Here is a 230,686-nt window from a genome sequence, read left to right on the forward strand (position 1 = left end):
TCCATAGCTACAACAACTACCGGTCACCGGTCGCCATGGAGAAAATGGCGGCCTGAAAAACCCTAACGGGTGTCCAATATTACTTGACCAGTTCAGCTTGCCAGCGAAGGCGGCCTGACAGCCGACTCATATCTTGCTGATGTATACGATCCAGAATTGTGGGAGCGAGCCTGCTCGCGAAGGCGTCTCCACTGCCAACCCATCCCTGCCAGATTCACCCCGTCCCTGTGCGAGCTGGCTTGCCAGCGAAAGCGGCCTGACAGCCGACCTGTTTCTCACTGGTGCACGCATTCCAACTGTGGGAGCGAGCCTGCTCGCGAAAGCGGTTTATCTGACACCTCGAATGTTGAATGTGCCGAAGCCCTCGCGGTCGGGCTCGCTCCCGGGAGGTCAGCTGCGTGACGGGAGCTGATGGATTTCGTAGTTATCCAGCACCCGGTTCACCGCCAGTTCCGCCAGCATGATCACCTGCTGGATGGCCAATATCGTGTGCCGTTGTGGGCTGTCGACGTGGGCGGCGATGTCGCTGCTCATGATGCTGGCCGAGGCGAGGGATTCGCAGGCGTGGGCCAGCAGGCTTTCGTTGTCCTGGTCCGGGGCGACCTGGAACATGGTGCTGGGTTTGTGGTTTTGCTGCGCGCTGGCGGGCGGTTTGAGGTAGTGATCCAGCGCACGCTCGGCGGCGTCGTGGAGTTTCGTTGAGTCGGGGGATTGGTAGGGTGAGGTGCTTTCGGATTCGGGGGGATTGGGTGTGGGTTTGAACATGGTGAAACTCCATTCTGGAAGTGGAGTTCGCCACTGACTGCGACCAAGCAATCGGGTGGCGAACCGTACGCGGGTTGGTCGACCAGGGAATGGAAACCCGGCAGGGACGAGGCCCTCCCACGCACAGCTCGCCATTAAGCATGCTTGAAAATGTGCGCCATTCTAAACCCGGACGACCAAGTCCGGTCGCTGATTCGTCAGCAACCACCAAATCCTAGCCAGCGCTCTTCCGACGGACAACCTGCAAAACCTGTCGGAAACTTCCCCGTAAACACCGCGATGTAGGAGCTGTCGTAGGCTGCGATCCGTTGTTTTTTAAACAACAAGATCAAAAGATCGCAGCCTCGTTGCACTCGTCAGCTCCTACACGAAGTCAGCGGTGTTTAAAGTCAGGTGGCGACGCGCGCGCCAGCCAGACTCCCGCTCAACTCATACGCGACCAATTCCGCCTGATGCGCCGCCAATATCTCCGGCAACGACCCACGCAAGTACTCCACCCAGGTTTTGATCTTGGCATCCAGGTACTGCCGCGACGGGTAGATCGCGTAGAGGTTGAGTTCCTGCGAGCGGTAGTTCGGCATCACGCGCACCAGGGTGCCGTTGCGCAGGCCTTCGATGGCGGCGTAGACCGGCAGCACGCCGACGCCCATGCCGCTGGTGATGGCGGTTTTCATGGCGTCGGCGGAGTTCACCAGGAATGGTGAGCTGTTGATGGTGACCGTTTCCTGGCCGTCCGGGCCGTCGAAGGCCCATTTCTCCAGGGGGATCACCGGGCTGACCAGGCGCAGGCAGGCGTGGTTGAGCAGGTCGCTGGGTTTCTGTGCGGCGCCGTTGGCTTTCACGTACGCCGGCGAGGCGCAGACGATGCTGTAGGTGATGCCCAGGCGCTGCGAAACGAAGCCCGAGTCGGGCAGTTCGCTGGCCAGCACGATGGACACGTCGTAGCCCTCGTCGAGCAGGTCCGGCACGCGGTTGGCCAGGGTCAGGTCGAAGGTCACGTCGGGGTGGGTCTTGCGGTAGCGGGCGATGGCGTCGATGACGAAGTGCTGACCGATGCCGGTCATGGTGTGCACTTTCAGCTGGCCGGCGGGGCGCGCGTGGGCGTCGCTGGCTTCCGCTTCGGCTTCTTCGACGTAGGCGAGGATCTGTTCGCAGCGCAGCAGGTAGCGCTTGCCGGCTTCGGTCAGGGCGATGCGCCGGGTTGTGCGATTGAGCAGACGGGTTTGCAGATGGGCTTCGAGGTTGGAGACCGCGCGCGAGACGTTGGCGGTGGTGGTGTCCAGTTGCACGGCGGCGGCGGTGAAGCTGCCCGCTTCGGCAACACAACTGAAGGCGCGCATGTTTTGCAAAGTGTCCATGGGGTGCTCTCAAGGGAGATGGCAAATTGTGACACGAAGTTTCAGGGGCTGAGACCCCCGACCAAGGGATTATCTCGTTAACCGTAACAAAGATTCACAGAAATCCCAGCTTATCGCCGCAGAGGCAGCTCCATAGAATTGCGCCGATCCCTGTAGGAGCTGCCGAAGGCTGCGATCTTTTGATGTTGTCTTTAAAAAGATCAAAAGATCGCAGCCTTCGGCAGCTCCTACACAAGTCCCTCGATTGATCCCTTTCTCAGGAATTCGCAGCTGTGCCGCGTCGCATCAACAGAGCGCTTTTGCCGCTCAGTGTTCTGGCTTTAACCCTGGCTCTCGGCGGCTGCATCTCTACCCAAGGCATTGCCCCTCACGGCGAGGCACTCGCGGCCGATTCACTGGCCACCGACGCGGCCATTGCCGAGGCCGCCAAAGACGCCCACTGGCCCAGCGCCCAATGGTGGCAGGCGTTTGGTGATGCGCAACTTAATCGCTGGATCGACCTCGCCGTGCAAGGCAGCCCGAGCATGGCCATGGCCGCTGCGCGGGTGCGTCAGGCCAAGGCGATGGCCGGTGTTGCCGAAGCGGCCGAGGCGTTGCAGATCAATGGCGAGTCGACCCTCAAGCGCCACAACTGGCCGACCGATCAGTTCTACGGCCCCGGCGAACTGGCCAATACCACCACATGGGACAACAACGCCGCGCTCGGCTTCAGCTACGCCCTCGACATCTGGGGCCGCGAGCGCAATGCCAGTGAACGCGCGGTGGATCTGGCCCATGTGAGCGTGGCCGAGGCGCGACTGGCGCAGCTGGAACTGCAGAGCAATCTGGTCCGCGCCTACATCGAGTTGTCGCTGCATTACGCCCAGCGCGACATCGTCGCCGCAATGCTCAGGCAGCAACAGCAGATTCTCGATCTGGCGCAGAAGCGTTTGAGCGGTGGCATCGGCACGCATTTCGAAGTCAGCCAGGCCGAAACGCCGCTGCCCGAAACCCATCGCCAACTCGATGCGCTGGACGAGGAAATCGCCCTTAGCCGCAACCAGATTGCAGCGCTGGCCGGTAAAGGCCCGGGCGCTGCGGCGCAACTGCAACGGCCGACGCTGTCCCTCGCGGCGCCGTTGAAGTTGCCCACGGCATTGCCCGCCGAACTGCTCGGGCAGCGTCCGGACGTGGTCGCCAGTCGTTGGCAAGTGGCGGCGCAGGCGCGTGGCATTGATGTTGCCCACGGCGGTTTCTACCCCAACGTCGATCTGGTCGGCAGCCTCGGCTACATGGCCACGGGCGGCGGCGCGCTGGAGTTTCTGACCGGCAAGAAACTCAACTACAACGTCGGCCCGGCGATCTCGTTGCCGATCTTCGACGGCGGCCGACTGCGTGGTGAATTGGGCGAAGCGGCGGCCGGTTATGACATCGCCGTGGCGCACTACAACCAGACCCTGATCAACGCGCTGAAGAACATATCCGATCAGTTGATCCGCCGCGAGTCGATGGACAAGCAGCAGGACTTCGCTGCCGAATCCGTGGCCGCCGCACAGAAGACTTACGACATCGCGATGATCGCCTATCAACGCGGCCTCACCGATTACCTCAATGTGCTCAATGCGCAGACCTTGCTGTTCAAACAGCAGCAAGTGCAGCAGCAGGTCCAGGCGGCGCGGTTGAGTGCGCATGCCGAGCTGGTGACTGCCTTGGGGGGCGGCCTCGGTGCCGGTGATGACGTGCCGACAGCCGCGCAGACCCAGGCCCCGAAAACCCCGGCGCTGCTGCGTTGAACACAGCATCCATTGTGGGAGCGAGCCTGCTCGCGAAGGGGGCGTATCAGTCAATGAACATGTTGCCTGAGACTGCGCTTTCGCGAGCAGGCTCGCTCCCACAGGTTTCGAGTCCGCATTGCATGCCTGAGTATTTTCAATGACCTCCTTGCCCGCCCCCCTGCGCTGGCTCCATTCCCTGGAATGGCGTCGCGGTTTTTTCGACTGGGCACGCAGCGATGGCGTGACCTGGGTGTATATCTTCAAGGTGTTGCTCGCCGCGTTTCTCACGCTATGGCTGGCGATGCGTCTGGAACTACCGCAACCGCGTACGGCGATGATCACGGTGTTTATCGTCATGCAGCCGCAGAGCGGCCAGGTGTTCGCCAAGAGTTTCTATCGCTTGCTCGGCACGCTGGCCGGATCGGCGATGATGGTCACGCTGATCGCTTTGTTCGCGCAGAACACGGAGCTGTTTCTCGGCTCGCTGGCGATCTGGGTCGGCATCTGCTCAGCGGGTGCCGCACGGTGCCGCAATTTTCGCGCGTATGGATTTGTGCTCGCCGGTTACACCGCAGCGATGGTCGGTCTGCCGGCGCTGGCCCACCCGGACGGCGCCTTTATGGCGGCGGTGTGGCGGGTGCTGGAGATCTCGCTGGGCATTCTCTGTTCGACGCTGATCAGCGCGGCGATCCTGCCGCAGACCGCCAGTGCGGCGATGCGCAACGCCTTGTATCAGCGCTTCGGTGTGTTCGCGCTCTTCGTCACCGACGGCTTGCGCGGGCGCAGCAAAGCCGAAGCGTTCGAAGCCAGCAACGTGCGCTTCATTGCTGAAGCCGTCGGCCTGGAAGGGCTGCGCAGCGTGACCGTGTTCGAAGACCCGCACATGCGCCGGCGCAACGGTCGTCTGAGTCGTTTGAACAGCGAGTTCATGGGCATCACCACGCGCTTCAACGCCTTGCATCAATTGCTCGAACGCCTGCACGGCAATGGCGAAGAGCACGTCGTGGCAGCGATCAAACCGGGCTTGCAGGACCTCGCCGAAGTGCTCGACGGCTTCAGCGGTCGCGCGCTGACCAGCCCGGATGCGGCACGTTTGGCGACCGCGTTGGCCACCTACAAGGAAGGTCTGCCGGCTCGTGTCCGAGCGTTGCGCGGAATCTTTCAGGACACTGCTCCGAGCGAAGCCGAACAACTGGATTTTCACACCGCCTACGAATTGCTCTACCGCTTCGTCGATGACCTGCACAGCTATGCGCAGACCCACGCGTCGCTGGGCGAGCATCGTCACGAACGCGAACGCTGGGACGAGCCGTTCACCCCGCAAACCAACTGGTGGGCGGCGGCCGCTTCGGGGATCCGCGCCTCGTTCATTCTGCTTGTGCTGGGCAGTTACTGGGTCGCCACCGCGTGGCCGAGCGGGGCGACCATGACCCTGATCGCCGCCGCCACCGTCGGTCTTTCCGCCGCCACACCGAACCCGAAACGCATGGCTTTTCAAATGGCCTGCGGGACTTTTCTCGGCGCGCTGATCGGCTTCGTCGAGATGTTTTTCATCTTCCCGTGGATCGACGGTTTCCCCTTGCTCTGCGTGATGCTCGCGCCGGTGATCGTGCTCGGTTCGTTCCTCGCCTCGCGGCCGCAATACGCCGGTGTCGGACTGGGCCTGCTGATTTTTTTCAGCACCGGTTCAGTGCCGGACAATCTCACGATCTACAACCCCTATACCTTCATCAACGACTACATCGCCATGGTCATGGGCATGCTCGTGTGTGCTGCGGCGGGGGCGATTATTCTGCCGCCGAACAGTCGCTGGCTGTGGCAGCGCCTGGAGCAGGATCTGCGCGGGCAAGTGGTCTATGCGATCAGTGGAAAACTCAAAGGCCTGGCCTCGAGTTTCGAGAGCCGCACCCGCGATCTGCTGCATCAGGCGTACGGCCTCGCGACGGGGCAACCGAAGGTACAAAAGAGTCTGCTGCGCTGGATGTTCGTGGTGCTGGAAGTCGGCCACGCGATCATCGAATTGCGCAAGGAGCAGGCGATCCTGCCGGTGCACCCGGCGTATGCCGAATCGCAGCCGTGGCGTCAGGCAATCCGCGTGATGGGGCGTGCGTTGGTGCGGCTGTTCTTGCAGCCGAACGCAAGCAATCTCGAACGCGCACTGGTCGCGGTCGATCACGCCATCAGCCGCGTCGCCGCCACCGATGAGCCGTTCGCGCCGCACTTCGATACCTCCGCGTTGCGCCGGGTGAAAAGCTATCTGCACTTTATTCGCACCTCGTTGCTCGACCCGCAATCACCCCTGGCCGAATTCGCTCCCGCCAGGCCCGAAGGACTTGCCCATGCCTCGTGAAATCGCCTTCCACGGCGTGTACATGCCGACCATGACCCTGATGTTTTTCATTGCTGCGGGATTGGCCTGGGCAGTTGACCGCTTCCTCTCGGGGTTCGACCTGTACCGCTTTTTCTGGCACCCGGCGCTGCTGCGCCTGAGCCTGTTTACCTGTCTGTTCGGTGCCATGGCGCTGACTGTCTACCGTTGAGAACATCTTGATGAAAAAGTTTTTCAGCCTGCTCGCGACCCTGCTGGTGCTGGCCCTGGCGCTGTGGATTGGCCGCACGTTGTGGGAGCACTACATGAACACGCCGTGGACCCGCGATGGCCGCGTTCGCGCCGACATCATCAACGTTGCCGCCGACGTCACCGGCGAAGTGGTCGAAGTGCCGGTGCGTGACAACCAACTGGTGAAAAAGGGCGATCTGCTGATGCGCATCGACCCCGAGCACTACCGCATTGCGGTCAAGCAGGCGCAGTCACTGGTCGCTTCGCGCAAGTCGACCTGGGAAATGCGCAAGGTCAACGCCCATCGCCGCGCCGACCTCGACAATCTGGTGATCTCTAAAGAGAACCGCGACGACGCCAGCAACATCGCCGACGCCGCGCTGGCCGATTACCAACATGCCCAGGCGCAACTGGAAGCCGCCGAACTCAACCTCAAACGCACCGAAGTGCGTGCGGCGGTGGACGGTTACGTGACCAACCTCAATGTGCATCGCGGCGATTACGCACGCATCGGCGAGGCGAAGATGGCCGTGGTCGACATGAATTCATTTTGGGTTTACGGCTTTTTCGAAGAAACCAAGTTGCCGCACGTCAAAATCGGTGACCGAGCCGACATGCAATTGATGAGCGGCGAAGTGCTCAAGGGTCATGTCGAAAGCATTTCGCGCGGGATCTACGACCGCGACAACCCGGAAAGCCGCGAACTGATTGCCGACGTGAACCCGACGTTCAACTGGGTGCGGCTGGCGCAGCGCGTGCCGGTGCGGATTCATATTGATGAGGTGCCAGAGGGCGTGTTACTGGCGGCGGGGATTACTTGCACGGTAGTGGTGAAGCAGGACCTGGCAGGCAATTGATCGACCGCGTCGCCCCTGACCAGGGCGACGCGGTGATGCTTCCAGCTACTGGGAAATGTTGTAGCGATACAGACAACCCAGAGGGTTTTCTGGATTGATGTTGAGGGCAACAATCAATTTGCCTGGGGCCTGCTGATAATGAAGCCTGGAGAGCGAGTCGGTGGTCTCCTCGCGATGGATGACGCCACCCGCGTCTGAAAAAGCGGAGTTGTAGCCACCGCTACGGGTTTTCACACAGGCAATATAATTGCCCTTCTCGTCTCCACCAGAAACTACGATGTTATCAGCGAAAGGAACATGGTCCGCCCAGTTGACTCGCCTGTCGCTGCCGAGAGCTGGTGGGAGTGGCATGACATTCGGATTGCCGAAAACGTCAAAATCGGGCTTACCTTTTTCATCGAAGGCGAACAACATGCCGTATCGCTCACTGACACCGCTGCCCATGTTGGTGTAGCCAGATGCCGTAAATCTATCAGGGGCTCGCTGTCTCACAGTATTGAGTTCGGCACCCATGAAGTTGTACCGGACTACCACAACCCCGGGTCTTTCCGGGAGGCCGAAACTCTCATGGAGCGCGCCACTGTCTGAATTCAACATCACGAGGAGACCGTCCGTGTTCACGTCGGGCTCGTATTTTTCGTAGCCTGCAAATAACAAGAGTCCATTGTCGAGCACGCAACCGTCGCTGAGTGAAGTCGATGCATGCGGCATCCCGTGATTAATTTCAACTCGGCCATCTGTGCCGAATGCCTTCACGGGTGCGCCTTGCGCATCGAATTTGTAAAGGTGCGCCCTGAGCACGTCAGGCGTGTGGTAATCAACGCCGACAATAACGCTGCCATCGGGTAGCGCGAAGACGAATGCCGGGCCTTTTTTCGTAAGCCGTTGTGTGTTTGGGGGATCGATGATGACTTGGCCATTCTCGCCAAAGCTGCTCACTCGATTGCCTTTGCTGTCAAGGCAGAGAATCGCAGCGCTAACCTCGTTCGATTGCTCATTGGCTGTGCTGCCTGCCATGAACAGCCGCCCGTCGGCACCTTCTGCAATCGGCCCGCCAGAGGCCTGCTCATTGGCCAGGAACGAACCCGTGACACGCCCTGCGACCCCAAACGCCAGGTCTACGGCACCCAAGTGGTTCAGCTTGGAAATGAAGAAGACGCCTTTGTCGAAGGTACTGGTGACCAGCAACGATTTATCGCTCAGCAGCGTCGACCCCGTGAGGGGCCGGGACTTCGTCGGGTCATCCTGGAATATATCGTCAAGTTGAAGTTTGCCTTGGCCGCTTCCCCATGTAGCGTCGATTGTCGCCCTGATGTTCGCGGCCTTCTCTGCGATTGCCATATACGTCCCTGCGCGGTTGTCGTGAGGTCGGTTGATTCGCCGGGCGCTAACACGGTCTTAACACTGTTCACCTGGCTTGAACTCACGATAGGCCTTCGCTTAGAGGGCGCCTACTGTCAACTCTGACAGGTCTGGCTACCGATGGTCGCAACGACTGGGGATCAGAGCCTGGCGCGCAACCCGAACCGCTTCATCAACGTCGATTCGAGTAACCCTTGCGGCAACAACGCCGCCAACAACGGCAACGCCCGGCTGCCGTTGCCGATGCGAACCAGCCGTGGCGGCTTGCTCTGCCGCACCGCTTTCAACAGCTCAGCCGCAAACTCACTGGCCGGTGTTGGCTTGTCCTGCGATGCCTTGGCCCGTGCCCGAATGCCTTCACGCAGGGGAAACCACGGCGATTGCTCGTTGATCAACTGCTCGGCTTCATGTCCGGCATTCTTCGCAAAACTCGATTCAATCGCACCGGGCTGGACTTCCATCACACGGATGCCAAACGGTGCCAGCTCCATGCGCAATGCATCGCTAAGCGCATGCACCGCCGCTTTCGACGCGCAGTAGGCGCCGGCAAACGGTGTGACCAGCACACCCGACACACTGCCGATATTCACCACCAACCCCTTGGCCGGACGCAGCAGCGGAAACAACGCGCGGGTGACGCCAACAATCGAAAACACGTTGGTCTCGAACTGGCGCTGCATCGCCTGCACGCCGCCGTCGAGCAGCGGCCCCATCGCGCCGTAACCGGCGTTGTTGATCAGTACATCGAGGCCGCCATGTTGCTGGCGGAGGCGCTCGGCGAGTTGTTCCAGCGCGGCGCCATCGTTGACGTCCAGCTCGATAGCGGTGAAACCGGCAGCGCTCAGCGCGCTGACATCTTCAGCCTTGCGCGCACTGGCCCAGACTTCGTAGCCAGCGGCTTTGAACGCGTCGGCAAGGGCGCGGCCGATGCCGCTGGAACAACCGGTAATCAACGCAACGGGCATGGCGCATTCCTTGTGCAAACAGTCGGGGGAGGGGATTAGTCGGAGAAACTACCTTGCAAATGCTCGGCGCGAAACTCCAGGGTTTGCGGGCGATAGCCGGGGCGCAGCGGCGGCAGTGGCAAGCAGTCTTCCCAGGTCGCGCCGGCCTGCAATTCGCCGGGGCCGCGATAGCGTGGGGCAGTGTATTGATTGTCGGCCAGGTTGACCGTATCGCCCGGCGCATAAGCGGCGATGCGCCAGCGCAGCTCGGTCAGCGGCACATTGTTGCCATTGTTCATTTTCAATTGCAGCGGACGGTCGGCCGGGCATTGCTCGGGAGCGTAGGCAATGCGCAGTTCCAGGCGCGCCAGTTGCTTGATCTCGCGGTTGTCCATCCACACCACCCACATGGCCACGAAACCCAAGCCAATCGCAGCGGCTACCGAAACCGGCAAGGCCTTGGCCGGGTAGCGCAGCAGCAGGATCAACCAGGTAATGACCAGCAGGATGCCGATGAACATGCGTGAGCGCTCCGTGGGTGAGTGAGCCCCATCCTACCGAAGGCTTGGCGCAATGGGTATTCGGGACGAGTTTGTGCGCACCGTTGGTCGGGACTGTAATTTCTGACAGTAGGAATGCGGTTCCGCGCTTGCTCTCATGAGCCAAGGGCACACTGGGACGTTGACGCACTATGGGCATCCACAGCAATACGCCAACGCTTGCCGTGAACGATCCGCGCGGTTTGGCCATCCTCAACGTCAACTACTGGCGCGCCGATGCGGCGTTGGCAAGCGAGCCCCGGATCGAGCGGACGTTGCGCGACAACGCCGGCCGTGCAGTCAAACAATGGGATGCGCGATTGTGGGCGTTGCAGGCGAATGATCCACAAGCGCCCGCCAGCCTCACCACTGTCCATGCCTTGAACGATATCGCGCTGCGCTCGGACAGTACCGATGCGGGAGTCCAGGTCCAGTTGCCGGGTTTGGCCGGCCAGACGTTGTGCAACTGGGACAGCCGTGGCACATGCCGCGAAATTGCATACGATGACTTGTTGCGACCTGTCGCGGTGTTCGAGGAAGGCACCGGCGTACCTCGCCGTTGTTCCGAGCGCCTTGCCTATGGCCGCCCCGGCGCGGGCGATCCGCTGCGCAATCAGCTCGGTCAAGTGATTCGTCATGACGATCCCGGTGGCAGTGTTCTGTTCTCGCAGTTTGCGATCACCGGGCAGTGCAGTGAAAACATCCGTCACTTCACGCTTGAGCCGGTTGCCGCGGATTGGCCAGAGGCTCTCGCCGATCGACAGAAGTTGCTCGAACCTCAAGGGGCAACCACACAATGGCGCTATGCCCCGCTGGGACCTGTGCTCGAACAGTTCGATGCCGGTGGCAATCGGCAGGCCTTCGCACTGACTCTCCACGGCCAGTTACGCGCAGTTGAAATACAGCTCAAACTTCAGACTCAGAACCATTCGGTCGTCAGTGATATTCGCTACGACGCTTACGGACAAGTCACTGATGAACTGGCAGGCAACGGCGTGCTGACTACGCTGAGCTACCGTCCCGAAGACGGCCGCCTGCTCACGCGCCATGCTCAGGACAATCTAGGCAATGTGCTGCAGCATCTGATCTACGCCTACGACCCGATGGGCAATGTAACGAGTATCGAAGACCAGGCATTGCCCGTGCGCTGGTTCGCCAACCAGCGCATCGAGCCGGTCAGTCGCTACCGCTATGACAGTCTCTATCAGTTGTCCCATGCCACTGGCTGGGAGGCCGGCGTTGCCGGTGGCGGGCCGACCGCTGTCGCCAACTACAGCCAGCGTTATCATTACGACGCCGGCGGCAATTTGCGCGGGCTGACTCACGTCGGCCAACAGAGTCCAGGTCATCAACTGCAGGCCGCACGCTTTAGCAATCGGTGTTTGCCGTGGCACGACGGTAAGCCGCCCTCTGAAGCAGAGATCGCTGCAGCTTTCGATTCGCGGGGTAATTTGTTGTTGCTGGATCAGGGGCGCCGGTTGCAGTGGAATCTGCGTTGCCAGCTGGACTCGGTCGTGGTCGTCTCACGCCGAACAGATGCCGATGATCGTGAAAGCTATCTCTATGACGGCGCCGGTCAGCGGGTATGCAAGACGCGTTCGTCACGGGCCTCTGCACGCAGTCTTCTTGCACAGGTGCGTTATCTGCCAGCGCTGGAATTACGCACCGATACCGGCACCGGTGAGAGCCTGCAGGTGATCATCGTGCGGACCGGACTCAATATCGTACGCGTCCTGCATTGGCAGAGCCCATCGCCGACCGGCCTCAATAATCTCTACCGATACAGTTTCAATGATCATCTGGGCTCAATCAGTCTTGAGCTGGACGCGGATGCGCAACTGATCAGCCGCGAGCATTTTTATCCATTCGGTGCAACGGCGTGGGCCGAAGAACCCGACGTCAGCTACAAGACCGCGCGGTATTCGGCAAAGGAACGTGACGCCACGGGACTTTACTATTACGGGTTTCGCTATTACGTGCCGTGGCTGCAACGCTGGCTGAACAGCGATCCTGGTGGAGCGATCGACGGCCATAATCGCTATCGCGCGCTGCGCAACAACCCAATGACTTACAGGGACAGCGACGGGCGCAAGCCCGACAAGCCCGACAAGCGTGCTGGCGACCGGGTGTATCACGATCTTGCCGACAAGAAACTGGTCAATCCCGTGCAAGCCGCCGGCATGCAGCCCGTGCGCCGTTACTTCGAGAATGACCCAAATCCCGACGTCCAGGCCTACCGCCGCGAAATACCGGTAGCGCTGGCAGAGCTGGGAGCCCGGGACAATTCCGTGCTCAACACACATCAGGCGCATGTCATTGCCGCCGTCCGGACGCACACCGCGCCACCTTCGGGGGCCGTGCTGTACCACTCCGGTGAATTCGTTTCTTCGACAATGAATCGGGTGTTGGGGGAGGAGACCACCAGCCGGATCATGGGACCCATGTCCGTTGCGTTCAATAGCCCTGTCGAAGAACCGCAAGTGCTTGCAGCCAGGCGCGGTGCCGTGGCCAAAGGCTTCCAGATCGGCGGAAATCTGCTGATGCACGCCGCTAACCCCGCAGCTCAGTTGGTGGGCTCACTGAGTGTGGCAATGGGCAATGCCATGCAGGTTTCCGAGGCTCAGACGCGGATCCAGTACAAACTGCTCAGCACACCCGTTGCCGTGCCTCTTGCCATCTCCTCGAACAGTCCGGCGGTCGACTTGCAGTCCTTCAAGCGATCGACCCGGCGGCAGCCGTTGTTCGCAGAACCGGAATCAACGTCCACACCGTTGGCGCAGCAACTGTTTGCAGCCGCGTTTACACAGGGTCCCGCGGGGCTGGCGCAGGCGACGGAAGGCGAGTCGGTCGATGAAGATTCACCACTGGCGAGACGCCGCAATTCAGTCTTCGGCTAGACAAAAAAAGCCCCCGCCCAGCCCGCTGCGGATAGGGAACGCAACGGGCTGGACGAGGGCTTCTTGTTTCAGCAGGCGATTACTGCGCGATGGTCTTCACCGACACGCCGCGTTCGATCGGGGTGGAACGGCCGTAGATATCTTCGAAACGCTCGATATCGTCTTCACCCAAGTACGAACCCGACTGCACTTCGATGATTTCCAGCGGGATCTTGCCCGGGTTGCGCAGGCGGTGCACCGAGGCGATCGGGATGTAGGTCGACTGGTTTTCGGTGAGCAGGAACACGTTTTCGTCGCAGGTCACTTCGGCGGTGCCGCTGACCACGATCCAGTGTTCGGCGCGGTGGTGGTGCATCTGCAGCGACAGGCACGCGCCCGGCTTGACCGAGATGTGCTTGACCTGGAAACGCCCGCCCATGTCCACCGAGTCGTACGAGCCCCACGGACGATAAACCTCGCAGTGGTTCTGGGTTTCGCTGCGGCCCTGGGCGTTGAGGGTGTTGACCATCTGCTTGACGCCCTGGACCTTGTCCTTGTGGGCAATCATCATCGCGTCCTTGGTTTCGACCACGACGATGTTTTCCAGACCGATCACCGAGACCAGTTTGCCGTTGCCGTGGATCATGCAGTTCTTGCTGTCCTGGATGACCACATCGCCTTTGCTGACGTTGCCGTTGGCGTCTTTCTCGTTGACTTCCCACAGCGACGACCAGCAGCCGACATCACTCCAGCCGGCGGTCAGCGGCACCACGCAGGCGCGCTGGGTTTTTTCCATCACCGAGTAGTCGATGGAGTTGTCCGGGCAGCAGGCGAAGGTGGCTTCGTCGAAGGTGATGGTGTCGGCGTCCTGCTGGCTGCGCTCAAGGGTCAGCAGGCAGGTGTCGTAGATGTCCGGATCGTGCTTTTTCAGTTCTTCGAGGAAGCGGCTGGCGCGGAACAGGAACATGCCGCTGTTCCAATAGTAACCGCCGGATTCGACGTACTCGGTGGCGCGCTTCACATCCGGTTTTTCGACGAAGTGCGAGACGCGGCTGACGCCTTCGGGCAGCAGCGAATCAGCAGTGGATTTGATGTAGCCGTAGCCGGTTTCCGGTTTGGTTGCCGGTACGCCGAACAGGACCATCTCGCCGTTCTCGGCAGCGACAGTCGCCAGGGCCAGCGCACGTTGCAGGGCTTTCTGGTCTTCCAGCACGTGGTCGGCCGGCAGCACCAGCATCAGTTCGTCACGACCTTCATTGACCAGCATCATCGCGGTCAGGGCCACGGCCGGCGACGTGTTGCGGCCGAACGGTTCCATCAGGATGCGCTGACATTCCAGATTGCGCGCGGCCAGTTGCTCGTTGACGATGAAACGGTGCTCTTTGTTGCAGACCACGATTGGCGTGTCCATGCCCTCGAACACCAGGCGCTCGAGGGTTTGCTGGAACAGTGTGTGTTCGCCGGTCAGGGCGAGGAATTGCTTGGGGAATTGCTTGCGCGAAAGAGGCCACAGACGCGAACCGCTACCACCTGACAAGATCACCGGAATCATAGTGTTTACTCCATAAAATCAATTTGGTTAGAGCAACGAACGTTGTGTCGTTTCACTCTTGTTTTTGTCTCGTGTCCGAAGACGCCGCATCCCTTGTAGGAGCTGCCGAAGGCTGCGATCTGTTGATCTTGATCTTCAAAATCAAAAGATCGCAGCCTCGTTTCACTCGACAGCTCCTACAGGGATCAGCGTCTCTGCGGGAAATTGGTTAGCGAGTCGACACCGGGCGTTTCACCCAGACTGGCGACAGGTTGCTGCCGTTGCCGGTGACGTACAGCACGGCTGCCTCACCACGCTCCAGGGCGACCGGTTTCACGTCGCCGACTTTCTTGTCGCCTTCGTACAGCGCCAGGCTGACTTTCACCGGGTTGATTTCACGTTCGCCACGGCCCTTGGCTGCCACGTTCGGCACCACTTCGGTCTTGCCGTCGGCGGTTTTCAGGGTCAGCGATTTGTCGCTGAGGTTCTGTACACGCACCAGGGATTTCTGCTTGTTCTTGAATGGCGGCTCTTCGATCAGTTGTGGCGCGCCGGAAGCGTTGTTGACCAGGGTGTAGTAGTGGTCGCCGGCGAGTTTGACCGGCAGGGTCTGGCTGCCGACCTTGGCGCTGTAATCGCCGCCCGGCATGAAGCTGAAGTCGCTGCTGGCCAGTGGCGCGATGTCGCTCAGGTTGGTGCTGCCGACAGTCGCGCTGACTTCAGCGTTGCTGGCGTTGTAGACACGCACGAAGGTCGAGCCTTTCGGTGCGGTCGGGCCGTACAGCGCGGCGTCGCCGCCGGCGAAGGCTGGGACGGAAAGTACGCTGAGGCCAGCAACCAGTGCGAAGCTTTTAGCGAGACGACGAGGAGTAGTAGTGAAAGTCATGGTGTACCTCTCTTTCAGTTTTGCGCCCGATCGGGCGTCTCGGATTTAGTGTTGATGGCTACGTTTTGTTGGCGGGCGCCGGCTTGTTTGAGCTCTGCGACCCACTGCGGGTCGGCGTCGCCGATTTCGTTGTTCACAGGCAGATATCGTTCAGGAAACTCCCAGATCAGCACTTGTGGCGGGCTGTTCTTGAAGTCATCGCTTTTCAGGTAGCTGAGCATCGGCAGAATCGGGCCGTGGCCGTCTTCGGCGTAGTTGACGACGTCACTGTGCAGCGCTTGTTTGAGCGCACCGACGAAGTTCCAGTTGGGGTTGGCGCTGTAGCTGGTGCCGATCAGCGCGACCGGTACTTCGCTGTTGGCGAACAGGGCGTCGTCACCGGCAGGCTGTTCGGCGGCAACGGTGTTGCGTTTGAGCAGTGGCTCAGGCGCCGGCATCATGTTTTCGAACAGCGGATCGAGTGGCAGGAACAGACGCAGATCGCCCTTGTGCGTGACCTTCTCTGCTGGCGTGGTAACGAAACGCTGTGGCTCGCCGCTCAGCGGGAATTTCTCGGCAATGGTTTTCGCCAGCGTATTGGCTGCGATCTCGGCGCCTTCCGGCGTCCAGTGGGTGTCGGTGCGCAGGAACACTTGCTCACCGTTCTGCTTGGCCTGTTGCAGCGGGCCGAGCAGGTCAGGGGCGAGGATCTTGTCGGCCGCGACACGGGCGTGGAAATCCTGGTACAGATTCTGGTGAATGCTCGAAGGCTTCACTTCACCCAGATGCTCCGGGTACAGACGCACCTTGGCTGGAACGATCGCCATCACCAGTTTCACGCCTTTCTCTTTCAGGGTCTGGCGCACGCCTTCGACCAGCGCGTAGTTGCCTTGCAGGTTCTGCTGTTCGTTGACGATCGGGTTGAATTCCTCATCGCTGTACAACCACTGGTCGCGGCCGAGCACGACGCCCGGACGACCTTCGTTGAACAGTTTGAAATCCAGCGCGGCCCAGAGGTTGGTGCCCAGGCGCTTGATCGGGAATTCATCGTCGTAGTGGGTTTCCACCGCCTTCGTCCAGCGGCCGTTGAGCACCGTCGCATCGGCGTTGGTGCTGAAGCCGAAGAAGCTGCGAACCGACCACAGACCGAGGACCAACAGCGTCACCAGGAACAGGGCGATGTAGAAGATGCGTAATGAGCGGGTCATGTCAGATCCCTCAGAACTGGAAGTAAAGGAACGGCGAGAAGCTTTGCGCCGAGAGTTTGAGAATCGAGGCGATGAACAGCAGCAGGATCAGCCCGCGCATCACATAGCGCGACCAGTCAGCGGTCCAGTAAGCCGGTTGCACTTGGGCTTCTACGCCGACGGTGTAGCCAGGTTCGTGGATGCTCGCCGGATTTTCCCCAGGCGCTGCCTTGATCATTCCCGGCGTCGCCGTGGCAGGGCCATTGGCCTCGACGTTGACTTCCGGTTTGGTGTTGGCTGGCGGCTGATTGGTGTACAGATCACGCAGGCCGAAGAACGCCAGGGTCACGTAAGCCACCACCAGGGTTGCCACTTGCAGACCGGTGAGGCTGGCCTGATTGAGTTCCGACAGCGACCAGTCGCCGAAGCTGAACATTGCACCGTACATGCGACCGGCGACGTGCAGATTCTCGGCACGGAAGATCACCCAGCCCATCACCACCAGCAGGAAGGTCAGTGCCCAGCGGATCGGGTTGAGGCTGCGCGGCGAAGTGTTCAGGCCGAGCATTTTTTCGATCGCCAGCCACATGCCGTGCCAGGCGCCCCAGATGATGTAAGTGATATTCGCGCCGTGCCACAGACCACCCAGAAGCATGGTCAGGAACAGATTGCGATAGGTCATCAGCGTGCCTTTACGGTTACCGCCGAGGGTGATGTACAGGTAGTCACGCAGCCAGGTGGAGAGGCTGATGTGCCAGCGGCGCCAGAACTCGGTGATCGACTGGCTGATATACGGCTGCTTGAAGTTTTCCATGAAGCGGAAACCCATCATCAAGCCCAGACCGATGGCCATGTCGCTGTAACCGGAGAAGTCGAAGTACAGCTGCGCGGTGTACGCCAGCGCACCGAGCCAGGCATCACCCGTGGTCGGATTTTGCAAGGCGAAGCAATGGTCGGCGACCACGGCGAGGGTGTCGGCGATGAAGACCTTCTTGATGAAACCCTGCATGAACCGCGTGCAGCCCTCGGAGAACTTGTCGAGGGTGTGCGTGCGGTTGTTGAACTGATCGGCGAGGTCGCGGAAACGCAGAACCGGGCCGGCAATCAGGTGCGGGAAGATCGCCACGAATGCTGCGAAGTCGATCAGGTTGCGCGTGGCCGGAGTGTCGCCACGGTACACGTCGATGATGTAGCTGATCGATTCGAAGATGTAGAACGAAATACCGATCGGCAGCAGCACGTGGGTGAGGATGAACGGCTCGAGACCGAACGAAGTCATGATTTCGTTGATGCTGTCGACACCGAAGTTGGCGTACTTGAAGTAGCCGAGGATGCACAGGTCGACGGCCACGCCGAGCAGCAGCCAGCGCTGCGCCGGTTTGGTTCTGACGCCAGCGGCACCGACTTTCAGGCCGATCCAGTAGTTCCACAGCGTGACCGCTGCGAACAGCGCGAGGAAGTCCACCCGCCACCAGGCGTAGAACACATAGCTGGCGATCAGCAGCAGCAGGTTGCGATAGCGTTGCCCGCTCAGGTAGTACAAGCCGAGAAAGATCGGCAAGAACAGAAACAGGAACACGTTGGATGAAAATACCATCCCGATCTCTCCATGTTTGAACCAACAGTCAAGGGCCAAAGCCCCCCCAAACCCCCCGTGGTAGTGGAGGGGTGACACAGTGTTTGCTTGAGGTCTGGGCTGGCCGTCAAACCGCGCCCCTCACCCCCCGCCCTCTCCCGGAGGGAGAGGGAGCCTGATCTCCATGGTTTTCAAAAATGGAGATCGACTCGGTATTTCATTTCGGCGTAACTCGCACAGCCACCTCGGTCAGTCCCCTCTCCCTCCGGGAGAGGGTTAGGGTGAGGGGCTTTTAGCCCTTTTCATGCGACGGGTCGTAGACCTTGGTCAGATCGCCGCCAAGACGGAAAGTCTTGAACGGTTGCATGTCGCGCTTCTTCTCGATGACATCCGGCGCACAGGTGTAGAGCGTGCAGAACGGTTCGAGCCAGGCGAATTTCATGTCCTCTTTCAGGTCGGTCATGTCCTGCTTTTTGCCGTTCTTTTCTTCGAACTCGTCAGGGTCCTTCACGCCGGCCAACACGCGGTCACCCAGACGCTTCAGTGCGCCATTGTTTTCCTGACGCAGATCGACACCGTTGACCTGGGCGAAACTGGCGATCATCGCCAACGGTGGCAGGGCGTAGTTGTGATAGGCGAGGGCGCGTTGCTGGCGCTTGAGTTCGTTAGGCAGGAAGCCATCGGCATCGACTTGATTGACGCCAACCTTGTATTCCTTCACCGCCCAATCAAACAGGTCGCGGCGGTTGGTGGCGACGGCGGTGGCCATCACCGACCAGGCGGCCCAGTACGAGTGGTTGTTGGTTTTTTCCAGCGGCAGGTTGTCCCAGTCGCTGACCACCTGATCGGCCATTTTGCTGAACCAGGCTTCGATCAGCTGCGCTTCCTGCTGATGCTGGGCCAGCGGATGCGAGTCGGAAAACTTCAGGCGAATGTACGACGAGGCCATGCTGCCCAGTGCCCATTTGCGCATCGACTTGCCGGTGTGGTTGAAGTCTTTGGACATCAACGCGTCAGCCTTGGCCCATGCGGTCAGCCAGTTGAGCGTGCATTCGAGCTGCTCCGGGCGACCGTCGCGCATGAACTGCATGACGCGCTTGGCGGTGCCGCGCTCCAGCGTGGTGATGTCTTTGGTTGTGTCGCGAAAGGCTTTTTCCGACTGCACATTCAGCGTCGCGCGGGCCTTGTCCGAACCTTCGTATTTGCTGCGAAATTGCAGCGGACCGGTGTATGGCGCCGGCATCGCGTCGCAGCCGTCGCTCTTGTCGCCGGTCTTGAATTTATCCACCGGGGCGAAGTAGCCCTGCGGTGGACGCAATGGCGCGGCGGCCTGAGTCGCCCCGGCGAACATCGCCAGGCTCAGGAGTGTCGGTGCCAACAGATTTTTCAGTTTCGGATTTCGCATAGCAGACCTCATTGCCCGAGCTGCGCGGTCTGTTGACCGACGCCCGGGAATACGTTGCGTTTGCAGATTTTCGCTTCGACTTTTTGTGGCGCGGCGCCAGGTCCGGCTTCAGGACCCTGGACTTCGACTGCCAGCAGGTTTTGCGAGGCCCAGTCTTCGTCCGTGCGCAGCTCAAAGGCGAAACGACCGTCGGTGTCGGAGGTTTCCGGTTTCTCGATCTTGATGTCCTCGTGGCGACCGTTCATGTACCAGAGGGTGGCTTGCAGGGTTTTCACCGAGGTGTCGGCGAAGCGGATATCAACCTGATGGTTGGCGTTCTGCAGGTTCAGGTTCTTGCTGTTGACCAGCAGTTCTTGCTTGCTGCCCGGCTTCAGCGTGGCGCTGGCGGACATCTGCGCGTCCTTGCCTTCGCAACCGTTATCCAGCAGCGCCATCATCTGGCGATAGATGGTTTCCTGGTCGAGGCGATACAGCGGCGAGAATTCCCAGATGAGAATCTTCGGCGGGGTCTTCTGAAATTCTTCGCTGCCCAGGTACTGCAGCATCGAACCTTCGAAACCGCCGCCGGGGAAGGCCACGTTGAGGATGTCGGCGCCGATGGCTTCTTCGAGGAAGCCGGCGAAGTTGTAGTTCTTGCCGCTGTGCGACGTACCGACCAGGGTGATCTGCGGATTGCCGGAATCGCCGAACAGATCGCCGTCGCCTGCCTCGCCTTTCGGCTCGGTGGTGAACTGGTCCATGTACTGGATCGCATAGCTGGTGCCGCACAGTTGCCCGGCCATGTTGTGCAGAGTGCCGGTCTTGCCCATGCGCCCGGAGCGCTTGGTCTCGAATTCACGCTTGGGAATGTCGGCGAAGGCCGGGATCTGCTTGACCTTTTCGGCGACGATTTTTGCCGTGCGCTGGGCACCGTAAGGTGTCCAGTGCTGGTCGCCACGGAAGTAGAAATCGTGGGCGGGCAGGGTGTCCGGCAGCGATTCGTTGGTCAGTGGCGACAGGTCAGGCACCACGTAGCCCATCTTGGCGAAACGGCCGAGCATGGTCTTGTAGTTGCCCAGCGCTTTCTCGTAATCGAACGCGGCTTTTTCCTGCGGGTTGAGCTTGTTGCGGTTCACCAGGCCACGGGTCGGCTGGTAAACGATCACCAGCTCGACGCCTTTGCTCTTGAACGCATCGTGCAGTTGTTGCAGGCGCTTGTAGCCGGCCGGCGTGGTGTTGAACTCGGTACGCAGATCTTCCTGGGTACGGAACAGCCAGTCGCCCTGAGCCTGTACCAGGGTGGTGAAGTTCTGCTGATAACGCGTGGTGTAGTTCTTCGCGTCATGGGCCGCCGGGCACAGGTTGCAGCACGGCTCGGCGGTGAACTTCGGTGGCGTGACGCTTGCGCCGTCAGCGTCGGCGCGGGCGTTGCCGGCAGCGAGAATGCCGAGAGTCAGGGCCGAGAGGCTGAGCAGTTTGATCATGTGTGGGTGCATAAAATTATCCTCAGTCCTGCAATTCGGTCTGGCGTTCGACAGGGTCGATCAGCACGGCTTTCTGCTGGCGCACCAACAGATCGAGAATCTCATCCTGGCGCTCGCCGAGAATGCCGTTGAAGCTGATCCCGCTGGACTTGGTCGGCGCCAGCATCGACACGCGATACAGCTCGACACTCAGCGGCGAGTCGATCGACAGCGGGCCGCTGCCATTGGCCGCCAGCTCGCCGCCGACGACGATCAGCGAGACCTGCGCGTCGAACGGGTCGAGCTTGATGTCACGGTCGGTGTCGGTCAGGTCCTTGATGTGGCCGTAGATACCGGTCAGGCCGTTGGTCATGGCAACGTTTTCGTAGAGGCGGATGTTCACGCTGTTACGAATACGAATGCCGTGACGGGTATTGCTGATGACCTTGTTTCCCCACAGCAGGTTGTCGGCGGACTCGTAGAGCGTGATGCCGTCGGTGTGGTTCTTGTAGATCTCGTTGTAGGCAATGATGTTGTTGACGCTGTTACGGTCGATCACCAGGCCCGACAATTTGTTGTCGAAACTCTTGTTGTTGAAGATGAAGCTGTCGTTGACCTCACGGGAAATGATGATCCCGTGCTTCTTCTTCGTGCCGTGAACGGTGTTCTCGGCAATGATCAGACGGTGCGAGCGGTCATGCGGGTCGATGCCGTAGACGATGTTGTCTTTGTAGGTGTTGCCCTTGACCACAAAGTCGCTGGTTTCGTAGCAGTAGAAGCCGTACCACATGTCCGAGAACTCGGAGCCGACGATCCAGCCGGTCGGTTCCGGGCGCTTGAGGACCTTGGCCATGTTCGGCGTGTACTGGGAAATACTCACCCCGTACGACTTACTGTTGGCGTAACCGAAACTGGCCATCTTGCTGTTGACGATGTAGGTCTCGGTGCCGCCCCAGGCGAGCAGGAACGGACGGAATTCCTTCGGCGAACGGAAGGTCGCCGGGCCGTTTTCCTTTTCGCGCCAGCCGGTGACTTTGGTGTCACGCACGAACAGCTTGCCGTCGTTGACCAGGAACGAACCGGCCTCTTGGGACAGGCGCAGTTCCTGGGTCTGGCCGTCGATTTCGAGGATGCCTTTCTCGCCGACGACGATCGGCAATTTGGCCAGATACACGCCCGGGGACGTCTCGCTGAAATACTGCTTGGGCAGTTTTTTCGCCAGATCCTTGAGGTTCATGTAGCCGTCGTCGATGAAGATCGCCTGCGGGATGCCGTGCTGACGCACCACCCATTCGGCCATCTTGTTATCGCCGCCGATGAAGTCCTTCAGGGCGTTTTCCTGCATCATCCGGCGCACACTGATCTTGCCCGGTTTGCTGCGCACGATCTTCGCGGCAGCGGCTTCGGCGGTGAAGCCGGAGAGGTCGGGCAGTGTCGGCTTGGCCAGTTTCAGTGCGTCGGTCGGCGCGCTGCTGACGGTGTAGGTCTTGGCCTGTTGCAGTTCTTTGGCCACGGTCGCAGGTTTCGCCGGTTCAACATTGGCGAAGGCGCTGGCGCTGGCCAGCAGCATCGCGCCGGCCAGCAGGCTGAGTGAGCCTGTTCTGGTGCTGATCATGTCGGGCACTCCCTTGGCGGTTTGCATCAGAAGCGCCAGATCACGTCAATGAATGCGCGGTGCATGTAGGAATCAACCTGGCTGCCATAGGCGTCGCCCGGTTTGAACACACCGCCACGGAAACGCACCAGTGCCGAAGGCTCGTCGATCGACTGGCTCAACGCCGCCGGCAACAGGCCCTGCTTGAAGTACTTGGTGACGACCAGGTCCATTTCCTGACCCAGGTCCTTGTTGCCATCTTCAAGCGGCAAGGATGTGCTGGAGAGGATTGCGCCGGTGACGTCGTCGGTGTTGTTTTCCACCGCATTGATGCCGTTGCTGCCGACCGGCTTGTTGCCGTCGACACGCCAGAACTTGTGGTAGATCAGGCTGGCGTCGTACTCGTCGTTGACCATCCACGAACCGAACAGGGTGGCGGTCTGCATGTTGTTCATTTCGCCACGGAACGCTTCGCCGAAACGGTGCACGCGCGAGCGGGTACCGGTGTAGTTGGAGCGGTTGCTCTCCAGACCGTTCTGTTCGTAATCAGCGCTGGCGCGGGCGTAGGCACCGCCGACTTGCCACTGCGGATCGAGGCGCAGACGTACGCCGACGTCGGCTGCCCAGCCGCTGATGTCATCGCTGCGCTTGGCTTGTGTCGGGCGCGTGCCGTCGGCGTTCAGCGCGTTGACCGTGTCGCGGTCGCCGCTCATGCCGGTGATGCTGCCCCAGTAGTTGACGGTGTTGGTGTTGCGCCAGTTGTAGGCGTCGCTGTCAGCGGTCAGGCCGATCCAGCTGATGTCGCCGTTCTCGGTCTTGTCCAGCGAGTCGCGCGGGACGCCCGGCTCGGCGTAATCGAGTTTGCCGTCATCGTGAGTGTGGTGGCCGCGAATGCCGACCCACTGGCCCGGTGTCCACTGGTAAGCAGCGTCGGCGTAGGCGTGCAGGCGATCCTTGTCTTTCGGCGCCAGCTCTTTCAAGTCGGTGCGGTATTCGCTGAAACGCTCGGCAACACCGGCATTGGCGCGCAGCAGGGTGGTGTCGAAGGTCCAGTTCAGCGCTTCGATGTTGGTGTCACGCCATTGGCCGTCGTCATTGCGCAGACGCTGGCGACCGAACTTGAGCATCTCGCCCGGGTACGGGGTGAGGCCGCTGTAGCCGACCCAGAACTCGCGCATCGCCAGGTAGTTCTTCTTGGTTTTGCGATCACTATTGTCGGTGGCTTGTTCACCGTCGGATTGTTGCAGGGTGTCGGTCTCGATGATGTCGGTCGAGGTCACGGCCTGACCCATCGCGTAGGCGCTCCACGCGCCGCTTTCGCCGTAGATCCACGGACGCAGGTCGAGGCCCACGCCATTGACGTCACCGCCGCCGGCAGTGCCGAGGTCACGGTCGTCTTCGGACTGGCCGGTGAGTTTCACTTCCAGACCGAAGTTCTTGGTTTCAGTCATCGCAGCCAGTGTCGGGCAAGACCAGAGCAGCGCGAAGGTGAGGCCAATACCGGCCTTCACGAATGGGTTCAGCTTCATAGTTTTTCCTCGCCGTCTTCTTCTTGCAGGGCGTGCAGTTGCAGCGTGTTCGAGTTCAGGGCGCCACGGCTGGCCTGTTCCTGTTGCAACAGGCGGCGGGCTTCGGGCAGGCGCTCGGGCGGCAGTTGCGCCTCGAGGGTCGCTGCCAGTTCATCGGCTTGCGGGGTGTTCTGGGCCTTGGCCAGTTGGCTGAATACGTAGGCGTTCAGCGGGTCGGGCTTGGTACCCTTGCCTTGGGAAAACAACTGGGCGATGGCGAAGTCGGCACTGTTCTGGCCGTTGCGCGCAGCGGTCAGCAGGTGGTCCAGAGCCTTCTGCGGATAGACCTTGCCCAGGTAGCCACGACGGTAGATCTGGCCGAGGTAGTAGTCGGCGGCGACTTCGCGGCCAACGGCTTTCTGGAAGTGTTCCTCGGCGACTTTCGCATCGGCCGGGACCATTTTGCCTTCGTAGTAGACCTTGCCCAGCAGCAGTTCGGCGCGCGGCTGGTCGGCGGCGCGACCGTTGTCCAGGTACTTCATCATCTGGTCGACGTCGCCCAGTTCGGGGAAGTCGTAAAGCAGTTGGGCGAGGGTGACCCACGATGCCGGGTAGCCCGGAGCGATCGGCTCGAGCAGCGCCTGCGCGGTTTTTTCGTCAGTCTTGCCCAGGGTCGAATCGGCCAGCACGCGGGCTACTGAGTCGACACGCTGCGCGGTGACGGTGCCACGGCTGTAACCGGCCTGCATCTGCTTGATCAGCTCGGCCTGTTGGTCCGCCTGGCCACGTTTCTGGTAGACGGTGGCCAGTTCGACGTAGCAGATGTCAGTGGTGTTGAGCGCGGCCTTGCAGATCTTTTCCACGTCATCCAGATGCTGGTCGTAAGTGCCTTGGGTGCGATACAGCAGCACCTGCGCCAGACCCGCTTCCGGGTAGCCCGACTTGCGCCACTGATCGATCTGCTGCTGCGCGTTGATGTTGGGGAAGCTGTGCGGGTATTGCAGGTACAGCATCGCCAGCGGGATCAACGTGTTGCCTTCGCCATTGGCGGCGGCTTTTTTCAGCAGGGTTTCGGCTTCGTGGTGCTCGGCTTCGGTGGAGCCCGGCTTGGCCACCAGCAAACGACCGAGACGTGCCTGGGCACGCGGCGACACGCTGGCCGCTGCGCGGTAAGTCGCTTCGGCCTGTTTCATCTGCGCCGGGTCACGGCTGTCGACCTGGATATCGGCCAGGCCGACTTGCGCCTCGCTGTAACCCAGATCGGCCAGTTGCTGGTAATTCTGCGCAGCGGTGGCGGTGTCGCCACGCTTGAGCGCTTCGTTGGCCAGACGCTGATCGGGCAGCCCGGCGCAACCGGCCATAGAAACTGCCAGTGCCAGCGAGCACACCATCAATCCCATGTGGGAGCGAGCCTGCTCGCGAAGCAGTCGACTCGGTACTTCAGACAAACCGCGCTGGCCCTTTCGCGAGCAGGCTCGCTCCCACAGGGTCGGCGGTGTGTTCAAGTTATGCGTAGTCACAGGCATGTCCTCGACTTAAAGACCGGCAGCCATGGCTTTGTCGATCAGCCAGTTCAGGTTCGGGCCACGGTCGCTGTTCACTTCAACCGGGCGGCCGGCCAGGCTGCTGTCGAGCGGCTCGTCTGGCTGGATCTGTACGCGGATGTCGGAGGACAGGTCGGCGCTCTTCAGGCTCGTGCTGCTGACGATCTTGCCGGTGCGGGTCTTGTCTTCGCCGGCGATCTGGAAGCTCACCGGGGTGCCTGGACGCACGTCGCCGAACTGGCGATAGGAGAAGCGTGCTTCAACGTTGGCCTGGGTGTTGCGCGGCACCAACTGGAAGATCACGTCGCCCTTGCTCGCGTACTGACCGTCAGCCACCAGTTGCTGGGCCACGGTGCAGTCGCACGGCGAAGTCAGGGTGCCGGTCATTTGCTTGCCGAACAGTTCTTCAACCTTGGCCGGGGCCAGTTGGTCTTCGGCCAGATGGCCCTTGAGCACGTCGAGCATGCTGGTGCTGAAGGTCGCCAGCGGTGCGCCTTTGGCGGCAACTCCGTCGGACTTGACCAGGCTCTGTACGGTGCCGTCACGCGGCATGGTGATGTTCATCCCCGGCACGCTGACCAGACCGGCCTGGGCGTGGCTGACGAAGTACATGCCGTACACCGACTTGAAGATGAAACCGGCGGCGACCAGACCAACAGCGAAAATACCGGCGCTGAAGGTCACGGCTTTCAGGCGGCCGAACGGGGTCATGCCGGTGTCGTTGGTCTTGTTCTTGCGCGCCTTGGTGAAGTTGTCGCGCTGCAGGGTCGCCAGCACTTCGCCGATGCTGACGATGTCGCCGGCCAGGTGCGAAGTGATCAGGTGGCGCAGGGTGGAAATGTCCTGCGGCTCGAGGTTCTGGAACTGGCAGCCGGCGCGGCCGGTGGCGCGGTCAAAGGAACGCACCTGCAGTTCAACGTCCATGGCCAGGCCGAGGTTGTCGATGACAAATTGCAGACGCGCCTTGTACACCTCGCCGATGGTCAGTGGCATCTGCCCGGCGTTGAACGCCAGACCGCCAGCCGACAGATCGAGGACCCGCGCTTCGAGCGGAGTCCGGTCAGGGCCGAAGAAACGCAGCTTGGCCGGGATTTTCACGCGAGCGTGCTGGCGCTGGGCTTCGGATTCATGCACTACGTTGACGTTGACGGCGGTATTCATAGGGGCGATTTCCTTGTTAATTCAATAGGAGCGGGTCAGACCATCATCAGCAGCACGGCGACAAAAATGCTGCCGGCGGAGAAGGTCATGGTCCGAGACGACCAGGTGTTGAACCAACGTTGAAAGCTGGCGAGATCACGGGTCAGGGATGTGGGCTGGCGAGTCCAGGATTGTTGGTCGAGGCGGAAGAACACGTAGATCTTCACCAGGGCGCCAACGATCTGGTTGTAATACAGAATCGCCGGGTAAGCAGGGCCGATGCGGTGACCGGAACACGACAGCAACAGCGTCAGGATCAGGCGGGTGATACCGATCCACAGCAGGTACACGAGGATGAACGCGGTGCCGTACTTGAAGCTGGCGATCAGTGCGACGGTCAGGCCGAGCAGCGAGGTCCACATCGACACGCGCTGGTCGAACAGCACCACCGAGGTGAACGCGCCGAGGCGGCGGATACCCAGGCCCAGTGCGCGCGAGTTCTGGCGCAGGTTGTTGCCGTACCAGCGGAACATCAGCTTGCGGCTGGCCTTGATGAAGCTCTTTTCCGGCGGATGTTCAACGGTGTTGATCGCGGCATCCGGCACGTAGAAGGTGTCGTAACCCAGGCGCATCAGGCTGAACCAGCTCGACTTGTCGTCACCGGTCAGGAACTTGAAGCGGCCCAGGCGCCAGTGTTGCAGCGAGTCGCTTTCAACGTCGGCGATGAACTCCGGATTGGTCACCACGGAGGCTTTGAACACCGACATCCGACCGGTCATGGTCAGTACGCGCTTGGACAGGGCCATCGAGCACATGTTGATGTGGCGCTGGGCGAAACGCAGCTTGTGCCATTCGCTCATGATGTAACCGCCGCGCACTTCGCAGAACTCGTTGGTGGTCAGGCCGCCGACATTGCCGAACAGCTGGAACCACGGCACGGTCTTGCGCACGACGCCTTCGCCGAGCACGGTGTCGCCGTCGATCACGGCCACCACGGCACGGTCGTCCGGCAGGTGACGGGAGATCGCACGGAAACCGAAGGCCAGACCATCGCGCTTGCCGGTGCCGGGAATGCGCACGAAGTCGAGCTTGACCCGCTCCGGCGGATTCATCCGTGCCCACAGCGCCTTGACCAGCAGCTCGTCGGACATTTCCACGATCGAGCAGACAATGGTGGTCGGCAGTTCGCAGTCGATGGCTTCGCGGATCACCGAGCTGTAGACCTGCGCGGTTGTCAGCGCGTCAATACGAAAGCTGGTGACCATCAGAAACACATGCGACGGATCGGCCGCTTTACCCAGCTTGCGTACTTTGCGACGCAGGTGCGGGTAAACGATGTAGAGAAAAATCATGCCGCGCACAAAGTGCGTTGCACCCATCGAGTAGCGCCAGATACCCACGGCGCCAATCAGGAAAATGAAGTCCTTCGACTCGGAGTCGAATGTGGACGTGGGCAGCATCAAGGCCAGGCCCATCAGCAGACTGAGATAAAAAAGCCAGCCGGCTGATTGCAGAAAAAAATGTTTGAGCTTGGTCATAACCGTCATCCGAAGGTGATGGAGGCTTCAAGCCGCAAGCGTGTTGCTTTTGCTTGCGGCTTGAAGCTTGAGGCTTGCCTTACCAGCAAATGCCTTCGGTGCGGCTACCGGCGCTGGTGGCCTTGGACATGAAGCCCACCAGGTCGATGACTTGCTTGCCCTGCGGCGCTTCCTGGGCCAGCGAACGGAATTTCTCGTCGCGGTTGCCGAGGATGATCACGTCGGAGTTGTCGATCACCGAGTCGAAGTCGGAGTTGAGCAGGGACGATACGTGCGGAATCTTCGATTCGATGTAGTCCTTGTTCGCACCGTGGACACGGGCGTATTCGACGTTGCTGTCGTAGATGCTCAGGTCGTAACCCTTGCCGATCAGCATTTCCGCCAGTTCGACCAGCGGGCTTTCGCGCAGGTCGTCGGTGCCGGCCTTGAAGCTCAGACCGAGCAGGGCGACTTTGCGTTTTTCATGGCTTTCAACGATGTCGAAAGCGTTCTGCACTTGCGATTCGTTACTGCGCATCAGCGAGTTGAGCAGCGGTGCTTCGACGTCCAGGGAACCGGCGCGGTAGGTCAGCGCACGTACGTCTTTGGGCAGGCACGAGCCGCCGAAGGCGAAGCCCGGACGCATGTAGTACTGGGACAGGTTCAGGGTCTTGTCCTGGCAGACCACTTCCATCACTTCACGACCATCGACGCCGACGGCTTTGGCGATGTTGCCGATCTCGTTGGCGAAGGTCACTTTGGTCGCGTGCCAGACGTTGCAGGTGTACTTGATCATCTCGGCAACGGCGATGTCCTTGCGGATGATCGGGGCGTCGAGTTCTTCGTACAGCGATTGCAGAACGTCGCCCGAGGCGGTATCGAACTCGCCGATAACGGTCATCGGTGGCTGATCGTAGTCAGCGATGGCGGTGGATTCGCGGAGGAATTCCGGGTTGACCGCAACGCCGAAATCGACGCCGGCCTTCTTGCCCGAGCAGTCTTCCAGAATCGGGATGACCACGTTGGCCACGGTGCCTGGCAACACGGTGCTGCGCACGACGATGGTGTGGCGGGTGGTTTTTTCACGCAGGACAAAACCGATCTCGCGGCACACGGCCTCGATGTAGTTCAGTTCCAGGTCGCCGTTCTTTTTGCTTGGCGTGCCGACGCAGATCATCGACAGGTCGGTATCACGAATCGCCTCGGCGAAGTTGGTCGTGCCGCGCAGACGGCCGGTCTGGATACCCTGCTGCAGCAGTTCGCCGAGGCCTGGTTCTACAATCGGCGATTTGCCGGCGTTAATCATGTCGATCTTGTCTTTGGCAACATCGACGCCAACTACGTCATGGCCCCGTGCAGACAGGCAACCGGCACATACTGCGCCAACGTAACCCAAACCAAATATGCTGATGCGCATCGCAATTACCTCTGTATATATCAGGCCTTAGAAGGCCGGAGTTAATGGTGTTCAGCGGTCACTAGTGCACTCGGAAGTGCGGCTTACAGGCGCCACAATGCCGTGTGCAGGCATACAAAGTTCCGAGTGTCTAATAAGTGCACTCAAGATGTGCGCAACTAGGCCTTGTTGTTATGACTTGCCCTGTTATGCAGCCGATCTTCCGTGCGGGAAGACTCTAGTGCAGTCGTGTAGCCTGCTCGACGTCCGGTAGGGGGCCGGTAAATCAAGCAGTTAGGTGCTCAGGCGAGCACGTTTATAGGGGCGCGGCCTTGGCCTTTGTAGGGGATATTAATGGTGCGTATCTCCTGTCCTTCGATTGTTTTGAGACTAGTTAGTCACTCAGGCAAGTTGCTGTGACAACTTGGTTACATGGCTATCAGCTCTGCGTAAGTTATCTCGTACAAACTCGGCGAGAATCGTTACCGGTGGTATGAGCAACGCATTTGGACATAGTTCCAGCCCGCTCATCGTGCCAGCCGAAATTTTTTGAAATATTGATGAAGATGGCACTGGGTGCAAATTGATAGCACTAACGATTTCGCCCTTTAGTTATCGGGGTGAAACCGGGGTCGATAGTTTTGTGCCACTACGGGTAAAAAATTTAGGTGCCACTACTGAAAAAAAACTTCAGTGTCGAGTGAAACTAAAATTAGAAAATAGAGTGTGGTTTTATTGGCGCCATGAATTTGGCGATATGTCGCAGGGGGATTTTGACTTCGGGCGGACTGCACGACTCTGGAGGAAAAGAGTCGTGCAAAGGGCATGCTTTATTCCGGGGCGTGGTCGCGCAAAAACACCAGATTGTCAGGTTTCGATTGTTCGGCGCTGTAGCGATAACCCTGTACATCAAATTGCTTGAGCTGAGCCGGGTCGTTGATGCGTTCCTGGATCACAAAACGGCTCATCAGGCCGCGCGCTTTCTTCGCGTAGAAACTGATGATCTTGTACTGGCCGTTCTTCTGATCCTTGAACTCGGTATTGATGATCCGCGCCTTCAACGCGCTGCGCTTGACCGCAGAAAAGTATTCGTTGGATGCAAGGTTGAGCAGTACGTCATCGCCCTGATCGGCCAGCGCTTCATTCAGCCACTCGCTGATGCGCGTACCCCAGAACGCATACAGATCCTTGCCACGGCCGTTGGCCAGTTTGGTGCCCATTTCCAGGCGATAGGGTTGCATCAGGTCCAGCGGCCGCAGCAGGCCATAAAGGCCGGAGAGCATGCGCAAATGCTTTTGCGCGTAATCGAATTGCGCTTCGCTGAAGGACTGCGCATCCAGGCCGGTGTACACGTCACCCTTGAAGGCGAGCAGGGCCTGCTTGGCGTTTTCCGGGGTGAAGGCGGGTGTCCAGCTGCCGAAACGCGCGGCGTTGAGGCCACCGATCTTGTCGGACACGTGCATCAACTCGCTGATCTGCGCCGGACTCAGCTCGCGCAACTGCTGGATCAATTCCTGGGAATGGTCGAGGTACTGCGGCTGGGTAAAGCGCTGGGTCGCCGGCGGTGTTTCGTAGTCGAGGGTCTTGGCGGGGGAAATCACCATCAGCATGAAGTCGTCTCCTTTAATCGTGGGGGCGATTCTAGGGGGTTGTCCGGGTTGACTCCAGCTATCAAGCCCATAGGTGATCGACGGCTTAACTCAAACCCCTTGTAGGAGCGAGCCTGCTCGCGAAAGCGGATTCACATGATCGTTCCCACGCTCCGCGTGGGAATGCAGCCCGTGACGCTCTGCGTCACAGTCGTCTGACGCGGAGCGTCCGGGGAGGCGTTACCACGCAGAGCGTGGGAACGATCATCCGTGGCTGAGGGGAATAGGACAGGATCAGCTATAGTGCCGCGCGGGTTTTGTTATGGAGACATCCCTTTGCGCATTGTTCTTTTATTCACCGCGTGGCTGCTGAGCTTCGGCGCCATGGCGGCGCCCGGTGATGCGGCGACGCTGGATCGCACGACCTGGCCGGAGCAGCTCAGCAACCCGACCCTGTTCGACGTCGCGTCGCGGGCGGAAATCCTCATGTTCGCTCGCGGCCTGCTCGGCACCGAGTCCATCGACGAGGCGGCACTGGCCCAGCGCCTGGGCCTGCGCACGGTCAATATCGATGCGGTCAATCAGCTGCGCCAGCGCCTCTGGCAGCGCTTGCTCGCCAACTACAACCACGCCCAGCAAAGCTGCGATCAGGACGCCTCGTTCTGCTTCCTCGTCGAAGACCTGCCGACCCTGCGCGAGCAGGCGGCCAAGTTCGTCGTCAGCGACGACAGCTATTACACCAAGTGGGCCGAGCCGAGCCGGATCTTCCATTTGCAGTACCTCGACGAGCTGATGCGCAAGGCCGCGCTGTCACCGCAAACCAGTAACGAATTCGATCGTTTCGGCGACTACGAGCGCAACGGCGACGACATGCACGACCGGCTGTTTCTGCTGACGTTCGACAGCGCCGCCAACGTGCAACCGGACAACACCGACTGGCTGACCGAATACCTGCGAAAATCTAATCTGAGCGGGACATTCTTTGTACTGGGCAAGGATATTCAGGCGCGACTCGCTGGCCGTTCGGTCAGCAGCCTGCAGGCGAGTTTCTCCCGGCAGTGCGTTGGCGTGCAGGGCTGGGAGTTCCGCTCTCACAGCCATTGGCAGGACTGGCAGGATTCGGTGCGGCGCAGCGCCGATCTGGTGAAGAACAAACTGCCGGAAAACTACGTGCCGCTGTTCCGTCCGCCGGATGGCCAGCGCCGCAGTGACGCACAAGGTTTCTTCAATAGCCAGGGCCTGCAAGTGGCGCTGTGGGACATCGATGCCCAGGACGGTGCCGGCAAACTCAAAGGCCCTGCAAGCGCGCAGCGGGTGCTGACCCTGATGCTGCTGTGGCGGCACGGGGTGATCAATTTCAACATGAAACAGGATGCGGTGAAGACGTCCCTGCCGTGGCTGATCACCCAGACTGCGCAGAGCGGCATTGGCTGGGAAGACTGTCAGGACGCGTTTCGTTGAGAATCGACAAAAAGCCCGGAAACATTGGGCTTGGGGTGATTTTCAGGAGGAATTCGATGCAGGCGGACTTCCGACTTTAGCGGGGTACGGGGAGTCCGCCAAGGGCTTTTCGTCACTCTGCAAAATAAACTTAAAAAAACCGTCAAAGAGCTTTTTTATGTCATCGGTTTTGGAGTATTACGAAGACAGACCGCCGAAACCTGCGACACAGGTGGCGTCTTCCCAGACTCCTATTGTGTGCAGTTCATCCAGGCCCTCGTGGATGAATTCGGCAGTCACCTCGAGGCGCAGCACTGTCACGGTATTGCGTCGAATGGCTCCCACAAAGGTGACCGAGTATGGATGATCACGGACGCAGCCCTTCCTCCAACCAGCCAATCCTGTATGTACTCGATACCAACGTATTGATTCACGATCCAAATGCCCTGCTGAATTTCGAAGAACACCACGTCGCCATCCCGATGACCGTGCTGGAAGAGCTGGACAAGCTCAAGAGCGGCCATCACAGCGTGGCCGCCGAATGCCGCCAGGCGATCCGCCTGATCGACAAGACCCTGGGCGATGCGTCCCCTGAAGACGTTGAGCTGGGCGTGCCGATCCAGCGCGGCAAGGGCGGGCCAAAGGGCTTGCTGTCAATTCTGATGAGCAAGCAGGCCGAGTCGAACCTGATTCTGCCCGAGCATCTGAACGACAACAAAATCATCAACCAACTGATTGATCTGCATACCCGCGATCCGCAAAAACCGGTGGTGCTGGTCACCAAAGACATCAACATGCGCCTCAAGGCGCGCGCCTGTGGGATCGACGCCGAGGACTACAGCACCGACCAATTGGTCGATGACGTGTCCCTGCTGCCCAACGGCTACCACAACATGACCGGCTCCTTCTGGGACCGCGTGAGCAAGGTCGAAACCCGTCAGGACCACGGCCGCACCTGGCATCAGGTACAACTGATCGACAACCTGCCGGCCGTGCACATCAACGAGTTCATCATCGACGAGCAGGGCTTTGTCGGCTGGATCAAGGAAATCCAGGAAGACCGCCTGCTGATCCTCGACCTGCACCAGGAGCCACTGCTGCATCAGGAGGCCTGGGGCCTGAAGCCGCGCGACATCTATCAGAGTCTGGCGCTGTACGCGTTGCTTGACCCGGACATTCATCTGGTCAACCTGTCCGGCGCCGCCGGTTCCGGTAAAACCATTCTGGCGCTGGCCGCTGCCATCGAGCAGACCATGGTCAGCAAACGTTATCGCCGCATCATCGCCACCCGCAGCGTGCAGGGTCTGGACCAGGAAATCGGCTTCCTGCCCGGCACCGAAGCGGAAAAAATGGAGCCTTGGCTGGGCGCCATCACCGACAACCTCGAAGCCTTGCACATGGATGACGAAAACACCCATGGCAGCGTCGACTACATCCTCAGCAAAGTGCCGTTGCAGTTCAAATCGCTCAACTACATTCGCGGTCGCAGCTTCCAGCAGAGCCTGATCCTGATCGACGAATGCCAGAACCTCACGCCGCACCAGATGAAAACCATCATCACCCGTGCCGGCGCCGGTTCCAAAGTGGTGTGCCTGGGCAACCTGGCGCAGATCGACACCCCTTACCTGTCCGCGACCAGCTCCGGGCTGACCTACCTGACCGAACGTTTCAAGGACTTCCCCAACGGTGTGCACATCACCCTGCAAGGGGTGCCTCGCTCGATCCTGGCCGAATACGCCGAATCGCATTTGTAACCTTTCACCCAGAACCGGGCGGCCCTTAAAGCCGCCCGGTTTTTTTATGGATAAATGCATATCTCCTGTGGGAGCGAGCCTGCTCGCGAATGCGGTGTATCAGTCGACATCTATAGTGAATCTGAATCCGCTTTCGCGAGCAGGCTCGCTCCCACAGGGGGCAACGGTGATTTCATAATCAGTGATGCGGATATCTGACCCACAGGTTTACAATCCACGCTCCTGATCAGGAGTAATCCCGTGCTGACTCATCTCGATTCCCAAGGTCGCGCCAACATGGTCGACGTCACTGAAAAAGCCGTGACGTTCCGTGAAGCGACCGCTCAAGCGCTGGTGCGCATGCTCCCCGCAACCTTGCAGATGATCGTCAGCGGCGGTCATCCCAAGGGTGATGTGTTCGCCGTGGCGCGCATTGCCGGAATTCAGGCGGCGAAGAAGACCAGCGATCTGATTCCCCTGTGCCACCCGCTGATGCTCACCGGCGTCAAAGTCGAACTCAGCGCCGAAGGCGATGACAGCGTGCGCATCGTCGCTCGCTGCAAGTTGTCCGGGCAGACCGGCGTCGAAATGGAAGCGCTGACCGCCGCCAGCGTCGCCGCCCTGACCATTTACGACATGTGCAAAGCCGTCGACCGGGGCATGACCATCGAAAGCGTGCGTCTGCTGGAGAAAGTCGGCGGCAAGAGCGGCCACTTCCAGGCGGAGCAGCCATGAAACTGACCGTGAAGTTTTTTGCCCGTTACCGTGAAGCGTTGGGCGTGGATTCGGTTGCGGTTGAAGGCGATTTCGCCACCGTCGATGACGTTCGGGCGCATGTGCTTGAAATGCAGGCGCAACGTGATGGCGCCGAAGTATTGAGCGAGCAGAACCTGATGTGCGCACGCAACGAAGATCTCTGCCAGCTCGACGAGCCGGTGGTCGATGGCGACGAAGTGGCGTTTTTTCCCACCGTCACCGGAGGCTGAGCATGACGATTCGCGTGCAGGCCAAGCCGTTTGATCCGGGCGCTGAAGTCAATGCGATGCACGCGGCCAATGTCGGCGTTGGCGCGGTGGTGAGCTTTGTCGGTTACGTGCGCGACTTCAACGACGGGCTTGACGTGGCCGGGATGTTCCTCGAACACTATCCGGGCATGACCGAAAAGGCTCTGGGCAAGATCACTGTCGAAGCCGAGCAGCGCTGGCCGCTGTTGAAACTGGAAGTGCTGCACCGCATCGGCGCGCTGGAGCCGGGCGAACCGATCGTCTTCGTCGGCGCCGCCAGCGCCCACCGCCAGGCCGCGTTCGATGCCTGCGCCTTCGTCATGGACTACCTGAAAACCCGCGCGCCGTTCTGGAAAAAAGAGAACACCAGTGACGGCCCGCGGTGGGTCGAAGGGCGCGACAGTGATCATGCTGCCGCCGATCGCTGGAATAAATAACTCCTGTAGCGCCCTCCAATCCGCCATCGCTGGCAAGCCAGCTCCCACAGGGTTTTGCGTCGTGCACATATTTTTTGTGCACCACTGAAACTGTGGGAGCTGGCTTGCCAGCGATGAGGCCATCTGCAACACCCAAAAACCTCGCAGACACTCTCTTCTCCCTGATTGACGGCTTGTACCTATGAGTCCAGTATGGATTTCCAAGTACAAAAAGCTTCTGTCTTGCCGCTATCAGCTTGCCGCTTGTAGCTGCTCTTCTTCGCCAAACCAACAACAACCCGCGAGAGAACGAACATGAAGAAACTCCCCCTCATCACCGGTCTGGCCCTCAGTCTGCTGGCCTGCTCCAGCGTCTTCGCCGCCGAGAAAACCCTGCGTATCGGCATCGAAGCGGCCTATCCGCCATTCGCGTCAAAAACCGACAAAGGTGAAATCGTCGGCTTCGACTACGACATCGGCAATGCCCTTTGTGCGCAGATGAAGGTCAAGTGCGTGTGGGTCGAAGGTGAGTTCGACGGGCTGATTCCTTCGCTGAAAGTGAAGAAGATCGACATGGCGCTGTCGTCGATGACCATCAACGAAGATCGCAAGAAGTCGGTGGATTTCAGCCACAAGTACTATTTCACTTCTTCGCGTCTGGTCATGAAGGAAGGCGCTACGGTCGATGATCAGTACGCCAGCCTCAAAGGCAAGAACGTCGGCGTGCAGCGCGCGACCACCACCGATCGTTATGCCACCGAGGTGTTCGAACCCAAGGGCATCAACGTCAAGCGCTACAGCAACAACGAAGAAATCTACATGGACCTGGCGGCGGGGCGCCTCGATGCGATTTTCGCCGACACCATCCCGCTCAATGACTTTTTGTCGATGCCGCGCGGCCAGGGTTACGCGTTTGTCGGGCCAGAGTTGAAGGATCCGAAGTACGTCGGCGAAGGTGCGGGTATTGCCGTGCGCAAGGGCAACGGTGAACTGGTCAGCCAGTTGAACAGCGCCATCGACGGGATTCGCGCGAATGGCGAGTATCAGAAGATTTCCGAGAAGTATTTCAAGACCGATATCTACGGCGATTGACAGTCCGTTATCGCTGGCAAGCCAGCTCCCACAGGTTCAGCGGTCGCCATAAATTTTGTGTGTGACGCAATTACTGTGGGAGCTGGCTTGCCAGCGATGGGGCCGGACGAGTCACCGCAGAATTCAGCTCTTCAATTCCTTCAAATGCTTGTACACCGTCGCCCGCCCCATGTTCAGCACATTGGCCACGTAGTTCGAGGCGCTCTTGCCCTTGAACGCGCCCTCGGCGTGCAGCGCCAGCACCAGTTCGCGTTTGTGATCGCGGGTCAGCAGGTTCAGGCTCAACTGCCGCTCGCGCAACCAGGCGTGGAGGAAGGTGTTGATGCGTTCCTGCCAGTCATCACGGAACAGCGAGTCCGGCTGCGGAATCAGCTTGCTCGGCGAGAGAAACAGGTCCAGCGCCGCTTTGGCGTTCTCGAACAGGGAAATGTTCAGATTGATGCACAGCACCGCCAGCGGCCGACTTTCGCTGTCACGCAGCACGGTGCTCAGGCTGCGAATTTTCTGACCGTCCCAGTTGAGCTTTTCGTACGGGCCGATGTTCCTGTCGCTGACATCATCGCTGAGCATGTCTTCCAGTGACGAGTCGTCGCCGATCTCGCGCTTGGACAGGTTGTTGGCGATGTAGTCGACCTTCTGCGTGCGCAGGTCGTGCAGCACCACCTCGGCGTGGGGGAAGAACAGCGTGGCAATGGCGTCGGCGATGGCGCGGAAGTTATCCAGCGCCGGGTCGAATTCGGGGGCAGTCATGACAGTGGAGCTCCAGGCAGCGTCAGCGCCCCTTGTGCCGGGGCGCTGCGAGTGTGCCGCAATCTTTTCGACGAGTCGATGCGATCAAGCCAGTCGGGCCGGGGAGAGCATGGCGCTGTCCAGGCCGAATTGATGCAGGTGCTCGGGGAATGGCTCGCCGCGCACCAGCGCCGCACTGGCCTGGCCCATCGCCGGCGACGTCTGAATGCCGTAACCGCCCTGCGCGGCGACCCAGAACAGCCCTGGCACCTGCGGATCAAAGCCGCTGAGCAAATCACCGTCGGCAACGAAACTGCGCAGACCGGCCCAGGTGCGGGTCGGACGGCGGATGGTCAGCGTGGTGGCCTCTTCGATCTGATAAATGCCCATGGCGATGTCGAGTTCTTCCGGCTGCACATCGTGCGGTTCGACCGGATCGGCGTTGGCCGGCGAGCCGAGGAACATGCCGGCGTCGGGCTTCATGTAGAAGGATTCGTCGAGGCTGACCAGCATTGGCCAATGATGAGTGTCCACGCCTTCCGGGCCGGCAAAGATAAATGCGGCGCGGCGTTTCGCTTGCAGCCCCAGCGGCTGCGCACCGGCCAGGGCAGCGATCTTGTCGGCCCACGCACCGGCGGCGTTGATGATCACCGGTGCGCTGAACGTCTCGCCATTGGTCTGCACGATCCACAGGCCATCGGCATCGTGGCTCAAGCCGAGCACTTCGCAATCGGTGCGCACTTCGCCGTGGTTGCGCCGGATGCCGCGCAGGTAGCCTTGATGCAGCGCGTCGGTGTCGATGTCGCAGGCCGATGGGTCGTAGATCGCGCCGTGGACTTTTTCCCGGCGCAGGATCGGCAGACGCGCGCAGGCTTCGTCGGCGCTGAGCAGTTGCATCTGCGGCACGGTGGCTTTGGCGCTGAGGTATTGATTGTTCAGTTCGGCGGGATCACCGATGAAGTCGACGGTCATTTCGCCGCGCGGAGTCAGCAGCGGGTGCTCGCAAAAGCCGCTCGGAGGACTGTCGAAAAACGCGCGGCTCGCCTGAGTCAGTGCGCGGACCTGTGCGGTGCCGTAGGCGGCGGTGTACAGCGCGGCGGAGCGACCGGTGGAGTGATAGCCGGGATGGGTTTCACGCTCGAGCACGATCACTTTGCCGTGCGGCGCCAGCCAGAACCCGGTGGAAGCGCCGGCAATCCCGCCGCCGATGATGATGAAATCTGCGTGGCTCATGTGGGTCTCCAGTGGGTACGCAATATCAAGGCGTTCGCTAGTCCATCGTGGGAGCGAGCCTGCTCGCGAAAGCGGTGTATCAGTCGACATCTTCGCTGAATGTCAGACCGCATTCGCGAGCAGGCTCGCTCCCACAGGGGATTGTTGGCGTTAGTGGGTTAAGTGATAAACCGCATTGGCGAGGGCAATGTCTTCCAGGCCCAAGCCGATTGAACGGAAGAACACGTGACGGTCGTAACCCGGGCGCTGCACTTTTTCGCTGAGCAAGTCGGCGAGGTCGCCGACAATCGAATCCTTGTTCCAGCCATGCTGTTCGGCGGCAATCAGCATCTCACCTGCCGAACCCGGCGTGGTCAGACGATAGTCGCAGAACACCTGCATGTCGTTGAGACTTTGCGGCGGTACCTCATGGGCGCGGGGGGCGTTGGTGCTGATCGAGGTGATCAGCGCCGGTTTGCTTAACCCGGCAGGATCGATTACCGGCCCGGCCGACGAGGTGCAGAGCATGATCACATCCGCATCGGTAACGGCGGTCTCGCGGCTGTCGGCAATCTTCAGTGACGGCGCGATGGACTTCAACACAGCCTGTGTTTGCGCATCTTCCAGCAGCGATGGCGAATACAGGCTGATGCTCTGCCAGTCGCGCAGCGCTTTGGCGTAGTGCAGATGCGCTTGAGCAACCTTGCCGCTGCCGATGATCGCCAGTCGCTGTGCATTCAACGGGGCGAGGACGTCGACCGCCACGGCCGTGGTCGCGGCGGTGCGCGCGGTGGTCAGTTCGCCGGCATCACAGAGCAGCAGCGGCTGGCCGGTTTTCATCGACATCAACAATGTCCATGCCGTCACCAGCGCACCCTGCTCACGGACGATGTACGGCGAAGTCTTCACTCCGTACACGCCGTCCTCGGCCAGTACACCCAAGTAGTTGATGAAGTCGCCGGCACCCTGCGGAAACTCGACCCATTGCTGCGCCGGCTGCACGGCGTTCCCGGCCGCCAGATCGCGGAACAGCTTGCGCAGGATTTGCGGAACATCGATACGCGCCAATAGCTCATGGGCCTGGGCTTGATCGATCACATAGGGCGTACTGGACATTTCGCGCTCCGAAACTAAACTTATTTTTCCATTATGGACTTTTAGTTCTGGCGAGCAACCATCGGGCATAAAAAAAGCGCAGTCCGTTTCTGGCTGCGCTTTTTCATATGGCGGGGCTTACTGTGGACGCTTGCGCTCAACCGCACGCAGTAGATGCGTCGGCGGGGTTTCACAGCTGATCTTGCGACCAAGCTTTTCTTCGATCGACGGCAACTGGTAGGAGTCGTCCTCGCCGGCAAAGCTGATCGACACGCCATCGGCGCCGGCACGACCGGTACGGCCAATGCGGTGCACGTAGTCGTCCGGGACTTCCGGCAGGGTGAAGTTGATCACGTGGCTGATGCCGTCGATGTGGATGCCGCGACCGGCGACATCGGTGGCCACCAGCACGCGGATCTTGCCTTCGCGAAAACCTTCCAGAGTCTTGATGCGCTTGTGCTGCGGCACATCACCGGAGAGTTGCGCGGCGTTGATGCCGTCACGCACCAGACGCTCTTCGATGCGGCGTACTTCGTCCTTGCGGTTGGCAAACACGATGACTCGCTCCCAACCGTTATCGTTGACCAGGTTGTAGAGCAGCTTGTATTTGTCGGCAGCGGCCACGGCGTAGATGTGCTGCTCGACGTTCTCGTTGGCGACGTTGGTGATTTCGATTTCGACAATCGCCGGGTCGGTGGTCCATTGCTTGGCCAGATTCATCACGTCTTCGGTGAAGGTCGCGGAGAACAGCAGGGTCTGGCGCTCGGACTTCGGCGGGGTCTGGCGAATGATCTGCCGTACCTGCGGGATGAAACCCATGTCGAGCATGCGGTCGGCTTCGTCCAGGACCATCACTTCGACCATGTCCAGGTGCACGTCGCCGCGCTGGTTGAAGTCGAGCAAGCGGCCCGGCGTGGCGACGAGGATGTCGCAATGCCGCGCTTCGAGGTGCTTGAGCTGTTTGTCGAAGTCCATGCCGCCGACGAACGTCATGACATTGAGGCCGGTGTATTTGGTCAGGTCAGCGGCGTCCTTGGCGATCTGCACCACCAGTTCGCGGGTCGGCGCGATGATCAGCGCACGCGGCTCGCCCATATAGCGCTCTTTCGGCGGCGGCGTCTGCAGCAACTGGGTGATGATCGAGATCAGGAACGCGGCGGTCTTGCCGGTGCCGGTCTGCGCGCGGCCAATGGCGTCTTTGCCGGCGAGGGTGAAGCCCAGCACCTGCGCCTGGATCGGCGTGCAGTACGGAAAGCCCAGGTCCTGGATGGCGTGCATCAGTTCCGGGGCAAGCTTGAAATCGTGAAAGCGGGTTTTGCCTTCCTGTGGCTCGACGACGAAGTCTTCGAGTTTCCATGGAATGACCGGTGCCTTGGGCTTCGGTTCGCGACGCGGTCTGGCCGGTTTCGGCGCTTCGCCGGGTGCAGGCTCTACGGCCATTGGCGCGGCCGCAGCGGGTTTTTCTTCGGGCTTCGGTGCGGCTGCGGGAGCGGGGCGGTCGGCCTGCGGGGCATCGGCGCGATGACCGGGGGCGTGCGACGGCGCACTGGGAACTGGCGCGAGCTGCTCAGCCTCGCTTTTACCGAACATTTTCTTGAGTGCTTTGAGCACGGTCATCTCATCAATTGGTTAAGGAATGTACGCCGGCCAGTGTAATGCAAGAATCGGGCGCGGCGTAGTAGGAGGGATCAATGGGCAGGGATTGGTCGACAATCAGCGCAGTCGTTCGCTCAACCAGACACCAATGTCGCGAATCTCTTCAGGTAACACTTCGTGCTCCATTGGGTATTCCTGCCATGTCACGGTGACACCATGCTTCTTCAAATGCTCGTAAGCACTGCGGCCCATCGAGTTCTGCACCACGTTATCGAACTGGCCGTGCAGCGATAGCACCGGAATGCGCTGCTGGCTGGCGGATAACTCCAGTTCGTCGCTGAATGTCGGTGCGTAAGTAGACAACGCCAGCACCCCACCCAACGGCCCCTGCCACTTCAGAAATGCGGTGTGCAGAACCACCGCGCCGCCCTGGGAAAAACCGGCGAGAAAAATCCGCGAGGCGTCTATTCCGCTGGCGCGCTCGGCTTCGATCAGTTCGATGATGCGCTCTGCCGAAGCTTCCAACTGGTCACGGTCGATCGCCCGGGCCGGGCTCATGGCCTTGATGTCGTACCAGCTGGGCATGGCATATCCGCCATTTATCGTCACTGGACGCGTCGGCGCCTGCGGCAGCACAAAACGCGTGCTCAGCAGGCTTTCCTGCAACGCCTCGGCCACCGGCAGGAAGTCGTAACGGTCGGCGCCGAGGCCGTGCAGCCAGATCACGCAGGCGTCTGCGGGCTTAACAGGCTGAAGAATCAAGGGCTCGGTCATGTCTGCTCCAAAAATGTGCGGGCGCTCTCATTGAGTGCGTGATTGAAGTGCGCGCCCGGTTGATCCGTTAACAAGATGTCGCAAGGTTACAAGTTTAGCTATTGACGTGTCGCGCAATCACTTTCGCAAGCGGTGTGGTACGGCGTTTGCTATGGAGGTTTGCGTACGAAGCGTCCTACGCGTGGCGGTAACACTATCAGTGTCAGTCGCGTGATGGGATAGCAACGAATCCGGTGATGGATGTTCGCCAATGGCCGCTACGGGCTTAGCGAACGTGAAAGGGCTACAGCCCGTTCGGCCGATTGGTGAGAAGTGAGTGATCCATGATGTGGATTTTCTCCTACTAGACTCATAGCGAAGGTCTTACGTCGGTTGACCCCAAAAAAAGCCAACACGGGTCAACAACGCCTCAAAAGGGTGCGACTGGACTCAAGCTCCGACACAACAAGAGCAAAACTGGAGGTTTGAATGAAGATGTTGAAATCCACTCTGGCGGTCGTGACTGCTGCAGCAGTACTCGGCGTCAGCGGGTTCGCTCAGGCGGGTGCAACCCTGGATGCGGTACAGAAAAAAGGTTTCGTGCAGTGTGGCGTGAGCGACGGTCTGCCGGGCTTCTCGGTACCGGATGCGACCGGCAAGATCCTCGGCATCGATGCCGACGTCTGCCGCGCTGTGGCCGCAGCCGTTTTCGGCGACGCCAACAAGGTCAAGTTCAGCCAGTTGAACGCCAAGGAGCGCTTCACCGCGCTGCAGTCCGGCGAGATCGACATCCTGTCGCGCAACACCACCATGACCAGCTCCCGTGACGCGGGCATGGGCCTGAAATTCCCGGGCTTCATCACCTACTACGACGGCATCGGCTTTTTGGTGAACAACAAGCTGGGCGTGAAAAGTGCCAAAGAGCTCGACGGCGCGACTATCTGCATCCAGGCCGGTACCACCACCGAACTGAACGTTTCCGACTACTTCCGTGGCAACGGTCTGAAATACACCCCGATCACCTTCGACACCTCCGATGAAAGCGCCAAGTCGCTGGAATCCGGTCGTTGCGACGTGCTGACCTCCGACAAGTCCCAGCTGTTCGCCCAGCGCAGCAAGCTGGCCTCGCCGAAGGACTACGTGGTTCTGCCGGAAACCATTTCCAAAGAACCACTGGGTCCGGTCGTACGTAACGGCGACGACGAGTGGCTGGCCATCGTGCGTTGGGTCGGCTACGCGCTGCTCAATGCCGAAGAAGCCGGCATCACTTCGAAGAACGTCGAAGCTGAAGCCAAGTCCACCAAGAACCCGGACGTGGCCCGTATGCTCGGTGCTGACGGCGAATACGGCAAAGACCTGAAACTGCCGAAAGACTGGGTTGTGCAGATCGTCAAGCAGGTCGGCAACTACGGCGAAATCTTCGAGAAAAACCTCGGCAAGAGCACTCCGCTGGAAATCGACCGTGGCCTGAACGCCCTGTGGAACAACGGCGGCATTCAGTACGCACCACCAGTGCGCTAATGGTTCTATCGCCCGGCGGGCCAACCGCCGGGTGATGTTCTTGTTCCATTTCTTCCGGGGCACTTCATGCAAAATTCTATCGGCGCACCAAAGCAGAGGCTCAGCCTCAGCGATCCACGAGTGCGTGCGTGGCTATTCCAGATCATCACCGTTGTGGCGGTGATCTCGCTTGGCTGGTACCTGTTCGACAACACGCAAACCAACCTTCAGCACCGGGGTATCACTTCCGGTTTCAGCTTTCTGGAGCGCAGTGCCGGGTTCGGCATCGCTCAAACCCTGATCGACTACACCGAAGCGGACAGCTACGCGCGGGTGTTTGTCATCGGCCTGCTCAACACCCTGTTGGTGACCTTTATCGGCGTGATCCTGGCGACGATCCTCGGTTTCATCGTCGGCGTGGCGCGGCTGTCGCAGAACTGGATCATCGCCAAACTGGCGACGGTGTATGTGGAAGTGTTCCGCAACATTCCGCCACTGCTGCAGATCCTGTTCTGGTACTTCGCGGTGTTCCTGACCATGCCGGGGCCGCGCAACAGCCACAACTTCGGCGACACCTTCTTCGTCAGCAGCCGTGGCCTGAACATGCCGGCCGCACTCGCCGCTGACGGCTTCTGGGCGTTCGTGATCAGCATCGTGCTGGCCATCGTCGGCATCGTGCTGATGTGCCGCTGGGCCAACAAGCGTTTCGAAGAAACCGGCGTACCGTTCCACAAGTTCTGGACCGGCCTGGCAATTGCGCTGGTGATCCCGACCTTGTGCGCGCTGATCTTCGGCGCTCCGTTGCACTGGGAAATGCCCGAGCTCAAGGGCTTCAACTTTGTCGGTGGCTGGGTGCTGATCCCGGAACTGCTGGCGTTGACCCTGGCGCTCACTGTGTACACCGCAGCGTTTATCGCCGAGATCGTGCGTTCCGGGATCAAGTCGGTCAGCCACGGTCAGACCGAAGCGGCGCGTTCGCTTGGCCTGCGCAACGGCCCGACCCTGCGCAAGGTGATCATCCCGCAAGCCCTGCGCGTGATCATTCCGCCGCTGACCAGCCAATACCTGAACCTGGCGAAAAACTCCTCGCTGGCCGCCGGCATCGGTTACCCGGAAATGGTTTCGCTGTTCGCCGGCACCGTGCTCAACCAGACCGGGCAGGCCATCGAAGTGATTGCCATCACCATGAGCGTGTACCTGGCGATCAGTATCAGCATTTCCCTGCTGATGAACTGGTACAACAAGCGCATTGCGCTGATCGAGCGGTAAGGAAAAGCGCATGAGTACTCATACTTTCAAACCCGACATGCCTCCACCGAACAGCAGCATCGGCGTGGTGGCGTGGATGCGCGCGAACATGTTCTCCAGCTGGCTCAACACCCTGCTGACGCTGTTTGCGTTCTACCTGATCTACCTGGTCGTGCCACCGATTCTCAGCTGGGCGATCGTCGACGCCAACTGGGTCGGCACCACCCGCGCCGACTGCACCAAGGAAGGCGCCTGCTGGGTGTTCATTCAGCAGCGTTTCGGCCAGTTCATGTACGGCTACTACCCGACCGAGCTGCGCTGGCGCGTTGATCTGACCGTGTGGCTGGCGGTCATTGGCGCAGCACCGCTGTTCATCTCGCGCGTGCCGCGTAAAGCGGTGTACGGCCTGAGCTTCCTGGTGCTGTACCCGATCATTGCCTTCACTTTGCTGCATGGCGGTTTCGGAATGACCACCGTGCCGACCAGCCAGTGGGGCGGCCTGATGCTGACCCTGGTGATCGCCACCGTCGGCATCGCCGGGGCGTTGCCGCTGGGTATCGTGCTGGCGCTGGGACGACGTTCGAACATGCCGGCGATTCGTGTGGTCTGCGTGACCTTCATCGAGTTCTGGCGCGGCGTGCCGTTGATCACGGTGCTGTTCATGTCCTCGGTAATGCTGCCGCTGTTCCTGCCTGAAGGCATGAACTTCGACAAGCTGCTGCGGGCGCTGATCGGCGTGATCCTGTTTCAGTCGGCGTACGTCGCCGAGGTGGTGCGTGGCGGTCTGCAAGCGATTCCCAAAGGTCAGTACGAAGCGGCTGCGGCGATGGGCCTCGGTTACTGGCGTTCGATGGGCCTGGTGATCCTGCCGCAAGCCCTGAAGCTGGTGATCCCGGGCATCGTCAACACGTTCATTGCGCTGTTCAAGGACACCAGCCTGGTGATCATCATCGGCCTGTTCGACCTGCTCAACAGCGTCAAGCAAGCCGCCGCCGACCCGAAATGGCTGGGCATGGCCACCGAAGGCTACGTGTTCGCCGCCCTGGTGTTCTGGATTTTCTGTTTTGGTATGTCGCGCTATTCCATGCATCTGGAACGCAAGCTCGACACTGGCCACAAGCGTTAGGAGTTCTCTGTAAATGAGCGAAGCAATCAAAAAGCCTGTGGGTCCGGAAGGCATTATCCAGATGCAGGGCGTGAACAAGTGGTACGGCCAGTTTCACGTACTCAAGGACATCAACCTCAACGTCAAACAGGGCGAACGCATCGTCCTGTGTGGTCCGTCGGGCTCCGGTAAATCCACGACGATCCGTTGCCTCAATCGTCTGGAAGAACACCAGCAGGGGCGCATCGTCGTCGATGGCGTGGAACTGACCAACGACCTCAAGCAGATCGAAGCGATCCGCCGCGAAGTCGGCATGGTGTTCCAGCACTTCAACCTGTTCCCGCACCTGACCATCCTGCAGAACTGCACCCTGGCGCCGATGTGGGTGCGCAAGATGCCCAAGCGCAAGGCCGAAGAAATCGCCATGCATTACCTGGAGCGCGTACGCATTCCGGAGCAGGCGCACAAATATCCGGGGCAGCTTTCCGGCGGTCAGCAACAGCGTGTGGCGATCGCCCGCGCCTTGTGCATGAAGCCGAAAATCATGCTGTTCGACGAGCCGACTTCAGCGCTTGATCCGGAAATGGTGAAAGAAGTTCTGGACACCATGATCGGTCTGGCCGAAGACGGCATGACCATGCTCTGCGTGACCCACGAAATGGGCTTCGCCCGCACCGTGGCCAACCGCGTGATCTTCATGGACAAGGGCGAAATCGTTGAACAGGCGGCGCCGAACGACTTCTTCGACAATCCGCAGAATGATCGGACCAAGTTGTTCTTGAGTCAGATTTTGCATTGATGCCCGTCAGGCGCTGAAACAAACCCGGACTCAGTTCCGGGTTTGTTTTATCTGGGCTCATCTGGCCAGAACAGGTTCCCGCTCCGGGTAACGAGTTTCCAGAAGTTGTTTGAGACCGTCGTCTGCGTGAAGTGCCTGAATTTCCTCTAGCAGATCGGGATGACGATCCAGAAGCCGCATCAGTGTGAACAACGGCTGCGGCGGAGCCAGTTCGCCGCGTTCATATCGTGAAAACGCATTATGCCCACCTCCTGACAGCCACTTCACCGCACTTCTTTGAGTGAGATGGAGCTTTCGGCGAATACGCTTCATTTCGGTACCGATCAGCCGAAGTACGTCTTCGAGTAATTGATCGCCGGCATCTACGTAGCGCTCGGCACTGTCGGTACCACTGTCAAAAATGATTTCGCCACAGATCCTGCACTCCCAGCCGGCGAGAAGGTGTACGGGCCGCGAAAACTGTTTGTAATTGACGTCGAGACTGCGATCTTGAAAGTGGTGCATTGCGTGTTCGGTGCCGCAACTCAGGCATTGCCTCTTGCTCATGTGTTTTTCTCCTTGAAGGAGATCACCGGAGAACCACCGCTCGTGCAGTAGGTCACTTTGATATAGATCTCCCGATTTCGAAACGATACGTGATAGACGTCGTGCCAGTTACGATGGTTGGAATAAGAGGTCATGGATTTGTAGAGCATCCGCCGCTCAAGCGTTGCCACAACCTGCATCATCACTTTCCAGGACATGCCCATGTCCCGGCCTGTCTCAAGTGCATAACGTGTAAAGGCTTCTTTGCCTCGTCTAACTACTTCGGCCTTCACGACTGTCAAATCGTAATGGGGTGTGTTCTTTTCCATAAGAAGCCAAAACCCTGTCCCTGAAATTATCCTTAAAGGGTAATTTTGACCAATCGAAAATGCCGCTCCATGTGTCTCCGATTGACCCTAGGTGGTTGCCGTCCTACATGGGTCTGACTAACATGTCGGAAAATTCATCCTATGATTGGATGAAAAGGTGAGGCTCATGTCCGACATTTCCCCTTTGATCAAGCGATCTCTGGTCGATCAGGCTTTGGATCAACTGCGGCAGCGCATCAACAGCGGTGCGTGGCAGGTCGGCGAGCGTCTGCCGACCGAACCTGAGCTGTGCGCCGAGCTGGGCATCAGCCGCAACACGGTGCGTGAGGCGATGCGTGTTCTGGCGTTCTCGGGATTGATCGAAATTCGCCAAGGCGACGGCAGTTATCTGCGCGCCGTGGTCGATCCGCTGGATACGCTGAAGGCGTTGTCCCGCTGTTCCCTGGAGCAGGCTCGGGAGACCCGACACATCCTTGAAGTCGAGGCCATCGGCCTGGCGGCGTTGCGTCGTACCGATGAGGATCTGGCGGCGCTGCGTGAAGCGCTCGGCACCAGCGGCAGCCACTACCACGGCGATCTCGACACCTATATCGCCTGCGATCTGGTGTTCCATCGCCGACTGGTCGACGCCGCGCACAACCCGACCCTCAGCGAGCTGTATCGCTATTTCTCCAGCATCGTCGGCGCGCAATTGCGCCAGACCTTGAATATTTCCCCGCGCCGTCAGGAAGTGTTCGATCTGCACATCGACTTGCTCGATGCGGTCGAGCAACGCGACCCGGAGCGGGCCAAAGCCTTGTCGAGGCAGTTGATCAATGAACCTTGAAACCGAGAAATCCATGTCCCGCAATGAGTTATCCACAGCGTCGAAACGCTCGCCCGAACTGGAGGAATTGCTGATCGATGCCGAGGCTGATGACGAGCAGGTCCAGCAAAGCCACCCATTGGTAAAACGCCCGTGGCTGTTGCTGCTCGGCTTGATTCTGGTGGCGCTGAACCTGCGCCCGGCGTTGTCGAGCATGGCGCCCTTGCTCAGCGAGGTCTCCAGCAGTCTCGGACTGTCTGCGGCGCAGGCGGGATTGCTGACCACGTTGCCAGTGCTGTGCCTGGGCTTGTTCGCACCGCTGGCGCCGATTCTGGCGCGGCGTTTCGGTGCCGAGCGCGTGGTGCTGGGAATTCTGCTGACGCTGGCCGGCGGGATTATCCTGCGCAGTAATTTCGGCGAGATCGGCCTGTTCGCCGGCAGCGTGCTTGGGGGCGCCAGCATCGGCATTGTCGGCGTGCTGTTACCGGGCATTGTCAAACGCGATTTCGCCAAACATGCGGGGACCATGACCGGCGTCTACACCATGGCCCTGTGCCTGGGTGCGGCGATGGCGGCGGGTTCGACCGTGCCGCTGAGTGAACACTTCGGCAACAGCTGGGCGATGGGCTTGGGCTTCTGGGTGATTCCGGCATTGGTGGCCGCGGTATTCTGGCTGCCACAAGTCGGCTCCAAACATGGCGCACACAACGTCGCCTATCGCGTGCGCGGGTTGCTGCGTGATCCGCTGGCCTGGCAGGTGACCTTGTACATGGGCCTGCAATCGTCGCTGGCCTACATCGTATTTGGCTGGTTGCCGTCAATCCTCATCGGGCGCGGGCTGACACCGACTCAGGCCGGATTGGTGCTGTCCGGTTCGGTGATCATTCAACTGGCCAGTTCGCTGGCCGCGCCGTGGCTGGCGACCCGGGGCAAGGATCAGCGCCTGGCGATTGTCGTGGTCATGGCGCTGACCCTGGCCGGCCTGTTCGGCTGCCTGTACGCACCGATCGAAGGTCTGTGGGGCTGGGCGATTCTGCTCGGACTGGGGCAGGGCGGCACTTTCAGTCTCGCCCTGACCCTGATCGTGCTGCGCTCGCGTGATTCCCATGTCGCGGCGAACCTGTCGAGCATGTCCCAGGGGTTTGGCTACACGCTGGCGTCCATGGGGCCGTTTGCCGTGGGCGTGGTGCATGACTGGACCGGCGGCTGGAATGCCCTGGGCTGGATCTTCGGCGTTATCGGCGCCGGTGCAATCCTCGCCGGGCTGGGTGCCGGGCGGGCGCTGTATGTGCAGGTGCAAAGCGAAAAGATCTGAATGCACTGGGTGCAAATGTGGGAGCGAGCCTGCTCGCGAAAGCGGTGTTTCGGTCAACATGGATGTTGAATGTTGAATTGCCTTCGCGAGCAGGCTCGCTCCCACAAGGGTTTAGCGTATTGCCGATAGTGTTTCTGCGCGCGGCAGATTATGGTGCTGGCAATCTGTACCTATTTCCTTGGAGATTGCCTTGAGCGAAGCCCATAGCGCCCTGATCACCCGCTTCTACCAAGCCTTTCAGCGCCTCGACGCCGAGGCCATGGCGGCCTGCTACACCGATGATGTGGTCTTCAGCGATCCGGCCTTCGGCGAGTTGCGCGGGCGCGATGCCGGCGACATGTGGCGCATGCTGACTACCCGCGCCAGGGATTTTTCCCTGACTTTTGACAATGTCCGCGCCGACGAGCGCACCGGCGGCGCGCATTGGGTGGCGACTTACCTGTTCAGTCAGACCGGCAACGTCGTGGTCAACGACATCCAGGCGCGCTTCGTCTTCCGGGACGGCAAGATCTGTGAGCACCACGACCACTTCGATCTGTGGCGCTGGTCGCGGCAGGCGTTGGGTTTCAAAGGCCTGCTGCTGGGCTGGACGCCGCTGGTGCGCAACGCGGTACGTGCCCAGGCGCGCAAGGGACTGAAGGCATTTCAGGCCGGGCGCTGATAAGATCGCCGCCTGTTTTCCTACACGTTCAGATCCCGAAGTGACCAGCCTTAGCGAAAAATCCGTCGATGCTGCCGAACCAGTGAGTAAATCCTGGTTCGTCTACCTCGTGCGTGCCGCCAATGGCTCGTTGTATTGCGGAATCAGCGACGACCCCGTACGCCGTTTCGCCAAGCACCAGAGCGGCAAGGGAGCGCGGTTCTTTCTTTCCAGCCCGGCGATGGCGTTGGTCTACACCGAACTGTGCCGTGACAAAAGCGATGCCCTGCGACAGGAACGGCTGATCAAGAAACTCAAGAAGAGCGCCAAGGAATGCCTGGTCGCGTCTTATCAATCTGACTGATTGGTTCCCATCAGGCAGATCGGTAGGCCTGTCAGGCAATGCGCGCTAAGCTGCGGATTCACTTTTCCAGCGGCGGAGCCGAGCATGTCCGAGTTGATTCTGCACCATTACCCGACCTCTCCATTTGCCGAGAAGGCGCGCCTGCTGCTGGGCTTCAAAGGCCTGTCCTGGCGTTCGGTGCATATTTCCCCGGTGATGCCCAAGCCTGATCTGACGGCATTGACCGGTGGCTACCGCAAGACTCCAGTGTTGCAGATCGGTGCCGACATCTATTGCGACACCGCACTGATCGCTCGACGCCTGGAGCAGGAAAAAGCCCTGCCGGCGTTCTTTCCCGAAGGCCAGGAAATGACCAGCGCCAGTTTCGCGGCGTGGGCCGATTCGGTGGTGTTCCAGCACGCGGTGAGCCTGGTGTTCCAGCCAGAATCGGTAGCCGTGCGTTTCGGCAAATTGCCGCCGGAAGCGATCAAGGCCTTCCTGGCCGACCGCGCCGGGTTGTTCAGCGGTGGCAGCGCCACGCGTCTGTCCGCCGAGCAGGCCAAACATCAGTGGCCGACGATTATGGCGCGGCTGGAGCAACAGTTGCAGCGCGAGCAGGGCGACTTCCTCTTCGGCGAGCCATCGATTGCCGACTTCGCCCTGGCGCATCCGATGTGGTTCCTCAAGGCGACCCACGTCACGGCGCCGCTGGTGGATGAATATCCGGCGGTTGCGGCGTGGCTGGGTCGGGTGCTGGGGTTCGGCCATGGCGCAGCGAGCGAGATGTCCTCTGCCGAGGCATTGGAGGTCGCGCGTAACGCGACGCCAGCGGCATTGCCGGATGAGCGGTTCGTTGATCCGAACGGCTTCAAGACGGGACAGCAAGTGGCAATTGCCGCTATCGATTACGGCGTTGATCCGGTGGTGGGCGAGCTGCTGTTTGCTGGCAGTGAAGAGCTGATCATTCGCCGTGAAGACGAACGTGGCGGCGTGGTGCATGTGCACTTTCCGCGTTTTGGTTTCCGTATCGAAGCGCGCTGATTTATCAAGCAGCTGCAAAACCTGTGGGAGCGAGCCTGCTCGCAAAACGATGGATCATTCAACATGGTTGTTGGCTGATGCAGCGCTTTCGCGAGCAGGCTCGCTCCCACATTGGTTATTTCAGGGCTGCGAGGATTTCGTCCGGATCGAACCCGCGAATCAACGTGCCGTTCACATCGATCAGCGGAATCCCGCGTCCACCCAATGCTTCATACGCCTTGCGCGCATCAGCATCTTTCTCGATATCGAACTCCTTGAACGGTATGCCCTTGCTGTCGAGAAAGCGTTTGGTCTGTTTGCAGTAGCCGCACCAGTCGGTGGCATAAAGCACGACATTGGCTTGCGCCCGGGTCTGCTGCGAGACCATTTGCGCGGGATTGAATACCCGCTCGATCTTGCCCCAGTTCTGATAGACCACGACCACCAGCAGCACCAGGGCGACCTTTTTCAGCACATTGCCGAGCATCAGTTACGCCGCTTCAACTGATCGGTCAGCGAAGTCGGCAGGCCTTTGATGATCAGGGTGCCGTTCTCTTCGTCGTACTCGATCTTCGAGCCCAGCAGGTGCGCTTCGAAGCTGATCGACAAACCTTCGGCGCGGCCGGTGAAACGACGGAATTGATTGAGGGTGCGCTTGTCTGCCGGAATCTCTGGCGACAGGCCATAGTCCTTGTTGCGGATGTGATCGTAGAAGGCTTTCGGGCGTTCTTCGTCGATCAGCTCCGACAGCTCCTCAAGACCCATCGGTTCGCCGAGCTTGGCCTGGCTGCTGGCATAGTCAACCAGGGTCTTGGTTTTCTCGCGGGCCGAGTCTTCCGGCAGGTCTTCGCTCTCGACAAAGTCGCTGAAGGCCTTGAGCAGTGTGCGCGTCTCGCCGGGGCCGTCGACGCCTTCCTGGCAACCGATGAAGTCGCGGAAATACTCCGAGACCTTCTTGCCATTCTTGCCCTTGATGAACGAGATGTACTGTTTCGACTGCTTGTTGTTCTGCCACTCCGAGACGTTGATCCGCGCTGCCAGATGCAACTGGCCAAGGTCGAGATGGCGCGAGGGCGTCACGTCGAGCTCGTCGGTCACCGCCACACCTTCGCTGTGATGCAGCAGGGCGATCGCCAGATAGTCGGTCATGCCTTGCTGATAGTGGGCGAACAGCACGTGGCCACCCACCGACAGGTTGGATTCTTCCATCAGCTTCTGCAGATGCTCGACCGCCACTTTACTGAACGCGGTGAAGTCACGGCCGCCTTCCATGTACTCCTTCAGCCAGCCGCTGAAGGGGAATGCGCCGGATTCCGGATGGAACAGGCCCCAGGCTTTGCCCTGTTTGGCGTTGTAGCTTTCGTTGAGGTCGGCGAGCATGTTTTCGATGGCGGCGGACTCGGCCAGTTCAGAGTCACGGGCGTGCAGAACTGCGGGCGTGCCGTCGGGTTTTTTGTCGATCAGGTGGACGATGCAATGACGGATCGGCATGGGCTTCTCGGCTGTTGGAAGGGAGGAGGGCAGGCTCCCCCGAAAAAGCGCTCAGTGTACCGCAACCACTGGTTTTGGCGCGGGTTGCAGGGCAAAACCGGGGCGCGCGCCCGGCCTTAAGCGGTTTTTTACCGATTTAGCGCAATAAAGCTGACCAAATGGGTAGCTAGAGGCGGATATTTCCTTGTCGCTGTGCTAGTTTTGCCCGGTCTTACGCGAAGTCACTGCGTTAAGCGTGCATTCAGCATTTGTCAGGTCGAACCAAACCCTGATTTCGGCATCTATAACCCGACTCGTCGTGGTTATCGCCGAGGGTGCCAGATCCAGAAGATCGGGCTCGATGGCTGACACTGCACTCTGCAATCCATATGAATTTGATAGGGAAGGAACACTACATGGCTCTTACTAAAGACCAACTGATCGCCGACATCGCTGAAGCTATCGACGCGCCGAAAACCACCGCGCGTAACGCTCTGGACCAACTGGGCCAAATCGTTGCCGATCAGCTGGAAAACGGCGGCGAAATCACCTTGCCAGGTATCGGCAAGCTGAAAGTGACCGAGCGTCCTGCCCGCACCGGCCGTAACCCTTCGACTGGCGCTGCCATCGAAATCCCTGCAAAGAAAGTGATCAAGCTGGTTGTGGCCAAAGGCCTGACCGACGCTGTGAACAAGTAAGACGCAGCGATAAAAAAACCGTGCTTCGGAGTGATCCGGGGCACGGTTTTTTTGTGTCTGTGATTTAGCGACTGAATCGCAGTGCCAATGTGGGAGCGAGCCTGCTCGCGAAAGCGGTAGGTCAGTCGATATTGAAGCTGACTGACACGCCGCCTTCGCGAGCAGGCTCGCTCCCACAGGGGATCTGCTGTGTGTTAGCGAACCCAGCGCTCGCGTCGCCAGATCTGCTGCTCGGACTTGGTCTGGAAGGTCCAGGCGACAAAGCGGCTCTGCTTCTGCCCCTGCGACATCTCCACGACCTGGCTCTCCAGCACGCCAGCCTTCTTCAGTGCCGTCTCGATGGCCGGCAGGTTCGAGGCCTTCGACACCAGGGTGCTGAACCACAACACTTTGTGCTGGAAGTTCGCACTTTCGGCAATCAACTGCGTCACAAAGCGCGCTTCACCGCCTTCACACCACAGCTCCGCCGATTGCCCACCGAAGTTCAGCACCGGCAGCTTGCGTTTCGGGTCGGCCTTGCCCAAGGCGCGCCATTTGCGCTCGCTGCCCTTGGTCGCTTCTTCCATCGAAGCGTGGAACGGCGGGTTGCACATGGTCAGGTCGAAGCGCTCGCCCGGCTCCAGCAAGCCGATGAGGATGTGTTTGCGGTTTTCCTGCTGGCGCAGCTGGATCACCTTGCTCAGATCGTTGGACTGCACGATGGCTCGCGCCGCCGCCACGGCTGTCGGGTCGATCTCCGAGCCGAGGAAGTGCCAACGGTATTCGCTGTTGCCGATCAACGGATAAACGCAGTTGGCGCCCATGCCGATATCCAGCACATTGACGATCGCGCCGCGCGGGACCTTGCCGTCGTTCATGCTCGCCAGCAGGTCGGCGAGAAAGTGCACATAGTCGGCACGCCCCGGAACCGGAGGGCAGAGGTAGTCCGCCGGGATGTCCCAATGCTGGATGCCGTAGAACGCCTTGAGCAGCGCCCGATTGAACACACGTACCGCGTCGGGGCTGGCGAAGTCAATGCTTTCCTTGCCGTACGGATTGGTGATCACGTACTTGGCCAGTTCCGGCGTGGTCTTGATCAGTGCCGGAAAGTCGTAACGACCCTGATGGCGATTGCGCGGATGCAGGCTGGCCTTCTCGCGCGGCTCGACGGCTTTGCTCGGGGACGCGGCGTCAGGCTTCTTGCGCGCAGGTTTGGGTGTGCGGGGGGCAGTCATGGGCGTGGTCGATTCGGGTATGGCTGAAAGTGGCGGGCATTGTCCCACATCTGAAGGCAACACCGTTCAAACTGTGGGAGCGAGCCTGCTCGCGAAGGCGGTTTCACATCCGGCAGATTTGTCGGCTGACACAGCGCTTTCGCGAGCAGGCTCGCTCCCACAGGGGACTCAAGGTTTTTCAGGAATAAAAAAGGGAGGCCACCTGGGCCTCCCTTCTTCAGTGCGATTTGCCGTTACAGGCTGGCAATCCGAGCATGCTGCTCGGCCAGTTTGCCCAGGGCCTGTTCGGCCTCGGCCAGTTTGGCGCGTTCCTTCTCGATGACTTCGGCCGGGGCCTTGTCGACGAATCCTGCGTTGGACAGCTTGCCGCCAACCCGCTGGACTTCGCCCTGCAGACGCAGGATTTCCTTGTCCAGACGCGCCAGTTCGGCGCCCTTGTCGATCAGACCGGCCATCGGCACCAGCACTTCCATCTCGCCCACCAGTGCGGTGGCGGACAGCGGGGCTTCTTCGCCAGCGGCGAGTACGGTGATCGATTCCAGGCGCGCCAGCTTCTTCAGCAGCGCTTCGTTCTCGGTCAGGCGGCGCTGGTCGTCAGCGCTGACGTTCTTCAGGAAGATCGGCAGTGGCTTGCCCGGGCCGATGTTCATCTCGCCACGAATGTTGCGCGTGCCGAGCATCAGTTCCTTGAGCCATTCGATGTCGTTTTCCGCCGCCGGATCGATGCGCTCTTCGTTGGCCACCGGCCAAGGCTGCAGCATGATCGTCTTGCCCTGGATGCCGGCCAGCGGCGCGATGCGCTGCCAGATTTCTTCAGTGATGAACGGCATGAACGGATGCGCCAGACGCAGCGCCACTTCCAGCACGCGTACCAGCGTCCGGCGAGTGCCGCGCTGACGTTCGACCGGTGCGTTCTCGTCCCACAGCACAGGCTTGGACAGTTCCAGATACCAGTCGCAGTACTGGTTCCAGATGAACTCGTACAGCGCTTGCGCGGCGAGGTCGAAACGGAACTGATCCAGTTGGCGGGTCACTTCGGCTTCGGTGCGTTGCAGCTGCGAGATGATCCAGCGATCAGCCAGCGACAGCTCGTAGGCTTCGCCGTTCTGGCCGCAGTCTTCGCCCTTGTCCAGAACGTAACGCGCGGCGTTCCAGATCTTGTTGCAGAAGTTGCGATAGCCTTCGACGCGACCCATGTCGAACTTGATGTCGCGACCGGTCGAGGCCAGCGAGCAGAACGTGAAGCGCAGGGCGTCGGTGCCGTAGCTTTCGATGCCGTTGGCGAACTCTTCGCGGGTGGCTTTCTCGATCTTCTTCGCCAGTTTCGGTTGCATCAGGCCCGAGGTGCGCTTCTGCACCAGGGTTTCCAGATCGATGCCGTCGATGATGTCTAGCGGGTCAAGGACGTTGCCCTTGGATTTGGACATTTTCTGGCCTTGGCCGTCGCGCACCAGACCGTGTACGTAAACGGTCTTGAACGGAACCTGCGGCGTGCCGTCTTCGTTCTTCATCAGGTGCATGGTCATCATGATCATCCGGGCAACCCAGAAGAAAATGATGTCGAAACCGGTGACCAGCACGTCGGTGGAGTGGAATTTCTTCAGGAACTCGGTCTGCTCAGGCCAGCCCAGCGTGGAGAAGGTCCACAGGCCGGAACTGAACCAGGTGTCGAGTACGTCATTGTCCTGTTGCAGCGCAACGTCCGGGCCGAGGTTGTGCTTGGCACGCACTTCGGCTTCGTCGCGACCGACGTAGACCTTGCCCGACTCGTCGTACCAGGCCGGAATCCGGTGGCCCCACCACAGCTGACGGCTGATGCACCAGTCCTGGATGTCGCGCATCCACGAGAAGTACATGTTTTCGTACTGTTTGGGCACGAACTGGATGCGACCGTCTTCAACGGCAGCAATCGCCGGCTCGGCCAGAGGCTTGGTCGATACGTACCACTGGTCGGTCAGCCACGGCTCGATGACCGTGCCGGAACGATCGCCTTTCGGCGTTTTCAGGTTGTGATCGTTGACACTCACCAGCAGGCCGGCAGCGTCGAACGCGGCAACGATCTGCTTGCGCGCTTCGAAACGCTCAAGGCCGGCGAACTCGGCCGGAATCTTGCCGTCGATGCTCTCGTTCAGCGTGCCGTCGAGGTTGAACACCTGAGCGGCAGGCAGCACGTTGGCGTTCTTGTCGAAGATGTTCAGCAGCGGCAGGTTGTGGCGCTTGCCGACTTCGTAGTCGTTGAAATCGTGGGCCGGGGTGATTTTCACGCAGCCGGTGCCGAATTCAGGATCGCAGTAATCGTCGGCGATGATCGGGATGCGGCGGCCAACCAGTGGCAGCTCGACGAATTTGCCGATCAGCGCTTTGTAGCGCTCGTCGTTGGGGTTAACCGCGACGGCGGAGTCGCCGAGCATGGTTTCCGGACGGGTGGTGGCGACGATCAGGAAGTCATCGCCCTCGGCGGTTTTTACACCGTCGGCCAATGGGTATTTCAGGTTCCACAGGAAACCTTTCTCTTCGTGGTTTTCCACTTCGAGGTCGGAAATCGCCGTGTGCAGTTTGGTGTCCCAGTTGACCAGACGCTTGCCGCGGTAGATCAGGCCGTCTTCATGCAGGCGCACGAAAGCTTCCTTGACCGCTTCCGAGAGGCCGTCGTCCATGGTGAAGCGCTCGCGGCTCCAGTCGACGGAAGAGCCGAGGCGACGGATCTGCCGGCTGATGTTGCCGCCGGACTGATCTTTCCATTCCCAGACTTTTTCGAGGAATTTTTCCCGGCCCAGATCGTGACGATTCTGGCCCTGGGCTTCGAGCTGACGCTCCACCAGCATCTGCGTGGCGATACCGGCATGGTCGGTGCCCGGTTGCCACAGGGTGTCGCGACCCTGCATGCGGCGGAAACGGATCAAGGCGTCCATGATCGCGTTGTTGAAACCGTGACCCATGTGCAGGCTGCCGGTGACGTTCGGCGGCGGGATCATGATGGTGTAGGACTCGCCCGCGCCTTGCGGGGCGAAGTAGTTCTCGGACTCCCAGGTCTTGTACCAGGAAGTTTCAATGGCGTGCGGCTGGTAGGTCTTATCCATGCGCGGCGGGACCCTATTGGCATTTATTCAGGAAAAGCCGGGAAGTATAGCGGGGCGTGGTGCCGAGGGCGAGCGGGGGAGGTCGGGCGGAGATCTAAATGTAGGAGCTGCCGAAGGCTGCGATCTTTTGATCTTGTTTTTTGTGAAAGCAAAGTCAAAAGATCGCAGCCTTCGGCAGCTCCTACACCAGCGGCTTATTCGTACTGGCTGAGCAGCCGCTCCATCCGTGCATCGAGGCGACGTTTGATTTCGGTTTCGATGTGCGGGGCGAAGTCGTCGATCACGTCTTGCATGATCAATTGCGCGGCGGCGCGCAGTTCGCTGTCCAGGTGCAGCAAGGCATCCGGGCCTTTATCGACCGGTGCGGCAGCCGGGGCAGCCGGCGGCGCTGGTGGCGGCTCGACGGCCGCCGGCTGATTGCCGACGGAATCGAACAGCATCGGAATCTGTTCCTGTTCGCCGTCATCGACCGTATCGGTCAGGAGCGGCGGTTGCAGGTTGTCATCGCCGAGCAACTGGCGGATCGATTCGAGATCGTCCAGCAGGTGTGCGGATTTCTGTTGCGGTTTCGGAGTGTCCATTGGAATGCTCAGAGTCGCTGTAAACGGTGGTCTTGCAGAGAATAGCCCTGTTCGCGGTAGAAACGGAAACTCTCCCGCGCCGCCGCTCGGATGGTCGGATCTTCGACCACCACTTCCGCCACGCGGGCAAATTTGCTGGCGAAGGCCGGGACTTTCAGGTCGAGATTGACCAGCAGATCCTGGTGCTCACCGCAGTCTGCCCCGTGTCCCAGTACGATCAAACCGTCGGGCTCACTGTCGGCCGGGCCGTGGGGCACGAAGCTTTCGCCCTTGAAAGCCCACAGCCGCGCATCGAGATCGTCACGCTGGGCCGCATCGCTGCAATGCAGATAGATGCGGTGACCCATGCGCCAGGCTTTCTCGGTGAGCTTGCAGGCGAAATCCAGACGCGCTGAAGGATCGGCGCTGGGCAGGATATAGAAGTCGACTTTGGTCATTGCGGTTCCAGAGCGGCAAGTGGCGTCACCCGGGAGTGACGCCACCTTTCAGCGGTTTCAGGCCTTGGCGCGATCCAGCAGGTACTGGGTCAGCAGTGGAACCGGACGGCCAGTGGCGCCCTTGTCCTTGCCGCCGCTGGTCCATGCCGTGCCGGCGATGTCCAGGTGCGCCCAGTTGAGGTTCTTGGTGAAGCGCGACAGGAAGCAGGCGGCGGTGATGGTGCCGGCCTTCGGCCCGCCGATGTTGGCGATGTCGGCGAACGGGCTGTCCAGCTGCTCTTGATACTCGTCGAACAGCGGCAGTTGCCAGGCGCGGTCGTCGGCAGCCTTGCCGGCGCTGAGCAATTGCTCGATCAGTTCGTCGTTGTTGCCCAGCAGGCCGGAAGTGTGTGCGCCCAGGGCCACCACGCAAGCGCCGGTCAGGGTGGCGATGTCGATCACCGCTTGTGGCTTGAAGCGCTCGGCGTAGGTCAGCGCATCGCACAGCACCAGACGGCCTTCGGCGTCGGTGTTGAGGATTTCCACGGTCTGGCCGCTCATGGTGGTGACGATGTCGCCCGGACGGGTCGCATTGCCGCTCGGCATGTTTTCGGCGCAGGCGAGGATGCACACCAGATTGATCGGCAGTTTCAGCTCAAGCACTGCACGCAGGGTGCCGAACACGCTTGCCGCGCCGCCCATGTCGTACTTCATCTCGTCCATGCCGGCGCCCGGCTTCAGGCTGATGCCGCCGGTGTCGAAGGTGATGCCCTTGCCGACCAGCGCGTATGGCTTCTCGGATTTCTTGCCGCCGTTGTATTGCATGACGATCAGGCGCGGCGGCTGGGCGCTGCCCTGGCCCACGGCGTAGAACGAGCCCATGCCGAGGGATTTGATCTTCTTCTCGTCGAGCACTTCGACTTTCAGATCCTTGAACTCTTTGCCCAGATTCTTGGCTTGTTCGCCCATGAAGGTCGGGTGGCAGATGTTCGGTGGCAGGTTGCCCAGATCGCGGGTGAAGGCCATGCCGTTGGCGATGGCGGTGGCGTGGTTCACGGCGCGCTGCACTTCGGCTTGCGCAGCCTTGATGGTCAGCAGGGTGATTTTCTTCAGAGCGCGCGGTTCGGCTTTCTGGCTCTTGAACTGGTCGAAGGTGTAGCCGCCGTCGACCAGGGTTTCCGCCAGCAGGCGGGTCTTGCCGTAGCTGTCGCGACCTTTGACGATGACTTCATCCAGCGCCAGCACGGCATCACCGCCGCCCAGGCCTTTGAGGGTGTTGAGGATGCCAGCAACGATTTTGCGGAACGGACGGTCGCCCAGTTCCTCATCCTTGCCCACGCCGACCAGCAACACGCGCTCGGCTTTGAGATTCGGCAGGCTGTGCAGCAGCAGGCTTTGACCGACCTTGCCGGCCAGGTCGCCACGCTTGAGCACGGCGCTGATGGCACCACCGCTCGACTCGTCGACCAGTCTGGCGGCGACACCGAGTTTGCGGCCTTCGCCGACGGCAACCACCAGGGTGGCGGTTTTCAACGTTTCTGGGCTAACGCTTTTTACAACCAGTTCCATGTCCGGATCCCTGAATGAATGGTCAACACGCAGGCGTTCGACGCTGTCCGCAGTCGCCTGCTTATAGATAGAAGAGGCGCAGGCCAAAGCCTGCGACAAGGGCCGCAGTTTGAACCTCGCTCCCCGCGCCTGACAACCCTCAGCAAAGGATTACAGCGATGGATGAGTGTGCGCAGTGACAGGCGCACCCAATCACAGGATAATGCCGCATCTTTTTTCGACCGCTCTGCATGGCGGGCCGGTCGATGTGTTTGCTTGTTTGGCCGCCTTAGCCTGACAACCCTGGAGTGTCTGGTTTGATCGTCTTCCGTTATCTGTCCCGCGAAGTCCTGTTGACCCTCAGCGCCGTAAGTGCCGTGCTGCTGGTCATCATCATGAGCGGTCGCTTCATCAAATACCTGGCGCAGGCTGCGGCCGGTCAGCTCGATCCGGGCTCGCTGTTCCTGATCATGGGCTTTCGTCTGCCGGGCTTTCTGCAACTGATTCTGCCGCTGGGCCTGTTCCTCGGGATCCTGCTGGCCTACGGTCGCCTGTACCTTGAAAGCGAAATGACCGTGCTCTCGGCCACCGGCATGAGCCAGCAGAAGCTGTTTCGCATGACCCTGTTTCCGGCGACGCTGGTGGCACTGGTGGTCGCGTGGCTGAGCCTCGGCCTGGCTCCGCAGGGCGCCAACCAGTTTCAGCTGCTGCTGAACAAGCAGGACGCGCTGACCGAGTTCGATACCCTCGAGCCGGGCCGATTCCAGGCCCTGCGTGATGGCACTCGGGTGACCTACACCGAAACCCTGAGCGACGATCGCGTCAATCTCGGCAGCGTGTTCATCTCGCAGAAGAACCTCGGTGCCGATAAGAAGGACCGCGGGATTTCCGTACTGGTGGCCGAGTCGGGCCGTCAGGAAATCCGCCCCGATGGCAATCGCTACCTGATTCTCGACAACGGCTATCGTTATGACGGCAGCCCCGGGCAGGCCGATTACCGCGCCATTCATTACGAAACCTACGGCGTGCTGCTGCCCAAGCCGGACGTCAGCGAAGAAGTCACCGACCGTGACGCGATGCCGACCTCGTCCCTGTGGGGCAGTGATGACATCCGTTCGAAAACCGAGCTGCAATGGCGCATGTCCCTGCCACTGCTGGTGTTCATCGTGACCCTGATGGCGGTGCCGCTGTCGCGGGTGAATCCGCGTCAGGGGCGTTTCCTCAAGCTGCTGCCGGCGATTCTTCTTTATATGGCTTACCTGACCATCCTGATTGCCGCTCGCGGCGCCCTTGAAAAAGGCAAGATCCCGCCGGCCCTCGGCCTGTGGTGGGTGCACGCGATCTTCCTGGTGATCGGCCTCGGCCTGCTGTATTGGGAGCCGCTGCGCCTGAAACTGGCCAGCCGTCGCAGCGCTGCGCTGGAGGTGGCCCGTGGTTAAACTCGACCGCTACATCGGCAGCAGCGTGTTCATGGCGATCATCGCTGTGCTGGCGATCATCCTCGGCCTGGCGACGCTGTTTGCCTTCATCGATGAAATGGGCGACGTCAGCGACACCTACACCCTGGTCGACGTGCTCGGTTTTGTATTGCTGACCGCACCGCGCCGGCTGTATGAAATGTTGCCGATGGCCGCATTGATCGGCTGCCTGATCGGTCTCGGCAGTCTGGCCAGCAGCAGTGAGCTGACGGTCATGCGCGCTGCTGGCGTGTCGATCGGCCGCATTGTCTGGGCCGTCATGAAACCGATGCTGGTGCTGATGCTCGCCGGCGTGCTGATCGGCGAATACGTCGCCCCGGCCACCGAAAGCATGGCCCAGGCCAATCGCTCGCTGGCCCAGGGCAGCGGCGATGCGCAAAGCGCCAAGCACGGTATGTGGCATCGTCAGGGTGAAGAATTCATCCACATCAACGCGGTTCAGCCGAACGGTCTGTTGTACGGCGTGACGCGCTATCACTTCGACAAGGAGCGCCATCTGCTCAGCTCCAGCTTCGCCAAAAAGGCCGAGTTCGACGGCAGCAAGTGGCAGCTCACCGACGTTGCCACCACGCTGTTCCATGAGCGCAGTACTGAAGTGGTCAACAGTCCGAGCGAGGAGTGGGACGTGGCGTTGAGCCCGCAGCTGCTCAGCACCGTGGTCATGGCGCCGGAATCGCTGTCGATCAGCGGTCTGTGGGGCTACATCCACTATCTGGCCGAGCAGGGCCTGAGCAATGGCCGTTACTGGCTGGCATTTTGGGTCAAGGTGTTGCAGCCGCTGGTGACTGCCGCGCTGGTGCTGATGGCGATCTCGTTCATCTTCGGTCCACTGCGTTCGGTGACCCTCGGTCAGCGTGTTTTCACCGGCGTGCTGGTGGGCTTCACCTTCCGCATCGTCCAGGATCTGTTGGGGCCATCGAGTCTGGTGTTCGGTTTCTCGCCGTTGTTTGCGGTGTTGGTGCCGGCCGGCGTGTGTGCGCTGGCAGGTGTCTGGCTGCTCAGGCGAGCGGGCTGATGAACAAGCTTTCATTCAGCGCTTGAACCCTGAAAACGCCTCGGTCGCCAGACCGGGGCGTTTTTGCATGCGATCCGGGTGACAGGCGAACGTGACGCTTGCGCCGTGTATCAGGTACAATTCCCGGCTATTTTTCGGCGGGCCAAGCCTGCAGCCTTTTTGAGTGTTGATCCGTGAGTGATTTGAGTCATATCCGCAATTTCTCCATCATCGCCCACATTGACCATGGCAAGTCGACGCTGGCTGACCGTTTCATCCAGATGTGCGGCGGCCTGGCCGAGCGTGAAATGGAAGCCCAGGTACTGGATTCCATGGATCTTGAGCGTGAACGCGGGATCACCATCAAGGCCCATAGCGTCACCCTCTATTACAAAGCCAAAGACGGCATCACCTACCAGCTGAACTTCATTGACACCCCGGGCCACGTCGACTTCACCTACGAAGTCAGCCGTTCCCTGGCCGCGTGCGAAGGTGCCTTGCTGGTGGTCGATGCGGGGCAGGGCGTAGAAGCCCAGTCCGTGGCCAACTGCTACACCGCCATCGAGCAGGGCCTGGAGGTCATGCCGGTACTGAACAAGATCGACCTGCCACAGGCCGAGCCGGATCGCGTCAAGGACGAGATCGAGAAGATCATCGGCATCGACGCAACCGACGCCGTTACTTGCAGCGCCAAGACCGGCCTGGGTGTCGACGAAGTGCTCGAGCGTCTGGTGCACACCATTCCTGCGCCGACCGGCAACATCGAAGATCCGCTGCAAGCGTTGATCATCGACTCCTGGTTCGACAACTACCTGGGCGTTGTTTCCCTGGTACGCGTGCGCCACGGCCGTGTGAAGAAGGGCGACAAGATTCTGGTCAAGTCCACCGGCAAGGTGCACCTGGTCGACAGCGTCGGCGTGTTCAACCCGAAACACACCGCCACCGTTGATCTGAAGGCCGGCGAAGTGGGCTTCATCATCGCCAGCATCAAGGACATTCACGGTGCACCGGTCGGTGACACCCTGACCCTGAGCTCCACCCCTGATGTGCCGGTGCTGCCGGGCTTCAAACGCATTCAGCCACAGGTTTACGCCGGTCTGTTCCCGGTCAGTTCCGACGACTTCGAGGATTTCCGCGAAGCGCTGCAGAAGCTGACCCTTAACGACTCGTCGCTGCAGTACACCCCGGAAAGCTCCGACGCCCTGGGCTTCGGCTTCCGTTGCGGCTTCCTCGGCATGCTGCACATGGAGATCATTCAGGAGCGCCTCGAGCGCGAATACGACCTGGACCTGATCACCACCGCGCCGACAGTAATTTTCGAACTGGTGTTGAAAACCGGTGAAACGATTTACGTCGACAACCCGTCGAAGCTTCCGGATGTGTCGGCGATCGAGGACATGCGCGAGCCAATCGTGCGCGCCAATATCCTCGTGCCGCAGGAACACCTTGGCAACGTCATCACCCTGTGCATCGAGAAACGCGGTGTTCAGGTCGACATGCTGTTCCTCGGCAATCAGGTGCAAGTCACCTACGACCTGCCGATGAACGAAGTGGTCCTGGACTTCTTCGACCGTCTCAAATCCACCAGCCGCGGCTATGCTTCGCTGGACTACCATTTCGATCGTTACCAATCGGCTAATCTGGTGAAACTGGACGTGCTGATCAACGGCGACAAGGTCGATGCCCTGGCATTGATCGTGCACCGTGACAATTCGCACTTCAAAGGTCGCCAGTTGACCGAGAAGATGAAAGAACTGATTCCTCGTCAGATGTTCGACGTGGCGATCCAGGCCGCCATCGGTGGTCAGATCGTGGCCCGGACAACCGTCAAGGCGCTCAGAAAGAACGTATTGGCCAAATGCTACGGCGGTGACGTCAGTCGTAAGAAGAAGCTGCTCGAGAAGCAGAAGGCCGGTAAGAAACGCATGAAACAGGTCGGCAACGTGGAAATTCCACAGGAAGCCTTCCTCGCCGTGCTCAGGTTGGAATAATCAGGTCCTATGTCGCTAAATTTCCCGCTGTTGCTGGTCATCGCCGTGTTCGTCTGCGGCCTGTTGGCGTTGATTGATCTGCTGTTCCTGGCACCGCGTCGGCGGGCTGCCATTGCCTCTTATCAAGGCAGTGTCAGCCAACCCGAGCCTGTGGTGGTCGAGAAGCTGAACAAAGAGCCGCTGCTGGTTGAATACGGCAAGTCGTTCTTTCCGGTGCTGTTCATCGTGCTGGTGCTGCGTTCGTTCCTGGTGGAGCCGTTCCAGATTCCGTCCGGCTCGATGAAACCGACCCTGGATGTCGGCGACTTCATTCTGGTGAACAAGTTTTCCTACGGCATCCGTCTGCCGGTGATCGACAAGAAGATCATCGAAGTCGGTGACCCGCAGCGCGGCGATGTGATGGTGTTCCGCTACCCGAGCGACCCGAACGTCAACTACATCAAGCGTGTGGTGGGCCTGCCGGGTGACACGGTGCGTTACACCGCCGACAAGCGTCTGTTCGTCAACGGTGAGTCGATCGCCGAGAAGATGGCCGGCGCCGAAGCAGGTTCGCTGGGCAGCGCGGAGCTCTATCAGGAAAAACTCGGCGCAGCCGAGCACCTGATCCGCAAGGAAATGAGCCGCTACCGCGCCACTCCGGACCGTTCGTGGACAGTGCCTGCCGGGCACTACTTCATGATGGGCGACAACCGCGACAATTCGAATGACAGCCGCTACTGGGATGATCCGAACATTCCCAAGGATCTGCTGGGCATGGTTCCCGACAAGAATATTGTCGGCAAGGCCTTCGCGGTCTGGATGAGCTGGCCAGAGCCGAAACTCAGCCACCTGCCGAATTTCTCGCGGGTCGGCCTGATCAAGTAATCAAACACGGCGCTGTTGACCACAGCGCCGAATGCATTTCTGGAGCCGGCACAATCGGCTTCGCAATCGCCAGGATCTATTTTTGAACACAGCGTTAATTGTCCCAGGCCTGCGCCGTACCCCGGCGATGGCAGTGGAAACCAGCCACGAACTCAGCGTGGGTAAACCGTGAGCGTTTCTCTAAGCCGTCTCGAGCGCCAGCTCGGTTACACCTTCAAGGATCAGGAGCTGATGCTGCTGGCCCTCACGCACCGCAGTTTTGCCGGGCGCAACAACGAGCGTCTGGAATTCCTCGGTGATGCCATCCTCAACTTCGTCGCTGGCGAGGCGCTGTTCGATCGCTTCCCGCTGGCCCGCGAAGGTCAGTTGTCGCGTTTGCGCGCACGGCTGGTAAAAGGTGAGACGCTGGCCGTACTGGCTCGCGGTTTCGACCTCGGTGATTATCTGCGCCTGGGTTCAGGTGAACTGAAGAGCGGTGGTTTCCGCCGTGAATCGATTCTCGCCGATGCCCTCGAAGCTCTGATCGGTGCGATCTACCTCGATGCCGGCATGGACGTCGCCCGCGAGCGCGTACTGGCGTGGCTGGCCGGCGAATTCGAAGGCCTGACGCTGGTCGACACCAACAAGGATCCGAAAACCCGCTTGCAGGAACACCTGCAATCGCGCGGTTGCGAACTGCCACGCTACGAAGTGGTGGATATTCAGGGCGAACCGCACTGCCGTACCTTCTTCGTCGAATGCGAAGTGGTCTTACTGAATGAAAAAAGCCGAGGTCAGGGTGTGAGCCGTCGTATTGCCGAACAGGTAGCGGCCGCCGCAGCACTGATTGCCCTGGGCGTGGAGAATGGCAATGACTGATACAAACGCAACTCGCTGTGGCTACGTTGCCATCGTCGGCCGTCCCAACGTCGGCAAGTCGACGCTGCTCAACCACATCCTCGGGCAGAAGCTCGCGATCACCTCGCGCAAGCCGCAGACTACCCGCCACAACATGCTCGGGATCAAGACCGAGGGCGACGTCCAGGCGATCTACGTCGACACTCCGGGCATGCACAAGGGTGGCGAAAAGGCCCTGAACCGTTACATGAACAAAACCGCTTCGGCGGCGTTGAAAGACGTCGACGTGGTGATCTTCGTCGTCGACCGCACCAAGTGGACCGACGAAGACCAGATGGTGCTCGAGCGTGTGCAATACGTGACCGGCCCGCTGATCGTCGCGCTGAACAAGACCGATCGCATCGAAGACAAAGCCGAGCTGATGCCGCACCTGAGCTGGTTGCAGGAACAGCTGCCAAACGCCCAGATCATCCCGATTTCCGCGCAGCACGGGCACAACCTCGAAGCGCTGGAAAAGGTCATCGCCGATCACTTGCCGGAGAATGATCACTTCTTCCCGGAAGACCAGATCACTGACCGCAGCAGCCGTTTCCTTGCCGCCGAACTGGTGCGCGAGAAAATCATGCGCCAGATGGGTGCCGAGCTGCCGTACCAAATCACCGTCGAAATCGAAGAATTCAAGCAGCAGGGCAAGACCCTGCACATCCACGCGCTGATTCTCGTCGAGCGTGACGGCCAGAAGAAAATCATCATTGGCGACAAGGGCGAGCGCATCAAGCGCATCGGCACCGAGGCGCGCAAGGACATGGAGCTGCTGTTCGACTCCAAGATCATGCTCAACCTGTGGGTCAAGGTGAAGGGCGGCTGGTCCGATGACGAGCGCGCGCTGCGTTCGCTGGGTTATGGCGATCTGTAAGTAGCGATCTCGAAAACACCGCTACTCACTGTGGGAGCGAGCCTGCTCGCGAAGAGGATGTAACATTCAGCATTGATGTTGACTGTCACTCCGCTTTCGCGAGCAGGCTCGCTCCCACAGTGGTTTTGGGTTGTATGTAAAACCGCGTTTCTTCATCGAGAACTCAATGTCGCAAAACCCGCCTCCCGCCCAACCCGCCTATGTCCTGCATTCGCGCGCCTATCGCGAAACCAGCGCATTGGTCGATTTCCTCACGCCGCAAGGTCGGCTGCGGGCGGTGTTGCGCAGTGCGCGGGGCAAGGCCGGGACGCTGGCGCGGCCGTTCGTGGCGCTGGAGGTCGAGTTCCGTGGCAAGGGCGAGCTGAAGAATGTCGGGCGCATGGAGAGTTCTGGTACCTCTGCGTGGCTCAACGGCGAGGCGCTGTTCAGCGGCCTCTATCTCAACGAACTGTTGATTCGGCTGTTGCCTGCCGAAGATCCGCATCCTGCAGTATTTGATCATTACGCCGCGACCTTGCTGGCGCTGGCCGAAGGTCGACCGCTGGAGCCATTGTTGCGCTCCTTCGAATGGCGATTGCTGGATGATCTCGGCTACGGCTTTTCCATGAACACCGATATGCACGGTGAGCCCGTCGCTGCTGACGGCCTCTACCGTTTGCAAGTGGACGCCGGACTCGAGCGGGTGTATCTGCTGCAACCCGGCCTGTTCAACGGTACCGAGCTGCTGGCCATGGCCGAAGCCGACTGGTCGGCGCCCGGTGCGCTGTCGGCGGCCAAGCGTCTGATGCGCCAGGCGCTGGCGGTGCATTTGGGCGGGCGTCCGCTTGTCAGTCGCGAGCTGTTTCGCAAGCCCTGATATGCTGTGCGCCGAACCTCTCAATTCAGGAGCGCATCCGTGACCAGCAGCAATCGCATTCTTCTCGGCGTGAACATCGACCACGTCGCCACCTTGCGTCAGGCCCGTGGCACGCGCTACCCGGATCCGGTCAAAGCGGCGCTGGATGCAGAAGAGGCGGGCGCCGATGGCATCACCGTGCACCTGCGCGAAGACCGCCGTCACATCCAGGAGCGCGACGTGTTGCTGCTCAAGGATGTGCTGCAAACGCGCATGAATTTCGAAATGGGCGTCACCGAAGAAATGATGGCTTTCGCCGAGCGCATTCGCCCGGCGCACATTTGCCTGGTCCCGGAAACCCGTCAGGAACTGACCACCGAGGGTGGCCTGGATGTAGCGGGGCAGGAGGAGCGCATCAGGGCTGCGGTCGAGCGTTTGTCGAAGATCGGCAGCGAAGTGTCGCTGTTCATCGACGCCGACGAGCGCCAGATCGCCGCCTCCAAGCGCATCGGTGCACCGGCCATCGAGCTGCACACCGGGCGCTACGCCGATGCCGAAACTCCCACCGAAGTGGCTGAAGAGCTCAAACGCCTCGCTGATGGCGTGGCGTTTGGACTGGCGCAGGGCCTGATCGTCAATGCCGGGCACGGCCTGCATTACCACAACGTCGAGGCCGTGGCGGCGATCAAAGGCATCAACGAACTGAACATCGGCCACGCGCTGGTGGCGCATGCGTTGTTCGTGGGCTTCAAGTCCGCCGTATCGGAAATGAAAGCGCTGATTCTGGCTGCTGCCAAATCCTGAGCAGCTACACAAAACCCCTGTGGGAGCGAGCCTGCTCGCGAAAACGATGTATCAGTCAAAGATAATGTCGACTGACACGACGCTTTCGCGAGCAGGCTCGCTCCCACAGTTGGATTTGAGGTTTGGGTTAGAGCGGGGCGGGCTCTTGCGCCGGTTTCGACTTGTCGATCGCCGGCACATGCAGGTTGCCCTCGGCCACCTGATCGCCCTCAAGCTGCGGCTGGGTCACCCAAGTCAGGATGTCGTAGTAGCGACGGATGTTCGCCACGAAGTGCACCGGTTCGCCACCGCGGGCGTAACCGTAGCGGGTCTTGCTGTACCACTGCTTCTGCGAGAGGCGCGGCAGGATCTTTTTCACGTCCAGCCACTTGTCCGGATTCAAGCCTTCCTTCGCCGCCAGTTTGCGCGCGTCATCCAGATGACCGCTGCCGACGTTGTACGCCGCCAGGGCGAACCAGGTGCGATCCGGTTCCTGGATCGAATCGTCGAGCTGATCTTTCATATAAGCCAGGTACTTGGCACCGCCCATAATGCTCTGCTTGGGATCGAGGCGGTTCGACACGCCCATCGCCTGCGCGGTGTTCTGGGTCAGCATCATCAGACCGCGCACGCCGGTTTTCGAGGTCACCGTCGGCTGCCACAGGGATTCCTGATAACCGATGGCGGCCAGCAGGCGCCAGTCGACTTTCTCTTTCTTCGCGTAGTTCTTGAAGTGCTGTTCGTATTTCGGCAGGCGCTGCTGCAAGTGCTGGGCGAAGGTGGTGGCGCCCATGTAGCCAAGCACATCAACGTGGCCGTAGTAGCGGTCCTTCAGGCGTTGCAGGGTGCCGTTTTTCTGCACCTTGTCCAGATAGGCGTTGATTTCATTGAGCAGGCTGTTGTCTTCGCCCGGGCCCACCGCCCAGCTCTGGCTGCGCGCGTCGCCGAGGTCGAAGGCCACGCGGATGTTGGTGAAGTACACCTGATTCATCGCCACTTCGTTGGAGTCGACCAGGGTCAGGTCAATCTGGCCTTCATCGACCATGCGCAGCAGATCGACCACTTCAACGGCGTCGGATTCTTCGTATTCGATGCCGGGATATTTCTGTTTCAGCGCGGCCAGTTGTTCGGCGTGGGTGCTGCCCTTGAGCACGGTGATCTTCTTGCCGACCAGATCCGCCGGATCTGTAGGGCGCGACTGGCCGTTGCGGTAGATGATCTGCGGGGTGACTTCGAGGTAGGAGTGGGAGAACCGCACCTGCTTCTTGCGTTCATCGCTGCTGACCAGACCGGCGGCCGCGAGTACCGGGCCGTTCGGCTTGCCGACCTGGTTGAACAGGTCATCGAGATTGTCGGCCGTCTCGATCTTCAGCTCGACGCCCAAATCGTCGGCGAAGCGCTTCACCAGCTCGTATTCGAAGCCGGTTTCACCGCTGCGATCCTGAAAGTAGGTGGCGGGGCTGTTGCGGGTAACCACGCGCAGCACACCATCCTCCTTTACGCGCTCGAGTGTGTTGGGTTTATCAACACAGCCACCGAGCATCAGGAAGAGTCCGGTTGCGATCAGCCATTTGGCGTATCGCGGACGCAAAGCCGTTGGGAAAAACATCTGCGCAGTATACGCAAACGGCCACGAGCGCCATATCTCGACAGCGTAGGACTAGTCTGCTAGCGATCACAAATCCGAGCGAAATCCCTTGAATACGGGCCTTCAGGGCATTTTGTTACAGTAAAAATAAGCCATGCTGAAACGCTCGATTTACCTGACCCCGAAGGCAGAAACACAGATTGCTACCCGAGTGCAACCGTGCGTAGCGTTTCGGGTGATGTTGAGGTCGGTTTAGGCTAGAATGCACGGCCTCAAAGCACACCCCTTCCCGAGGCTGTCCCGAAGATGTTGATCCTGCGCGGCGCTCCTGCCCTTTCTGCCTTTCGCCACAGCAAACTCCTTGAGCAACTGAGCCAGAAGGTTCCAGCTGTCAGTGGCCTGTATGCTGAATTCGCTCACTTCGCCGAAGTCACCGGCGTCCTGACCGGCGACGAACAGCAGGTGCTAGCGCGCCTTCTGAAGTACGGCCCAAGTGTTCCGGTTCAAGAGCCGACCGGTCGTCTGTTTCTGGTGTTGCCGCGTTTCGGCACCATCTCGCCGTGGTCGAGCAAGGCCAGCGACATCGCCCGCAACTGCGGCCTGAGCAAGATCCAGCGCCTGGAACGCGGTATCGCCTTCTATGTTGCAGGGCAGTTCAGCGAAGCCGAAGCCCAGCTGATTTCGGACGCGCTGCATGACCGCATGACCCAGATCGTGCTGGCCAACCTCGAGCAGGCCGCCGGACTGTTCAGCCACGCCGAGCCGAAGCCGCTGACCGCCATCGACATCCTCGGTGGCGGCCGCGCCGCGCTGGAAAAGGCCAACACCGAGCTGGGCCTGGCCCTGGCCGAAGACGAGATCGACTATCTGGTCAACGCCTTCAACGGTCTGAGGCGCAACCCGCACGACATCGAACTGATGATGTTCGCCCAGGCCAACTCCGAGCACTGCCGCCACAAGATCTTCAACGCCAGTTGGGACATTGACGGCCAGAGCCAGGAAAAAAGCCTGTTCGGCATGATCAAGAACACCTATCAGATGCACAGCGAAGGCGTGCTGTCCGCTTACAAGGACAATGCTTCGGTGATTGTCGGCAACGTTGCCGGCCGCTTCTTCCCGAACCCTGAAACCCGCCAGTACGGCGCGGTGCAGGAGCCGGTGCACATCCTGATGAAGGTTGAAACCCATAACCACCCGACCGCGATTGCTCCGTTCCCGGGCGCATCCACCGGTTCCGGTGGCGAGATCCGTGACGAAGGTGCAACCGGTCGTGGCGCCAAGCCCAAGGCCGGCCTCACCGGTTTCACCGTATCGAACTTGCAGATCCCGGGCTTCGAACAGCCGTGGGAAGTGCCGTACGGCAAGCCTGAGCGCATCGTCACCGCGCTGGACATCATGATCGAAGGCCCGCTCGGCGGCGCTGCGTTCAACAACGAATTCGGCCGTCCGGCGCTGACCGGCTACTTCCGTACCTTCGAGCAGTCGATCACCACCCCGCACGGCGACGAAGTGCGCGGTTACCACAAGCCGATCATGCTCGCTGGCGGCATGGGCAACATCCGTGAAGAGCACGTCAAGAAAGGCGAGATCGTGGTCGGCTCCAAGCTGATCGTGCTCGGCGGCCCGGCGATGTTGATCGGTCTCGGTGGCGGCGCGGCTTCGTCGATGGCCACCGGCACCAGCTCGGCGGATCTGGATTTTGCTTCCGTGCAGCGTGAAAACCCTGAAATGGAGCGCCGCTGCCAGGAAGTCATCGACCGTTGCTGGCAGTTGGGCGACAAGAACCCGATCAGCTTCATTCACGACGTCGGCGCGGGCGGTCTGTCCAACGCTTTCCCGGAACTGGTCAACGACGGCGATCGCGGTGGCCGTTTCGAACTGCGCAACATTCCAAACGACGAGCCGGGCATGGCCCCGCACGAAATCTGGTCCAACGAATCCCAGGAACGTTACGTGCTGGCGGTCGGCCCGGAAGATTTCGAGCGCTTCCAGGCGATCTGCGAACGCGAGCGTTGCCCGTTTGCCGTGGTCGGGGAAGCCACTGCCGAACCGCAATTGACCGTCACCGACAGCCACTTCGGCAACAACCCGGTGGACATGCCGCTGGAAGTGTTGCTGGGCAAGGCGCCGCGCATGCACCGTTCGGTGGTTCGTGAAGCCGAGCTGGGCGATGACTTCGATCCGTCGAACCTCGACATTAGCGAGTCCATCGAACGCGTTCTGCATCATCCGGCCGTGGCCAGCAAAAGCTTCCTGATCACCATCGGCGACCGCACCATCACTGGCCTCGTCGCCCGTGACCAGATGGTCGGCCCATGGCAAGTGCCGGTGGCCGACGTTGCCGTCACCGCCACCAGTTTCGACGTCTACACCGGTGAAGCCATGGCGATGGGCGAGCGTACTCCGCTGGCTCTGCTGGACGCGCCGGCATCGGGCCGCATGGCCATCGGCGAAACCATCACCAACATTGCTGCCTCGCGGATCAACAAGCTCTCCGACATCAAACTGTCGGCGAACTGGATGTCCGCTGCCGGCCACCCGGGCGAAGACGCGCGTTTGTATGACACCGTGAAAGCGGTCGGCATGGAGCTGTGCCCTGAGCTGGGCATCACCATCCCGGTGGGCAAGGACTCGATGTCCATGGCCACTCGCTGGAACGATAACGGCGAAGAAAAAACCGTGACCTCGCCGATGTCGCTGATCGTGACCGGTTTCGCGCCAGTGGCTGACATTCGTCAGACCCTGACCCCGGAACTGCGCATGGACAAGGGCACCACCGACCTGATCCTGATCGACCTCGGTCGCGGCCAGAACCGCATGGGTGCATCGATCCTCGCGCAGGTCCACGGCAAACTCGGCAAGCATGCGCCGGACGTCGATGACGCTGAAGACCTGAAAGCCTTCTTCGCAGTGATCCAGGGCCTCAACGCCGACGGTCATCTGCTGGCCTACCACGACCGTTCCGACGGTGGTCTGCTGACCTCCGTGGTGGAAATGGCCTTCGCCGGCCACTGCGGTCTGAGCCTGAACCTGGACAGCGTTGCCGAATCCGCTTCGGAAATCGCCGCGATCCTGTTCAACGAAGAACTCGGCGCAGTGATCCAGGTTCGCCAGGACGCCACCCCGGACATCCTCGCGCAGTTCAGCGCCGCCGGTCTGGGCGACTGCGTGTCGGTGATCGGTCAGCCGATCAACAATGGCCAGATCAACATCACCTTCAACGGTGACACCGTGTTTGAAGGCCAGCGTCGTCTGCTGCAGCGTCAGTGGGCCGAAACCAGCTACCAGATCCAGCGTCTGCGCGACAACGCCGACTGCGCCGAGCAGGAATTCGACGCGCTTCTGGAAGAAGACAATCCGGGCCTGAGCGTCAAGCTCAGCTACGACGTCAATCAGGACATCGCCGCGCCTTACATCAAAAAAGGCATCCGCCCACAGGTTGCCGTGCTGCGTGAGCAGGGCGTCAACGGTCAGGTGGAAATGGCTGCCGCGTTCGATCGCGCCGGTTTCAGCGCGATCGACGTGCACATGAGCGATATCCTCGCCGGTCGTGTCGACCTCAACGAGTTCAAAGGCCTGGTGGCCTGCGGCGGTTTTTCCTACGGCGACGTGCTCGGCGCCGGTGAAGGCTGGGCCAAGTCGGCGCTGTTCAACAGCCGCGCCCGCGATGCGTTCCAGGGCTTCTTCGAACGTAACGACAGCTTCACGCTGGGCGTGTGCAACGGTTGCCAGATGATGTCCAACCTGCACGAGCTGATCCCGGGCAGCGAGTTCTGGCCGCACTTCGTGCGCAACCGCTCCGAGCAGTTCGAAGCGCGGGTAGCGATGGTGCAGATCCAGGAATCGAATTCGATCTTCCTGCAGGGCATGGCCGGTTCGCGCATGCCGATCGCCATCGCCCACGGTGAAGGGCATGCCGAGTTCGCCAGCGAAGAAGCACTGCTGGAAGCCGATCTGTCCGGTTGCGTGGCGATGCGTTTTGTCGACAACCACGGCAAGGTCACCGAAGCCTACCCGGCCAACCCGAACGGCTCGCCGCGCGGGATCACCGGTCTGACCAGCCGTGACGGTCGCGTGACGATCATGATGCCGCACCCGGAGCGTGTGTTCCGCGCGGTGCAGAACTCGTGGCGTTCGGAAGACTGGACCGAGGATGCTCCTTGGATGCGCATGTTCCGTAATGCGCGCGTCTGGGTGAACTAAGGCCTGTGTACAAGCTGGCGTTTTTTGTTCCTGACAGTCATGTCGAGGTGGTCAAAGGGGCTGTGTTCGCTGCCGGTGGTGGGCGGATCGGTGACTATGACCACTGTGCGTGGCAGGTGCTTGGCCTGGGCGAGTTTCGACCGTTGGACGGCAGTCAGCCGTTTGTCGGTCAGGCGGGGCAGGTTGAGCGGGTTGAGGAATGGAAGGTTGAGCTTGTTGTTGCGGATGAGTTGATTGTGGCTGTTGTGGCGGTGTTGAAGCTCAGTCATCCGTATGAGACGCCGGCTTATGAGGTGTGGCGGCTGGAGGATTTCTGATCTTCTTTGCTGCTGGAACGGGAGACCCGCAGATGAGGGATTGTCTGCGGGTTTTTTGTTGGCCTTGGTTTTGTTTTGATTTGGGTGAATATCCGTTGCTTCGGGTGTGGCGGCTGGCGGTTTCGCCCTTACGGCGAGTCACCTTTTTCAAACGCCAAAAAGGTAACCCAAAACGCTAGCTCCTGCGTTCGGCCCTCGCAGGCTCGGGTTCCTTCGTTTCGGGACTGATCCGGGCGCAGCGGCTCCGGTTTGCTTCGCTGCACCTCCTTCCGCTGTGTTCGACTTCGTCGAACGGTCGCTACGCTCCCACGCCCGGATCAATCCCTCCACTCAGCCTTCCGACGTCGCCGGTGGATCAAGATCAAGAGCAGGCGAGCTGACACTCGGCCTATTGAGTGGTGAAAAGCGTGTGTGTCCGGCTTTTGATTTGTGTTGTTGCTGCCCCTCACCCCAGCCCTCTCCCGAGGGAGAGGGGGCCGATTTTGTGTGGTTTGCAAATCCTGAGTTCAACTCGGACTTTCACGTCGGCGTACCTCGCCTGAACAACTCGGTCAGTCCCCTCTCCCTCTGGGAGAGGGCTAGGGTGAGGGTGGCGATCTGGAGTGTGTTTAAAGCGGTATCTGAGTTCGCAGAACCTTCCCACAAGGTTTTCAGGTTGTCCGTCGGACGTGCGATCTCTAGTCTTTTCCCGTCGCTGCGAATCAGCGATCGGGAGTGAGATCCCCGGATAGCTTGCAACTGGCGCCAGCACCACGATAATTGGCGCCAGCTCAATCTGCTGCCTGCTTTATGGCGGCTGTGTGCGGGCAGACTTCGGTCTGGCCGGTTGCCTGCTCCGGTGGATCTCACCTCGCACATAGCTGCCACCTATCCGCCGCGTGAGATCCGGCGATCGATGGCTGTCCATCAGCATCAGCAGGAGAAGCATTGTGGATAAAATCGTTCCCGATCCACCATACGAACCCACCCCCCTCGAACAAACCATCCGCGCCGACGACCTCGCGAAAAACCGCGAAGCGATCAAGCGGGCTCTGGATTTTTACCTGTGCCCGCAACCTGGCAAGGCGCACCCGCCCAGCACCATGTTCCTCATCCAGCCGGAAATCGATACCGAAACCCTGCTCGCCCATGCCTGTGAATCCCTCGCTTCAGCCAACACCCTGGCCAGTGATTTCGCTGATCAGTTGGGGCGACCGCAGCGCAATACGGCGCTGGCGATTCAGCAGATCATCATGCTCGCTGAGCTGGCGGTGAACCGTGCGCTGGATCGGGTGGATCCTCAGGCATGAAAAAACCACTGGGCCGTCAAGCCCAGTGGTTTTCCACAACGTGCAATCGCCCGGGCGTCACGTCACCTGTTTCAGCTTCACGTCTGTGACGAGCATGTCGATCAACGTTCGCAGGTAGGTGAAGGTTTGATCTTTTTTCTCCCAGCGATCAACGAAGAACAGACCCTTGTCATTGATCTGAATCGGCGTCTCAACGATCTCGCCGGACCTGGATTTATGCACCACGCTGGCGTTGCGGGTGTCTGCATTTTCTATAAGGAAGTTTCCGGGTTCGGTCAGTTTGCTGCGACTGACAGAAGGCGTCGCAGCAGGCTTTTTCGTTCCGGGGACGGCCACCTCCATCACAAAATCGCTGCTCAAAGCCCTGACGTTGGCCTCGTGCTTGCCGCTGACAAATTCCCACGACCCACGGTGAATATCCCGGGCCAGTTCAGGGGCTGTGTCGCGCACGTGCAGGCTGACGGCGGACAGTGTATCGGCCAGACCTGGCACACCGAGGTTGTAATTGGTATGCGCACTGCCGATGAAGGCCACCCATTTATGCGGCCCGTTGGCCAATTGATCAGCCTCGATCACTTGGGTTGCAAAATAGCTGAACATCTCGTTTCGCGAGACGTGTTCGTCATACACGCCCTTGAGGTGATAGGACGCCGTGCAATCTAGGGCTCTGATGCGAATGTTGTATTTGGCCGCCGCCTGACAGACCGCCGTGTACGTATCGTTCCCTGTGTAATTCGGCATCTGCCCTTGATCCTGACGATGCAGATAAGCCTTGAGCCTGTCGGGCATGCGCTGGGTACGCAGAAAAATGTCGAGATCGGCCTGGTGCAGGTCGGTGAGCAGGTGCTCGACGTACAACGTGTCATAACCGGCTTGCTTAAGGGCTTTCATGTGCTTTTTCAGCAGCGCTTTGCTCGCTACATCGACGTGGGCTTCGCCGATCAGCAGATTCAGACGTCCGTCGGTCAATTGCCGTAAAAAAGCTTCGAATGTGCAGTCGGAGGCGAGCACCGGCAGGATCGGCGCATCGGGTGGGACGTAGTCGGTAAAAGCGTCCCTGGCGGTTTTTTCCAGACGTTTGCGTTGGGCAAGGAAAGCCTCGTAGGCCGTTCTTTCACTGGCTACTGTCGGGGTGTAATGGGAGTCCATGGAGTAGGGCTTATGCAACATTTCAGCAATATCGTCGCGCAGTGGCGAAGCAATATCGAACTCGCTGAAATGTTCAACGGCGCTAGCTGCGGCGGGCGGCTTGGAGACAGGTAGAGGTGCCTTGTAGGCACTCGGCATCTGTACGAGGTAATCACCTTGCGCTGTCGCGTCTCCCGCGATGGCACCGGGCGCGTGCCTGCTTATGCGTGCGGGTTGGTACAAGTCGATGTCTTCAATACGCACGGCAACGGCCTCGTGGAGGTCGGCCAGGCCCGGGGTGTTGTCGAACGTGGTCATGCGCGACTGCTCGGTCAGGGCAATCCAGCGCTCTTCGCCGATCTCGGCCATATCGGTGGCAAGCGCCTTGTGCGAATAAAAGTTTCTGATGCGGTTGTTTCGCGGGGTCAAAGGCGAGAGCCTGGACATCACCATGATCCCTTCGAGTTGATAACTGGTCGAGCCGTCCAGCGCATGAATGCTCATGCCTTTTTCCCGTGCCTTGCGCACCAGCGCCAGGTAAGAGAAAGGCGCGTCAGGCTCATGGCCCATGGCTTTATCGAGCGCTTTCAGATGTTTCTTGATATGGCGCCAGGATTCTCCCTTGTTGAATTTTTCCAGTTTGAGATGAAATACGTCTCCCGGCAGGTATTCGAGGAAGAGGTGCTTGTAGCCGTTCTCCAAAAGCACGTCGAGATTTTCGATCAGTGCCTGTTTGCTGGCGATAGAGCCCGGCTGTGCACCGATGACCAGATTCTTTGCGGCGAATGCATCGCTGGCGATCAACTGTGCGAATGAGGTGTTGGCGGCAACCGCCGGCACTTCGGCGCGAGCGGGCAGCGGTGCGAGTTGGGCAAAATGGCGCGTGGCGTCCGTGGTGAGTTTTTCCACCTGTTGCAGATAGGCTTGGCGCATGCTGGCCATTTTGTCGACCACGTTGACCAGGATGACCTGGGGTGAGAAGCCCATGTAATGCTCGCCCTCCTGGAGCATTCGTCGTCGCGATTGCGGGTCCAGCAACTCTTCAACGAGATCCCGGTACTTGATCGCGACTCCATAGTCCTTATGCGGGCCGGGTGTCTCGGGCACGGCTTCGTATTTTGGTGCACCGCCGGACAGGCCGCTGCGCACCATCACTCCGTCGGAGTTGCGCACGGTCAGAATGCCGGTCGAAAGCAGTCCGGAGCCATTCGGATCCGGGCGGTAGAGCAAATAACGGCCGAGTGCGTCCGGGGTAGTGCTGGCGTAATACGACTGCCCTCTGAAAACGACGGCATGCATATCGTCCCGGACCGGTTCGGTCGCCATTTGATCGATCAATGGCAGAAGATCCTCTTGCTCGTCGCCAACGGTGGTGACAGCCCGACGCAACGGGCGCCGGACGGGCTTGAGTGAACGCAGCGCCGGACGCAGATCCGTCAGCACCGCGCCAGCACTGTTGAACAGATAACCGAGCAAGTGCCGGAACGCTTCGTTGTTATTTCCCTGACGATAGGCATGCAGGGCGAGCATCGCGTCCTTGAAGGCCAGCAACAGGCCGGTGCTCAGGCTCAACAGCGGGAACGGCGCGGTGGCGATGGCAGCGACCCATTCGACGCTCGTCCAGATCAGGCCGGCAATCATTTCGGCGCGACTGGTGGTCGTGGCATGGACGTTGTCGATCCGCCGTTGCAACTTCATGTCGTAGAGCGCGGTACGCAGGTCGCTGACGGCGTCGGCCGGGCGCATCGAGTCATAACGGGCGGGGCTGGGGCTGGTTCTGTTGAGGTCTTTGGGCAGTTTATTGCGGATGTTTTCCAGGTACGTACGCACCCGGGTCTGGGCACTGACTCCCACCCGCTGGGTCAGGTACTCGATCATGCCGGACTGCAGCAGCAGGTAATTGAACAGGCGCGCTTCGCGAAAACGCACGCCGTCCGGTGCGTCCGGCGTATACAGCAGGACCGGATCGCCGCCATGGCTGAACAACCAGGCATCGATCACCCATTCGCCGTCGATCATCAACCGGTGGATCGGGTATTTCGTCCGGGTCTGCCCCGACGTTTGATCCAGGCTGCTGATGCTTTGCTGCAGCCATTGCAGGTCGCTGCTGGCGATATGTCCTTGCAGCTGGCATTCCAGCGCGGCGCTTTGCATCTGGCGCTGAGTGATGGCCAGCGTCGCGTTGCGTCGGAACGCGTAGCCTTCGCTTTTCGAATCCTGCAGCTCGTTTTTGACTTTGTCGGTATAGCGTTTGCCGATCCAGACCCCCGTGACCGAGCGGGCTACATTCTGCGCGGTCAGGCTACTGATATCGACGCCTGGCGGACCTTTGAAGCGCGCCGAGCGTGAGAATTTCTGGTCGAGAAAACCGACGCCGTCGGCATAGCCGTCGCGATACAGCCGGGTATAGGTCAGCGGTTTCGGCGTCCATGAGGGCACGATCGACTTTGGCGAATAGGCCCAGACGGTGTCCGGATCGACGTCATTGGCAGGGCGTTTGAGCAAGCGGTTCAGGCTGATCTTCGCTTGCGCATGCACGAAATCGTCAAACGCCTGAAAACGTCCGCCCGACAGCGGATGCTGATTGAACGCGCGCAAAGCGCCCTCAGCGTCGTCGCTCAGGGTCGAGAGTTTTCGGCGATTGGCCGCAGTGGTCGAGCGATACCACACCGGGGTGCTGAAATCGTAGTCGTCGATGCGTGTGGCGAGCATGTGTTCAGCCATCGCTTTGAGGCAATCGAGATGGTTGCCCAGGTGGTCGAAGGCGACTTTCTGGTGCTCTGCTGCTTCCGGCTTCAGGCTCAGCCCCGACAACACCTTGCGCAGGGTCGAACGAAAGCGCATCGGCGCGCGGCTGATCAGATAGCCGGCCATGCTTTCGGCGGCGTCATTCTGCTTGGCCCAACCCAAGAGATGGGTCTGCAATTGGCGCTCGCTGTCGAACGCCTCGAACTGGCGTTCACGGGGCGCCTGCGGTGTGCAGAGCAGCAGGCGGCGGATCGCACCGGATTCGTCGGTCTGACGCAGCACCCAAAGATCCTGCAGCTGGGCGCCGTGCAAAGACAGGGTGGCGGCGCGCAGCTGTGGATCGCTGCCGTTACGCAGGCGCTGGAGCATTTGCAGATCGCCGTCGAGCAGGTGCCCTTGCAGCGCTGCGGCATGGGCGAGCGCGACGATGCGCTGATCGAGCATCTGCTCGATCGCAGGTTTGATCGCGGATCTCGCCTGCATCTGCGTTTGCAAGCGTGCGAAGTCGACGCGCGGTTCCAGCTCCAGTGCCTGCTTGATCACCCAGGCGGGCGTTACGTCCGCGTACTCGTCGGATAACGGCAGGTCGTTGTAAGTCAGCCGGGTGTGGCTGAGAAACGCCGAGCCTGGTAACTCATCGCCGGTGTGCGGGCCGCGCAAGGTCAGCTCGAGCAAATTGCTCTTGTGCACATAAGCGCCGAATCCGGGGACCTGCCGATCCGTAATGATCTGCAGCTTGTCCGGTTCCAGGTCGTCGATTTGCAGATCATCACTCAGCCGTTCCAGCCATTGGTGGCGGGCGACGGCCATCAGGCTGACCGCCGGCCCCATCAGGTCAAGCAGGTTTTGCCGGGCATGGTTGTAGTTGCCCAAGTGCAACGCCAGTTCGGCCCGCTTGGCGGCGTCGGCGCTGCGGTACCAGTCCGGGGCGCTATTGCGCAAATGCCGCTCGAACAGGGTTTGTGCCTGAAGTGCCAGGCGCGGGGTGAGATCCGGCAGCGCAGCGTCGATGGCGCGCCCCAGCTCGGCGATCAGTACAGCGCCATCCTGCTGCGGATTGGCGGCGAAACTCAATGCATGTTCGATATCCAGGGTGCGCTTTTCGATCAAGGCATCGTAGATGTGTTCGAACAGCGGTTTGCTGTCGATGGGCGCCAGCTGCAATGGCCAGATTCCCGCTGTACCGACATCGTGGTAGCGGCTGGGCAGCAGCTGCATCAATTCGCCACGGCTGATGCTGTGCTGCATGGTCTTGAGCAGATGGGCATCGAGATCAGCCAGGGAATTGAACAACTCCAGGCCCCTGGCCGGTGTGAACAACACGACGAAGCCAGCGTTCTGGTCGGTCAACAGATCGCTGACTTTCGGGGTGTCTTTTTGCGTCACAACAAAGGCCCCGGCCAGCTCGACAGTGGTTTGCTGATAAGTGAACTGCAACGCATACATGGCCGGACGCAACAGCGGGCCGAGTGCCAGTTTCTGTATCAGCTCGCCGGCCTGTGGGTGCAGCAGGCGATCGGTGACGGCCTGTTGCGCCTCGTACTCAAGCGCAGTGAAACCGGCGTCGTATTTGAGGAAGGTTTTTGCCGATTTGCCGTCGATCTGGTCACGCAGATCCATGTTGATCAGTTGCGTGTTGAGGCGCACCTTCAGCGTGGCGATCAGTTGCTTGCCTGCCTCGCTCTGCAGGTCGCTGGTTGCCAGCGCCTGATAGAGCGCGCGGCTGCGTTGCAGGTAGCCGTCGCGATAGGTTTTCAGCTGCTCTTCGAGGCGTTTGAGATGAGCCTGCTCGGTGCTCGGTTTGTGCTCGGGCAACAGCGGGGTTTCGGTGTTGAAGAGCAGACGACCGATCTGGTTGAGATCGTTTTTGAGCTCATCGGGTGTGGGTGCGTTGGGGGTGCTCATGGGCACGATTTCCATGCTGGGGATGAAGGGCCAGCATGGCGAGCAGGGCGTGGAGGAGGGTGGTATTCATGTATCGTGCGCGTGCCGTATTTTCGGCGCCCGCTCCAGCCCTCCCGCCACCCGCGCAGATCAAACCTGCGCGCTGACCTCCCCGCGACTCAGCAACGCCTCGATCGCGCCACTCAAACTCGCGGCCTTGTCCCCCACCAGCAAATGCCAGACGCCACCGTCCAACTGGCTGACACCCAGGCAGCCGAGCGCTTTGAGCTGCGCCTCGGACGGCGCCTTGGCATCGGCCAGTTGCAGGCGAATACGGGTCATGGCGATGCAATCGAGCTTCAGCACATTGTCGCGACCGCCCAGCGCATTCAGCCATTGCTGCGCCTCGTTGCGGGTAAGCGCAACAGTCGTCGGCTCATCGGCAACTACTACGGTTTCTGCCAAAGTTGTACGGCCCAGGGCAGGCATGGCCAAGCGAATCTCATCGGCAATGCTGTCAGCCAACGGCCCGACCACGACCTGCAAACTGCCGCCCTTGCCCGGGCGCACCACCGCCATCGCGCCCAGCGCTTTCAGCTCGGCATCCGAGGCCTTGTTGCGATCGACCATCTCAAGGCGCAGTCGGGTCGTGCAGGCGCCGACGGTGAGCAGATTCTCGGCGCCGCCCAAGGCTTTGATATACGCACTGGCGCGTTCGGTTTCCGAGAGCACGGCTTTTTCGGCGCTGGCGACGTCTTCGCGCCCCGGCGTCTTCAGGTTGAAGCGGCGAATACAGAAGTCGAAAACCAGGTAATAGATGACCGCATAAGCCAGCCCGACCGACACCACCAGCCAACCATTGGTCGACTTGCCCCAGCCGAGAATCATGTCGATGAAACCACCGGAAAAGGTGAAGCCCAGATGAATGTTCAGGGCGTTGGTGATCGCCATCGACAGCCCGGTCAGCAGCGCGTGCAGAAGGAACAGCAACGGCGCGAGAAACATGAAGGCGAATTCGATGGGCTCGGTCACACCGGTCAGAAACGAGGTCAGCGCCATCGACAGGAAGATCCCGCCCATCACCTTGCGCCGCTCCGGCAACGCGTTGCGATACATCGCCAGGCACGCGGCGGGCAGGCCGAAGATCATCATCGGGAACATGCCGGTCATGAACTGCCCACCCTTCGGATCGCCGGCGAAATAACGCGACAGATCGCCGGTCACCAATGCCCCAGTGGTCGGGTCGGTGAAGTTGCCGAAGACGAACCACGCCATGTTGTTGAGGATGTGGTGCAGGCCAGTGACGATAAGCAGGCGGTTGAACACGCCGAAGACGAAGGCGCCGATGCTGCCGCTTTCCATCATCAGCGCGCCGAACGCATTGATGCCCTGCTGGATCGGCGGCCAGATATAGCCGAACAGCACGCCCAGCCCCACCGCTGCAAAACCGGTGACAATCGGCACAAAACGCCGGCCACCGAAGAACGCCAGGTACTCCGGCAGCTTGATGTCCTTGAAGCGGTTGTACAGCGCACCGGCCATCAGGCCGCTGACGATCCCGGCGAGCATGCCCATGTTGATGCTCGCATCGAGCACCTTGAGCGTGGAGATCATCACCAGATAACCGATCACTCCGGCCAGGCCGGCGGTGCCGTTGTTGTCTTTGGCGAAACCGACGGCGATGCCGATGGCAAAAATCATCGCCAGATTGGCGAAAATCACTTGCCCGGCATCGTGAATGATCGCGATGTTCAACAGGTCCGTATCGCCCAGGCGCAGCAGCAGGCCGGCAATCGGCAGGATCGCGATCGGCAGCATCAGCGCGCGGCCCAGGCGTTGCAGGCCTTCGATGAAGAGTTGGTACATGGCGTTTGTCCTTTTTGTTTTTGTTAGCGCAGAGGCCAATGTTGATGACAGGCGTGGCGAACGGCGGCGGCGCTGGACAGCTTGAGCAAGTCGCGGCTCAGGCGCTGACATTCGGCTTCGTGCACCTGGCGCACGCGGTCCTTGATTTCACCGATCTGCACCGGGCTCACCGACAGTTCAGTGACGCCCAGGCCGATCAGCACCGGCGTGGCCAACGGGTCGGAGGCGAGGGCGCCGCAGACACCAACCCAGCGCTTGTGTACTGCCGCACCCTCGCAGGTCATGGCGATCAGGCGCAGCAACGCCGGGTGCAGGGCATCGACCCGCGCCGCCAGCCCGGCGTGATCGCGGTCCATGGCCAGGGTGTATTGCGACAGATCGTTGGTGCCGATCGAGAGGAAGTCGGCGTGTTCGGCCAGTTGCTCGGCTTGCAGCGCGGCGGCGGGGACTTCGATCATCACGCCGATTTCCGGGCGCTCGGTAATCCCCAGCTCCAGACACAAGGCATCGACGCGCTGGCGGATGTGCAGCAGCTCGTCGACCTCGGTGACCATCGGCAACAGAATCCGGCAACGCGGCAACGGCGTGACCTGCAACAGCGCGCGCAGTTGCTGATCGAGAATTTCCGGGCGCGCCTGCGCCAGACGAATGCCGCGCAGACCGAGCACCGGGTTGGCCTCGGCGGGCAGCGGCAGGTAGTCGAGTTGCTTGTCGCCACCGACGTCTATGGTGCGGATGATCACCGACTTGTCGCCCATGGCATCAATCACCGCTTGATAGGCGCTGCGCTGTTCTTCGACGTCGGGTGCCGTCTGGCGATCGACGAAGAGAAACTCGGTGCGCAACAGGCCGACGCCATCGGCACCGTTGGCAAAAGCGTCTGCCGCTTCGTTGCTTGAGGCGACATTGGCGACCACTTCGATGTGCACGCCATTGCGCGTTTCAGCGGGCAAATGGGCTTTGGCCTGTTGGCTGTCGCGGCGATGCCGGCGCTCGATTTGTGCCTCTTGCACTTCGCTCAGGCGCTCGGCGTTTGGCGTCAATTCGAGGCGCCCGCCGTCGGCGTCGAGCACCACGGCCTGATCCTGCGGCTGCTCAAGTAATTGCGCGCCCAAAGCGACGAGGCACGGCAGACCTTTGCCGCGCGCCAGAATCGCTACGTGGGAAGTCGCGCCGCCCTCGGCCATGCACAACCCGGCGACGCCTTGCGCGCTGAGTTGCAGCAGATCCGACGGCGTCAGTTCATGGGCGGCAACGATGGCGCCGGCCGGAACCTGGTATCCCCAGGCCTCGCCAAGCAGAGCGCGCAGGACGCGTTGCTTGAGGTCGCGCAAATCGTTGGCACGTTCGGCCAGCAGCGGACTGCCGGTGCCTTGGAGCATGTCGCACTGGGTGTCGATCGACTGACTCCAGGCGTGCGTCGCAGCGGTGCCTTGCGCGATGAATTGCTGCGCGGCGTCGAGCAGGGCCGGGTCTTCGAGCAGCGCCATGTGTGCGGCGAAGATCGCTTCTTCGTCGGCGTTCCTGTGCTTTTTCGCCTGGGCGAGGGTGGCGGCGATTTCGCTGCGCACCGCGTTCAATGCCGTTTCAAGAATCGGCTGCTGTTGCACCGGATCGTGATGGCCCGTATCCGCCGGCAAGGTGATCGCGTTCAAGCGAAACAACGGCCCGGCCACCAGCCCCGGCGCCGCGCAAACACCGTGCAACACACCTGCCTCGGCAGGGCGTTTCGGCGCCGCAGTGCTGACCGGCGCTTGCGCGTGAAGATCGTCCGGCAGCGCCGTGGCCAATGCGCTGAGCAGAGCTTGCAATGCGGCATCGGCGTCCGGCCCCTGACAGCTGACCTGCACCTCATCCTGCTCGCCAATGGCCAGACCCATCAAACCGATCAGGCTGTTGCACGGCGCCGACTTACCGTTGAAGTGCAGCTGTGAATGGCTGCTGAAACCCTGGGCGGTCTGGCGGATCAGTGCAGCCGGGCGCGCATGCAAGCCGCCGCGATGAGCGACCTGCACTTGACCACGAACCTCTGGCCCAGCGCTTATATCGGTATTCGCCGCGACAACATTGCGCGCGATGATGTGCAGCAGCGGCTCGCCGACTTTCACTGTTTTGAGGGTGATCGGCCGTACCTGAAAATCCGCGCTGTTGGTCAGGATCAACAGGCTGACCAGGCTTTTGCAGTGCTGGCCGACCTTGTCCAGGTCATAGCGCAGCAGCGGCTGACCGAGGCTGACGCGATCGCTTTCCTTGACCAGCATGGCGAAACCTTCGCCGTTCAGCTCAACGGTATCGAGGCCCAGATGCAGGAGGATTTCCGCACCATTGTCGGCACGCACGGTCACCGCGTGGCTGCTGCGCGCGACGTGGATGACCACGCCGGCGCAGGGCGAATACAGCGTGTCGTTGAGCGGGTCGATGGCGATGCCGTCGCCCATCGCGCCACTGGCGAACACCGCGTCCGGGACGTTGGCGAGCGTCAGCACCGGTCCGCTGAGCGGGGCGCTGAGGGTCAGCTCTTTATTGTTGTCGGGCATGGCTGGGTCTCATCAGTTGAATCTCGGTTCGATGCCCCCTGTAGGAGCTGCCGAAGGCTGCGATCTTTTGATCTTGTTTTTTCGCTACGTGAAAAAAACAAAAGATCGCAGCCTTCGGCAGCTCCTACACGGAGTACATCCGTCAACGGCTATCAGTGCGTGCGGGTCACTTTGCTCAAATGGCGCGGCTGATCCGGGTCCATGCCCCGCGCCACGGCCAGGCCTGCGGCCATTACGTAGAAACTCTGGATCGCCAGAATCGGGTCGAGGGCCGGGTGTTCGGCGCGTGTCAAGGTCAGGTCGCGTTCGCTGACGTCATCTGGCGCGGCGAGCAAGACCCGGGCGCCGCGTTGACGCATCTCTGCCGCGAGGCTGAGCAGGCCGGCCTGCTCGGCGCCGCGTGGGGCGAATACCAGCAGCGGATAGTGTTCGTCGATCAATGCCATCGGGCCGTGACGGACTTCGGCGCTGCTGAACGCTTCGGCCTGAATCGCCGAGGTTTCCTTGAACTTCAGCGCCGCTTCCTGGGCAATGGCGAAACCGGCTCCGCGGCCGATCACCATCAGGCGCTCGCAATCGCGCAGGGCTTCGATGGCCAAGCTCCAGTCCTGTTTAGCCGCTTCGCGCAGGCCTTCTGGCAGCGCATCGTGGGCTTGCAGCAATTCGCTGTCCTCTTTCCAGTGCGCGATCAAACGCGCGCTGGCGCTGAGGGTGGCGATAAAGCTTTTGGTCGCAGCGACGCTGCTTTCAGTCCCGGCAAGCAGCGGCAGGCTGAATTCACAAGCTGCCTCCAGGGGCGAATCGGCGGCATTGACCATCGACACGCTCAGCGCGCCACGTTTGCGCAACAGGCGCAGGCTGTTGACCAGATCCGGGCTCTGCCCCGACTGCGAAAACGCAAAGGCGACCTGACCGCTGACTTTCAGCGGCGCCTGCTGCATGGTCACCACCGACATCGGCAGCGAGGCCACCGGCACGCCCAGTTGCTGCATGGTCAGGTAGGCGAAGTAGCTCGCTGCGTGGTCGGAGCTGCCACGGGCGACGGTCATCGCCACTTGCGGCGGCTGGCGGCGCAGGCGCCCGGCGATCTCGATCATCGGCGCGTCGAGCTGTTGCAGTTGGGCTTGCACGGCCTCGAACGAGGACAGCGCCTCTTCAAGCATTTTTGAAGTCAATGTCTTCTCCTTCGACCATGACGGCGGTCAGTGTGAGTGAGCGATCGAGCCGCACGCAGTCGGCCCAGGCGCCGGGGGCAAGGCGCCCGCGTTCGGTGATGCCGAGGTAGTCGGCGGGAAATTGCGACAGACGCTGCGAGGCTTCGGCGATCGGCAAACCGATCTTCACCAGATTGCGCAGGGCCTGATCCATGGTCAGGGTGCTGCCGGCCAGCGTGCCGTCGGGCAGACGCACGCCGCCCAGGCATTTGGTCACGGTGTGGCTGCCAAGCTTGTATTCACCGTCGGGCATGCCGGCGGCGGCGGTCGAATCGGTGACGCAGTACAGGCACGGAATCGAGCGCAGGGCCACGCGGATGGCGCCGGGGTGCACGTGCAGCAGATCGGGAATCAGCTCGGCGTATTTGGCGTGGGCCAGTGCTGCGCCGACGATGCCCGGCTCGCGGTGATGCAGCGGGCTCATAGCGTTATAGAGGTGAGTGAAACTGCTGGCACCGGCAGCCAATGCGGCGACGCCTTCCTCGTAGCTGCCGAGGGTGTGGCCGATCTGCATGCGGATGCCACGGCTGCTGAGTTCGCGAATCAACCCGTCGTGACCGGCGATTTCCGGGGCAATGGTGATGACGCGGATCGGCGCCAGCGCCAGATATTCTTCGACTTCTGCCATCAACGCGGTGTGGGCGAAGTTCGGTTGAGCGCCGAGTTTTCCCGGGTTGATGTACGGGCCTTCAAGGTGCACGCCGAGGACACGCGCGGCGCCTTTCGGACGCTGTTCACAGAATTTTCCTACCTCTTTCAGGACATTTGAGATCTCCGCACTCGGCGCGGTCATGGTGGTGGCCAACAGCGAGGTGGTGCCGAAACGCACGTGGGTTTTGCTGATGGTTTCGAAGGCTTCTGCGCCTTCCATGATGTCTTTGCCGCCGCCGCCATGCACATGCAGGTCGATGAAACCCGGCAGCAGATAGGGCAGATCGTTAGCGGCCGGATCGCAGGGCACGCCTTCGATCGACACGACCTTGCCGTGTTCGTGAATCAGCCGGCCGCGAACCCAGCCGCTGGCGGTGAGGATGTTGTCTTCGGACATTTTCGTTCTCGCTTGGGGCCGCGCTCAGCGACGCGGCTCTTTATCTACGAAGCTCTGCAACAAAGTCGTAGTAGTCGTTGCGGCAATAGGTGTCGGTGACTTCGATCGGCGTGTTGTCTTCCAGATAACCGACCCGGGTCATCAGCAGCATGGCGGTGCCGGGGGCGATGCCGACCAGTGCGGCGAATTCGTCAGAGGCGTTGATTGCCTGGATGTGCTGAAGGGCGCGGACGATCGGTTTGCCGATGCCGTCGAGGTATTCGTAAAGCGAATCGCCCACCGCTTGCGGCCTGGGCATGATCGACGCGGGCAGGGTGCTCATCTCGATCGCCATGACCGTGTCATCGGCTTTGCGCAGGCGCTTCATGCGCGCCACCTTGTCATTCGGCGACAGGCTGAGGCGGATCAGTTCTTCGTGGGTTGGGAGGGTGATCTCCCGCTCCAGCCATTTCGAACTCGGCACGAAACCTTTCAGGCGCAGCATCTCGCTGAAGCCGGAAAGACGCGACAGTGGTTGTTCCAGGCGTGGGGTGATGAACGTGCCCGAGCCTTGCAGGCGGCGGATCAGGCCTTGCTCGAGCAAGACTTCCAGCGCCTTGCGTGCGGTGACCCGGGAGATGCCGAGCTGGTCGCTGAGATTGCGCTCGGACGGCATCGCCTGTTCGGCCTTCCACTGCCCGGCATGAATCGCCGCTTCCAGATTGCGCGCCAGTTGCAAGTACAGCGGCGTCGGCTGGGAATCGTCAGGACGTAGGGGCTGGAGGTCGTTCATGTAGGTCGTTTCCGTCGCGAGTATAGGATTGTTGTGGCTCGCTTGTGCGACGGAAGCTAATACCACTTGAATACCATGTCAACGCGATGAACTGGCGTCTGACCCAGTGGATTGGCGGTTTTCAGGGGGCAGTGTTTAAAGTGGTATTAGTGATGGCCTATAAAAAGCAAAAGATCGCAGCCTGCGACAGCTTCTACAGTTGAGAGTGGTATCACCCCTGTAGGCGCCGTCGCAGGCTGCGATCTTTTGATTTATTTTTTTTGCGGTGACCAGCGGTCGAGGTTACGGACGAATCTCGATCATCGTGCCGTCCGGTACCAGATTCCAAACTTCACGCATGTCGACGTTGCGCATGGCGATGCAGCCGTCGGTCCAGTCGAGGGTATGGAACAGCTGTTCCGGATTGTCTGCCGAGTCCGGGGTGCCGTGGATCATGATCATCCCGCCAGGCTCAACGCCTTCACGACGCGCGCGGGCGGCATCGCTGATGTTCGGGTAGGAAATGTGCATCGACAGGTTGAATTTCTCGCTGGTCTTGCGCCAGTCGATCCAATAGAAACCTTCGGGTGTGCGTTTGTCGCCCTCGATCAGTTTCGGCCCTTTCTTCGCGCCCTTGCCCAAGGAAATGCGATAGGTCTTCAGCGGCTTGCCGTCGGCAATCAGCTGCAGTTGGTGGGCTGATTTGAGTACCAGGACTTTTTCGATCAGTGGAGTGTTCGAGGGCGTCACGGTGGTCACGAATGACGCTTGCGAAACGCTGACGAACGACAGGCAGAACAGGGCAAGCAACCAACGCATTGAAACGATTCCCCAGGGAGTGACGCAATCAGGTTTTAGGTAGGAGTTGCCGAAGGCTGCGATCTTTTGATCTTCTAGCCAACAATCACCGGCTGAACCAATGGCGGAATCGATTCCGAACGAACCGGATACTTCTCGACGCGCCGATCAGCGAAGAAGCATTCTAAGGTACGCCCGACCGTGCGGAAAGCCAGCTCGTCCCAAGGAATGTCGGCTTCTTCGAACAGCTGCACTTCAAGGCTTTCCGGCCCGGCCGCGTATTGCAGATCGGCCAGTTCGGCGCGGAAGAACACATGCACCTGGCTGATGTGCGGCACGTCGATCAGCGTGTAAATGCTCAGGTTGCGCACCCGGGCGCAGGCTTCTTCAGCCGTTTCGCGGATGGCGGCCTGCTCGATGGTCTCGCCGTTTTCCATGAAGCCGGCAGGTAGCGTCCAGTAACCGAGACGCGGCTCGATGGCGCGGCGGCAGAGCAGCACTTTCGTCCCCCAGGTCGGCACGCAACCGGCGACGATATTGGGATTCTGGTAGTGAATGGTCTGACAGCTGTCGCAGACAAATCGCAGCCGCGAGTCGCCTTCGGGAATGCGCTGGGTGACCGGGTTACCGCAGTGGCTGCAAAATTTCATGCTCGGGTTCCTGAATGCTGCGCCTATCTTGGCGTGCAGCGGGGCCGGTCGGCAAGTTGTCGTTTCGCGACACGACGGGTTTCGGGGGCTTGGGCGCTCGCTTTGATTGGTGCATGATGCGGAGCAAGGCACCGATCGAGAACACTCATGCTGGACGAGCTACTGCATAGGGTAAGCAACCACACACCGCGCACGCTGGAGACCGACGCACGTTTTCCCGAAGCCGCCGTGCTGGTGCCGATCACCCGCAGTGACGAACCGGAACTGGTCCTGACCCTGCGCGCCAGCGGGCTTTCGACCCACGGCGGCGAGGTCGCCTTCCCTGGTGGACGCCGCGACCCGGAAGACCCGGACCTGATCTTCACCGCGCTGCGCGAAGCCGAAGAAGAAATCGGCCTGCCGCCGGGTCTGGTCGAAGTCATCGGCCCGCTGAGTCCGCTGATTTCCCTGCACGGCATCAAGGTAACGCCGTATGTCGGGGTGATTCCCGACTTTGTCGAATACCAGCCCAACGATGCCGAGATCGCCGCCGTCTTCAGCGTACCGCTGGAATTCTTCCGCAAGGACCCGCGTGAGCATACCCATCGCATCGACTATCAGGGCCGCAGCTGGTACGTGCCGAGCTATCGCTTCGGCGAGTACAAGATCTGGGGCCTGACGGCGATCATGATCGTCGAGTTGATCAACCTGCTCTATGACGCCAAAATCAGCCTGCACCGACCGCCGAAAAGTTTTATCGATACCTGAGCCGTCGTTCGAACGGCCGTGAGCCCGAGGAAAACAAAATGAAATACCGCCTGGGCGACGCCCGTGTCGAAACCCATCCGCAGAGCTGGGTCGCGCCCAATGCCGTACTGGTGGGCAAGGTCCGCCTGGAAGAGGGCGCCAACGTCTGGTTCAACGCTGTGTTGCGCGGCGACAACGAACTGATCCTCATCGGCAAGAACAGCAATGTGCAGGACGGCACGGTGATGCACACCGACATGGGCTATCCACTGACCATCGGTACCGGCGTGACCATCGGCCACAACGCCATGCTCCACGGCTGCACGGTCGGCGATTACAGCCTGATCGGTATCAACGCGGTGATTCTCAACGGCGCGAAGATCGGCAAGAACTGCATCATCGGCGCCAATTCCCTGATCGGCGAAGGCAAGGAAATTCCCGACGGTTCGCTGGTGATGGGCTCGCCGGGCAAGGTAGTGCGTGAACTGACCGAGGCGCAGAAAAAGATGCTCGAAGCCAGCGCCGCGCACTATGTGCATAACTCGCAGCGTTACGCCCGCGATCTGGTCGAGCAGGAACAATGACGACTGTTGAACGACCAGTCGCCTCGCCGTGCGTGAATATCTGCGCGCTGGACGAAGATGACGTTTGTACCGGGTGCCAGCGCACGGTCGCGGAGATCACCCGCTGGGGCCGCATGAACAATGACGAGCGCCGCGTGGTGCTGGGGTTGTGTCATGAACGGGCGAAGGCGAGTGGATTGGTCTGGATGATTCCCGCGAAGTCAGGCGTCTGAACCACCGCTTTCGCGAGCAGGCTCGCTCCCACCTTGAAAATGCGTTCCACTGTGGGAGCGAGCCTGCTCGCGAAGACGTCGGTCCTGTCACCGCACCTATTGGCGCAATACCGGCGCTCAAGTAACCTGTGCGCCAAATCGACAGGCCGCCACCATGATCTTTCTCATCGCCTACATCAGCAGCGTCGTGCTGATCAACTTCGCCTTTTCCACCGCACCGCACCTGGACATCATCTGGTCGGCCTGGGGCGGGCTGGTGTTCGTGCTGCGCGACATGGTGCAAACGCGCTTCGGTCACGGCGCGATCGTGGCGATGCTGGCGGCGCTGGTGCTTTCCTACATCACGTCCGACCCTTCCATCGCGCTGGCCAGCGCCACGGCGTTCGCGGTCTCCGAGTGCATCGACTGGCTGGTGTTCAGCATCACCAAGCGGCCATTGCGTGATCGTCTGTGGATCAGTTCGGCGCTGAGTATTCCACTGGATACCTTCATCTTCTTCGGCATGATCGACGCCTTGACGCCGCCGGTGATCATCACCGCGCTGGCCTCGAAGTTCGCCGGCGTCACCGCCGTCTGGCTGATCATGGCCTGGCGTGATCGCAAACAGGCTGTCGCCAGCTGAAGCCAAACCCTCGGGTTCATGTAAAATGCCGCGCTTTCTCCCCATGGAAAGCGCACCTGCGTGGCTTTCCTCGATGATCCGCTTCCTTTGAGGACCTGAGATGACCCGTATCGGAACTCCATTGTCGCCAACCGCGACCCGCGTATTGCTGTGTGGCTGTGGTGAGTTGGGCAAGGAAGTGGTAATCGAACTGCAGCGCCTGGGCGTTGAAGTGGTTGCCGTCGACCGCTACGCCAACGCGCCGGCCATGCAAGTCGCCCATCGCAGCCACGTGATCAACATGCTCGACGGCGCCGCCCTGCGTGCAGTCATCGAAGCCGAGAAGCCGCACTTCATCGTGCCGGAAATCGAAGCCATCGCCACCGCCACGCTGGTCGAGCTGGAAGCCGAAGGCTTCACCGTAATTCCGACCGCGCGTGCGGCGCAACTGACCATGAACCGCGAAGGCATCCGTCGTCTGGCTGCCGAAGAGTTGGATCTGCCGACTTCGCCGTACCACTTTGCCGACACCTTCGAGGACTACAGCAAAGCCGTTCAGGACCTGGGTTTCCCCTGCGTGGTCAAGCCGGTAATGAGTTCGTCGGGCAAGGGTCAGAGCCTGCTGCGCAGCGCCGATGATGTGCAAAAAGCCTGGGATTACGCGCAAGAGGGCGGTCGCGCCGGCAAAGGTCGGGTGATCATCGAAGGCTTCATCGATTTCGATTACGAAATCACCCTGCTGACCGTGCGCCACATTGGCGGCACCACGTTCTGCGCACCGGTCGGTCACCGTCAGGAGAAGGGCGACTATCAGGAATCCTGGCAGCCGCAGGCCATGAGCCCGATTGCTCTGGCTGAATCCGAGCGTGTTGCCAAAGCTGTGACTGAAGCGCTGGGAGGTCGTGGTCTGTTCGGCGTCGAGCTGTTCATCAAGGGCGACCAGGTGTGGTTCAGCGAAGTTTCGCCACGGCCGCATGACACCGGGCTGGTGACGCTGATCTCTCAGGACCTGTCGCAGTTTGCCCTGCATGCCCGCGCCATTCTCGGCCTGCCGGTACCGCTGATCCGTCAGTTCGGCCCGTCGGCGTCGGCAGTGATTCTGGTTGAAGGCCAGTCGACCCAGACCGCATTCGCCAATCTGGGCGCTGCGTTGAGCGAGCCGGATACCGCGCTGCGTCTGTTCGGCAAGCCGGAAGTGAACGGTCAGCGCCGCATGGGCGTGGCGCTGGCGCGGGATGAGTCGATCGAGGCTGCTCGCGCCAAGGCGACCCGTGCGTCGCAGGCGGTTGTTGTCGAGCTGTAAACCGGGTCGCGGCATCCATTCGCGAGCAGGCTCGCTCCCACATGGGATTGGGTGAACAGAGAATCTGTGACCAATCCCAAAACCCTGTGGGAGCGAGCCTGCTCGCGAAGCTCTTGATCTTCTGTCAGGCAACCTGATTCAGATCGTTATTGCGCGTCTCCTTCAAACACAACACCGCGATCAGGCTCAACACCGCTGCCGCCGACACATACCCGCCGACATAGCTCAACCCGCCCATCGCCACCAGTTTCTGCGCGAAGAACGGCGCCGCCGAGGCCCCGACGATGCCGCCCAGGTTGTACGCCGCTGATGCGCCGGTATAACGCACGTGGGTCGGAAACAGCTCAGGCAACAGCGCGCCCATCGGTGCGAATGTCACGCCCATCAAAAACAACTCGATGCACAGAAACAGCGCCACGCCCCAGGTCGAGCCCTGCGTCAGCAACGGTTCCATCAGGAACCCGGACAGAATCGCCAGCACGCCACCGATAATCAGCACCGGTTTGCGCCCGTAACGGTCGCTGGCCCAAGCGGATAATGGCGTCGCTGCAGCCATGAACAACACGGCAAAGCACAGCAGGCCCAGGAACGTTTCGCGGCTATAACCCAGCGTGGCCACGCCGTAGCTCAGGGAAAATACCGTCGAGATGTAGAACAGCGCATAGCAGACCACCATCGCCGCCGCACCGAGCAAGGTCGGCGCCCAGTATTGGCTGAACAACTCGACCAGCGGCACTTTCACTCGCTCCTGACGGGCGATCGCATTGGCGAACACTGGCGTTTCATGCAATTTGAGGCGCACATACAGGCCGACCATCACCAGCGCCGCGCTGAGCAGAAACGGAATGCGCCAGCCCCAGCTGCGGAACTGTTCATCATTCAGGGTCATCGCCAGGGTCAGGAACAGGCCGTTGGCCGCAAGAAAACCAATCGATGGCCCGAGCTGCGGGAACATGCCGAACCAGGCGCGTTTGCCCTTCGGCGCGTTTTCCGTGGCCAGCAGCGCCGCACCGCCCCATTCGCCGCCAAGGCCCAGGCCCTGACCGAAACGCAGCACGCACAGCAGAATCGGCGCCCAGGCACCAATGCTGTCGTAGCCCGGTAGCACGCCAATCAAGGTGGTGCACACGCCCATCAACAGCAGCGAGGCGACCAGCGTCGATTTACGGCCGATACGGTCGCCGAAGTGGCCAAACAATGCCGAACCCAGTGGTCGGGCGAGGAAGGCAATGCCGAAAGTGAGAAACGCCGAAAGCATCTGCGCCGTGCCGGAGGTCTGCGGAAAGAACACCGGCCCGATCACCAGCGCCGCAGCAGTGGCATAAACGTAGAAGTCGTAGAACTCGATGGCGGTGCCGATGAAGCTTGCCGTGGCCACGCGGGTGGCGGAATTGGTCGGCTGGGCAGGCGCGGTTTCGCTGTAAGCGGTATGGGTCGTCATGCGGTGATCCCTGACAGTCATGAGCTCCAGTGGAGCGAATTATTATGGTCGAACACCCAGGGATGTGGGGTAGGGCGCGAGCGCTGTTTCGAGTAGGAACAGTCGTCGGTTTGCAGCGGAAACAGTCAGGATCCGGGCAGTGCCGGGTAGGCACAGGGATCGACGGCGCTTGGGTAAGCGCCTCGATTATAGGAAGGGGGCTAACGATCAAACAAGCGCAAAAGATCGCAGGGTAGGAGCTGCCGAAGGCTGCGATCTTTTGATCTTCTATCGAGCAGGCACCAGAGCAGGCACCGATGAGGTCAGCCAGATCAGCACCTTGCTCACCCGGTTCTCCTCGGTCTCGAGGATTTCCAGTCGATAACGCCCGATCTTCAGGCACACCGCGCTTTCCGGAATGGTTTCCAGCGCTTCGGTGACCAGGCCGTTCAGGGTCTTCGGCCCGTCGCTCGGCAGGTGCCAGCCCAGGCACTTGTTCAGGTCGCGGATCGACGCGGCGCCATCGATCACCATGCGACCGTCGGCCTGGGGATGAATGTGCGGATTGTCGAGGCTGTGCTCGCTTTCGAATTCGCCGACGATTTCTTCGAGAATGTCTTCAAGGGTGACGATGCCCAGCACTTCACCGTACTCGTCCACGACCATGCCGAGACGGCGTTGCTGCTTGTGGAAGTTCAGCAGTTGCAGTTGCAGCGGCGTGCTTTCCGGGACGAAGTAGGGCTCGTAGCTGGCGGCCAGCAGTGCCTCGCGGGTCAATCCACCGTTGCTCAGCAAATGGCCGATCTGGCGAGTGTTGAGCACCGCTTCGACCTGATTGATGTCACTGTGAAACACCGGCAGACGCGTGCGCTTGTTCTCGCGCAGTTGCTCGATGATCTCTTCGATCGGATCGTCGAGGTTGATGCCGTCGACGTCACTGCGCGGCACCAGAATGTCGTTGACCGTGATGTTGTCCAGCGCATGAATGCCCGACACCGGGTGGGCGCGGACCGGATGTTCGGGATCATCATCGTGATCGGCCGGCAACTCGTCCTCGCTCTGTTGCACCACCTGAGCCTTGCGCGTGAACGGGGTCAGCAGCAAAGCGCTGACCCGGCTGAACAGCCACGCGAACGGGTAGACGATTTTCATCGGTACGGCCAGCAGGGCATTGCCGAACGCCAGCACGGCGTCGGGATAGCGCCGGGCCAAAGTGCGCGGGAAATAATCGGCGAACACCAGCAGGATGGCACCGGCGCCCAGGCAGGCCGCCCACGGGCCATTTTCTTCGCAGAGAAAAATCGCCAGCAGCGTCGCGAGGATCACCGCGAGGGCGCGGCACAGGGTGTTGCAGAGGATCAGGCTGTCGAGCGGGAAGCTCAGCTTCGCCAGCGGCTTGTCGCTGGCGCGCGAGGCGATCCGTTGCGCGAGCAGGTGCTGCTGCGCGATTTCGACGGCGGTAAACAGCCCTGACCATAAGATCAGCAGGACAAATACCGCGAGCATCGGCCCTATGGGCAAACCGTCCATTTATGCCGCCCGTCAGATGTGCAGTATGTATTCACGAACCAGTTTGCTGCCGAAGTACGCCAGCATCAGCAGGCAGAAACCAGCGAGGGTCCAGCGAATCGCCTTGTGGCCGCGCCAGCCCAGTCGGTTGCGACCCCACAGCAGCACGCTGAAGACGATCCATGCCAGACAGGCCAGCAGGGTCTTGTGCACCAGATGCTGGGCGAACAGATTCTCAACGAACAGCCAACCGGAAATCAGCGACAGCGACAGCAGCGTCCAGCCGGCCCAGAGAAAGCCGAACAGCAGGCTTTCCATGGTTTGCAGGGGCGGGAAGTTCTTGATCAGTCCGGACGGGTGCTTGTGCTTGAGCTGATGGTCCTGAACCAGCAGCAGCAACGCCTGGAACACGGCGATGGTGAACATGCCGTAGGCGAGGATCGACAATAGAATGTGCGCGAGAATGCCCGGCTCTTCGTCGATGATCTGCACTGTGCCGGTCGGCGCGAACTGCGCCAGCAATACCGTGATCGCACCGAGCGGGAACAGCAGCACCAGCAGGTTTTCCACCGGGATCCGCGAACAGGCCAGCAGAGTCAGGGCAATCACCGCAGCGGCGATAAGGCTGGACGCGCTGAAGAAGTCCAGACCGAGGCCGATCGGGGTCAATAGATGTGTAAGCAGGCTGGCGCCGTGGGCGAGCACGGCGAATACGCCGAGGCTGACCAGCAGGCGCTTGTTCGCCTTGGCGCCGGTGGCCAGGCGGGTACTTTGATAGACGGTCGCAGCGGCATAGAGCAGGGCGGCGGCGAGGGTGGTCAGCAAACTGGGTGACAAGGGGAGCATAAATCCTGTTAGGCGAGCCCGAAAGGCGCTGAGTTTGGCATAGAACCGGCACGGCACGAAAGACTCCGCAAGCTGACAGCGAGGTGTCCGCCGGCCGCAGTCTTCGCTATAATCCGCGACCTGCCCACGCCGCAGGCTCGCCGAGCACATGTTGATTCCGGTCTGGGCCGCCATTATCCCGGTTCGTACAGGGCCTGAAAGGATCGCGCAATGTTTGAAAACTTAACCGACCGTCTCTCGCAGACGCTGCGCCATGTCACCGGCAAGGCCAAGCTGACCGAGGACAATATCAAAGACACCCTGCGTGAAGTGCGCATGGCGTTGCTCGAAGCTGACGTCGCACTGCCGGTGGTCAAGGACTTCGTCAATTCGGTCAAGGAGCGCGCTGTTGGCACCGAGGTGTCGCGCAGCCTGACGCCGGGCCAGGCGTTCGTGAAGATCGTCCAGGCCGAACTCGAAAGCCTGATGGGCGCGGCCAACGAAGACCTCAACCTGAGTGCCGTTCCGCCAGCCGTGATTCTGATGGCCGGTCTGCAGGGCGCGGGTAAAACCACCACTGCCGGTAAGCTGGCGCGCTTCCTTAAAGAGCGCAAGAAGAAGTCGGTCATGGTCGTGTCTGCGGACATTTACCGTCCGGCCGCGATCAAGCAGCTGGAAACCCTGGCCAACGACATCGGCGTGACGTTCTTCCCGTCCGACCTGAGCCAGAAGCCGGTCGACATCGCCAATGCGGCTATTAAAGAAGCCAAACTGAAATTCATCGACGTGGTCATCGTCGACACCGCCGGTCGTCTGCACATCGACGAAGAGATGATGGGCGAGATCAAGGCGCTGCACGCCGCGATCAACCCGGTCGAAACCCTGTTCGTGGTCGACGCGATGACCGGTCAGGACGCCGCCAACACGGCCAAGGCGTTCGGCGATGCGCTGCCGCTGACCGGTGTGATCCTGACCAAGGTCGACGGCGACGCCCGTGGCGGTGCCGCGCTGTCGGTGCGTGCCATCACCGGCAAGCCGATCAAGTTCATCGGTATGGGCGAGAAGAGCGAAGCGCTCGATCCGTTCCACCCTGAGCGTATCGCCTCGCGCATCCTCGGCATGGGCGACGTGCTCAGCCTGATCGAACAAGCTGAAGCGACGCTGGACAAGGACAAGGCCGACAAACTGGCCAAGAAGCTGAAAAAGGGCAAGGGCTTCGACCTCGAAGACTTCCGCGATCAGCTGCAACAAATGAAGAACATGGGCGGCCTCGGCGGGCTCATGGACAAACTGCCGAGCATCGGCGGCGTCAACCTGTCGCAGATGGGCAATGCCCAGAACGCCGCAGAGAAGCAGTTCAAGCAGATGGAAGCCATCATCAATTCCATGACCCCGGCCGAGCGCCGCGACCCTGAGCTGATCAGCGGTTCGCGCAAGCGCCGGATCGCCATGGGTTCCGGCACGCAGGTGCAGGACATCGGCCGCTTGATCAAGCAGCACAAGCAGATGCAGAAGATGATGAAGAAATTCACCGCCAAGGGCGGTATGGCGAAAATGATGCGCGGCATGGGCGGTATGTTGCCCGGCGGCGGCATGCCGAAAATGTGAGACAGGACACCAAGACTTCGCCGGTCGTCGCACCGGCGCAGACCCTGCAAGGACGCAGGATCAACAGCAAACCCGCACTCGGCGGGAGCTGACTGGCCGTTTTTAACGACGGCTCTCTATGCAAATCTGCACGGCATGCCATGGGCGCCGGAAAAAGTCATTTGCAAAAGTCCGGATATTCCTTAGAATATGCGGCCTTTCGGGCACCCATGCCCGCTGTGCATTTAGATTTGCAGCACCGACTACAGGAACGATGTTCACATGCTAACAATCCGTCTTGCCCTTGGCGGCTCCAAAAAGCGCCCGTTTTACCACCTGACCGTAACCGACTCGCGTAACCCGCGTGACGGCTCCCACAAAGAACAGGTTGGTTTCTTCAACCCTGTTGCCCGTGGTCAGGAAATCCGTCTGTCCGTGAACCAAGAGCGCGTTGCCTACTGGCTGAGCGTTGGTGCACAACCTTCTGAGCGCGTTGCTCAGTTGTTGAAGGAATCTGCCAAGGCTGCGGCCTGAGCAATATGAACGCGACGCCAGCCCCTGCCGATGATTTGATCGTTATTGGCAAAATTTATTCTGTTCATGGCGTTCGCGGCGAAGTGAAGGTTTATTCCTTTACTGATCCGACTGAAAACCTGTTGCAGTACAAAACCTGGACGCTCAAGCGCGAAGGCAATGTCAAACAGGTCGAGCTGGTCAGTGGACGCGGGAGCGACAAGTTCCTGGTCGCCAAGCTCAAGGGTCTCGATGATCGTGAAGAAGCTCGTCTTCTGGCCGGTTATGAGATCTGCGTGCCGCGCAACCTGTTCGCTGAATTGACCGAAGGCGAGTACTACTGGTACCAGCTGGAAGGTCTGAAGGTCATCGACACCCTCGGGCAACTGCTCGGGAAAATCGATCATCTTCTGGAAACCGGCGCCAATGATGTAATGGTCGTCAAGCCTTGCGCTGGCAGCCTGGATGATCGCGAACGCCTGTTGCCCTATACGGAGCAATGCGTGTTGGCCGTCGACCTGGAAGCGGGCGAGATGAAGGTGGATTGGGACGCGGACTTCTGAACGTGGCTAACTTGCGCGTAGAAGTGATCAGTTTGTTTCCCGAGATGTTTTCCGCCATTGGCGATTACGGCATCACCAGTCGTGCGGTCAAACAGGGGCTCTTGCAGCTGACCTGTTGGAATCCGCGAGATTACACGACGGATCGGCATCACACTGTGGACGATCGCCCGTTTGGCGGTGGTCCGGGCATGGTGATGAAGATCAAGCCCCTGGAAGATGCGCTGGCTCAGGCCAAGGCAGCAGCCGGGGAGGCGGCGAAGGTGATTTACCTGTCCCCCCAAGGCCGTCAACTGACTCAGTCGGCGGTACGCGAGCTGGCACAATCGGATGCATTGATCCTGATTGCCGGCCGCTACGAAGGCATTGACGAGCGCTTTATTGAGGCTCATGTCGATGAAGAGTGGTCGATTGGCGACTATGTACTGTCTGGCGGCGAGCTGCCGGCCATGGTCCTGATCGATGCGGTTACACGACTGCTGCCTGGAGCTTTAGGGCATGCGGATTCCGCTGAGGAAGATTCCTTTACGGATGGTCTGCTGGATTGCCCGCACTACACCCGACCGGAGGTGTATGCGGATCAGCGTGTTCCCGACGTGTTGCTGAGTGGCAATCACGCGCATATCCGGCGTTGGCGTTTACAGCAGTCCCTTGGTCGGACCTATGAACGACGCGCCGATCTTCTGGAAAGCCGCTCGCTTTCTGGAGAAGAGAAGAAGCTGCTCGAGGAATACATCCGCGAGCGGGACGATAGTTAACAACGTATCGATGGTAGATCGAACGATTTACCTTAGGAGCACAGCATGACCAACAAAATCATCCTTGCACTCGAAGCAGAGCAGATGAGCAAAGAAATCCCTACCTTCGCCCCAGGCGACACTATTGTCGTTCAGGTGAAAGTGAAGGAAGGCGATCGTTCCCGTCTGCAAGCGTTCGAAGGCGTTGTAATCGCCAAGCGTAACCGCGGCGTGAACAGTGCGTTCACCGTTCGTAAAATCTCCAACGGTGTTGGCGTAGAACGTACTTTCCAGACCTACTCCCCGCAGATCGACAGCATGGCTGTTAAACGTCGCGGTGACGTACGTAAAGCCAAGCTGTACTACCTGCGCGACCTGTCGGGTAAAGCAGCACGCATCAAGGAAAAACTGGCTTAAGCCCAGCTTCCGATGCAGAAAAAAGCAGCCTACGGGCTGCTTTTTTGTTGCCTGCGATTTACCGGATCAATCTGACACGCCTCATTCAATGAAGCTGCCTGTTTCTTGATCTGGCCGGCTATGAAAGACTAGCGCGCCTTTATTCTCTATTTGCACGCAGCTTGAAAAAGCCCTGCCCTGAGCACCCATGCCTGCCATCGACCATCCGCTGATTGATCAATTCCTCGACGCTTTATGGCTGGAGAAAGGCCTGTCCGACAACACCCGCGACGCCTATCGCAGCGACCTCGCGCTGTTCAACGGCTGGTTGCAGGAGAAAAATCTCGAGCTGATCAATGCCGGTCGCGAATTGATCCTCGATCACCTGGCGTGGCGGCTGGAGCAAAACTACAAGCCGCGCTCCACCGCGAGATTTCTCTCCGGGGTGCGTGGCTTTTATCGCTATCTGTTGCGGGAAAAACTGATCAGCGTCGAGCCGACGTTGCGCGTCGACATGCCGCAACTGGGCCGGCCGTTGCCCAAATCGCTATCGGAAGCCGATGTCGAAGCGCTGCTCAAGGCACCGGACCTGAGTGAAGCCATCGGTCAGCGTGACCGCGCGATGCTGGAAGTGCTGTATGCCTGTGGCCTGCGCGTGACCGAACTGATCAGCCTGACACTGGAGCAGGTCAACCTGCGCCAAGGCGTATTGCGGGTGATGGGCAAGGGCAGCAAGGAGCGTCTGGTGCCGATGGGCGAGGAGGCGATTGTGTGGGTCGAGCGCTATATGCGTGATGGTCGTGGCGAGTTGCTCGGTGGCCGTCCCAGCGATGTGCTGTTCCCCAGCCAGCGCGGCGAGCAGATGACCCGGCAGACGTTCTGGCATCGGATCAAGCATCAGGCCAAGGTCGCCGGGATCAGCAAGTCGCTGTCGCCGCATACCTTGCGCCACGCATTTGCCACGCACCTGCTCAACCACGGCGCGGACTTGCGCGTGGTGCAGATGCTGCTCGGGCACAGCGACCTCTCTACGACGCAGATCTATACCCATGTCGCCCGCGCCCGCTTGCAGGATCTGCACGCGAAACACCACCCTCGCGGCTAAGGCAGGCTTCCATGTTGAGAGAATTACCTGTGGTGAGGGGATTTATCCCCGTTCGGCTGCGCAGCAGTCGCAAACCCGGCTGGCTCGATTTTGACTGAAAGATCGCGGTGGATGGTTTAGGGCTGCTTCGCAACCCGGCGGGGATAAATCCCCTCGCCACAATAATGTGTGTCAGCCACATGTGGTTGTGGGTCAACTGTACAAGCATGAAGATGTGTCAGTTGCACATGAGTGTGTGGCGACAGGCGCATTCGGCCCTCGTGACCTTATGTGTTAGGCTTTGCCGGTTTGCACGATGGACGGTTATGACCCGGTGTTTCGCACGGGCGTTCTGATCGTTTCATTGGCCCGCCCTCAGGAGTACTCATGCGTCTGACCCAGATTTTCGCCGCCGCCGCTATTGCGCTGGTGAGCACCTTTGCCGTCGCCGACGACGCGGCTGACAAAGCCATTCGTCAAAGCCTGGAAAAACTCGAACTCGAGGTTCCGGTCGAAAGCATCAGTGCCAGCCCGTTGCCTGGCATGTACGAAGTCAAACTCAAAGGCAGCCGCGTGCTGTACGCCAGTGCCGATGGCCAGTACATCGTGCAGGGCAACCTGTACCAGCTCGCGAATGGCAAACCGGTCAACCTGACCGAGAAGACCGAACGCCTGGGCATTTCCAAACTGATCAATGCCATCCCGGTGGCCGAAACCGTGGTCTACCCGGCCGTGGGCGAGACCAAATCGCACATCACCGTGTTCACCGACACCACCTGTCCGTACTGCCACAAACTGCATGCCGAAGTGCCCGAGCTGAACAAGCGCGGCATCGAAGTGCGCTACGTGGCGTTCCCGCGCCAGGGCCTGAATTCGCCTGGCGACGAACAGCTGCAAGCGGTTTGGTGCTCGAAAGACAAGAAAGCCGCCATGGACAAAATGGTCGATGGCAAGGAAATCAAAGCCGCCAAGTGCGATAACCCGGTTTCCAAGCAATTCGCGCTAGGTCAGTCGATCGGCGTGAACGGTACACCGGCCATCGTTTTGGCCGACGGCCAGGTCATTCCGGGCTACCAGCCGGCGCCACAAGTCGCCAAACTGGCACTGGGCGCGAAGTAATTCGCATCGTCACGGGTAACCGTTGACGATCGTGGTCCGGCAGCAGCAGCGCCGGGCCATCAACAGAGAGCCGCGAGCACGCGGTTGTTTTCCGGCCGACCCTGTGTCGGCCGTTTCATGGGGAGTTCACAGTGAATCCGGTCAAAGTAGGCATCTGTGGGTTAGGGACCGTCGGTGGCGGTACCTTCAACGTACTTCAGCGCAACGCCGAGGAAATTGCTCGTCGTGCCGGGCGTGGAATCGAAGTGGCGCAAATTGCCACGCGCACGCCAAAGCCTCAGTTCCAGACGACCGGTATTGCGATTACCAACGATGTCTTCGAAGTGGCCACGAACCCTGAGATCGACATCGTCATAGAGCTGATGGGCGGCTACACCGTTGCCCGCGAGCTGGTACTCAAGGCCATCGAGAATGGCAAGCATGTGGTCACCGCGAACAAGGCGCTGATAGCCGTTCACGGTAATGAGATTTTCGCCAAGGCACGCGAGAAAGGCGTGATCGTGGCATTCGAAGCGGCGGTGGCCGGTGGCATTCCGGTGATCAAGGCGATCCGCGAAGGCCTGTCCGCCAACCGCATCAACTGGGTTGCCGGGATCATCAACGGCACCGGCAACTTCATCCTCACCGAAATGCGCGAAAAAGGTCGTACGTTCGAAGACGTGCTCGCCGAAGCGCAAGCGCTGGGTTACGCCGAAGCCGATCCGACCTTCGACGTCGAAGGCATCGATGCCGCGCACAAGCTGACCATTTTGGCGTCTATCGCCTTCGGTATTCCGCTGCAATTCGACAAGGCGTACACCGAAGGCATCACCAAACTGACCACTGCCGACGTCAACTACGCCGAAGCGCTGGGCTATCGCATCAAGCACTTGGGTGTGGCGCGCAGCACTGACGCCGGCATCGAGTTGCGCGTGCACCCGACGCTGATTCCGGCCGATCGCCTGATCGCCAACGTCAACGGCGTGATGAACGCCGTCATGGTCAACGGTGATGCGGCCGGTTCGACGCTGTTCTATGGCGCTGGCGCTGGCATGGAGCCGACCGCTTCGTCGGTGATCGCCGATCTGGTCGACGTGGTTCGCGCGATGACTTCCGACCCGGAAAACCGTGTACCGCACCTGGCCTTCCAGCCGGACTCACTGTCGGCGCATCCGATCCTGCCGATCGAAGCCTGCGAAAGCGCTTACTACCTGCGCATTCACGCCAAGGACCACCCGGGCGTACTGGCTCAGGTGGCGAGCATCCTGTCGGAGCGCGGCATCAATATCGAATCGATCATGCAGAAGGAAGTCGAAGAGCATGACGGCCTGGTGCCGATGATCCTGCTGACCCACCGCGTGGTCGAGCAACGCATCAATGATGCGATCACCGCGCTGGAAGCTCTGGCTGGCGTCGACGGCCCGGTTGTACGGATCCGTGTCGAACATTTGAACTAAAAGCAGCGGCAAGCTTCGAGCTGCAAGCGGCAAGAGAGAAGCAGTCTGGCTTTTACTTGCGACTTGCAGCTTGCAGCTTGCAGCTCAAACCGAAGGTTTGAAAAAAATGCGATATATCAGTACTCGCGGCCAGGCCCCGGCCCTGAATTTCGAAGAGGTCCTGCTGGCCGGTCTGGCGACCGATGGCGGTCTGTACGTCCCGGAAAACCTGCCACGTTTCACTCAGGAAGAGATCGCTTCCTGGGCTGGCCTGCCTTATCACGAACTGGCCTTCCGGGTGATGCGCCCGTTTGTCACCGGCAGCATCCCGGATGCCGATTTCAAGAAGATCCTCGAAGAAACCTACGGTGTGTTCGCCCACAGCGCCGTTGCGCCACTGCGTCAGTTGAACGGTAATGAATGGGTGCTTGAGCTGTTCCACGGCCCAACCCTGGCGTTCAAGGATTTCGCCCTGCAACTGCTCGGTCGTCTGCTCGATTACGTGCTGGAAAAGCGCGGCGAGCGCGTGGTGATTGTCGGTGCCACCTCTGGTGACACCGGTTCTGCGGCCATCGAAGGCTGCAAGCACTGTGAAAACGTCGATATCTTCATCCTGCATCCGCACCAACGAGTGTCTGAAGTGCAGCGTCGGCAGATGACGACAATCTTCGGCGAGAACATCCACAACATCGCCATCGAAGGCAACTTCGATGACTGCCAGGAAATGGTCAAGAACAGCTTCGCCGACCAGAGCTTCCTCAAAGGCACGCGTCTGGTGGCGGTGAACTCGATCAACTGGGCGCGGATCATGGCCCAGATCGTTTACTACTTCCATGCGTCCCTGCAGTTGGGCGGTCCGGCGCGTTCGGTGTCGTTCTCGGTACCGACCGGCAACTTCGGCGACATCTTCGCCGGCTACCTGGCGCGCAACATGGGCCTGCCGATCAATCAGTTGATCGTGGCGACCAACCGCAACGACATCCTGCACCGCTTCATGAGCGGCAACCAGTACGTCAAGGAAACCCTGCACGCAACGCTGTCGCCGTCGATGGACATCATGGTTTCGTCGAACTTCGAGCGCCTGCTGTTCGACCTGCACGGTCGAAACGGTGCGGCGATTGCCGGCCTGATGGACTCGTTCAAAAAGGACGGCAGTTTCAGCGTCGAACAAGAACGCTGGACCGAAGCACGCAAGCTGTTCGATTCGCTGGCGGTGGACGATGCGCAGACCTGCGAAACCATCGCCGACGTCTACGAGCAAACCGGTGAAGTCCTCGACCCGCACACTGCCATCGGTGTGAAAGCTGCGCGCGAATGCCGTCGCAGTCTGGATATCCCGATGGTGATTCTGGGCACTGCCCATCCGGTCAAGTTTCCTGAGGCAGTGGAGAAAGCGGGTGTAGGAAAAGCGCTCGAACTACCTGCACATCTTTCTGATTTGTTTGAGCGAAGCGAGCGTTGCACGGTTCTGCCAAACGACCTGAAAGCCGTGCAAGCCTTTGTCAGCCAGCATGGCAACCGCGGCAAGCCACTCTAAGCCAGTAAAAGCTGTCACATTTTGAAGCCCGTCTCCTGACGGGCTTTTTTGTTTCTGCTGCCACACTGCTCGGGTTTTCACCCACGAAGGACGGGTGAGTCGATCACGAAGGAAATGGCAATGCTGTTTTACAGAGGTTTGAAACCGGCACTGGGCTGGTTGTTTTTGTTGGCGGTGCTGGGATGGATGCACAGCGGCGTGGCAGCGCAGATGGCACTCGATCAGGCCAATGCGTCGGGCAATGTGCCGGCTGTCGAGCTGGATGCGCACGAGCGGCAATGGATCCGTGACAACCCCAGAGTAACGGTGGCATCGGTGCAATATCCGCTGTACCTGTTTCAGGACGAACACGGCCAGTGGAGCGGTCTGAACAACGATGTGCTCAAGCGGGTCAGCGCAATGACCGGACTGCAATTCGAGCACCAGGAATCGTTCTCTACCGACCATATGCTTGATCGCCTGCAAAGCGGGGTCGCGGACATCAGTACGACGTTGGCCATGAGCGATGAACGCAAGGCGTTTCTCGATTTCAGTCATGCTTTCGGAGGGGCTGGCTGGGTGTTTGTCGGACATGCCAATGCCCCGAGGGTGGAGTCTTTCGAGCAACTGGCGAAGCGCGTTCTGGTGCTGCCCGCCCGTCATGCCCTGGAGGATGCGATTCGGCGCGATTATCCGTCGATTGAAATACGCTCGGTGAAAACCTACGCCGAAGCGCGGGCGCTGGTCGAGAGTGGGGAAGCCTACGCAACCATCGAAAACGAAATCGGCGCGCAGCTCTATCCGTTGGGCATGCTCAAGGTCGGTGCTCTGGTAGAGGGCAAGTGGGAAGCCGATCATCTGGCTGTACGAAAAGGCATGCCGCAACTACTGAGTATTCTCAACAAGGCGCTGGAAGCTTTCCCTGCTGCGGAGTTGCGGGCGATTCGTCTCAAGTGGCTGGCAGGCGTTTCGCCGCCGCCCGTGCCCTCCGTGTGGAAGCGCCTGGTCGAGTGGGCATGCTGGGCGATGGGGGGAATCGGCGTTTTCGGAATGCTGTCGCTGGTGTGGAACCGGCGCCTGGCGGCCGTGATCAAGCTGCGCTGCGCGGCGGAAAAGGAGTTGGGTGATCAACTGGCCTTTCAGCACGCCCTGATCGATTCGATGCCGGATCCGGTGTTTGTCCGTGATCTGCACGGGCGTTTGATCATCTGCAATCGCAGTTACGAAGAGGCGCTGTCGGTGCGCCAGGACCAGATGCAGGGACGCTTGCTGATCGAAGTCGATGCGTTTCCGGAAACCACCGCGCGGATGCTCCACGACGAATTCATCGCCCAGTTGCAAACCCGCAAGTCGCGCTTCAGCAAACGTCAACTGCTGTTCAAGGGCGGGCCTCGCGAGGTTTATCAGTGGACCGTGCCGTTTTACAGCGGCGACGGCAAATTGCGCGGCTTGTTGGGCGGCTGGACCGACATCACCCAGCGTCGGACCGAGAGCGGGTGCCGCTGTCTGCAGTAAAGAAGGGAAATGTCCTGCAAGACGCGGCTACTTTTCTGATGGGAGGCTTAAGACGCCTGCCCTAGAGTGAACGACACCTGCGGTGAGAGTCCGCGATGATCGCTCCAGAGGTCGCCCATGCGCTCGCTTAAAGTCCTGATTCTTGAACCCAACCCGTTCCAGCTGATGGCATTGCATCAAATGCTCAATGCCATCGGCATCTACGACGTATTGACCGCGCCTTCGCTGGCGTCAGCCTTGTCTTCACTGGGGCATCGCGGTGCGGTCGATATCGCCATTTGCGATCCGCAGCTCAAAGGTGGCGATGGGTTGGCATTGATTCATCACCTGGCGGCGCACCATGAGGCGCGTGCCCTGATTCTGCTGGGCTCGGTCGCGCAGAGTTTGTTGAGTGACCTGGAGCCGGTGCTTCGTCAACAACGCCTGCGCCTGCTGGGGCGTCTGCAGACACCGGTTTCGGCGGTATTGATGCGAGGTCTGCTGGACAGCTACCTGGTCGCTGCGCAGGCACTCATCGAGGCCTGATACCGGCGAATATTTTTCTGTCATCTTCGCCATGCATGCTCTGTCAGACACGGTCCTGCAAGGTCGGAACGTGACAGGCAGAACTTTCTTCTCGGGCCGGTGGTCATTTAATGTGAACACGCCCCAGGCACTGTGTTTTCGGACTATTGAGTGGAGATCGAGATGGAAAGTATCAGTCTATTGCTCGGTGAGGCTCTGAGCCCGTATCAGGTGACGCTGACCCCTCGCGGCAGCCATGGTGAATGTCTGGTGACGCTGAAGAACAGCAGCGGCGCCATTGTGGTGGAACGCGAATTCAATCAGGCCCAGTTGAGCGACAAGCGCTTGCTGACCGACGTGGTGGACGGTCTGCACCGTGACGTGATGATCGCCGAAGGGCGGCTGGAACCCTGCGTCATTGCGGCGTTGCGCAATGCAGCTCTGGACAAGCGTCCGGCCCTGTAAAGATGAAATATTTTTTGTGGGAACCTTCCTGCATCCCTGTCAGTCAGACCCAATAACAGCAGGATCAAGCATTGTGCTCCGGTGCTTGTCGCTTGCTGCTACGGGTCTCGAAGCAGACCCCGTTTAACCCCGAGTCGTCTCCCCACTTCTCGGGGTTTCTTTTGCCCGGCGTTTGCCCTGTGCACAGCTTTTTGCTCGAAAACCAAACCTCCAGCGTTGCTCAAATGGCCCCGTCTTCGCGCAGCCGAGCGATTTGCGCCGCGTCGTAGCCCAGATCGCCAAGCACCTGCGCATTGTGTTCGCCAAGCTGCGGTCCGACCCATTCGGACGAGCCCGGCGTTTCCGACAGCTTCGGCACGATGCCGGGCATCTTGAAGTCCTTGCCGTCCGGCAGCTTGGCATGCAGGAACATCTCCCGCGCCAGGTATTGCGGATCGTTGAACATGTCCTCGGCGCTGAAGATCCGGCTGACCGGTACGTCGGCCTGATTGAGCAAGTCGAGAACGGTCTGCAGCGGTAAGGAATTGACCCAGCGATCAATCACGCCATACAACTCGTCCCGGCGACTGTCACGCCCGTCGTTACTGGCCAGCACCGGGTCGTTGGCAAGATCTGCGCGGCCAATCACGAGCATGAAGCGTTTGAAGATTGCATCACCATTGGCGCCGATTTGCACATGCTTGCCGTCGGCGCTGGTGTGGATCGAAGAGGGCGTGATGCCCGGCATGATGTTGCCGCTGCGCTCGCGGATGAAACCGAACACGTCGAACTCCGGCACCATGCTTTCCATCATCGCGAAGATAGCTTCATACAGCGCAACGTCGACCACTTGGCCCAGCCCGCCATTGACCTCGCGATGACGCAGCGCCATCAGCGCACCGATCACGCCCCACAGCGCGGCAATCGAATCACCGATGGAAATCCCGGTACGCACCGGTGGCCGGTCTTCGAAACCGGTGATGTACCGCAGGCCGCCCATGGATTCGCCGACCGCGCCGAAGCCGGGCTGATCTTTCATCGGCCCGGTCTGACCGAAACCGGACAGGCGCACCATCACCAGTTTCGGGTTCAGGGCGTGCAGGGTTTCCCAGCTCAGACCGAGTTTTTCCAGTACGCCGGGGCGAAAATTCTCGATGAGGATGTCGGCTTCGCTAAGCAGCTGTTTCAGGATCGCCAAGCCGTCGGGGTGTTTCAGATTGAGGGTCAGCGACTTCTTGTTGCGCGCCTGGACAAACCACCACAACGAGGTGCCTTCGTACAACTTGCGCCATTTGCGCAGGGGATCGCCGCCGTCAGGCGATTCAATCTTGATCACTTCGGCGCCGAATTCGCCGCAAATGCGCGAGGCAAACGGACCGGCGATCAACGTACCCAATTCAATGACTTTCAGACCCGAGAGCGGTTTGCTGGTGAACGGCATGCGAAATCCTGTAGGACAAGGCTGAGCGGATACAGGGTTTTAACATAGCCGACTGTCAGACGCCGCAGCTTGATTGCCATCAATTCGATGATTGCCTGTGGCATCGGTTAGACTTGCCGACTTTCCTCGTATCAAGAAGCCCGTTCATGGCCCAGCCGTCCACTACCTACAAATTCGAACTGAACCTCACCGACCTCGACCGCAGCGTCTACGAAAGCGTCAAGCAGACCATCGCCCGTCATCCTTCGGAGACCGAAGAACGCATGACTGTGCGGCTGCTGGCCTACGCGCTCTGGTACAACGAGCAGCTGTCGTTCGGCCGTGGTCTGTCAGACGTGGATGAACCGGCCTTGTGGGAAAAGAGCCTGGACGACCGTGTCCTGCACTGGATCGAAGTCGGCCAGCCGGATGCCGATCGCCTGACCTGGTGCTCGCGCCGCACCGAACGCACCAGCCTGCTGGCCTACGGCAGCCTGCGTGTGTGGGAAACCAAGGTGATCCCGGCGATCAAGAACCTGAAAAACGTCAACATCGCCGCCGTCCCGCAAGAAGTGCTGGAGACCCTGGCCAAGGACATGCCCCGCGTCATCAAGTGGGACGTGATGATCAGCGAAGGCACGATCTTCGTCACCGACGATCGCGGTCAGCACGAAGTCCAGTTGCAATGGCTGCAAGGTGAGCGCGGCTGAGGTCGCGACACCGCTGATATTTCCCACGAATCAAAGAGAAGCCTCCGTCGCCCCATGCGTATCGAACCTCGTGAATTGCCTGCCACGTTGCCTTTCCTCGGTGATCTGCCGCCACTGCTGACCCGCCTGTACGCGGCGCGGGGCGTGCAGTCGGAGGCGGAGCTGGACAAAAGTCTGGCGCGCTTGATCCCGTTCCAGCAGCTCAAAGGCATCGATGCGGCGGTTGACCTGCTGGTGACGGCATTGGAGCAACGCCAGCGCATTCTGATCGTCGGCGACTTCGACGCGGACGGCGCCACCGCCAGCACTGTCGGTGTCCTCGGTCTGCGCCTGTTGGGCGCCGCGCATGTCGATTACCTGGTGCCGAACCGCTTCGAATACGGCTACGGCCTGACGCCGGAAATCGTCGAAGTCGCGCTGACCCGTGAACCGCAATTATTGATCACCGTCGACAATGGTATTTCCAGTGTCGAAGGCGTCGCGGCGGCCAAGCGCGCCGGACTGAAGGTGTTGATCACCGATCACCATTTGCCCGGCGATGAACTGCCGCAGGCTGATGCGCTGGTCAATCCGAATCAGCCGGGCTGCGAATTTCCGAGCAAAGCGCTGGCCGGCGTCGGGGTGATCTTTTACGTACTCATGGCGTTGCGCGCGCGTCTGCGCAGCCTCGGCTGGTACGAGAGCAAGCCACAACCGAACATCGGCGAACTGCTCGATCTGGTGGCGCTGGGCAGCGTCGCCGACGTGGTGCCGCTGGATGCCAACAACCGCATTCTTGTGCATCAAGGGCTGGAGCGGATTCGCGCCGGCCGGGCACGGCCGGGGATCAAGGCGATTCTCGAAGTCGCCAAGCGAGAGGCTGCGCGGATCACTTCCACCGACCTGGGTTTCATCGTCGGCCCGCGCCTGAACGCCGCCGGACGTCTGGACGACATGAGCCTGGGCATCGAATGCCTGCTCACGGCCGACGCCAATCTGGCGCGGGAAATGGCTGCGCAACTGGACGGCATGAACCAGGATCGCAAATCCATCGAGCAGGGCATGCAGCGTGAAGCGCTGGCGCAGCTCAAGGATTTGCCGGTCGAGTCGATGCCGTTTGGTCTGTGCCTGTTCGATCCGGAGTGGCATCAGGGCGTGATCGGCATCCTCGCCTCGCGCATGAAAGAGCGCTATTTCCGCCCGACCATTGCCTTCGCCGATGCCGGTGATGGTCTGCTCAAGGGCTCCGGTCGCTCGGTGCAGGGCTTCCATATTCGCGATGCGCTGAGTGTGGTCGCGGCGCAGCATCCGAACCTGATCGCCAAATATGGTGGCCACGCGATGGCCGCTGGTCTGACCTTGCCGCAGGAGAATTTTCCGCTGTTCGCCGAGGCATTTGACGCTGAAGTGCGTAGGCAACTTCGCGAAGAAGACCTCACTGGGCGGATGCTTTCAGATGGCACGCTGGCCGTTGAAGAGTTTCATCTCGAACTGGCCCGCGCCTTGCGCCACGCCGGGCCGTGGGGGCAGCATTTTCCCGAGCCGCTGTTTCACGGTGTGTTTCAACTGGTCGAGCAGCGCGTGGTCGGCGAACGGCATTTGAAAGTGGTGCTGAAAAGCGAATGCGGTTCGGTGAAGCTCGATGGCATCGCGTTTGGCATTGATCGCGATGTGTGGCCGAACCCGACGATTCAATGGGTTGAACTGGCTTACAAGCTCGACGTTAACGAGTTTCGTGGCAACGAGACTGTGCAGCTGATGATTGCTCATATCGAACCGCGCTGAAGATCAAAAGATCGCAGCCTTCGGCAGCTCCTACAGGGGATCGCATTCCTCTGTTGGAGCTGCCGAAGGCTGCGATCTTTTCTGGAACCCCCCAAGATCCCCCGTTGTCGACTAGGCTCTAAGCACTGCTTGATTGGCCTTGTGACGTCTTGTCGAATTTTTGCCCGCGGGGGCGGGTGCTGCACCCTTTTTCTGTCACTCGTCGACTTTTCAAACAGAACCCTGGAGCCTGCCCACTGATTCGAGAGGTGCCCCATGAGTCTGCTGCTTGAACCCTTTACTCTTCGCCAACTGACCCTGCCCAACCGCATCGCCGTGTCGCCGATGTGCCAGTACTCCAGCGTCGACGGCCTGGCCAACGACTGGCACCTGGTGCACCTGGGTAGCCGCGCGGTGGGCGGTGCCGGTCTGGTTTTCACCGAAGCCACGGCGGTTACCGCCGACGGACGCATCACCGCCGAAGACCTTGGACTGTGGAACGACGAACAGATCGAACCGCTGCAACGCATCACTCGCTTCATCACCGCCCAGGGCGCGGTCGCCGGTATTCAACTGGCCCACGCCGGGCGCAAGGCCAGCACCCACCGGCCGTGGATCGGCAAGCATGGCAGTGTCAAACCCGAGGACGGCGGCTGGACCCCGGTCGGGCCATCGCCGATTGCTTTCGACCCGCAGCACACCCAACCCAAGCAGCTGGATGAAGGGCAGATCGCCGAAGTGATCCAGGCCTTTGTCGACGCGGCAAAACGCGCGCTGACGGCGGGTTTCAGCGTGGTCGAGGTGCATGCTGCGCATGGCTATCTGCTGCATCAGTTTCTCTCGCCGCTGAGCAATCAACGCCGCGATCAGTACGGTGGTTCGTTCGAGAATCGTATCCGTCTGGTGCTGCAAGTCACTGAAGCGGTGAGGGCGGTATGGCCGGAGGAATTACCGGTGTTTGTCCGCGTCTCGGCGACCGATTGGGTCGAAGATGGCTGGAATCCGGATGAGACCGTGGAGCTTGCGCGCCGCCTTCATACGCTGGGCGCCGATCTCATTGACGTGTCTTCAGGAGGGACTGCTGCAAACGCGGAAATCCCGGTTGGACCCGGATATCAGACGCGCTTCGCCGAGCGTGTGCGCAAAGAGTCAGGCATCGCCACCGGTACTGTCGGAATGATTACCGAGCCGGCCCAGGCCGAGCACATTCTGCGTACCTGTCAGGCCGATATCATTTTCCTCGCGCGCGAACTGCTGCGCGATCCGTACTGGCCGCTGCATGCCGACGATGATCTGGGCGGGCGCAAAGCAGTGTGGCCGGCGCAGTATCAGCGCGCGACCCATCGGGATCAGCCGATTCATGAATCGGATTTGCGCGATTGATTGAAGGCTGGAAAGCAAAAGCCCCGAGCCGGTGAGGGTCGGGGCTTTTCTATTCGGCACAATTTTGCGTTGTCAGGCGGGCCTCTTCGCGAGCAGGCTCGCTCCCACAATAGGAATGCGGACCCCTGTGGGAGCGAGCCTGCTCGCGAATGACGCCAGAACAGCCGCCTTAGAACCTCAAGGGTATTTACGCTTGTCCGGGGTCGGCGGGAAATACTGGTACAGCCAGGTCTCGCTCAACGTGCGGTCATTGGTGCGAATGAACAGGCGCAGTTCCACTGGCTCGACACTGTCATTGGTCGGATACCAATCGAACAGAATCCGGTAGCCCTTGATGTCATCCAGCACCAGCACGCTGAAGTCCTGCACCTTGCCGTTGGAACAGGTAATCACCGGCTCGATTCCGGTGCCCTGTGGCAGGCGCTCGAGGCCGCCACCGGTGAAGTCCACGGCAAAGCGCCGCGCCCAGACCGGCGGGTAGTGCTCACCCGGCGCCCAGCCCTCGGTGAAGCCGCCCATGCCCGAACGCGTCGCGTGCACCCGCGCCAGTGGCGTGCCGACCGGTGGCAGCGCGCTCCAGTACAGCTTGTACCCGTAGTTCAGCGAATCACCGGCAGCCACGGGTTTCTTCGGCGTCCAGAAGGCGACGATGTTATCCAGCGTCTCGCCGGTCGTAGGAATTTCCAGCAGATCGATAGAGCCTTCGCCCCAGGCGGTTGTAGGTTCTACCCACAGGCTCGGGCGCTTGCTGTACCAGTCGACAGTGTCCTGATAGTTGGCGAATTCGTGGTCGGTCTGCACCAGGCCGAAACCCTTCGGGTCCTTGTCGGCAAATGCATTGAATTGCAGCGTCGCCGGGTTGTTCAACGGCCGGCAGATCCACTCGCCATTGCCGCGCCACATTGCCAGGCGATCGGAGTCGTGGATCTGCGGATGAATGGTGTCGCACATGCGCCGTTCGTGGGTGCCGCAGCTGAACATGCTGGTCATCGGCGCCACGCCCAACTGTTCGATGGTGGTGCGGGCGTTGATGTGCGCGTCGATTTCCATGACCACGCGCTCGGCCTGGCAATCGATGTCAAAGCGATAGGCGCCGGTCGCGCTCGGCGAGTCGAGCAGGGCGTAGACCACAAAACGCGTGGCGTTCTTGTCAGGCGTCTCGAACCAGAACTTGGTGAAGTCGGGAAACTCTTCGCGCTTCTTTGCGTACGTGTCGATGGCCAGGCCGCGTGCGGAGAGGCCATATTGGCCAGTGGCATCGACCGCACGGAAATAGCTGGCGCCCAGAAACGACACCACGTCATGCCGATCCAGCTCCGGCGCCTTGAACAGTTTGAAGCCGGCAAAACCCAGGTCGCCTTTGAGCTGCTGGGTGTCGACCGAAGTGTTCTCGTAATTGAACAGCGCCGGACGGAAATGCACCTCGCGCGCCATGCGCGTCTTCGGATCAACGCTGTACATGCGCACCGGCTGACGGAAACCCATGCCGACGTGGAAGAACTGCACGTCCAGCTGACCTTTGTTTTCCTTCCACAAGGAATGCTCGCCGTCGTAGCGGATCGCGTTGAAGTTCTGCGGAGTCATGGTCGCCAGGGTTGGCGGCAACACCTGTTTCGTATCCTGATAGGCACTGCCGGCGAGCTGCTTGGCCTGACGCTTCAATGCTTCGAAATCGAAGGCCTGGGCCTCGCCATCGGCGGCGCCGCCATTGGCTGCCCAAGCGCGGGCGGCCAACAGGCCCGACGCGGAAAGACCGGTATAGGCCGCAATGGCCATGGACGCTTTGAGCAAATTCCTGCGGTGCATAAATACAACCTGTCGTGTGCAATCCAGCGCCGTTCCTGGCACCTGTCGGATCGGAAATTACGGTTCGGTCATGCCTTCGGCCAAACGCAACGGACTATAAACAGATGCCCGCTAGCTTAATCGGTTCGATTGTCGGGCAAAAAGGCTTGTTTGCGTTGCGTCACCTGGCAATGAAACAAGACATGTCTGTAATTTTTCTGACAGGGCTCTCTGATTTAGAGGGCATATCTGCTTTTTTCGATTAATTACTCTAAAAACCGCTTTTCAACGCCGATTTAATTCCTATTCTATGGGCAAGACCGGATACAAGCCTTCGTGCCGGCGGGGCACACGACGCTGCTCGAAGAGGCAGGGCGATGTGAGGTTCAGCAGTTTCTTGACTCAATAGAGAAGGACATCGTCCATGGCAAAAATACAGAGCATCACCGAAATGTTGGGCATCTTCCCTTGCTTGGGCGGCGGGCGCAGAAGACGCCGCCTCAATTCCGAAGAATTGAAACTTGTGGAGCGTTATCGAGAACTATCGGAAAGCGACCGGATCGCCATGCGCTATCTGGTGGATGCGATGCGGAGTGTTTCGCGGTTTTAAGGAGGAGGGGAAAAGGGGGCAGGTCGAAAGGCCTGCCCCTTTTCATTGGGTAACGCTCGGAACGGGCCCTTCTGAGTGGCGAGCAACATCTCGAAGCACACTCGCGGGGCGGGTCCCGGCACTTTCGAACTAGGCTGAGGGCCTTAGATCCGGATAACCCTTGTTTGGAGACGGAACATGAACACCCGTGGATTGCTCGATCAACTGCTCAAGTCCGGGCAGGAAATGCTGCAGAACAAGACTGGTGGCGCTTCCAACAAGTCGGCTGCCAGCGGACTGGGCGGTTTGCTCGGTGGCTCGTCTGGCTCCAGCGGCCTCGGCGGCCTGCTGTCCGGCGCGGGCGGCGGCGCATTGGCCGCGGGCGCGATGGGCCTGCTGCTCGGCAACAAAAAAGTCCGCAAGGTCGGCGGCAAAGTCGCCATCTACGGCGGCCTCGCCGCGCTGGGCGTACTGGCTTACAAGGCCTACGGCAACTACAACGCCCAAAAAGGCAGCGCACCCCAACGCGAACCACAAACCCTCGACCGCCTGCCACCCGCGCAAGTCGAAGAACACAGCCAGGCCATCCTCAAAGCCCTGGTCGCCGCCGCCAAGGCCGACGGCCACATCGACGAGCGCGAGCGCGAACTGATCGAAGGCGAATTCACCAAACTCGACAACGACCAGGAACTGCAACACTGGCTCCACGCCGAACTCAACAAACCCCTCGACCCCACCGACGTCGCCCGCGCCGCGAGCACGCCGGAAATGGCGGCAGAGATGTACATCGCCAGTGTGATGCTGGTGGATGAGGAGAATTTTATGGAGAAGAGTTATCTGGATGAACTGGCACGGCAGTTGAAGCTGGAGCCGGGGTTGAAGGTGGAGTTGGAGAGGCAGGTGCGGTTGGTGGGGGCGGATAGCGTGTAATCGTAGTGGCGATCGCCCGGCATCAGCAGGCGGTTGCCCTTTTACGTTAGCTAGACTTCCTGCGTTTCAGTAGTTTCCGTAACGGCGTTGAATCGATCTTTGTCCCGATAGCGGACACTGCGCATGCCGCTGGCTCTGTACATACTTTTGGCACTGACCGGGTAATAGAGCTGGCAAATAGATCACTAGCAATCGGTGATTAGCGCACTGACGTCGTCGCCAGATCAGTGTTATTTAACAGTCGACCATTGAGGTCTGAGTCGGCGGGCCTGCCGTCGAGCAAGTTTCCTTCTGCTAGAAGTATTTGAATGGGTATGTGTCTCCCGTGATTATTATTGAATCTTTCTCTGTATATACGCTGTTGATGTTGTTGATAACCAATTGTGGGTTGGTTGGGTTTTGAAAAAGATGATAGAAGAGTTCGAAGTAAAGATGATCTTCGATCAAACTTGCTGCTAGGTTTGGATGGGTGTTCAGAAGTTCATTGAAAGTCGGGTAATCAACTGTCGCAAGCTCGGGGATGTCCGCATAGCCTTGCACGGTATCGTCAATCCTGCATTCCGAAATAAACGTATCTGCAATAATTTCAAACTTTCTTGGAAAGTCGCCGGGTTTGATTTGCAGTATGTAGGGCTGAGTCTTGATCGTAACCGCCTCTCCGAATCCCAAGCTTCTATAAGATACGGTATTTGGATTGACTGCGTTGCCCGAGCACTTAAATATCATGGTTTTGCTTTCGCTGTTATAGGTTTGGTTGTCGAGATTTTTTTACCCGAAAGAAAACTCCCCTTGCACTACAAGTCTGAGGCCTTTCCCAAAACAATCGCATCGGCATCGGCATCGGCATCGGCATCGGCATCGGCATCGGCATCGAACGCAGACTGCTTTAGCTTAGGGTGTTGCTTAAACATTTTTTTGCTGAGAGAGTGGCGCCGCCACATCCTATGTATTAGCCAATGTCAGGTCCACTGCTTTCCCCGTATACTTCAGATTTGTAAAGGCTGCATCAGATTTGTTTAACTTTATGTAGTGTGTGGTCTAAAGTTTTTTCAAGGCCGCTCCAAGTTTTGGCGGTGTCGGTGAATATTGGAAATTCTCCAAGCTTGATTTGCAATTAATGAAATTCTAAAAGTGCCATTTTTGCTAAATAATAGATGCCATCCGATGTCTATTATTTGTTCCAGGCCAGTAGTTGTGCTCGTCGTGATTTTTGCTGTTCACGTCCAGGTTGTCGGTGCATTCGTAGCGGGTAGTACTGCCGAGTTCGCTCTATTCGGGAGTTACGCGATCGTCAGTTGTTGGTATACGCGCGCGTGGTACGCTGAGCAGATTAGATGTGCCAGGTGACTCGCGGCGTTTCATTTGTAAAAAAGCTGCACTGAGAAAGGGCAAGCATCGAAAATCTTGTGTCGACACTTCCTATGTTTTGAAAAATCGATAGCCGGCATCAAAGACGCTTATGGTATGCATGTTGCTGTAATTCACTTCGAATATTCCTTCAATTGGCGGTTGCGTGCGTTTCGCCTGTAAATTTAGAGTTTCTGCCACGTTTCGAAGTTTATGGTATGTTGCTATGTAGACATGATCGGAAGCGGAGAAGTCAAGAGTTATCTTTTGGGGTGAAATAATCGCAAGATTGATTAGGAGTTGAGGTGATGTGAATGATCTACCTCCAATGTCATAGATCTTGTCTTTATTTTCCAGTTTGGGTCTGTAAATTTCATGTAATAAGTAGTCTTTCCCTTGATCTAAGACTCTTGCCAGTTTTTCGTGACCTTTTATTTTTTCAAATGTAACGGCTGCTTTTTTGATTATTAGGAAGCCATCCTCGTCCATGTTTTCTAGAAAGTTTAAGTCTTGGCTTTCTATTGAAGACGTTATTGGCTAATCTAATAGGTTGAGAACAAAATTGAAGATTTCTACTTGGAATTTTTCCTTTATGTTTTCAGTGGGAGGGATATTCATGTAGGATATAATTCCGCCTGCATTGTCGTAATCGATTGCACCAAAATATCTGTAATGTCAATGTAGATATTCATTTTGCTTTTTTGATTGCCGATTGATTATAGGCTGTCTTAATTAATTGTTGGTTCTTTATTGGCGCCTTTTTGGTAAGTGGCGTTGGGCGTTTGTCGGTAATATTTTAAAAGTTCGCTTATACAAGATTTGGTGGGCTTAGCTATTATATTTCTGATGATTCTGCTTTCGCAAGTAAACTATATATTTCTGGTTCTATTTCACTTTTTGGTGTGGTATCTATTATCTGCTTTACATGGTGAGAGTACTTTTTTTCAATCGGTACTTCGGCCCAGTCGAGCTCGTAAATAGAAATAATTTTAACGTCTTTATATCCCGATTTTGAAAGTAGAGTCTTTAAAATTTCTATGGCTTGGGTGGTACGATTTTCTCCAAGTGAAACGGCGCATCTTTGTTGCCAAAATTCCGGCATTTTGAGTATTGCTTTTTTTAGGACTTCCCAGTCCTTATCACTGAAGTCTATGAGTACCGTTTTAGCAACTAGCTCGGTGCTGTATTCAGTCCATGGTGAATCTTCAGATTCACCTATCCATGAGCAGAGCTTTTTATATAGATTTTCTTCATTGCCAGTCGTCATGGTGTTGCTCCCGTAGGGTATGAAGAAGTGATGACATCGTTTTCTTTAATAACCTGCCATTGAACTCCGTCCACGATTTTGGTGTGTTCGGTCACTACCGCGCCTGGATCGTTCCGTAACACTCTGCCTGGCTCTGCTGCTACCTCATCAGTAACTCTCAAGATTTTCGCGTCACTCCAAGATTTCGGCGCAAATGTATGTCTATTTGGAGACTTTGCTGCAGACCAGCCGATGGTTCCATCCTTTCGCTCTAAAATCATTTTAAAATTTTTAACGCTGGTAGTTCCGTCCTTGTTAGTGCTGACAATATCGTACTGATATTTTGGAGAGTTCATAACCTGCGCCGAATGACCGCCTACTGGTTTGTTATGGCCGGGGCTCCGTGTGCCATACAGTATTTTGTTCTGCATTGCCTTGGGGATCGGTCCGGTATATGGCGCTTCGGGGCTGCCGTCATCAACTTTCGATTTTTTTTCTTCTTGGTCAGTTCGGTTACCTGATGAATCTTTATCTCCGGCTCCGGGACATGTATTCAATCCTAGAGGATCCACCCACCCCGTAGGGTTAGGCACGTATTGGTAGCTATTCAAACCACCCGCAAGCTTGATCGGATCAGGCGTCAAGAACCGTCCAGTTCCCGGATTGTAGTAGCGGTGGCGGTTGTAATGTAACCCTGTCTCGACGTCGAAGTACTGACCCTGAAAACGCAGCGGGTTATCGATTTCGCTGATATCCAGCGCTGCGAGATTGCCGTAGGCGCGGTACTTCGCCGACCACATGATTTCGCCGCTGTAGTCGGTCAGTTCTTGAGGGGTGCCGAGGTGGTCGAGTTGGTAATAGAACGGGGCCGCTTTTAGCGGGCCTTCGCCGTCGAGCATTGCCAACGGGCGGAAGGTGCCCGGTTCGTAGATGTAACTGCGGTAGCGGTTCTCGGCGCTTTCAGCGATGAGGCGTTCGCCTTGCCACAGAAACTCGGTGGTGTGACCGTCGACTGACTTTTCAATGCGGCGGCCAAAGGCGTCGTATTTGTAGGTTGCAGTGCTGCCACCCGGCAGGCTGACGCCGATCAGGCGGTGCTGGCAGTCGTAGCGGTATTCGGTGACAAGTTTTTGGCCTGTTCCTCGACTCTCGCGGACTAGGTTGCCATAGGCGTCGTAATCGTAGTGGCGGTCGCCTTGCATGAGCAGGCGATTGCCTTTAACGTTGGCGAGATTCGCAACGGGCAGGTCATTTTGTCCGAGCAGGTTGCCCGCCGGGTCGTGGGCGAAGCTCTCTGGCATGGCGCCGCGCACGCTGATCAGGCGATCCAGCGGGTCGTAGTGATAGCTGCGGTTGCCTTTGCGGCTGTCGTCGATTCCGGCGAGGTTGCCGTTGGCGTCGTAGTTGTAGCGACGCTGGAACAGGTGCTTGTCCCGTTGGCTAACGCTGTGCGCTTGCAGACGTCCCTGTTCATCGTATTGGTATTGGCTAAGCAGCAGACCTTGTTGGCGCTGTTGCTCTCGACCAGCGTTGAACTGATGAGAGGTCAGGCGAGAACCGTTGAGGTCGATGCTGGTGAGTTGCCCGCCAGGCTGGTGGCGGTAATCGAGTTTGCTGCCATCGGGCAAGCGGCAGTGCTTGAGCTGGCCGACGCTATCGTATTCGTAGCGCAGAGTGCCCCAGCCTTGGTGCTCCTCGATGAGTCGGTCTTGCAGGTCGTATTTGTAGGCGAGCGGCCAGTGGCCGTCGTCAACGTTAACGAGGCGGCCAAGCGCGTCGTAGCTGTAGTGAATCTCTTCGCCGTCGGGCAGCGTTTTTACAAGCAACCGGCCTGCGGCATCACGCTGATATTCGGTGACCAGTTCGCTGCCGTCGTCGCCGAACTCGGTTTTCTTCAGCAGTTGGCCGTTGAGGTCGTACTCGTAGCCAGTCCGACGACCATCGAAGCCGGTTTCCTGTTGAATCAGGCCGTTGGCGTAGTAATCAAGGTGATAGTGCTCGCCGCGCTCGTTTTCAATTTCAGTGAGCAACAGACGCGAGTTGTCGTAGCGGTAGCGCAGTTGGCTGCCGTCGGGATTGATTCGGCGGCTGACGAGGTGAAGATTGTCGGCATATTCATAGCGGGTGATACGGCCAAGTTCGTCACGTTCAGCAGTGACATTGCCGTAGGCGTTGTAGCTGAATGCGCGAGTGGCGCCGCCGGGCAGCGTAACTTGGGCAAGGCGATTGGCAGCATCCCATTGGTAATGAGTGATCGCGCCGGACTCTTCCTGGCGAGTGATCTGCCTGCCTAGTGCATCGTAACGGTACTTGCGCTGACCGCCGTCGGGAAGACGTTCTTCAAGCAGTTGACCGAGATTGTTCCAACCGAGTTGATGACGGCTGCCGTCCGGGTGACGGATTTCCAACAGACGACCCTGCGGGTCATAGCTGTAATGGCTGGCATTGCCGTCCGGGTCAATCTGCGCAGTGACATCACCTTGTCGGTTGCGTTGATACTTCCAACTGGCTTTGCCGCGACGAACGTCGCTGACGAAACCATTGATGTACTCGTAAGTGGTGGCTTCGTCTTCCGGCGGGATGACCGCGGTCATCAATCCGTTATCGTCATAGCGATATTCGGTAACGGCGCCCAGCGGATCCTTTTCGGCGATCAATTGGCCTTTGTCGTTGTAGGCCTTGAGATGCTCGGCACCATCCGGATCGATCTTGCTGATCAATCGGGCCTGATCGTCGTGGGTATAGACCTCTTCGCTGCCATCGGCGTTGGTTACGGTGACGCTGCCTTTGTCATCCCAGACGTACTGCGCTTCCATCTGCGAAAAGTTGGCCCAGTGACGAGTGCAGCGAGACAGTTTGCCTTCGTTTTCCCATTCCCAATAGAACGCTGCGCCGCCTGCCAATTGCCGCTCGAGAATGACGTGCTGCTCGTTGTAGCGATAACGCTCGGCTTCGCCCGCCGCGTTTTTCGCCTCGATCAGGCGATGTTGCGCGTCGTAGCTATAGGTGACCAACGTCTGCACGGTATTCCAGACGTCTTCCAGATTATCGGCGGGCAGAAACTGCTGATAATCGACGGCGATGATGTGCTTGCGGTCGTAGCGCAGAAGCAGGGCGCGGCCGGCACCGTTGTCGAGACGTTTGATGCGCCCATGGATGTCGCGAGTAACGTGCAAGCGGTTGCCATAGCTATCGCTGATGGCGATCAGGGTCGCGCCTTTGCTGTCGAAGCGGAAGTGATAGAACGATGGTCGCTTGCCAGCCTGCGCGAGAATCAGCTCGGATGGATCGTCACCTAGAAAAATGGCCGCGTGCGATAGGCTGTTGGTGATGGCGGGACGCTGCTCGCTCGGAAGTGGGAAAACGGTGGAGCGGTTTTCCTGATCGGTCCAGATGACTTCATCGCCATTGATCTCGATGCGGTGGGCGAGCGCGTGGCTCCAGCCATAGCCGAGACCGCAGTCGATTTCCACAGCGCTGGTGCGATAGAGACGGGTCCATTCGAATGGCAGCAGGCCGTCGAGTTGGCCGTCAGTTAACGTCAATAACTCTTCGCCAGTGACCATCGAAACAGGGCACCCGTTAGTGCAAGTCTTTGCAGCAGGTTCTGCGCTCTTTTCGGCGGGATTCGTCGCCTGGTTCGATACGTCATCAGCGACTTTACCGTCAGCAAGTCTGGCGTTTTTCTTGCCATCAAAACGCAACTCGGAAATCCCGTTTCTGACCTTTGCCGTTACCCCTCGGGCCGCCACAGCGGTGTACTTGGCGACATACTCCATAAAACCGTTGATGATCTTGAACACCGACTTCACGAAGCCGATCACAGCCTTGATGACAAGCTCTCCGTACTTCTTCAGTCGGGCCGCAAGGTAGATTATGCCGGTACCTTCGGCCGCGATGGTCAATATCACGCCGATCACGATGTCGATCGCAATGCCTACGACAATGGCCGTGGTCATCTTCGCTACGTCGCCCGCCATCTTCATCGGCGGCAAGCCCGCGAGCCAGATCACCGCACTGCGCACCAGCAAAAACAAAGCCGCCTCGTCGCTGGCCAGCAACATGGCCTTTTTCATGATGTCCGGCGAGCTCTTGGCGACTCTGATCAGCTCGTCTGCGCCAGCGCCGAGATCCTTCGCAAACTTTCCTGGGTCCTGAAGGATGTCGAGCACGAGACTGATGCCGTCCCATACGCCCTTGATCGCTTCCCAGCCACCTTCAAGAATGCCGTTGCCGATGGCCATGGCTGTGCCGGAGGTCGAAAGATTCGACCATTGCGGTTTGAAGCCGGCCCATTCCTTGCGCAGGAAACCTTCAAGGTCCGCAGTCACGCCGCTGTAAGAACTGAAGAGGGCGTCGATCTGGGCCGGGGTCACTTCGTTATGGACGCGAATCGTGTAGAACTTGCCGGGCACACCGCCGGTCCATGCGGCTTTGCCTTGGGCGTCGAGTTTGACCTTGCTGACAGCACCACCGTCCACGGCCACGATTTCGACTTCGATATCGCCGACGGGAATGTCGTAAACCGATTCGAATTTGCTCTCGATCAGCAACGGACCCTTGAGCGGACATTGAGCCACGTTCGAGGTGAAGTTACCGTCGGTCATGCTCACCGTTTTACTGGTGTTGCCCGCCTTGATGACACGCTCCATGCCCAATAAGGACGGCATGTCCGCGGCACGGCTACCCTTGTCGAGAGCCTGTGCGTACCAAGTTTTTGTTTGTTCTTGATACAGCTTCAGACTGTCCTTGAAGGTGTTCAGTTGGTTGTCAACAAAGGCAACGCGATCCATCAGCCTTGCTCCAGAATCAGGTGGTTTATCAATGCTTCTTTAAGATTTTGCGGCGCATCCGGGCGGCGCACGAAGCGGGTGATTTTCAGCTTCAGATTGTTCTCGGGCCATGCGGTGTAGAGGTCCGGGCGGTCTTCTTCCAGCCATTGCATCAGGTTGCTGACCAGCGTCGCCGGATTGTCCTTGCTCAACCCTTCCAACAACCCCTTCGGCACCTCCCACCACGGCCAGTCCTTGACCTTCGGCACCACCCGAGTGCCCACTTCCAGCGCCTGCCCATTGATCAGATACCGCTCAAACACCGGCAGCACTTCTCCAGCCTTCTCCCCAAGCCCCCGCAGAATCGGATAGATATGCCGCCCATCCCAAAACCGGAAAAACACCTCGGTGCCATCCGGCATTTTCACCTGCGTCAGGCTGCGCAGATGTTCGAACACTTCGTTTGGCTCTGAGCGCGATACGGCCAGCCAGCCCCAGTCGAGGGCGTCGGTTTCGGCGATCCATGGCAGGAAGGCGGAGTTGGCTTTGAGTTCGGTGAGGTAGGGCATCACCGGTTGCCAGGTGGAGTAGGGCGTGCCGCCCCAGATCGGGATGAGCTGGGCGGTGGGTTCGGTGAGGTACAGGGTTTTCAGGGCGTCTGCGTCGCTGGCGGCGCTGATGATCAGGTACAGGCGCTCGCCGCTTTGCAGCGGCTGTTGCGCCAGCCAGTCCTTGGGGGAAATTCGTTCAGATGGCACAGGCACCTGCCTTGCATTTTTCGCATTCTTCACAGAACGGCGCGTTGCGTTTGAGGGTGTTGATCTGCGCCGGGGTCAGGACTTGGCCAGCCTTGTCTGCATCCGCCTGTTTCAACACGCCGGGCATCAATGGCGCGGCGCCCGTACCAACGCCGGGGCTGCCACCGGAATTCATGTTGATCACTGGCCCGCTCATGGTCACGCCGCCGGCGTCGATCTTGATGAAGCTGCCACCGCCGACCAGGGTCAGCTCTGCACCAGCTTCCATCACCACTTTCATGCCGCTGCTCAGGTGGATTTCCTGGCCGGCGTCGATGAACTGGCCGGTGCCGATCTTGATGTGCTGGTTGACGCCGACGGTGAGGTGGTCGTTGGCGCGGGTTTCGACTTTGCGGTCGGCGTAGACGGTGTGGTGTTCTTCGGCCTTGAATTCGCTGTAGCTGTTTTGCTCGACGGTGTCGTGGCGTTCGTTGCCGACGCGGATTTTCTGGTCGTGCTCGATGTTTTCGTCCCAGTCGCGCTGGGCGTGCAGGTAGATTTGTTCCTGGCCTTTTTTGTCTTCGATGCGCAGTTCGTTGTAGCCGCCACCGCCCATGGAACTCAGGGTCTTGAAGGTGCTGCGGGTCTTGTTTGCCGGCAGTGGATAGGGGACGGTGTTTTCCTTGTGGTACAGGCAGCCGCTGATCAGCGGTTGATCGGGGTCGCCTTCAAGGAACGTGACCAGCACTTCCATGCCAATGCGCGGGATGGCGATGCCGCCGTACTGGGCGCCTGCCCAGGCGGAGGAGACGCGCAGCCAGCAACTGGTCTTGTCGTCGGCCTGGCCTTCGCGGTCCCAGTGAAACTGGACTTTGACGCGGCCGTATTCGTCGCAGTGGATTTCTTCTCCTTTCGGGCCGGTAACTACGGCGCTCTGGCTGCCGAGGATGCGTGGTTTCGGGTGGCGCAGCGGCGGGCGGTTGGGTACGTCCCATGGCGTGGCCTGGAAGCGGTTGCGGTAGCCCTGGTGGAAATCGTCTTTGAGTGCGGTGGTGTCGCTGGTCACCGACTCCTCAAGCACTTGCGGCTGCTTGCCTTCGTGCAGGACTTCGGTGAGCAGCCAGAGGTCGTTCCACTTGGCTTTCGGGTGTTCGTTCAGGGCGAGGAAATGGCCGCTGACCAGCAGTGGCTGATCACTCTTGCCTTCGGCCAATTGGAAGTCGCTGCGATGACGTTCGAGGGCGCGTTTGGCCAAATGCTTGCCGCGCTCGCGGTCGATGAAGCGGCCCGGGTAATCGTAGTCTTCGAGGTCGGGCAGGGCGTCGCCACGGTTTTCGCTTTCCAGGGTCAGGCGCGGTTTTTCGAAGTCGTAGTCGCGACGGGTGGTGCGGCTGGTGCGGGTTTCCAGGCGCAGGTCGAAGCGCTTGATAACCGGGTTGCTGGCGACCATGCCGGAGTCTTGCTGATAGGGCACAGGGGCCAGTTTCGGGAACACCGTCTGGTCATCGCCGAAAACGAGCTTGTGCGCGTTGGCGCTGTGCTGGAAGTGGAAGTGAATGCCTTCTTCCTCGCACAGGCGCTGGATGAAGTGCAGATCCGACTCGTCGTATTGCACGCAGTAGATGCGTTCAGGATAGATCGAACCGGTCTTGAATTCGTAGGCGTTGCTCTGGATGCCGTGCTCTTCCAGCACCATGCCGATGATTTTCGGCACGCTGAGGTTCTGGAAGATGCGCTGGTTGATGCGGTGCGCGAGATACGCCAGTTGCGGGCGCAGCGTCACCGAATAACGGGTCAGGCGTTTGCCCGAGTCACCTTGCGCGGCGCGGTAGATCTGGCCATGGATGCCGCTGCCGTCGGGCGACAGCTGCAGGAAGGCCGGTTTGTGCAGCAGGGTTTCGAGGTCCAGCGACGGCTGCTCACTGACCAGCTCCACCTCAAAGACAAAAGGCTGGCTGATGGCTTCCCGGCCGGTGAGGGTAAACACCTGAAAGTCGGCGGAAAGCCCTTCGATGGTCAGGGCAAAGTGGGTTTCATTGGCCGGCGCGAACATCCCTTGTTCCTCGTGCTGTACAGCGGCGCTCGTCGACGGCCGCAAAAAAGCGGCTCAACGTACGCGAAATTCTGGAGGGGCGTAAACAACATCGACCAGCAGAGCTGGCCGATGCGTGTAACGGTCAGCCGTAATTAAACGACTGGAGCACGCCAGTCATCGGAACCCGAAGTACCGGATACTTCGTGGGTCCAGGTGATTTTGCGGTAGGTGAACTGCACTTCTTCCAGGTGGGTGAAGTGCGCGTTGCCTGGATCCTGGCAGTTGTGCATTTTGTTGTTGATGGCGACGATGATCGCGTCTTCCAGTTTGGTGGTGTAGTAGTGCTCTTGGGTGCCTTGAGCCGAAGTGCGGTACCACTGGATAACGATTTCGCTCATGCGCTCGCCGGAAGTCAGTGCTGCTTGCAGCAGTGGCGAAGCCTTGTCGTAGACCTTGGTGATCACAACTGGCTTGTGTACGCGCTGACCGGTTGGCTGACCGGATTGCGGGTCACGCGGGATGATCACGTCGTGGGTGAAAGCCTGAACCATAACCTGGTCTTCGTGGCCTTCCTGGTAGGTGTTGCCAACGGAGTCGGCGGTGAAAGCGCCGGCAGTGATCAGGCCTTGTTTTTCGCCGGTAACCGACATGTACGCTGGTGTTGCCATGGGGTGCTCTCCTTGCGGATAAAGTTAGGGTGCCCGGAGGCGAAATCGCCCGGTGGGTGACGCAGTGTTATCAAGGAGCGTGCCAGGTTCTGCGCGGTGCCCGGATGGCGGGGGCGCCACGGTAGTTGGTGATCATTCGGGGCGATTTTCAGCGGGAAAGTCGGGAGAAAGTGCGCAAGAAGTTGCGCAGTACTGCGCAACTTCTTGCGCACTTGGCTGCAGGGCTTGCACTGCTTGGGCTGCAGAGGATTTAGGTCGTGAAATATTACGGGCTACTGCGCAACTTCTTGCGCAGTTGGGGATTTGCCGGGACCGCGATGTTGCCTTCGCGAGCAGTCTCCCTCCCACAAGGACAGTACTGCCAGCGAAAGCGTCTTATAAATGAAACACCGCCCTCGGCTATACTCCCCGCATTTCGATCAGGCACGAGGATTCACTGTGAAGAACTGGACGTTGCGCCAACGCATTTTGGCGAGCTTTGCGGTGATTATCGCCATCATGCTGTTGATGGTGGTGCTGTCCTACTCGCGGTTGTTGAAAATCGAGGCCAGTGAAAACAGCGTGCGCGACGATGCCATCCCCGGCGTCTATTACAGCTCGATGATTCGTGGTGCATGGGTCGACAGTTATTTGCAGACGCAAGAGCTGCTCGGCCTCAAGGAAGGCCAGGGCGTTTCCAGCGAAGACGCAGCGGACTACAAGGCATTTGAGGCGCGTCTGCAAGAGCAGATGGCCAACTATCGCAAGACCATGGCCACGGATGAAGACCGTTCCGAATTCGCCCTGTTCGAGAAGTACCACGATACCTACATGCAGATTCAGGATGCCGTGCTGGACCTGCACAAGCGCAATCTGGAAGCCGATGCCATCAAGCTGTTCAACGAGAAACTGACCCCGGCGTGGTACACCGGGCGGATGAAGCTCAACGACATCATTGGCGAGAACAAAGTCGTCGCTGATACCGCCATGGCCAATATCGACGACGCGGTGGCAACGGCCAAAGTCAGCATGGTCATTTCCCTGCTGGTTGCGGTGCTGGCCGCCGGCCTCTGCGGTCTGCTGTTGATGCGCGCGATCATGGCGCCGATGAATCGCATCGTGACCATCCTCGACATCATGCGCACCGGCGATCTGAGTTCGCGCCTGAACCTTGATCGCAAGGACGAGTTCGGCGCGGTCGAAACCGGCTTCAACGACATGATGACCGAGCTGACGTCGCTGGTATCCCAGGCCCAGCGCTCTTCGGTGCAGGTGACCACTTCGGTGACCGAGATCGCCGCCACTTCCAAGCAGCAACAAGCCACCGCCACCGAAACCGCAGCGACTACCACCGAAATCGGCGCAACCTCCCGTGAGATCGCCGCGACCTCGCGGGATCTGGTGCGCACCATGACCGAAGTGTCCACCGCTGCCGATCAGGCCTCGGTGCTCGCCGGCTCCGGCCAGCAAGGCCTGGCGCGCATGGAAGACACCATGCACTCGGTCATGGGCGCGGCGGATCTGGTCAACGCCAAACTGGCGATCCTCAACGAGAAGGCCGGCAACATCAATCAGGTGGTGGTGACCATCGTCAAAGTGGCTGACCAAACCAACCTGCTGTCGCTCAACGCAGCGATCGAAGCCGAGAAGGCCGGCGAGTACGGTCGCGGGTTTGCCGTAGTCGCCACCGAAGTCCGGCGTCTGGCCGATCAGACCGCCGTGGCCACCTACGACATCGAACAGATGGTTCGCGAGATCCAGTCGGCGGTGTCGGCCGGGGTGATGGGCATGGACAAGTTTTCCGAAGAAGTGCGCCGCGGCATGTCGGAAGTGCAGCAGGTCGGCGAGCAGCTGTCGCAGATCATCCATCAGGTGCAGGCACTGGCGCCGCGCGTGCTGATGGTCAACGAAGGCATGCAGGCCCAGGCCACTGGCGCCGAGCAGATCAACCATGCGCTGGTGCAGTTGGGCGATGCCAGCAGCCAGACCGTCGAATCGCTGCGTCAGGCCAGTTTCGCCATCGACGAACTGAGCCAGGTGGCCGTCGGCCTGCGCAGCGGCGTTTCGCGATTCAAAGTCTGATGAGCGAAATCATCGCCAAGCGTGGCGCCGCGCCAGTGGCGAAGCAGGCGCTGTTTCTGCTGTTTCGCATCGGCAGCGAACGCTACGCCCTGCGTGCCACCGAAGTGGCCGAAGTGCTGCCGCGCCTGCCGTTGAAGCCGGTTGCCCGGGCGCCGCATTGGGTGGCCGGGGTGTTCGCCTATCGCGGGGCGGTGGTGCCGGTGATCGATCTCAGCGCGCTGACTTTCGGCCGACCCGCCGAGGCGCGCACCAGCACGCGGCTGGTGCTGGTCAATTATCAGCCGGATCAAGCGCAAGCAGCGCAATGGCTCGGGCTGATTCTTGAGCAGGCCACCGACACGCTGCGCTGTCATCCGCAAGATTTCCAGCCCTACGGCCTCGATAACCGCGAGGCGCCGTACCTCGGCCCGGTGCGCGAAGATGCGCAGGGATTGCTGCAATGGGTGCGGGTCAATGACTTGCTCGATGACGCCGTGCGCAGCTTGCTGTTCCCCGATCCGCCGCGTGATCCGGCGCAGCTTGAGGCGCAGCCATGAGCAGTGAGCAGCGCTTTTTCGATTTCCTCAAGGAACGCATCGGCCTCGATGTCGCGTCGGTGGGCGCGGCGATCATCGAGCGTGCCGTGCGCCAGCGCACCACGTTGTCCCAAGCCGCCCACGCCGACGAATACTGGCAGCTGTTGCAAGGCTCGCGGGATGAACAGCAGGCGCTGATCGAAGCGGTGATCGTTCCGGAAACATGGTTTTTCCGTTACCCGGAATCCTTCGCCACCTTGGGCAAACTGGCCCGTCAGCGTCTCGCCGAGCTGAACAACATGCGCGCGTTGCGCGTCCTCAGCCTGCCGTGCTCGACCGGCGAAGAACCCTATTCGATCGCCATGGCCCTGCTTGATGCCGGGCTCAAGCCGCATCAGTTCAAGGTCGACGGCATGGACATCAGCCCGTTGTCGGTGGACAAGGCGCGCCGTGCTGTTTACGGCAAGAATTCGTTTCGCGGGCAGGATCTGCAATTTCGCGATCGGCATTTCATGCCTGAGCAGGACGGCCACCGGGTCAACGAATACGTTCGCGAACAGGTGCGCTGGCAGGTCGGCAATGTCCTCGATCCGACGCTGTTGGCGAGCGAGCCAGCCTTCGATTTCGTGTTCTGCCGCAACCTGCTGATCTACTTCGACCAGTCGACGCAAAAGCAGGTGTTCGAAGTGCTCAAACGCCTGACTCATGTCGACGGCGTGCTGTTTATCGGCCCGGCGGAGGGCAGTCTGCTCGGGCGCTTGGGCATGCGCTCGATCGGCATTCCGCAGTCGTTCGCTTTCAGCCGTCATAACGAGCCGCACCCCGAACCGCTGCCGACGCCCAAACCGGTCGCCGTGCCGGTCAGCCAGCCATTGCGCAGCGCGCCGCCAGCGCCAGTGCGCAATCGGCCGTTCGCTGCCGTGACGGCTTTGCCGGTGACGAAAAAAACTGCCAACCCCGACGCCGCGACGCTGCTGGCGCAAATCGCTGCACTGGCCAACGAAGGCAAAAGCGCCGAGGCCCGTGCCGCGTGCGAAGACTATCTGCGCAGCCATGAGCCGGTGGCGCAGGTGTTCTACTGGCTCGGGCTGCTCAGCGATGTCGCCGGCCTGAGCCTCGAGGCCCAGGGTTTTTATCGCAAGGCCTTGTACCTCGAACCGCAACATCCCGAAGCGCTGATGCACCTGGCCGCGTTGCTACAGGCTCAGGGCGACACGGCGGGTGCCCGACGATTGCAGGAGCGCGCCGCCCGCAGCGGGCGCACCGCCGACAGTGAGCGTAAACGATGAGCGCGTCCGACACCTTGAACGTTACCCACGAAGACGCCCGCGCCATCGACGATTGCTGGAACCGCATCGGCATTCATGGCGACAAGTCCTGCCCGTTGCTGGAAGAGCACATTCATTGCCGCAACTGCTCGGTGTATTCCGCCGCCGCCACGCGCCTGCTCGACCGCTATTCGTTGCAGCAGGACCAGCGCGAAGCGGTGGTCAGCAAAGTCGAAATCGACGTCAAGACCCGCTCGCTGCTGATGTTTCGCCTCGGCGAGGAATGGCTCGGACTGGCCACGCGCACGCTTGTCGAAGTCGCGCCGTTGCAGGCGATACATTCGCTGCCGCACCAGCGCTCGCGGGCCTTGCTCGGCGTGGCCAATGTCCGTGGCGCGCTGGTCGCGTGCCTGTCGCTGGTGGAACTGCTCGACCTCGGCGCCAGCGTCGCGCCGGCGGGCGGCGGGCGAGTCATGCCGCGCATGCTGATCATCGCCGCCCATGGCGGGCCGGTAGTGGTGCCGGTGGATGAAGTTGACGGTATTCATGCCATCGACGAACGCATCCTCGATGCCGCATCGCAGTCCGGTGCGCAAGCCAGTGCCAAATACACCCGTGGCGTTCTGCAATATCGCGGTCGCAGCCTGCGCTGGCTGGATGAAGAACAGCTGTTGTCCGCCGTGACCCGGAGCCTGACATGACCCCCGAGCAAATGCGCGACGCCTCTCTGCTCGAGCTGTTCAGCCTCGAAGCCGAAGCCCAGACCCATGTGCTCAGCGCCGGGCTGCTGGCGCTGGAGCGCAATCCGACCCAGGCCGATCAACTGGAGTCGTGCATGCGCGCGGCGCACTCGCTCAAAGGTGCGGCGCGGATCGTTGGTATCGACAGCGGCGTCAGCGTCGCCCACGTCATGGAAGATTGCCTGGTCAGCGCCCAGGAAGGCCGTTTGTTGCTGCGTCCCGAGCACATCGACGCGTTGTTGCAGGGCACCGACCTGCTGATGCGCATCGCCACGCCGGCCAATGCGCCGCAACCTGCTGACATTGAAGCCTACGTGACGCTGATGGGACGTTTGCTCGATCCGTCGGCGCCAGCCGCTGTGGTTGCCACGCCGCCGATGGCCGAGTTGTCGATCGAGCCAGCGCCAACAGCGACAGCGCCGATCATGGACGAGCCCGCCGAGCCGACTCCGCGCAAAAACAAACGCACCACCGAGGGCGGCGAGCGCGTCTTGCGCGTTACCGCCGAGCGCCTGAACAGCCTGCTCGATCTGTCGAGCAAATCGCTGGTGGAAACCCAGCGTCTCAAGCCGCACCTGGCGACCATGCAGCGCCTCAAACGCATGCAGAACAACGGCCTGCGCGCACTGGAAAATCTCAATGTGCACCTGAAGGAGCATGCGCTGAGCCTGGAAGCGCTCGAGTCGCTGGAAGATGCGCGACGTTTGCTCGCCGAGTCGCAGCAACTGCTCAGCGAGAAAAACGCCGAACTCGACGAATTCGCCTGGCAGGCCAGTCAGCGCGCGCAAGTGCTCTATGACACCGCGCTGGCCTGTCGCATGCGCCCGTTCGCCGACGTGTTGAGCGGGCAGGCGCGCATGGTTCGCGACCTCGGTCGCAGCCTCGGCAAGCAGGTGCGCCTGGAGATCGAAGGCGAGAAAACCCAGGTCGATCGCGATGTGCTGGAAAAGCTCGAAGCGCCGCTGACTCATTTGCTGCGCAACGCCGTCGATCACGGCATCGAATCCCCGGAACAACGCCTGCTCAAGGGCAAGCCGGAAGAGGGCCTTATTCGCCTGCGCGCTTCCCATCAGGCCGGTTTGCTGGTGCTGGAATTGAGCGATGACGGCGGTGGCGTCGATCTGGAGAAAGTCCGCCGCAGCATCGTCGAACGGCAGTTATCCCCAGCCGAAACCGCAGCGCAATTGAGCGAAGAAGAACTGCTGACCTTCCTGTTTCTGCCGGGATTCAGCCTGCGCGACAAGGTTACCGAAGTGTCCGGGCGTGGCGTCGGCCTGGACGCTGTTCAGCATATGGTCCGCCAATTGCGCGGGGCCGTGGTGCTGGAGCAGACGGCGGGCGAGGGCAGCCGTTTCCATCTGGAGGTGCCGTTGACGCTTTCGGTGGTGCGCAGTCTGGTGGTGGAAGTCGGTGAAGAGGCTTACGCGTTCCCGCTGGCGCACATCGAACGCATGTGCGATCTGGCGCCGGAAGACATTGTGCAGGTCGAGGGGCGTCAGCATTTCTGGCACGAAGGCCAGCATGTCGGGCTGGTCGCGGCCAGCCAGTTGCTCAATCGCCCGGCCAGTCAGAACGATGGCGCTACCCTGAAAGTCGTGGTGATACGCGAGCGCGAGGCGATTTACGGGGTGGCGGTCGAGCGTTTCGTGGGTGAGCGCACGCTGGTGGTGTTGCCGCTGGACGAGCGTCTGGGCAAGGTTCAGGACATCTCCGCCGGGGCCTTGCTCGATGATGGTTCGGTGGTGCTGATCGTCGATGTCGAAGACATGCTGCGTTCGGTGGACAAGCTGCTCAATACCGGGCGCCTGGAGCGCATTGCCCGCCACGGCAATCAAACTGCCGAAGCGGCGCGCAAACGGGTGCTGGTGGTCGACGATTCGCTGACCGTGCGCGAGCTGCAACGCAAACTGCTGCTCAATCGTGGCTACGACGTCGCGGTGGCGGTGGACGGCATGGACGGCTGGAATGCGCTGCGTTCGGAGAACTTCGATCTGCTGATCACCGACATCGACATGCCGCGCATGGACGGCATCGAGCTGGTCACGCTGCTGCGCCGCGACAACCGTCTGCAATCGCTGCCGGTGATGGTCGTGTCGTACAAGGATCGCGAAGAAGACCGCCGCCGTGGACTGGATGCCGGCGCCGACTATTATCTAGCCAAAGCCAGTTTTCATGACGACGCCCTGCTCGATGCAGTGGTCGAGCTCATCGGAGGAGCGCGGACATGAGGATCGCAATCGTCAACGACATGCCCCTGGCGGTGGAGGCTCTGCGCCGAGCGTTGGCCTTCGAGCCGGCGCATCAGGTGATCTGGGTCGCCAGCAACGGTGCCGAGGCGGTGCAACGCTGCGCCGAGTGCACACCAGACCTGATTCTGATGGACCTGATCATGCCGATCATGGACGGCGTCGAAGCCACGCGGCGGATCATGGCCGAGACGCCGTGCGCGATTGTCATCGTCACCGTGGATCGTCAACAGAACGTGCACCGCGTGTTCGAGGCCATGGGCCACGGCGCGCTGGACGTGGTCGACACGCCGGCGATCGGCGCCGGCAATGCCCAGGAAGCGGCGGCGCCGTTGTTGCGCAAGATCCTCAACATCGGCTGGCTGATCGGCGACAAGGCGCCACGTGCGCGCCCGGCGCCGAGTACGCCGCGCAGTTCGCCGTCACGTCAGCGGCTGGTGGCGATCGGTTCGTCTGCCGGTGGGCCGGCGGCGCTGGAAGTGTTGCTCAAAGGCCTGCCGAGAGATTTTTCCGCCGCGATCGTGCTGGTGCAGCATGTCGATCAGGTGTTCGCCGCCGGCATGGCCGAATGGCTGGCCAGCGCCAGCGGCCTCGATGTGCGTCTGGCCCGTGAAGGCGAGCCGCCGCAAAGTGGCGCGGTGCTGCTGGCCGGGACCAATCACCATATTCGCCTGTTGAAAAACGGCACGCTGGCCTACACCGCCGAACCGGTCAACGAGATCTATCGCCCCTCGATCGACGTGTTTTTCGAGAGCGTCGCCAGTTACTGGAACGGTGACGCGGTCGGGGTTTTATTGACCGGGATGGGGCGCGATGGCGCGCAAGGGCTTAAGCTCATGCGCCAGCAGGGTTATTTGACCATCGCCCAGGATCAGCACAGCAGTGCGGTGTACGGCATGCCCAAGGCTGCCGCGGCGATCGATGCCGCGGTGGAAATCCGCCCGCTGGAAAAGATAGCGCCACGATTGCTGGAGATTTTCCCCAAATGAACAGGTTGATCGGCAATCCAGGCCCCCGCAGTACTCAGGTGACCGCTCATGAATGATTTACAGATCGACGACATTAAAACCGACGAGAACGCCGCCATGGTGTTGTTGGTGGATGATCAGGCGATGATCGGCGAAGCGGTGCGCCGTGGGCTGTCGAATCAGGAAAACATCGACTTCCACTTCTGCTCCGACCCGCAGCAGGCCATCGCCCAGGCGGTGCGGATCAAGCCGACGGTGATCCTCCAGGACCTGGTGATGCCCGGCCTCGATGGCCTGAGCCTGGTGCGCGAATACCGCAATCATCCGGCGACCAAGGACATCCCGATCATCGTCCTCTCGACCAAGGAAGACCCGCTGATCAAGAGCGCGGCGTTTTCCGCTGGCGCCAACGATTATCTGGTGAAGCTGCCGGACACCATCGAACTGGTCGCGCGGATCCGCTACCACTCGCGGTCCTACATGACATTGCTGCAGCGCGACGCCGCTTACCGAGCGTTGCGGGTCAGCCAGCAGCAGTTGCTCGACACCAACCTGGTGCTGCAAAGGCTGATGAACTCCGACGGCCTGACGGGGCTGTCCAATCGCCGCCACTTCGACGAGTACCTGGAACTGGAGTGGCGCCGTTCGCTGCGCGATCAGACGCAGCTGTCATTGCTGATGATCGACGTCGATTACTTCAAGTCGTACAACGACAGTTTTGGCCACGTTGAAGGCGATGAAGCGTTGCGCAAGGTCGCCGCAGCCATCCGTGACGCCAGCTCGCGGCCATCGGACCTGCCGGCGCGTTATGGCGGCGAGGAGTTTGTGCTGGTCCTGCCGAACACTTCGCCGGGCGGCGCGCGGCTGTTGGCCGAGAAACTGCGTCAGACCGTGGCGGCGTTGAAAATTCCGCATAACACACCGGCCGAGGGCTCCAGTCTGACCATCAGCATCGGTCTGGCGACCATGGTGCCCCAAGCGGGCAGTGATTGCCGGCTGCTGATTTCGGCGGCGGATCGCGGCTTGTATCTGGCCAAGAACAATGGGCGCAATCAGGTCGGGATTGAATAACTTTCCTGACAATGCAGTCCCCCTGTGGGAGCGAGCCTGCTCGCGAAAGCGGTTGTGCAGTCGACATTGCCGGCGGCTGGCAGGTCGCCTTCGCGAGCAGGCTCGCTCCCACAGGAGATCGCGTCAGGTCAGAGTCAAGTGAATCACCTCCACACCCGCCAGACGGGCTGCCGCGACAGCCTGTTTACGTTATACTCGCCGGCTTTCAAAAGTTCGCCAACGAGTGCTGCCCGTCATGGAAATCAACCCGATCCTGAACACCATCAAGGACCTGTCCGAGCGCTCCGAAACTATTCGGGGGTATCTTTGACTACGATCAAAAGCATGAGCGTCTGACCGAGGTCAATCGCGAGCTTGAAGATCCGAGTGTCTGGAACAAACCTGAATACGCCCAGGAGCTGGGCCGCGAGCGTGCCGCGCTGGCGCAGATCGTCGACACTCTCGACGAGCTGAACGGCGGTCTGGCCGATTGCCGCGACCTGCTGGACATGGCCGTCGAAGAGAACGACGAAGGCGCAGTGGGCGATGTCGTCGCCGAGCTGGCCCGTCTCGAGGAAAATCTGGCCAAGCTGGAATTCCGCCGCATGTTCAGCCATGAAATGGACCCGAACAACGCCTACCTGGACATCCAGGCCGGTTCCGGCGGTACCGAAGCGCAGGACTGGGCCAACATCCTGCTGCGCATGTACCTGCGCTGGGCTGACAAACGCGGTTTCGACGCAACCATCATGGAACTGTCCGCCGGTGAAGTCGCCGGGATCAAGGGCGCGACCGTGCACATCAAGGGCGAATACGCCTTTGGCTGGCTGCGTACCGAGATCGGCGTGCACCGTCTGGTGCGCAAGAGCCCGTTCGACTCCGGCAACCGTCGCCATACCTCGTTCTCCGCTGTTTTCGTCTCGCCAGAGATCGATGACAAGGTGGAAATCGAAATCAACCCGGCAGACCTGCGGATCGACACCTATCGTTCCTCCGGTGCCGGTGGTCAGCACGTAAACACCACCGACTCGGCCGTACGTATCACCCACGTACCGACCAACACCGTGGTCAGCTGCCAGAACGAACGTTCCCAGCACGCCAACAAGGACACCGCCATGAAAATGCTGCGGGCCAAGTTGTACGAGCAGGAAATGCAGAAGCGCAATGCGGCCTCGCAGGCGCTGGAAGACACCAAGTCCGATATCGGCTGGGGTCACCAGATCCGCTCTTACGTGCTCGATGCCTCGCGGATCAAGGATCTGCGTACCAACATCGAACGCAGCGATTGCGACAAGGTGCTCGACGGCGACATCGACGAATACCTGGAAGCGAGCCTGAAATCCGGCCTGTAACACCCTCTGTGGGAGCGGGCTCGCCCGCGATCCCCAGCCGAAGGCTGGGGGCAACGAACCTGATGGAATACTTAAAGACATGAGCGACCTACAACTCGACCCGCAAGCCCTGCAACAGGAAGAAAACTCCCTGATCGCCCTGCGCAAGGAAAAGCTTGCTGCCGAGCGCGCCAAGGGCAATGCCTTCCCGAACGACTTCCGCCGCGAAAACTACTGCGATGCCTTGCAGAAACAGTACGCGGACAAGACCAAGGAAGAGCTGGCAGAGGCTGCAATCCCGGTCAAGGTTGCCGGTCGCATCATGCTCAACCGTGGCTCGTTCATGGTGATCCAGGACATGACCGGGCGCATTCAGGTCTACGTCAACCGCAAGACGCTGTCCGAAGAAACCCTGGCCGCGGTGAAAACCTGGGACATGGGCGACATCATTGCCGCCGAAGGCACCCTGGCGCGTTCCGGCAAGGGCGACCTGTACGTGGAAATGACCCACGTGCGCCTGCTGACCAAGTCGCTGCGTCCGCTGCCGGACAAGCACCACGGCCTGACCGACACCGAACAGCGCTACCGTCAGCGTTACGTCGACCTGATCGTCAACGAAGACGTGCGCCAGACCTTCCGCGTGCGTTCGCAAGTGATCGCACACATCCGCAGCTTCCTGATGAAGCGCGACTTCCTCGAAGTCGAAACACCGATGCTGCAGACCATTCCCGGCGGCGCTGCGGCCAAGCCGTTCGAAACTCACCACAACGCGCTGGACATGGAAATGTTCCTGCGTATCGCGCCAGAGCTGTATCTGAAGCGTCTGGTGGTCGGTGGTTTCGAGAAAGTCTTCGAGATCAACCGTAACTTCCGTAACGAAGGCGTTTCGACTCGTCACAACCCTGAATTCACCATGTTGGAGTTCTATCAGGCGTACGCCGATTACGAAGACAACATGGACCTCACCGAGGAATTGTTCCGCGAGCTGGCGCAGCTGGTGCTGGGCAGCACCGACGTGCCGTACGGCGACAAGGTGTTCCACTTCGGCGAGCCGTTCGTGCGTCTGTCGGTGTTCGACTCGATCCTCAAGTACAACCCTGAGCTGACCGCCGATGATCTGAACGACATCGACAAGGCTCGCGCCATCGCCAAGAAGGCCGGCGCCAAGGTGCTGGGCTTCGAAGGTCTGGGCAAACTGCAGGTGATGATTTTCGAAGAGCTGGTCGAGCACAAGCTGGAGCAGCCGCACTTCATCACTCAGTACCCGTTCGAAGTGTCGCCGCTGGCCCGTCGTAACGACGAAAACCCGAACGTCACCGACCGCTTCGAGCTGTTCATCGGTGGTCGTGAAATCGCCAATGCCTACTCCGAGCTGAACGACGCCGAAGACCAGGCCGAGCGCTTCATGGCGCAGGTGGCCGACAAGGACGCTGGTGACGACGAAGCCATGCACTACGACGCCGACTTTGTCCGTGCGCTGGAGTACGGCATGCCGCCAACCGCCGGTGAAGGTATCGGCATCGATCGCCTGGTGATGTTGCTGACCAACTCGCCGTCGATCCGCGATGTGATCCTGTTCCCGCACATGCGACCGCAAGCGTAAACGTTTCAGTTGAAAAGCCGCCTAAAACAGGCGGCTTTTTATTGCCTGTCTGGTACAAATGTATCAATTGGTTAATTTGCAAATAGCAGAGGAAGTGCTGTCGTGATGGGTGCAATAGCTCAAGAAGGTGCAGCGGGTATCGCCACTGCGGTCGCTGAAAGTGTTCAGTACCAGGGCCGCAAGGCCAGCCGACAGGGCAGTGAGCAGCGTCGCCAGGACATTCTCGACGCCGCGATGCGCATTGTCGTGCGCGACGGCGTGCGTGCCGTGCGCCATCGTGCGGTCGCGGCAGAGGCCGGCGTGCCGCTGTCGGCGACCACGTATTACTTCAAGGACATCGATGACCTGCTCACCGATACCTTCGCCCAATACGTTGAACGCAGCGCGGCATACATGGCCAAGTTGTGGATCAATAACGAAGGTCTGCTGCGCGAAATGGTGGTCAGCGCCGACGGCAGCCCGGAGTCGCGCTCGCAATTGGCCGATGACATCGCGCGGTTGATGGCCGATTACGTGCACCGGCAACTGATCAACCGCCGCGAGCATCTGATGGCCGAACAGGCGTTCCGCCAGGAAGCGCTGCTCAACCCGCGTCTGGCCATTCTGGTGCGCTCGCACCAGCAGATTCTGTTGCAGGGCACCTGCCAGTTGTTCCAGGTACTGGGCTCGCGTGAACCGCAGCAGGATGCCAAGGTGTTGACGGCGATTATCGGCCGGATGGAATATCAGGGCCTGCTCAATGACGCCGAGCCATTGGCCGAAGAGAACATGCTCGGGATTCTGACGCGGTATATGCATCTGGTGCTGGCGTCGGTCTAGCATTTCACGCTACACCCTGCGGGAGCGAGCCGTTGATGATCGTTCCCTCACTCCGCGTGGGAATGCATCCTGTGACGCTCTGCGTCACGCAGCAAAAAGGGACGCGGAGCGTCCCGGGCGACATTCCCACGCAGAGCGTGGGAACGATCAAGAGTCTGAGTTTCAGCACGTCACGTTTTCTACAGGAGTTTCGGGTGGACGATTACCAGCAGACGATACGCATGTTGTCCGATCGCATTGTGCTGGCGCAGACGCCGATCCGCGTGCTCGATGCGGTCAAGTGGGACGACAACGTGCGCAAGGGCTTCCTCAAGGCCAAAGGCAAGGAAATGCCGGCGGTGGATCGCGACTACTACCTCAACCGCCCGCTGTCGTTCGATTCGAGCCAGGTCAAACTGGAATTTCAGAACATCGAGCGCGACATCACCCGCCAGCTCGGCCAGTTCAACCCGGTCGGGCAGATCATGCGGCGCATGTGCAAGGAATACCGCATGGTGGTGCGCATGCTCGAAGCGCGCGGCACCGAGGACTTCGGACTGATCTCGCAAGAACTGTACGGCGCGGCGTCCGATGCCTTCCACGCCGGTGACCCGACATTGGCCGACCTCGGCCTGATGATGTCCGACTACCTGAATAACATCGACGGGCGCGGCGATCTGAAGGACGAGCCGAAAATCCTCACCGCCAAAGACGCGGTGCACCTGCTGCAAACCCGACTGAACAAGGTATTCGGTGAGGCCGAAGAAACCATTCGCGTGTTCGAGTCCGACGGCATCGTCGCCGACGCTGCGGCGGGCGCCGACTACATCAAGATCCGCACGGATGCGCTGTTCAACGACCGCGACGTGCGCGCACTGGAAGTCCACGAAGGTCTGGTGCACGTCGGCACTACGCTCAATGGCTTGAACCAGCCTATCTGCACTTTCCTGTCCAAAGGCCCGCCCTCGTCAACGGTCACCCAGGAAGGGCTGGCGATCCTGATGGAAATCATCACCTTCGCTTCTTACCCGAGTCGCCTGCGCAAACTGACCAACCGCACCCGTGCGATTCATATGGTCGAGGAGGGCGCCGACTTTTTGCAGATTTACGAATTCTTCCGCGAGCAGGGTTTCGAGATGGCCGAAAGCTACGGCAATGCCAGCCGGGTGTTCCGTGGCTCGACGCCCACCGGTCTGCCATTCACCAAAGACTTGTCCTATCTCAAGGGCTTCATCATGGTTTACAACTACATTCAGTTGGCCGTGCGCAAGGGCAAGCTCGAGCAGATTCCGCTGTTGTTCTGTGGCAAGACCACACTGGAAGACATGCGTACCTTGCGGCAACTGGTGGATGAAGGGCTGGTGGTGCCGCCGAAATATCTACCGGATCAGTTCCGTGACTTGAATGCGTTGTCGGCGTGGATGTGTTTCTCCAACTTCCTCAACCATTTGAGTCTGGACCGAATCGAAGCGGATTACTCCAATATCCTCTAGACCCACCACCGAACCCCTTGTGGGAGGGAGCCTGCTCGCGAATGCGATTTCACCTTCAACATTGATGTCGGCTGATACACCGCTTTCGCGAGCAGGCTCGCTCCCACAGGTTTGATTTGTGTTCAGTTCTCTTCTTTGCGAGGTTTCACCGGATGAGAATCCTCGGCATCCTTTGCCTGCTCTTGACCCTCGGCGGTTGCAGTTCGCTGCTGTTCTACCCTGAACCGGGCCAGATATTTACTCCGGACAAAGCCAAACTCGAATACCGCACTGTCACTCTGATCACCGCTGATGGCTTGAAGCTCAACGCCTGGTGGCTGCCGGCCAAACCTGGCGTCGAGGTCAAAGGCACGGTCCTGCATCTGCACGGAAACGGCGGCAATCTGCCGATGCATCTGGGCGGCAGCTGGTGGTTGCCGAAGAACGGCTATCAGGTGCTGCTGGTCGACTATCGCGGCTACGGTTTGTCCGAAGGCAAGCCGAGCCTGCCGGCGATCTATCAGGACATCGACGCCGCGTTCGCCTGGCTCGACAAAGCGCCCGAGGTCAAAGGCAAACCGCTGGTGCTGCTCGGGCAGAGCCTCGGCGGCGCGATGTCGGTGCATTGGCTGGCGCAGCACCCGGAACGGCAAAAACAACTCAAGGCCCTGGTGCTGGATGGCGTGCCGGCCAGTTATCGCAGTGTCGGCCAATTCGCCCTCAGCACTTCGTGGCTGACCTGGCCGTTGCAGGTGCCGCTGTCGTGGCTGGTGCCGGATGGCGACAGCGCGATCAACTCGATGGCGCAGCTGACCGGCGTGCCCAAGCTGATCTTCCACAGCATCGACGATCCGCTGGTGCCGATGGCCAACGGCATTCGTCTGTATCAGTCCGCGCCGCCGCCGCGCGTGTTGCAGCTGACCCGTGGCGGTCACGTGCAAACGTTCGGCGACCCGGTGTGGCGTCAGGTCATGCTGCGCTATCTCGACGATCCCGAACACTTCGACGGCCTGCGCCGCCTCGGCGAAATCCCCAACTATCCGCCGCCCCCGAATTCCGAAGATGAGACCCCGCAATGAGTGAAGAACGTAATGCCATCCCGCTGATCATCACCGGTATCTGCAGCATCCTCGGCACCGTCGGGGCGCTGTGGTACTACGGCTACCTGCACTTTGCCAAGCCGGAGGATGCGTTGCTGCTAAACGAATTCACCATGCTCAAGACCGTGCCGGGCGAGGACTACAAAGTCTCGCTGACACCTGCGCCGCAAGTGGCGCAGTGCATTGATGGCGTGCTGGTGCTGTTCGATACCGAACAGAAAGGCCTGACCGGGGTGTTGATCAACGCGCAGAAAAAAGCCGTGCGGTGTATGGGCGAAGAGACCCCGCAGAAGCTGGAGGAGTGATTCTGCAGGTTCAGCCCTCACCCTAACCCTCTCCCTGAGGGAGAGGGGACTGACCGAGGTGTTTGTTTAAGCTAAGTCGACCTGATCCATTGCGCCGAACACAAGTTTTGAAAGCGACACAAATCGGCTCCCTCTCCCTTGGGAGAGGGCTGGGGTGAGGGGCTACGATGTCTGCTCCCACAAAAAAGCCCCGCCTGATCAACTCAGGCGGGGCTTTTGCGGTACCGGGTGAAGCTTAGTTCGAGCTCACCGAAGAACGCGGTGCTACCGGCTGGTTGTCGTTGGAGATGGTCACTTCCACACGACGGTTCATCGCACGGCCCGAGACGCTGCCGTTATCCGCTACCGGGTATTCCTTGCCATAACCCTGAGCGACGATGCGCGAAGGGTCGACGCCCATCTTGATCAGGGCCATCTGCACGGAAGTCGCGCGACGCTCGGACAGCGACTGGTTGTAGCTCGCGGTGCCGGTGCTGTCGGTGTAACCCTCGACGATCACTTTGCGATCCGGGTTTTCCTGGAGGAATTGCGCCAGTTTGTTGATGTTCACCAGGCCGCTGGATTTCAGATCAGCCTTGTTGGTGGCGAACAGCACGTCACCGAAAGTCACCAGCGTACCGCGATCAGTCTGCTTGGCGTTGAGGCTGTCCTGCAGCTGTTTGATCTGCTGGTCACGGGCATCCAGACGGGCCTGGGCACGTTGCGCAGCGGCGTTTTTCAGGTTGTTTTCAGCGGTGCGCAGAGCGATGGTCTGCTTGGCCACTTCCACGCGCTGGTTGGTCAGGTAAGCCAGTTGGTCAACCTTGGCTGCGTCTTCTTTGTCCAGATAGGCCTTGTCAGCCTTGTCCAGGTAATCGCTGGCGTCTTTGGTTTCCAGTGCCGCGACTTTGCTCGCCTGTGGGTTGGCCTGCAGGCCGGCGTAGTTGGTGCGCGCCTGTTCCAGGTTCGGGTTAGGCGGGGTGGAGCAGGCAGCCAGTGCAACGCTTGCGGCCAGAAGAGCGGGAATCATCAGTTGCTTACGCATAATTTTTCGTCCTTTCTATCGGTAAGAGTTTCAGCTTTGCGGTCGGGATGCGCGCTTACTGCACAGTGCGCTGGCTTTCCTGACGCAGTTCCTGAACACCTTTCTGGGAATCCTTCACAGCCTGTTCGGCCTTGGCGGCCTGAGCCTTGCGTTCAGCGACGCGAGCGTCCCATTCAGCCTGTTCGGACAGGCGACGGGCCTCGTCATACTTCTTGTCGTGCATGGCGATTTCAGCTTGTTTCAGTTTGTCCTGAGCCTGCTTCATTTCCACCGCAGCGAATTCGGTACCGCCAGCGCTGACGGCGCTGTTGACGGCCGATTGGGTCACGGCGTACTGCTCGGTCGGTGGGTTACCGGCGCAACCGGCCAGTACGAAGCTGGTGCCGATGGCCAGAGCGGCCAGTTTCAGACCGCGCAGGTGGGAAAACGAGGTTTGGGTTTTCATGGTCTTCAACTCCATTAGGCATCTCCTGAAAATACAACTGAATCCATCCTGGCAGAGGAGGCGAAAGCATCGCTTGTAGACGCGAATTGAAACGCTCGTTCCAGGCGTGGTTACCTGTTCCGACCGGCGGCATTTTTGAAAAGTTCAGAAAAGATGGCCTATCGCCAAAAATTTAATTGACCGTTTGGACAAGGCTCTGGGGCGGGAACTTTGGGGCTTTGGAGCGGTACGCGCGGGTGAATTTTAAGGTGATATCAGGGATGATCAGTACCCTGTGGGAGCTGGCTTGCCAGCGATGAGGCCATCGTGCTCAGTACATCTTTGACTGAACTGCCGCCATCGCGGGCAAGCCCGCTCCCACATTTTTCTCGGTGTCAGGAATCAGTGCTTCTGCTTGTTCTCAGCCGAGGACAAATCATGCAAATGCCGCCGCGATAACGCCAGAAAACGCGGCGTCTGGCCGACATCTTCATACAACGGATCGCCTTCCTCATCGGTCGCCACCACTGTTGAACCCTTCACATACGGCAGGCTCGCTTCGAACTCCTCAAGCGCGGCGCCGATCAGCTCGCCGAGCAGTTCCTCGGGGTGACGCTTGGGGTACATTTCGGCAATCGCCGCCAGCCTTGCGGCGGCTTCGACGTCCAGATGAATCGTGTAGCCGGTGTCGGTCAGGCGACCTTTGGCGTTTTCTTCCCAATGCTGGGCGAGTTCACGAATTTTCATGATGACCTCATTTAGCGCCTGCTGATGGCAGGCCTGGGTGAGTGTCCGGCGGCGCCGGCGGCGGGCCGTCGTACGGCTTACTGTTGAGACTAGCTTTCGCCGGCAAGGTTTAAAGTCAATTCGTCGCCTGCTTGTAAGAAGCGGCGCAGAGCGGCACTCTCTGGCAAAGCATTCGTTTCTGCGCTGTCCCCGATTACCGCTGGAGAACTGCTGATGACCGATATTGATGCACGCTTGCGCGAAGATGTTCACCTGCTCGGAGAGCTGTTGGGCAACACCATTCGAGACCAGTACGGCGAGGCGTTCCTCGACAAGATCGAGCAGATTCGCAAAGGCGCCAAGGCCGACCGGCGCGGCTCGATGGACGCTGAACTGAGCGCCAGCCTCAATCAATTGAGTGAAGACGAATTGCTTCCGGTCGCGCGGGCCTTCAATCAGTTTCTCAACCTGGCGAACATTGCCGAGCAGTACCAGCTGATCCATCGCCGCGAGGAGTCGCAACCGGCGCCGTTCGAGTCGAGGGTGTTGCCGGAACTGCTCGCGCGCCTGCGCAGCGAAGGCCACAGCGCCGAGTCCCTGGCCCGGCAACTGGCGCGGCTGGAAATCGAACTGGTGCTGACCGCGCATCCGACAGAAGTGGCGCGACGCACGTTGATCCAGAAGTACGACGCGATCGCCGCGCAACTGGCCGCGCAGGATCATCGCGACCTGACCAGCGCCGAGCGCGAGCAGATCCAGAGCAAACTGCAGCGGCTGATCGCCGAAGCCTGGCACACCGAAGAAATCCGCCGCACCCGACCAACCCCGGTCGATGAAGCCAAGTGGGGCTTTGCGGTGATCGAGCATTCGTTGTGGCAGGCGATCCCCAACCATATGCGCAAGGCCGATCAGGCGCTGTTCGCCGCTACGGGCCTGCGCTTGCCGCTGGAAGCCGCGCCGATCCGCTTCGCTTCGTGGATGGGAGGCGACCGTGACGGCAACCCCAATGTCACCGCCGCCGTCACTCGCGAAGTCTTGCTGCTGGCGCGCTGGATGGCCGCTGATTTGTACCTGCGCGATGTCGATCATCTTGCTGCCGAGCTGTCGATGCAGCAGGCCAGCGATGCGCTGAAGGCCAAGGCCGGCGACAGCGCCGAACCCTATCGCGCGGTGCTCAAGCAATTGCGCGAACGCCTGCGCGCCACACGCAACTGGGCGCATGCCGCGTTGACCGCGCCGACCCCGGCAACCGCCGATGTGCTGCACGACAATCGCGACCTGCTCGAGCCTTTGCAGTTGTGTTTCAACTCGCTGCACGAATGCGGCATGGGCGTCATCGCCGACGGGCCGTTGCTCGATTGCCTGCGTCGGGCGGTGACGTTCGGCCTGTTCCTGGTGCGCCTCGATGTGCGTCAGGATTCGACGCGGCACAGCTCGGCGATGACAGAAATCACCGATTACCTCGGCCTCGGCCGCTATGAGGATTGGGACGAAGAACAGCGCATCGACTTCCTTACCGAGGAGCTGAGCAACCGTCGCCCTTTGCTGCCCGCGCATTTCAAACCGTCGGCGGACACCGCTGAAGTGCTCAACACCTGCAAGGAAATCGCTGCCGCGCCTGCTGCTTCGCTGGGCTCCTACGTGATCTCCATGGCCGGCGCCGCTTCCGATGTGCTCGCGGTGCAACTGCTGCTCAAGGAATCCGGCGTACTGCGGCCGATGCGCGTGGTGCCGCTGTTCGAAACCCTCGCCGACCTCGACAACGCCGGGCCGGTGATGGAACGTCTGCTGCTATTGCCGGGCTATCGCGCGCGTTTGCACGGCCCGCAGGAAGTGATGATCGGCTATTCCGACTCGGCCAAGGATGCCGGCACCACCGCTGCGGCGTGGGCGCAATATCGGGCGCAGGAACGACTGGTGGAAATCTGCCGTGAGCAGCAAGTCGAACTGCTGCTGTTCCACGGTCGCGGCGGCACCGTGGGGCGTGGTGGCGGTCCGGCGCACGCGGCGATTCTGTCGCAACCACCGGGTTCGGTGGCGGGACGTTTCCGCACCACCGAGCAGGGCGAAATGATTCGTTTCAAATTCGGCCTGCCGGACATCGCCGAGCAAAACCTCAATCTGTATCTGGCCGCCGTGCTCGAGGCGACCTTGCTGCCACCGCCGCCGCCGACGCCTGAATGGCGCCATCTGATGGACGAATTGGCGGCGGACGGTGTCAGCGCTTACCGCCAGGTGGTGCGGGAAAATCCGCAATTCGTTGAGTACTTCCGGCAGTCGACCCCGGAGCAGGAATTGGGACGTTTGCCTCTGGGCAGTCGCCCGGCTAAACGCCGTGCGGGCGGTATCGAAAGCCTGCGGGCGATCCCGTGGATCTTCGGCTGGACCCAAACCCGATTGATGTTGCCAGCCTGGCTGGGTTGGGAGACTGCGCTGAGCAAAGCGCTGGAGCGCGGCGAAGGTGAGTTGCTGGGGCAGATGCGCGAACAGTGGCCGTTCTTCCGCACTCGCATCGATATGCTGGAAATGGTTCTGGCCAAGGCCGATGCGGATATTGCGCAGTCCTACGACGAACGTTTGGTCGAGGCTGATCTGCTGCCATTGGGCGCGCAGTTACGCGACCTATTGTCGCAGGCGTGCTCCGTGGTACTGGGCCTGACCGGGCAGTCGCAGCTGCTGGCGCACAGCCCGGACACCCTCGAATTCATCCGCTTGCGCAACACCTACCTCGACCCGCTGCATCTATTGCAGGCGGAACTGTTGGCGCGTTCGCGGCAGCAGGATGTCGAGCAGGGCAGCCCGGTGGAACAGGCGCTGCTGGTGTCTGTGGCGGGGATTGCCGCCGGATTGCGCAATACCGGCTAAGGTTGCTGAGCACCTCTGGCGGCATTCGCGACAAGGGTCGGATGCCGCTTCTCCTGCTGTAGGAAAGTGCCGCGAGGCGACAGTTAATGTAGGGGTTGCGACTTGGGTTACCGCGTCGCGAGGTCACGGCGGGCGTCGGTTTCTCCGACTTTAGGCGTCTTGTGTGGGCGCAGCCTGCTGTGTATCTTGATCAGCCTTTGGCCGTTTGTGCGGCCACGACCCGTATTTTCAGGATCCGCCGGTTACGAGCGAATCCTTTGTTTTGTAAAGCTTTTATATAAAAAATTGAGGAGCACATCGATGCGCGTCATTCTGCTGGGAGCTCCCGGGGCCGGTAAAGGTACTCAGGCAAAGTTCATCACCGAGAAATTCGGCATTCCGCAAATCTCCACCGGCGACATGCTGCGTGCTGCGGTCAAGGCTGGCACTCCACTGGGCGTGCAAGCCAAGAGCATCATGGATGCCGGCGGCCTGGTGTCGGATGACCTGATCATCGCGCTGGTCAAGGACCGCATCGCTCAACCTGATTGCGCCAACGGTTTCCTGTTCGACGGCTTCCCGCGCACCATTCCGCAGGCTGAAGCGCTGGTCACTGCCGGTGTCGAGCTGGATGCCGTGGTCGAGATCGCTGTAGAAGACGAAGAAATCGTTCAGCGCATCGCCGGTCGCCGTGTTCACGAAGCCAGCGGCCGTGTTTACCACATCGTCTACAACCCGCCGAAACTGGCTGGCAAGGACGACATCACCGGCGAAGAGCTGGTACAGCGCAAGGACGACACTGAAGAAACCGTGCGTCATCGCCTGTCGGTCTACCACTCGCAGACCAAACCGCTGGTGGAGTTCTACCAGAACCTTTCCGCCAAGAACGGCGGCAAGCCAAAGTACAGCCACATCGAAGGCGTTGGTTCGGTTGATGCAATCACCACCAAGGTGCTGGCCGCGCTGAGCTGAAAAGTCTGATCGGCTGCATCATCCACGGCCCGCTTGCGGGCCGTTGTTGTTTATACTGACGCACTTTTTCCCACCCCTGTTTTGGAAACATCGATGAGCACCTTGCTGGCCCTGGACACCGCGACTGAAGCTTGCTCCGTTGCCTTGCTGCATGACGGCAAGGTCACGAGCCATTACGAGGTGATCCCGCGCCTGCATGCGCAGAAGCTGCTGCCGATGATTCAGCAATTGCTCGCCGATGCCGGCACCACGCTGCAAGCGGTCGACGCGATTGCTTTCGGCCGTGGCCCGGGCGCGTTTACCGGTGTGCGCATTGCCATTGGTGTGGTGCAGGGTCTGGCCTTTGCTCTGGATCGTCCGGTGTTGCCGGTATCCAACCTTGCCGTGCTGGCCCAGCGTGCCTTTCGTGAGCATGGTGTAAGCCAGGTCGCGGCTGCGATCGATGCGCGGATGGATGAAGTGTATTGGGGCTGCTACCGCGAGACGGCGGGGGAGATGCGTCTGGTTGGCGCCGAAGCCGTGTTGCCGCCGGAAGTCGCCGCGTTGCCCGCTGATGCCAGTGGCGATTGGTTTGGTGCCGGTACCGGTTGGGGTTACGGCGAGCGCATAGCGGTCAATCTGAGCGGCTCCGACGCCGGCATGCTGCCCCACGCCGAGGACCTGCTGACGCTGGCGCGTTACGCCTGGCAGCGCGGTGAGGCGATCCCGGCAGATGACGCCCAGCCGGTTTACTTGCGCGATAAAGTTGCCACCCCGAAAGCCCGCTGATACGACACTTTCTCCTGTGGGAGCGAGCCTGCTCGCGAAGGCTTCTGTCAGTCAATGCATGTGTTGAATGTGCTGGACCCTTCGCGAGCAGGCTCGCTCCCACAGGTTCGCGGTCACATACAAATATCGCCAATCGTCAGTTTCTGCCCCCTCGCTTAAAACCTTTTGCGCTTTATGTGTTCTAGTTATCACTCGGCGGTTTGCTAAGTCGGTCAAGTGCCGCTAAATTGCCATCATTGATACCGAGCATGACATTATGCGTATAGACGGCGTTTCCACTCAGTCCTACCCCATCAAGCGCAAGCCGCGCAAAGGCAATGCGGCGCTGGATGAGTCCGTCGAGATCATCGACGGCGAGCTGGAATTCCCGAGCGAAGAGCAGTTGGCCGCCCGTGCTGCCCAAGCTACCGCGCAACGCCTGAGCAACCTGCCTGCCCGTCAGCAAGACATGATCTACCACCGCGCGATGAAGAAAAGCGTAGCCATGGCCCTGGCCAGCTACCTGAGCACCGCCGGTTTTGTCGATTGGGACGCAGACGTGCTGGGCCTCGATCTGTATATCTGATGGATCTGCCTTACTACCTCGGTTGCCCGTCCTGGAGCGAAAATGCCTGGCGCGAGTATCTGTATCCGGTAGACGCAAAAACCTCCGACTTTCTCGCTCTCTACTGCCAGGTGTTCAACGCCGTTGAAGGCAACACCACCTTCTACGCCAGCCCGTCGCCAGCCACTGTGCAACGCTGGGCCGAGATCATGCCGGCGCACTTTCGTTTCACTGCCAAATTCCCCGGCGACATCAGCCACAGCGGCGACTTGCGCGAGCAACTGACCGCTGCCGAAACCTTCCTGCAATTACTCAAGCCGTTAGGCGAACGTGTTTCGCCGCTGTGGCTGCAACTGTCGAAAAGCTTCACGCCGCAGCGTCTGCCGGAGCTCGCGGCGTTTATCGATGCACTGGATTGCCCGCTTGCGGTCGAGGTGCGCAATGAACAGTTCTTCGCCAAGGGCGAGAGCGAGCGTCTGCTCAATCGTCTGTTGCTGGATCGCGGTGTCGAGCGCATCTGTCTCGACCCGCGCGCGCTGTTCAGCTGCTTGTCGACCGAGTCCTCGGTGATCCACGCGCAGTCGAAAAAGCCGCGAGTGCCGACGCGTCCGGCGGCGTTCACGCAGTTTCCGCAGGTGCGTTTCATCGGCCATCCCGAGCTTGAGGCCAACGATGCGTTTCTCGTGCCGTGGGTGGCGAAGATTGCTGAATGGATCGAAGAGGGGCGCACGCCCTACGTCTTTCTGCATACGGCCGATAACCTGTTGGCAGCGAAACTGGCGCAACGTTTTCATGCACAACTGATGCAACGTTTGCCTGGCTTGCCCGCGCTGCCTGAGCTATACAGAGAACCCGCCGCCGAGCAGCTTGGCTTGCTCTGAGGCGGGTTTTTTCTGCCCGGGAGCCCGTCGATGAACGTCCAAGTCAGTCAACAGCAACTCCTCAAAGCCCAAGCCTTCAAGGCCCTGCATGATCGCCAGGGGATCTTCGTCATCCCCAATCCGTGGGATGCCGGCTCGGCGAAGATGCTCGCCAGTCTCGGCTATCAGGCCTTGACCACTACCAGCGCCGGTTACGCGTTTTCCCAAGGCAAGCCTGATGGCGCGTTGAGTCTCGACGAGACCTTGGCCAATGTCCGCGCGATTGTCGCGGCGACGGATCTGCCGGTGGCGGTGGATCTGGAAAACGGCTTTGCCGATGATCCGCTGGAGTCTGCGCAGAGCCTTCTGCGCGCCGCCGAGGCGGGCGCGGTGGGCGGGTCGATCGAGGACGCGACCGGGCGCCAGGACGCGCCGATCTATTGCTTCGAACACGCCGTGGCGCGGATTGAAGCTGCTGTCGCGGCGGTACGCACGCTGCCGTTTCCCTTCATCCTCACGGCTCGCGCGGAAAATTACCTGCACGGTAATGCCGATCTCGACGACACCATTCGCCGTTTGCAGGCATTTGCCGCGGCGGGTGCCGACGTGCTCTATGCGCCGGGTTTGCGCAGCGCCGAAGAAGTGCTGGCAGTGGTGCGAGCCGTGGCGCCGAAACCGGTCAATGTGTTGATGTCTGGCGGTTTGAACCTGACCGTGCAACAGCTCGAGGAACTGGGCGTCCGGCGGATCAGCACCGGCTCGGCACTGGCGCTGGCGGCGTTCGGCGAGTTCTTCCGCGCTGCTGAAGAAATCCAGCAATCCGGCACCTTTGGCTTCACGTCACAGTCGATGCCGTACGCCAAAGCCAATCAATTCTTCAAGGACTGAGCATGGGACGTTGGCTGTTCTGGGGGGTGTTGCTCGCGATGGGTGGTGCAGCGGTAAGTGTCTGGCGCGGCTGGATGGAGGTGCCGCCGCAGTGGAACCCGTGGGCGCCATTGGACATAAAAGCCGCGCCCAACTGGCTCACCGGTTACAAACTCATGCGCCTGCGCAGCGATCCTGAGCTTTGCGCACAGGCATTGAGCAGCTCGGATCTGCGCGTCAGCCCCCAGGCCGACAGCCCGGGCGCCAAGTGTCCGCTGATCGCTGCTCTGCGGGTGCAGGGCGGTGAAGTGGCGCTGAGCAGCAGTTTCATCGCCAGTTGCCCGCTGGCGGTGGCCTACGCAATGTTTGAACACCACACCCTGCAACCGGCGGCGCAATCGGTTTACGGCCAGAAAATCGCGCGGGTCGATCACCTCGGCAGCTTTGCCTGTCGCAATGTTTACAACCGTGAGAGCGGCGCTCTCAGCCGACATGCGAGTGCCGACGCGCTGGACATCGCCGGTTTCCGCCTGGCTGGCGGACGCACGATCAGCGTGCTCAAGGATTGGCCCAAGCAAAATCAGGACGCAGAGTTTCTGCGCCAACTGCGCGACGGCGCCTGCGAGTCATTCAGTGTGGTGTTGAGTCCGGACTACAATGCCGCTCATCGCAATCACTTTCATGTCGATGTCGGGCGCTGGAGCGTGTGTCGCTGAGGATCAGGCGGCGAGGCGCAGGTTCTGCAGAACGATTGGGCGAGCCCAGCCATTATCGAAGTCCAGAGCTTTCTGTTGCTCGACGATCTCTTCCGGCGGGAACGGCGGGTAAGGCTTCTGCAGCAAGTCCAGGTCGAACTCGGCAATCGGCAGGTACAGAGGACGTTTCTGCGGAGCAGGGCCTGGCTCCGGCACTGGCTGGCCATTGTTGATCACAATCGGGCGTACCCAGCTGCTGTCGAAATCCTGTTGCTCTTGCTGAGCCTTGAGTTCTTCTGGCGGGAACGGTGGGAACGGCTTGTCCAGCAGCTCCATTTCGAACTCGGCGATCGGCAGGAACAGCGGCTCTGGCGGACGAACTTCGGTTTCCACCACATCGCACTCGCGCTGGCTGACGATATGCGCGTGCAGCTCGCTGCCAACGGTTGGTTCTTCCGGGCTGTTCAGGTCTACCGGTGGAAACGTGCCACAGGCAGGCACCACTTCACTCGTCTGTTCGGCCAGAGCCTGGGCAAAGAAATCCTGCCACAGGTGACTGACGCCGCTCAGTGCTTGAGTGTTATGACGGCTGAAGTCGCCATGGGGCGAAACGTAGCCAATCGATGTGGGAAGAATGCCTGACATTTTTTTCGGTTGACGCTCAGCTCTGGCAAAATGCGCGTTGAATGGTTTATCGGCGGTTTTTGTCGATCCTTAACTTTTTTGAGCGTTTTTTCATGATCGAGTCACCCGCGGCCTGCCGCATCCATGTCCAGGCCCTCGCCCCGACGTTTCAAGCGCAAGCCGAGCACTGGGCTGAGCGTCTCGGCCTGCCGCTCGGCGAGGCCGACGGTGAGTTCGCCTTGCAGGTCGGCGAGCAGGGTTTGCAGTTGCAGCAGCTTGGCCCGGATGCGCCTGGACCGGTGCGGGTCGACTTCGTCGAAGGCGGCGCGGCGCATCGTCGTTTGTATGGCGGCGGCAGCGGCCAGATGATCGCTAAAGCGGTCGGCATCGCCCAAGGCGTGCGCCCGCGGGTGCTGGATGCCACGGCGGGCTTGGGCAAGGATGCGTTTGTATTGGCCAGTCTTGGTTGTGAAATGAGCCTGATCGAGCGTCAACCGCTGATCGGCGCGCTGCTTGAGGACGGCCTGGCCCGGGCGGCAGAAGATTTCGACGTGGCGCCGATCGTGGCGCGGATGAAACTGCTCAAGGGCAATTCCATCGAAGTGATGCGCAGTTGGGAAGGGGAGGCGCCGCAGGTGATCTATCTCGACCCGATGTTCCCGCATCGCGAGAAAACCGCGCTGGTGAAAAAGGAAATGCGCCTGTTCCGCCCGCTGGTCGGTGATGATCCGGATGCCCCGGCCCTGCTTGAAGCGGCGCTGGCCCTGGCCACGCATCGGGTGGTAGTCAAACGCCCGCGCAAGGCGCCGTGCATCGAAGGGCCGAAACCGAGCCATGCGCTGGATGGCAAATCGAGCCGGTATGACATTTATCCGAAGAAAGCACTGAAGCCTTAGAAGCAGCTGCAAGCTGCAAGCTGCAAGCCAGAGCCAGAGCCAAGTCACTGCTTTTGCTTTTTCTTGCAGCTTGTAGCTAGAAGCTCGCAGCTGCTCCTCCCCCATAGGCCCTCATAAACAACCCCACCACCTCCCGCACATGCCGCTCCGCTGCCTCTCCGGTCAGCGGCTCGCCGCAGCCGTACAACAAACGAAAATTTCCCGCCCCTTTGATCAGGCAGAAGAAGTGCTCGGCAGCGTTGCGTGGCTGGTCAATGCTCAGCGCGCCGGTTGCATGGATTTTCGCCAGCAGACCTTCCATGCCGTTGACCACGCGCTCGGGGCCGGCCTCGAAGAAGATCAGCGACAGCTTCGGATCCTGACTGCCCAGCGCCATGATCAGGCGGTGCAGGTTCACCGATTCATCGCTGTTGATCAGTTGGTGGAAGCCTCGGGCAATGTTCAGCAATACATTTTCCACCGCGATGCCGTCCGGCAATTCGAAGAACAGCGGCGGCAATTGTTCCTCGCATTTCGCGACGACGGCGGCGGAGAACAGCGTCTCCTTGTCGTTGAAATGGCTGTAGACCGTCAGCTTCGACACGCCCGCCTCGCTGGCCACCGCGTCCATGCTGGTGTTGGCGTAGCCATGGCAAAGAAACAGGGTTTTCGCCGCATCCAGGATCGCCTGGCGTTTGGCCAGATCCTTGGGGCGGCCCGGGCCGTTTGGAGCTGAAAGATTGTTCGACATTCTTCGCTTTTAATACTGGACTGGTGAGTTTGCTATTAATACCATACCCGCCAGTATAAATATTCCAAGCCTCATTCGCGAAAGGTCCGTCACCATGTTCCGCCATGCGTTGTCCTTTGCCGTGCCAGTCAGTCTGGCTTTCCTGTTATCGGCGTGCGGTCAGGAAGAGGTGACCAAGGTCACCGTGCGACCGGCCATGGTGGTACAGCCCGAGCCTTCGGCGCAGGCGATGGAAAGTTATCCGGGCGAGGTGCGTGCCCGTTATGAGCCTGATCTGGCATTCCGCATCGGCGGCAAAGTCAGCCGACGACTGGTCGACGAAGGCCAGCGCGTCAAGGCCGATCAGCCCTTGGCCGAACTCGATCCGCAGGACGTGCGCCTGCAACTGGAAGCCACCCGCGCGCAGGTCGCCGCCGCCGAGGCCAATCTGAACCTGGTCCGCGCCGAACGGGATCGCTATAAAACCCTGATGGATCGGCAGATGGTCAGCCGCTCGGCCTACGACAACGCCGAAAATCTATATCGCTCCGGCGAAGCCCGCCTTAAACAAATCAAAGCTGAATTCAACGTTTCGACCAACCAGGCCAGTTACGCGGTGCTGCGTGCGCCGCAGGATGGTGTGGTGGCCAAGCGTTCGGTGGAAGTCGGTCAGGTGGTCGCTGCCGGGCAAACCGTGTTCACACTCGCCACCGATGGTGAGCGCGAAGTGTTGATCAGCCTGCCGGAGCAAAGCTTCGGCCGCTTCAAGGTCGGTCAGCCAGTGACCGTGGAATTGTGGGCGCAGCAGAATCAGCGGTTTGCCGGGCAGATCCGCGAGTTGTCGCCATCCGCCGATCCGCGCTCGCGCACTTTTGCCGCGCGTATCTCGTTCACCAGCGGCAAAGTCCCGGCCGAGCTGGGGCAGAGCGCCCGGGTGTTCGTGCAATCGGCTGACAGTGTCTCGTTGTCGATACCGCTTTCCGCGCTGACCGCTGAAAACGGCGCGACTTACGTCTGGGTGGTCAACGGCAACAACACGTTGAAGAAAACCCCGGTGCGGGTCGGTCCGTTCGGCGAGAAAAGCGTGGCGGTGCTCGAGGGCTTGAATGCCAGCGACTGGGTGGTGGCTGCCGGCGTTCACGTATTGCTCGACGGCCAGCAGGTGCGACCAGTGGATCGCTCCAACCGTGTGGTCAATCTGGCGAACAAGGAGTAAGCCCCAATGCGCTTCAACCTCTCAGAATGGGCGTTGCGTAATCGCCAGATCGTACTGTTCCTGATGCTTTTGCTCGCCGTTGTCGGCGCGTTGTCCTACACCAAACTCGGCCAGAGCGAAGACCCGCCGTTCACTTTCAAGGCCATGGTCATCCAGACCCGCTGGCCCGGCGCGACCGCGCAGGAGGTCTCGCGCCAGGTCACCGAACGCATCGAAAAGAAGCTGATGGAAACCGGCGAGTACGAACGCATCATGTCGTTCTCCCGCCCCGGTGAATCCCAGGTGACCTTCATCGCCCGCGACTCGATGCACTCCAAGCAAATCCCCGATCTCTGGTATCAGTTGCGCAAGAAGGTCGGCGATATCCGCCAGACCTTGCCGCCGGGAATTCAGGGGCCGTTCTTCAACGATGAGTTCGGCACCACCTTCGGCAATATCTATGCGTTGACCGGTGACGGTTTCGACTACGCCGTGCTCAAGGATTACGCCGACCGCATCCAGATTCAACTGCAACGGGTCAAGGACGTTGGCAAGGTCGAACTGCTTGGGTTGCAGGACGAGAAAATCTGGGTCGAGCTGTCCAACGTCAAACTCGCCACCCTTGGCTTGCCGCTGGCGGCGGTGCAGCAGGCACTGGAGGAACAGAATGCGGTGTCCACTGCGGGGTTCTTCGAAACCGGCAGCGAGCGCTTGCAGCTACGCGTCTCGGGGAATTTTCAGACAGTCGATGAGATAAAGAACTTTCCGATCCGCGTCGCCGATCGTACGTTCCGCATCTCCGATATCGCCGATGTGCGTCGCGGTTTCAGCGACCCACCGGCGCCGCGCATGCGTTTCATGGGCGACGATGCGATCGGTCTGGCCGTGGCTATGAAGGATGGCGGCGACATTCTGGTGCTGGGCAAGGCGCTGGAGGGCGAGTTCTCGCGGATCCAGAAAAACCTCCCGGCCGGCATGCAGTTGCGCAAGGTGTCCGATCAGCCGGCAGCGGTAAAAACCGGCGTCGGCGAGTTCGTCCAGGTGTTGGTCGAAGCGCTGGCGATCGTCTTGCTGGTGAGCTTCTTCTCCCTCGGCGTGCGCACCGGCATGGTCGTCGCGCTGACCATTCCGCTGGTGCTGGCGATGACCTTCGCCTGCATGTATTACCTCGGGATCGGCCTGCACAAGATTTCCCTCGGTGCGCTGGTGCTGGCGCTGGGTCTGCTGGTGGACGATGCGATCATCGCCGTGGAAATGATGGCGATCAAAATGGAGCAGGGTTTCGACCGCATTCGCGCGGCGAGTTATGCCTGGACCAGCACTGCATTCCCGATGCTTACCGGCACGTTGATCACCGCCGCCGGTTTCCTGCCGATTGCCACTGCGCAGTCCGGAACCGGCGAATACACCCGCTCGATTTTCCAGGTGGTGACCATTGCCTTGCTCGCCTCATGGGTGGCGGCGGTCATGTTCGTGCCGTATCTGGGGGAAAAACTCCTGCCGGATCTGGCGAAAATTCATGCGGCGAAACACGGCACAGGCGATGGTCAGCCGGACCCCTATGCGACGCCGTTCTATCAGCGCGTCCGGCGTCTGGTGGAGTGGTGCGTGACCCATCGCAAGACGGTGATCGTGCTCACCGTGGGCCTGTTCATTGCCTCGGTGATGCTGTTCCGATTCGTCCCGCAGCAGTTCTTCCCGGCTTCGAACCGGCTGGAGTTGATGGTCGATCTGAAACTGGCCGAAGGCGTTTCTCTGGCCAATACCACCAGCGAAGTCAAACGCCTCGAAGCGCTGCTCAAGGAGCACGCCGGCATCGACAATTACGTGGCCTACGTCGGCACCGGCTCGCCGCGTTTCTACCTGCCGCTGGATCAGCAACTGCCGGCGGCGAGTTTTGCCCAGTTCGTGGTGTTGGCAAAAACCATCGAAGAGCGTGAAGCGCTGCGCAGCTGGTTGATCGAAACCCTCAACGAACAGTTCCCGGCCCTGCGTTCGCGGGTCACCCGTTTGGAAAACGGCCCGCCGGTTGGCTATCCGGTGCAGTTCCGCGTTACCGGTGAACACATCGAAGAAGTCCGTGCGTTGGCGCGCAAAGTGGCGGCAAAGGTTCGCGAGAATCCGCATGTGGTCAACGTGCATCTGGACTGGGAGGAGCCGAGCAAAGTCGTCTACCTGAACATTGACCAGGATCGCGCCCGCGCCCTCGGTGTGAGCACCGCCAATCTGGCGAAGTTCCTGCAGAGTTCGCTGGTCGGCTCGACGGTCAGCCAGTATCGCGAAGACAACGAATTGATCGAGATTCTGCTGCGCGGCACCGTGCACGAGCGCACTGAATTGTCGTTGTTGCCGAGCCTCGCGGTGCCGACGGATAACGGTCGCAGTGTGGCGTTGTCGCAGATTGCCACGCTGGAATACGGCTTCGAGGAAGGCATCATCTGGCACCGCAATCGGCTGCCGAACGTGACCGTGCGCGCCGACATTTACGGCAAGGAGCAACCGGCGACGCTGGTCAAGCAGATCATGCCGACGCTGGACCCGATTCGCGCCGAATTACCCGATGGTTATCTGCTGGATGTCGGCGGCACGGTGGAGGATTCCGAGCGCGGGCAGAAGTCGGTGAATGCCGGGGTGCCGATGTTCATTGTCGTGGTGTTGACCTTGCTGATGGTGCAGTTGCGCAGTTTCTCGCGCACGGCGATGGTGTTTCTCACCGCGCCACTGGGTCTGATCGGGGTGACGTTGTTTCTGATGGTGTTCAGGCAGCCGTTCGGGTTTGTGGCGATGCTCGGGACCATCGCGTTGTCCGGGATGATCATGCGCAATTCGGTGATTCTGGTCGATCAGATCGAGCAGGATATTGCTTCGGGGCTCAAGCCCTGGCAGGCGATTATCGAGGCTACGGTTCGGCGCTTCAGGCCGATTGTGTTGACGGCGCTGGCGGCGGTGCTGGCGATGATTCCGCTGTCGCGCAGTGTGTTTTTCGGGCCGATGGCGGTGGCGATCATGGGTGGGTTGATTGTTGCGACTGCGCTGACGCTGTTGTTTTTGCCGGCGTTGTATGCGGCGTGGTTTCGGGTGCGTAAGGAGGCTTGAGGTTTTTGTGTCGTGGCGGCCTTCGGGCCGACCATGATTTGGGGGTTTTGGGTGTATATCCGTTGCTGTGGGCGTTGCGGCTGGCGGTTTCGCCCTTACGGCGAGGCACTTTTTCCAGACGCCGAAAAAGTACCCAAAAAGGCTTGCTCCTGCGTTCGGCCCTCGCAGGCTCGGGTTCCTTCGCTGCGGGATCGATCCGGGCGCAGCGGCTCCGGTTTGCTTCGCTGCACCTACACTCGCTGTGTACGACTGCGTCGTACGGTCGCTGCGCTCCCACGCCCGGATCAATCCCTCCACTCAGCCTTCCGACGTCGCCGGTGGATCAAAAGCAAGATCAAGAGCGTTACTCGAGCTTGCGCTCATTGTTGAGTGGGGCGGCTTCGCCGCAGGTAGCTGCGCTGCTTGCTTTTCTGTGGGAGCGAGCCTGCTCGCGAAGGCGGTCTGACAGCCAATTCATTTCGAATCGCCAATTCACGCTGCCTTCCTACAGCTTTTTCAGAATCCTCCGATCTTGAGGCGCTGGCCGTCCAATGCTGTACTCCGGGTTCTGCTTTTCCGAGTCCTTGAGTCTGTCTGATGAAGAAACCACCGACATTAGCTGGCAGAACGGATCCTGTTTTCGACCTGTTGGCCCGCTCTCCCCACAAGCAACGACTTGCGGATTATCTGGCGCTGCTCAAGCCGCTCGATGATCAGGGGCGCTATCTGCCATTCGAGGCGTTGCGCTATCGCTGGGCGGCTGGGTTGGACGCGAATCTTTGTTGGGCGTTGGTGAAGAAGGCGCGGGCGGCCCAGTACATTCATTTGTTGCCGTTGGGCGAGCCGGTGCAGTGGGGCAAATACGTGCCAACGCCGTTGGCGCAGAAAACCTTGGCTGTGGTGGATCGTTACGCCAGTACGGCCGCGCTGGATTACATGACCAGTCAGATCGGCGAGCGGGCGCATTTCTCCTGTCTGTTCAATGACCTGATCGAAGACGAAGCCATCGCCAGTAGCCAGTTGGAGGGCGCGGCGACTACCACGCGCGTAGCCAAGGACATGCTCAAGCATCAGCGCCAGCCGCGGACGCCGGATGAGCGCATGGTAATGGGTAATTATCGAATGATGAATTTCGCTTGGGAAAAGCGTTATGAACCTCTGAGCATTGAGCTGATTGCAGAGATCCATCGAGTGGGTGTGGAGGGGATCGATGACGGGCAGTATTCCCCCGGATTGTTCCGGACCAATGATGAGGTGGTTGTTCAGGATGGTTCAGGCAATACCGTGCACCGACCACCTCCTGCTGCAGGATTGGTTGCGCGGTTGGCGAGGTTGTCCGCCTGGATCAACCGGCCCGCTGCCTCGATTCTGGACAAAAATTATCTGCATCCACTGATCAAGGCCGTGACGCTGCATTTCGCCATGGGTTATGAACATCCATTTCGCGACGGTAACGGACGGGTCGCGAGAGCCTTGTTTTACTGGTTCATGTTCAAACATGAGTTCGCGGCGTTTCGCTACATTGCGATCAGTCTGCTGCTGCGCAATGCACCGGTGAAATACGGACGCTCCTACCTGCACACCGAGGCGGATGAGCTGGATCTGACTTATTTCATCGAGTTTCAATGCGCGGTTGTTTTGCGAGCCGTGGTCGGTTTTACAACTGTGTACCGCAAGAGTCTGGCAGACACTCAGGACTTTGAGCGCTGGCTGATGAGCTCTGGCGTAATTGCTCAACTGACGGAACGGCAGCGCGCGGTTTATCAGGTGGCTAAAAGCGGGGAGGCGAAGGAGTTTACGGCGAGCAATGTCGCGGAAAATTTTTCCTGCTCGGGTAGCGAGGCGGCGTCGATTCTGGAAGAGCTGGACCAATTGCAGCTTTTTGAGAGAAGGAAGATGGGGCGGGAGTGGGTGTTTTTTTTACGTAGTTCTTTACGTGGAGGCAAGCATGGGAGCGAATTGAATCGCCCCCATGTTGTAACGACTTAAAGCGTACCAAACACCTTCTTCGCCAGACTCGTCGCCGCAGCGGCCGGGTTCTGACGTATCGTCTCTTCCTGCTTGCCGATCATCTCGAACAAACCATTGAGTGCCTGTTCAGTAACGTAGCTCTCAACGTTCGCGCTCTTCGCGTCCACCACGCCAAACGCAGCGGCCTGGCCCGCAAACGAGTTGTACTTCTGCGCGACGCCGACCTTGTCGGTGGCTTGCTTGACGATGGGCAGGAATTTCGCGCGGATCTGTTCGCGGCTGGATTTGTTCAGGTATTGGGTGGCCGAATCATTGCCGCCGCTGAGGATGTCTTTGGCGTCGGCCACGCTCATTTTCTTCACTGCATCGACGAGGATTGGCTGGGCCTGGTCACAGCGGATTCGGCGGCTTTGTTCATCGCGTTTTCCAGTTCTTCGACCTGGGCGCCCATGCCGAAGGCTTTCATCTTGCTCGCGGCTTTGCCGAGTTTGCCCGGCAGTTCGATTTTCACTTCGGGGTTGTTGCTGAAGCCGCCCGGGGTGCCGAGTTGTTTCACGGCGATCTGGGCGCCTTGGGTCAGGGCGTCCTTGAGGCCGCCGGTGGCGTCTTGTTGCGACAGGTCGTTGAGCGACAAGGCCAAGGCGTTGGCGGAGATCAGCAGACCGGCGCAGGCGGCGGCGAAGCGAAGGGTAGGGCGGCGCATGGCGTCTTCCTTTGGCGAGTGGATTAACGAACGGCGTCGACGCGGATTTTCAGCGGCTGCGGGTCGTTGCCGTCGAGTTGCACGGCGTGGTTTTCGGTGGTGATGAACATCAGCTCGCCGTTGACTTCAATGCGCGCGCTGATCGAATAACGATGGCCGGATTTGACCTGCGCCGGATCGTAGCTCAAATGGAATGGCAGCGGCACCTGGCCTTTGATCGGGCCTTTCTGTTCGGCGAGGACGATGGCGGGTGCATCGGCCAGCGACACGTCTTGCAGGCTGACGCTCAAGGTCGCGCTCGGGGGCAGAGCGATGCGTTGCAGGTAGAAGACTTCGCCGTCGAGGCTGGCCTTGCCGGCGGGTGTGGTTGATTGGCAGGCGCTGAGCAGCGTGGCGGCGGCGAGGGTTAGCAGTTTTTTCATGGGTGAATCTCCTTTCAATGTGGGAGCGAGCCTGCTCGCGAAAGCGCTGGATCAGTCAAAATAAATGGCGACTGACACTCCGTCTTCGCGAGCAGGCTCGCTCCCACAGGGGTAAGGCTTCAAGCCTCAGGCTGTGGCGTGATCTGATCCGCCGCATCTTCACTGCGGTGCAGCGCGACCTGGCGGATCGACAGGCGAATCTCCGCCGGCAACACGCGTTTGGCCGCGCCTTCGGCCAGCTCGCCGAGCAGTTCGTGATAGCTGAGCTTGCCGGCTTCGTCGCGGCGCAGGACGTCGAGGTCGAGCAGGGTCTGGATGAAGTGGCGGAACAGGCTCTTGTCGAAGAATTCCGGCGCATTCAGGCCATGGAGGATCGACAGGCGCTGGGCCATCACTGTGCAGAGGTCTTCCAGCTCTTCGGCGCTGATGCTGTTCTGGCCGCTGTTGAGCAGCAAAGATACGGTCATGTAGAACCGCTGCAGGGTCTGCGCGATGCTTTTCGACAGCAGTGTCAGTAGCACGAAATGCCGCGAACTCGGCGCCGGGCGCAGGTAAACGTCCTTCTCGAAACGCAGCAGGCCCTGCTCGACGAACGCTTCCAGCCACTGATCGATCACCGCGTCGAGTTCGTCCAGGCTCCAGCGGATGAACAATTCCGATTGCAGGTACGGATACAGCGCGCGGGTGTAGCGCAGGATCTGCTCGCGGCTCATGCGCGAGGTGCTCTGGAAGAAACTCGCGAGCAACGAGGGCAGGGCGAAGATGTGCAGGACGTTGTTGCGGTAGTAAGTCATCAGGACCGCGTTCTGCTCGTCCAGATACAGAATCTTGCCCAGCGCATCGTTCTGCTCGGCGAGCAGATCCATGTCTTTCACATGCTCAATCAGCGCACGGCCATCGCCTTCCGGCAAGGTGGTGTGTGGCGAATACGGGACCTTGCGCAGCAGCGCCAGATACAGGTCCAGCACCCGCGCCATGGCCCGATCATCCAGGGCCAGGCGCGTGGTCGACAGCAGTGCCAGCGCTACCAGATTGACCGGGTTGATCGCCGCCGCTTCATTGAGATGTCGGGCGACTTTCTCGCCGAGGCGGTTGGTGGTTTCGTTGAGCCACGCCGGTTTGAATTGCGGGCCGAGCTCCTGCTGGCGCCAGTCCGGTTGCTCAGCGTCGAGAAATTCGGCCAGTTTGATCGGCTCGCCGAAGTTGACCGCGACCTGGCCGAAGCGCTGCTTGAGCGCGCCGATCACTTTGAAAATATCGAAGATCGACTCTTTCTTTTTGCTCGCGCCGCGCAGCTCACCGAGGTAGGTGCGGCCTTCGAGCACGCGCTCGTATCCGATGTACACCGGCACGAATACGATCGGCATCCGCGACGAACGCAGGAAACTGCGCAGAGTGATCGCGAGCATGCCGGTTTTCGGTTGCAGCATGCGCCCGGTGCGCGAGCGCCCGCCCTCGACGAAATACTCCACCGGGAAACCTTTGGTGAACAGCGTGTGCAGGTATTCGTTGAACACCGAGGTGTACAGCGGATTGCCCTTGAACGTGCGGCGCATGAAAAACGCGCCGCCACGGCGCAGCAGGCTGCCGATCACCGGCATGTTCAGGTTGATCCCGGCGGCGATGTGCGGCGGGGTCAGACCATTGCGGAACAGCAGATAGGAAAGCAGCAGGTAATCGATGTGGCTGCGATGGCACGGCACGTAGATCACTTCGTGACCCTGCGCAACGTTTTGCACACCCTCGATGTGGTTGACCTTGATACCGTCGTAGATCTTGTTCCAGAACCAGCTCAGCACCACTTCGAGAAAACGGATCGCGGTGTAGGTGTAGTCCGAAGCAATCTCGTTGCCATAGCGCAGGGCTTGGGCCTTGGCTTTCTCCGGGGAGATTTTTTCGCGCTCGGCTTCGTCGAGGATCGCCTGTTTGACGAGCGGCTGGTTGAGCAGGCCTTTGACCAGATTGCGCCGGTGGGAAATGTCCGGGCCGATCACCGCAGCTTTGAGGTTGCGGAAGTGCACGCGCAGGATGCGCTGGGCCATGCGCACGGTGCGCTCATGACCCTTGTTGTGATCGATCAGTTCGCGCAGGTGGATCGGCGCGGAAAACTGCACGCGGGTTTTACGCCCGAGGACGATGATGCTCAGCAGCCGGCGCAGGCGTCCGGTGACTGCCCAGCTGTCGGCGAACAACAGTTTCCACGGGCTGTTTTCGCTGTCTGGCGACTGGCCCCAGAACACGCTGACCGGAATGATCTGCGCGTCTTCGGCAGCGTTCTGCGTCAGCGCGCTGACCAGGCGGGTGAGAGTTGGCGGCGCACCGCGTTTGTCCTGGCGGCCGAGCCAGTCCGGGTCCGGCGTCAAATAGAAAAACGCCGCTGGTTCGATGAGTGAACCCACCGACACCGCCAGCACCGGGCGTGGCAGACCGGCCTTGGTGCACTCGGTGTCAACCACCGCCAGATCCGTCAGCGAAGGGTTTTGCAGGACGTAGAACACCGGACGACTGCGGTCGAGGTTAAGAGTGAACGACGACTGATTGATGGTCTCGGAGCGAACCCAGAGATACAACAGGCGGCGCAGGGTGCCAAACACAAGACGGCGGAACGGGGAACGGGTCATACGGCTTCTGCGTGAGTGAATAAAACCGAGCAGGCGCTCGGGGCGGACAGTTTGCCGTATTAGGCGAAAATCGGCAAAAAAGCGCCGAAGTAATCTCCTGTTGAGAGTTTCTTCACCTGTCATATACTCGGCGCTCTGTTGCCGGTGCCCTGTCATGGACGTCGGACGCAGGCTGACGTTCCTCTAAGGCTTTCCTGCGAAAAGCCCGTTCAATAATAAAAAAGGAGTATGAACAGATGGCAACACGCGAAACCGGCAACGTGAAGTGGTTCAACGACGCCAAAGGCTACGGCTTTATCCAGCGCGACGACGGCGTGGACGTGTTCGTGCACTACCGCGCGATACGCGGCGAAGGGCACCGCTCGCTGACCGAAGGTCAACAGGTCGAGTACGCGGTGATCACCGGCGAGAAGGGGTTGCAGGCTGAGGATGTTGTAGGTCTGTAACACAAACCTCCAGAACGCCAAAACCACTGTGGGAGCGAGCCTGCTCGCGAATGCGGTGTATCAGTCACCATTCATATCGACTGACACTGCGCATTCGCGAGCAGGCTCGCTCCCACATGGGCTCTACGTTGCCCTGATTACACGGTCTTCCAGGTGATCTCTTCTTCTCCGTCTTCGCTGATGCGAATCCAGCGATCGGCGGTTTCTTCACCTTCTTCTTCGACCCACGTCCCCGGTGCGCAACGCACTTCGACGTTCAGCGCGGCAAAGGCTGCGCGGGCGCAGGCGATGTCGTCGTCCCAGGGGGTCTGGTCGCTTTCCAGGAACAGGCTGTTCCACTTGCCCACGGCTTTCGGCAGCCAGGTCACCGGCACGTTGCCGGCCTTGCACTTGTACGTCTGGCCTTTCTGCACCCAGTCGCTGCACGGGCCAAGCGCTTGGCCGAGCCAGGCGGCGATGGCCTTGTGGTCGACGTCGGCGTCTTTCAGGTAAATCTCGATGTCCGGTTGGCGCATGGATGTCCTCACTGCGGGTCTGAAAAATCCATTCGCGGATTTAGCCGGCCCCGGGCCTGTGCCCGAGACCAAAAGTTATTGAAGAACGAAATAATCGTAGCGCATCGACACGGTGGTCTCGAACGGCTCGGCCTGTTCGATCACCGCCGCACGACGCTCGGCACTGGCACGCCAGCCGTGAGGCGTCATCGCCAACAGGTTGGCGCGGTCCTCGGGCTTGTCCAGGGTCAGCTTGAATTCCAGGGTTTCGCTGTGCGCCAGCGCCATGCCTTCCGGCACCAGGGCCATGTGCTTGTCGTCGGTGTACTCGCGCACTTCGTCGTACAGGCGTTCGCGCAACTCCATCAGATGGCCACGTGTCGGGCCGACTTTCATCAGCCCACCGCCGACGCTGAGCAGACGCTTGGCTTCCTCCCAATCCAACGGACTGAAGACGCTGGCGAGAAACTGGCAACTGCCTGAAGCCAATGGCACGCGGGCCATGCTGGCAATCAACCAGGTAATTGCCGGGTTGCGCTTGCAGGCGCGTTTGACGGCTTCACGGGAAATGTCCAGTGCATAGCCATCCGCATTGGGCAACGCTTCGGCGATTTGCGCGGTGTAGTAACCCTCGCCACAACCGATATCGACCCAGCGCTCCGGCGCATAACTCGCCGCCAATTCAGCCAGACGCTTTGCCACTGGCGCGTAATGCCCGGCGTTGAGGAAATCACGGCGCGCCTCGACCATCGCTTGATTGTCGCCCGGGTCGCGGCTGTTCTTGTGCTGCACCGGCAACAGGTTCAGATAACCCTGACGCGCACGGTCAAACCGATGCCCGGCGGGGCAGACCACGCCGTTGTCGACCGCGTTGAGCGGTTCACTGCAGATCGGGCACGCGAGCATCAGGCGAGCAACTTGATCAGGGTCTGGTAATAAATTTCGGTCAGCACATCGAGATCCGCCGCCAGCACGCGCTCGTTGACCTGGTGGATGGTCGCGTTGACCGGGCCCAGTTCAACCACTTGCGTGCCCATGGTCGCGATGAAGCGGCCATCGGAGGTGCCGCCGCTGGTCGACGCCTTGGTCTCGCGACCGGTGATGTCCTTGATGCTCGACGATACCGCATCGAGCAGCGCGCCCGGTTCGGTGAGGAACGGCAGGCCGGACAGCGCCCAGTCGATGTGCCAGTCCAGATCGTGCTTGTCGAGAATATCGGCAACGCGTTTCTGCAGGCCTTCGACGGTTGATTCGGTGGAAAAACGGAAGTTGAACACCGCCACCAGATCACCGGGAATCACGTTGGTCGCGCCGGTGCCGGAATTGACGTTGGAAATCTGGAAACTGGTCGGCGGGAAGAAGTCGTTACCGTGGTCCCAGTGCTCGGCGGCCAGCTCGGCCAGCGCCGGAGCGGCGAGGTGAATCGGGTTTTTCGCCAGATGCGGGTAGGCCACGTGGCCCTGCACGCCTTTGACCGTGAGCTTGGCACCGAGGGAGCCGCGACGGCCGTTTTTCACCACGTCGCCGACCAGGGTGGTGCTCGACGGCTCGCCAACGATGCACCAGTCCAGACGCTCCTTGCGCGCGACCAGACGTTCGACCACAGCCTTGGTGCCGTGATGCGCCGGGCCTTCTTCGTCGCTGGTGATCAGGAACGCAACCTTGCCTTTATGGTTCGGGTAATCGGCGACAAAGCGTTCAGCGGCGACGGTCATCGACGCCAGACTGCCTTTCATGTCTGCCGCGCCACGGCCGCAGAGCATGCCATGTTCGTCGATCACGGCATTGAACGGATCGATCTGCCATGCGGTAACCGGACCGGTCGGTACCACGTCGGTGTGGCCGGCGAAGCACAGCACCGGGCCGTCGTTGTTGCCGTGAGTCGCCCAGAAGTTATCCACATCTTCGATGCGCATCGGCTCCAGGGTGAAACCGGCATCGCCCAGGCGCTGCATCATCTGCTTCTGGCAGTCGGCATCGACCGGGGTCACGGAAGGACGGCGGATCAGGTCGATGGCCAGTTGAAGGGTCGGCGATAGGTCGGCGTGGGCCGTCATGGAAAACTCCGGGATCATGGGGTGTGAGCTTGGGCTTCTAATGTGGGAGCGAGCCTGCTCGCGAAAGCGGTCTACCAGGCACCTTAAAGGTTGAATGTTACAACGCCTTCGCGAGCAGGCTCGCTCCCACAAGGGACAGGGGTGGTCAGTCAGACCGGTTATCACGCCAAGCCCCGCAAAATGGCGGTTATCTTAAAGCAAAACGGCGACCATTGGCCGCCGTTTAGTGCTGCGTTGCGGATTTAGACGACCGGTGCCGGCTCAGCCTTGGCCGCAGGTTTGGGCAGCGACGACAGGAACGCCATGATCAGCGCTGCCAGGTACGGCAGCGACTGCACCAGCAGCATGGTCACCCAGAAGCGCATGTCATTGCTCGGAATGCCCTGCACCAGGAAAATCCCCAGCGCCGCGCCCCACAGCAACAGCATGATGAACAGCTCCTCGCGAGCCTCGCTGATCGCCACCCAGAAACCGTGGTTGTCAGCGTTTTTCGGCGTGCGGAAGAACGGAATGCTGCTGGTGAAGAAACCGTACAGCACCGCTTTGGCGATGGTGTGCGACAACGCCAGCCCGGCCAGTGCCGCGCAGAACGCATCTTTCAGATTCACGCCGACGGCGCGACGGTAGAGGAAGATGATCTTGCCGACCTTGAACACGAACAGCGCCAGCGGCGGGATTGCGAAAATCAGCAACGGTGGATCGACCCGTTGCGGCACGATGATCATCGCCGCCGACCACAACAGCGCGCCAACGGTGAAGAAGATGTTCATGCCATCGGCAACCCACGGCAGCCAGCCGGCGAGGAAGTGATAACGCTGACCGCGAGTCAGTTCGGTGTCCTTGCCGCGCAGCAGGCTGCGGGTGTGGCGCTTGATGATCTGGATCGCGCCATAGGCCCAGCGGAAACGCTGTTTCTTGAAGTCGATGAAGGTATCCGGCATCAGGCCCTTGCCGTAGCTGTCGTGGTAATACGCCGCCGACAGGCCTTTCTCGAACACGCGCAAACCGAGTTCGGCGTCTTCACAGATGCACCAGTCAGCCCAGCCCAATTCTTCCAGCACGGAACGGCGGGTCATGGTCATGGTGCCGTGCTGAATGATCGCGTCACGGTCGTTGCGGGTGACCATGCCGATATGGAAGAAGCCTTTGTATTCGGCGTAGCAGAGCTTTTTGAAGGTGCTTTCGTTCTGGTCGCGATAATCCTGCGGCGACTGCACCACGGCGATTTTCGGGTCGGCAAAGTGCGGCACCATGTGCTTGAGCCAGTTCGGGTGCACGCAGTAATCGGAGTCGATCACGGCAATGACTTCGGCATCCTTGGCGGTGTGCGGGATCAGGTAATTCAGCGCGCCGCCCTTGAAGCCGGCCAGCGGCGAAACGTGGAAGAACTTGAAGCGCGGGCCGAGGGTTACGCAGTAGTCACGCACCGGTTCCCACACCGCCGGATCCTTGGTGTTGTTGTCGATGATCAGGACTTCGAAATCCGGATAATCGAGCGCGGCCAGGGCATCGAGGGTCTGTTTGACCATCTCTGGCGGCTCGTTGTAGCAGGGCACGTGGATCGACACTTTCGGCCGGTAGTCGGAATCGCCCAGCACCGGCAGGAATTCCCGACGGCGTTTGTGAATCCACACCGCTTCGGCCAGTTCATGGGCCTCGGTGAGCAGGACGATGAATACCCCGAGCGCACCGAGCGCGAGGAGGAATCCGACCGTGAGGCTGAACCACGTGCTGTATTGCTGGCTGTAGTCGTAACCGATGTACACCAGCACCGAACCGCAGAGGAACGCGATAAACGTCAGAAAGGTGCGACCGCGCTGGCGCAGGGCCGAGCCGTCGATCATCAGCAGGGTCAGCGACAGCAGCGCCAGCACCACCGAACCGATGGCCAGCACGCGCCATTGCGGAATCGCCACCACCGGGCCTTCGAAATTGAATTTCTGCTGGCGCGCGGCGTTGAACACGCCCCAGTAGGCGCCGACCGAACCTTCGTCGCTGGCCTTCCACGGCTGATCGAACGCTTCGATCACGAAGTAGTTGAAGCCTTGGCGATTGAGCTTGTTGACCAGTGTGCGCAGGTAAATCGCCTGATCTGCCGGCGAGGCATCGGCGCCACCGCGCATGCGACCGTTGCTCGGCCAGCCTACCTCGGACAGCAGCAGCGGTTTTTTCGGAAAGAGTTTTTTCAGATCGCGGGCGCGGTCGAAGACGAACTGGCCGGCCTTGTCCACCGGAATGAATTCCCAGTAGGGCAAGACGTGGGCGGCGATCAAATCGACATGTTTGGCCAGTTGCGGGTATTTCTCCCAGATGTGCCATTGCTCGGAAGTGGTCACCGGTACTTTGACCGCAGCGCGCACCCGATCCAGCAGAACGATCAGGGCTTCCGGGGTGATTTCTTCACGAAACAGCGCTTCGTTGCCGACCACCACGCGCACGACGCTGCGCGAGGTGTTGGCCAGTTCGATGGCTTTGGTGATTTCCCGTTCGTTGCGTTCCTGGTCCGGGCTGATCCAGATACCGAGGGTGACGCGCAGGCCGAATTCCTCCGCCAGTTTCGGGATGTCTGCCAGCGAACCGTCGACCGAATAGATACGGATGTTGTCGGTCAGCTTGCTCATGATTTCCAGGTCACGGCGCATTTCATCGTCAGACGGATACTGATCCTTCTGTGGGAATTGCCCCTGCTGGAATGGCGAATACGAGAAGCCGGAGATTTGCTGCGGCCAGTTCGGCGCCGTTACCGGGCGATTGACCAGCGCCCAGAAACCGGTGAACAAGGCAGCGATGGCCAGCACCACCACCAGGTTGAGTCCAAATTTACGCGATGACATAGCTGTTTCGGGTTCCAAAGGCTGTGGAACGAAGGATCGGTCGGATAGACGCCCGAGGGGCGCGCATCCTACACCGGCGGTTAACCAGTCGTACAACTGACGGGAAAATGCCTGACATTGGGCAGCCGTCTCTGACTTAAGTTCTTACACTTGTCGCTTGCAGCTTAAAACTTGTCGCTGCGTAGCCCTATAATGCGCGCCGGTTTTTGGGGTAATGGTCATGAGTACAGAAGATCCGCGGTTTGCAGGCATCGCCCGGTTGTATGGCATCGAGGGCCTGGAACGCTTGCGCGCCGCCCATGTGGCGATCGTCGGCGTTGGTGGCGTCGGTTCCTGGGCGGCGGAAGCCATGGCCCGTTGCGGAGTTGGCGAGATTTCGTTGTTCGACCTCGACGACGTCTGCGTCAGTAATGCCAACCGTCAGTTGCACGCCTTGGACAGCACTGTCGGCAAACCCAAGGTCGAGGTGATGGCCGAGCGCCTGCGCGGGATCAACCCCGATTGCACGGTGCACGCCGTGGCCGATTTCGTCACCCGCGACACCATGGCCGAATACATCACGCCGAACATCGACTGCGTGATCGACTGCATCGATGCGGTGAACGCCAAAGCGGCACTGATCGCCTGGTGCAAACGCCGCAAGATCCAGATCATCACCACCGGCGGCGCGGGCGGGCAGATCGACCCGACGCTGATTCAGGTTTGCGACTTGAACCGCACCTTCAACGATCCGCTGGCCTCGAAAGTCCGTTCGACGTTGCGCCGGGACTACGGCTTCTCCCGCACCGTGACCCGTCACTACAGCGTGCCGTGCGTATTTTCCACCGAACAGCTGCGCTACCCGAAACCGGATGGCAGCATTTGTCTGCAGAAAAGTTTTGTCGGCGACGGCGTGAAGCTCGACTGCGCCGGCGGGTTTGGCGCGGTGATGATGGTTACCGCGACATTTGGCATGGTCGCAGCGACCAAGGCTGTGGACAAGATTGTGGCGGGGGTGCGGCGCCCTTCGGACCGAGTAAAACCTCAGGTTTGAACGGTGAGGCTGATGACCTCATCGCTGGCAAGCCAGCTCCCACAGGTATTGGGTAAGTTCAGTGCATCTATGAACACCACCGAACCCTGTGGGAGCTGGCTTGCCAGCGATGGCGATTAACCGGCCAACTCATTCATCCGCTGGAGCACCGCATTCAGGCCATTACTGCGCGAAGGCGACAACTGCCGCGACAGTCCCAGCTGATTGAACCACTGCGGCAGATCCACCTGCTGCAACTCCACTGCCGACAAGCCGTTGACCCGCAACAGCAGCAACGCCACCAACCCGCGAATCATCCGCGCATCGCTGCTTGCCTTGAACTGCCAGTGCCCGTCGCGCAAATCCCCGACCAGCCACACCTGGCTCTCACAACCATGCACCCGATTGGCCTCGCACTTTTGCGCGTCATCCAGCGCCGGCAAGCGATCGCCAAACTGCATCAGCAGCCGCGCGCGCTGTTCCCAGCCCGCCGCATTCTGAAACGTCTGCAGCGCTTCGGCCGCTTCCACCGGCAGGCTCATCGCAACAACTCCAGCGCCTGATCCAGCGCCTCGAAAAAGCGCTCCAGATCTTCCGAGTCGTTATACAGCGCCAGCGACACGCGAATCGCCCCAGCCAGTTCGAAGCTTTTCATCAGCGGCATGGCGCAGTGATGCCCGGCGCGTACGGCGATGCCTTGTTCGGTGAGCAGATGCGCCAGATCAGCGTTGTGCACGCCTTCGACGACAAAACTGGCCAGTGCCAGTTGCGGCTTGCCCAGCAGGCGAATGCCGTTGCGGGCAGCGAGGCCGCGCAACAGATAGTCGTGCAGCGCCGCTTCATGGGCAGATACGGCGTCCTGATCCAAACCGGCCAAGTAGTCGAGGGTCGCTCCGAGGCCGATGACACTGGCGATTGGCGGTGTGCCAGCCTCGAACCCCAACGGCGCCGGGCGGAAGCGCGAATCCTGATAGTTGGCGTCCAGCACCATTTCGCCGCCGAACTGCCATGGCTGCAACTGCTCCAGCGCAGCGTTGCGCCCGAACAGCACGCCCAGTCCCTCAGGGCCGTAGAGCTTGTGGCTGGAAAACACATAGAAGTCGCAACCCAGCGCCTGCACATCATGCCGGCCGTGCACCACGCCTTGCGCGCCATCGACTACCGTCAGCGCGTTCTGCGCCTTGGCCATGCCGAGCAACGCGGTCAGTGGCTGCCAGGCACCAAGGACGTTGGACAGCTGACTGACTGCCAGCAAACGCGTGCGCGGGCCGATCAGATGCACGGCAGCGGCGAGGTCGATCAGGCCGTCGGCATCCAGCGGCAGGATCACCAGTTTCAGGTTGCGGCGTTGCGCCAGTTGCTGCCACGGCAACAGGTTGGCGTGATGCTCCAGAGCGCTGATGACAATCTCATCGCCCGGCTCGAACAAATGTTCAAGACCGTAAGCCAGCAGATTCAAGGCACTGGTGGCGCCGTGCGTGAAAATTATCTGCCCGCTGTCACCGGCATTCAGCCACTGGCCAACCTTGCGCCGGCTGTCTTCGAACGCTTGTGTCGCGTGGGCACCCGGCAGGTGTTGCGCACGATGCACATTGGCCGCGCCGTTGGCGTAGTAATGCGTCAGTGCGTCGAGCAGGGCCTGGGGTTTTTGCGTGGTGGCGGCGTTGTCCAGATAGGTCTGGTCTTGCCGTTGCAGCGCGGCGATAGCCGGGAAATCAGCGCGCCACGGGGAGGGGATCATCATGGGTTCAGCCCTGTGAAATTGGGCGGGGTGTACGCCAAACCTTGTGGGAGCGAGCCTGCTCGCGACAGCGTCCTTGAGGACGCCAGAAGCTTCGCGAGCAGGCTCGCTCCCACAGGAGGTCGATGTGCTGCTTAGTTGTGAGCGTGCAGCGCTTCGTTCAGTTCGATCGCCGATTTGTGGGTCTTGCATTCCACAGCACCGGTTTCCGAATTACGCCGGAACAGCAGATCAGTCTGACCGGCCAGCTCACGTGCTTTCACAACCTTGACCAGATTGTTGTTTTCGTCGAGTAGCGCAACCTTGGTGCCGGCGGTCACGTACAGGCCCGATTCCACAGTGTTGCGGTCGCCCAGCGGAATGCCGATACCGGCATTGGCGCCGATCAGGCAGCCTTCACCGACCTTGATCACGATGTTGCCGCCGCCCGACAGGGTGCCCATGGTCGAGCAACCGCCGCCCAGGTCCGAACCCTTGCCGACGAATACGCCAGCGGAAACGCGGCCTTCGATCATGCCCGGGCCTTCGGTGCCGGCGTTGAAGTTGATGAAACCTTCGTGCATCACGGTGGTGCCTTCGCCGACGTAGGCGCCCAGACGCAGACGTGCGGCATCAGCGATACGCACGCCGGCCGGTACCACGTAGTCGGTCATCTTCGGGAACTTGTCCACGGAGAACACTTCCAGCAGTTCGCCGCGCAGACGCGCTTCGAGTTGCATTTCCGCCAGTTCGCTCAGGTCGATCGCGCCCTGGCTGGTCCACGCCACGTTCGGCAGCAGCGGGAAGATACCGGCCAGGCTCACGCCGTGCGGCTTGACCAGACGGTGCGAGAGCAGATGCAGCTTGAGGTAGGCCTCAGGCGTGGAGGTCAGTTGCGCGTCTTCGGCCAGCAGCGTGGCGACCAGCGGCTTGTGGCTTTCAGCCAGGCGGGTCAGCAGCTTGCCTTGCACGGCGTCGATGCCTTTCACGGCTTCAGCCAGTTGCGCAGCCTGGGCGGTGGTGAAGGTGATGGCCTGGTTGCCTTCGGTGTAACCGAGGATCGGCGCAACAGCCGCGACCAGTTCGGCCGAAGGGTTGAGCAGTGGCTGCGCGTAGAACACTTCCAGCCATGCGCCTTGACGGTTCTGGGTGCCGACACCAAAGGCGATGCTGAACAGGGAATTGGACATGTGAATACCTCTACAAAGAGTGACGGGCTGCTTACTTCAGAGCGGCCGCGTAGATATCTGGCTTGAAGCCAATCAGGGTTCGGTCACCGAGATCGAGCACCGGGCGCTTGATCATCGAGGGTTGCGCGAGCATCAGTTCGATGGCTTTCGCCTGGTCGAGATCGGCTTTGCGTTCGTCGTCGAGTTTGCGAAAGGTCGTGCCGGCGCGGTTCAGCACGGTTTGCCAGCCGTGCTCGTCGCACCATTGGGTCAGGTGCTCACGGTCAATGCCGGCAGTCTTGTAATCGTGAAAGTCATAACTGACAGCGTGTTCATCGAGCCAGGTGCGCGCCTTTTTCATGGTGTCGCACGCCTTGATGCCGAAAAGGTGCAACGTTTTACTTGAAACGGCCAAGGAATCGCCCCCTTTACAGGTGCTGGAAAAAAATGGTGACGGATTATGCCATGACCGGACGGTTTCGCGGCGCCTCAGGTCGATTTGGCAATGCAAAACCCTGTGGGAGCGAGCCTGCTCGCGAAGAGGTCATATCAGTCAATACCTCTGTTCGCTGAACGACCGCTTTCGCGAGCAGGCTCGCTCCCACAAGGGGGTCGCGTTCCGGTCGTGCGACATAGGTGCAACGGTCAGCCACAGCCTAAGGCGCTAATATGGCAGTTCAACGCTGTCGATCGCCTGAGATTTTCGTTTTATGCAAACTGCTTACACCGTCCTGATCCTGCTGATGCTGGTCAGCGTCTCGCGCTTGGTCGGGCGGGTTATCCCGCTGCCATTGCCGCTGGTGCAAATCGCCGCCGGTGCCTTGCTCGCCTGGCCGACCCTGGGGCTGCACGTCGCCCTCGACCCGGAATTGTTCCTGTTTCTGTTCCTGCCGCCGCTGCTGTTTTCCGATGGCTGGCGCATGCCCAAACGCGCCTTCTGGCAATTGCGCGGACCGATCCTGACCCTGGCCGTCGGCCTTGTTCTGTTCACCGTGGTCGGTGCCGGCTATTTCATTCATTGGCTGTTGCCGACGATTCCGCTGCCGGTGGCCTTCGCCCTTGCAGCGGTTTTGTCACCGACGGACGCCGTAGCGGTTTCAGCGATTTCGCAGAACCGTCTCCCGACGCCGCTGATGCACATCCTTCAGGGCGAGGCGCTGATGAATGACGCCTCAGGCCTGGTGACCTTCAAATTCGCCCTCGCTGCAGCGGTCACGGGCGTGTTCTCGTTGACCAATGCCAGTCTGACCTTCGTCGCGGTGGCGCTCGGTGGGCTGGCGGTCGGTGTGGCGTTGAGCTGGCTGGTCGGACGCCTGCGCGCGTGGATGATCGCCCGGGGCTGGGACGATCCGGCCACTCACGTGGTGTTCATGTTGCTGCTGCCGTTCGCCGCTTATGTACTGGCCGAACGTTTGGGCGCTTCAGGGATTCTCTCGGCGGTGGCGGCGGGGATGATGCAAAGCTGGCTCGACCTGCTGCCGCGCCAGACCAGCACGCGATTGCTTAATCGCAGCGTCTGGGCGCTGCTCGAATTTGCGTTCAATGGCTTGATCTTCCTGCTGCTTGGCCTGCAATTGCCAGACATCATCAAGGCCGTGGTCAGCCATGAGCCGACGCTGTGGCCGACGTTGTTCTATCGCTGCCTCGATGTATTGGCGATTTTCGTCGCGCTGGTGCTGCTGCGCTTCATCTGGGTGCAAAGCATCTGGCGCTTGTCGGTGTTACTGCGCCGAGTGCGCGGCAAGGGCGAGCTGACCCAAGTGCCGACGGCGCGTTCATGCTGGTTGCTGACGGTGGGTGGTGTGCGCGGGGCGGTGACGCTGGCGGGCGTGATGTCGGTGCCGATGCTGATCGGCGCCGAGGCTTTTCCTGAACGCGACTTGCTGATTTTCATTGCTGCCGGGGTGATTCTGCTGTCGCTGGTCTCGGCCTGTATCGCGCTGCCCTTGCTGCTGCGCGGCATCGACAAAAGTCCCGACGACAAGCGTCGTCAGGAAGTGCGCGACGCCTGGCGCAAGACGGCCGAAGCGGCGATTCACTCGCTGGAAACCGAAGAAGTCGTCCCACAGGATGCCGCTCAAGCAGCGCTGGCGGCAGAGCTCAAGGCGCGGATCATGTCCGAATATCGCCATCAACTTGATGTGTTCAATGATTCTGCCGAGGCTCAGGCGCTGGCATTCCAGATGGATCTGCTTGAGCGTCGCCTGCGTTTGAAAGCGCTGCGCGCGCAACGCCTGGAACTCTACAGCCTCAGTCGTCAGCACCAGATCGGTGATGACGTGTTGCGAGAAGTGCTCGGCGAACTGGATTTGAGCGAGGCCAATCTGGGTCAGGTCAAATAACCGCTTGAGCGCTTGCAGCAGGGGGCTGCCGCAAGCGCTCCGAGATCACTTCTGGCGGGTGATGAAGTCACGAATCCGTTCGGCGGCTTCGACGCATTCCGCCAGCGGCGCAACCAGTGCCATACGCACACGGCCGGCGCCAGGATTGACGCCATCGACATCGCGAGACAGATACGAGCCCGGCACCACGGTCACGTGCTCCTGTTCGAACAGATCGCGGCAGAACGCCGCATCATCGCCCTGCACATTCGGCCACAGATAGAAGCTGCCATCCGGACGCTGTACGTCCAGCACCGGGCTGAGGATGTTCAGCACCGCATCGAACTTCTCGCGATACAGCGCACGGTTGGCGCGCACATGCACTTCGTCATTCCACGCAGCAACGCTGGCCAGTTGGGTTTGCACTGGCATCGCACAGCCGTGGTAAGTGCGATAGAGCAGGAAACCCTTGAGGATGTCGGCATCGCCGGCAACGAAGCCTGAGCGCAGGCCTGGCAGGTTGGAGCGCTTGGACAGGCTATGAAAGACCACGCAGCGCTTGAAGTCATTGCGGCCCAGTTCGACGCAGGCGCTGAGCAGGCCCGGCGGTGGGGTTTGCTCGTCGAAGTACAGTTCGCTGTAGCACTCGTCGGCGGCAATCACGAAGTCGTACTGATCAGCCAAGGCGATCAGCTTCTTCAGGGTCTCAACCGGAATCAGCGCGCCGGTCGGGTTGCCCGGCGAGCACAGGAACAGGATCTGGCAGCGCTGCCAGATCTCCGGCGCTACTGCGTCGAAGTCCGGGTTGAAGCCGTTTTCATCCAGGCACGGCAGATAATGCGGCTTGGCCCCGGCGAGAAACGCCGCGCCTTCGTAGATCTGATAGAACGGGTTCGGGCTGACCACCAGCGCATCGTCGCCACGGTTGACCACGGTCTGGGTGAAGGCGAACAGCGCTTCACGGGTGCCGTTGACCGGCAGCACATTTCGCGCCGGATCGATCCAGCCGTTCGGCACGCCAAAACGACGCTCGCACCAGCCGGCGATGGCTTCGCGCAGGGCCGGGATACCGAGGGTGGTCGGGTACACCGCCATCTGATCCAGATTGTTCGCCAGCGCTTCGGCGACAAAACTCGGCGAACGGTGTTTCGGCTCGCCGATCGACAGGGCGATCGGGCGTTTGTCCGGGTTCGGCGTAACGCTGCCGAGCAGGGCGCGGAGCTTTTCGAACGGGTACGGCTGGAGCTGGTTCAGAGCGTTGTTCATTGGGGCCTCTTTTAAATGCTCAAGAGCTTTCTGTGGCGAGGGGCTTTATCCCCGTTGGGCTGCGCAGCGGCCCCAAAACCATCACTGCGGTTCAACTGAATGTCCGCATACACAGGTTTTACGACTGCTTCGCAGCCCAACGGGGATAAATCCCCTCGCCACAGGGGATTGTATGTACCGGAGGAAAGCATGGGCTGCATTCACAGGGATAAACGGGTGATTCAGATACTGATCCGCGAAAGTTTGATATCCGGTTCCTGATTGACGCTCAGTTGTTCGACGATCGCATCTTGCAGACGGCTGCACAGCAGCGGATCGGACAGCGGCTGGTTGTGCGCGTCGGTGATGAAGAACACGTCTTCCACGCGCTCGCCCAGGGTCGCAATCTTGGCGTTCTGCAGCGACAGGTCGAACTCGAGGAAAATCCCTCCGACCCGCGCCAGCAGGCCCGGCCGGTCAGGCGCGGTCAGCTCCAGCACGGTCACTGGACGTTGGGCGTCGTTGTGGATCGTTACTTGCGGGGCGAAGGCGAAGTGTTTGAGCTGGCGCGGCACACGGCGCTGGATGATCGTTGGGTAGTCGTCCGGGTTGCGCAGCGCTTCGGTCAGGCCTTCGCGGATCTGCTTGATCCGCGCCGGGTTGTCGCCGATCGATTCGCCTTCGTTGTCGAGCACGATGTAGGTGTCGAGGGTGAACTGGCTGCTTGAGGTGATGACCCGGGCGTCGTGAATGTTCAGGTTGAGCTGGTCCATCGCCGCCACGGTCACGGCGAAGAAGTCGTGCTGGTCCGGTGCATAAATGAAGATCTGCGTGCCGCCCTCGAACTCGCGCTGGGTGGTTTCCTTGATCAGCACCAGCGGCCCGCCATCCACCGGTTGCTGCAGGATCGCATCGCTGTGCCAGGCGACGTCGCCGGCGGTGTGGCGCAGGAAATAGTCATCGCCCAATTGCGCCCACAGCTGCTCGACGTCGTCCGGGTCGGTGCCGCCGCGCACCAGAATGTCCAGCGCGGCGCTTTGCGTCTGGCGAATCTGTTCTTCGCGATCCACCGGGTTTTCCAGGCCCCGGCGCAGGGCGCGCTTGGTCTCCGTATAGAGCTGGCGCAGCAGACTGGCGCGCCATGAGTTCCACAGCGTCGGGTTGGTCGCGTTGATATCGGCCACGGTCAGCACGTAGAGGTAGTCGAGGCGCGTTTCGTCGCCGACCGCCTGGGCGAAATCGTGGATCACCTGCGGGTCGGACAGATCCTTGCGCTGCGCAGTGGTGGACATCACCAGGTGGTTCTGCACCAGCCAGACGATCAGGCGGCTGTCCCACACCGGCAACTGATGGCGCTGGCAGAACGCCTCGGCATCGACCGCGCCAATCTCCGAGTGATCGCCATGCCGGCCCTTGCCGATGTCGTGGTACAGGCCGGCCATGTAGATCAGCTCAGGTTTGGGCAGCTTGGCCATGAGCTTGGCGGCCAGCGGAAATTTCTCCGAGACCTGGGTGTACTGCAGTTTGCGCAGGTGTTTGATCAGATTCAGCGTGTGCGCATCGACCGTATAAATGTGGAACAGGTCGTGCTGCATCTGCCCGACGATAAAACCGAACTCCGGCAGATAGCGCCCGAGAATGCCGTAACGGTTCATCCGCCGCAGATTGCGGTGGATACCGATCTTGCACTTGAACAGCTCGATGAACAGGCTGGTGTTGCGGATATCGTTACGGAAGTTGTCGTCGATCAGATGACGATGTTCGCGCAGCAGACGAATGGTGTCGGCGCGCACGCCTTTGATTTCCGGCTGCTGGGCCATCAGCACGAAAATTTCCAGCATGGCGAACGGCGTGCGGCGGAACACATTGTCATTGCGCGCCTCGATGTAACCGTCATGCAACTGGAAGCGCGAGTTGATCGGTTGCGGCGGCGCTTCGTCTTCCGGGGCGAGGATGACTTCCTCGAAGTGCTGGATGATCAGATCGCTCAGTTGGGCGATGCTCATCACGGTGCGGAAGTACTGCTGCATGAAGTTTTCGACCGCCTGTTTGGCGTCGTCTCCTTCAAAGCCAAGCAGGCCGGCAATGGTGCGTTGATGATCGAACAGCAAGCGGTCTTCGGAGCGACCGGCGAGCATGTGCAAGGCATAGCGCACTTTCCACAGAAATTCCTGGGAGGAGGCGAGCAGGGCATTTTCGCTTTCGACCAGAAAACCTTCGCCGGCGAGGGCGCGCAGGTTCAGGGTGCCGTACTGTCTGCGGGCGACCCAGAGGATTGTCTGAATATCGCGCAGGCCGCCGGGCGAGCCTTTGACGTTCGGTTCGAGGTTGTATTCGGTGTCGTTGTATTTGTGATGACGAGCCTTCTGCTCGGCTCGCTTGGCCAGGAAGAACTCCTTGGCCGGCCACATGTGCGCGGTGCTGGTGACGTCGAGCATGCGCTGGCGCAGACGCTCGGGGCCGCAGATGGTGCGGCTTTCCATCAGGTTGGTGACGACGGTCAGATCGGCGCGGGCCTCTTCTGCGCATTCGTCGACCGAGCGCACGCTCTGGCCGACTTCCAGACCGATGTCCCACAACAGCGTCAGAAAACGCTCGATGGAATCGCGGAAAACTTCGTGGTCGGCACTGTCGAGCAGGATCAGCAGATCAATGTCGGAATAGGGATGCAGCTCGCCGCGACCGTAGCCGCCCACTGCCACAAGGGCGATGTCGGCGTCTTCGCTCCAGTTGAACTGCTCCCAGGCCTTTTGCAGGATATTGTCGACAAACCAGGCGCGGTCTTCGATCAGCCGGCGGATGTCGCGGCCATTGCGAAAACGCGTGTCAAGGACCTCGCGAGCCTGGCGGATCGCCTTCTTGAACGCCGCGATGGGACTCGCTTTAAGGGCCAGTTCAGCCTGGAACTGGCCGCGGTCGAAGAGTTCGGGATCCACCTGCGGCATCGATTGGCTTTCCTTCTATAGGCTGGGAGCGTTCTGGGTGTCAGGCCGAGATGCGCGCGATGGTGTCATCGCTGCGCAAGGTGAAGATCTCGTAGCCGGTGTCGGTGACCAGCAGGGTGTGTTCCCACTGTGCCGAGAGCTTGCGGTCCTTGGTAATCGCGGTCCAGCCGTCGCCGAGAACCTTGGTGTCGGCCTTGCCCTGGTTGATCATCGGCTCAATGGTGAAGGTCATGCCTGCCTTCAGTTCCATGCCAGTGCCGGCGCGACCGTAGTGCAGGATCTGCGGCTCTTCGTGGAAGACCTTGCCGATGCCGTGGCCGCAGAACTCGCGCACCACCGAGAAACCGTTCTTTTCCGCGTGCTTCTGGATCACTTCACCGATGTCGCCGAGGCGGCAGCCAGGTTTGACGATCTCGATGGCCTTGTACATGCATTCCTGAGTGACCTGCGACAGGCGCTCGGCCCAGACCGGCACTTCGCCGACGTGGAACATGCGGCTGGTGTCGCCGTGGTAGCCGTCCTTGATCACTGTGACGTCGATGTTCAGGGTGTCGCCGTTTTTCAGCGGCTTGTCATTCGGAATGCCGTGGCAGACCACATGGTTGATCGAAGTGCAGATCGACTTCGGGTAGCCCTTGTAGTTGAGCGGGGCAGGGATGGCCTGCTGCACGTTGACGATGTAGTCATGGCAGATCTGGTTGAGCTGATCAGTGGTCACGCCCGGTTTGACATGTTCGGCAATCATTTCCAGCACATCGGCGGCCAGTTTGCCGGCGACACGCATGCCAGCGATGTCCTCGGGGGTTTTGAGGTTGACGGTCATACAGGCTCTCTCTGCGCTCGGCGGCGCTTACGGATACGAATTGGGTGGCAGGTGTATTTTTGCGACCCTGAAAAACGCGATTCTAACAGACGAGAGGCGCAAATCCGCGCCTGCATGTCTGGCTTGTGTCTATACAATGGTGCCCATCGAGCCGATTCCAAGGGGGCTGCGCCCATGTCGCCGGTGCGAATACAGATTCCGGGTTCCGTTTCTGCGCACCCTGTGGTATAAAATGCGCCGCTTTCCGGGGATGCCCCGAAAAGCTTAAATCCACACACGTGTCGACACGATGACCTGGGTGCCTTGGGCTTTATGCCTCTGGTTGGTCATTGGGATACGTGGAGGCCAAACCCGACTTATCAAGGAACTATCATGTCCCAAGTCAACATGCGCGATATGCTGAAGGCCGGTGTGCACTTCGGTCACCAAACCCGTTACTGGAATCCGAAAATGGGTAAGTACATTTTCGGCGCGCGTAACAAGATTCACATCATCAACCTTGAAAAAACCCTGCCAATGTTCAACGAAGCTCTGACTTTCGTAGAGCGTCTGGCCCAGGGCAAAAACAAGATTCTGTTCGTCGGCACCAAGCGTTCCGCTGGCAAGATCGTTGCTGAAGAAGCAGCACGTTGCGGTTCGCCGTACGTCGATCACCGCTGGTTGGGCGGCATGCTGACCAACTTCAAGACCATTCGTGCTTCCATCAAGCGTCTGCGTGACCTTGAAGTTCAAGCCGAAGACGGTACTTTCGCCAAGCTGACCAAGAAAGAAGCGCTGATGCGCTCCCGTGATCTTGAGAAGCTGGATCGTTCGCTGGGCGGCATCAAGGATATGGGCGGTCTGCCAGACGCACTGTTCGTGATCGACGTTGACCACGAGCGCATCGCGATCACCGAAGCCAACAAGCTGGGCATCCCGGTCATCGGCGTTGTCGATACCAACAGCAGCCCGGAAGGCGTTGACTACATCATCCCAGGCAACGATGACGCCATCCGCGCTATCCAGCTGTACATGGGTTCGATGGCTGACGCAGTTATCCGCGGTCGCAACAACGTTGCTGGCGGTACTGTTGAATTCGCAGCTGAAGAAACTCAGGCTGCAGCTGAGTAATCGACGCCCCTGGCGTTGACTCAGTAAGCAAAAAGGGGGCTTGGCCCCCTTTTTGCCACCTCGAAAACCATTTGTCGGCGCCCACGTCTGTATTTGTCATGTGCGGCAGCCAACATGGGTGGTTCGGGAAGAATTGAACGCCCGTTCGATCGGGTGGAATGGTTGAAAACCTATCCAAGAGGAATTTGAAAATGGCAGCAATTACTGCAGCGTTGGTCAAAGAACTGCGCGAGCGTACCGGCGAAGGCATGATGGATTGCAAGAAAGCCCTGGAAAAGGCTGACGGCGACATCGAAAAAGCCATTGATGACATGCGTGCTTCGGGCGCCATCAAGGCTGCGAAAAAAGCTGGCAACGTTGCCGCTGAAGGCGCAATCGCCATCAAATCGAATGACAAGGCAGCCGTGCTGCTGGAAGTCAACTCGCAGACCGACTTCCTGGCCCTGCAAGACGATTTCAAGAACTTCGTTGCTGCCAGCGTAGAAAAAGCTTTCGACGAAAAACTGACCGACGCAGCTCCGCTGATCGCCGCTCAGGAAACGGCTCGTGAAGCGCTGGTTGCCAAAGTCGGCGAGAACGTCAACATCCGTCGTCTGGTACGCGTAGAAGGTGACGTTGTCGGCACCTACCTGCACGGTAACAAGATCGGTGTTGCTGTTGTCCTGAAAGGCGGTGACGTCGAGCTGGCCAAAGACATCGCTATGCACGTTGCTGCAAGCAACCCTGAGTTCCTGCTGCCTTCGCAAGTCTCCGACGAAGCGATCGAGCGTGAGAAAGCTGTGTTCCTGCAGCTGAACGAAGAAAAGATCAAAGGCAAGCCAGAAAACATTGTTGAGAACATGGTCAAAGGCCGTATCAGCAAGTTCCTGGCAGAAGCGAGCCTGGTCGAGCAGGCGTTCGTCAAGAACCCTGAAGTCAAGGTTGGCGAGCTGGCCAAGAAAGCCGGCGCTGAAATCGTTTCCTTCACTTACTTCAAAGTAGGCGAAGGCATCGAGAAGCCGGTCGACAACTTCGCTGAAGAAGTTGCTGCCCAGCTGGCTGCCGCCAAGCAATAAGACAGTTTTTCAACTGTCGCCCGAAAGAGGCTGCCCGCTAACGCGCGCAGCCTCTTTTCAGATGGGGTACCAATTTTTTATTTGGTTTCCACCCGGAACTGACTTACAAAGCCATGTTCCGATGGCGCTGCAGCAGCGCCAAGCTAGAGTGAACGCCAGCTGTAAACAGCTCGCAAAGAATTTTAAATACGCCGCAGGAGAGATTCGCAATGGCTCAGCAGGGCAGTGGTTATCAGGCTCGCTATAAACGCATTCTACTCAAGCTTAGCGGCGAGGCCCTGATGGGCTCGGAAGAGTTCGGGATCGATCCGAAGGTGCTGGATCGCATGGCGCTGGAAGTCGGCCAGCTGGTCGGCATCGGCGTCCAGGTCGGTCTGGTCATCGGCGGTGGCAACCTGTTCCGTGGCGAAGCCCTGAGCAAAGCCGGTATGGATCGGGTCACGGGCGACCACATGGGCATGCTGGCCACTGTGATGAACGCCCTGGCCATGCGCGATGCGCTGGAACGTGCCAATATCTCGGCCATCGTCATGTCCGCCATCTCCATGGTCGGTGTGACCGATCACTACGATCGCCGCAAAGCCATGCGTCACCTGAACTCCAAAGACGTCGTGATCTTCGCGGCCGGTACCGGCAATCCGTTCTTCACTACGGATTCGGCAGCCTGCCTGCGTGCAATCGAAATCGACGCCGACGTAGTGCTCAAGGCCACCAAGGTTGATGGCGTGTACACCGCAGACCCGTTCAAAGACCCGCATGCCGAGAAGTTCGATCATCTGACTTATGATGAAGTACTGGATCGCAAGCTGGGCGTAATGGATCTGACTGCCATCTGCCTGTGCCGCGATCACAAGATGCCGCTGCGCGTATTCAACATGAACAAGCCCGGCGCCCTGCTGAACATCGTGCACGGCGGCGCTGAAGGGACTTTGATCGAGGAAGGCCAACAATGATCAACGAAATCAAGAAAGACGCCCAAGCGCGTATGCAGAAATCCCTGGAATCTCTGAACCACGCGTTCGGCCAGATTCGTACCGGCAAGGCTCACCCGAGCATCCTCGGCAGCGTCATGGTGCCTTACTACGGCACTGACACTCCGCTGAGCGGCGTTGCCAACGTCACCGTGAAAGATTCGCGCACCCTGCAGGTTGTGGCCTTCGAGCGCAACATGCTCGCTGCCGTCGACAAGGCAATCCAGAGCGCCGGTCTGAACCTCAACCCGACCAATCTGGGCGAGTTGCTGTTGATCCCGATGCCTGCCCTTACCGAAGAAACGCGCAAAGGCTTCACCAAGCAGGCGCGCAGCGCAGCGGAAGACGCGCGCGTTGCTGTGCGCAACATCCGTCGTGATGCCTTGGGCGAGCTGAAGAAACTGGTCAAGGACAAGGAAATCAGCGAAGACGAAGAGCGTCGTGCCATCGCTGATATCGACAAGCTGACCAAAGAATCCGAGGCCCAGATCACCAAGGCCACGGACGAGAAAGAAAAAGACCTGATGGCCGTATAAGGGTCGAGCTTTAAATGGACAAGACCAAGCAGACTGCGCCGTCCGCGGTGCCGCGCCATGTCGCGATCATCATGGATGGCAATAATCGCTGGGCGAAAAAACGCTTTATGCCGGGTGTCGCCGGGCATAAAGCGGGCGTGGATGCTGTGCGGGCGGTGATCGAGGTGTGCGCTGAGGCCAAGGTCGAAGTCCTGACCCTGTTCGCCTTCTCCAGTGAAAACTGGCAGCGCCCGGCCGATGAAGTCAGTGCCTTGATGGATCTGTTCTTCAAGGCGCTGCGTCGTGAGGCCAAGCGTCTCAACGACAACAACATCAGCCTGCGCATCATTGGCGATCGCTCGCGCTTCCACCCTGAGCTTCAGGCGGCGATGCGCGAGGCCGAGGCCATGACGGTCGGTGCCAACCGCTTTGTCCTGCAGATCGCCGCCAACTATGGCGGCCAATGGGATATCGCTCAGGCCGCGCAGCGTCTGGCGCGTGAAGTCCAGGCCGGGCACTTGCGCCCGGAGGACATCACCCCGGATCTGCTGCAGACCTGTCTGGCCACCGGCGATCTGCCGTTGCCTGACCTGTGCATCCGCACCGGTGGCGAGCATCGCATCAGCAACTTCCTGCTGTGGCAGCTGGCCTACGCCGAGCTGTACTTCTCCGACCTGTTCTGGCCGGACTTCAAACACGACGCCATGCGCACCGCGCTGGCCGATTTCGCTTCACGCCAGCGTCGCTTCGGTAAAACGAGCGAACAGGTCGAAGCTGGAGCCCGGGTTTAATGCTTAAACAACGAATCATCACTGCACTGATCCTGCTGCCGATCGCCTTGTGCGGTTTTTTCCTGCTCAAAGGTGCCGGCTTCGCGCTGTTCATCGGTCTGGTAGTCAGTCTCGGTGCGTGGGAATGGGCGCGTCTGGCCGGCTTCACCGCACAGTCGTTCCGCGTCGGCTTTGCCGCCGTGGTCGCCTTGATGCTGTTTGTCATGTACGTGCTGCCCGGGCTTGCGCCTTGGGTGCTCGGTGCATCGGTAATCTGGTGGGCGATTGCGACTTATCTGGTGCTGACGTATCCACGCTCGAGCGCGCACTGGTCCACAGCGGCGACCAAACTGCTGATTGGTCTGCTGATCCTGCTACCTGCGTGGCAGGGTCTGGTGCAGATCAAGCAGTACCCGCTGGGTAACTGGTTGATCATGGCGGTGATGGTGTTGGTCTGGGGCGCGGACATCGGCGCTTACTTTTCCGGGCGCAAGTTCGGCAAGCGCAAGCTCGCGCCGCAGGTCAGCCCGGGCAAGAGCTGGGAAGGCGTGTACGGTGGTCTGGCGCTGAGTCTGGTGATTACCGCGATTGTCGGGCTGGTGCGCGACTGGACCGTGGCCGAGCTGCTCAAAGGCCTGATCGGCGCTGCAGTGATCGTCTTCATTTCCGTGGTCGGTGACCTTACCGAAAGCATGTTCAAGCGCCAATCCGGCATCAAGGACAGCAGTAATCTGCTGCCCGGGCATGGTGGCGTGCTGGATCGCATCGACAGCCTGACCGCGGCCATTCCGGTGTTCGCCGTATTGCTCTGGATGGCCGCACCGTGAGTCGTCCCCAGCAGATTACGGTGTTGGGTGCGACCGGTTCGATCGGTCTGAGCACCCTTGATGTGATTGCGCGTCATCCTGAGCGTTATCAGGTTTTCGCATTGAGTGGTTTCACGCGCCTCAGTGAGTTGTTCGCGTTGTGCGTGCGTCATGTGCCCCAGTTTGCCGTGGTGCCTGAAGTGGCCGCAGCGCGCGGTTTGCAGGATGACTTGCGTGCAGCCGGTTTGCCGACTCGCGTCCTGGTAGGCGAGGAGGGCCTGTGTCAGGTTGCCTCCGCGCCCGAAGTCGATGCAGTAATGGCGGCCATCGTCGGTGCGGCCGGGCTGCGTCCGACACTGGCGGCGGTCGAGGCGGGCAAGAAGATTCTGCTGGCCAATAAAGAAGCGCTGGTGATGTCCGGCGCTCTGTTCATGCAGGCCGTGCGCAAAAGCGGTTCGGTACTGCTGCCGATCGACAGCGAACACAATGCGATTTTTCAATGCATGCCAGCGGATTTCGCCCGCGGCTTGGGCTCGGTGGGTGTGCGACGGATTTTGCTGACAGCCTCTGGCGGGCCGTTCCGGCAGACACCGATGTCCGAGCTGGCGCATGTTTCGCCTGAGCAGGCGTGTGCACATCCGAACTGGTCCATGGGGCGCAAGATCTCCGTGGATTCTGCGAGCATGATGAACAAGGGCCTGGAACTGATCGAAGCCTGCTGGTTGTTCGATGCCAGGCCGGCTCAGGTCGAAGTGGTGATTCATCCGCAGAGCGTGATCCATTCTCTGGTGGATTACGTCGATGGCTCGGTGCTGGCGCAATTGGGCAACCCCGACATGCGCACACCGATCGCTAACGCATTGGCCTGGCCGGAGCGTATCGATTCCGGCGTAGCGCCACTTGATCTGTTCGCCATTGCACGACTGGATTTCGAAGCGCCCGATGAAAGCCGTTTCCCCTGCCTGCGTTTGGCCCGTCAGGCGGCCGAAGCTGGCGACAGCGCGCCGGCGATGCTTAACGCGGCCAATGAAGTGGCGGTTGCAGCGTTTCTCGACGGACGGGTTCGCTACCTGGAAATCGCGAGTATCATCGAGGAAGTCTTGAATCTGGAGCCGGTGGTGGCGCTGAACGATCTGGATGCCGTATTTACGGCGGACGCGAAAGCGCGATTGCTGGCCGAGCAATGGTTGAGTCGGCACGGCCGATAGTTTTTGCAACACAACGGCGACACGCGACACTGAACAGGATTGCGGAGAAAGTAGATGAGCGCGCTCTATATGATTGCCGGCACCCTGATCGCCTTGGGTGTGCTGGTCACCTTCCACGAATTCGGCCACTTCTGGGTCGCGCGTCGCTGTGGCGTCAAGGTTCTGCGTTTCTCCGTGGGCTTTGGCATGCCGTTGCTGCGCTGGCATGACAAGCAAGGCACCGAGTTCGTGGTCGCCGCGATTCCGCTGGGCGGCTACGTCAAGATGCTCGACGAGCGCGAAGGCGAAGTGCCGGTCGATCAGCTCGATCAGTCGTTCAATCGCAAATCGGTACGTCAGCGCATTGCTATTGTTGCCGCCGGCCCGATTGCCAATTTCCTGCTGGCGCTGGTGTTCTTCTGGGTGCTGGCGATGCTCGGCAGCGAGCAGGTGCGTCCGGTCATCGGCGCGGTCGAGTCTGGCAGCATTGCCGCCAAAGCTGGTCTGAACGCGGGTCAGGAGATCGTCTCGATCGATGGCGAGCCAACGTCCGGTTGGGCTGCGGTCAATCTGCAACTGGTGCGTCGTCTCGGTGAAAGCGGTGCCATTCAATTGCTGGTGCGCGAGCAGGGTTCGACTGCCGAGTCGCCCCGCACGCTGGCACTGGATAACTGGCTCAAAGGTGCCGACGAGCCGGATCCGATCCGCTCGCTGGGCATTCGTCCTTGGCGTCCGGCCTTGCCGCCGGTGCTTGCCGAGCTGGACCCGAAAGGTCCGGCCCAGGCCGCCGGGCTGAAAACCGGCGATCGCTTGCTGGCGCTTAATGGCCAGCCGCTCGATGACTGGCAGCAAGTGGTCGATACCGTTCGTACGCGTCCTGATACCAAAATCATGCTGCGCATCGAGCGCGACAATGCTCAAATCGACGTCCCTGTGACCCTGGCGGCGCGCGGTGAAAGCAAATCGCCAAGCGGTTATCTGGGCGCTGGCGTCAAAGCCATCGACTGGCCACCGGAAATGATCCGCGAAGTCAGCTATGGCCCGCTGGCCGCGATTGGCGAGGGTGCCCGTCGCACTTGGACCATGAGCATTCTGACGCTGGATTCACTGAAGAAAATGCTGTTCGGCGAGCTCTCGGTAAAAAACTTGAGTGGACCGATAACCATTGCTAAAGTGGCGGGCGCTTCTGCCCAGTCGGGCGTCGCTGATTTCCTGAATTTCCTTGCTTATCTGAGTATTAGCCTGGGCGTTCTGAATTTGCTGCCCATTCCTGTACTGGATGGGGGGCATTTGTTGTTTTATCTGATCGAGTGGGTGCGTGGTCGCCCCTTGTCGGATCGGGTGCAAGGTTGGGGGATACAGATCGGTATCAGTTTGGTGGTCGGGGTGATGTTGCTTGCTCTGGTCAACGATCTGGGTCGACTGTAACGCTTCGCTGAATTGCGAATCTGCCGCATTTTGCGGCAGTTTGTTTATTGCCAGTTGGAATAAGAAAGGACTTCATGAAACGTCTGCTGCTAACTGCGGTTCTCACCGTATTGATGATCGCCGAAGTTCACGCCGAGTCCTTCACTATCTCTGATATTCGCGTCAATGGCCTCCAGCGGGTCTCCGCGGGTAGCGTCTTTGGTGCCTTGCCGTTGAACGTCGGCGAGCAGGCGGATGATCGTCGCCTGGTGGAATCCACTCGTGCGTTGTTCAAAACCGGTTTCTTTCAAGATATCCAGCTGGGCCGCGAAGGCAACGTTCTGGTCATCACCGTGGTCGAGCGTCCATCGGTCGCCAGTATCGAAATCGAAGGCAACAAGGCGATTTCCACTGAAGACCTGATGAAAGGCCTCAAGCAATCCGGTCTGGCCGAAGGCGAAATCTTCCAGCGCGCCACCCTCGAGGGTGTGCGTAACGAACTGCAACGTCAGTACGTCGCCCAGGGTCGCTACTCGGCAACCGTTGACACCGAAGTGGTTTCGCAGCCGCGTAACCGCGTGGGTCTGAAGGTGAAGATCAACGAAGGTACCGTTGCCGCCATTCAGCACATCAACGTGGTAGGCAATACGGTTTTCCCTGAGGAAGACCTGACCGACCTGTTCGAACTGAAAACCACCAACTGGCTGTCGTTCTTCAAGAACGATGACAAATATGCCCGCGAAAAACTTTCCGGTGACCTGGAGCGTCTGCGTTCCTACTATCTGGACCGCGGCTATATCAACATGGACATCGCTTCGACCCAGGTATCGATTACCCCGGACAAGAAGCACGTCTACATTACTGTCAACGTCACCGAAGGCGAGAAGTACACCGTTCGTGACGTCAAGCTCAGCGGTGACCTGAAAGTCCCTGAAGACCAGATCAAGTCGCTGTTGCTCGTGCAGAAGGGCCAGGTGTTCTCGCGCAAGCTGATGACCACCACCTCCGAGCTGATCACCCGTCGTCTGGGTAACGAAGGCTACACATTCGCCAACGTCAACGGCGTGCCTCAGCCGCACGATGATGACCACACTGTGGACATCCTCTTCGCTGTCGATCCGGGCAAGCGTGCCTACGTAAACCGCATCAATTTCCGTGGCAACACCAAGTCCGAGGACGAAGTGCTGCGTCGTGAAATGCGTCAAATGGAAGGTGGCTGGGCTTCGACCTACCTGATCGACCAGTCCAAGACCCGTCTGGAGCGCCTGGGCTTCTTCAAGGAAGTCAACGTTGAAACCCCGGCGGTGCCTGGCGTCGACGACCAGGTTGATGTGAACTACGCCGTTGAAGAACAGGCTTCCGGTTCGATCACCGCCAGCGTTGGTTTCGCCCAGAGCGCCGGTCTGATCCTCGGTGGTTCGATCACCCAGAACAACTTCTTGGGTACCGGTAACCGCGTCAGCATCGGCCTGACCCGCAGCGAATACCAGAGCCGCTACAACTTCGGCTACGTTGACCCCTACTGGACCGCCGACGGCGTGAGCCTGGGTTACAACGCGTTCTATCGCACCACCGACTACGATGAACTCGATGCCGATATTTCCAGCTATGCGGTAGACAGCCTCGGTGCGGGCGTGAACGTCGGCTACCCGATCAGCGAAACATCGCGTCTGACCTTCGGTCTGTCTGCCCAGCAGGACAAGATCAACACCGGTCGCTATACCGTTGACGAGATTTTCGACTTCGTCGAGAAGGAAGGCGACAACTACCTGAACTTCAAGGCCTCGGCCGGTTGGTCCGAGTCGACCCTGAACAAAGGCGTGTTGCCGACCCGTGGTCGTTCCCAGAGCCTGACCCTGGAAACCACCATTCCTGGCAGCGACCTGTCGTTCTTCAAACTTGACTACCGTGGTCAGCTGTTCCAGCCGATCACCGAAAACTACACACTGCGCCTGCACTCCGAACTCGGTTATGGCGATGGTTACGGTTCGACCGATGGTCTGCCGTTCTATGAAAACTACTATGCCGGTGGTTTCAACTCGGTTCGTGGCTTCAAGGACAGCACCCTCGGCCCGCGCAGTACGCCGAGCCGTGGTAACAACCCTGGCACTATCGCTGACCCGGACCAGGATCCACTGCCGTTCGGTGGTAACGTCCTGATCCAGGGCGGTGTAGAAGTTCTGTTCCCGCTGCCATTCGTCAAGGATCAGCGTTCCCTGCGTACTTCGGTCTTCTGGGATGTCGGTAACGTGTTTGACTCGCAGTGCAAGGACACTACGAACGCCAATGGTTCCTCGTCCAACACCAAGTGCAACGACATCAGCCTGAGCAACATGGCCAGTTCCGTAGGTGTCGGCGTGACCTGGGTCACCGCACTGGGTCCGTTGAGCTTCGCCCTGGCGATGCCGATCAAGAAACCGGATGACGCTGAAACTCAAGTGTTCCAATTCTCCCTCGGCCAGACGTTCTAAGCGTCTGACCCAAGATAACGACAATGGATTTTGTAGGAGTGCATCGTGCGTAAGTTGACTCAATTGGTTCTCCTGGCCTCCGTACTGGTGGCAGGCCCGGCGTTCGCCGACATGAAAATTGCCGTGCTGAACTATCAGATGGCTCTGCTGGAATCCGACGCGGCGAAGAAGTACGCGGTGGATGCAGAGAAGAAGTTCGGTCCGCAACTGACCAAGCTGAAAACCCTGGAAAGCAGCGCCAAAGGCATTCAGGACCGTCTGATGGCCGGTGGCGACAAAATGCAGCAGGGCGAGCGTGAGCGTCTGGAGCTGGAATTCAAGCAAAAGGCTCGTGACTTCCAGTTCCAGTCCAAGGAACTGAATGAAGCCAAAGCTGTTGCCGACCGTGAAATGCTCAAGCAACTGAAGCCGAAACTGGACAGTGCCGTGGAAGAAGTCATCAAGAAAGGTGGTTTTGACCTGGTGTTCGAGCGTGGCGCAGTCATCGATGTCAAACCTCAGTACGACATCACGCGCCAGGTTATCGAGCGCATGAATCAGCTGAAGTAACCCATGACCGTGACTATCAGGCTCGGCCAGTTGGCCGAGCACCTCGGCGCCACCCTGCGTGGCGACCCCGAGACGCAAATTACTGGGCTAGCCACTTTGCAAGAGGCTGGCCCAGCTCAGTTGAGCTTTCTGGCAAATCCCCAATACCGCAAATACCTGGCCGGTTCTCAGGCAGCTGCACTGCTGCTCAAGGAAGCCGACGCCGAAGGTTTCGCCGGTAATGCCTTGGTGGTGCCGGATCCTTACCTGGCCTACGCACGCATCTCGCATCTGTTCGATCCAAAGCCAAAAGCGGCTGGCGGGATTCATCCGACAGCGGTGATCGCGGCGGACGCAGTGGTTGATCCAAGTGCCAGCATCGGTCCGTTCGTGGTGATCGAAGCCGGTGCACGCATCGCTGCACAGGTCACGCTGGGCGCGCATTGCGTAGTCGGCGCGCGCAGCGAAATCGGTGAAGGCGGCTGGCTGGCTCCGCGCGTCACGCTCTATCACGATGTGCGCATCGGCAAGCGTGTGGTTATTCAGTCCGGCGCAGTGATCGGCGGTGAGGGCTTCGGCTTCGCCAACGAGAAAGGTGTCTGGCAGAAAATCGCCCAGATCGGTGGCGTGACCATCGGCGACGATGTCGAGATCGGCGTGAACACCGCCATCGACCGCGGCGCTCTGGCCGATACTGTGATTGGCAACGGTGTGAAGCTCGACAACCAGATTCAGATCGCGCACAACGTCCAGGTCGGTGATCACACCGCCATGGCTGCGTGCGTCGGCATTTCCGGCAGCACCAAGATCGGCAAGCACTGCATGCTCGCTGGCGGTGTAGGTCTGGTCGGCCACATTGATATTTGCGACAACGTTTTCCTGACCGGGATGACTATGGTGACTCACTCGATTACCGAGCCGGGCGCCTATTCTTCCGGCACAGCCATGCAACCGGCGGCCGAATGGCGCAAAAGCGCGGCCCGCATCCGTCAGCTCGATGACATCGCACGACGGTTGAAACAGCTGGAAAAGCGCGTTGGGGAAGTGACCCCTGACGGTAATGCTTCATCTGATGGCTGATACCATTTCCATATCAAGTGTGCACAGCCTCTGGACTGCCCCCTTGATTTGCTAGAGGAGTGCGCGTCAGTCGCGCTCCCAATCTTTACATAGGCTTTCCCCTGAAATGATGGACATCAACGAGATTCGCGAATACCTGCCTCACCGTTACCCGTTCCTGCTGGTGGACCGGGTGGTGGAACTGGACACTGAAGGCAAGCGAATTCGCGCCTACAAGAATGTCAGCATCAATGAACCGTTCTTCAATGGTCACTTCCCTGCGCATCCAATCATGCCGGGCGTGCTGATCATCGAAGCGATGGCTCAGGCTGCCGGGATCCTCGGTTTCAAGATGCTCGACGTCAAACCGGCCGACGGCACCCTGTATTACTTCGTCGGTTCCGACAAGCTGCGCTTCCGCCAGCCAGTCAAGCCGGGCGATCAGTTGATCCTTGAAGCGACTTTCATCAGCTGCAAGCGCAAGATCTGGAAGTTCGAATGCCAGGCTTCGGTGGACGGCAAGCCGGTTTGCTCGGCAGAAATCATCTGCGCGGAACAGAAAGTATGAGTTTGATTGACCCTCGCGCAATCATCGATCCGTCCGCCGTTCTGGCTGACGGCGTCGAGGTCGGCCCGTGGTCGATCATCGGCGCAGGTGTGGAAGTCGGCGAGGGTACCGTGATCGGGCCGCATGTGATCCTCAAGGGGCCGACCCGCATTGGTAAACACAATCGCATCTACCAGTTTTCTTCGGTAGGCGAAGACACCCCGGATCTGAAGTACAAAGGCGAGGAAACCCGCCTGGTGATCGGCGACCACAACGTTATTCGTGAAGGCGTGACCATTCACCGTGGCACCGTGCAGGACCGTTCGGAAACCACACTGGGTGATCACAACCTGATCATGGCCTATGCCCACATCGGCCATGACAGCGTCATCGGCAATCACTGCATTCTGGTCAACAACACTGCGTTGGCCGGGCATGTACACGTTGACGACTGGGCGATCCTCTCCGGTTTTACCCTGGTGCATCAGTACTGCCACATCGGCGCCCACAGCTTTTCCGGCATGGGCACGGCGATCGGCAAGGACGTTCCGGCGTTCGTCACCGTATTCGGCAACCCGGCCGAAGCGCGCAGCATGAACTTCGAAGGCATGCGCCGTCGCGGTTTCAGCGAAGACGCGATCCACGCCTTGCGTCGTGCTTACAAGACGGTCTATCGGCAGGGCCTGACGGTCGAGCAGGCGTTGGCCGAACTGGCCGAGTCGTCTGCGCAGTTCCCTGAAGTCGCCGTGTTCCGCGATTCGATCCAGGCATCGACTCGCGGCATCACCCGCTGATCATGGCCAATCTGCGTATTGCGCTGGTGGCGGGTGAGGCTTCCGGTGACATTCTCGGCGCCGGCCTCATGCGTGCGCTCAAGGCTCAGCACCCGGCAGTCGAGTTCATCGGCGTCGGCGGTCCGCTGATGCAGGCCGAAGGCCTGACCTCGTACTTTCCCATGGAGCGCTTGTCGGTCATGGGGCTGGTGGAGGTCCTCGGTCGGCTGCGTGAATTGCTCAAGCGCCGCAAAGAGCTGATTGCCACACTGATTGCCGCAAAGCCAGACGTGTTCATCGGCATCGATGCGCCGGATTTCAACCTCAATATTGAACTCAAGCTGCGTCAGGCCGGGATCAAGACCGTGCATTACGTCAGCCCGTCAGTGTGGGCATGGCGGCAGAAACGGGTGCTGAAGATCCGCGAAGGCTGCGATCTGATGCTGACCCTGTTGCCGTTCGAAGCGAAATTCTACGAAGAGAAAGGCGTGCCGGTGCGTTTCGTCGGTCACACCTTGGCCGATACCATTCCGCTGCAAGCTGATCGTGCCGCTGCCCGCGCCGAGCTGGGTTTGCCCGACGGTCCGCTGGTAGCGCTGATGCCGGGCAGCCGTGGCGGTGAAGTCAGTCGCCTCGGCGCGCTGTTCCTCGACACCGCCGAACGTCTGCGCGCCATGCGTCCGGGCGTGCGCTTTGTCATGCCTTGTGCAAACCCGGAACGCCGGGTGCAACTTGAGGCCTTGCTTGCTGGCCGGGATTTGCCGGTGACATTGCTCGACGGTAAATCCCATCTGGCCCTCGCCGCGTGCAACGCCGTGTTGATCGCCTCCGGCACTGCTACCCTTGAAGCGCTGCTGTACAAGCGACCGATGGTGGTGGCATATCGGTTGGCGCCGCTGACGTTCTGGATTCTCAAACGCATGGTCAAGAGCCCGTACGTGTCGCTGCCCAACTTGCTCGCTCAGCGCTTGCTGGTGCCGGAGTTGTTGCAGGATGATGCGACTGTCGAAGCCTTGGCGCAGACGCTGTCGCCATTGATCGATGGCGGTGATGAACAGACCCGCGGCTTCGACGAGATCCACCGCACGCTGCGGCGCGATGCTTCCAATCAGGCGGCGCAAGCCGTCCTTGACCTGATCGGCAAACCACAATGAGCAAGACAAGCATGCAAATGGGCCTGGATTTCACCCTGGTCGCCGAAGTCGAAGAACTGGTCGCCGGTGTTGATGAAGTCGGTCGTGGTCCGTTGTGCGGTGCGGTGGTGACGGCGGCAGTGATTCTCGATCCGAACCGGCCGATCCTCGGCCTCGACGATTCGAAAAAACTCACCGAAGCCAAGCGCGAAAAGCTCTACGACGAGATCTGTGAAAAGGCCCTGAGCTGGTGCATCGCCCGTGCCGAAGTTGAAGAAATCGACGATCTGAATATCCTCCACGCGACCATGCTGGCCATGCAGCGCGCGGTTGCCGGTCTGCACATTCAGCCGAAACTGGCGATGATCGACGGTAACCGCTGCCCGCATCTGCCGATGCGTGCCGAGGCGGTGATTCAGGGCGACGGCAAGGTGCCGGCGATCGCGGCGGCGTCCATTCTGGCCAAGGTCAGTCGTGACCGCGAAATGGCGGCATTCGAATTGATCTACCCGGGCTACGGCATCGGCGGCCATAAAGGCTACCCGACGCCCGTTCATCTGGAAGCACTGGCGCGGCTCGGCCCGACGCCGATTCACCGCCGCTCGTTCGCCCCGGTACGCCTGGCTTACGAGGCGCGGGAAAGCCTGACGCAGGTTTAGGCGCAAGGCTGATGTTTTATTCGAGGCCCGGTACAATCCGGGCCTCGTTGTCTCTATGTAACTGGACAGGATCACTATGCCGGCTTCATTCGTTCATCTACGCCTGCACACTGAATACTCCCTGGTCGACGGGCTGGTGCGGATCAAGCCGCTGGTCAAGGCGCTGACCGCCATGAACATGCCGGCGGTCGCGGTCACCGACCAGAACAACATGTGTTCCCTGGTCAAGTTCTATAAAAACGCCATGGGCGCCGGCATCAAGCCGATCTGCGGCGCCGACCTGTGGCTGGCGAACAAGGACCCGGATGCACCGCTGAGCCGCCTCAGCCTGCTGGTGATGAACGCTCAGGGTTATCGCAATCTCACCGAACTGATCTCGCGTGGCTTCATCGAAGGCCAGCGCAACGGCATGGTCATCGTCGAGCGCGAGTGGGTGGCCGAGGCCAACGAAGGTTTGATCATGCTGTCCGCCGCCAAAGAAGGCGAGATCGGCATGGCCATGATCGGCGGCAATCCGGCGGAAGCCGAAGCGCTGGCGCGCGAGTGGATGGCGGTGTTCCCGGATCGCTTCTATCTGGAAATCCAGCGCACCAACCGCCCCAACGATGAAGAACAGCTGCATGGCGCCGTGGCCCTGGCCGACAAGCTCGGTGCGCCGCTGGTGGCGACCAACGATGTGCGCTTCATCAAGCAGGAAGACTTCGCCGCCCACGAAACCCGCGTGTGCATCGGTGAGGGCCGCGCCCTCGATGACCCGCGTCGTTCGAAGAATTACAGCGATCAGCAATACCTGAAAAGCGCCGAGGAAATGCTCGAGCTGTTCAGCGATATTCCCGACGCCATCGAAAACACCGTCGAGATCGCCAAGCGCTGCAACATCGAAGTGAAGCTGGGCACACACTTCCTGCCCAACTTCCCGATCCCCGATGGCATGACCATCGACGAATATTTCCGCAAGGTCTCCTTCGAAGGTCTCGAAGAACGCTTGGCTGTGCTGCTGCCCAAAGACACTACCGAAGACTACGAAGCCAAGCGTCAGGTCTACGTCGACCGCTTGAATTTCGAGCTGGATATCATCATCCAGATGGGCTTCCCCGGTTACTTCCTGATCGTGATGGACTTTATCCAGTGGGCCAAGAACAACGGCGTTCCGGTAGGTCCTGGCCGTGGGTCGGGTGCCGGATCGCTGGTGGCTTACGTACAGAAGATCACCGACCTCGACCCGCTGGAATATGACCTGCTGTTCGAACGTTTCCTCAACCCGGAACGGGTTTCCATGCCCGACTTCGACGTCGACTTCTGCATGGACGGTCGTGACCGGGTGATCGATTACGTGGCCGAAAAGTACGGCCGCAACGCGGTGAGCCAGATCATCACCTTCGGTTCCATGGCCGCCAAGGCTGTGGTCCGTGACGTGGCGCGGGTGCAGGGCAAGTCCTATGGCCTGGCGGATCGTCTGTCGAAGATGATTCCGTTCGAAGTCGGCATGACCCTGGAAAAAGCCTACGAGCAGGAAGAGATCCTGCGCGACTTCATCAAGGTCGATGAAGAAGCGGCGGAAATCTGGGAGATGGCGCGCAAGCTTGAGGGCGTGGTGCGTAACGTCGGCAAGCACGCCGGTGGTGTGGTGATCGCGCCGACCAAATTGACCGATTTCTCGCCGATCTATTGCGACGAGGCCGGTGACGGTCTGGTGACCCAGTTCGACAAGGACGACGTTGAGGCCGCCGGTCTGGTGAAGTTCGACTTCCTCGGCCTGCGTACCCTGACGATCATCGACTGGGCGCTCAAGACCATCAACCGTGACCGCGCCAAGGTCAACGAGCCGCCGCTGGATATCGCCTTTATCCCGCTCGACGACAAGCCGACCTATCAGTTGCTGCAAAAAGCCGAAACCACGGCGGTGTTCCAGCTTGAATCCCGGGGCATGAAAGAGCTGATCAAAAAGCTCAAGCCCGACTGCCTGGAAGACTTGATCGCACTCGTTGCACTGTTCCGTCCCGGTCCGCTGCAATCGGGCATGGTGGACGACTTCATCAACCGTAAGCACGGTCGCGCCGAACTGGCCTATCCGCACTCGGACTACCAGTACGACGGTCTCAAGCCGGTACTGGCGCCGACTTACGGCATCATCCTGTATCAGGAACAGGTGATGCAGATTGCCCAGGTCATGGCCGGTTACACCCTCGGCGGTGCGGACATGCTGCGTCGGGCGATGGGTAAGAAAAAGCCCGAAGAAATGGCCAAGCAGCGCGGCGGCTTCATCGAGGGCTGCGCGACCAACGGGATCGACGCGGATCTTGCCGGTAACATTTTCGACCTGGTGGAGAAATTCGCCGGTTACGGCTTCAACAAGTCCCACTCCGCCGCTTACGGCCTGGTGTCGTACCAGACCGCTTGGCTGAAAGCTCACTACCCGGCGCCGTTCATGGCCGCGGTACTTTCGGCGGATATGCACAACACCGACAAGGTCGTGACCTTGATCGAGGAAGTGCGGACGATGAAGCTGCGCCTCGACGCGCCGGACGTGAACACTTCGGAGTTCAAGTTCACGGTGAACGACGACGGCCGCATCGTTTACGGCCTCGGCGCGATCAAAGGCGTCGGTGAAGGTCCGGTGGAAGCGATCACCGAAGCGCGTCAGGCCGGTCCGTTCAAGGATCTGTTCGATTTCTGCGCGCGGGTCGACCTCAAGCGCATCAACAAACGAACTCTTGATGGCTTGATTCGCAGCGGCGCGCTGGATCGCCTCGGCCCGTATTTCCACGACGAACAAAAGGCCTATCAAGCCAACATCGACCGTAACCGCGCGGTACTGCTGGCGGCGATGGAAGAGGCGATCAAGGCGGCCGAGCAGACTGCGCGGACCCACGACAGTGGCCACGCCGACCTGTTTGGCGGCTTGTTCGTCGAAGAAGACGCCGACGTTTACGCGTCTCATCGCAAAGCCAAGGAACTGACCCTAAAGGAACGCCTCAAGGGTGAAAAAGACACCCTGGGCCTGTACCTGACCGGTCACCCGATCGACGAATACGAAGGCGAAATCCGCCGCTTCGCCCGTCAGCGCATCATCGACCTGAAACCGGCGCGCGACACGCAGACGGTGGCGGGGATGATCATTGCCCTGCGGGTGATGAAGAACAAGAAGGGCGACAAGATGGGCTTCATCACCCTTGACGACCGCTCCGGACGGATCGAAGCGTCGCTGTTTGCCGATGCGTTCCATTCGGCGCAGTCGCTGCTGCAGACCGACGCGATGGTGGTGGTCGAAGGCGAAGTCAGCAATGACGACTTCTCCGGCGGCCTGCGCCTGCGGGTCAAGCGCGTGATGAGCATGGAAGATGCGCGGACCAATTTGGCCGAGAGCCTGCGCCTGAAGCTGCACACCCAGGATCTCAAAGGCGATCAGCTACGCTGGTTGGGCGAACTGCTCAAGCGTCATCGCGGCGCGTGCCCGGTGACCATGGAGTACGCCAGCCCGGATGCGAAGACCTTGCTGCAGTTCGGCGAGACCTGGCGGATCGACCCGGCGGATGCCTTGATTCAAGCCCTGCGTGACCAGTTCGGGCGAGACAACGTCTTCCTCCAATACCGTTGACCGGCAAGTGCCATCATGGCGCTTGCCCGCAACCTGAATTTTTAATCTCGACCTCAGCGCGCCTCTCCCTTAAGGTAGGGCGCGAATAGACAACCGGCCGGCCCAAGCTCACTTGGGACACGACCCAAGACGGACGCCTATGAACCCGAATTTTCTAGATTTCGAACAGCCGATCGCCGACCTGCAAGCCAAGATCGAAGAGTTGCGCTTGGTCGGTAATGACAATTCGCTGAATATCGGCGATGAGATCTCCCGCCTGCAGGACAAGAGCAAGACGCTGACCGAAGACATCTTCGGCAAGCTGACCAGCTGGCAGATCGCACGCCTGGCGCGTCACCCGAAACGCCCTTACACCCTCGATTACATCGAGCACATCTTCACCGAGTTCGACGAACTGCACGGCGACCGTCACTTCTCCGACGACGCCGCCATCGTTGGCGGTATCGCCCGTCTGGAAGACCAGCCAGTGATGATCATCGGCCACCAGAAGGGCCGTGAAGTGCGTGAGAAAGTTCGCCGCAACTTCGGTATGCCGCGTCCGGAAGGCTATCGCAAGGCCTGCCGTCTGATGGAGATGGCCGAGCGCTTCAAGATGCCTATCCTGACCTTCATCGATACCCCGGGTGCTTATCCTGGCATCGACGCTGAAGAGCGCAACCAGAGCGAAGCGATTGCCTGGAACCTGCGTGTGATGGCGCGTCTGAAGACTCCGATCATCGCCACTGTAATTGGTGAAGGTGGTTCCGGCGGCGCACTGGCCATCGGCGTCTGCGATCAATTGAACATGCTGCAATATTCGACTTACGCGGTGATCTCGCCGGAAGGTTGCGCATCGATCCTGTGGAAGACCGCCGAGAAAGCACCGGATGCCGCTGAGGCAATGGGCATCACCGCTGAGCGTTTGAAAGGCCTGGGTATCGTCGACAAAGTGATCAGCGAGCCACTGGGCGGCGCCCACCGTGACCCGGCTGCTGCCGCCGCTTCGATCCGCGCCGAGCTGAGCTCGCAACTGGCGATGCTCAAGCAGTTCGATAACGAAGCGCTGCTCAAGCGCCGTTACGATCGCCTGATGAGCTACGGTCTCTAATCAGACGCGTACTATCCCTGTGGGAGCGAGCCAGCTCGCGAAACCGGTATGACAGTCGACGAAATTGTTGAATGTCAAATCACTTTCGCGAGCAGGCTCGCTCCCACAGAGGGTTAGGCAAAGGTGCAGATATGGGCCAGTCCCCGATTGATTTGCCATCCCGTCTTCTGCTGAACCTTGAGCCTTGGCGCCACGCCGCTCACTGGCGCATCGCCTTCTCCGGTGGCCTCGATTCCACCGTCCTCCTGCATCTGCTCGCCACTCTGGCGAACACCGAATCCCTCCCTGCGCTAAGCGCCATTCATATCCACCACGGCCTTCAGGCTGCGGCCGATGCGTGGCCGCAACATTGCCAGGCCGTTTGTAATGCGCTGGGCGTGCCGTTGCAAGTGAAGCGGGTGACCGTAAAGGGCGGGGCGAGCCTGGAGCGGGCGGCGCGGGATGCGCGTTATGCCGCGTTCAGTTCGCTGACGCAGACCAATGACGTGTTGCTGACTGGCCAGCACCGCGATGACCAAGCGGAAACGCTGCTTTTTCGGCTGTTGCGCGGTGCCGGTGTACGCGGGCTCGGCGCGATGCCGCAGCAGCGCCCAGTGGGGCAGGGCATGCTGGTTCGACCGTTGCTGGATGTCAGCCGTGCTGAGCTGGAAGGTTATGCACAGGCGCATCAGTTGCGCTGGATCGAAGACCCGTCGAACCAGGACCGGCAGTTTTCGCGCAACTATCTGCGCCATCAAGTCATGCCGGTCCTCACCGAACGCTGGCCGCAAGCGCAGGCCAGCATGGCGCGCACGGCTGCGCATCTGCGTGAGGCGCAGGGCTTGCTCAATGAGCTGGCGCAGATTGATCTCGCACAAGCCGAAACGCCCCATGAATTCGCTTGGCTGGGTGTGCCATCGCTGGAGCTGACACCATTGACGGCGTTGTCTGACGCGCGCCAGCGAAATGCCCTCAGCCACTGGCTCGAACCGTTGACCCGGCTGCCAGACGCTGACCATTGGTCGGGTTGGACAACGCTGTGCAATGCCGGCGCCGACGCTTCTCCGATCTGGCGCTTGGCCGATGGCGAGTTGTACCGTAGCGCCGGTCGCGTCTGGTGGCTGAGCGACAGTTGGTTGGGTACGCCAGTGATCGGCGCCGACTGGCAGACCCCGACTTCAGCGCTACGCTTGCCGGATAACGGACGCGTCATGCTCCACGGGCATGCTCCATCCGGGCCTTTGCGTATTGCCTATCGGCAGGGCGGTGAGGTCATGCAATTGGCTGAGCGCGGCAGCCGTGATCTCAAGCGTCTGCTCAACGAGCGCGCGGTCCCGGCCTTCGTGCGTGGCAGATTGCCGCTGCTGTTTCGTGGCGAAGAATTGCTCGCCGTGGCGAACCTGCCGGGTCTTGCTGGTCAGATGGACGAAGGCTGGACATTGCACTGGCAGCCAACAGACGAAGATCAAGGTTTGAGCTGAAAGGAGCATTCCGGTAGACTACGCTCCCTTCTTGATACAACTTCTGTGGATTCGCCTGAATTGCAGGAGTTGCCGATTACCAAGCAGTCTTTGCTGGGCGATTCCAAAAAATGTGTAGCGAGCAACGTACCGGTGTTTCATCTGCCGGTCTGTCACAACGCGGCGGTTTTTTCGAAAGGTGCACTGTGATTAATGCAGGTGATCGGGGGCTTCGGCCTTCCTTCGCTTTCCCCGGCGGCTCGTTCCGCTTTAACGCAGACTTCTAGGGTTTTTCATGACGCGCTACATATTCGTCACGGGCGGTGTTGTTTCTTCATTGGGGAAAGGCATTGCCTCGGCTTCATTGGCGGCTATCCTGGAGGCGCGGGGGCTTAAGGTCACCATGCTGAAGCTGGATCCGTACATCAACGTCGATCCAGGCACCATGAGTCCGTTCCAGCACGGTGAAGTGTTCGTCACCCACGACGGCGCCGAGACCGATCTGGATCTGGGGCACTACGAGCGGTTCATCCGCACGACCATGACCCAGAACAACAACTTCACCACCGGCCGTGTCTACGAGCACGTGCTGCGCAAAGAGCGCCGTGGTGACTATCTGGGTGCAACCATCCAGGTGATCCCGCACATCACCGACGAAATCAAGCGCCGCATCATCAAAGGTGCCGGTGACGCTGACGTGGCGATGGTCGAGATCGGTGGCACCGTCGGTGACATCGAGTCGCAACCATTCCTCGAAGCCATCCGCCAGTTGCGTTTCGAAGTCGGCGCCAAGCGCGCGATGCTGATGCACCTGACGTTGGTGCCGTACATCGCCACCGCTGGCGAAACCAAGACCAAACCGACCCAGCACTCCGTCAAGGAACTGCGTTCGATCGGTCTGCAGCCAGACGTGCTGGTGTGCCGCTCCGATCACCCGATCGATGTGTCCTCGCGTCGCAAGATCGCGCAGTTCACCAACGTTGAAGAGCGTGCGGTAATCGCGCTGGAAGACGCCGATACCATCTACAAGATCCCGGGCATCCTGCACTCGCAGGGCCTGGACGATTTCGTCGTCGAGCGTTTCGGTCTGCAATGCGGCAGCGCCGATCTGTCCGAGTGGGACGCAGTGGTCGATGCCAAGCTGAACCCGGAACATGAAGTGACCATCGCCATGGTCGGCAAGTACATGGAACTGCTCGACGCCTACAAGTCGCTGATCGAAGCGATGAGCCATGCCGGCATCAGCAACCGCACTAAGGTCAACCTGCGCTACATCGATTCCGAAGACATCGAGAACCAGGGCACTGCGCTGCTCGAAGGTGTTGACGCGATTCTGGTGCCGGGCGGCTTCGGTCTGCGTGGCGTGGAAGGCAAGATCACTGCCGTTCAGTACGCTCGCGAAAACAAGGTTCCGTACCTCGGCATCTGCCTGGGCATGCAAGTGGCGGTCATCGAGTTCGCCCGTAGCGTACTGGGCTGGAAAGACGCCAACTCCACCGAGTTCGATCGTGCCAGCGGCCATCCGGTTGTCGGTCTGATCACCGAGTGGGAAGACGCCACCGGCGCTGTCGAAGTGCGTACCGAAGCGTCCGATCTGGGCGGCACCATGCGCCTCGGCGCGCAGGAATGCCTGCTCGAGCCGGGCTCCAAAGTGCACGATTGCTACGGCAAGGACGTGATTGTCGAGCGTCACCGTCACCGTTACGAAGTGAACAACAACCTGCTGCCGCAGATCATCGAAGCCGGCCTGAAAATCTCCGGTCGTTCCGCCGATGCTGCGCTGGTCGAAGTGGTTGAAGCGCCGGATCATCCATGGTTCGTCGCCTGCCAGTTCCACCCTGAGTTCACCTCGACCCCACGCGACGGCCATCCGCTGTTCAGCGGTTTCGTCAAAGCCGCGTTGGCTCAACACCAGAAGAAGGCGTAACCCGATGGCACAGAAGATCATCCGCGTCGGCGACATCGAGATTGCCAACGACAAACCCATGGTGCTGTTCGGCGGCATGAACGTGCTGGAAAGCCGTGACATGGCCATGCAGGTTTGCGAAGAGTACGTAAAGGTCACCGAAAAACTCGGTATCCCTTACGTGTTCAAGGCCAGCTTCGACAAGGCCAACCGGTCTTCTGTGACCTCGTATCGCGGTCCTGGCCTGGAAGAGGGCATGCGCATCTTCCAGGACATCAAGCAAGCGTTCGGCGTGCCGATCATCACCGACGTCCACGAGCCGGACCAGGCTGCGGTCGTCGCTGAAGTCTGCGACATCATTCAGTTGCCGGCCTTCCTGTCGCGCCAGACCGATCTGGTTGTCGCGATGGCAAAGACCAATGCCGTGATCAATATCAAGAAAGCCCAGTTCCTCGCGCCTCAGGAAATGAAACACATCCTGAACAAGTGCGTGGAAGCCGGTAACGATAAGTTGATCCTCTGCGAGCGTGGTTCGAGCTTCGGCTACAACAACCTCGTGGTCGACATGCTCGGCTTCGGCATCATGAAGCAGTTCGAATACCCGGTGTTCTTCGACGTGACCCACTCGCTGCAAATGCCTGGCGGTCGTTCCGACTCCGCTGGCGGTCGCCGTGCGCAGGTCACCGATCTGGCCAAGGCCGGCATGAGCCAGTCGCTGGCGGGTCTGTTCCTCGAAGCGCATCCGGATCCGGACAACGCCAAATGCGACGGCCCTTGCGCCTTGCGTCTGGACAAACTGGAGCCATTCCTGGCCCAGCTCAAAGCTCTGGACGAACTGGTGAAGAGTTTTCCGACGGTAGAAACCGCGTAACGCTCGATTCTCCGGTAAAGTACCGCACGATTTGTCGCTCATGCCCTCGGACGTGAGCGTTGTCGTCTGCAAGTCTGCCCGCTGTACTTCGCTTGCCGACGATAAAGATTTCCTCTAGCTGCGTCGTTTTCGTCAACTTTGGAGTGTTTACAACAATGGCAAAAATCGTCGACATCAAAGGTCGTGAAGTTCTCGACTCCCGTGGCAATCCCACCGTGGAAGCGGACGTGCTTCTCGACAACGGCATCATCGGTAGCGCCTGCGCGCCGTCCGGTGCATCCACTGGCTCGCGTGAAGCGCTCGAGCTGCGTGATGGCGACAAGAGCCGTTACCTGGGCAAGGGCGTGCTCAAGGCGGTAGCCAACATCAACGGTCCGATCCGCGATCTGCTGCTGGGCACCGACCCGAGCGACCAGAAAGCCCTCGACCAAGCGATGATCAAGCTCGACGGTACCGAAAACAAGGCGACCCTGGGCGCCAACGCCATCCTCGCCGTGTCGCTGGCTGCGGCCAAGGCAGCTGCGCAGGATCAGGATCTGCCGCTGTACGCACACATCGCCAACCTCAACGGCACCCCGGGTGTGTACTCGATGCCGGTCCCGATGATGAACATCATCAACGGTGGCGAGCACGCCGATAACAATGTCGACATCCAGGAATTCATGGTGCAGCCAGTTGGCGCCAAGTCTTTCTCGGAAGGTCTGCGCATGGGCACCGAGATTTTCCATCACTTGAAAGCTGTGCTGAAGGCCCGTGGCCTGAGCACCGCCGTTGGTGACGAAGGCGGTTTCGCGCCGAATCTGGCGTCCAACGAAGACGCGCTGAAAGTAATCTCCGAAGCCGTGGCCAATGCCGGTTACAAGCTGGGCACCGACGTGACCCTGGCGCTGGACTGCGCCGCGAGCGAGTTCTACGAAGACGGCAAGTACAACCTGTCCGGCGAAGGCCAGGTGTTCACTGCTGAAGGTTTCGCCGACTACCTCAAAGGTCTGACCGAGCGTTATCCGATCATCTCCATCGAAGACGGTCTGGACGAGTCCGACTGGGCCGGCTGGAAAATCCTCACCGACAAGATCGGCGAGAAGACCCAGCTGGTGGGCGACGACCTGTTCGTGACCAACACCAAGATCCTCAAAGAAGGCATCGATAAAAAGATCGCCAACTCGATCCTGATCAAGTTCAACCAGATCGGCACCCTGACCGAAACCCTGGAAGCCATCCAGATGGCCAAGGCTGCCGGCTACACCGCAGTGATCTCGCACCGCTCCGGCGAAACCGAAGATTCGACCATTGCCGACCTGGCTGTGGGCACCTCGGCTGGGCAGATCAAGACCGGTTCGCTGTGCCGCTCCGACCGCGTTTCCAAGTACAACCAACTGCTGCGTATCGAAGAGCAGTTGAACGGCAAGGCCCAGTACAACGGCCGTGCCGAGTTCCGCGGTTAAGCGCAACCTGATCAAAGGACACCGGATTGTGTCGGAAAAGTCGTGACAGCGATGGATTTGCCACTAATCTGATGCCTTAAGCACAAGCCTGGATCTTTCCAGGCTTCGTGCTATCAGATGCTGCAACATTATGCGTGGCTGTCTTTTTTCACTGGATACCTGATATTCGATGCGCAGTCCTTACTGGTTGTTTCTTGTTTTGCTCTTGCTGCTGGCCGGTCTGCAGTACCGCCTGTGGGTGGGCAATGGCAGTCTGGCGCAGGTCGCCGAGCTGAAACAGCAGATCGCCGAGCAACATGCCGAAAACGAAGGCCTGCTGGAGCGCAACCGGGTGATGGACGCTGAAGTCAGCGAGCTGAAGAAAGGCATGGAGACCGTTGAAGAGCGGGCTCGTCACGAACTGGGCATGGTCAAGGATGGCGAAACCCTTTACCAGTTGGCCCAATGATCAATTCCCTGCCGGCCTTCTGGGCCGTGATTCCTGCCGCGGGCGTCGGTGCCCGAATGGCCGCGGACCGTCCCAAGCAATATCTGCAACTGGGCGGGCGCACAATTCTCGAACACAGCCTCGGCTGTTTCCTCGATCACCCGAGCCTCAAGGGCCTGGTGGTCAGTCTTGCTCTCGATGATCCCTATTGGCCGAATCTGGCTTGCGTCAGCGATCCACGCATTCAGCGGGTGGACGGCGGGGCGGAGCGTTCCGCTTCGGTGCTCAACGCCTTGTTGCATCTGCATGCGCAAGGTGCCGAGGATGACGATTGGGTGCTGGTGCACGATGCGGCCCGGCCAAATCTGAGTCGCGATGATCTCGACAAGTTGCTTGCCGAACTCGCGGATGACCCGGTCGGTGGTCTGTTGGCGGTGCCCGCTCGCGACACGCTCAAACGCGTTGATAAAAACGGTCGTGTGGTTGAAACCGTGGATCGCAGCGTGATCTGGCAGGCGTATACACCGCAGATGTTCCGCCTCGGCGCGTTGCATCGGGCGTTGGCCGACAGCCTGGTTGCGGATGCGGTGATCACCGATGAAGCTTCGGCGATGGAATGGGCCGGTCTGGCACCGCGTCTGATCGAAGGGCGGGCGGATAACCTCAAGGTGACCCGGCCGGAAGATCTGGAGTGGTTGCGCCAGCGATGGGCGAATCGCCGCTGAGATTTGGGGTCGCTGTGCCATTGCCTTCGCGAGCAGGCTCGCTTCCACAGAGGGAATGCTTTCAGCTGTCGAACTCGGTCAATTGTGGGAGCGAGCCTGCTCGCGAAAGCGGTCGCACAGGCAACCAATAACTCAAAGTTTGTACTCCGGCCTTTCAGCCAGTCCCACCTTCAAATAATCCACCAACTTGCGCACCTTCGGCGACAGATGCCGCTGCTGCGGATACAGCGCCCACACCGCAGTATTCGGCGGTTGATGCGCCTCCAGCAAGGAAATCAGCGCGCCACTGTGCAAATGCTCGAGCACGTAATAGTCCGGCAACTGACACAACCCGACACCCTGAAGCGCCGCGTCCAGCACCGCCTGCCCACTGTTGCAACGCCAGTTGCCCTGCACCCGTTGGGAAAATTCCCGCCCGTTCTGTTCCAGTTGCCAGATATCCGAACTGCCAATCAGGCAATTGTGCCGACTCAATTCCGACAAGCTGTGTGGGCGCCCATACCGTTCCAGGTAGGAAGGCGACGCGCATAGGTACATTCTTCGTGGCGCAAGGCGTGTCGCGACCAAGCGCGAATCCTGGAGTCGGCCAAGGCGAATTGCCAGATCCAGCCCTTCATGCACCAGATCCAGCTGGCGATTGCTCAACTCGATATCGATGCGCAGCTGCGGATACAGCCCCATGAACCGCGTCACCAGCGGCACGATAAAGCGTTCGCCATAGGCCACCGCACAGGTCATGCGCAGCATGCCTTTCGGTTCGCTGGTCAGATCGCCCACCGCGCGCAACGCTTCTTCGCGGCCGTCCTGCAGGCGCTGGCAATGTTGCAGGAAAGTCTGCCCGGCCTCGGTCAGCGTCACCCGCCGGGTGCTGCGGTAGAGCAGGCGCGTCTGCAAACGCTCTTCGAGCCGTACGATTTGTCGACTGACGTGGGAGGAAGAAACCCCAAGACGCTCGGCAGCGGCGGTGAATTGGTTGCATTCGGCGACGGCAACGAACTCGTCGATGCCTTCCCAGCGGTTTTCCGACACTTGGATTATCCCTGTATGGCAATAATGTTTTGCTTTGGTCCGGATTATTCCTCAGGGCACGCTGAACTACACTGTCTGTCTGCTTTTATATTTACTGGATTCATTGGAGAGTCAGCATGATCGAGTCGCGCGCCGCCGTTGCCTTCGAGGCCAAGAAGCCGCTGGAAATCGTAGAAGTCGATGTCGCCATGCCCAAGGCCGGTGAAGTATTGCTGCGCGTCGTCGCTTCCGGCGTTTGCCACACGGACGCCTATACCTTGTCCGGCGCGGATCCGGAAGGCATCTTCCCGTCGATCCTTGGCCACGAAGGTGGCGCCATCGTTGAAGCGATCGGCGAGGGCGTGACATCGGTTGCCGTCGGCGATCACGTCATTCCGCTGTACACCCCGGAATGCGGCCAGTGCAAATTCTGCAAGTCGGGCAAGACCAACCTCTGCCAGGCGATTCGCGCCACCCAAGGCAAGGGCCTGATGCCGGACGGCACTTCGCGCTTTTCCTACAAGGGCGAAACGATTTTCCACTACATGGGCACATCGACGTTTTCGGAGTACACCGTACTGCCGGAAATTTCCGTAGCGAAGATCTCCAAAGACGCGCCGCTGGAGAAGGTTTGCCTGCTCGGTTGCGGCGTAACCACCGGTATCGGCGCCGTGCTCAACACCGCCAAGGTCAAACCGGGTGACACCGTGGCCATCTTCGGTCTCGGCGGTATCGGCTTGTCGGCCGTGATCGGCGCGGTGAAAGCCAAGGCTGCGCGGATCATCGCCATCGACATCAATCCAGCCAAGTTCGAAATCGCCAAACAACTCGGTGCCACCGATTGCGTGAACCCGAAAGACTTTGATCGTCCGATCCAGGAAGTAATCGTCGACATGACCGATGGCGGCGTCGACTTCTCCTTCGAGTGCATCGGCAATGTGCAACTGATGCGCGCCGCGCTTGAGTGCTGCCACAAAGGCTGGGGCGAGTCGGTCATCATCGGTGTCGCCGGTGCCGGCCAGGAAATCGCTACCCGCCCGTTCCAGTTGGTCACCGGTCGCGTCTGGCGCGGTTCGGCGTTCGGCGGCGTGCGTGGCCGGACTGAATTGCCAAGCTACGTCGACATGGCCCAGAGCGGCGAAATCCCGCTGGATACCTTCATCACCCACACCATGGGCCTGGAAGATATCAACAAGGCGTTCGACCTGATGCACGAAGGCAAGAGCATCCGCACCGTCATTCATTTCTAAGGAGCAGCGGCAAGCTACAAGCCACAAGCTGCAAGCAGGCGCAATTCCCTCTTGCAGCTTGAAGCTCGCAGCTTGCGGCTGAAGTGCTATGAATCTGGAAAACATTTCCTGTCAGAAGAGTTTCGGTGGCTGGCACAAGCGTTATCGCCATCGCTCCGAAGTGCTTGATTGCGACATGGTCTTCGCCGTGTACCTGCCGCCGCAAGCGGAGCAGGGCGGCAAGCTGCCGGTGCTGTACTGGTTGTCGGGGCTGACCTGCACCGATGAGAATTTCATGCAGAAGGCCGGCGCGATGCGCATGGCTGCCGAACTTGGTCTGATCATCGTCGCGCCGGATACCAGCCCACGTGGCCCGGATGTCCCGGACGATGCCGACAAAGCTTGGGATTTCGGCCTCGGCGCTGGGTTTTATCTAAACGCCACGCAGGAACCGTGGGCGCGGCACTATCAGATGCATGACTATGTCGTGCAGGAATTGCCTGCTCTGGTCGAAGCGCATTTCCCCGCTTCAGACAAGCGCAGCATCAGCGGCCACTCGATGGGCGGCCACGGTGCTTTGGTCTGTGCCTTGCGCAATCCTGGGCGGTATAAATCGGTTTCGGCCTTTTCGCCGATCACCCATCCGATCGATTGCCCGTGGGGTCAGAAGGCCTTTTCCAACTATTTGGGCGAAGACCGTTCGAAGTGGAAGGAGTGGGACGCCTGTGTGCTGATCGCCGATGCGACGGAGAAATTGCCGTTGCTGGTCGATCAAGGTGATCGTGACGATTTCCTCGCCACCCAGCTGAAACCCGAAGCCCTGCAACACGCGGCAAAACAAGCGGGGCATCCGCTGGAGCTGCGCCTGCAACCGGGCTACGACCACAGCTATTTCTTCATCTCAAGCTTCATTGACGACCACTTGCAGCATCACGCACGCGCTCTGCGCGGTTAATGCAGGTAGAATCACGCCCTGACAAAAATCGGGGCGTTTTTTTATGCGTATTGGCCACGGCTACGATGTGCACCGTTTCGCTGATGGCGATTTCATTACTCTGGGCGGCGTGCAGATTGCACACGGCTTCGGGCTGCTCGCTCACTCCGACGGTGACGTCCTGCTGCACGCCTTGAGCGATGCCTTGCTCGGCGCGGCGGCGCTGGGTGATATCGGCAAACACTTCCCGGACACCGATCCGCAATTCAAGGGCGCCGACAGCCGTGTGCTGTTGCGTCATGTGGTCAGTCTGATCCACGCCAAGGGCTGGAAAATCGGCAACGTCGACAACACCATCGTTGCCCAGGCGCCAAAAATGGCGCCGCATATCGAATCGATGCGCGCGCTGATCGCGGCGGATCTTCAAGTTGAGTTGGATCAAGTGAACGTCAAAGCTACCACCACCGAAAAGCTTGGCTTTGTCGGTCGCGAAGAAGGTATCGCCGTGCACTCCGTTGCCTTGTTGCTGCGCGCATGAATGAACTGCAATTGCTCGGCCCGCGGGCCTATGGCGCACCGCTCGGTACAGCAGTACTGAAAGCCATCGCCGAAGATTTCCAGGTCGATGAAGTGCTGGATATCCCGTTCAGCGGTGACGGCGAACATCTGTGGATCTGGGTGGAAAAGCGCGGCCTCAATACCGAAGAAGCGGCGCGGCGTATCGCCAAGGCAGCCGGCGTGCCGTTGCGTACCGTCAGCTATGCCGGCCTCAAGGACCGTCAGGCCCTGACCCGACAGTGGTTCAGCGTGCAATTGCCGGGCAAGGCCGATCCTGATCTGTCGGCGGCGGAAAACGACACGCTGAAGATCCTCAAGACCACGCGCCACAAGCGCAAGCTGCAACGCGGTGCGCATTCGGCTAATGGCTTCACCCTGCGCCTGACGCGATTCAATGGCGACAAAGATGCGATTGAACAGCGCCTGCAACTGATCGCCAAACAAGGCATCCCCAATTATTTCGGCGCTCAGCGCTTCGGCCATGATGGCGGCAACGTTGTCGATGCGCGGGCGTGGGCGGCGCGCAAGGCTTTGCCGGAACAGCGTAATGTGCGATCGCGGTTACTGTCGACGGCGCGCAGCTTTCTGTTCAACCAGGTGCTGGCGGCGCGCGTCGCCGATGGCACCTGGAACACCGCGCTGGTTGGCGATCTGTTGGCCTTTACTGACAGCCGCAGCTTTTTCCCGGCCGGCGAAGCCGAATGCAGCGACCCGCGTCTGTCGATTCTCGATCTGCACCCGACCGGTCCGCAGTGGGGCGAAGGTGACTCGCCAACCGCTGGCGCAGTCCATGAACTGGAGCAGGAGATCGCCGCCCGCGAAGCGGATCTGCGTGACTGGTTGATCCACGCCGGCATGAGCCATGAACGTCGCATCCTGCGGCTGCCCATTGGCGGGTTGACGTGGCATTATCCCCAACCTGACATTCTGCAACTGGAATTCGTCCTCCCGGCCGGATGCTTTGCCACCGTATTGGTGCGCGAGCTCGTTGATCTGGTGCCGGTGGGGCAGACGGACAGCCCATGCGTATTCTGATTTCAAACGACGATGGGGTAACCGCGCCCGGTCTCGCCGCGCTTTATGCTGCGCTGGCGGATTACACCGAATGCGTGGTTATCGCCCCGGAGCAGGACAAAAGCGGCGCCAGCAGTTCGCTGACGCTCGACCGTCCGCTGCACCCGCAATACCTGGCCAACGGCTTTATCAGCCTCAACGGCACACCGACCGATTGCATTCACCTGGGTCTTAACGGCTTGCTTGAGCGCGAAGCGGACATGGTGGTATCCGGCATAAATCTGGGCGCCAATCTTGGCGACGACGTGCTGTATTCCGGAACCGTGGCGGCAGCGCTGGAAGGACGATTTCTCGAGCGCCCATCGTTTGCCTTCTCCCTGGTCTCGCGTCAGGTGGACAATCTGCCGACTGCGGCCTACTTTGCGCGCAAACTGGTCGAGGCCCACGCCGGGCTGGATCTGCCGCCGCGCACGGTGCTCAACGTGAACATTCCCAATCTGCCCATCGATCACATCCGTGGCATTCAGTTGACCCGCCTCGGTCATCGCGCCCGCGCGGCGGCGCCGATGAAAGTGGTCGATCCGCGCGGCAAGGCCGGTTACTGGATCGCCGCTGCCGGCGATGCTGAGGACGGCGGCCCGGGTACCGATTTTCATGCCGTGATGCAGGGTTATGTGTCCATCACACCGTTGCAGCTCGATCGCACCTTCAATGATGCCTTCAGAAGTCTGGATGGCTGGCTGGGGGGGCTGAGCTGATGCGTGAACATGACGACCGCCTGCGTAGCGGAATTGGCATGACCTCCCAACGTACACGTGAACGACTGATCCAGCGGCTGTATGAAGAAGGCGTGTCGAACGCCAAAGTGCTGGAAGTGATCCGCCGCACGCCGCGTCATCTGTTTGTCGATGAGGCGCTGGCACATCGCGCTTACGAAGACACCGCGCTGCCGATCGGCAACAACCAGACCATTTCCCAGCCTTATATGGTGGCGCGCATGAGCGAGCTGCTGCTGGAGGCCGGCCCGCTGGATAAAGTGTTGGAGATCGGCACCGGTTCCGGCTACCAGACGGCGGTGTTGTCGCAACTGGTTGAACGGGTGTTTTCGGTCGAACGCATCAAGGTGCTGCAGGACCGCGCCAAGGAGCGTCTGGTCGAGTTGAACCTGCGCAACGTGGTGTTTCGCTGGGGCGATGGCTGGGAAGGCTGGCCGGCGCTGGCGCCCTACAACGGCATCATCGTCACCGCCGTTGCCACCGATGTACCGCAAGCTTTGCTGGATCAACTGGCCCCCGGTGGGCGCATGGTGATTCCGGTCGGCTCCGGTGAAGTGCAACAACTGATGCTGATCGTGCGCGAAGAACATGGCTTTTCCCGACACGTTTTGGGCGCTGTGCGTTTCGTGCCTTTGCTCAACGGGCCACTGGCCTGAGCATTTGCGAGCAGGCGCTGAATTCCTTTCAACGGCGCCGGTCTTACACCGGCAGCCAGAGTTTAAACGCAGCGTACTTGCCCTTGGCAAACGTGTGCGTCCGGTGATTTCGCTTCATTAAAGGTAAAGCCGGTTCGGCCCGTTATACTTGCGACACCTCATGCCGCAATGCGGCATTCAGAATTTTTCAGCCACCACAAAGGGAGCGGCGGGTGAGTCTCACAGTCATTGCGCAGCGTATGGGTAACACGAGCTTTCAGCGCCTGGTGACTGGCCTTGTCTTGAGCACCTTGCTGGTCGGTTGCTCCAGCACCAAATCGAGCAACGTGCGCGTTGTTGATCGCAACAATGCGGTGGCGCAACGTCCTACCGTTACTACCGGGCAGTATGTAGTCCGTCCCGGCGATACCTTGTTTTCGATCGCCTTTCGTTACGGCTGGGACTACAAAACCCTCGCCGCCCGGAACAATATTCCTACGCCGTATACGATCCATCCGGGTCAGACAATTCGCTTCGACGGGCGCAGCGGTTCAACGCCGACAGCGGTGGTGAGCAACTCCAGTTCTTCACCTTCTTCGTCGAGTAAAACCACGGTAATCCGGCGCCAGGCGAATGGCACCACAACCACTACAACCACCGGTTCCAAAGGGGTTGTACCGTCCGTCGCGAGCAAACCTGCACCCGCTCCACTGCCTCCGGCAGGCCCGGCCCCGACCGGCTGGGGATGGCCATCTAATGGCGTTCTGATTGGAAAATTCTCTTCAAACGGTAGTTTGAATAAAGGAATTGATATCGCCGGAGATTTGGGACAGCCTGTTTTAGCTGCGTCTGATGGGACGGTCGTATACGCCGGGAGTGGCTTAAGGGGCTACGGCGAATTGGTCATCATCAAACACAGCGAAACCTACGTCAGTGCTTACGGACATAACCGCAGGCTGTTGGTTCGGGAGGGGCAGCAGGTCAAGGTCGGACAGACAATTGCCGAAATGGGGTCAACGGGTACAGACCGGGTGAAACTGCATTTTGAGATTCGCCGCCAAGGTAAACCAGTGGATCCGCTGCAGTTCCTGCCAAGACGTTGATTTGTAGGCCAGCCTGTTCCGTCGCGTAGAGGGGACAGGCTCCAGCGTTGCCAAGGATAAAGGCGTCGCTTGAGCTTGGGGTCGAACTCACCAAAGGACTATAACAATGGCTCTCAGTAAAGAAGTGCCGGAGTTTGACATCGACGATGAGGTTCTCCTTATGGAGACCGGCATCGATTCGGATTCGATGTTGAATGATGAAGGGGCTGCTCCACCTTCCGTTCGTTCCAAATCCAGACACTCCGCCACACTCAAACAACATAAATATATCGACTACACTCGGGCACTTGATGCCACGCAGCTGTATCTCAACGAAATCGGCTTTTCCCCTCTGCTCTCCCCGGAAGAAGAAGTTCATTTTGCGCGCTTGTCGCAAAGTGGCGATCCGGCCGGGCGCAAGCGCATGATCGAAAGTAACCTGCGGCTGGTCGTCAAGATCGCCCGGCGTTACGTCAATCGGGGGCTGTCGCTGCTGGATCTGATCGAAGAGGGCAACCTCGGCCTGATCCGCGCGGTGGAAAAGTTCGATCCCGAGCGCGGCTTCCGCTTCTCGACCTACGCGACCTGGTGGATCCGTCAGACCATCGAACGCGCGATCATGAATCAGACCCGGACCATCCGGTTGCCGATTCACGTGGTCAAGGAGCTCAACGTGTACCTGCGGGCCGCACGGGAGCTGACGCAAAAACTCGACCACGAACCTTCACCCGAAGAAATCGCCAACCTGCTGGAAAAACCGGTGGGCGAGGTCAAGCGCATGCTTGGCCTGAACGAAAGGGTTTCTTCGGTCGACGTCTCGCTGGGTCCGGATTCGGATAAAACCCTGCTGGACACCCTCACTGACGATCGTCCCACCGATCCGTGCGAACTGCTGCAGGACGATGACCTGTCGCAGAGCATCGATCAATGGCTGTCGGAACTGACCGACAAGCAGCGCGAGGTGGTGATTCGCCGCTTCGGCCTGCGCGGTCACGAAAGCAGCACGCTGGAAGATGTCGGCCTGGAGATCGGTCTGACCCGCGAGCGGGTACGGCAGATCCAGGTGGAAGGCCTCAAGCGCCTTCGCGAGATCCTGGAGAAGAATGGCCTGTCGAGCGAGTCGCTGTTCCAATAAGCGCTTGATCGACCGCCCGCAAAAAGCCCCGGCTGATTCAATCAGTCGGGGCTTTTTGTTTATGCCTGTCTCGTGCATCGCGTCTGGCAAGGCGGGGTGCCAGACGAGCGGTCGTCAATTTCTGAATTTGTAGTCTCGCACTGTAAGCCTTTGCTTACTGTGTCGTAAGTGTTCGTTATTTTTACACTTCGGTGGAAGGCGATCGCGCTAACTTGCAGTGAGCAACCTTTTGATTTTGTTAATTATTTCGTAAATGTTATGTCCTTGTGACAGAGTGCGCGTACGCCGGGGGCCAATTGCTCCTCTCCAGAAACTCTCTAATATCTCAACTGTGTCGACGGACAGACACGCCCTTCACGGAAGAGGGGAACGGACATCGCAGGAGGCGATTCATCAGGACGATGAAAAGGAACACAGGGAATAGGGAAAAAATGTGGGCGGGTCATACCGCCCCTTTTTTCGTCTGCAGAAAAGTAAAACCTGCAAAAGCAAAAAGGCCCACAAGGGGCCTTTCAGTCGAGCGCGGGGTAGATCAGCGTTCGAGTTGTTCGATCTTGTTCGGCTTGCCATCCCAATCAGCGGAATCCGGGAGAGGATCCTTGCGCTCGGTGATGTTCGGCCAGATATCCGCCAGCTCGGCATTAAGCTCGATGAAATTTTCCATGCCGCTTGGGATCTCGTCTTCCGAGAAGATCGCCACAGCCGGGCATTCTGGTTCACACAGCGCGCAGTCGATGCACTCGTCCGGGTGAATCACCAGGAAGTTCGGGCCTTCGTAAAAGCAGTCCACCGGACAGACTTCTACGCAGTCGGTGTACTTGCACTTGATGCAGTTGTCGGTGACGACGAAGGTCATTTCTAATTTTCTCCTCAGGCGGCGGCAGCGTTGCCCCTTCACGGTTGGGGTCGCCAGGTTCGGGAGCGATACCTGCTGACCAGGCTATGAGCCAGCAGCATCCCGAACCGCGCGAGATTCTAACAGCTTGAAGCGATTTGCGTTATATCCGCTTCTTCAGTGCTTATATCCGGTTCTTCAGTGCATAGAGCATTTCCAGCGCTCGACGTGGCGTCATGTCGTCCAGATCGACCTTGGCCAATTCATCGAGCACCGGATGTGGCAGCGAGGCGAACATATCGCTTTGCTGCGGTGTCGACGGCTTGCCCTTGGCCGCCGGTTTCGGCGCTTCGTGGGGCAGGGCAGTGTCTTCCAGGCGACTCAGATGCTCGCGCGCTCGCAGAATCACTTCGCTGGGCACGCCGGCCAGTTGTGCCACCGCCAAGCCATAGCTCTGGCTGGCCGGTCCAGGCAGAACATGGTGCAGGAACACGATTCGTTCGTTGTGCTCGGTGGCATTGAGATGCACGTTAGCTACCAGAGGTTCGGCTTCCGGTAGCACGGTCAGTTCAAAATAGTGCGTAGCAAACAGGGTGTAGGCGCGCAGATGAGCCAAGCGCTCGGCCGCCGCCCACGCCAGCGACAGACCGTCGAAGGTGCTGGTACCGCGCCCGACTTCGTCCATCAGCACCAGACTGCGCTCGGTGGCGTTATGCAGGATGTTGGCGGTTTCGCTCATCTCGACCATGAAGGTCGAGCGACCACCGGCCAGATCATCGCTTGAGCCGATACGGGTGAAGATGCGGTCGACCAGCGACAACTCGCAACTGGCGGCCGGTACGAAACTGCCGATATGCGCCAGCAACACGATCAAAGCGGTTTGCCGCATGTAAGTGGATTTACCGCCCATGTTCGGGCCGGTGATGACCAGCATGCGCGTATTGTCATCCAGGCTCAGATCGTTGGCCACGAACGGCGTGGTCAGCACCTGCTCAACCACCGGGTGACGACCCTGGGTGATGCGCATGCACGGCTCGCTGACGAAACGCGGGCAGTTAAGGTCGAGGTTCAAGGCACGCTCGGCGAGGTTGCTCAGCACATCCAGCTCGGCCAATGCGCCGGCGGTGTCCTGCAGCGGTGGCAGCTGGCTGATCAAGTCTTCGAGCAGCGCTTCGTAAAGCATCTTTTCCCGAGCCAGCGCGCGACTCTTGGCCGAGAGCGCCTTGTCTTCGAACTCTTTCAGCTCGGGCGTGATGAAACGCTCGGCGCCTTTGAGCGTCTGCCGGCGGATGTAGTCGGCCGGCGCCGATTCAGCCTGCTTGCTCGGCAGCTCGATGAAGTAGCCGTGGATACGGTTGTAGCCGACTTTCAGATTGGCCAGACCAGTACGGGCCTTCTCCCGGGCTTCCAGATCGATGAGGAACTGGCCGGCGTTTTCGCTCAGCGATTGCAGTTCGTCGAGTTCACTGTCGTAACCGGTTTTCAGCACGCCGCCGTCACGGATCACCGCAGGCGGGTTATCGATGATGGCTTTGGCCAGCAGCGCCGCCAGTTCTGGATAGGTGCTGGTGGTGGCCGCCAGATGCTGCAGGTGCGGCGCTTCCAGCTCGGTCATCGCCACTTGCAGTTCGGGCAGTGCGCCGAGAGCGTCACGCAGACGCGCAAGGTCACGTGGTCGCGCATTGCGTAGACCGATTCGCGCCAGAATCCGCTCGATGTCGCCGATTTCCTTGAGCTGCGGTTGCAGCTTTTCAAAACGGTAGCCGTCGAGCAGGCAGCGGATCGACGTCTGGCGGGCGAGCAGCACTGTGAGATCGCGCAACGGTCGATTCAACCAACGAGTGAGCAAGCGACTGCCCATGGCGGTCTGGCAGCGATCGACCACCGATTGCAGTGTGTTGTCGCGGCCGCCGGCCAGGTTAGTGTCCAGCTCCAGGTTGCGCCGGCTGGCGCCGTCGAGCACCACGGTGTCGTCGAGACGTTCGTGACGCAGGCTGCGCAAGTGGGGCAGGGCGGTGCGCTGGGTCTCTTTGGCGTAGGCCAGCAGGCAGCCGGCAGCGCCGATGGCCAGGGTCAGGTTTTCGCAGCCGAAGCCTTTCAGGTCTTGGGTGGAAAACTGCTGGCAGAGACTTTTCAGCGCCGAATCACGCTCGAAATCCCACGGCGCACGACGACGTACGCCACGGCGTTTTTCCGCCGGCAGGTCTTTTGGCCAGTCATCCGGAATCAACAGTTCCACCGGGTTGACACGCTCCAGTTCCGCCAGCAGGTTTTCCCAGCCTTTGATCTCAAGCACGGTGAAGTTGCCGCTGGTGATATCCAGCACCGCCAGACCGAACAGACGCTCATCGCCCAATACAGCTGCGATCAGGTTATCGCGGCGTTCATCCAGCAGCGCCTCGTCACTGACTGTCCCCGGCGTGATGATCCGTACGACCTGGCGCTCCACCGGGCCTTTGCTGGTGGCCGGGTCGCCGACCTGCTCGCAGATCACCACCGACTCGCCGAGCTTGACCAGTTTCGCCAGGTAACCTTCCGCCGCGTGGTAAGGAATCCCACACATCGGAATCGCCTGACCCGCCGACTGCCCGCGCGCGGTCAGGGTGATGTCCAGCAACTTGGCGGCTTTCTTCGCATCTTCGTAGAAGATTTCGTAGAAATCGCCCATGCGATAGAACATCAGCTGGTCCGGGTGCTGATTCTTCAGGCGCCAGTATTGCTGCATCATCGGAGTGTGGGAGGACAGGTCGGAGACGGCTTTATTCATCGGATTGTCGGGCAACTCGTTAAAAGATGTAGGGCAAAGCGCGGGCATTGGCCGGGCTTTTCCGCGATGGGCGCAAGGTTACCATGGGCAGTCAGCCCGACGCAGGCACTGCTGTCGGGTGAGCCTTTGCTTGTGGAGAAAAGTTGATCTATGCACGATTTATGCAAATCAGCATTTGTCATCGGGAAAAACTTCAAGCACTATGCGCGTTATGCAAAAACGCAACGTTTCCTCCGTCTTAAGAGCACTGCTCGACCAGCACGGGATCTCCCCCACGGAGCTCCACCGTCGCACCGGCGTGCCTCAATCAACGCTCTCGCGGATTCTCAGCGGGAAGATTGTCGATCCTTCGGATAAACACATCTCGAAGATCGCCGAGTATTTCAACGTCAGCACCGATCAGTTGCGCGGGCGCGCGGACGTCGCGCCAACGACCGGCGGCACTCGCGCTGACGTGCATGCGGAACTCAAGGACATAAGCCTGTGGGACGACGACACGCCCGTCGATGACGACGAGGTGTCGGTGCCCTTTCTACGCGAGGTTGAATTGGCTGCTGGATCAGGAAGATTCGTCATCGAAGAGAGCGAGCGCTCTAGCCTGCGCTTCGGCAAGCGCAGCCTGCGCCACAACGGCGTGCAATTCGACCAGGCCAAATGCGTGACGGTGCGCGGCAACAGCATGTTGCCTGTTCTTCGCGATGGCGCCACCGTCGGCGTCAACGCCGGCAAGTGCGGCATCGGCGACATCATTGATGGCGACCTGTATGCGATCAATCACAATGGCCAGCTGCGCGTGAAGCAACTCTATCGTTTGCCCACCGGTATCCGTCTGCGCAGCTTCAATCGCGACGAGCATCCGGACGAGGACTACAGCTTCCAGGAAATCCAGGAAGAGCAGATCGTTATCCTTGGTCACGTCTTCTGGTGGGGCATGTACGCCCGCTAGCCCCTTTCGATCAACTGAAACCTGCCCCTCGGCAGGTTTTTTTACGCCTGCAGAAATCTCCCCACCCCTTGGCCCGCTTGGGTTTCATGCATATGCGCAAATTTAATGCATAAATAAATGCATTTACGCATTGACTGTATATGCATCCATGCATATTCTTGCCACCAAGCCGCTCGACAAAGCGGCTGGCAAGACAAGCTCTTTAGTTCCACAAGAACAGGCAGCGATGAACCGGCCTCAACGGTTCAGAGGGTTGGCAACTGACCCGGGTGTGCAGCGTAAAGCACCAGAAGCAGTTATCCGGCGGGCAGGGACCGCGGTCGGAAAAACAATCTGAATGGACTCGTACCGCGCCAGTAGCGCCGAAAAGTCAGCTTCCTTCTCGAACACAGGATTTGAAGGAAGGCGAAGGAGCGCATTACTGAAAAGCCCGGTGTGCAAGCGCCGGGCTTTTTGGAATGCCTGCCTCAAGAGAAACCGTTTGAATCCAACCCATCACTCATCAATCACCCACGGAGGCGTGACATGACAAACGAGCAACAAGCGTTGGCGGACATGCCGATCTGGCTGGTCATCCTCCTCGCTGTCGTCGGCGGGGTGTCCGGCGAAATGTGGCGCGCCGACAAGGAGGGCGCCCGCGGCTGGTCACTTGTGCGGCGTCTGGCTCTGCGTTCCGGCGCCTGCATGATCTGCGGCGTGTCAGCGATCATGCTGCTGTATGCCGCCGGCATGTCGATCTGGGCCGCTGGCGCGTTTGGCTGCCTGACGGCGATGGCCGGCGCTGATGTCGCTATAGGCCTTTACGAACGCTGGGCGGCCAAGCGTATCGGCGTCTGCGAAGTGCCGCCGCGCGACCACCCTTAACCCTGAATATTTTTCCCTGCCGCCATGTTGGCGGCAGGGCTGCGCGTGGACGATTGAAAAGGAGGTCATGTATGCCCACACCGATCCAGCAGCCGTCGCAACTGTTTACAGCCATCGCGACGTCACTGCGCAACACCGCCGGCCTCAACCTCACCGTCGGCAACCATGATGATTTCACTGCACCGGGCGATCAGGCCTGGGTGCTGATCGACTTCGACCGCAATGGACCCGGGGTGCGCGCCGCTGACGGGCGAATTGCTCATGTCATGACGGTCTCTCTGCAAGTCATCCCGGCCCTTGCCGCCAGTGCATTTGCAGCGTGCGATCTGATTGCCGTGCTGAAAAACCTGATCACCGACAACCGCTGGGGATTGCCCGGCGATCAATGCGATCTGCCGATGAATATCGATGGCTTGCCATCGTTGCTTATCAGTGCTGATCAACAATATAGAGCCTGGACCCTGACCTTCGAGCAGACGCTCTACCTCGGCTCGACCCTGCTCGACGATCCACTGGGCATGCCGAAATTCGCTCGCACCTGGGAAGTCAGCAACATCGACGATCCAGACCAGTACACCGCGCTGGAGGGCTGACCGATGTTCGATGCATTACTGCGCATGCAACTCGGCCCGATCATTGAGCGTCTGGCGGAAATGGAAGCGGAAATCGAAGACTTGCACCGCCGCGCCGAGAGTTTCTGTCGCATTGGCATCTGTCAGTCAATTGATGCGGCGAGCAATACCTGCCAGGTCAGCCATGGTGGATTGCTCACCCCAGCGATCAAGTTCTTCAACCCCAGCGCCGGTGCGCAAAGCGAATCGCGCATCCCGACGGTGGGCGAGCAGTGCCTGCTGTTCAACTATGGCAGCGGTGAAAGCGGTGCGCAGAGTGTCGCGTTGTTCGGCTTGAACAGTGACCGTTTCCCCCCGGCCTCGACTGTGCCGACGCTGACCCGTCGGGTACATCAGGACGGCAGCGAAAGCGGTTACGACGACGGTAGCCACGCCTTGCACTGGCTGAACGGACCCGCGCAATTCAACGGGTCTCGCGAGTCGCTCGAACTGAGCATCGGCCCTGCACGTCTGGCCATGACGCCACAACTGATCACCCTGCAACTGGGCGCCGTCGGCCTGAGCATCGACGCCTCGGGCGTGCACTTCAGCGGCCCCTTGGTCGATCACCAGGGCCGCGTCATCAGCCCCTGATTCAAGAGCCTCCCATGATCGGAATCGATAGAGACAGCGGGGCCACGGTCGACGACTGGCTGCAATTCGTGCAGCGCGCGACCCGGGCCCTGACCACACCGCTGGGCACTCGGCAGAAACGACCTTTGTACGGTTCGCTGATTCCCACTCTCCTCGGGCAGAACCTCGGTGACGACATTCTGCTTCTGGCACAGAGCCACGCCGCGCAAGCGTTCTACAACCCGCATAACGGTATCGATGATTTTCAGCCGCAAGTGATTGTTGCCAGTCGCCACGGCGACGGCCTGCTGCTGCGTTTTGCCGGCACCTGGAAAAACCGCCAACAAACCTTCGAGGTGGTGACATGAGCATGCTGATCCCCGGCCAGAATCAACTGGCCGAACCCGCGCTGATCACGGTTGAAGCGTTCGAAGATTTACTCAACGAGTTCAAAGCCTTCGTCGTCGAATACGTGGGTGCTCGCTCGCCGGCCAGCGCCGTGAAACTCAAGGCGAGTCTGGAAAACGAAAGCGAATTGCTGACCCTCGCGCTGGAAGCGTTCTGCGTGCGTCTGCAAACCCATGAGCGCAAATACAACGCACGCATCAAACAGATGCTGGCGTGGTGGGCGACCGGCAGCAATCTCGATGCGCGGCTGGCGGACATGGGCCTGGAACGGCAGTTGCTCGATCCAGGCGACCCGGCAGCGTTCCCTCCGGTACCGGCGATTTATGAAAGTGATGACGACGCTCGGTTGCGTTATTACCTGGCACCTCATGCACCGGCGGCGGGTTCGCGGATGCAGTATCGCCGCGAGGTGTTCACCCTCGGCGAGCGGCCCACGGTGCAGGTTGAGTCCACTGATTCCGGCGTAGTGAATGTCACTTACACCTTCAACCCGGACGGCCTCGCCGCGCAGGTCAAGGATGGCAACGGGCGCCGCACTGCGCCGGGCGAAGTGCAAGTCACCGTGCTTTCTCGAGACGGCGATGGCACGCCTTCCGAAGCATTGCTCGAGGGCGTCCGTCAGCACTTTGCTCGTCCAGACGTGCGCCCGGAAACCGACCTCGTCACCGTCAAGGCTGCCGAGATCCAGCGCTACAAAATCCGCGTCGTCGCCAAGATCAATTCCGGCCCCGACTCGGGCCTGACCAAGGTCGCGGCGCAAGCACAATTGCAAGCGTATGCCGACAGTTGCCATCGCCTCGAAGGCCGGGTCGATCCGAGCTGGATCGACTACACGTTGCACAGCGCCGGCGCCGTGCAACTGCAGATTCTCGAACCGCTGGCGCCGATTGTGACGACCGCGTTTCAGGCGCCGTATTGCACCGCGGTTGAAGTCGAGGTGCTGACGCTATGAGTGAAAAAACTCAGCGCCCGACCTTACTGCCGGCCAACAGCTCGGCCCTCGAACGCGGACTGGATCTGGGTTTCGGCGCCTTGCTCGATCGCATCGCACCGCCGTTCCCGGAACTGATGAACCCCGCAGAAACCCCGGTTGCCTTTCTGCCGTATCTGGCGGCGGATCGCGGTGTTGCCGAATGGAGCAGCGCCGCACCGGAGGCGGAAAAACGCCTGACCGTCGAACTGGCCTGGCCCACCGCGCGTCAGGCCGGCACTCGCAAGGCGCTGGAAAACGCCGCCAAGGGTTTGCAATTAAGACCCGAGATCCGCGCCTGGTACGAACGGACACCGCCCGGCGCGCCGTACAGCTTTTCCGTGCGTGCCTTCAGCGACCAACCCTACAGCGAAGAAATCGACGCCCGTCTCGACCGCCGTCTGGCCGATGCGAAAAGCGAGAGGGACGTTCTCTCCGTGTCGGTGGGTTTGAGCGCATTCGGCAGTCACGTCATTGGTGCTGCGACGTTTTGCGGCGAACTGACCACGGTTTATCCGGTGTTCATCGAAGGGCTCGAAACCTCTGGCGAGGCGTTCATGGCTGCCGGCATGTACACCGTCGAAACATCCACTATTTATCCTCAGGGGGCCTGAATGGCTGACTATTACACCCTGCTCACCAACGCAGGGATTGCCTACGAAACGGCGTGCAAGGCCGCCGGTACGCCGATCAAGCTGACGCAGATTTCCGTCGGCGACGGCAACGGCGCGGTCTACAACCCGGCCGCCACCGCGACCGCTCTGAAACGCGAAGTCTGGCGCGGACCGCTCAACGCACTGTTCCAGGATGAGAAAAACCCGAGCTGGCTGCTCGCCGAAGTGACCATTCCTCCGGATGTTGGCGGCTGGTATGTACGGGAAGCGGGGCTATGGACTGACACTGGTGTTCTCTATGCCATCGTCAAATATCCGGAGTCGTTCAAACCGGTGCTGGCGGCGTCGGGCTCGGGTAAAGAGTTTTACATTCGCTCGATTTTCGAGACCAGCAATGCCTCGCTGGTGACCTTGTTGATTGATGACACGGTGGTTAAAGCGACCCGTGCCTGGGTCATGAGTTATCTGGCTGAAGAACTCGGCAAACTTGATGGCAAGCAGTCGGTGCGCGTTGCGGCGACTGGCAATGTCGTGATGAACAGCGCACAGCAGATTGATGGTGTTGCCGTGGTTGCCGGCGATCGCGTGCTGTTGCCGAGCCAGACGCTGGCCAAGGACAACGGCCTGTGGATTGTTGCCAATGGCGACTGGGTGCGGGCCACCGATGCCAACAGCAGCGCCAAGGTTACGCCGGGCCTGACGGTCATGGTGGAGGAGGGCGTAGCGAATGGAGATTCGCTGTGGCACCTGACCACCAATGCACCGATCACGCTTGGCACGACCGCGCTGACATTCAAGATGCTCGCAGGGCGCACCGGGATTGCTGCGGGAACTTACAAGAGCCTGACTGTTGATGAATATGGTCGCGCGACGGCTGGGGCTAATCCGGAAACGCTGGCAGGGTTTGGCATCAAGGACTCGTACACCAAGGCTGAAGTTGAGGCGTTGATCGCCAAGGCTTCCGCGTTGCCAGTTGGATCGATTGTGGCGTTTCCGGTTGATGCGCCACCGCCGGGTTTTCTGGAGCTGGATAACAGCGTCAAGAGCAGTGCGACTTATCCGGACTTGGGCGCGTATTTGGGTGGCAAGTTCAACAAGGGCGATGAGGGGGTTGGTAATTTCCGGCTGCCGGAAGCGCGCGGGGAGTTTTTGCGCGGTTGGGATCATGGGCGTGGGGTGGACGTCGGCCGGGAAATCGGCAGTGCGCAGCTCGATTCGCTCCAAAACATCACGGGACAATATGCCGCGAATAATGGGGTTCAACTGGCAGCTGTGGGCCAGGTCGGCGGCGCTTTTGGCTCGGCGGCGACCGGTGGGACGCAAATCCCCGGAGGCGGAGCCGCTACCGGCGTCATCAATATGCTCTTCGATGCTTCGAGAGTTGCGCGCACCTCAACAGAAACCCGTCCTCGCAACATTGCCGTCATGTGGTGCATCAAAGCGTGGAATGCCCCGGTCAATCAGGGAACCATTGATGTCGCCGCGCTGGCGAAGGAGGTCGAACGGCTGAAATCTGCCGTTCCGGTGGGTGCTGTTCTGGCATTCCCTGTGGGGATCGTTGCTCCTGGATATCTGGAGCTCGACGGCAGTGTGCAGAGCATTGCGGCTTATCCGGATCTGGCGGCTTTTCTCGGTACCACTTACAACAAGGGTAACGAGGGTGCGGGGAACTTCCGCTTGCCAGAGTCACGTGGCGAGTTCCTGCGTGGCTGGGATCATGGCCGAGGAGTGGATGCCGGTCGAGCTATGGGAAGTAACCAGGCAGAATCCTTCAAGGCGCACAATCACCGTTATTTTGACGAAACCGGCGCTACATTGGATCCGGCTGGCGAGTGGCAGGGTGGCAAAGTCAATGGTGCTGTTGCAGCAATATCGACAGGTGCTTTTCTTTCCGCTGTAGATGCCGGAACTACCATGCAGACGGTGACTGTTGTTACGACAGTAAACGCAGGTGGGGCGGAAACCCGCCCCCGCAACCTAGCCGTCATGTGGTGCATCAAAGCCTGGAACGCACCGGTTAACCAGGGAAGCATCGACATCGCTGCATTGACGGGACTTTCCCAACAAGCGTCTGAAGTGAATCAAGGCACAGCGAAAGTCGCGACCCAGAGTCAAACCAATGCAGGAACCGATGACACCGTCATTGTTTCACCGAAAAAACTGCGCCTCGGATTCGAGATCAATCTTGCCGCCAATGGATACATCATTTTCCCATCGTGGCTTGGCGGCCTGATGCTGCAATGGGGCTTGGCGAATATGCCGGGGACATCCGCAAATTTCAGTTTCCCGATTGCCTTCCGCAACAACGTCTTTCAAATGATAGCTACAGATGGCGGTGGTGGTGCCCACTCGTTGGGAGTAAGTCCAGTGACGACAGGCTTCACCGCTTGGGGCAATGCAGCGACAACGAACTTCCGCTATCTGGCCATAGGTAACTAAAAAATGCGGTATTACAGCAAGTCAACAGACTGCACTTATCTGGACCGTGTGCATTCGGTGATGCCGGATGACGTGATTCAAATCAGTGACGCGCTCTATCAGGAAGTCTTCGCCAGCCCCATGCTCGGAAAAATTCGTAGTGTGGATGAGAGCGGACTGCCGATCTTGATTGATCCGCCGGAATTGACTTCGGAAGAAAGAGCAAAGCAGGAACGCAGTTGGCGAGACCAACAGATCGATAGTGTTCTTTGGTTGCGTGAGCGCCATCGGGACCAACTGGATCTGAACCTGACACCATCGCTCACGACTGAGCTATTCAGCGAACTGTTGATCTACATTCGCGACTTGCGCGACTGGCCTCAGTCGGCAGATTTTCCATCGGCAGACGCACGTCCGGTCGTGCCCTCTTGGATCGCTGTGCAGCCTAAGTAAACGCCCCGAATACCGGGGCGTTTTCTTGTCCGCTTAAAACATTCAACACCCGCCAAAGCCCCTCCCTCCCGAGGGGCTTTCCCGTTTATGGAGAAACGAAAAATGGCAACCCGCCAAACCTACACCGTGCTCGTCCCATTCCCCACCGGCGGTGGGCATTGGTCGAGCGTCGGTCAAGAACTCGATCTGCTCGATGTCGAGGCCAGTGCCTTGCACTTTGCCGGGCGACTTGAGC

General features: G+C 60.0%; 196 protein-coding genes and 1 pseudogene (1 of these 197 cut by a window edge). 122 read left to right on the top strand and 75 right to left on the bottom strand.

Translation table 11 applies throughout. The features are described 5' to 3' along the window. Window positions 1-390: 390 nt before the first annotated feature. Window positions 391-765 carry a DUF6124 family protein gene (locus J2Y39_RS00005; RefSeq protein WP_310214253.1) on the bottom strand — a complete coding sequence of 125 codons (375 nt, stop codon included), beginning with the start codon at window positions 763-765 and terminating at the stop codon, window positions 391-393. Between the two features lie 389 nt (window positions 766-1,154). Beyond that, complete coding sequence (locus tag J2Y39_RS00010) at window positions 1,155-2,123, bottom strand: LysR family transcriptional regulator (protein WP_024011667.1); 969 nt, start codon at window positions 2,121-2,123, stop codon at window positions 1,155-1,157. Window positions 2,124-2,395: 272 nt separating this feature from the next. Here J2Y39_RS00010 and J2Y39_RS00015 point away from each other — a divergent pair, with 272 nt between their 5' ends. The 4 genes from J2Y39_RS00015 to J2Y39_RS00030 all read left to right on the top strand — a co-directional run bounded on the left by J2Y39_RS00015 (window position 2,396) and on the right by J2Y39_RS00030 (window position 7,294). Further along, window positions 2,396-3,895, top strand: coding sequence for an efflux transporter outer membrane subunit (locus tag J2Y39_RS00015; RefSeq protein ID WP_310214257.1), 1,500 nt, complete (start codon window positions 2,396-2,398; stop codon window positions 3,893-3,895). Window positions 3,896-4,034: 139 nt separating this feature from the next. Beyond that, window positions 4,035-6,227, top strand: coding sequence for an FUSC family protein (locus J2Y39_RS00020; protein WP_256809527.1), 2,193 nt, complete (start codon window positions 4,035-4,037; stop codon window positions 6,225-6,227). Next, the gene (locus J2Y39_RS00025; RefSeq protein WP_016771611.1) at window positions 6,217-6,417 is read left to right on the top strand and encodes a DUF1656 domain-containing protein; all 201 of its coding nucleotides are present in this window, start codon (window positions 6,217-6,219) and stop codon (window positions 6,415-6,417) included. Before J2Y39_RS00020 ends, J2Y39_RS00025 begins: the two co-directional genes overlap by 11 nt. A 10-nt stretch (window positions 6,418-6,427) precedes the next feature. After that, window positions 6,428-7,294: an HlyD family secretion protein gene (locus tag J2Y39_RS00030; RefSeq protein WP_236168112.1), complete on the top strand. Its 867-nt coding sequence runs from the start codon at window positions 6,428-6,430 to the stop codon at window positions 7,292-7,294. Window positions 7,295-7,339: 45 nt separating this feature from the next. Here J2Y39_RS00030 and J2Y39_RS00035 read toward each other — a convergent pair whose 3' ends face one another. The 3 genes from J2Y39_RS00035 to J2Y39_RS00045 all read right to left on the bottom strand — a co-directional run bounded on the left by J2Y39_RS00035 (window position 7,340) and on the right by J2Y39_RS00045 (window position 10,121). Further along, on the bottom strand, window positions 7,340-8,635 hold the full coding sequence (locus J2Y39_RS00035) for a hypothetical protein (protein ID WP_150636183.1): 1,296 nt from the start codon (window positions 8,633-8,635) through the stop codon (window positions 7,340-7,342). 161 nt (window positions 8,636-8,796) lie between these two features. After that, entirely contained in the window at window positions 8,797-9,621 is an 825-nt protein-coding gene (locus J2Y39_RS00040; protein WP_310214275.1) for an SDR family oxidoreductase, read from the bottom strand. Window positions 9,622-9,656: 35 nt separating this feature from the next. Next, a complete protein-coding gene (locus tag J2Y39_RS00045; protein WP_310214277.1) occupies window positions 9,657-10,121 on the bottom strand; it encodes a multidrug transporter in 465 nt (154 codons plus the stop codon). Between the two features lie 170 nt (window positions 10,122-10,291). On the opposite strand from J2Y39_RS00045, the gene J2Y39_RS00050 reads away from it, so the two are divergent. After that, the gene (locus J2Y39_RS00050; RefSeq protein WP_310214280.1) at window positions 10,292-13,036 is read left to right on the top strand and encodes an RHS repeat-associated core domain-containing protein; all 2,745 of its coding nucleotides are present in this window, start codon (window positions 10,292-10,294) and stop codon (window positions 13,034-13,036) included. Window positions 13,037-13,115: 79 nt separating this feature from the next. Here the strand turns inward: J2Y39_RS00050 and J2Y39_RS00055 are convergent, their stop codons facing one another. From J2Y39_RS00055 to yaaA, 13 genes are all read right to left on the bottom strand, one after another. Beyond that, window positions 13,116-14,567 (bottom strand): mannose-1-phosphate guanylyltransferase/mannose-6-phosphate isomerase, encoded by a 1,452-nt coding sequence (locus J2Y39_RS00055; RefSeq protein ID WP_024011673.1) that lies wholly within the window; start codon window positions 14,565-14,567, stop codon window positions 13,116-13,118. 208 nt (window positions 14,568-14,775) lie between these two features. Continuing rightward, on the bottom strand, window positions 14,776-15,432 hold the full coding sequence (locus tag J2Y39_RS00060) for an alginate O-acetyltransferase AlgF (protein ID WP_095180418.1): 657 nt from the start codon (window positions 15,430-15,432) through the stop codon (window positions 14,776-14,778). A gap of 14 nt (window positions 15,433-15,446) precedes the next feature. Beyond that, entirely contained in the window at window positions 15,447-16,619 is a 1,173-nt protein-coding gene (locus tag J2Y39_RS00065) for an alginate O-acetyltransferase (RefSeq protein ID WP_041479484.1), read from the bottom strand. A gap of 10 nt (window positions 16,620-16,629) precedes the next feature. Then, window positions 16,630-18,195 (bottom strand): MBOAT family protein, encoded by a 1,566-nt coding sequence (locus tag J2Y39_RS00070; protein WP_310214287.1) that lies wholly within the window; start codon window positions 18,193-18,195, stop codon window positions 16,630-16,632. Window positions 18,196-18,466: 271 nt separating this feature from the next. Then, on the bottom strand, window positions 18,467-19,579 hold the full coding sequence (locus tag J2Y39_RS00075; protein WP_056783046.1) for a mannuronate-specific alginate lyase: 1,113 nt from the start codon (window positions 19,577-19,579) through the stop codon (window positions 18,467-18,469). 8 nt (window positions 19,580-19,587) lie between these two features. Further along, window positions 19,588-21,054, bottom strand: coding sequence for an alginate O-acetyltransferase (locus J2Y39_RS00080; protein ID WP_056783047.1), 1,467 nt, complete (start codon window positions 21,052-21,054; stop codon window positions 19,588-19,590). 10 nt (window positions 21,055-21,064) lie between these two features. After that, on the bottom strand, window positions 21,065-22,636 hold the full coding sequence (algG, locus tag J2Y39_RS00085; RefSeq protein WP_310214291.1) for a mannuronan 5-epimerase AlgG: 1,572 nt from the start codon (window positions 22,634-22,636) through the stop codon (window positions 21,065-21,067). A gap of 26 nt (window positions 22,637-22,662) precedes the next feature. Continuing rightward, window positions 22,663-24,144: an alginate export family protein gene (locus J2Y39_RS00090; protein WP_056783051.1), complete on the bottom strand. Its 1,482-nt coding sequence runs from the start codon at window positions 24,142-24,144 to the stop codon at window positions 22,663-22,665. Next, a complete protein-coding gene (gene algK, locus J2Y39_RS00095; RefSeq protein ID WP_207808461.1) occupies window positions 24,141-25,649 on the bottom strand; it encodes an alginate biosynthesis TPR repeat lipoprotein AlgK in 1,509 nt (502 codons plus the stop codon). The genes J2Y39_RS00090 and algK overlap by 4 nt, the downstream gene beginning before the upstream one ends. Window positions 25,650-25,658: 9 nt before the next feature. Further along, window positions 25,659-26,828, bottom strand: a complete 1,170-nt coding sequence (locus J2Y39_RS00100; protein ID WP_024011680.1) for an alginate biosynthesis protein Alg44 — start codon at window positions 26,826-26,828, stop codon at window positions 25,659-25,661. Window positions 26,829-26,863: 35 nt separating this feature from the next. After that, window positions 26,864-28,345, bottom strand: a complete 1,482-nt coding sequence (gene alg8 / locus J2Y39_RS00105) for a mannuronan synthase (RefSeq protein WP_162098720.1) — start codon at window positions 28,343-28,345, stop codon at window positions 26,864-26,866. 79 nt (window positions 28,346-28,424) lie between these two features. Continuing rightward, the gene (locus tag J2Y39_RS00110) at window positions 28,425-29,741 is read right to left on the bottom strand and encodes a nucleotide sugar dehydrogenase (protein ID WP_016771595.1); all 1,317 of its coding nucleotides are present in this window, start codon (window positions 29,739-29,741) and stop codon (window positions 28,425-28,427) included. A gap of 809 nt (window positions 29,742-30,550) precedes the next feature. Beyond that, window positions 30,551-31,330 (bottom strand): peroxide stress protein YaaA, encoded by a 780-nt coding sequence (gene yaaA / locus J2Y39_RS00115; RefSeq protein ID WP_150636190.1) that lies wholly within the window; start codon window positions 31,328-31,330, stop codon window positions 30,551-30,553. Window positions 31,331-31,693: 363 nt separating this feature from the next. Here yaaA and J2Y39_RS00120 point away from each other — a divergent pair, with 363 nt between their 5' ends. The 6 genes from J2Y39_RS00120 (at window position 31,694) to J2Y39_RS00145 (ending at window position 36,994) form a co-directional block, all read left to right on the top strand. Beyond that, on the top strand, window positions 31,694-32,770 hold the full coding sequence (locus J2Y39_RS00120) for a polysaccharide deacetylase family protein (RefSeq protein ID WP_370695134.1): 1,077 nt from the start codon (window positions 31,694-31,696) through the stop codon (window positions 32,768-32,770). A 338-nt stretch (window positions 32,771-33,108) separates the two neighbouring features. After that, window positions 33,109-34,503 carry a PhoH family protein gene (locus tag J2Y39_RS00125; protein WP_024011685.1) on the top strand — a complete coding sequence of 465 codons (1,395 nt, stop codon included), beginning with the start codon at window positions 33,109-33,111 and terminating at the stop codon, window positions 34,501-34,503. A 240-nt stretch (window positions 34,504-34,743) separates the two neighbouring features. Next, window positions 34,744-35,217, top strand: coding sequence for a cyclic pyranopterin monophosphate synthase MoaC (gene moaC / locus J2Y39_RS00130; protein WP_041479492.1), 474 nt, complete (start codon window positions 34,744-34,746; stop codon window positions 35,215-35,217). Beyond that, window positions 35,214-35,468, top strand: coding sequence for a MoaD/ThiS family protein (locus tag J2Y39_RS00135; protein WP_041479493.1), 255 nt, complete (start codon window positions 35,214-35,216; stop codon window positions 35,466-35,468). The genes moaC and J2Y39_RS00135 overlap by 4 nt, the downstream gene beginning before the upstream one ends. Before the next feature lie 2 nt (window positions 35,469-35,470). Beyond that, window positions 35,471-35,923, top strand: coding sequence for a molybdopterin synthase catalytic subunit MoaE (gene moaE, locus J2Y39_RS00140; RefSeq protein WP_252879486.1), 453 nt, complete (start codon window positions 35,471-35,473; stop codon window positions 35,921-35,923). Between the two features lie 294 nt (window positions 35,924-36,217). After that, window positions 36,218-36,994, top strand: a complete 777-nt coding sequence (locus J2Y39_RS00145) for an ABC transporter substrate-binding protein (RefSeq protein ID WP_310214301.1) — start codon at window positions 36,218-36,220, stop codon at window positions 36,992-36,994. 123 nt (window positions 36,995-37,117) lie between these two features. Here J2Y39_RS00145 and J2Y39_RS00150 read toward each other — a convergent pair whose 3' ends face one another. From J2Y39_RS00150 to J2Y39_RS00175, 5 genes are all read right to left on the bottom strand, one after another. After that, window positions 37,118-37,744 (bottom strand): transcriptional regulator, encoded by a 627-nt coding sequence (locus J2Y39_RS00150; protein WP_310214303.1) that lies wholly within the window; start codon window positions 37,742-37,744, stop codon window positions 37,118-37,120. Window positions 37,745-37,828: 84 nt separating this feature from the next. After that, window positions 37,829-38,956, bottom strand: coding sequence for an FAD-binding oxidoreductase (locus J2Y39_RS00155; RefSeq protein ID WP_310214306.1), 1,128 nt, complete (start codon window positions 38,954-38,956; stop codon window positions 37,829-37,831). 150 nt (window positions 38,957-39,106) lie between these two features. Continuing rightward, a complete protein-coding gene (locus tag J2Y39_RS00165; RefSeq protein WP_310214309.1) occupies window positions 39,107-40,051 on the bottom strand; it encodes an ornithine cyclodeaminase family protein in 945 nt (314 codons plus the stop codon). Window positions 40,052-40,168: 117 nt separating this feature from the next. Further along, window positions 40,169-41,647 (bottom strand): ATP-dependent RNA helicase RhlB, encoded by a 1,479-nt coding sequence (gene rhlB / locus J2Y39_RS00170; RefSeq protein WP_056783067.1) that lies wholly within the window; start codon window positions 41,645-41,647, stop codon window positions 40,169-40,171. A 96-nt stretch (window positions 41,648-41,743) separates the two neighbouring features. After that, window positions 41,744-42,400, bottom strand: a complete 657-nt coding sequence (locus J2Y39_RS00175) for an alpha/beta hydrolase (protein ID WP_056783069.1) — start codon at window positions 42,398-42,400, stop codon at window positions 41,744-41,746. Between the two features lie 468 nt (window positions 42,401-42,868). On the opposite strand from J2Y39_RS00175, the gene J2Y39_RS00180 reads away from it, so the two are divergent. The 4 genes from J2Y39_RS00180 to J2Y39_RS00195 all read left to right on the top strand — a co-directional run bounded on the left by J2Y39_RS00180 (window position 42,869) and on the right by J2Y39_RS00195 (window position 47,031). Beyond that, on the top strand, window positions 42,869-43,900 hold the full coding sequence (locus tag J2Y39_RS00180; protein WP_016771583.1) for an amino acid ABC transporter substrate-binding protein: 1,032 nt from the start codon (window positions 42,869-42,871) through the stop codon (window positions 43,898-43,900). A 66-nt stretch (window positions 43,901-43,966) separates the two neighbouring features. Beyond that, on the top strand, window positions 43,967-45,148 hold the full coding sequence (locus J2Y39_RS00185) for an amino acid ABC transporter permease (RefSeq protein ID WP_041479500.1): 1,182 nt from the start codon (window positions 43,967-43,969) through the stop codon (window positions 45,146-45,148). A 10-nt stretch (window positions 45,149-45,158) separates the two neighbouring features. Beyond that, a complete protein-coding gene (locus tag J2Y39_RS00190; RefSeq protein ID WP_016771582.1) occupies window positions 45,159-46,253 on the top strand; it encodes an amino acid ABC transporter permease in 1,095 nt (364 codons plus the stop codon). A gap of 13 nt (window positions 46,254-46,266) precedes the next feature. Then, complete coding sequence (locus J2Y39_RS00195; protein WP_016771581.1) at window positions 46,267-47,031, top strand: amino acid ABC transporter ATP-binding protein; 765 nt, start codon at window positions 46,267-46,269, stop codon at window positions 47,029-47,031. 57 nt (window positions 47,032-47,088) lie between these two features. Here J2Y39_RS00195 and J2Y39_RS00200 read toward each other — a convergent pair whose 3' ends face one another. Together J2Y39_RS00200 and J2Y39_RS00205 are read right to left on the bottom strand one after the other, a co-directional pair. Next, window positions 47,089-47,577 carry a type II toxin-antitoxin system MqsA family antitoxin gene (locus tag J2Y39_RS00200; protein WP_056783073.1) on the bottom strand — a complete coding sequence of 163 codons (489 nt, stop codon included), beginning with the start codon at window positions 47,575-47,577 and terminating at the stop codon, window positions 47,089-47,091. Next, a complete protein-coding gene (locus J2Y39_RS00205) occupies window positions 47,574-47,885 on the bottom strand; it encodes a type II toxin-antitoxin system MqsR family toxin (protein ID WP_056783074.1) in 312 nt (103 codons plus the stop codon). Before J2Y39_RS00205 ends, J2Y39_RS00200 begins: the two co-directional genes overlap by 4 nt. 166 nt (window positions 47,886-48,051) lie before the next feature. On the opposite strand from J2Y39_RS00205, the gene J2Y39_RS00210 reads away from it, so the two are divergent. From J2Y39_RS00210 to J2Y39_RS00230, 5 genes are all read left to right on the top strand, one after another. Continuing rightward, entirely contained in the window at window positions 48,052-48,711 is a 660-nt protein-coding gene (locus J2Y39_RS00210) for a FadR/GntR family transcriptional regulator (protein WP_076565984.1), read from the top strand. Continuing rightward, the gene (locus J2Y39_RS00215) at window positions 48,701-50,005 is read left to right on the top strand and encodes a CynX/NimT family MFS transporter (protein ID WP_252877491.1); all 1,305 of its coding nucleotides are present in this window, start codon (window positions 48,701-48,703) and stop codon (window positions 50,003-50,005) included. The genes J2Y39_RS00210 and J2Y39_RS00215 overlap by 11 nt, the downstream gene beginning before the upstream one ends. A 190-nt stretch (window positions 50,006-50,195) precedes the next feature. Then, window positions 50,196-50,666 carry a nuclear transport factor 2 family protein gene (locus J2Y39_RS00220; protein WP_095180432.1) on the top strand — a complete coding sequence of 157 codons (471 nt, stop codon included), beginning with the start codon at window positions 50,196-50,198 and terminating at the stop codon, window positions 50,664-50,666. Between the two features lie 40 nt (window positions 50,667-50,706). Next, on the top strand, window positions 50,707-51,009 hold the full coding sequence (locus J2Y39_RS00225; RefSeq protein ID WP_095180433.1) for a GIY-YIG nuclease family protein: 303 nt from the start codon (window positions 50,707-50,709) through the stop codon (window positions 51,007-51,009). Window positions 51,010-51,093: 84 nt separating this feature from the next. Continuing rightward, window positions 51,094-52,029 carry a glutathione S-transferase family protein gene (locus J2Y39_RS00230; RefSeq protein ID WP_252877492.1) on the top strand — a complete coding sequence of 312 codons (936 nt, stop codon included), beginning with the start codon at window positions 51,094-51,096 and terminating at the stop codon, window positions 52,027-52,029. Window positions 52,030-52,144: 115 nt separating this feature from the next. On the opposite strand, the gene J2Y39_RS00235 is transcribed toward J2Y39_RS00230, so the two are convergent. Together J2Y39_RS00235 and yejK are read right to left on the bottom strand one after the other, a co-directional pair. After that, window positions 52,145-52,495 (bottom strand): glutaredoxin family protein, encoded by a 351-nt coding sequence (locus J2Y39_RS00235; RefSeq protein ID WP_041479507.1) that lies wholly within the window; start codon window positions 52,493-52,495, stop codon window positions 52,145-52,147. Then, a complete protein-coding gene (gene yejK / locus J2Y39_RS00240) occupies window positions 52,495-53,499 on the bottom strand; it encodes a nucleoid-associated protein YejK (protein WP_039759184.1) in 1,005 nt (334 codons plus the stop codon). Before yejK ends, J2Y39_RS00235 begins: the two co-directional genes overlap by 1 nt. Window positions 53,500-53,894: 395 nt before the next feature. Here yejK and J2Y39_RS00245 point away from each other — a divergent pair, with 395 nt between their 5' ends. Beyond that, window positions 53,895-54,176 (top strand): HU family DNA-binding protein, encoded by a 282-nt coding sequence (locus J2Y39_RS00245; RefSeq protein WP_003221909.1) that lies wholly within the window; start codon window positions 53,895-53,897, stop codon window positions 54,174-54,176. A gap of 194 nt (window positions 54,177-54,370) precedes the next feature. On the opposite strand, the gene rlmF is transcribed toward J2Y39_RS00245, so the two are convergent. The 5 genes from rlmF to J2Y39_RS00270 all read right to left on the bottom strand — a co-directional run bounded on the left by rlmF (window position 54,371) and on the right by J2Y39_RS00270 (window position 61,036). Continuing rightward, window positions 54,371-55,390: a 23S rRNA (adenine(1618)-N(6))-methyltransferase RlmF gene (rlmF, locus tag J2Y39_RS00250; protein ID WP_016771571.1), complete on the bottom strand. Its 1,020-nt coding sequence runs from the start codon at window positions 55,388-55,390 to the stop codon at window positions 54,371-54,373. A gap of 233 nt (window positions 55,391-55,623) precedes the next feature. Further along, a complete protein-coding gene (locus J2Y39_RS00255; RefSeq protein ID WP_041479508.1) occupies window positions 55,624-58,470 on the bottom strand; it encodes a valine--tRNA ligase in 2,847 nt (948 codons plus the stop codon). A gap of 194 nt (window positions 58,471-58,664) precedes the next feature. Continuing rightward, window positions 58,665-59,051, bottom strand: a complete 387-nt coding sequence (locus tag J2Y39_RS00260; protein ID WP_056783087.1) for a hypothetical protein — start codon at window positions 59,049-59,051, stop codon at window positions 58,665-58,667. Between the two features lie 8 nt (window positions 59,052-59,059). After that, window positions 59,060-59,488, bottom strand: coding sequence for a DNA polymerase III subunit chi (locus J2Y39_RS00265; protein ID WP_056783088.1), 429 nt, complete (start codon window positions 59,486-59,488; stop codon window positions 59,060-59,062). Window positions 59,489-59,545: 57 nt separating this feature from the next. Beyond that, a complete protein-coding gene (locus J2Y39_RS00270; RefSeq protein WP_056783090.1) occupies window positions 59,546-61,036 on the bottom strand; it encodes a leucyl aminopeptidase in 1,491 nt (496 codons plus the stop codon). A 296-nt stretch (window positions 61,037-61,332) separates the two neighbouring features. Between J2Y39_RS00270 and lptF the strand changes: the two genes are divergently transcribed. From lptF to pdxJ, 8 genes are all read left to right on the top strand, one after another. Further along, window positions 61,333-62,454, top strand: a complete 1,122-nt coding sequence (gene lptF, locus J2Y39_RS00275) for an LPS export ABC transporter permease LptF (protein WP_016771566.1) — start codon at window positions 61,333-61,335, stop codon at window positions 62,452-62,454. Beyond that, window positions 62,447-63,508 carry an LPS export ABC transporter permease LptG gene (gene lptG, locus J2Y39_RS00280; RefSeq protein ID WP_150636216.1) on the top strand — a complete coding sequence of 354 codons (1,062 nt, stop codon included), beginning with the start codon at window positions 62,447-62,449 and terminating at the stop codon, window positions 63,506-63,508. The genes lptF and lptG overlap by 8 nt, the downstream gene beginning before the upstream one ends. Before the next feature lie 173 nt (window positions 63,509-63,681). Beyond that, window positions 63,682-65,478 (top strand): translation elongation factor 4, encoded by a 1,797-nt coding sequence (gene lepA, locus J2Y39_RS00285; RefSeq protein WP_016771564.1) that lies wholly within the window; start codon window positions 63,682-63,684, stop codon window positions 65,476-65,478. A gap of 9 nt (window positions 65,479-65,487) precedes the next feature. Then, complete coding sequence (lepB, locus tag J2Y39_RS00290; RefSeq protein WP_056783094.1) at window positions 65,488-66,342, top strand: signal peptidase I; 855 nt, start codon at window positions 65,488-65,490, stop codon at window positions 66,340-66,342. 168 nt (window positions 66,343-66,510) lie between these two features. Then, a complete protein-coding gene (gene rnc / locus J2Y39_RS00295) occupies window positions 66,511-67,200 on the top strand; it encodes a ribonuclease III (RefSeq protein ID WP_024011703.1) in 690 nt (229 codons plus the stop codon). Further along, window positions 67,193-68,095: a GTPase Era gene (gene era, locus J2Y39_RS00300; RefSeq protein ID WP_016771562.1), complete on the top strand. Its 903-nt coding sequence runs from the start codon at window positions 67,193-67,195 to the stop codon at window positions 68,093-68,095. Before rnc ends, era begins: the two co-directional genes overlap by 8 nt. A gap of 166 nt (window positions 68,096-68,261) precedes the next feature. Next, window positions 68,262-68,951, top strand: a complete 690-nt coding sequence (recO, locus tag J2Y39_RS00305; RefSeq protein ID WP_056783095.1) for a DNA repair protein RecO — start codon at window positions 68,262-68,264, stop codon at window positions 68,949-68,951. Window positions 68,952-68,990: 39 nt separating this feature from the next. Beyond that, on the top strand, window positions 68,991-69,734 hold the full coding sequence (pdxJ, locus tag J2Y39_RS00310) for a pyridoxine 5'-phosphate synthase (protein ID WP_310214333.1): 744 nt from the start codon (window positions 68,991-68,993) through the stop codon (window positions 69,732-69,734). 127 nt (window positions 69,735-69,861) lie between these two features. Here pdxJ and mltF read toward each other — a convergent pair whose 3' ends face one another. Further along, window positions 69,862-71,322: a membrane-bound lytic murein transglycosylase MltF gene (gene mltF / locus J2Y39_RS00315; protein WP_081932530.1), complete on the bottom strand. Its 1,461-nt coding sequence runs from the start codon at window positions 71,320-71,322 to the stop codon at window positions 69,862-69,864. 285 nt (window positions 71,323-71,607) lie between these two features. Here mltF and purL point away from each other — a divergent pair, with 285 nt between their 5' ends. The 3 genes from purL (at window position 71,608) to J2Y39_RS00330 (ending at window position 77,110) form a co-directional block, all read left to right on the top strand. Then, entirely contained in the window at window positions 71,608-75,504 is a 3,897-nt protein-coding gene (purL, locus tag J2Y39_RS00320; protein ID WP_310214339.1) for a phosphoribosylformylglycinamidine synthase, read from the top strand. A 5-nt stretch (window positions 75,505-75,509) separates the two neighbouring features. Then, the gene (locus tag J2Y39_RS00325) at window positions 75,510-75,821 is read left to right on the top strand and encodes a YqfO family protein (RefSeq protein WP_310214342.1); all 312 of its coding nucleotides are present in this window, start codon (window positions 75,510-75,512) and stop codon (window positions 75,819-75,821) included. A 929-nt stretch (window positions 75,822-76,750) separates the two neighbouring features. After that, the gene (locus J2Y39_RS00330; protein ID WP_150636222.1) at window positions 76,751-77,110 is read left to right on the top strand and encodes a DUF6124 family protein; all 360 of its coding nucleotides are present in this window, start codon (window positions 76,751-76,753) and stop codon (window positions 77,108-77,110) included. A gap of 57 nt (window positions 77,111-77,167) precedes the next feature. Here the strand turns inward: J2Y39_RS00330 and J2Y39_RS00335 are convergent, their stop codons facing one another. The 8 genes from J2Y39_RS00335 to J2Y39_RS00370 all read right to left on the bottom strand — a co-directional run bounded on the left by J2Y39_RS00335 (window position 77,168) and on the right by J2Y39_RS00370 (window position 91,734). Beyond that, window positions 77,168-82,891 carry a membrane-targeted effector domain-containing toxin gene (locus J2Y39_RS00335; protein WP_310214345.1) on the bottom strand — a complete coding sequence of 1,908 codons (5,724 nt, stop codon included), beginning with the start codon at window positions 82,889-82,891 and terminating at the stop codon, window positions 77,168-77,170. Between the two features lie 129 nt (window positions 82,892-83,020). Then, window positions 83,021-84,736: an N-acetylglucosamine-specific PTS transporter subunit IIBC gene (nagE, locus tag J2Y39_RS00340; RefSeq protein ID WP_310214348.1), complete on the bottom strand. Its 1,716-nt coding sequence runs from the start codon at window positions 84,734-84,736 to the stop codon at window positions 83,021-83,023. A gap of 23 nt (window positions 84,737-84,759) precedes the next feature. Then, window positions 84,760-87,273, bottom strand: coding sequence for a phosphoenolpyruvate--protein phosphotransferase (ptsP, locus tag J2Y39_RS00345; protein ID WP_150636227.1), 2,514 nt, complete (start codon window positions 87,271-87,273; stop codon window positions 84,760-84,762). Between the two features lie 152 nt (window positions 87,274-87,425). Next, entirely contained in the window at window positions 87,426-88,448 is a 1,023-nt protein-coding gene (locus J2Y39_RS00350; protein WP_252868844.1) for an SIS domain-containing protein, read from the bottom strand. Next, the gene (nagA, locus tag J2Y39_RS00355) at window positions 88,429-89,535 is read right to left on the bottom strand and encodes an N-acetylglucosamine-6-phosphate deacetylase (RefSeq protein WP_150636231.1); all 1,107 of its coding nucleotides are present in this window, start codon (window positions 89,533-89,535) and stop codon (window positions 88,429-88,431) included. Before nagA ends, J2Y39_RS00350 begins: the two co-directional genes overlap by 20 nt. Window positions 89,536-89,575: 40 nt before the next feature. After that, entirely contained in the window at window positions 89,576-90,307 is a 732-nt protein-coding gene (locus J2Y39_RS00360; protein ID WP_056783114.1) for a GntR family transcriptional regulator, read from the bottom strand. 282 nt (window positions 90,308-90,589) lie between these two features. Then, on the bottom strand, window positions 90,590-91,105 hold the full coding sequence (locus tag J2Y39_RS00365; protein ID WP_217852193.1) for a murein L,D-transpeptidase family protein: 516 nt from the start codon (window positions 91,103-91,105) through the stop codon (window positions 90,590-90,592). Between the two features lie 74 nt (window positions 91,106-91,179). Continuing rightward, complete coding sequence (locus J2Y39_RS00370; RefSeq protein WP_056783116.1) at window positions 91,180-91,734, bottom strand: NUDIX hydrolase; 555 nt, start codon at window positions 91,732-91,734, stop codon at window positions 91,180-91,182. Window positions 91,735-91,881: 147 nt separating this feature from the next. Between J2Y39_RS00370 and J2Y39_RS00375 the strand changes: the two genes are divergently transcribed. The 5 genes from J2Y39_RS00375 to purT all read left to right on the top strand — a co-directional run bounded on the left by J2Y39_RS00375 (window position 91,882) and on the right by purT (window position 95,160). After that, window positions 91,882-92,481, top strand: a complete 600-nt coding sequence (locus J2Y39_RS00375) for a CoA pyrophosphatase (protein WP_016771547.1) — start codon at window positions 91,882-91,884, stop codon at window positions 92,479-92,481. Window positions 92,482-92,519: 38 nt separating this feature from the next. After that, window positions 92,520-93,044 (top strand): gamma carbonic anhydrase family protein, encoded by a 525-nt coding sequence (locus J2Y39_RS00380; protein ID WP_016771546.1) that lies wholly within the window; start codon window positions 92,520-92,522, stop codon window positions 93,042-93,044. Continuing rightward, entirely contained in the window at window positions 93,041-93,256 is a 216-nt protein-coding gene (locus tag J2Y39_RS00385; RefSeq protein WP_039759143.1) for a DUF1289 domain-containing protein, read from the top strand. Before J2Y39_RS00380 ends, J2Y39_RS00385 begins: the two co-directional genes overlap by 4 nt. A gap of 154 nt (window positions 93,257-93,410) precedes the next feature. Continuing rightward, window positions 93,411-93,878 (top strand): VUT family protein, encoded by a 468-nt coding sequence (locus J2Y39_RS00390; RefSeq protein ID WP_016771544.1) that lies wholly within the window; start codon window positions 93,411-93,413, stop codon window positions 93,876-93,878. Between the two features lie 100 nt (window positions 93,879-93,978). Further along, entirely contained in the window at window positions 93,979-95,160 is a 1,182-nt protein-coding gene (purT, locus tag J2Y39_RS00395; RefSeq protein WP_150742857.1) for a formate-dependent phosphoribosylglycinamide formyltransferase, read from the top strand. 124 nt (window positions 95,161-95,284) lie between these two features. Here the strand turns inward: purT and J2Y39_RS00400 are convergent, their stop codons facing one another. The 3 genes from J2Y39_RS00400 to J2Y39_RS00410 form a co-directional block, all read right to left on the bottom strand. After that, window positions 95,285-96,601 carry an MFS transporter gene (locus J2Y39_RS00400; RefSeq protein WP_310214364.1) on the bottom strand — a complete coding sequence of 439 codons (1,317 nt, stop codon included), beginning with the start codon at window positions 96,599-96,601 and terminating at the stop codon, window positions 95,285-95,287. A gap of 267 nt (window positions 96,602-96,868) precedes the next feature. Continuing rightward, window positions 96,869-98,110, bottom strand: coding sequence for a CNNM domain-containing protein (locus tag J2Y39_RS00405; protein ID WP_310214366.1), 1,242 nt, complete (start codon window positions 98,108-98,110; stop codon window positions 96,869-96,871). 12 nt (window positions 98,111-98,122) lie between these two features. Continuing rightward, window positions 98,123-98,935 carry an inner membrane protein YpjD gene (locus tag J2Y39_RS00410; protein ID WP_016771539.1) on the bottom strand — a complete coding sequence of 271 codons (813 nt, stop codon included), beginning with the start codon at window positions 98,933-98,935 and terminating at the stop codon, window positions 98,123-98,125. Between the two features lie 210 nt (window positions 98,936-99,145). Here J2Y39_RS00410 and ffh point away from each other — a divergent pair, with 210 nt between their 5' ends. The 12 genes from ffh to J2Y39_RS00470 all read left to right on the top strand — a co-directional run bounded on the left by ffh (window position 99,146) and on the right by J2Y39_RS00470 (window position 110,325). Then, window positions 99,146-100,522 carry a signal recognition particle protein gene (gene ffh / locus J2Y39_RS00415; protein WP_007967791.1) on the top strand — a complete coding sequence of 459 codons (1,377 nt, stop codon included), beginning with the start codon at window positions 99,146-99,148 and terminating at the stop codon, window positions 100,520-100,522. Between the two features lie 261 nt (window positions 100,523-100,783). Further along, window positions 100,784-101,035, top strand: a complete 252-nt coding sequence (rpsP, locus tag J2Y39_RS00420) for a 30S ribosomal protein S16 (protein ID WP_003185073.1) — start codon at window positions 100,784-100,786, stop codon at window positions 101,033-101,035. 5 nt (window positions 101,036-101,040) lie between these two features. Beyond that, window positions 101,041-101,577 (top strand): ribosome maturation factor RimM, encoded by a 537-nt coding sequence (gene rimM / locus J2Y39_RS00425; protein ID WP_016771538.1) that lies wholly within the window; start codon window positions 101,041-101,043, stop codon window positions 101,575-101,577. Between the two features lie 2 nt (window positions 101,578-101,579). Next, window positions 101,580-102,332: a tRNA (guanosine(37)-N1)-methyltransferase TrmD gene (gene trmD, locus J2Y39_RS00430; protein ID WP_038860625.1), complete on the top strand. Its 753-nt coding sequence runs from the start codon at window positions 101,580-101,582 to the stop codon at window positions 102,330-102,332. A 45-nt stretch (window positions 102,333-102,377) separates the two neighbouring features. Further along, the gene (rplS, locus tag J2Y39_RS00435; RefSeq protein ID WP_041478196.1) at window positions 102,378-102,728 is read left to right on the top strand and encodes a 50S ribosomal protein L19; all 351 of its coding nucleotides are present in this window, start codon (window positions 102,378-102,380) and stop codon (window positions 102,726-102,728) included. Between the two features lie 187 nt (window positions 102,729-102,915). Beyond that, the gene (xerD, locus tag J2Y39_RS00440) at window positions 102,916-103,812 is read left to right on the top strand and encodes a site-specific tyrosine recombinase XerD (RefSeq protein WP_310214370.1); all 897 of its coding nucleotides are present in this window, start codon (window positions 102,916-102,918) and stop codon (window positions 103,810-103,812) included. A gap of 366 nt (window positions 103,813-104,178) precedes the next feature. Continuing rightward, the gene (dsbC, locus tag J2Y39_RS00445; RefSeq protein ID WP_016771534.1) at window positions 104,179-104,910 is read left to right on the top strand and encodes a bifunctional protein-disulfide isomerase/oxidoreductase DsbC; all 732 of its coding nucleotides are present in this window, start codon (window positions 104,179-104,181) and stop codon (window positions 104,908-104,910) included. Between the two features lie 131 nt (window positions 104,911-105,041). Next, entirely contained in the window at window positions 105,042-106,346 is a 1,305-nt protein-coding gene (locus J2Y39_RS00450; protein ID WP_024011722.1) for a homoserine dehydrogenase, read from the top strand. A gap of 106 nt (window positions 106,347-106,452) precedes the next feature. Then, the gene (thrC, locus tag J2Y39_RS00455; RefSeq protein ID WP_310214373.1) at window positions 106,453-107,862 is read left to right on the top strand and encodes a threonine synthase; all 1,410 of its coding nucleotides are present in this window, start codon (window positions 106,453-106,455) and stop codon (window positions 107,860-107,862) included. A gap of 120 nt (window positions 107,863-107,982) precedes the next feature. Next, on the top strand, window positions 107,983-109,356 hold the full coding sequence (locus J2Y39_RS00460) for a transporter substrate-binding domain-containing protein (RefSeq protein ID WP_095180449.1): 1,374 nt from the start codon (window positions 107,983-107,985) through the stop codon (window positions 109,354-109,356). Window positions 109,357-109,473: 117 nt separating this feature from the next. Continuing rightward, the gene (locus J2Y39_RS00465; RefSeq protein ID WP_305382278.1) at window positions 109,474-109,881 is read left to right on the top strand and encodes a response regulator; all 408 of its coding nucleotides are present in this window, start codon (window positions 109,474-109,476) and stop codon (window positions 109,879-109,881) included. Between the two features lie 162 nt (window positions 109,882-110,043). Next, window positions 110,044-110,325, top strand: coding sequence for a DUF3509 domain-containing protein (locus J2Y39_RS00470; protein ID WP_016771530.1), 282 nt, complete (start codon window positions 110,044-110,046; stop codon window positions 110,323-110,325). A gap of 220 nt (window positions 110,326-110,545) precedes the next feature. Here J2Y39_RS00470 and J2Y39_RS00475 read toward each other — a convergent pair whose 3' ends face one another. Further along, the gene (locus tag J2Y39_RS00475; RefSeq protein WP_310214378.1) at window positions 110,546-111,745 is read right to left on the bottom strand and encodes a CaiB/BaiF CoA-transferase family protein; all 1,200 of its coding nucleotides are present in this window, start codon (window positions 111,743-111,745) and stop codon (window positions 110,546-110,548) included. A gap of 146 nt (window positions 111,746-111,891) precedes the next feature. On the opposite strand from J2Y39_RS00475, the gene J2Y39_RS00480 reads away from it, so the two are divergent. From J2Y39_RS00480 to J2Y39_RS00490, 3 genes are all read left to right on the top strand, one after another. Further along, window positions 111,892-112,434, top strand: a complete 543-nt coding sequence (locus J2Y39_RS00480) for a YaeQ family protein (RefSeq protein ID WP_007908961.1) — start codon at window positions 111,892-111,894, stop codon at window positions 112,432-112,434. Between the two features lie 54 nt (window positions 112,435-112,488). After that, complete coding sequence (recJ, locus tag J2Y39_RS00485; protein ID WP_056783131.1) at window positions 112,489-114,198, top strand: single-stranded-DNA-specific exonuclease RecJ; 1,710 nt, start codon at window positions 112,489-112,491, stop codon at window positions 114,196-114,198. A gap of 255 nt (window positions 114,199-114,453) precedes the next feature. Next, complete coding sequence (locus tag J2Y39_RS00490; RefSeq protein ID WP_039759093.1) at window positions 114,454-115,560, top strand: NADH:flavin oxidoreductase/NADH oxidase; 1,107 nt, start codon at window positions 114,454-114,456, stop codon at window positions 115,558-115,560. A 177-nt stretch (window positions 115,561-115,737) separates the two neighbouring features. On the opposite strand, the gene J2Y39_RS00495 is transcribed toward J2Y39_RS00490, so the two are convergent. After that, window positions 115,738-117,366, bottom strand: a complete 1,629-nt coding sequence (locus J2Y39_RS00495; RefSeq protein ID WP_056783133.1) for a glucan biosynthesis protein D — start codon at window positions 117,364-117,366, stop codon at window positions 115,738-115,740. Window positions 117,367-117,769: 403 nt separating this feature from the next. Between J2Y39_RS00495 and J2Y39_RS00500 the strand changes: the two genes are divergently transcribed. Together J2Y39_RS00500 and J2Y39_RS00505 are read left to right on the top strand one after the other, a co-directional pair. Next, window positions 117,770-117,955 (top strand): hypothetical protein, encoded by a 186-nt coding sequence (locus J2Y39_RS00500; protein WP_041478186.1) that lies wholly within the window; start codon window positions 117,770-117,772, stop codon window positions 117,953-117,955. Between the two features lie 177 nt (window positions 117,956-118,132). Further along, window positions 118,133-118,864: a tellurite resistance TerB family protein gene (locus J2Y39_RS00505; RefSeq protein WP_039759087.1), complete on the top strand. Its 732-nt coding sequence runs from the start codon at window positions 118,133-118,135 to the stop codon at window positions 118,862-118,864. 294 nt (window positions 118,865-119,158) lie between these two features. Here the strand turns inward: J2Y39_RS00505 and J2Y39_RS00510 are convergent, their stop codons facing one another. The 7 genes from J2Y39_RS00510 to J2Y39_RS00540 form a co-directional block, all read right to left on the bottom strand. Next, window positions 119,159-119,590 (bottom strand): hypothetical protein, encoded by a 432-nt coding sequence (locus J2Y39_RS00510; protein WP_056783135.1) that lies wholly within the window; start codon window positions 119,588-119,590, stop codon window positions 119,159-119,161. A 693-nt stretch (window positions 119,591-120,283) separates the two neighbouring features. Beyond that, on the bottom strand, window positions 120,284-120,700 hold the full coding sequence (locus tag J2Y39_RS00515) for a hypothetical protein (protein WP_177342703.1): 417 nt from the start codon (window positions 120,698-120,700) through the stop codon (window positions 120,284-120,286). 346 nt (window positions 120,701-121,046) lie between these two features. Then, window positions 121,047-121,478 (bottom strand): HEAT repeat domain-containing protein, encoded by a 432-nt coding sequence (locus J2Y39_RS00520; protein ID WP_252887377.1) that lies wholly within the window; start codon window positions 121,476-121,478, stop codon window positions 121,047-121,049. Beyond that, window positions 121,475-126,250 carry an RHS repeat-associated core domain-containing protein gene (locus J2Y39_RS00525; RefSeq protein WP_310214388.1) on the bottom strand — a complete coding sequence of 1,592 codons (4,776 nt, stop codon included), beginning with the start codon at window positions 126,248-126,250 and terminating at the stop codon, window positions 121,475-121,477. Before J2Y39_RS00525 ends, J2Y39_RS00520 begins: the two co-directional genes overlap by 4 nt. After that, the gene (locus tag J2Y39_RS00530) at window positions 126,250-126,987 is read right to left on the bottom strand and encodes a DUF4123 domain-containing protein (RefSeq protein ID WP_310214390.1); all 738 of its coding nucleotides are present in this window, start codon (window positions 126,985-126,987) and stop codon (window positions 126,250-126,252) included. The genes J2Y39_RS00525 and J2Y39_RS00530 overlap by 1 nt, the downstream gene beginning before the upstream one ends. Beyond that, window positions 126,977-129,019, bottom strand: coding sequence for a type VI secretion system tip protein TssI/VgrG (gene tssI, locus J2Y39_RS00535; RefSeq protein ID WP_310214393.1), 2,043 nt, complete (start codon window positions 129,017-129,019; stop codon window positions 126,977-126,979). The genes J2Y39_RS00530 and tssI overlap by 11 nt, the downstream gene beginning before the upstream one ends. 134 nt (window positions 129,020-129,153) lie before the next feature. Further along, window positions 129,154-129,669, bottom strand: a complete 516-nt coding sequence (locus J2Y39_RS00540) for an Hcp family type VI secretion system effector (RefSeq protein ID WP_007949952.1) — start codon at window positions 129,667-129,669, stop codon at window positions 129,154-129,156. A 438-nt stretch (window positions 129,670-130,107) separates the two neighbouring features. Between J2Y39_RS00540 and J2Y39_RS00545 the strand changes: the two genes are divergently transcribed. The 13 genes from J2Y39_RS00545 (at window position 130,108) to J2Y39_RS00605 (ending at window position 145,126) form a co-directional block, all read left to right on the top strand. After that, window positions 130,108-131,730 (top strand): methyl-accepting chemotaxis protein, encoded by a 1,623-nt coding sequence (locus tag J2Y39_RS00545; RefSeq protein WP_056783144.1) that lies wholly within the window; start codon window positions 130,108-130,110, stop codon window positions 131,728-131,730. Continuing rightward, complete coding sequence (locus J2Y39_RS00550; RefSeq protein WP_206420998.1) at window positions 131,730-132,266, top strand: chemotaxis protein CheW; 537 nt, start codon at window positions 131,730-131,732, stop codon at window positions 132,264-132,266. Before J2Y39_RS00545 ends, J2Y39_RS00550 begins: the two co-directional genes overlap by 1 nt. Further along, window positions 132,263-133,534, top strand: a complete 1,272-nt coding sequence (locus J2Y39_RS00555; RefSeq protein WP_310214397.1) for a CheR family methyltransferase — start codon at window positions 132,263-132,265, stop codon at window positions 133,532-133,534. The genes J2Y39_RS00550 and J2Y39_RS00555 overlap by 4 nt, the downstream gene beginning before the upstream one ends. Continuing rightward, on the top strand, window positions 133,531-134,214 hold the full coding sequence (locus J2Y39_RS00560; protein ID WP_122699373.1) for a chemotaxis protein CheW: 684 nt from the start codon (window positions 133,531-133,533) through the stop codon (window positions 134,212-134,214). Before J2Y39_RS00555 ends, J2Y39_RS00560 begins: the two co-directional genes overlap by 4 nt. Then, entirely contained in the window at window positions 134,211-136,481 is a 2,271-nt protein-coding gene (locus J2Y39_RS00565; RefSeq protein WP_310214401.1) for a hybrid sensor histidine kinase/response regulator, read from the top strand. Before J2Y39_RS00560 ends, J2Y39_RS00565 begins: the two co-directional genes overlap by 4 nt. Further along, complete coding sequence (locus J2Y39_RS00570) at window positions 136,478-137,488, top strand: chemotaxis response regulator protein-glutamate methylesterase (protein ID WP_071174510.1); 1,011 nt, start codon at window positions 136,478-136,480, stop codon at window positions 137,486-137,488. The genes J2Y39_RS00565 and J2Y39_RS00570 overlap by 4 nt, the downstream gene beginning before the upstream one ends. Window positions 137,489-137,536: 48 nt before the next feature. After that, on the top strand, window positions 137,537-138,538 hold the full coding sequence (locus J2Y39_RS00575) for a PleD family two-component system response regulator (protein WP_024011741.1): 1,002 nt from the start codon (window positions 137,537-137,539) through the stop codon (window positions 138,536-138,538). 235 nt (window positions 138,539-138,773) lie between these two features. Next, window positions 138,774-139,869 (top strand): peptide chain release factor 2 gene (gene prfB / locus J2Y39_RS00580; protein ID WP_099758102.1). Its coding sequence is split into 2 segments (ribosomal slippage): window positions 138,774-138,845 and window positions 138,847-139,869, totalling 1,095 coding nucleotides; the frame shifts between segments, so codons are not numbered across the junction. 79 nt (window positions 139,870-139,948) lie between these two features. Continuing rightward, window positions 139,949-141,451, top strand: coding sequence for a lysine--tRNA ligase (lysS, locus tag J2Y39_RS00585; protein ID WP_095180463.1), 1,503 nt, complete (start codon window positions 139,949-139,951; stop codon window positions 141,449-141,451). A gap of 105 nt (window positions 141,452-141,556) precedes the next feature. Further along, on the top strand, window positions 141,557-142,270 hold the full coding sequence (locus tag J2Y39_RS00590) for a TetR/AcrR family transcriptional regulator (protein WP_252885431.1): 714 nt from the start codon (window positions 141,557-141,559) through the stop codon (window positions 142,268-142,270). 221 nt (window positions 142,271-142,491) lie between these two features. Next, on the top strand, window positions 142,492-143,742 hold the full coding sequence (locus J2Y39_RS00595; RefSeq protein WP_166554750.1) for a flavohemoglobin expression-modulating QEGLA motif protein: 1,251 nt from the start codon (window positions 142,492-142,494) through the stop codon (window positions 143,740-143,742). Between the two features lie 152 nt (window positions 143,743-143,894). Next, a complete protein-coding gene (locus J2Y39_RS00600) occupies window positions 143,895-144,800 on the top strand; it encodes an alpha/beta hydrolase (RefSeq protein ID WP_236168077.1) in 906 nt (301 codons plus the stop codon). Beyond that, window positions 144,797-145,126, top strand: coding sequence for a hypothetical protein (locus J2Y39_RS00605; RefSeq protein ID WP_122600872.1), 330 nt, complete (start codon window positions 144,797-144,799; stop codon window positions 145,124-145,126). The genes J2Y39_RS00600 and J2Y39_RS00605 overlap by 4 nt, the downstream gene beginning before the upstream one ends. Before the next feature lie 235 nt (window positions 145,127-145,361). Here J2Y39_RS00605 and J2Y39_RS00610 read toward each other — a convergent pair whose 3' ends face one another. The 3 genes from J2Y39_RS00610 to J2Y39_RS00620 all read right to left on the bottom strand — a co-directional run bounded on the left by J2Y39_RS00610 (window position 145,362) and on the right by J2Y39_RS00620 (window position 147,321). Continuing rightward, window positions 145,362-146,150 carry an OmpA family protein gene (locus J2Y39_RS00610; protein WP_024011746.1) on the bottom strand — a complete coding sequence of 263 codons (789 nt, stop codon included), beginning with the start codon at window positions 146,148-146,150 and terminating at the stop codon, window positions 145,362-145,364. Window positions 146,151-146,205: 55 nt separating this feature from the next. Beyond that, window positions 146,206-146,610 (bottom strand): DUF4398 domain-containing protein, encoded by a 405-nt coding sequence (locus tag J2Y39_RS00615; RefSeq protein ID WP_024011747.1) that lies wholly within the window; start codon window positions 146,608-146,610, stop codon window positions 146,206-146,208. Between the two features lie 366 nt (window positions 146,611-146,976). After that, window positions 146,977-147,321: a pilin assembly protein gene (locus J2Y39_RS00620; RefSeq protein WP_310214413.1), complete on the bottom strand. Its 345-nt coding sequence runs from the start codon at window positions 147,319-147,321 to the stop codon at window positions 146,977-146,979. Between the two features lie 213 nt (window positions 147,322-147,534). Here J2Y39_RS00620 and ppc point away from each other — a divergent pair, with 213 nt between their 5' ends. From ppc to J2Y39_RS00655, 7 genes are all read left to right on the top strand, one after another. Next, the gene (gene ppc / locus J2Y39_RS00625) at window positions 147,535-150,165 is read left to right on the top strand and encodes a phosphoenolpyruvate carboxylase (protein ID WP_236168076.1); all 2,631 of its coding nucleotides are present in this window, start codon (window positions 147,535-147,537) and stop codon (window positions 150,163-150,165) included. 300 nt (window positions 150,166-150,465) lie between these two features. Next, a complete protein-coding gene (adk, locus tag J2Y39_RS00630; protein ID WP_056783171.1) occupies window positions 150,466-151,116 on the top strand; it encodes an adenylate kinase in 651 nt (216 codons plus the stop codon). A 93-nt stretch (window positions 151,117-151,209) separates the two neighbouring features. Continuing rightward, window positions 151,210-151,884, top strand: coding sequence for a tRNA (adenosine(37)-N6)-threonylcarbamoyltransferase complex dimerization subunit type 1 TsaB (gene tsaB / locus J2Y39_RS00635; protein WP_258707655.1), 675 nt, complete (start codon window positions 151,210-151,212; stop codon window positions 151,882-151,884). 256 nt (window positions 151,885-152,140) lie between these two features. Continuing rightward, on the top strand, window positions 152,141-152,449 hold the full coding sequence (locus J2Y39_RS00640) for a hypothetical protein (protein ID WP_016771497.1): 309 nt from the start codon (window positions 152,141-152,143) through the stop codon (window positions 152,447-152,449). Then, the gene (locus J2Y39_RS00645; RefSeq protein ID WP_041478155.1) at window positions 152,449-153,309 is read left to right on the top strand and encodes a DUF72 domain-containing protein; all 861 of its coding nucleotides are present in this window, start codon (window positions 152,449-152,451) and stop codon (window positions 153,307-153,309) included. Before J2Y39_RS00640 ends, J2Y39_RS00645 begins: the two co-directional genes overlap by 1 nt. 30 nt (window positions 153,310-153,339) lie before the next feature. Further along, window positions 153,340-154,176 carry an isocitrate lyase/phosphoenolpyruvate mutase family protein gene (locus J2Y39_RS00650; protein WP_310214419.1) on the top strand — a complete coding sequence of 279 codons (837 nt, stop codon included), beginning with the start codon at window positions 153,340-153,342 and terminating at the stop codon, window positions 154,174-154,176. Window positions 154,177-154,178: 2 nt separating this feature from the next. Continuing rightward, window positions 154,179-154,871 (top strand): extensin family protein, encoded by a 693-nt coding sequence (locus J2Y39_RS00655; RefSeq protein ID WP_310214421.1) that lies wholly within the window; start codon window positions 154,179-154,181, stop codon window positions 154,869-154,871. A 3-nt stretch (window positions 154,872-154,874) separates the two neighbouring features. On the opposite strand, the gene J2Y39_RS00660 is transcribed toward J2Y39_RS00655, so the two are convergent. After that, window positions 154,875-155,495, bottom strand: coding sequence for an energy transducer TonB (locus J2Y39_RS00660; protein ID WP_076566083.1), 621 nt, complete (start codon window positions 155,493-155,495; stop codon window positions 154,875-154,877). A 92-nt stretch (window positions 155,496-155,587) separates the two neighbouring features. On the opposite strand from J2Y39_RS00660, the gene J2Y39_RS00665 reads away from it, so the two are divergent. After that, entirely contained in the window at window positions 155,588-156,370 is a 783-nt protein-coding gene (locus J2Y39_RS00665; RefSeq protein WP_225930969.1) for a class I SAM-dependent methyltransferase, read from the top strand. Window positions 156,371-156,446: 76 nt separating this feature from the next. On the opposite strand, the gene J2Y39_RS00670 is transcribed toward J2Y39_RS00665, so the two are convergent. Then, window positions 156,447-157,100 carry a TetR/AcrR family transcriptional regulator gene (locus J2Y39_RS00670; RefSeq protein ID WP_076566085.1) on the bottom strand — a complete coding sequence of 218 codons (654 nt, stop codon included), beginning with the start codon at window positions 157,098-157,100 and terminating at the stop codon, window positions 156,447-156,449. A gap of 94 nt (window positions 157,101-157,194) precedes the next feature. Between J2Y39_RS00670 and J2Y39_RS00675 the strand changes: the two genes are divergently transcribed. The 3 genes from J2Y39_RS00675 (at window position 157,195) to J2Y39_RS00685 (ending at window position 163,338) form a co-directional block, all read left to right on the top strand. Next, window positions 157,195-158,295: an efflux RND transporter periplasmic adaptor subunit gene (locus J2Y39_RS00675; RefSeq protein WP_041478148.1), complete on the top strand. Its 1,101-nt coding sequence runs from the start codon at window positions 157,195-157,197 to the stop codon at window positions 158,293-158,295. A 6-nt stretch (window positions 158,296-158,301) separates the two neighbouring features. Then, window positions 158,302-161,370, top strand: a complete 3,069-nt coding sequence (locus tag J2Y39_RS00680) for an efflux RND transporter permease subunit (RefSeq protein WP_150636300.1) — start codon at window positions 158,302-158,304, stop codon at window positions 161,368-161,370. Window positions 161,371-161,946: 576 nt separating this feature from the next. Next, window positions 161,947-163,338 carry a Fic family protein gene (locus J2Y39_RS00685; RefSeq protein ID WP_310214425.1) on the top strand — a complete coding sequence of 464 codons (1,392 nt, stop codon included), beginning with the start codon at window positions 161,947-161,949 and terminating at the stop codon, window positions 163,336-163,338. On the opposite strand, the pseudogene J2Y39_RS00690 reads toward J2Y39_RS00685, so the two are convergent. The 3 genes and pseudogenes from J2Y39_RS00690 to plsB all read right to left on the bottom strand — a co-directional run bounded on the left by J2Y39_RS00690 (window position 163,335) and on the right by plsB (window position 167,066). Then, window positions 163,335-164,023: pseudogene (locus J2Y39_RS00690) on the bottom strand (DUF4197 domain-containing protein). The gene J2Y39_RS00685 and the pseudogene J2Y39_RS00690 overlap by 4 nt on opposite strands. Before the next feature lie 23 nt (window positions 164,024-164,046). Further along, window positions 164,047-164,445 (bottom strand): YbaY family lipoprotein, encoded by a 399-nt coding sequence (locus J2Y39_RS00695; RefSeq protein ID WP_041478142.1) that lies wholly within the window; start codon window positions 164,443-164,445, stop codon window positions 164,047-164,049. A 119-nt stretch (window positions 164,446-164,564) separates the two neighbouring features. Continuing rightward, entirely contained in the window at window positions 164,565-167,066 is a 2,502-nt protein-coding gene (gene plsB, locus J2Y39_RS00700) for a glycerol-3-phosphate 1-O-acyltransferase PlsB (RefSeq protein WP_122610711.1), read from the bottom strand. 236 nt (window positions 167,067-167,302) lie between these two features. On the opposite strand from plsB, the gene J2Y39_RS00705 reads away from it, so the two are divergent. Then, a complete protein-coding gene (locus J2Y39_RS00705; RefSeq protein ID WP_016771489.1) occupies window positions 167,303-167,512 on the top strand; it encodes a cold-shock protein in 210 nt (69 codons plus the stop codon). 137 nt (window positions 167,513-167,649) lie between these two features. Here J2Y39_RS00705 and J2Y39_RS00710 read toward each other — a convergent pair whose 3' ends face one another. The 4 genes from J2Y39_RS00710 to J2Y39_RS00725 form a co-directional block, all read right to left on the bottom strand. After that, on the bottom strand, window positions 167,650-168,027 hold the full coding sequence (locus J2Y39_RS00710; protein WP_056783189.1) for a hypothetical protein: 378 nt from the start codon (window positions 168,025-168,027) through the stop codon (window positions 167,650-167,652). Between the two features lie 75 nt (window positions 168,028-168,102). Continuing rightward, complete coding sequence (locus J2Y39_RS00715) at window positions 168,103-168,912, bottom strand: putative RNA methyltransferase (RefSeq protein ID WP_252868866.1); 810 nt, start codon at window positions 168,910-168,912, stop codon at window positions 168,103-168,105. Beyond that, window positions 168,912-170,063: a succinyl-diaminopimelate desuccinylase gene (gene dapE, locus J2Y39_RS00720; RefSeq protein ID WP_236168067.1), complete on the bottom strand. Its 1,152-nt coding sequence runs from the start codon at window positions 170,061-170,063 to the stop codon at window positions 168,912-168,914. Before dapE ends, J2Y39_RS00715 begins: the two co-directional genes overlap by 1 nt. Window positions 170,064-170,305: 242 nt before the next feature. Next, complete coding sequence (locus tag J2Y39_RS00725) at window positions 170,306-172,897, bottom strand: glycosyltransferase (protein ID WP_310214428.1); 2,592 nt, start codon at window positions 172,895-172,897, stop codon at window positions 170,306-170,308. Between the two features lie 214 nt (window positions 172,898-173,111). Here J2Y39_RS00725 and tcdA point away from each other — a divergent pair, with 214 nt between their 5' ends. Beyond that, a complete protein-coding gene (tcdA, locus tag J2Y39_RS00730) occupies window positions 173,112-173,930 on the top strand; it encodes a tRNA cyclic N6-threonylcarbamoyladenosine(37) synthase TcdA (RefSeq protein WP_150743265.1) in 819 nt (272 codons plus the stop codon). Window positions 173,931-174,046: 116 nt separating this feature from the next. On the opposite strand, the gene J2Y39_RS00735 is transcribed toward tcdA, so the two are convergent. From J2Y39_RS00735 to J2Y39_RS00750, 4 genes are all read right to left on the bottom strand, one after another. Then, window positions 174,047-174,451, bottom strand: a complete 405-nt coding sequence (locus J2Y39_RS00735; RefSeq protein WP_310214432.1) for a SufE family protein — start codon at window positions 174,449-174,451, stop codon at window positions 174,047-174,049. Further along, the gene (locus J2Y39_RS00740; protein ID WP_056783198.1) at window positions 174,448-175,653 is read right to left on the bottom strand and encodes an aminotransferase class V-fold PLP-dependent enzyme; all 1,206 of its coding nucleotides are present in this window, start codon (window positions 175,651-175,653) and stop codon (window positions 174,448-174,450) included. Before J2Y39_RS00740 ends, J2Y39_RS00735 begins: the two co-directional genes overlap by 4 nt. A 131-nt stretch (window positions 175,654-175,784) precedes the next feature. Then, on the bottom strand, window positions 175,785-176,819 hold the full coding sequence (gene dapD, locus J2Y39_RS00745; RefSeq protein WP_041478134.1) for a 2,3,4,5-tetrahydropyridine-2,6-dicarboxylate N-succinyltransferase: 1,035 nt from the start codon (window positions 176,817-176,819) through the stop codon (window positions 175,785-175,787). Between the two features lie 31 nt (window positions 176,820-176,850). Continuing rightward, the gene (locus J2Y39_RS00750) at window positions 176,851-177,213 is read right to left on the bottom strand and encodes an ArsC family reductase (protein WP_038860603.1); all 363 of its coding nucleotides are present in this window, start codon (window positions 177,211-177,213) and stop codon (window positions 176,851-176,853) included. 295 nt (window positions 177,214-177,508) lie between these two features. Between J2Y39_RS00750 and J2Y39_RS00755 the strand changes: the two genes are divergently transcribed. After that, window positions 177,509-179,140 carry a Na+/H+ antiporter gene (locus J2Y39_RS00755; protein WP_310214437.1) on the top strand — a complete coding sequence of 544 codons (1,632 nt, stop codon included), beginning with the start codon at window positions 177,509-177,511 and terminating at the stop codon, window positions 179,138-179,140. A gap of 45 nt (window positions 179,141-179,185) precedes the next feature. On the opposite strand, the gene dapC is transcribed toward J2Y39_RS00755, so the two are convergent. From dapC to map, 3 genes are all read right to left on the bottom strand, one after another. Continuing rightward, the gene (gene dapC / locus J2Y39_RS00760) at window positions 179,186-180,385 is read right to left on the bottom strand and encodes a succinyldiaminopimelate transaminase (RefSeq protein ID WP_310214438.1); all 1,200 of its coding nucleotides are present in this window, start codon (window positions 180,383-180,385) and stop codon (window positions 179,186-179,188) included. Between the two features lie 221 nt (window positions 180,386-180,606). After that, window positions 180,607-183,309 carry a [protein-PII] uridylyltransferase gene (locus tag J2Y39_RS00765; protein WP_016771478.1) on the bottom strand — a complete coding sequence of 901 codons (2,703 nt, stop codon included), beginning with the start codon at window positions 183,307-183,309 and terminating at the stop codon, window positions 180,607-180,609. Between the two features lie 40 nt (window positions 183,310-183,349). Further along, on the bottom strand, window positions 183,350-184,132 hold the full coding sequence (map, locus tag J2Y39_RS00770) for a type I methionyl aminopeptidase (RefSeq protein ID WP_056783207.1): 783 nt from the start codon (window positions 184,130-184,132) through the stop codon (window positions 183,350-183,352). A 372-nt stretch (window positions 184,133-184,504) separates the two neighbouring features. Between map and rpsB the strand changes: the two genes are divergently transcribed. The 23 genes from rpsB to ispD all read left to right on the top strand — a co-directional run bounded on the left by rpsB (window position 184,505) and on the right by ispD (window position 210,621). After that, window positions 184,505-185,242 (top strand): 30S ribosomal protein S2, encoded by a 738-nt coding sequence (gene rpsB, locus J2Y39_RS00775; protein ID WP_003222119.1) that lies wholly within the window; start codon window positions 184,505-184,507, stop codon window positions 185,240-185,242. A 191-nt stretch (window positions 185,243-185,433) separates the two neighbouring features. Continuing rightward, window positions 185,434-186,297, top strand: coding sequence for a translation elongation factor Ts (gene tsf, locus J2Y39_RS00780; RefSeq protein ID WP_095180487.1), 864 nt, complete (start codon window positions 185,434-185,436; stop codon window positions 186,295-186,297). 209 nt (window positions 186,298-186,506) lie between these two features. Continuing rightward, the gene (gene pyrH / locus J2Y39_RS00785) at window positions 186,507-187,250 is read left to right on the top strand and encodes a UMP kinase (RefSeq protein WP_003222124.1); all 744 of its coding nucleotides are present in this window, start codon (window positions 186,507-186,509) and stop codon (window positions 187,248-187,250) included. After that, window positions 187,247-187,804, top strand: a complete 558-nt coding sequence (gene frr, locus J2Y39_RS00790) for a ribosome recycling factor (RefSeq protein WP_007954771.1) — start codon at window positions 187,247-187,249, stop codon at window positions 187,802-187,804. The genes pyrH and frr overlap by 4 nt, the downstream gene beginning before the upstream one ends. Before the next feature lie 14 nt (window positions 187,805-187,818). Then, entirely contained in the window at window positions 187,819-188,574 is a 756-nt protein-coding gene (gene uppS / locus J2Y39_RS00795; protein WP_016771475.1) for a polyprenyl diphosphate synthase, read from the top strand. Then, window positions 188,574-189,380, top strand: a complete 807-nt coding sequence (locus J2Y39_RS00800; RefSeq protein WP_016771474.1) for a phosphatidate cytidylyltransferase — start codon at window positions 188,574-188,576, stop codon at window positions 189,378-189,380. Before uppS ends, J2Y39_RS00800 begins: the two co-directional genes overlap by 1 nt. Continuing rightward, complete coding sequence (gene ispC / locus J2Y39_RS00805; protein WP_310214445.1) at window positions 189,377-190,567, top strand: 1-deoxy-D-xylulose-5-phosphate reductoisomerase; 1,191 nt, start codon at window positions 189,377-189,379, stop codon at window positions 190,565-190,567. The genes J2Y39_RS00800 and ispC overlap by 4 nt, the downstream gene beginning before the upstream one ends. Window positions 190,568-190,621: 54 nt before the next feature. Further along, on the top strand, window positions 190,622-191,974 hold the full coding sequence (gene rseP, locus J2Y39_RS00810) for a sigma E protease regulator RseP (RefSeq protein ID WP_310214448.1): 1,353 nt from the start codon (window positions 190,622-190,624) through the stop codon (window positions 191,972-191,974). A gap of 74 nt (window positions 191,975-192,048) precedes the next feature. Beyond that, window positions 192,049-194,424, top strand: coding sequence for an outer membrane protein assembly factor BamA (gene bamA / locus J2Y39_RS00815; RefSeq protein WP_041478127.1), 2,376 nt, complete (start codon window positions 192,049-192,051; stop codon window positions 194,422-194,424). Window positions 194,425-194,469: 45 nt separating this feature from the next. Next, window positions 194,470-194,973 (top strand): OmpH family outer membrane protein, encoded by a 504-nt coding sequence (locus J2Y39_RS00820; RefSeq protein ID WP_003222140.1) that lies wholly within the window; start codon window positions 194,470-194,472, stop codon window positions 194,971-194,973. Window positions 194,974-194,976: 3 nt separating this feature from the next. Then, window positions 194,977-196,032: a UDP-3-O-(3-hydroxymyristoyl)glucosamine N-acyltransferase gene (lpxD, locus tag J2Y39_RS00825; RefSeq protein WP_056783213.1), complete on the top strand. Its 1,056-nt coding sequence runs from the start codon at window positions 194,977-194,979 to the stop codon at window positions 196,030-196,032. A 106-nt stretch (window positions 196,033-196,138) separates the two neighbouring features. Then, window positions 196,139-196,579, top strand: a complete 441-nt coding sequence (gene fabZ / locus J2Y39_RS00830; protein WP_016771469.1) for a 3-hydroxyacyl-ACP dehydratase FabZ — start codon at window positions 196,139-196,141, stop codon at window positions 196,577-196,579. Next, window positions 196,576-197,352, top strand: a complete 777-nt coding sequence (gene lpxA, locus J2Y39_RS00835; protein ID WP_310214452.1) for an acyl-ACP--UDP-N-acetylglucosamine O-acyltransferase — start codon at window positions 196,576-196,578, stop codon at window positions 197,350-197,352. Before fabZ ends, lpxA begins: the two co-directional genes overlap by 4 nt. Window positions 197,353-197,354: 2 nt before the next feature. Further along, on the top strand, window positions 197,355-198,485 hold the full coding sequence (lpxB, locus tag J2Y39_RS00840; protein WP_056783217.1) for a lipid-A-disaccharide synthase: 1,131 nt from the start codon (window positions 197,355-197,357) through the stop codon (window positions 198,483-198,485). A gap of 11 nt (window positions 198,486-198,496) precedes the next feature. Then, a complete protein-coding gene (gene rnhB / locus J2Y39_RS00845; RefSeq protein ID WP_016771466.1) occupies window positions 198,497-199,123 on the top strand; it encodes a ribonuclease HII in 627 nt (208 codons plus the stop codon). A 76-nt stretch (window positions 199,124-199,199) separates the two neighbouring features. Then, window positions 199,200-202,721: a DNA polymerase III subunit alpha gene (gene dnaE / locus J2Y39_RS00850; protein ID WP_310214455.1), complete on the top strand. Its 3,522-nt coding sequence runs from the start codon at window positions 199,200-199,202 to the stop codon at window positions 202,719-202,721. Window positions 202,722-202,860: 139 nt separating this feature from the next. Further along, window positions 202,861-203,808 carry an acetyl-CoA carboxylase carboxyltransferase subunit alpha gene (locus J2Y39_RS00855; RefSeq protein WP_016771465.1) on the top strand — a complete coding sequence of 316 codons (948 nt, stop codon included), beginning with the start codon at window positions 202,861-202,863 and terminating at the stop codon, window positions 203,806-203,808. Between the two features lie 131 nt (window positions 203,809-203,939). Further along, on the top strand, window positions 203,940-205,268 hold the full coding sequence (gene tilS, locus J2Y39_RS00860; RefSeq protein ID WP_310214457.1) for a tRNA lysidine(34) synthetase TilS: 1,329 nt from the start codon (window positions 203,940-203,942) through the stop codon (window positions 205,266-205,268). A 274-nt stretch (window positions 205,269-205,542) separates the two neighbouring features. Further along, complete coding sequence (locus J2Y39_RS00865; protein ID WP_310214460.1) at window positions 205,543-207,174, top strand: CTP synthase; 1,632 nt, start codon at window positions 205,543-205,545, stop codon at window positions 207,172-207,174. Between the two features lie 4 nt (window positions 207,175-207,178). Beyond that, a complete protein-coding gene (kdsA, locus tag J2Y39_RS00870; RefSeq protein ID WP_310214463.1) occupies window positions 207,179-208,024 on the top strand; it encodes a 3-deoxy-8-phosphooctulonate synthase in 846 nt (281 codons plus the stop codon). A gap of 155 nt (window positions 208,025-208,179) precedes the next feature. Next, window positions 208,180-209,469 carry a phosphopyruvate hydratase gene (gene eno / locus J2Y39_RS00875; RefSeq protein ID WP_056783223.1) on the top strand — a complete coding sequence of 430 codons (1,290 nt, stop codon included), beginning with the start codon at window positions 208,180-208,182 and terminating at the stop codon, window positions 209,467-209,469. A 169-nt stretch (window positions 209,470-209,638) separates the two neighbouring features. Then, entirely contained in the window at window positions 209,639-209,917 is a 279-nt protein-coding gene (gene ftsB / locus J2Y39_RS00880) for a cell division protein FtsB (RefSeq protein ID WP_016771460.1), read from the top strand. After that, window positions 209,914-210,621: a 2-C-methyl-D-erythritol 4-phosphate cytidylyltransferase gene (gene ispD / locus J2Y39_RS00885; RefSeq protein ID WP_310214469.1), complete on the top strand. Its 708-nt coding sequence runs from the start codon at window positions 209,914-209,916 to the stop codon at window positions 210,619-210,621. Before ftsB ends, ispD begins: the two co-directional genes overlap by 4 nt. Window positions 210,622-210,753: 132 nt before the next feature. Here the strand turns inward: ispD and J2Y39_RS00890 are convergent, their stop codons facing one another. Continuing rightward, complete coding sequence (locus J2Y39_RS00890; protein WP_310214472.1) at window positions 210,754-211,650, bottom strand: LysR substrate-binding domain-containing protein; 897 nt, start codon at window positions 211,648-211,650, stop codon at window positions 210,754-210,756. Window positions 211,651-211,766: 116 nt separating this feature from the next. On the opposite strand from J2Y39_RS00890, the gene J2Y39_RS00895 reads away from it, so the two are divergent. The 8 genes from J2Y39_RS00895 (at window position 211,767) to rpoS (ending at window position 218,992) form a co-directional block, all read left to right on the top strand. Continuing rightward, window positions 211,767-212,879, top strand: a complete 1,113-nt coding sequence (locus J2Y39_RS00895; RefSeq protein WP_310214475.1) for an S-(hydroxymethyl)glutathione dehydrogenase/class III alcohol dehydrogenase — start codon at window positions 211,767-211,769, stop codon at window positions 212,877-212,879. A gap of 88 nt (window positions 212,880-212,967) precedes the next feature. After that, the gene (gene fghA / locus J2Y39_RS00900; protein WP_071174549.1) at window positions 212,968-213,813 is read left to right on the top strand and encodes an S-formylglutathione hydrolase; all 846 of its coding nucleotides are present in this window, start codon (window positions 212,968-212,970) and stop codon (window positions 213,811-213,813) included. 43 nt (window positions 213,814-213,856) lie between these two features. Further along, window positions 213,857-214,330 carry a 2-C-methyl-D-erythritol 2,4-cyclodiphosphate synthase gene (ispF, locus tag J2Y39_RS00905; RefSeq protein ID WP_310214478.1) on the top strand — a complete coding sequence of 158 codons (474 nt, stop codon included), beginning with the start codon at window positions 213,857-213,859 and terminating at the stop codon, window positions 214,328-214,330. Further along, a complete protein-coding gene (truD, locus tag J2Y39_RS00910; protein WP_310214480.1) occupies window positions 214,327-215,385 on the top strand; it encodes a tRNA pseudouridine(13) synthase TruD in 1,059 nt (352 codons plus the stop codon). The genes ispF and truD overlap by 4 nt, the downstream gene beginning before the upstream one ends. Then, window positions 215,373-216,122 carry a 5'/3'-nucleotidase SurE gene (gene surE, locus J2Y39_RS00915; protein WP_024011837.1) on the top strand — a complete coding sequence of 250 codons (750 nt, stop codon included), beginning with the start codon at window positions 215,373-215,375 and terminating at the stop codon, window positions 216,120-216,122. Before truD ends, surE begins: the two co-directional genes overlap by 13 nt. 38 nt (window positions 216,123-216,160) lie before the next feature. Then, the gene (locus J2Y39_RS00920; RefSeq protein ID WP_160768345.1) at window positions 216,161-216,796 is read left to right on the top strand and encodes a protein-L-isoaspartate(D-aspartate) O-methyltransferase; all 636 of its coding nucleotides are present in this window, start codon (window positions 216,161-216,163) and stop codon (window positions 216,794-216,796) included. Window positions 216,797-217,008: 212 nt separating this feature from the next. After that, on the top strand, window positions 217,009-217,878 hold the full coding sequence (locus J2Y39_RS00925; RefSeq protein WP_041478115.1) for a peptidoglycan DD-metalloendopeptidase family protein: 870 nt from the start codon (window positions 217,009-217,011) through the stop codon (window positions 217,876-217,878). A gap of 106 nt (window positions 217,879-217,984) precedes the next feature. After that, window positions 217,985-218,992, top strand: coding sequence for an RNA polymerase sigma factor RpoS (gene rpoS, locus J2Y39_RS00930; protein WP_016771451.1), 1,008 nt, complete (start codon window positions 217,985-217,987; stop codon window positions 218,990-218,992). 532 nt (window positions 218,993-219,524) lie between these two features. Here rpoS and fdxA read toward each other — a convergent pair. Further along, entirely contained in the window at window positions 219,525-219,848 is a 324-nt protein-coding gene (gene fdxA / locus J2Y39_RS00935; protein WP_016771449.1) for a ferredoxin FdxA, read from the bottom strand. 163 nt (window positions 219,849-220,011) lie between these two features. Then, the gene (gene mutS / locus J2Y39_RS00940) at window positions 220,012-222,594 is read right to left on the bottom strand and encodes a DNA mismatch repair protein MutS (RefSeq protein ID WP_310214487.1); all 2,583 of its coding nucleotides are present in this window, start codon (window positions 222,592-222,594) and stop codon (window positions 220,012-220,014) included. Between the two features lie 202 nt (window positions 222,595-222,796). Between mutS and J2Y39_RS00945 the strand changes: the two genes are divergently transcribed. The 10 genes from J2Y39_RS00945 to J2Y39_RS00990 all read left to right on the top strand — a co-directional run. Continuing rightward, window positions 222,797-223,540: an XRE family transcriptional regulator gene (locus J2Y39_RS00945; RefSeq protein WP_110600122.1), complete on the top strand. Its 744-nt coding sequence runs from the start codon at window positions 222,797-222,799 to the stop codon at window positions 223,538-223,540. Between the two features lie 525 nt (window positions 223,541-224,065). Beyond that, window positions 224,066-224,404 carry a phage holin family protein gene (locus tag J2Y39_RS00950; RefSeq protein WP_056783240.1) on the top strand — a complete coding sequence of 113 codons (339 nt, stop codon included), beginning with the start codon at window positions 224,066-224,068 and terminating at the stop codon, window positions 224,402-224,404. A gap of 71 nt (window positions 224,405-224,475) precedes the next feature. Continuing rightward, window positions 224,476-224,997: a hypothetical protein gene (locus J2Y39_RS00955; protein ID WP_150636335.1), complete on the top strand. Its 522-nt coding sequence runs from the start codon at window positions 224,476-224,478 to the stop codon at window positions 224,995-224,997. Between the two features lie 3 nt (window positions 224,998-225,000). After that, window positions 225,001-225,609: a phage baseplate assembly protein V gene (locus tag J2Y39_RS00960; protein WP_150636338.1), complete on the top strand. Its 609-nt coding sequence runs from the start codon at window positions 225,001-225,003 to the stop codon at window positions 225,607-225,609. 14 nt (window positions 225,610-225,623) lie between these two features. Beyond that, entirely contained in the window at window positions 225,624-225,956 is a 333-nt protein-coding gene (locus J2Y39_RS00965; RefSeq protein ID WP_056783245.1) for a hypothetical protein, read from the top strand. Next, the gene (locus tag J2Y39_RS00970) at window positions 225,953-226,948 is read left to right on the top strand and encodes a baseplate J/gp47 family protein (RefSeq protein ID WP_310214499.1); all 996 of its coding nucleotides are present in this window, start codon (window positions 225,953-225,955) and stop codon (window positions 226,946-226,948) included. The genes J2Y39_RS00965 and J2Y39_RS00970 overlap by 4 nt, the downstream gene beginning before the upstream one ends. After that, window positions 226,945-227,580 (top strand): phage tail protein I, encoded by a 636-nt coding sequence (locus tag J2Y39_RS00975; protein WP_310214501.1) that lies wholly within the window; start codon window positions 226,945-226,947, stop codon window positions 227,578-227,580. Before J2Y39_RS00970 ends, J2Y39_RS00975 begins: the two co-directional genes overlap by 4 nt. Further along, the gene (locus J2Y39_RS00980) at window positions 227,581-230,019 is read left to right on the top strand and encodes a phage tail protein (RefSeq protein ID WP_310214502.1); all 2,439 of its coding nucleotides are present in this window, start codon (window positions 227,581-227,583) and stop codon (window positions 230,017-230,019) included. 3 nt (window positions 230,020-230,022) lie between these two features. Then, window positions 230,023-230,451, top strand: coding sequence for a phage tail assembly chaperone (locus J2Y39_RS00985; RefSeq protein WP_236168054.1), 429 nt, complete (start codon window positions 230,023-230,025; stop codon window positions 230,449-230,451). Window positions 230,452-230,553: 102 nt separating this feature from the next. Beyond that, window positions 230,554-230,686 carry the 5' portion of a hypothetical protein gene (locus tag J2Y39_RS00990; protein ID WP_039762525.1) on the top strand. The gene runs 53 nt beyond the window's last position, so the window shows 133 of its 186 coding nt (coding positions 1-133); its start codon is at window positions 230,554-230,556; its stop codon lies beyond the right edge, outside the window.

It is taken from the genome of Pseudomonas sp. 2957 (assembly GCF_031456345.1).
Classification (GTDB): Bacteria; Pseudomonadota; Gammaproteobacteria; order Pseudomonadales; family Pseudomonadaceae; genus Aquipseudomonas; species Aquipseudomonas siliginis.

Coding starts and splice junctions, on each gene's coding strand:
- J2Y39_RS00525 (WP_310214388.1), bottom strand. CDS start 126,250: ATGGATCGCGTTGCCTTTGTTGACAACCAACTGAACACCTTCAAGGAC.
- purT (WP_150742857.1), top strand. CDS start 93,979: ATGACCCGTATCGGAACTCCATTGTCGCCAACCGCGACCCGCGTATTG.
- J2Y39_RS00040 (WP_310214275.1), bottom strand. CDS start 9,621: ATGCCCGTTGCGTTGATTACCGGTTGTTCCAGCGGCATCGGCCGCGCC.
- J2Y39_RS00100 (WP_024011680.1), bottom strand. CDS start 26,828: ATGAATACCGCCGTCAACGTCAACGTAGTGCATGAATCCGAAGCCCAG.
- J2Y39_RS00145 (WP_310214301.1), top strand. CDS start 36,218: ATGAAGAAACTCCCCCTCATCACCGGTCTGGCCCTCAGTCTGCTGGCC.
- J2Y39_RS00655 (WP_310214421.1), top strand. CDS start 154,179: ATGGGACGTTGGCTGTTCTGGGGGGTGTTGCTCGCGATGGGTGGTGCA.
- J2Y39_RS00270 (WP_056783090.1), bottom strand. CDS start 61,036: ATGGAACTGGTTGTAAAAAGCGTTAGCCCAGAAACGTTGAAAACCGCC.
- J2Y39_RS00050 (WP_310214280.1), top strand. CDS start 10,292: ATGGGCATCCACAGCAATACGCCAACGCTTGCCGTGAACGATCCGCGC.
- J2Y39_RS00380 (WP_016771546.1), top strand. CDS start 92,520: ATGAAATACCGCCTGGGCGACGCCCGTGTCGAAACCCATCCGCAGAGC.
- ffh (WP_007967791.1), top strand. CDS start 99,146: ATGTTTGAAAACTTAACCGACCGTCTCTCGCAGACGCTGCGCCATGTC.
- mltF (WP_081932530.1), bottom strand. CDS start 71,322: ATGTTTTTCCCAACGGCTTTGCGTCCGCGATACGCCAAATGGCTGATC.
- J2Y39_RS00520 (WP_252887377.1), bottom strand. CDS start 121,478: ATGACGACTGGCAATGAAGAAAATCTATATAAAAAGCTCTGCTCATGG.
- J2Y39_RS00205 (WP_056783074.1), bottom strand. CDS start 47,885: ATGGAAAAGAACACACCCCATTACGATTTGACAGTCGTGAAGGCCGAA.
- nagA (WP_150636231.1), bottom strand. CDS start 89,535: ATGTCCGAAGACAACATCCTCACCGCCAGCGGCTGGGTTCGCGGCCGG.
- J2Y39_RS00060 (WP_095180418.1), bottom strand. CDS start 15,432: ATGACTTTCACTACTACTCCTCGTCGTCTCGCTAAAAGCTTCGCACTG.
- J2Y39_RS00510 (WP_056783135.1), bottom strand. CDS start 119,590: ATGATATTTAAGTGCTCGGGCAACGCAGTCAATCCAAATACCGTATCT.
- rplS (WP_041478196.1), top strand. CDS start 102,378: ATGACCAACAAAATCATCCTTGCACTCGAAGCAGAGCAGATGAGCAAA.
- J2Y39_RS00230 (WP_252877492.1), top strand. CDS start 51,094: ATGTCCGAGTTGATTCTGCACCATTACCCGACCTCTCCATTTGCCGAG.
- tcdA (WP_150743265.1), top strand. CDS start 173,112: ATGGTCATGAGTACAGAAGATCCGCGGTTTGCAGGCATCGCCCGGTTG.
- rpoS (WP_016771451.1), top strand. CDS start 217,985: ATGGCTCTCAGTAAAGAAGTGCCGGAGTTTGACATCGACGATGAGGTT.
- J2Y39_RS00460 (WP_095180449.1), top strand. CDS start 107,983: ATGCTGTTTTACAGAGGTTTGAAACCGGCACTGGGCTGGTTGTTTTTG.
- J2Y39_RS00595 (WP_166554750.1), top strand. CDS start 142,492: ATGTTGTCCGATCGCATTGTGCTGGCGCAGACGCCGATCCGCGTGCTC.
- recO (WP_056783095.1), top strand. CDS start 68,262: ATGTCGCAAAACCCGCCTCCCGCCCAACCCGCCTATGTCCTGCATTCG.
- J2Y39_RS00245 (WP_003221909.1), top strand. CDS start 53,895: ATGGCTCTTACTAAAGACCAACTGATCGCCGACATCGCTGAAGCTATC.
- J2Y39_RS00920 (WP_160768345.1), top strand. CDS start 216,161: ATGACCTCCCAACGTACACGTGAACGACTGATCCAGCGGCTGTATGAA.
- tilS (WP_310214457.1), top strand. CDS start 203,940: ATGGGCCAGTCCCCGATTGATTTGCCATCCCGTCTTCTGCTGAACCTT.
- J2Y39_RS00200 (WP_056783073.1), bottom strand. CDS start 47,577: ATGAGCAAGAGGCAATGCCTGAGTTGCGGCACCGAACACGCAATGCAC.
- J2Y39_RS00180 (WP_016771583.1), top strand. CDS start 42,869: ATGAAGATGTTGAAATCCACTCTGGCGGTCGTGACTGCTGCAGCAGTA.
- J2Y39_RS00375 (WP_016771547.1), top strand. CDS start 91,882: ATGCTGGACGAGCTACTGCATAGGGTAAGCAACCACACACCGCGCACG.
- tssI (WP_310214393.1), bottom strand. CDS start 129,019: ATGTTCGCGCCGGCCAATGAAACCCACTTTGCCCTGACCATCGAAGGG.
- J2Y39_RS00710 (WP_056783189.1), bottom strand. CDS start 168,027: ATGCGCCAACCGGACATCGAGATTTACCTGAAAGACGCCGACGTCGAC.
- J2Y39_RS00335 (WP_310214345.1), bottom strand. CDS start 82,891: ATGAGCACCCCCAACGCACCCACACCCGATGAGCTCAAAAACGATCTC.
- J2Y39_RS00020 (WP_256809527.1), top strand. CDS start 4,035: ATGACCTCCTTGCCCGCCCCCCTGCGCTGGCTCCATTCCCTGGAATGG.
- J2Y39_RS00465 (WP_305382278.1), top strand. CDS start 109,474: ATGCGCTCGCTTAAAGTCCTGATTCTTGAACCCAACCCGTTCCAGCTG.
- ispD (WP_310214469.1), top strand. CDS start 209,914: ATGATCAATTCCCTGCCGGCCTTCTGGGCCGTGATTCCTGCCGCGGGC.
- J2Y39_RS00365 (WP_217852193.1), bottom strand. CDS start 91,105: ATGCGTTGGTTGCTTGCCCTGTTCTGCCTGTCGTTCGTCAGCGTTTCG.
- J2Y39_RS00945 (WP_110600122.1), top strand. CDS start 222,797: ATGCGCGTTATGCAAAAACGCAACGTTTCCTCCGTCTTAAGAGCACTG.
- J2Y39_RS00185 (WP_041479500.1), top strand. CDS start 43,967: ATGCAAAATTCTATCGGCGCACCAAAGCAGAGGCTCAGCCTCAGCGAT.
- J2Y39_RS00010 (WP_024011667.1), bottom strand. CDS start 2,123: ATGGACACTTTGCAAAACATGCGCGCCTTCAGTTGTGTTGCCGAAGCG.
- lysS (WP_095180463.1), top strand. CDS start 139,949: ATGAGCGACCTACAACTCGACCCGCAAGCCCTGCAACAGGAAGAAAAC.
- J2Y39_RS00405 (WP_310214366.1), bottom strand. CDS start 98,110: ATGGACGGTTTGCCCATAGGGCCGATGCTCGCGGTATTTGTCCTGCTG.
- J2Y39_RS00390 (WP_016771544.1), top strand. CDS start 93,411: ATGATCTTTCTCATCGCCTACATCAGCAGCGTCGTGCTGATCAACTTC.
- J2Y39_RS00195 (WP_016771581.1), top strand. CDS start 46,267: ATGAGCGAAGCAATCAAAAAGCCTGTGGGTCCGGAAGGCATTATCCAG.
- J2Y39_RS00475 (WP_310214378.1), bottom strand. CDS start 111,745: ATGCCGTTCACCAGCAAACCGCTCTCGGGTCTGAAAGTCATTGAATTG.
- rnhB (WP_016771466.1), top strand. CDS start 198,497: ATGCAAATGGGCCTGGATTTCACCCTGGTCGCCGAAGTCGAAGAACTG.
- ftsB (WP_016771460.1), top strand. CDS start 209,639: ATGCGCAGTCCTTACTGGTTGTTTCTTGTTTTGCTCTTGCTGCTGGCC.
- surE (WP_024011837.1), top strand. CDS start 215,373: ATGCGTATTCTGATTTCAAACGACGATGGGGTAACCGCGCCCGGTCTC.
- bamA (WP_041478127.1), top strand. CDS start 192,049: ATGAAACGTCTGCTGCTAACTGCGGTTCTCACCGTATTGATGATCGCC.
- J2Y39_RS00265 (WP_056783088.1), bottom strand. CDS start 59,488: ATGACCAAAGTCGACTTCTATATCCTGCCCAGCGCCGATCCTTCAGCG.
- dapD (WP_041478134.1), bottom strand. CDS start 176,819: ATGTCCAATTCCCTGTTCAGCATCGCCTTTGGTGTCGGCACCCAGAAC.
- era (WP_016771562.1), top strand. CDS start 67,193: ATGACTGATACAAACGCAACTCGCTGTGGCTACGTTGCCATCGTCGGC.
- J2Y39_RS00025 (WP_016771611.1), top strand. CDS start 6,217: ATGCCTCGTGAAATCGCCTTCCACGGCGTGTACATGCCGACCATGACC.
- J2Y39_RS00680 (WP_150636300.1), top strand. CDS start 158,302: ATGCGCTTCAACCTCTCAGAATGGGCGTTGCGTAATCGCCAGATCGTA.
- J2Y39_RS00175 (WP_056783069.1), bottom strand. CDS start 42,400: ATGACCGAGCCCTTGATTCTTCAGCCTGTTAAGCCCGCAGACGCCTGC.
- lpxD (WP_056783213.1), top strand. CDS start 194,977: ATGACCGTGACTATCAGGCTCGGCCAGTTGGCCGAGCACCTCGGCGCC.
- J2Y39_RS00565 (WP_310214401.1), top strand. CDS start 134,211: ATGACCCCCGAGCAAATGCGCGACGCCTCTCTGCTCGAGCTGTTCAGC.
- J2Y39_RS00360 (WP_056783114.1), bottom strand. CDS start 90,307: ATGAACGACCTCCAGCCCCTACGTCCTGACGATTCCCAGCCGACGCCG.
- J2Y39_RS00715 (WP_252868866.1), bottom strand. CDS start 168,912: ATGCTCGCGTGCCCGATCTGCAGTGAACCGCTCAACGCGGTCGACAAC.
- J2Y39_RS00125 (WP_024011685.1), top strand. CDS start 33,109: ATGGATGATCACGGACGCAGCCCTTCCTCCAACCAGCCAATCCTGTAT.
- J2Y39_RS00005 (WP_310214253.1), bottom strand. CDS start 765: ATGTTCAAACCCACACCCAATCCCCCCGAATCCGAAAGCACCTCACCC.
- J2Y39_RS00620 (WP_310214413.1), bottom strand. CDS start 147,321: ATGAAAATTCGTGAACTCGCCCAGCATTGGGAAGAAAACGCCAAAGGT.
- ptsP (WP_150636227.1), bottom strand. CDS start 87,273: ATGCCCGACAACAATAAAGAGCTGACCCTCAGCGCCCCGCTCAGCGGA.
- J2Y39_RS00495 (WP_056783133.1), bottom strand. CDS start 117,366: ATGCACCGCAGGAATTTGCTCAAAGCGTCCATGGCCATTGCGGCCTAT.
- fghA (WP_071174549.1), top strand. CDS start 212,968: ATGAATCTGGAAAACATTTCCTGTCAGAAGAGTTTCGGTGGCTGGCAC.
- tsf (WP_095180487.1), top strand. CDS start 185,434: ATGGCAGCAATTACTGCAGCGTTGGTCAAAGAACTGCGCGAGCGTACC.
- tsaB (WP_258707655.1), top strand. CDS start 151,210: ATGAGCACCTTGCTGGCCCTGGACACCGCGACTGAAGCTTGCTCCGTT.
- J2Y39_RS00735 (WP_310214432.1), bottom strand. CDS start 174,451: ATGAGCCTGCCGGTGGAAGCGGCCGAAGCGCTGCAGACGTTTCAGAAT.
- rhlB (WP_056783067.1), bottom strand. CDS start 41,647: ATGACCGTGCTCAAAGCACTCAAGAAAATGTTCGGTAAAAGCGAGGCT.
- J2Y39_RS00515 (WP_177342703.1), bottom strand. CDS start 120,700: ATGGACGAGGATGGCTTCCTAATAATCAAAAAAGCAGCCGTTACATTT.
- J2Y39_RS00075 (WP_056783046.1), bottom strand. CDS start 19,579: ATGCGAAATCCGAAACTGAAAAATCTGTTGGCACCGACACTCCTGAGC.
- rimM (WP_016771538.1), top strand. CDS start 101,041: ATGAACGCGACGCCAGCCCCTGCCGATGATTTGATCGTTATTGGCAAA.
- fabZ (WP_016771469.1), top strand. CDS start 196,139: ATGATGGACATCAACGAGATTCGCGAATACCTGCCTCACCGTTACCCG.
- J2Y39_RS00045 (WP_310214277.1), bottom strand. CDS start 10,121: ATGTTCATCGGCATCCTGCTGGTCATTACCTGGTTGATCCTGCTGCTG.
- J2Y39_RS00385 (WP_039759143.1), top strand. CDS start 93,041: ATGACGACTGTTGAACGACCAGTCGCCTCGCCGTGCGTGAATATCTGC.
- J2Y39_RS00255 (WP_041479508.1), bottom strand. CDS start 58,470: ATGGATAAGACCTACCAGCCGCACGCCATTGAAACTTCCTGGTACAAG.
- purL (WP_310214339.1), top strand. CDS start 71,608: ATGTTGATCCTGCGCGGCGCTCCTGCCCTTTCTGCCTTTCGCCACAGC.
- J2Y39_RS00610 (WP_024011746.1), bottom strand. CDS start 146,150: ATGCGTAAGCAACTGATGATTCCCGCTCTTCTGGCCGCAAGCGTTGCA.
- nagE (WP_310214348.1), bottom strand. CDS start 84,736: ATGTACCAACTCTTCATCGAAGGCCTGCAACGCCTGGGCCGCGCGCTG.
- J2Y39_RS00970 (WP_310214499.1), top strand. CDS start 225,953: ATGAGCATGCTGATCCCCGGCCAGAATCAACTGGCCGAACCCGCGCTG.
- rpsB (WP_003222119.1), top strand. CDS start 184,505: ATGTCCCAAGTCAACATGCGCGATATGCTGAAGGCCGGTGTGCACTTC.
- lpxB (WP_056783217.1), top strand. CDS start 197,355: ATGGCCAATCTGCGTATTGCGCTGGTGGCGGGTGAGGCTTCCGGTGAC.
- yaaA (WP_150636190.1), bottom strand. CDS start 31,330: ATGCTGATGGTGATTTCCCCCGCCAAGACCCTCGACTACGAAACACCG.
- J2Y39_RS00665 (WP_225930969.1), top strand. CDS start 155,588: ATGATCGAGTCACCCGCGGCCTGCCGCATCCATGTCCAGGCCCTCGCC.
- J2Y39_RS00980 (WP_310214502.1), top strand. CDS start 227,581: ATGGCTGACTATTACACCCTGCTCACCAACGCAGGGATTGCCTACGAA.
- J2Y39_RS00555 (WP_310214397.1), top strand. CDS start 132,263: ATGAGCAGTGAGCAGCGCTTTTTCGATTTCCTCAAGGAACGCATCGGC.
- J2Y39_RS00235 (WP_041479507.1), bottom strand. CDS start 52,495: ATGCTCGGCAATGTGCTGAAAAAGGTCGCCCTGGTGCTGCTGGTGGTC.
- J2Y39_RS00705 (WP_016771489.1), top strand. CDS start 167,303: ATGGCAACACGCGAAACCGGCAACGTGAAGTGGTTCAACGACGCCAAA.
- J2Y39_RS00865 (WP_310214460.1), top strand. CDS start 205,543: ATGACGCGCTACATATTCGTCACGGGCGGTGTTGTTTCTTCATTGGGG.
- dsbC (WP_016771534.1), top strand. CDS start 104,179: ATGCGTCTGACCCAGATTTTCGCCGCCGCCGCTATTGCGCTGGTGAGC.
- J2Y39_RS00975 (WP_310214501.1), top strand. CDS start 226,945: ATGAGTGAAAAAACTCAGCGCCCGACCTTACTGCCGGCCAACAGCTCG.
- J2Y39_RS00675 (WP_041478148.1), top strand. CDS start 157,195: ATGTTCCGCCATGCGTTGTCCTTTGCCGTGCCAGTCAGTCTGGCTTTC.
- map (WP_056783207.1), bottom strand. CDS start 184,132: ATGACCGTCAACCTCAAAACCCCCGAGGACATCGCTGGCATGCGTGTC.
- J2Y39_RS00550 (WP_206420998.1), top strand. CDS start 131,730: ATGAGCGAAATCATCGCCAAGCGTGGCGCCGCGCCAGTGGCGAAGCAG.
- dnaE (WP_310214455.1), top strand. CDS start 199,200: ATGCCGGCTTCATTCGTTCATCTACGCCTGCACACTGAATACTCCCTG.
- J2Y39_RS00765 (WP_016771478.1), bottom strand. CDS start 183,309: ATGCCGCAGGTGGATCCCGAACTCTTCGACCGCGGCCAGTTCCAGGCT.
- J2Y39_RS00070 (WP_310214287.1), bottom strand. CDS start 18,195: ATGGTATTTTCATCCAACGTGTTCCTGTTTCTGTTCTTGCCGATCTTT.
- rlmF (WP_016771571.1), bottom strand. CDS start 55,390: ATGACTGCCCCCCGCACACCCAAACCTGCGCGCAAGAAGCCTGACGCC.
- lpxA (WP_310214452.1), top strand. CDS start 196,576: ATGAGTTTGATTGACCCTCGCGCAATCATCGATCCGTCCGCCGTTCTG.
- algK (WP_207808461.1), bottom strand. CDS start 25,649: ATGCCTGTGACTACGCATAACTTGAACACACCGCCGACCCTGTGGGAG.
- J2Y39_RS00895 (WP_310214475.1), top strand. CDS start 211,767: ATGATCGAGTCGCGCGCCGCCGTTGCCTTCGAGGCCAAGAAGCCGCTG.
- J2Y39_RS00755 (WP_310214437.1), top strand. CDS start 177,509: ATGCAAACTGCTTACACCGTCCTGATCCTGCTGATGCTGGTCAGCGTC.
- J2Y39_RS00500 (WP_041478186.1), top strand. CDS start 117,770: ATGGCAAAAATACAGAGCATCACCGAAATGTTGGGCATCTTCCCTTGC.
- J2Y39_RS00150 (WP_310214303.1), bottom strand. CDS start 37,744: ATGACTGCCCCCGAATTCGACCCGGCGCTGGATAACTTCCGCGCCATC.
- truD (WP_310214480.1), top strand. CDS start 214,327: ATGAATGAACTGCAATTGCTCGGCCCGCGGGCCTATGGCGCACCGCTC.
- J2Y39_RS00540 (WP_007949952.1), bottom strand. CDS start 129,669: ATGGCAACACCAGCGTACATGTCGGTTACCGGCGAAAAACAAGGCCTG.
- rpsP (WP_003185073.1), top strand. CDS start 100,784: ATGCTAACAATCCGTCTTGCCCTTGGCGGCTCCAAAAAGCGCCCGTTT.
- J2Y39_RS00575 (WP_024011741.1), top strand. CDS start 137,537: ATGAATGATTTACAGATCGACGACATTAAAACCGACGAGAACGCCGCC.
- J2Y39_RS00055 (WP_024011673.1), bottom strand. CDS start 14,567: ATGATTCCGGTGATCTTGTCAGGTGGTAGCGGTTCGCGTCTGTGGCCT.
- J2Y39_RS00725 (WP_310214428.1), bottom strand. CDS start 172,897: ATGTCATCGCGTAAATTTGGACTCAACCTGGTGGTGGTGCTGGCCATC.
- J2Y39_RS00605 (WP_122600872.1), top strand. CDS start 144,797: ATGAGTGAAGAACGTAATGCCATCCCGCTGATCATCACCGGTATCTGC.
- J2Y39_RS00155 (WP_310214306.1), bottom strand. CDS start 38,956: ATGAGCCACGCAGATTTCATCATCATCGGCGGCGGGATTGCCGGCGCT.
- J2Y39_RS00955 (WP_150636335.1), top strand. CDS start 224,476: ATGCCCACACCGATCCAGCAGCCGTCGCAACTGTTTACAGCCATCGCG.
- ispF (WP_310214478.1), top strand. CDS start 213,857: ATGCGTATTGGCCACGGCTACGATGTGCACCGTTTCGCTGATGGCGAT.
- J2Y39_RS00650 (WP_310214419.1), top strand. CDS start 153,340: ATGAACGTCCAAGTCAGTCAACAGCAACTCCTCAAAGCCCAAGCCTTC.
- J2Y39_RS00695 (WP_041478142.1), bottom strand. CDS start 164,445: ATGAAAAAACTGCTAACCCTCGCCGCCGCCACGCTGCTCAGCGCCTGC.
- thrC (WP_310214373.1), top strand. CDS start 106,453: ATGCGATATATCAGTACTCGCGGCCAGGCCCCGGCCCTGAATTTCGAA.
- J2Y39_RS00800 (WP_016771474.1), top strand. CDS start 188,574: ATGCTTAAACAACGAATCATCACTGCACTGATCCTGCTGCCGATCGCC.
- J2Y39_RS00505 (WP_039759087.1), top strand. CDS start 118,133: ATGAACACCCGTGGATTGCTCGATCAACTGCTCAAGTCCGGGCAGGAA.
- J2Y39_RS00640 (WP_016771497.1), top strand. CDS start 152,141: ATGCGTATAGACGGCGTTTCCACTCAGTCCTACCCCATCAAGCGCAAG.
- ppc (WP_236168076.1), top strand. CDS start 147,535: ATGACCGATATTGATGCACGCTTGCGCGAAGATGTTCACCTGCTCGGA.
- J2Y39_RS00470 (WP_016771530.1), top strand. CDS start 110,044: ATGGAAAGTATCAGTCTATTGCTCGGTGAGGCTCTGAGCCCGTATCAG.
- alg8 (WP_162098720.1), bottom strand. CDS start 28,345: ATGACCAAGCTCAAACATTTTTTTCTGCAATCAGCCGGCTGGCTTTTT.
- J2Y39_RS00135 (WP_041479493.1), top strand. CDS start 35,214: ATGAAACTGACCGTGAAGTTTTTTGCCCGTTACCGTGAAGCGTTGGGC.
- J2Y39_RS00120 (WP_370695134.1), top strand. CDS start 31,694: ATGGCGGCGCCCGGTGATGCGGCGACGCTGGATCGCACGACCTGGCCG.
- lepB (WP_056783094.1), top strand. CDS start 65,488: ATGTCGCTAAATTTCCCGCTGTTGCTGGTCATCGCCGTGTTCGTCTGC.
- J2Y39_RS00480 (WP_007908961.1), top strand. CDS start 111,892: ATGGCCCAGCCGTCCACTACCTACAAATTCGAACTGAACCTCACCGAC.
- plsB (WP_122610711.1), bottom strand. CDS start 167,066: ATGACCCGTTCCCCGTTCCGCCGTCTTGTGTTTGGCACCCTGCGCCGC.
- J2Y39_RS00210 (WP_076565984.1), top strand. CDS start 48,052: ATGTCCGACATTTCCCCTTTGATCAAGCGATCTCTGGTCGATCAGGCT.
- moaE (WP_252879486.1), top strand. CDS start 35,471: ATGACGATTCGCGTGCAGGCCAAGCCGTTTGATCCGGGCGCTGAAGTC.
- J2Y39_RS00490 (WP_039759093.1), top strand. CDS start 114,454: ATGAGTCTGCTGCTTGAACCCTTTACTCTTCGCCAACTGACCCTGCCC.
- uppS (WP_016771475.1), top strand. CDS start 187,819: ATGGACAAGACCAAGCAGACTGCGCCGTCCGCGGTGCCGCGCCATGTC.
- kdsA (WP_310214463.1), top strand. CDS start 207,179: ATGGCACAGAAGATCATCCGCGTCGGCGACATCGAGATTGCCAACGAC.
- algG (WP_310214291.1), bottom strand. CDS start 22,636: ATGATCAGCACCAGAACAGGCTCACTCAGCCTGCTGGCCGGCGCGATG.
- J2Y39_RS00260 (WP_056783087.1), bottom strand. CDS start 59,051: ATGGACACTCCGAAACCGCAACAGAAATCCGCACACCTGCTGGACGAT.
- J2Y39_RS00960 (WP_150636338.1), top strand. CDS start 225,001: ATGTTCGATGCATTACTGCGCATGCAACTCGGCCCGATCATTGAGCGT.
- J2Y39_RS00080 (WP_056783047.1), bottom strand. CDS start 21,054: ATGCACCCACACATGATCAAACTGCTCAGCCTCTCGGCCCTGACTCTC.
- dapC (WP_310214438.1), bottom strand. CDS start 180,385: ATGAACAACGCTCTGAACCAGCTCCAGCCGTACCCGTTCGAAAAGCTC.
- J2Y39_RS00110 (WP_016771595.1), bottom strand. CDS start 29,741: ATGCGCATCAGCATATTTGGTTTGGGTTACGTTGGCGCAGTATGTGCC.
- J2Y39_RS00190 (WP_016771582.1), top strand. CDS start 45,159: ATGAGTACTCATACTTTCAAACCCGACATGCCTCCACCGAACAGCAGC.
- J2Y39_RS00090 (WP_056783051.1), bottom strand. CDS start 24,144: ATGAAGCTGAACCCATTCGTGAAGGCCGGTATTGGCCTCACCTTCGCG.
- J2Y39_RS00165 (WP_310214309.1), bottom strand. CDS start 40,051: ATGTCCAGTACGCCCTATGTGATCGATCAAGCCCAGGCCCATGAGCTA.
- J2Y39_RS00030 (WP_236168112.1), top strand. CDS start 6,428: ATGAAAAAGTTTTTCAGCCTGCTCGCGACCCTGCTGGTGCTGGCCCTG.
- J2Y39_RS00570 (WP_071174510.1), top strand. CDS start 136,478: ATGAGGATCGCAATCGTCAACGACATGCCCCTGGCGGTGGAGGCTCTG.
- J2Y39_RS00660 (WP_076566083.1), bottom strand. CDS start 155,495: ATGTCAGGCATTCTTCCCACATCGATTGGCTACGTTTCGCCCCATGGC.
- J2Y39_RS00600 (WP_236168077.1), top strand. CDS start 143,895: ATGAGAATCCTCGGCATCCTTTGCCTGCTCTTGACCCTCGGCGGTTGC.
- J2Y39_RS00670 (WP_076566085.1), bottom strand. CDS start 157,100: ATGTCGAACAATCTTTCAGCTCCAAACGGCCCGGGCCGCCCCAAGGAT.
- J2Y39_RS00965 (WP_056783245.1), top strand. CDS start 225,624: ATGATCGGAATCGATAGAGACAGCGGGGCCACGGTCGACGACTGGCTG.
- J2Y39_RS00400 (WP_310214364.1), bottom strand. CDS start 96,601: ATGACGACCCATACCGCTTACAGCGAAACCGCGCCTGCCCAGCCGACC.
- recJ (WP_056783131.1), top strand. CDS start 112,489: ATGCGTATCGAACCTCGTGAATTGCCTGCCACGTTGCCTTTCCTCGGT.
- J2Y39_RS00950 (WP_056783240.1), top strand. CDS start 224,066: ATGACAAACGAGCAACAAGCGTTGGCGGACATGCCGATCTGGCTGGTC.
- rseP (WP_310214448.1), top strand. CDS start 190,622: ATGAGCGCGCTCTATATGATTGCCGGCACCCTGATCGCCTTGGGTGTG.
- mutS (WP_310214487.1), bottom strand. CDS start 222,594: ATGAATAAAGCCGTCTCCGACCTGTCCTCCCACACTCCGATGATGCAG.
- J2Y39_RS00590 (WP_252885431.1), top strand. CDS start 141,557: ATGGGTGCAATAGCTCAAGAAGGTGCAGCGGGTATCGCCACTGCGGTC.
- dapE (WP_236168067.1), bottom strand. CDS start 170,063: ATGACGGCCCACGCCGACCTATCGCCGACCCTTCAACTGGCCATCGAC.
- pyrH (WP_003222124.1), top strand. CDS start 186,507: ATGGCTCAGCAGGGCAGTGGTTATCAGGCTCGCTATAAACGCATTCTA.
- J2Y39_RS00685 (WP_310214425.1), top strand. CDS start 161,947: ATGAAGAAACCACCGACATTAGCTGGCAGAACGGATCCTGTTTTCGAC.
- J2Y39_RS00410 (WP_016771539.1), bottom strand. CDS start 98,935: ATGCTCCCCTTGTCACCCAGTTTGCTGACCACCCTCGCCGCCGCCCTG.
- J2Y39_RS00370 (WP_056783116.1), bottom strand. CDS start 91,734: ATGAAATTTTGCAGCCACTGCGGTAACCCGGTCACCCAGCGCATTCCC.
- J2Y39_RS00615 (WP_024011747.1), bottom strand. CDS start 146,610: ATGGAGTTGAAGACCATGAAAACCCAAACCTCGTTTTCCCACCTGCGC.
- eno (WP_056783223.1), top strand. CDS start 208,180: ATGGCAAAAATCGTCGACATCAAAGGTCGTGAAGTTCTCGACTCCCGT.
- J2Y39_RS00740 (WP_056783198.1), bottom strand. CDS start 175,653: ATGATGATCCCCTCCCCGTGGCGCGCTGATTTCCCGGCTATCGCCGCG.
- adk (WP_056783171.1), top strand. CDS start 150,466: ATGCGCGTCATTCTGCTGGGAGCTCCCGGGGCCGGTAAAGGTACTCAG.
- J2Y39_RS00645 (WP_041478155.1), top strand. CDS start 152,449: ATGGATCTGCCTTACTACCTCGGTTGCCCGTCCTGGAGCGAAAATGCC.
- J2Y39_RS00215 (WP_252877491.1), top strand. CDS start 48,701: ATGAACCTTGAAACCGAGAAATCCATGTCCCGCAATGAGTTATCCACA.
- J2Y39_RS00985 (WP_236168054.1), top strand. CDS start 230,023: ATGCGGTATTACAGCAAGTCAACAGACTGCACTTATCTGGACCGTGTG.
- xerD (WP_310214370.1), top strand. CDS start 102,916: ATGCCTGCCATCGACCATCCGCTGATTGATCAATTCCTCGACGCTTTA.
- J2Y39_RS00855 (WP_016771465.1), top strand. CDS start 202,861: ATGAACCCGAATTTTCTAGATTTCGAACAGCCGATCGCCGACCTGCAA.
- J2Y39_RS00065 (WP_041479484.1), bottom strand. CDS start 16,619: ATGACCCGCTCATTACGCATCTTCTACATCGCCCTGTTCCTGGTGACG.
- J2Y39_RS00560 (WP_122699373.1), top strand. CDS start 133,531: ATGAGCGCGTCCGACACCTTGAACGTTACCCACGAAGACGCCCGCGCC.
- frr (WP_007954771.1), top strand. CDS start 187,247: ATGATCAACGAAATCAAGAAAGACGCCCAAGCGCGTATGCAGAAATCC.
- fdxA (WP_016771449.1), bottom strand. CDS start 219,848: ATGACCTTCGTCGTCACCGACAACTGCATCAAGTGCAAGTACACCGAC.
- J2Y39_RS00035 (WP_150636183.1), bottom strand. CDS start 8,635: ATGGCAATCGCAGAGAAGGCCGCGAACATCAGGGCGACAATCGACGCT.
- yejK (WP_039759184.1), bottom strand. CDS start 53,499: ATGCCGATCCGTCATTGCATCGTCCACCTGATCGACAAAAAACCCGAC.